The organism is Dyella dinghuensis (genome assembly GCF_003977615.1).
In the GTDB taxonomy this organism is placed as follows: Bacteria; Pseudomonadota; Gammaproteobacteria; order Xanthomonadales; family Rhodanobacteraceae; genus Dyella_B; species Dyella_B dinghuensis.
The window spans coordinates 58,885-289,570 of the sequence record NZ_RYZR01000002.1; the positions used below are offsets into that span (position 1 = coordinate 58,885).

Annotated in this window: 195 protein-coding genes, 5 tRNA genes and 1 riboswitch (2 of these 201 running past the window's edge); of the genes, 91 read left to right on the forward strand and 109 right to left on the reverse strand. The window is 59.0% G+C overall.

Translation table 11 applies throughout. The features are described 5' to 3' along the window. The 8 genes from EKH79_RS01360 to moaA all read right to left on the reverse strand — a co-directional run. On the reverse strand, positions 1-13 hold the 5' end (the start) of the coding sequence (locus EKH79_RS01360) for an extracellular solute-binding protein (protein WP_126672003.1). It extends 902 nt beyond the left edge of the window; 13 of the gene's 915 nt are visible here — the first part of the coding sequence; it begins with the start codon at positions 11-13; its stop codon lies beyond the left edge, outside the window. Beyond that, the gene (locus tag EKH79_RS01365) at positions 10-366 is read right to left on the reverse strand and encodes a hypothetical protein (protein WP_126672004.1); all 357 of its coding nucleotides are present in this window, start codon (positions 364-366) and stop codon (positions 10-12) included. The genes EKH79_RS01360 and EKH79_RS01365 overlap by 4 nt, the downstream gene beginning before the upstream one ends. Continuing rightward, on the reverse strand, positions 363-929 hold the full coding sequence (mobA, locus tag EKH79_RS01370) for a molybdenum cofactor guanylyltransferase (RefSeq protein ID WP_126672005.1): 567 nt from the start codon (positions 927-929) through the stop codon (positions 363-365). Before mobA ends, EKH79_RS01365 begins: the two co-directional genes overlap by 4 nt. After that, positions 913-1,422 (reverse strand): molybdenum cofactor biosynthesis protein MoaE, encoded by a 510-nt coding sequence (locus EKH79_RS01375; RefSeq protein ID WP_126672006.1) that lies wholly within the window; start codon positions 1,420-1,422, stop codon positions 913-915. Before EKH79_RS01375 ends, mobA begins: the two co-directional genes overlap by 17 nt. Before the next feature lie 2 nt (positions 1,423-1,424). Next, positions 1,425-1,685: a MoaD/ThiS family protein gene (locus EKH79_RS01380; RefSeq protein ID WP_126672007.1), complete on the reverse strand. Its 261-nt coding sequence runs from the start codon at positions 1,683-1,685 to the stop codon at positions 1,425-1,427. Next, the gene (locus tag EKH79_RS01385; protein ID WP_126672333.1) at positions 1,682-2,923 is read right to left on the reverse strand and encodes a molybdopterin molybdotransferase MoeA; all 1,242 of its coding nucleotides are present in this window, start codon (positions 2,921-2,923) and stop codon (positions 1,682-1,684) included. Before EKH79_RS01385 ends, EKH79_RS01380 begins: the two co-directional genes overlap by 4 nt. 8 nt (positions 2,924-2,931) lie before the next feature. Beyond that, on the reverse strand, positions 2,932-3,933 hold the full coding sequence (moaCB, locus tag EKH79_RS01390) for a bifunctional molybdenum cofactor biosynthesis protein MoaC/MoaB (protein ID WP_126672008.1): 1,002 nt from the start codon (positions 3,931-3,933) through the stop codon (positions 2,932-2,934). Positions 3,934-3,936: 3 nt separating this feature from the next. Next, entirely contained in the window at positions 3,937-4,920 is a 984-nt protein-coding gene (gene moaA / locus EKH79_RS01395) for a GTP 3',8-cyclase MoaA (protein WP_126672009.1), read from the reverse strand. Continuing rightward, positions 4,913-5,050, reverse strand: a riboswitch (molybdenum cofactor riboswitch). It overlaps the preceding gene by 8 nt. A 172-nt stretch (positions 5,051-5,222) precedes the next feature. On the opposite strand from moaA, the gene EKH79_RS01400 reads away from it, so the two are divergent. Then, positions 5,223-5,996, forward strand: a complete 774-nt coding sequence (locus tag EKH79_RS01400) for an ATP-binding cassette domain-containing protein (RefSeq protein WP_126672010.1) — start codon at positions 5,223-5,225, stop codon at positions 5,994-5,996. After that, positions 5,993-7,474 carry an ABC transporter permease/substrate-binding protein gene (locus EKH79_RS01405; protein WP_126672011.1) on the forward strand — a complete coding sequence of 494 codons (1,482 nt, stop codon included), beginning with the start codon at positions 5,993-5,995 and terminating at the stop codon, positions 7,472-7,474. The genes EKH79_RS01400 and EKH79_RS01405 overlap by 4 nt, the downstream gene beginning before the upstream one ends. Before the next feature lie 3 nt (positions 7,475-7,477). Here EKH79_RS01405 and EKH79_RS01410 read toward each other — a convergent pair whose 3' ends face one another. Beyond that, complete coding sequence (locus EKH79_RS01410; protein ID WP_126672012.1) at positions 7,478-7,978, reverse strand: hypothetical protein; 501 nt, start codon at positions 7,976-7,978, stop codon at positions 7,478-7,480. Between the two features lie 155 nt (positions 7,979-8,133). Here EKH79_RS01410 and EKH79_RS01415 point away from each other — a divergent pair, with 155 nt between their 5' ends. Together EKH79_RS01415 and EKH79_RS01420 are read left to right on the forward strand one after the other, a co-directional pair. Then, the gene (locus EKH79_RS01415; protein WP_126672013.1) at positions 8,134-8,655 is read left to right on the forward strand and encodes a DUF4142 domain-containing protein; all 522 of its coding nucleotides are present in this window, start codon (positions 8,134-8,136) and stop codon (positions 8,653-8,655) included. A 443-nt stretch (positions 8,656-9,098) separates the two neighbouring features. Then, on the forward strand, positions 9,099-9,605 hold the full coding sequence (locus EKH79_RS01420) for a DUF6496 domain-containing protein (protein ID WP_126672014.1): 507 nt from the start codon (positions 9,099-9,101) through the stop codon (positions 9,603-9,605). Positions 9,606-9,613: 8 nt separating this feature from the next. Here EKH79_RS01420 and EKH79_RS01425 read toward each other — a convergent pair whose 3' ends face one another. From EKH79_RS01425 to EKH79_RS01435, 3 genes are all read right to left on the reverse strand, one after another. Continuing rightward, the gene (locus EKH79_RS01425; RefSeq protein WP_126672015.1) at positions 9,614-9,805 is read right to left on the reverse strand and encodes a hypothetical protein; all 192 of its coding nucleotides are present in this window, start codon (positions 9,803-9,805) and stop codon (positions 9,614-9,616) included. Positions 9,806-9,851: 46 nt separating this feature from the next. Beyond that, a complete protein-coding gene (gene ligD / locus EKH79_RS01430) occupies positions 9,852-10,751 on the reverse strand; it encodes a non-homologous end-joining DNA ligase (RefSeq protein WP_233590129.1) in 900 nt (299 codons plus the stop codon). A 252-nt stretch (positions 10,752-11,003) separates the two neighbouring features. Then, on the reverse strand, positions 11,004-11,411 hold the full coding sequence (locus EKH79_RS01435; RefSeq protein WP_158621166.1) for a response regulator transcription factor: 408 nt from the start codon (positions 11,409-11,411) through the stop codon (positions 11,004-11,006). 1,265 nt (positions 11,412-12,676) lie between these two features. Between EKH79_RS01435 and EKH79_RS01440 the strand changes: the two genes are divergently transcribed. Continuing rightward, a complete protein-coding gene (locus EKH79_RS01440) occupies positions 12,677-13,027 on the forward strand; it encodes a response regulator (RefSeq protein WP_126672018.1) in 351 nt (116 codons plus the stop codon). A gap of 120 nt (positions 13,028-13,147) precedes the next feature. Then, the gene (locus EKH79_RS01445; protein ID WP_158621167.1) at positions 13,148-15,013 is read left to right on the forward strand and encodes a CHASE3 domain-containing protein; all 1,866 of its coding nucleotides are present in this window, start codon (positions 13,148-13,150) and stop codon (positions 15,011-15,013) included. A 108-nt stretch (positions 15,014-15,121) separates the two neighbouring features. Here the strand turns inward: EKH79_RS01445 and EKH79_RS01450 are convergent, their stop codons facing one another. Next, complete coding sequence (locus EKH79_RS01450) at positions 15,122-15,304, reverse strand: hypothetical protein (protein WP_126672020.1); 183 nt, start codon at positions 15,302-15,304, stop codon at positions 15,122-15,124. Between the two features lie 153 nt (positions 15,305-15,457). Next, positions 15,458-15,532 (reverse strand) — tRNA-Val (locus EKH79_RS01455). Positions 15,533-15,667: 135 nt separating this feature from the next. On the opposite strand from EKH79_RS01455, the gene EKH79_RS01460 reads away from it, so the two are divergent. Next, positions 15,668-16,003 (forward strand): lipid-A-disaccharide synthase N-terminal domain-containing protein, encoded by a 336-nt coding sequence (locus tag EKH79_RS01460; RefSeq protein WP_126672021.1) that lies wholly within the window; start codon positions 15,668-15,670, stop codon positions 16,001-16,003. Positions 16,004-16,059: 56 nt separating this feature from the next. On the opposite strand, the gene metH is transcribed toward EKH79_RS01460, so the two are convergent. From metH to EKH79_RS01475, 3 genes are read right to left on the reverse strand one after another with little or no spacing between them, the layout of a single operon-like run. Next, positions 16,060-18,741: a methionine synthase gene (metH, locus tag EKH79_RS01465; protein WP_126672022.1), complete on the reverse strand. Its 2,682-nt coding sequence runs from the start codon at positions 18,739-18,741 to the stop codon at positions 16,060-16,062. Positions 18,742-18,749: 8 nt separating this feature from the next. Then, positions 18,750-19,829 carry a homocysteine S-methyltransferase family protein gene (locus EKH79_RS01470; protein WP_126672023.1) on the reverse strand — a complete coding sequence of 360 codons (1,080 nt, stop codon included), beginning with the start codon at positions 19,827-19,829 and terminating at the stop codon, positions 18,750-18,752. Between the two features lie 11 nt (positions 19,830-19,840). Continuing rightward, a complete protein-coding gene (locus EKH79_RS01475; protein WP_126672024.1) occupies positions 19,841-20,767 on the reverse strand; it encodes an ArsR/SmtB family transcription factor in 927 nt (308 codons plus the stop codon). Between the two features lie 271 nt (positions 20,768-21,038). Between EKH79_RS01475 and EKH79_RS01480 the strand changes: the two genes are divergently transcribed. Further along, entirely contained in the window at positions 21,039-22,238 is a 1,200-nt protein-coding gene (locus EKH79_RS01480) for an acyl-CoA dehydrogenase family protein (RefSeq protein WP_425478446.1), read from the forward strand. Between the two features lie 146 nt (positions 22,239-22,384). On the opposite strand, the gene EKH79_RS01485 is transcribed toward EKH79_RS01480, so the two are convergent. Beyond that, positions 22,385-25,567, reverse strand: coding sequence for a multidrug efflux RND transporter permease subunit (locus EKH79_RS01485; RefSeq protein ID WP_126672026.1), 3,183 nt, complete (start codon positions 25,565-25,567; stop codon positions 22,385-22,387). Between the two features lie 11 nt (positions 25,568-25,578). Further along, a complete protein-coding gene (locus tag EKH79_RS01490) occupies positions 25,579-26,778 on the reverse strand; it encodes an efflux RND transporter periplasmic adaptor subunit (protein WP_126672027.1) in 1,200 nt (399 codons plus the stop codon). Between the two features lie 470 nt (positions 26,779-27,248). On the opposite strand from EKH79_RS01490, the gene EKH79_RS01495 reads away from it, so the two are divergent. The 3 genes from EKH79_RS01495 to EKH79_RS01505 all read left to right on the forward strand — a co-directional run bounded on the left by EKH79_RS01495 (position 27,249) and on the right by EKH79_RS01505 (position 34,153). After that, positions 27,249-32,174 carry an NAD-glutamate dehydrogenase gene (locus EKH79_RS01495; RefSeq protein WP_126672028.1) on the forward strand — a complete coding sequence of 1,642 codons (4,926 nt, stop codon included), beginning with the start codon at positions 27,249-27,251 and terminating at the stop codon, positions 32,172-32,174. Between the two features lie 227 nt (positions 32,175-32,401). Further along, positions 32,402-33,163 carry an NAD kinase gene (locus EKH79_RS01500; protein ID WP_126672029.1) on the forward strand — a complete coding sequence of 254 codons (762 nt, stop codon included), beginning with the start codon at positions 32,402-32,404 and terminating at the stop codon, positions 33,161-33,163. A 60-nt stretch (positions 33,164-33,223) separates the two neighbouring features. Further along, positions 33,224-34,153, forward strand: a complete 930-nt coding sequence (locus EKH79_RS01505; RefSeq protein ID WP_126672030.1) for a 5'-nucleotidase — start codon at positions 33,224-33,226, stop codon at positions 34,151-34,153. Between the two features lie 8 nt (positions 34,154-34,161). Here EKH79_RS01505 and EKH79_RS01510 read toward each other — a convergent pair whose 3' ends face one another. The 6 genes from EKH79_RS01510 to EKH79_RS01535 all read right to left on the reverse strand — a co-directional run bounded on the left by EKH79_RS01510 (position 34,162) and on the right by EKH79_RS01535 (position 45,423). After that, positions 34,162-35,052, reverse strand: a complete 891-nt coding sequence (locus EKH79_RS01510) for an aldo/keto reductase (RefSeq protein ID WP_126672031.1) — start codon at positions 35,050-35,052, stop codon at positions 34,162-34,164. A gap of 19 nt (positions 35,053-35,071) precedes the next feature. After that, entirely contained in the window at positions 35,072-36,535 is a 1,464-nt protein-coding gene (locus EKH79_RS01515) for an efflux transporter outer membrane subunit (protein WP_126672032.1), read from the reverse strand. A 2-nt stretch (positions 36,536-36,537) separates the two neighbouring features. Continuing rightward, on the reverse strand, positions 36,538-39,846 hold the full coding sequence (locus EKH79_RS01520; protein WP_126672033.1) for an efflux RND transporter permease subunit: 3,309 nt from the start codon (positions 39,844-39,846) through the stop codon (positions 36,538-36,540). Beyond that, a complete protein-coding gene (locus tag EKH79_RS01525; protein ID WP_126672034.1) occupies positions 39,843-42,950 on the reverse strand; it encodes an efflux RND transporter permease subunit in 3,108 nt (1,035 codons plus the stop codon). The genes EKH79_RS01520 and EKH79_RS01525 overlap by 4 nt, the downstream gene beginning before the upstream one ends. Positions 42,951-42,969: 19 nt before the next feature. Then, positions 42,970-44,223 carry an efflux RND transporter periplasmic adaptor subunit gene (locus EKH79_RS01530; protein WP_126672035.1) on the reverse strand — a complete coding sequence of 418 codons (1,254 nt, stop codon included), beginning with the start codon at positions 44,221-44,223 and terminating at the stop codon, positions 42,970-42,972. Between the two features lie 324 nt (positions 44,224-44,547). After that, positions 44,548-45,423, reverse strand: coding sequence for a DMT family transporter (locus EKH79_RS01535; protein ID WP_126672036.1), 876 nt, complete (start codon positions 45,421-45,423; stop codon positions 44,548-44,550). Positions 45,424-45,739: 316 nt separating this feature from the next. Here EKH79_RS01535 and EKH79_RS01540 point away from each other — a divergent pair, with 316 nt between their 5' ends. The 4 genes from EKH79_RS01540 to EKH79_RS01555 all read left to right on the forward strand — a co-directional run bounded on the left by EKH79_RS01540 (position 45,740) and on the right by EKH79_RS01555 (position 51,360). Beyond that, complete coding sequence (locus tag EKH79_RS01540) at positions 45,740-46,924, forward strand: hypothetical protein (protein ID WP_199754083.1); 1,185 nt, start codon at positions 45,740-45,742, stop codon at positions 46,922-46,924. 146 nt (positions 46,925-47,070) lie between these two features. Beyond that, the gene (locus EKH79_RS01545) at positions 47,071-48,240 is read left to right on the forward strand and encodes an acyl-CoA dehydrogenase family protein (protein ID WP_126672037.1); all 1,170 of its coding nucleotides are present in this window, start codon (positions 47,071-47,073) and stop codon (positions 48,238-48,240) included. A gap of 189 nt (positions 48,241-48,429) precedes the next feature. Further along, on the forward strand, positions 48,430-48,969 hold the full coding sequence (locus EKH79_RS01550; RefSeq protein ID WP_126672038.1) for a GNAT family N-acetyltransferase: 540 nt from the start codon (positions 48,430-48,432) through the stop codon (positions 48,967-48,969). A 120-nt stretch (positions 48,970-49,089) separates the two neighbouring features. Then, positions 49,090-51,360 (forward strand): thiamine pyrophosphate-dependent enzyme, encoded by a 2,271-nt coding sequence (locus EKH79_RS01555; protein WP_126672039.1) that lies wholly within the window; start codon positions 49,090-49,092, stop codon positions 51,358-51,360. Positions 51,361-51,408: 48 nt separating this feature from the next. Here EKH79_RS01555 and EKH79_RS01560 read toward each other — a convergent pair whose 3' ends face one another. The 3 genes from EKH79_RS01560 to EKH79_RS01570 form a co-directional block, all read right to left on the reverse strand. Further along, positions 51,409-53,172, reverse strand: coding sequence for a sensor domain-containing diguanylate cyclase (locus EKH79_RS01560; protein ID WP_233590130.1), 1,764 nt, complete (start codon positions 53,170-53,172; stop codon positions 51,409-51,411). A 447-nt stretch (positions 53,173-53,619) separates the two neighbouring features. Then, positions 53,620-55,752, reverse strand: a complete 2,133-nt coding sequence (gene ppk1 / locus EKH79_RS01565) for a polyphosphate kinase 1 (protein ID WP_233590156.1) — start codon at positions 55,750-55,752, stop codon at positions 53,620-53,622. A gap of 146 nt (positions 55,753-55,898) precedes the next feature. After that, a complete protein-coding gene (locus EKH79_RS01570) occupies positions 55,899-56,690 on the reverse strand; it encodes an AraC family transcriptional regulator (protein ID WP_126672041.1) in 792 nt (263 codons plus the stop codon). A 165-nt stretch (positions 56,691-56,855) separates the two neighbouring features. On the opposite strand from EKH79_RS01570, the gene EKH79_RS01575 reads away from it, so the two are divergent. Beyond that, entirely contained in the window at positions 56,856-58,061 is a 1,206-nt protein-coding gene (locus tag EKH79_RS01575; RefSeq protein ID WP_199754085.1) for an MFS transporter, read from the forward strand. A 59-nt stretch (positions 58,062-58,120) separates the two neighbouring features. Here EKH79_RS01575 and EKH79_RS01580 read toward each other — a convergent pair whose 3' ends face one another. Beyond that, a complete protein-coding gene (locus EKH79_RS01580; protein WP_126672043.1) occupies positions 58,121-60,826 on the reverse strand; it encodes a M16 family metallopeptidase in 2,706 nt (901 codons plus the stop codon). A 175-nt stretch (positions 60,827-61,001) separates the two neighbouring features. On the opposite strand from EKH79_RS01580, the gene EKH79_RS01585 reads away from it, so the two are divergent. The 3 genes from EKH79_RS01585 to murJ all read left to right on the forward strand — a co-directional run bounded on the left by EKH79_RS01585 (position 61,002) and on the right by murJ (position 63,500). Continuing rightward, on the forward strand, positions 61,002-61,325 hold the full coding sequence (locus tag EKH79_RS01585) for a YbjQ family protein (protein ID WP_126672044.1): 324 nt from the start codon (positions 61,002-61,004) through the stop codon (positions 61,323-61,325). Then, positions 61,322-61,648, forward strand: a complete 327-nt coding sequence (locus tag EKH79_RS01590) for a hypothetical protein (protein ID WP_158621168.1) — start codon at positions 61,322-61,324, stop codon at positions 61,646-61,648. The genes EKH79_RS01585 and EKH79_RS01590 overlap by 4 nt, the downstream gene beginning before the upstream one ends. A gap of 271 nt (positions 61,649-61,919) precedes the next feature. Then, positions 61,920-63,500 carry a murein biosynthesis integral membrane protein MurJ gene (gene murJ / locus EKH79_RS01595; RefSeq protein ID WP_199754087.1) on the forward strand — a complete coding sequence of 527 codons (1,581 nt, stop codon included), beginning with the start codon at positions 61,920-61,922 and terminating at the stop codon, positions 63,498-63,500. A 37-nt stretch (positions 63,501-63,537) separates the two neighbouring features. On the opposite strand, the gene poxB is transcribed toward murJ, so the two are convergent. The 6 genes from poxB to amaB all read right to left on the reverse strand — a co-directional run bounded on the left by poxB (position 63,538) and on the right by amaB (position 70,188). Continuing rightward, positions 63,538-65,268, reverse strand: coding sequence for a ubiquinone-dependent pyruvate dehydrogenase (gene poxB, locus EKH79_RS01600; protein ID WP_126672046.1), 1,731 nt, complete (start codon positions 65,266-65,268; stop codon positions 63,538-63,540). An 89-nt stretch (positions 65,269-65,357) separates the two neighbouring features. Further along, positions 65,358-66,407: a UDP-N-acetylmuramate dehydrogenase gene (murB, locus tag EKH79_RS01605; protein ID WP_233590131.1), complete on the reverse strand. Its 1,050-nt coding sequence runs from the start codon at positions 66,405-66,407 to the stop codon at positions 65,358-65,360. Continuing rightward, positions 66,397-67,434 carry a quinone-dependent dihydroorotate dehydrogenase gene (locus tag EKH79_RS01610; RefSeq protein ID WP_126672047.1) on the reverse strand — a complete coding sequence of 346 codons (1,038 nt, stop codon included), beginning with the start codon at positions 67,432-67,434 and terminating at the stop codon, positions 66,397-66,399. The genes murB and EKH79_RS01610 overlap by 11 nt, the downstream gene beginning before the upstream one ends. A 3-nt stretch (positions 67,435-67,437) precedes the next feature. After that, positions 67,438-68,205, reverse strand: coding sequence for a class I SAM-dependent methyltransferase (locus EKH79_RS01615; protein ID WP_126672048.1), 768 nt, complete (start codon positions 68,203-68,205; stop codon positions 67,438-67,440). A gap of 21 nt (positions 68,206-68,226) precedes the next feature. Then, complete coding sequence (locus EKH79_RS01620) at positions 68,227-68,520, reverse strand: DUF4190 domain-containing protein (protein WP_126672049.1); 294 nt, start codon at positions 68,518-68,520, stop codon at positions 68,227-68,229. Between the two features lie 132 nt (positions 68,521-68,652). Then, positions 68,653-70,188: an L-piperidine-6-carboxylate dehydrogenase gene (gene amaB / locus EKH79_RS01625; RefSeq protein ID WP_126672050.1), complete on the reverse strand. Its 1,536-nt coding sequence runs from the start codon at positions 70,186-70,188 to the stop codon at positions 68,653-68,655. Between the two features lie 475 nt (positions 70,189-70,663). Between amaB and EKH79_RS01630 the strand changes: the two genes are divergently transcribed. Further along, positions 70,664-71,161 carry a hypothetical protein gene (locus tag EKH79_RS01630; RefSeq protein WP_126672051.1) on the forward strand — a complete coding sequence of 166 codons (498 nt, stop codon included), beginning with the start codon at positions 70,664-70,666 and terminating at the stop codon, positions 71,159-71,161. Between the two features lie 118 nt (positions 71,162-71,279). Here the strand turns inward: EKH79_RS01630 and EKH79_RS01635 are convergent, their stop codons facing one another. Further along, on the reverse strand, positions 71,280-72,896 hold the full coding sequence (locus EKH79_RS01635) for an MASE1 domain-containing protein (RefSeq protein ID WP_158621169.1): 1,617 nt from the start codon (positions 72,894-72,896) through the stop codon (positions 71,280-71,282). Positions 72,897-73,557: 661 nt separating this feature from the next. On the opposite strand from EKH79_RS01635, the gene EKH79_RS01640 reads away from it, so the two are divergent. Together EKH79_RS01640 and EKH79_RS01645 are read left to right on the forward strand one after the other, a co-directional pair. After that, positions 73,558-73,634, forward strand: a tRNA-Arg gene (locus EKH79_RS01640). Between the two features lie 492 nt (positions 73,635-74,126). Continuing rightward, a complete protein-coding gene (locus EKH79_RS01645) occupies positions 74,127-74,480 on the forward strand; it encodes a hypothetical protein (RefSeq protein ID WP_126672053.1) in 354 nt (117 codons plus the stop codon). A 175-nt stretch (positions 74,481-74,655) separates the two neighbouring features. Here the strand turns inward: EKH79_RS01645 and EKH79_RS01650 are convergent, their stop codons facing one another. The 17 genes from EKH79_RS01650 to EKH79_RS01730 all read right to left on the reverse strand — a co-directional run bounded on the left by EKH79_RS01650 (position 74,656) and on the right by EKH79_RS01730 (position 89,849). Then, positions 74,656-76,371 carry an XVIPCD domain-containing protein gene (locus EKH79_RS01650; RefSeq protein ID WP_126672054.1) on the reverse strand — a complete coding sequence of 572 codons (1,716 nt, stop codon included), beginning with the start codon at positions 76,369-76,371 and terminating at the stop codon, positions 74,656-74,658. Further along, the gene (locus EKH79_RS01655) at positions 76,368-76,898 is read right to left on the reverse strand and encodes a hypothetical protein (RefSeq protein ID WP_126672055.1); all 531 of its coding nucleotides are present in this window, start codon (positions 76,896-76,898) and stop codon (positions 76,368-76,370) included. Before EKH79_RS01655 ends, EKH79_RS01650 begins: the two co-directional genes overlap by 4 nt. 221 nt (positions 76,899-77,119) lie before the next feature. Further along, positions 77,120-77,440: a hypothetical protein gene (locus tag EKH79_RS01660; RefSeq protein ID WP_126672056.1), complete on the reverse strand. Its 321-nt coding sequence runs from the start codon at positions 77,438-77,440 to the stop codon at positions 77,120-77,122. Between the two features lie 83 nt (positions 77,441-77,523). After that, positions 77,524-77,763, reverse strand: a complete 240-nt coding sequence (locus EKH79_RS01665; RefSeq protein ID WP_126672057.1) for a hypothetical protein — start codon at positions 77,761-77,763, stop codon at positions 77,524-77,526. Between the two features lie 89 nt (positions 77,764-77,852). Beyond that, positions 77,853-78,434, reverse strand: a complete 582-nt coding sequence (locus tag EKH79_RS01670) for a hypothetical protein (protein WP_126672058.1) — start codon at positions 78,432-78,434, stop codon at positions 77,853-77,855. A 208-nt stretch (positions 78,435-78,642) separates the two neighbouring features. Next, complete coding sequence (locus tag EKH79_RS01675) at positions 78,643-79,146, reverse strand: DUF4189 domain-containing protein (RefSeq protein ID WP_126672059.1); 504 nt, start codon at positions 79,144-79,146, stop codon at positions 78,643-78,645. Further along, a complete protein-coding gene (locus EKH79_RS01680) occupies positions 79,143-80,261 on the reverse strand; it encodes a TrbL/VirB6 family protein (protein WP_126672060.1) in 1,119 nt (372 codons plus the stop codon). The genes EKH79_RS01675 and EKH79_RS01680 overlap by 4 nt, the downstream gene beginning before the upstream one ends. A gap of 79 nt (positions 80,262-80,340) precedes the next feature. Further along, positions 80,341-81,141 carry a hypothetical protein gene (locus tag EKH79_RS01685; protein ID WP_126672061.1) on the reverse strand — a complete coding sequence of 267 codons (801 nt, stop codon included), beginning with the start codon at positions 81,139-81,141 and terminating at the stop codon, positions 80,341-80,343. A 19-nt stretch (positions 81,142-81,160) separates the two neighbouring features. After that, a complete protein-coding gene (locus EKH79_RS01690) occupies positions 81,161-83,647 on the reverse strand; it encodes a VirB4 family type IV secretion/conjugal transfer ATPase (RefSeq protein ID WP_126672338.1) in 2,487 nt (828 codons plus the stop codon). A 71-nt stretch (positions 83,648-83,718) separates the two neighbouring features. Then, the gene (locus tag EKH79_RS01695) at positions 83,719-84,024 is read right to left on the reverse strand and encodes a VirB3 family type IV secretion system protein (protein ID WP_126672062.1); all 306 of its coding nucleotides are present in this window, start codon (positions 84,022-84,024) and stop codon (positions 83,719-83,721) included. Then, positions 84,017-84,358: a TrbC/VirB2 family protein gene (locus EKH79_RS01700; protein WP_425478455.1), complete on the reverse strand. Its 342-nt coding sequence runs from the start codon at positions 84,356-84,358 to the stop codon at positions 84,017-84,019. Before EKH79_RS01700 ends, EKH79_RS01695 begins: the two co-directional genes overlap by 8 nt. A 152-nt stretch (positions 84,359-84,510) precedes the next feature. Continuing rightward, a complete protein-coding gene (locus tag EKH79_RS01705; RefSeq protein ID WP_199754088.1) occupies positions 84,511-85,374 on the reverse strand; it encodes a lytic transglycosylase domain-containing protein in 864 nt (287 codons plus the stop codon). 38 nt (positions 85,375-85,412) lie between these two features. Beyond that, a complete protein-coding gene (gene virB11, locus EKH79_RS01710) occupies positions 85,413-86,459 on the reverse strand; it encodes a P-type DNA transfer ATPase VirB11 (protein WP_126672064.1) in 1,047 nt (348 codons plus the stop codon). An 11-nt stretch (positions 86,460-86,470) separates the two neighbouring features. Further along, positions 86,471-87,616, reverse strand: a complete 1,146-nt coding sequence (locus tag EKH79_RS01715; protein WP_233590132.1) for a TrbI/VirB10 family protein — start codon at positions 87,614-87,616, stop codon at positions 86,471-86,473. Beyond that, positions 87,613-88,383 carry a TrbG/VirB9 family P-type conjugative transfer protein gene (locus EKH79_RS01720; RefSeq protein WP_126672065.1) on the reverse strand — a complete coding sequence of 257 codons (771 nt, stop codon included), beginning with the start codon at positions 88,381-88,383 and terminating at the stop codon, positions 87,613-87,615. Before EKH79_RS01720 ends, EKH79_RS01715 begins: the two co-directional genes overlap by 4 nt. Continuing rightward, the gene (locus EKH79_RS01725) at positions 88,380-89,342 is read right to left on the reverse strand and encodes a VirB8 family type IV secretion system protein (protein WP_126672066.1); all 963 of its coding nucleotides are present in this window, start codon (positions 89,340-89,342) and stop codon (positions 88,380-88,382) included. The genes EKH79_RS01720 and EKH79_RS01725 overlap by 4 nt, the downstream gene beginning before the upstream one ends. A gap of 39 nt (positions 89,343-89,381) precedes the next feature. Beyond that, positions 89,382-89,849, reverse strand: coding sequence for a TcpQ domain-containing protein (locus tag EKH79_RS01730; RefSeq protein WP_126672067.1), 468 nt, complete (start codon positions 89,847-89,849; stop codon positions 89,382-89,384). Positions 89,850-90,900: 1,051 nt separating this feature from the next. On the opposite strand from EKH79_RS01730, the gene EKH79_RS01735 reads away from it, so the two are divergent. Next, positions 90,901-91,863 (forward strand): peptidoglycan-binding protein, encoded by a 963-nt coding sequence (locus EKH79_RS01735; protein ID WP_233590133.1) that lies wholly within the window; start codon positions 90,901-90,903, stop codon positions 91,861-91,863. Between the two features lie 396 nt (positions 91,864-92,259). On the opposite strand, the gene EKH79_RS01740 is transcribed toward EKH79_RS01735, so the two are convergent. Next, positions 92,260-92,335: transfer RNA gene (locus tag EKH79_RS01740), tRNA-Thr, on the reverse strand. 171 nt (positions 92,336-92,506) lie between these two features. Between EKH79_RS01740 and pilV the strand changes: the two genes are divergently transcribed. From pilV to EKH79_RS01765, 5 genes are read left to right on the forward strand one after another with little or no spacing between them, the layout of a single operon-like run. Further along, positions 92,507-93,034 carry a type IV pilus modification protein PilV gene (pilV, locus tag EKH79_RS01745; RefSeq protein ID WP_158621170.1) on the forward strand — a complete coding sequence of 176 codons (528 nt, stop codon included), beginning with the start codon at positions 92,507-92,509 and terminating at the stop codon, positions 93,032-93,034. Further along, complete coding sequence (locus EKH79_RS01750) at positions 93,031-94,413, forward strand: PilW family protein (protein ID WP_267900439.1); 1,383 nt, start codon at positions 93,031-93,033, stop codon at positions 94,411-94,413. The genes pilV and EKH79_RS01750 overlap by 4 nt, the downstream gene beginning before the upstream one ends. 38 nt (positions 94,414-94,451) lie before the next feature. After that, positions 94,452-95,117, forward strand: coding sequence for a pilus assembly PilX family protein (locus EKH79_RS01755; protein WP_126672071.1), 666 nt, complete (start codon positions 94,452-94,454; stop codon positions 95,115-95,117). Positions 95,118-95,147: 30 nt separating this feature from the next. Next, positions 95,148-97,367 (forward strand): pilus assembly protein, encoded by a 2,220-nt coding sequence (locus EKH79_RS01760; protein WP_126672072.1) that lies wholly within the window; start codon positions 95,148-95,150, stop codon positions 97,365-97,367. A 13-nt stretch (positions 97,368-97,380) separates the two neighbouring features. Beyond that, positions 97,381-97,803 carry a type IV pilin protein gene (locus EKH79_RS01765; RefSeq protein ID WP_126672341.1) on the forward strand — a complete coding sequence of 141 codons (423 nt, stop codon included), beginning with the start codon at positions 97,381-97,383 and terminating at the stop codon, positions 97,801-97,803. A gap of 28 nt (positions 97,804-97,831) precedes the next feature. Here EKH79_RS01765 and recD read toward each other — a convergent pair whose 3' ends face one another. From recD to EKH79_RS01790, 5 genes are all read right to left on the reverse strand, one after another. Then, positions 97,832-99,793 (reverse strand): exodeoxyribonuclease V subunit alpha, encoded by a 1,962-nt coding sequence (recD, locus tag EKH79_RS01770; RefSeq protein WP_199754089.1) that lies wholly within the window; start codon positions 99,791-99,793, stop codon positions 97,832-97,834. Then, on the reverse strand, positions 99,783-103,439 hold the full coding sequence (gene recB, locus EKH79_RS01775) for an exodeoxyribonuclease V subunit beta (protein ID WP_126672074.1): 3,657 nt from the start codon (positions 103,437-103,439) through the stop codon (positions 99,783-99,785). The genes recD and recB overlap by 11 nt, the downstream gene beginning before the upstream one ends. Continuing rightward, positions 103,436-107,014, reverse strand: coding sequence for an exodeoxyribonuclease V subunit gamma (gene recC / locus EKH79_RS01780; protein ID WP_233590158.1), 3,579 nt, complete (start codon positions 107,012-107,014; stop codon positions 103,436-103,438). The genes recB and recC overlap by 4 nt, the downstream gene beginning before the upstream one ends. A 56-nt stretch (positions 107,015-107,070) precedes the next feature. Next, a tRNA-Ala gene (locus EKH79_RS01785) sits at positions 107,071-107,146 on the reverse strand. Positions 107,147-107,162: 16 nt separating this feature from the next. Beyond that, positions 107,163-108,308: a ribonuclease D gene (locus tag EKH79_RS01790; protein ID WP_199754090.1), complete on the reverse strand. Its 1,146-nt coding sequence runs from the start codon at positions 108,306-108,308 to the stop codon at positions 107,163-107,165. A gap of 106 nt (positions 108,309-108,414) precedes the next feature. On the opposite strand from EKH79_RS01790, the gene EKH79_RS01795 reads away from it, so the two are divergent. After that, a complete protein-coding gene (locus tag EKH79_RS01795) occupies positions 108,415-110,364 on the forward strand; it encodes a formylglycine-generating enzyme family protein (RefSeq protein WP_126672076.1) in 1,950 nt (649 codons plus the stop codon). A gap of 657 nt (positions 110,365-111,021) precedes the next feature. On the opposite strand, the gene EKH79_RS01800 is transcribed toward EKH79_RS01795, so the two are convergent. Next, a tRNA-Leu gene (locus EKH79_RS01800) sits at positions 111,022-111,106 on the reverse strand. A 153-nt stretch (positions 111,107-111,259) separates the two neighbouring features. On the opposite strand from EKH79_RS01800, the gene rnr reads away from it, so the two are divergent. The 3 genes from rnr to EKH79_RS01815 are packed head-to-tail and all read left to right on the forward strand — an operon-like array spanning position 111,260 to position 114,836. Then, the gene (rnr, locus tag EKH79_RS01805) at positions 111,260-113,812 is read left to right on the forward strand and encodes a ribonuclease R (RefSeq protein WP_425478447.1); all 2,553 of its coding nucleotides are present in this window, start codon (positions 111,260-111,262) and stop codon (positions 113,810-113,812) included. After that, positions 113,809-114,552, forward strand: a complete 744-nt coding sequence (gene rlmB / locus EKH79_RS01810) for a 23S rRNA (guanosine(2251)-2'-O)-methyltransferase RlmB (RefSeq protein ID WP_126672077.1) — start codon at positions 113,809-113,811, stop codon at positions 114,550-114,552. Before rnr ends, rlmB begins: the two co-directional genes overlap by 4 nt. After that, positions 114,549-114,836 carry a CBU_0592 family membrane protein gene (locus EKH79_RS01815; protein ID WP_126672078.1) on the forward strand — a complete coding sequence of 96 codons (288 nt, stop codon included), beginning with the start codon at positions 114,549-114,551 and terminating at the stop codon, positions 114,834-114,836. Before rlmB ends, EKH79_RS01815 begins: the two co-directional genes overlap by 4 nt. A gap of 210 nt (positions 114,837-115,046) precedes the next feature. Here EKH79_RS01815 and phoU read toward each other — a convergent pair whose 3' ends face one another. From phoU to rnt, 6 genes are all read right to left on the reverse strand, one after another. Continuing rightward, the gene (gene phoU / locus EKH79_RS01820) at positions 115,047-115,781 is read right to left on the reverse strand and encodes a phosphate signaling complex protein PhoU (protein ID WP_126672079.1); all 735 of its coding nucleotides are present in this window, start codon (positions 115,779-115,781) and stop codon (positions 115,047-115,049) included. A gap of 120 nt (positions 115,782-115,901) precedes the next feature. Continuing rightward, the gene (pstB, locus tag EKH79_RS01825; RefSeq protein WP_126672080.1) at positions 115,902-116,705 is read right to left on the reverse strand and encodes a phosphate ABC transporter ATP-binding protein PstB; all 804 of its coding nucleotides are present in this window, start codon (positions 116,703-116,705) and stop codon (positions 115,902-115,904) included. Beyond that, positions 116,698-117,564 (reverse strand): phosphate ABC transporter permease PstA, encoded by an 867-nt coding sequence (gene pstA / locus EKH79_RS01830; RefSeq protein ID WP_126672081.1) that lies wholly within the window; start codon positions 117,562-117,564, stop codon positions 116,698-116,700. Before pstA ends, pstB begins: the two co-directional genes overlap by 8 nt. Beyond that, complete coding sequence (gene pstC, locus EKH79_RS01835) at positions 117,564-118,535, reverse strand: phosphate ABC transporter permease subunit PstC (protein ID WP_126672082.1); 972 nt, start codon at positions 118,533-118,535, stop codon at positions 117,564-117,566. The genes pstA and pstC overlap by 1 nt, the downstream gene beginning before the upstream one ends. A 108-nt stretch (positions 118,536-118,643) precedes the next feature. Further along, positions 118,644-119,675: a phosphate ABC transporter substrate-binding protein PstS gene (gene pstS, locus EKH79_RS01840; protein ID WP_425478456.1), complete on the reverse strand. Its 1,032-nt coding sequence runs from the start codon at positions 119,673-119,675 to the stop codon at positions 118,644-118,646. 131 nt (positions 119,676-119,806) lie between these two features. Continuing rightward, a complete protein-coding gene (gene rnt, locus EKH79_RS01845; RefSeq protein ID WP_126672084.1) occupies positions 119,807-120,466 on the reverse strand; it encodes a ribonuclease T in 660 nt (219 codons plus the stop codon). Between the two features lie 191 nt (positions 120,467-120,657). On the opposite strand from rnt, the gene EKH79_RS01850 reads away from it, so the two are divergent. After that, positions 120,658-122,352, forward strand: coding sequence for a hypothetical protein (locus EKH79_RS01850; protein ID WP_126672085.1), 1,695 nt, complete (start codon positions 120,658-120,660; stop codon positions 122,350-122,352). A gap of 108 nt (positions 122,353-122,460) precedes the next feature. On the opposite strand, the gene nth is transcribed toward EKH79_RS01850, so the two are convergent. The 5 genes from nth to EKH79_RS01875 form a co-directional block, all read right to left on the reverse strand. Next, positions 122,461-123,099, reverse strand: a complete 639-nt coding sequence (nth, locus tag EKH79_RS01855; protein ID WP_126672086.1) for an endonuclease III — start codon at positions 123,097-123,099, stop codon at positions 122,461-122,463. Next, positions 123,096-123,704, reverse strand: a complete 609-nt coding sequence (locus EKH79_RS01860) for an RnfABCDGE type electron transport complex subunit B (protein WP_126672087.1) — start codon at positions 123,702-123,704, stop codon at positions 123,096-123,098. Before EKH79_RS01860 ends, nth begins: the two co-directional genes overlap by 4 nt. Positions 123,705-124,001: 297 nt before the next feature. After that, positions 124,002-126,095 carry a methionine--tRNA ligase gene (gene metG, locus EKH79_RS01865; protein ID WP_126672088.1) on the reverse strand — a complete coding sequence of 698 codons (2,094 nt, stop codon included), beginning with the start codon at positions 126,093-126,095 and terminating at the stop codon, positions 124,002-124,004. Positions 126,096-126,216: 121 nt separating this feature from the next. Beyond that, a complete protein-coding gene (locus EKH79_RS01870; RefSeq protein WP_126672089.1) occupies positions 126,217-128,019 on the reverse strand; it encodes an alkaline phosphatase family protein in 1,803 nt (600 codons plus the stop codon). 204 nt (positions 128,020-128,223) lie between these two features. Then, a complete protein-coding gene (locus EKH79_RS01875; protein ID WP_126672090.1) occupies positions 128,224-128,670 on the reverse strand; it encodes a DUF2147 domain-containing protein in 447 nt (148 codons plus the stop codon). Between the two features lie 213 nt (positions 128,671-128,883). Between EKH79_RS01875 and apbC the strand changes: the two genes are divergently transcribed. The 3 genes from apbC to EKH79_RS01890 all read left to right on the forward strand — a co-directional run bounded on the left by apbC (position 128,884) and on the right by EKH79_RS01890 (position 131,265). Continuing rightward, on the forward strand, positions 128,884-129,954 hold the full coding sequence (gene apbC / locus EKH79_RS01880; RefSeq protein WP_425478448.1) for an iron-sulfur cluster carrier protein ApbC: 1,071 nt from the start codon (positions 128,884-128,886) through the stop codon (positions 129,952-129,954). A gap of 133 nt (positions 129,955-130,087) precedes the next feature. Then, positions 130,088-130,654, forward strand: a complete 567-nt coding sequence (dcd, locus tag EKH79_RS01885) for a dCTP deaminase (RefSeq protein WP_126672092.1) — start codon at positions 130,088-130,090, stop codon at positions 130,652-130,654. Positions 130,655-130,749: 95 nt separating this feature from the next. Then, positions 130,750-131,265 carry a hypothetical protein gene (locus EKH79_RS01890; protein WP_126672093.1) on the forward strand — a complete coding sequence of 172 codons (516 nt, stop codon included), beginning with the start codon at positions 130,750-130,752 and terminating at the stop codon, positions 131,263-131,265. 66 nt (positions 131,266-131,331) lie between these two features. Here the strand turns inward: EKH79_RS01890 and EKH79_RS01895 are convergent, their stop codons facing one another. Together EKH79_RS01895 and EKH79_RS01900 are read right to left on the reverse strand one after the other, a co-directional pair. Continuing rightward, the gene (locus EKH79_RS01895; RefSeq protein ID WP_126672094.1) at positions 131,332-131,757 is read right to left on the reverse strand and encodes an HIT domain-containing protein; all 426 of its coding nucleotides are present in this window, start codon (positions 131,755-131,757) and stop codon (positions 131,332-131,334) included. Next, positions 131,754-132,428, reverse strand: coding sequence for a dienelactone hydrolase family protein (locus tag EKH79_RS01900; protein WP_126672095.1), 675 nt, complete (start codon positions 132,426-132,428; stop codon positions 131,754-131,756). Before EKH79_RS01900 ends, EKH79_RS01895 begins: the two co-directional genes overlap by 4 nt. A 104-nt stretch (positions 132,429-132,532) precedes the next feature. On the opposite strand from EKH79_RS01900, the gene rimO reads away from it, so the two are divergent. Then, positions 132,533-133,852, forward strand: coding sequence for a 30S ribosomal protein S12 methylthiotransferase RimO (gene rimO, locus EKH79_RS01905; RefSeq protein WP_126672096.1), 1,320 nt, complete (start codon positions 132,533-132,535; stop codon positions 133,850-133,852). Between the two features lie 13 nt (positions 133,853-133,865). After that, a complete protein-coding gene (locus EKH79_RS01910; protein ID WP_126672097.1) occupies positions 133,866-134,675 on the forward strand; it encodes a DUF3025 domain-containing protein in 810 nt (269 codons plus the stop codon). 5 nt (positions 134,676-134,680) lie between these two features. On the opposite strand, the gene greB is transcribed toward EKH79_RS01910, so the two are convergent. From greB to EKH79_RS01925, 3 genes are read right to left on the reverse strand one after another with little or no spacing between them, the layout of a single operon-like run. Next, positions 134,681-135,181: a transcription elongation factor GreB gene (gene greB, locus EKH79_RS01915; protein ID WP_126672098.1), complete on the reverse strand. Its 501-nt coding sequence runs from the start codon at positions 135,179-135,181 to the stop codon at positions 134,681-134,683. Further along, the gene (locus EKH79_RS01920) at positions 135,178-136,434 is read right to left on the reverse strand and encodes a hypothetical protein (RefSeq protein WP_126672099.1); all 1,257 of its coding nucleotides are present in this window, start codon (positions 136,432-136,434) and stop codon (positions 135,178-135,180) included. The genes greB and EKH79_RS01920 overlap by 4 nt, the downstream gene beginning before the upstream one ends. Positions 136,435-136,444: 10 nt before the next feature. After that, positions 136,445-137,938 (reverse strand): helicase HerA-like domain-containing protein, encoded by a 1,494-nt coding sequence (locus tag EKH79_RS01925; RefSeq protein ID WP_126672100.1) that lies wholly within the window; start codon positions 137,936-137,938, stop codon positions 136,445-136,447. A 121-nt stretch (positions 137,939-138,059) separates the two neighbouring features. On the opposite strand from EKH79_RS01925, the gene EKH79_RS01930 reads away from it, so the two are divergent. Further along, positions 138,060-139,547: a transglycosylase SLT domain-containing protein gene (locus EKH79_RS01930; protein WP_126672101.1), complete on the forward strand. Its 1,488-nt coding sequence runs from the start codon at positions 138,060-138,062 to the stop codon at positions 139,545-139,547. A gap of 77 nt (positions 139,548-139,624) precedes the next feature. On the opposite strand, the gene EKH79_RS01935 is transcribed toward EKH79_RS01930, so the two are convergent. Both EKH79_RS01935 and asd read right to left on the reverse strand, forming a co-directional pair. Then, a complete protein-coding gene (locus EKH79_RS01935; RefSeq protein WP_126672102.1) occupies positions 139,625-140,065 on the reverse strand; it encodes a hypothetical protein in 441 nt (146 codons plus the stop codon). Between the two features lie 150 nt (positions 140,066-140,215). After that, positions 140,216-141,064, reverse strand: a complete 849-nt coding sequence (gene asd, locus EKH79_RS01940) for an archaetidylserine decarboxylase (RefSeq protein WP_126672103.1) — start codon at positions 141,062-141,064, stop codon at positions 140,216-140,218. A 65-nt stretch (positions 141,065-141,129) separates the two neighbouring features. Here asd and EKH79_RS01945 point away from each other — a divergent pair, with 65 nt between their 5' ends. The 10 genes from EKH79_RS01945 to EKH79_RS01990 all read left to right on the forward strand — a co-directional run bounded on the left by EKH79_RS01945 (position 141,130) and on the right by EKH79_RS01990 (position 150,738). Further along, on the forward strand, positions 141,130-141,456 hold the full coding sequence (locus EKH79_RS01945; RefSeq protein ID WP_126672104.1) for a cupin domain-containing protein: 327 nt from the start codon (positions 141,130-141,132) through the stop codon (positions 141,454-141,456). Positions 141,457-141,546: 90 nt separating this feature from the next. Further along, entirely contained in the window at positions 141,547-142,473 is a 927-nt protein-coding gene (gene prmB / locus EKH79_RS01950) for a 50S ribosomal protein L3 N(5)-glutamine methyltransferase (protein WP_126672105.1), read from the forward strand. Positions 142,474-142,478: 5 nt separating this feature from the next. Further along, positions 142,479-143,039 (forward strand): GNAT family N-acetyltransferase, encoded by a 561-nt coding sequence (locus EKH79_RS01955; protein WP_233590134.1) that lies wholly within the window; start codon positions 142,479-142,481, stop codon positions 143,037-143,039. 113 nt (positions 143,040-143,152) lie between these two features. Further along, positions 143,153-144,241 (forward strand): chorismate synthase, encoded by a 1,089-nt coding sequence (aroC, locus tag EKH79_RS01960; RefSeq protein WP_126672345.1) that lies wholly within the window; start codon positions 143,153-143,155, stop codon positions 144,239-144,241. A gap of 73 nt (positions 144,242-144,314) precedes the next feature. Then, positions 144,315-145,328 (forward strand): 2-hydroxyacid dehydrogenase, encoded by a 1,014-nt coding sequence (locus EKH79_RS01965; protein WP_126672346.1) that lies wholly within the window; start codon positions 144,315-144,317, stop codon positions 145,326-145,328. A 121-nt stretch (positions 145,329-145,449) separates the two neighbouring features. Next, on the forward strand, positions 145,450-146,478 hold the full coding sequence (locus EKH79_RS01970; RefSeq protein WP_126672106.1) for an aspartate-semialdehyde dehydrogenase: 1,029 nt from the start codon (positions 145,450-145,452) through the stop codon (positions 146,476-146,478). Then, on the forward strand, positions 146,478-146,774 hold the full coding sequence (locus tag EKH79_RS01975; protein ID WP_126672107.1) for a hypothetical protein: 297 nt from the start codon (positions 146,478-146,480) through the stop codon (positions 146,772-146,774). Before EKH79_RS01970 ends, EKH79_RS01975 begins: the two co-directional genes overlap by 1 nt. Before the next feature lie 165 nt (positions 146,775-146,939). Next, positions 146,940-149,213: a motility hub landmark protein FimV gene (locus EKH79_RS01980; RefSeq protein WP_126672108.1), complete on the forward strand. Its 2,274-nt coding sequence runs from the start codon at positions 146,940-146,942 to the stop codon at positions 149,211-149,213. Positions 149,214-149,356: 143 nt separating this feature from the next. Beyond that, complete coding sequence (gene truA, locus EKH79_RS01985; RefSeq protein ID WP_126672109.1) at positions 149,357-150,124, forward strand: tRNA pseudouridine(38-40) synthase TruA; 768 nt, start codon at positions 149,357-149,359, stop codon at positions 150,122-150,124. Beyond that, the gene (locus EKH79_RS01990) at positions 150,121-150,738 is read left to right on the forward strand and encodes a phosphoribosylanthranilate isomerase (RefSeq protein ID WP_126672110.1); all 618 of its coding nucleotides are present in this window, start codon (positions 150,121-150,123) and stop codon (positions 150,736-150,738) included. The genes truA and EKH79_RS01990 overlap by 4 nt, the downstream gene beginning before the upstream one ends. On the opposite strand, the gene EKH79_RS01995 is transcribed toward EKH79_RS01990, so the two are convergent. Then, entirely contained in the window at positions 150,735-151,625 is an 891-nt protein-coding gene (locus tag EKH79_RS01995) for a LysR family transcriptional regulator (RefSeq protein WP_126672111.1), read from the reverse strand. The genes EKH79_RS01990 and EKH79_RS01995 overlap by 4 nt on opposite strands. Positions 151,626-151,735: 110 nt before the next feature. Between EKH79_RS01995 and trpB the strand changes: the two genes are divergently transcribed. The 3 genes from trpB to accD all read left to right on the forward strand — a co-directional run bounded on the left by trpB (position 151,736) and on the right by accD (position 154,829). Further along, positions 151,736-152,947: a tryptophan synthase subunit beta gene (trpB, locus tag EKH79_RS02000; protein WP_126672112.1), complete on the forward strand. Its 1,212-nt coding sequence runs from the start codon at positions 151,736-151,738 to the stop codon at positions 152,945-152,947. Next, on the forward strand, positions 152,944-153,744 hold the full coding sequence (trpA, locus tag EKH79_RS02005) for a tryptophan synthase subunit alpha (protein ID WP_126672113.1): 801 nt from the start codon (positions 152,944-152,946) through the stop codon (positions 153,742-153,744). The genes trpB and trpA overlap by 4 nt, the downstream gene beginning before the upstream one ends. A gap of 215 nt (positions 153,745-153,959) precedes the next feature. Then, positions 153,960-154,829 carry an acetyl-CoA carboxylase, carboxyltransferase subunit beta gene (gene accD / locus EKH79_RS02010; RefSeq protein WP_126672114.1) on the forward strand — a complete coding sequence of 290 codons (870 nt, stop codon included), beginning with the start codon at positions 153,960-153,962 and terminating at the stop codon, positions 154,827-154,829. 319 nt (positions 154,830-155,148) lie between these two features. Here the strand turns inward: accD and EKH79_RS02015 are convergent, their stop codons facing one another. Together EKH79_RS02015 and EKH79_RS02020 are read right to left on the reverse strand one after the other, a co-directional pair. Beyond that, positions 155,149-155,724, reverse strand: a complete 576-nt coding sequence (locus tag EKH79_RS02015; protein WP_126672115.1) for a phosphatase PAP2 family protein — start codon at positions 155,722-155,724, stop codon at positions 155,149-155,151. Continuing rightward, positions 155,693-156,853: a glycosyltransferase family 4 protein gene (locus EKH79_RS02020; protein WP_126672116.1), complete on the reverse strand. Its 1,161-nt coding sequence runs from the start codon at positions 156,851-156,853 to the stop codon at positions 155,693-155,695. Before EKH79_RS02020 ends, EKH79_RS02015 begins: the two co-directional genes overlap by 32 nt. Before the next feature lie 161 nt (positions 156,854-157,014). On the opposite strand from EKH79_RS02020, the gene EKH79_RS02025 reads away from it, so the two are divergent. Both EKH79_RS02025 and gltX read left to right on the forward strand, forming a co-directional pair. Continuing rightward, positions 157,015-157,449, forward strand: a complete 435-nt coding sequence (locus EKH79_RS02025; RefSeq protein ID WP_126672117.1) for a DUF4399 domain-containing protein — start codon at positions 157,015-157,017, stop codon at positions 157,447-157,449. A gap of 102 nt (positions 157,450-157,551) precedes the next feature. After that, positions 157,552-158,952: a glutamate--tRNA ligase gene (gene gltX, locus EKH79_RS02030; RefSeq protein ID WP_126672118.1), complete on the forward strand. Its 1,401-nt coding sequence runs from the start codon at positions 157,552-157,554 to the stop codon at positions 158,950-158,952. A gap of 55 nt (positions 158,953-159,007) precedes the next feature. Here gltX and EKH79_RS02035 read toward each other — a convergent pair whose 3' ends face one another. Further along, complete coding sequence (locus tag EKH79_RS02035) at positions 159,008-159,808, reverse strand: class I SAM-dependent methyltransferase (protein WP_126672119.1); 801 nt, start codon at positions 159,806-159,808, stop codon at positions 159,008-159,010. Between the two features lie 140 nt (positions 159,809-159,948). Between EKH79_RS02035 and EKH79_RS02040 the strand changes: the two genes are divergently transcribed. The 6 genes from EKH79_RS02040 to EKH79_RS02065 all read left to right on the forward strand — a co-directional run bounded on the left by EKH79_RS02040 (position 159,949) and on the right by EKH79_RS02065 (position 163,236). Then, on the forward strand, positions 159,949-160,218 hold the full coding sequence (locus EKH79_RS02040; protein ID WP_126672120.1) for a hypothetical protein: 270 nt from the start codon (positions 159,949-159,951) through the stop codon (positions 160,216-160,218). A gap of 19 nt (positions 160,219-160,237) precedes the next feature. Beyond that, positions 160,238-160,744 (forward strand): transcriptional repressor, encoded by a 507-nt coding sequence (locus tag EKH79_RS02045; protein ID WP_425478457.1) that lies wholly within the window; start codon positions 160,238-160,240, stop codon positions 160,742-160,744. A 113-nt stretch (positions 160,745-160,857) separates the two neighbouring features. After that, entirely contained in the window at positions 160,858-161,289 is a 432-nt protein-coding gene (locus tag EKH79_RS02050; RefSeq protein ID WP_126672121.1) for a MerC domain-containing protein, read from the forward strand. A 47-nt stretch (positions 161,290-161,336) separates the two neighbouring features. Further along, positions 161,337-162,281 (forward strand): cation diffusion facilitator family transporter, encoded by a 945-nt coding sequence (locus EKH79_RS02055; RefSeq protein WP_126672122.1) that lies wholly within the window; start codon positions 161,337-161,339, stop codon positions 162,279-162,281. Positions 162,282-162,356: 75 nt separating this feature from the next. Next, positions 162,357-162,521, forward strand: a complete 165-nt coding sequence (locus EKH79_RS02060) for a 30S ribosomal protein THX (protein WP_126672123.1) — start codon at positions 162,357-162,359, stop codon at positions 162,519-162,521. A gap of 115 nt (positions 162,522-162,636) precedes the next feature. Then, entirely contained in the window at positions 162,637-163,236 is a 600-nt protein-coding gene (locus tag EKH79_RS02065; protein WP_199754091.1) for a hypothetical protein, read from the forward strand. On the opposite strand, the gene hutI is transcribed toward EKH79_RS02065, so the two are convergent. The 3 genes from hutI to EKH79_RS02080 form a co-directional block, all read right to left on the reverse strand. Then, positions 163,237-164,451 carry an imidazolonepropionase gene (gene hutI, locus EKH79_RS02070; protein WP_126672124.1) on the reverse strand — a complete coding sequence of 405 codons (1,215 nt, stop codon included), beginning with the start codon at positions 164,449-164,451 and terminating at the stop codon, positions 163,237-163,239. Further along, entirely contained in the window at positions 164,448-165,917 is a 1,470-nt protein-coding gene (locus EKH79_RS02075) for a chloride channel protein (RefSeq protein WP_126672125.1), read from the reverse strand. The genes hutI and EKH79_RS02075 overlap by 4 nt, the downstream gene beginning before the upstream one ends. Positions 165,918-165,978: 61 nt before the next feature. Further along, a complete protein-coding gene (locus EKH79_RS02080; protein ID WP_126672126.1) occupies positions 165,979-167,541 on the reverse strand; it encodes a bifunctional GNAT family N-acetyltransferase/carbon-nitrogen hydrolase family protein in 1,563 nt (520 codons plus the stop codon). Between the two features lie 77 nt (positions 167,542-167,618). Between EKH79_RS02080 and EKH79_RS02085 the strand changes: the two genes are divergently transcribed. Further along, entirely contained in the window at positions 167,619-168,989 is a 1,371-nt protein-coding gene (locus EKH79_RS02085) for a formimidoylglutamate deiminase (RefSeq protein ID WP_126672127.1), read from the forward strand. Between the two features lie 484 nt (positions 168,990-169,473). Continuing rightward, positions 169,474-169,638 carry a YXWGXW repeat-containing protein gene (locus EKH79_RS18830; RefSeq protein ID WP_158621172.1) on the forward strand — a complete coding sequence of 55 codons (165 nt, stop codon included), beginning with the start codon at positions 169,474-169,476 and terminating at the stop codon, positions 169,636-169,638. Positions 169,639-169,646: 8 nt separating this feature from the next. Here the strand turns inward: EKH79_RS18830 and EKH79_RS02090 are convergent, their stop codons facing one another. Beyond that, the gene (locus EKH79_RS02090) at positions 169,647-170,588 is read right to left on the reverse strand and encodes a LysR family transcriptional regulator (protein ID WP_126672128.1); all 942 of its coding nucleotides are present in this window, start codon (positions 170,586-170,588) and stop codon (positions 169,647-169,649) included. A gap of 114 nt (positions 170,589-170,702) precedes the next feature. Between EKH79_RS02090 and EKH79_RS02095 the strand changes: the two genes are divergently transcribed. From EKH79_RS02095 to EKH79_RS02105, 3 genes are all read left to right on the forward strand, one after another. Next, entirely contained in the window at positions 170,703-171,821 is a 1,119-nt protein-coding gene (locus tag EKH79_RS02095) for an aldo/keto reductase (RefSeq protein WP_126672129.1), read from the forward strand. 141 nt (positions 171,822-171,962) lie between these two features. After that, positions 171,963-172,793, forward strand: coding sequence for an alpha/beta fold hydrolase (locus EKH79_RS02100; RefSeq protein ID WP_126672130.1), 831 nt, complete (start codon positions 171,963-171,965; stop codon positions 172,791-172,793). A 90-nt stretch (positions 172,794-172,883) separates the two neighbouring features. Further along, positions 172,884-174,170, forward strand: a complete 1,287-nt coding sequence (locus EKH79_RS02105; protein ID WP_126672131.1) for an MFS transporter — start codon at positions 172,884-172,886, stop codon at positions 174,168-174,170. A 78-nt stretch (positions 174,171-174,248) separates the two neighbouring features. On the opposite strand, the gene EKH79_RS02115 is transcribed toward EKH79_RS02105, so the two are convergent. Together EKH79_RS02115 and EKH79_RS02120 are read right to left on the reverse strand one after the other, a co-directional pair. Continuing rightward, entirely contained in the window at positions 174,249-175,544 is a 1,296-nt protein-coding gene (locus EKH79_RS02115; protein ID WP_126672132.1) for an alkaline phosphatase family protein, read from the reverse strand. A gap of 127 nt (positions 175,545-175,671) precedes the next feature. Next, a complete protein-coding gene (locus EKH79_RS02120; RefSeq protein WP_126672133.1) occupies positions 175,672-176,919 on the reverse strand; it encodes a TIGR03862 family flavoprotein in 1,248 nt (415 codons plus the stop codon). 122 nt (positions 176,920-177,041) lie between these two features. Between EKH79_RS02120 and EKH79_RS02125 the strand changes: the two genes are divergently transcribed. Further along, entirely contained in the window at positions 177,042-177,521 is a 480-nt protein-coding gene (locus EKH79_RS02125; protein WP_126672134.1) for a nuclear transport factor 2 family protein, read from the forward strand. A 12-nt stretch (positions 177,522-177,533) separates the two neighbouring features. On the opposite strand, the gene EKH79_RS02130 is transcribed toward EKH79_RS02125, so the two are convergent. From EKH79_RS02130 to EKH79_RS02145, 4 genes are all read right to left on the reverse strand, one after another. After that, positions 177,534-178,061, reverse strand: coding sequence for a methylated-DNA--[protein]-cysteine S-methyltransferase (locus EKH79_RS02130; protein WP_126672135.1), 528 nt, complete (start codon positions 178,059-178,061; stop codon positions 177,534-177,536). Then, complete coding sequence (locus EKH79_RS02135) at positions 178,058-179,569, reverse strand: DNA-3-methyladenine glycosylase 2 family protein (protein WP_126672136.1); 1,512 nt, start codon at positions 179,567-179,569, stop codon at positions 178,058-178,060. The genes EKH79_RS02130 and EKH79_RS02135 overlap by 4 nt, the downstream gene beginning before the upstream one ends. A gap of 81 nt (positions 179,570-179,650) precedes the next feature. Then, positions 179,651-180,193 carry a cytochrome b gene (locus tag EKH79_RS02140; protein WP_126672137.1) on the reverse strand — a complete coding sequence of 181 codons (543 nt, stop codon included), beginning with the start codon at positions 180,191-180,193 and terminating at the stop codon, positions 179,651-179,653. After that, on the reverse strand, positions 180,193-181,203 hold the full coding sequence (locus EKH79_RS02145; RefSeq protein WP_233590159.1) for a catalase family peroxidase: 1,011 nt from the start codon (positions 181,201-181,203) through the stop codon (positions 180,193-180,195). The genes EKH79_RS02140 and EKH79_RS02145 overlap by 1 nt, the downstream gene beginning before the upstream one ends. A 190-nt stretch (positions 181,204-181,393) precedes the next feature. Between EKH79_RS02145 and EKH79_RS02150 the strand changes: the two genes are divergently transcribed. The 5 genes from EKH79_RS02150 (at position 181,394) to EKH79_RS02170 (ending at position 189,945) form a co-directional block, all read left to right on the forward strand. After that, entirely contained in the window at positions 181,394-183,124 is a 1,731-nt protein-coding gene (locus tag EKH79_RS02150; protein ID WP_158621173.1) for a tetratricopeptide repeat protein, read from the forward strand. A 78-nt stretch (positions 183,125-183,202) separates the two neighbouring features. Beyond that, positions 183,203-184,873: a urocanate hydratase gene (hutU, locus tag EKH79_RS02155; protein WP_126672140.1), complete on the forward strand. Its 1,671-nt coding sequence runs from the start codon at positions 183,203-183,205 to the stop codon at positions 184,871-184,873. Positions 184,874-185,185: 312 nt separating this feature from the next. Beyond that, the gene (locus EKH79_RS02160) at positions 185,186-185,647 is read left to right on the forward strand and encodes an RDD family protein (RefSeq protein ID WP_126672141.1); all 462 of its coding nucleotides are present in this window, start codon (positions 185,186-185,188) and stop codon (positions 185,645-185,647) included. A gap of 45 nt (positions 185,648-185,692) precedes the next feature. Next, positions 185,693-186,313: a hypothetical protein gene (locus EKH79_RS02165; RefSeq protein WP_126672142.1), complete on the forward strand. Its 621-nt coding sequence runs from the start codon at positions 185,693-185,695 to the stop codon at positions 186,311-186,313. A gap of 455 nt (positions 186,314-186,768) precedes the next feature. Further along, complete coding sequence (locus tag EKH79_RS02170; protein ID WP_126672143.1) at positions 186,769-189,945, forward strand: TonB-dependent receptor plug domain-containing protein; 3,177 nt, start codon at positions 186,769-186,771, stop codon at positions 189,943-189,945. A 118-nt stretch (positions 189,946-190,063) separates the two neighbouring features. On the opposite strand, the gene EKH79_RS02175 is transcribed toward EKH79_RS02170, so the two are convergent. Together EKH79_RS02175 and EKH79_RS02180 are read right to left on the reverse strand one after the other, a co-directional pair. Continuing rightward, positions 190,064-191,380, reverse strand: coding sequence for an amidohydrolase family protein (locus EKH79_RS02175; RefSeq protein ID WP_233590136.1), 1,317 nt, complete (start codon positions 191,378-191,380; stop codon positions 190,064-190,066). Between the two features lie 73 nt (positions 191,381-191,453). Continuing rightward, a complete protein-coding gene (locus tag EKH79_RS02180; RefSeq protein WP_126672144.1) occupies positions 191,454-191,852 on the reverse strand; it encodes a DUF6632 domain-containing protein in 399 nt (132 codons plus the stop codon). Positions 191,853-192,100: 248 nt separating this feature from the next. On the opposite strand from EKH79_RS02180, the gene EKH79_RS02185 reads away from it, so the two are divergent. Continuing rightward, the gene (locus EKH79_RS02185) at positions 192,101-192,772 is read left to right on the forward strand and encodes a hypothetical protein (RefSeq protein WP_126672145.1); all 672 of its coding nucleotides are present in this window, start codon (positions 192,101-192,103) and stop codon (positions 192,770-192,772) included. Between the two features lie 5 nt (positions 192,773-192,777). Continuing rightward, positions 192,778-193,191: a DUF302 domain-containing protein gene (locus tag EKH79_RS02190; RefSeq protein ID WP_126672146.1), complete on the forward strand. Its 414-nt coding sequence runs from the start codon at positions 192,778-192,780 to the stop codon at positions 193,189-193,191. A 69-nt stretch (positions 193,192-193,260) separates the two neighbouring features. Here the strand turns inward: EKH79_RS02190 and bla are convergent, their stop codons facing one another. The 3 genes from bla to EKH79_RS02205 form a co-directional block, all read right to left on the reverse strand. Continuing rightward, the gene (gene bla, locus EKH79_RS02195) at positions 193,261-194,265 is read right to left on the reverse strand and encodes a class A beta-lactamase (protein WP_158621174.1); all 1,005 of its coding nucleotides are present in this window, start codon (positions 194,263-194,265) and stop codon (positions 193,261-193,263) included. A gap of 116 nt (positions 194,266-194,381) precedes the next feature. Then, a complete protein-coding gene (locus EKH79_RS02200) occupies positions 194,382-195,266 on the reverse strand; it encodes an AraC family transcriptional regulator (protein ID WP_126672148.1) in 885 nt (294 codons plus the stop codon). Between the two features lie 221 nt (positions 195,267-195,487). After that, positions 195,488-196,039 carry a hypothetical protein gene (locus EKH79_RS02205; protein WP_126672149.1) on the reverse strand — a complete coding sequence of 184 codons (552 nt, stop codon included), beginning with the start codon at positions 196,037-196,039 and terminating at the stop codon, positions 195,488-195,490. Positions 196,040-196,194: 155 nt separating this feature from the next. Between EKH79_RS02205 and panE the strand changes: the two genes are divergently transcribed. From panE to EKH79_RS02230, 5 genes are all read left to right on the forward strand, one after another. Beyond that, positions 196,195-197,130 carry a 2-dehydropantoate 2-reductase gene (panE, locus tag EKH79_RS02210; RefSeq protein WP_126672150.1) on the forward strand — a complete coding sequence of 312 codons (936 nt, stop codon included), beginning with the start codon at positions 196,195-196,197 and terminating at the stop codon, positions 197,128-197,130. Between the two features lie 135 nt (positions 197,131-197,265). Beyond that, complete coding sequence (locus tag EKH79_RS02215; protein WP_126672151.1) at positions 197,266-199,086, forward strand: FAD-binding oxidoreductase; 1,821 nt, start codon at positions 197,266-197,268, stop codon at positions 199,084-199,086. 208 nt (positions 199,087-199,294) lie between these two features. Beyond that, entirely contained in the window at positions 199,295-200,980 is a 1,686-nt protein-coding gene (locus EKH79_RS02220) for a hypothetical protein (protein ID WP_233590138.1), read from the forward strand. 453 nt (positions 200,981-201,433) lie between these two features. Beyond that, positions 201,434-202,210: an iron-containing redox enzyme family protein gene (locus EKH79_RS02225; protein ID WP_126672152.1), complete on the forward strand. Its 777-nt coding sequence runs from the start codon at positions 201,434-201,436 to the stop codon at positions 202,208-202,210. Between the two features lie 133 nt (positions 202,211-202,343). Continuing rightward, a complete protein-coding gene (locus EKH79_RS02230) occupies positions 202,344-205,043 on the forward strand; it encodes a sensor domain-containing protein (protein WP_126672153.1) in 2,700 nt (899 codons plus the stop codon). A 5-nt stretch (positions 205,044-205,048) separates the two neighbouring features. On the opposite strand, the gene msrA is transcribed toward EKH79_RS02230, so the two are convergent. The 5 genes from msrA to EKH79_RS02255 form a co-directional block, all read right to left on the reverse strand. Then, a complete protein-coding gene (msrA, locus tag EKH79_RS02235; protein ID WP_126672154.1) occupies positions 205,049-205,732 on the reverse strand; it encodes a peptide-methionine (S)-S-oxide reductase MsrA in 684 nt (227 codons plus the stop codon). 86 nt (positions 205,733-205,818) lie between these two features. Continuing rightward, positions 205,819-206,091, reverse strand: coding sequence for a hypothetical protein (locus EKH79_RS02240; RefSeq protein ID WP_126672155.1), 273 nt, complete (start codon positions 206,089-206,091; stop codon positions 205,819-205,821). Positions 206,092-206,253: 162 nt separating this feature from the next. Continuing rightward, on the reverse strand, positions 206,254-206,475 hold the full coding sequence (locus EKH79_RS02245) for an RNA-binding S4 domain-containing protein (RefSeq protein WP_126672156.1): 222 nt from the start codon (positions 206,473-206,475) through the stop codon (positions 206,254-206,256). A 1-nt stretch (position 206,476) separates the two neighbouring features. Continuing rightward, positions 206,477-206,914 carry a barstar family protein gene (locus EKH79_RS02250; RefSeq protein ID WP_126672157.1) on the reverse strand — a complete coding sequence of 146 codons (438 nt, stop codon included), beginning with the start codon at positions 206,912-206,914 and terminating at the stop codon, positions 206,477-206,479. Then, the gene (locus EKH79_RS02255; protein ID WP_126672158.1) at positions 206,911-207,348 is read right to left on the reverse strand and encodes a guanyl-specific ribonuclease; all 438 of its coding nucleotides are present in this window, start codon (positions 207,346-207,348) and stop codon (positions 206,911-206,913) included. The genes EKH79_RS02250 and EKH79_RS02255 overlap by 4 nt, the downstream gene beginning before the upstream one ends. A 148-nt stretch (positions 207,349-207,496) precedes the next feature. Between EKH79_RS02255 and EKH79_RS02260 the strand changes: the two genes are divergently transcribed. The 3 genes from EKH79_RS02260 (at position 207,497) to EKH79_RS02270 (ending at position 212,011) form a co-directional block, all read left to right on the forward strand. Continuing rightward, positions 207,497-208,486, forward strand: coding sequence for a TolB-like translocation protein (locus EKH79_RS02260; protein ID WP_126672159.1), 990 nt, complete (start codon positions 207,497-207,499; stop codon positions 208,484-208,486). 133 nt (positions 208,487-208,619) lie between these two features. Beyond that, positions 208,620-210,302 carry a serine hydrolase gene (locus EKH79_RS02265; protein ID WP_126672160.1) on the forward strand — a complete coding sequence of 561 codons (1,683 nt, stop codon included), beginning with the start codon at positions 208,620-208,622 and terminating at the stop codon, positions 210,300-210,302. Positions 210,303-210,370: 68 nt separating this feature from the next. After that, positions 210,371-212,011: an alpha/beta hydrolase gene (locus EKH79_RS02270; RefSeq protein ID WP_126672161.1), complete on the forward strand. Its 1,641-nt coding sequence runs from the start codon at positions 210,371-210,373 to the stop codon at positions 212,009-212,011. A gap of 43 nt (positions 212,012-212,054) precedes the next feature. On the opposite strand, the gene EKH79_RS02275 is transcribed toward EKH79_RS02270, so the two are convergent. Next, positions 212,055-212,519 carry a hypothetical protein gene (locus tag EKH79_RS02275; protein ID WP_126672162.1) on the reverse strand — a complete coding sequence of 155 codons (465 nt, stop codon included), beginning with the start codon at positions 212,517-212,519 and terminating at the stop codon, positions 212,055-212,057. Here EKH79_RS02275 and EKH79_RS02280 point away from each other — a divergent pair. Then, positions 212,500-212,700: a hypothetical protein gene (locus tag EKH79_RS02280; protein ID WP_126672163.1), complete on the forward strand. Its 201-nt coding sequence runs from the start codon at positions 212,500-212,502 to the stop codon at positions 212,698-212,700. The genes EKH79_RS02275 and EKH79_RS02280 overlap by 20 nt on opposite strands. Before the next feature lie 57 nt (positions 212,701-212,757). Here the strand turns inward: EKH79_RS02280 and EKH79_RS02285 are convergent, their stop codons facing one another. Then, a complete protein-coding gene (locus tag EKH79_RS02285) occupies positions 212,758-213,183 on the reverse strand; it encodes a VOC family protein (protein ID WP_126672164.1) in 426 nt (141 codons plus the stop codon). A 48-nt stretch (positions 213,184-213,231) separates the two neighbouring features. Next, positions 213,232-215,673, reverse strand: a complete 2,442-nt coding sequence (locus tag EKH79_RS02290) for a DUF3772 domain-containing protein (RefSeq protein WP_126672165.1) — start codon at positions 215,671-215,673, stop codon at positions 213,232-213,234. Between the two features lie 200 nt (positions 215,674-215,873). Between EKH79_RS02290 and EKH79_RS02295 the strand changes: the two genes are divergently transcribed. After that, entirely contained in the window at positions 215,874-217,718 is a 1,845-nt protein-coding gene (locus EKH79_RS02295; RefSeq protein WP_199754107.1) for an ABC transporter ATP-binding protein, read from the forward strand. Between the two features lie 21 nt (positions 217,719-217,739). Here EKH79_RS02295 and EKH79_RS02300 read toward each other — a convergent pair whose 3' ends face one another. Beyond that, the gene (locus EKH79_RS02300) at positions 217,740-219,506 is read right to left on the reverse strand and encodes a chloride channel protein (protein WP_126672167.1); all 1,767 of its coding nucleotides are present in this window, start codon (positions 219,504-219,506) and stop codon (positions 217,740-217,742) included. Positions 219,507-219,739: 233 nt separating this feature from the next. Here EKH79_RS02300 and EKH79_RS02305 point away from each other — a divergent pair, with 233 nt between their 5' ends. The 8 genes from EKH79_RS02305 to EKH79_RS02335 all read left to right on the forward strand — a co-directional run bounded on the left by EKH79_RS02305 (position 219,740) and on the right by EKH79_RS02335 (position 228,382). Further along, complete coding sequence (locus tag EKH79_RS02305; RefSeq protein WP_126672168.1) at positions 219,740-220,165, forward strand: heavy metal-responsive transcriptional regulator; 426 nt, start codon at positions 219,740-219,742, stop codon at positions 220,163-220,165. Next, positions 220,162-222,714: a heavy metal translocating P-type ATPase gene (locus EKH79_RS02310; protein ID WP_126672169.1), complete on the forward strand. Its 2,553-nt coding sequence runs from the start codon at positions 220,162-220,164 to the stop codon at positions 222,712-222,714. Before EKH79_RS02305 ends, EKH79_RS02310 begins: the two co-directional genes overlap by 4 nt. A 123-nt stretch (positions 222,715-222,837) precedes the next feature. Further along, entirely contained in the window at positions 222,838-222,999 is a 162-nt protein-coding gene (locus EKH79_RS18930; protein WP_199754093.1) for a hypothetical protein, read from the forward strand. 60 nt (positions 223,000-223,059) lie between these two features. After that, a complete protein-coding gene (folC, locus tag EKH79_RS02315; protein ID WP_126672170.1) occupies positions 223,060-224,331 on the forward strand; it encodes a bifunctional tetrahydrofolate synthase/dihydrofolate synthase in 1,272 nt (423 codons plus the stop codon). 86 nt (positions 224,332-224,417) lie between these two features. Beyond that, on the forward strand, positions 224,418-225,383 hold the full coding sequence (locus EKH79_RS02320) for an SPOR domain-containing protein (RefSeq protein WP_126672171.1): 966 nt from the start codon (positions 224,418-224,420) through the stop codon (positions 225,381-225,383). 26 nt (positions 225,384-225,409) lie between these two features. Further along, complete coding sequence (locus EKH79_RS02325; protein ID WP_126672172.1) at positions 225,410-226,015, forward strand: CvpA family protein; 606 nt, start codon at positions 225,410-225,412, stop codon at positions 226,013-226,015. A 21-nt stretch (positions 226,016-226,036) separates the two neighbouring features. Then, positions 226,037-227,512, forward strand: a complete 1,476-nt coding sequence (gene purF / locus EKH79_RS02330) for an amidophosphoribosyltransferase (protein ID WP_126672173.1) — start codon at positions 226,037-226,039, stop codon at positions 227,510-227,512. 60 nt (positions 227,513-227,572) lie between these two features. Next, complete coding sequence (locus tag EKH79_RS02335; RefSeq protein ID WP_126672174.1) at positions 227,573-228,382, forward strand: ferritin-like domain-containing protein; 810 nt, start codon at positions 227,573-227,575, stop codon at positions 228,380-228,382. Between the two features lie 126 nt (positions 228,383-228,508). On the opposite strand, the gene EKH79_RS02340 is transcribed toward EKH79_RS02335, so the two are convergent. The 3 genes in view from EKH79_RS02340 to EKH79_RS02350 are tightly spaced (at most 38 nt apart) and all read right to left on the reverse strand, a layout consistent with a single transcriptional unit that may run on beyond the window. Further along, complete coding sequence (locus EKH79_RS02340; protein WP_126672175.1) at positions 228,509-229,270, reverse strand: class I SAM-dependent methyltransferase; 762 nt, start codon at positions 229,268-229,270, stop codon at positions 228,509-228,511. 38 nt (positions 229,271-229,308) lie between these two features. After that, a complete protein-coding gene (locus tag EKH79_RS02345) occupies positions 229,309-229,905 on the reverse strand; it encodes a hypothetical protein (protein ID WP_126672176.1) in 597 nt (198 codons plus the stop codon). A gap of 21 nt (positions 229,906-229,926) precedes the next feature. Further along, positions 229,927-230,686, reverse strand: partial view of a transporter gene (locus EKH79_RS02350; protein ID WP_126672177.1) — the 3' portion only. Its footprint extends 245 nt past the window's final position; only the last 760 of its 1,005 coding nucleotides appear in the window; its start codon lies off the right edge, out of view; it ends in the stop codon at positions 229,927-229,929.

Here is a 230,686-nt window from a genome sequence, read left to right on the forward strand (position 1 = left end):
GCACGATACTCATGACGCATCTCCTTCGGAGGATTTATGAAAGCGTCGGCGTGCACTGTCGCGCACGTCGACATCGAACAGTACTTCCAGTGGATGTGCCGCTGAACCGCTAAAACTAAAATGTAGGCCGTCACGCGATGGAAGCCGATCGCTCAAGGCGCGCACGTCGGCTTCCGGAATGTCGATATTCCAGATGGCGTCTTCGCGCCGCCACGCCAGCGCATCGGCGAGGCGAATGCGTTGTATCTCCGTCCGGCCGTCCGGCAGCAGCGTGCAATTTTCCGCAGAGCCGCCCGAAAGCAATCGGGCAAGCTCGGCTTCGTCGACGCGCAATCGCAGCGTCTGGCCTTCCATCTGCACTCTCATCCCGTTACCTCGCGCCAGGTTTCTTCAGTATTGCAGTCGATAAGCTGGCCGGCATCGGTCTCGCCAAGCGGTAGCTCGAGAACACCGACGCGTTCTTGCAATGCACGCAAGGAGCGCGAACGATCGTCGGCGGCACTCATCAGTTCGGCCAACACCGCACGGCAGGTGCCGTCCAGGCGCAAGCGCATGGGTAGTATGTGACCTGCGAAATGCACGCATCCCGCTGCTGGCGCAACAAGCAGGCGCTGCAGCAGCGTTGAATGAAGGCGCGGCATGTCGACGGGTATGACCAGCAGTTCGCCGTCATCGCACATGGCGGCGATTCCGGCGATGCCTCCAAGTGGCCCAGCGTGAGCGACCGGATCGGCAACGCCCCGATAATCCGCACGCTCGCCACTGACGTGCACCGTTTCGACCCCCGCTTCGCGCAACACCGCGATTTGCCGCTCGATCAACGGCCGGCCCTGCCACGGCAACATTGCTTTATCGCGCCCCATGCGCGAGGAAAGGCCACCGGCGAGTACTACGCCGATGTAACGCGTGGCGTCAGTGCCCGTGTCCATGCGTCTGCTTGGATTGTTGTGCGGCTGCAAGCTCAGCCTCACGATGTTCCTCGCAAAGCGAGCAGCCTTCGCTCCAGGCGCTGTCGCCATCCACGTAGTGCTCCTGCTTCCAGATCGGCGCTTCGTGCTTGACGGCTTCGATCGCCAGGCGGCATGCGCGGAAAGCCTCATCGCGATGCGGTGTAGCCGCGGCAATGACTACCGCAAAATCGCCAATGCGCAGGCTGCCCTTGGCATGCGCGATATACAGCTTGAGCGGGCCGCCCACTTCGGCACGGGCACGCTCGCCAATCTCCTGAAAGATGCGCAGCGCCAACGGGTCGAAAAGATCGTAAGTGATTCCTGTGACCACACGTCCGTGGTTATGTTGGCGAACGCGGCCGATAAACGTGGCGATCCCGCCAAAGCGCGGATCGGAGACAAACTCCAGCGCGGCCGCCGGATTCAGCGGTGCATGCGCGATGTCGACAACGGCGGTGTAGATGTCCGTCATGCTCAGCCTCCGCTTACCGGTGGCAAGACAGCGATCTGGCCGTGCTCGGGCACGTGGCGATGATTGTGCAGGATCTCATCCTCGCTGGCGAAGGCGGAACGCTTGATCAGGTTTTCGCTGATCGATGGAGCGTGGTTGCGGACGTGCGTTTGCAACGCTTCGCGCAGTGTTGCGACAGTGCAGTGGTCCGGCACATCCATCTCAACGAAGCCGTGCGGGTCGGCTTCGCGTAATGCGCCAAACAGTGTTACACGAACTTTCATGCCACGCTCTCGTACGGCAAAGGGAATTCAAGATGACTAGGGCCATAGACATCGACCAGCGCGCCTTTGGGTAAGGCTTCGATCTCTGCGGGGACGATGGCCCAGGCGTTGGCATCCGCAAGCGGGCGGATGCGATACGACTCCTGACCGCCAAGTATTTCCGCGCCGAGACGGCCCTCTGCATCGATATACAGTTTTGTTTTGAGATGAAAACGAAGGCGCGGCTTCTTGTTGTAAGCGGCGACAAGCGGCACGCGCCGCGGCGCTTCCGGCGGAAGTCCCAGCATCACGCGCAAAGCGGGCTCGATAAAGAAACGAAGCCCGACGGCGACGGCGATCGGGTTGCCTGGTAAGCCGAACAGAAGTGCGTTATTGGGAAGTCGCGCGAACAGCAGGGGTTTTCCCGGGCGTATGGCGACTTTGTGGAATAGCGTGCTCGCACCGATGTTTTCCAGCGCCTGCGGTACGAAGTCGTAACGGCCCATCGAAACAGCGCCCGTTGTCACGACAATCTGTGCACCCGCTTCGAGTGCACGCCGCAACGCCGATTCAAAGGCCGGCGCGTCATCGCCAACGGTGTCGACATGAACGACGTCGGCACCTGAAAGCGGCAGACGTGCAGCCAGGAAAGGTCCGTTGGAATTGCGTATCTGACCCGCTGCGAGGGGCGTTGCCGCGTCATCGACAAGTTCGCGCCCGGTGCACAGCACCGCGACACGCGGGCGTGCTGCGACGGAAACCTTGGGGACACCTAGGGCTGCCAGCAGCATCAGATGTTGCGATGCCAGAACAGTACCTGCAGCGATGACGGTTTCACCGCGGCCAACATCCGAACCTGCCGTGCGCACGTTTTGCCCGGGTTCGACATCGGCCAGCAGTTTGATACGTTGCGCGTTGTCCGTGCGTTCCGTCTGTTCGATGGGAATCACACGGTCAAGACCATCGGGCATGCGCGCGCCGGTCATAATTTCCCAAGCGCCATCGCGTGCATGCGACACCCCATCGCCCGCGGCCTGCTCACCTTCGATATTCAATTCGCTTCCAGCGGGAACTGCCGATGACCCACCGCTCAACGCAAAACCATCCATCGCAGAGTTGTCGAAAGGCGGCAGTTCCACAGCGCTGATGACGGGTTCCGCCAGCACGCGGCCAAGGCACGTGGAGATAGCGCATTCCTGCGCCGGCATGCGAACACTTGCATCCAGCACGATGCGCAGCGCTTCCTCATAGGCGAGCACGCCACCGTTCATGCATGTCCTCCACCAGCCGCCATGCTTAGCGCGTGAGCAAGTATCGGTGCGAGGATATCCATGCCTTGCGCGACGGCTTTCGAACTCCCCGGTAGCGCAATGACGAGCGTATCGCCGATAAGCACGGCATTGGCGCGGCTCAACCAGGCCATCGGAGTGTGCTGGCTGCTTTCGTTGCGGAACAGTTCGCCGATGCCGTCGACGTGACGATCGGCGACCAACGACAGCGCTTCGGGTGTGTGATCGCGCGGTCCAAGTCCGGTGCCTCCCGTGCACAACACCAATCGCACATCGGTCTTGGCGAGTTGGCGCAGGCGTGCAGCCAACGGTTCCGGATCGTCGGCGAGCAATTCGGCGTGATCGATCTGCGCCCCCAGTTGCTGCAAACGTTCGACCAATAAAGGGCCGGACGTATCGATGTGTTCGCCACGTATCGCGCGGTCGCTGAGCGTAATGACGGCGGCAGGTACGCCATCCAGTTGTGGAATGGGGCGTGGGCGATAGCGCGCGCGCTCGGCATCGTTCATGCCATCCGGATGCAGCCACAATCCTTTCTTGCCGCCTTCCTTGAACAGCAATCGCACGGCACCGAACGACAGCGCGGGTTCGACGGGTTTGGTCAAATCGTAAAGCGTAAGCAATGCGGCACTGACGCCTGCGAGCGCTTCCATTTCCACGCCGGTGCGCGCGAAGGTTGCTACCTCGCAATAAACGCGAATGACATGGCGTTCCTGCACCGGCTCGCACTGTACGTTGATGTATTCCAGCGGCAGTGGATGGCACAACGGCATCAGTTGCGAGGCGTTCTTCGCGCCTTGCAAGCCGGCGATCTCGGCCATCGTTATCGCATCGCCTTTGGGCAGGCGGCGTTCGACAATTTGCGTGAAGGCTTCGATGCCCGCACTTAACTCACCAACGGCAACGGCGCGGCGTGCGGTAATTCGCTTATGACGCACGTCGGCCATATGGAAATGCGCGCGATCCTCGCGCTGAAGCATGGGTCAGCCTCCAGTGGATGCTAAATGGGGGGTAATGCCGGTGCGCCCTTCGTGCAGGAAGTGACCTTGTTCCTTGCGATCGATCTGTCTGCCGATGGCGTGTACGAGGTCTTCGATCTGATCGTCGGCCTGCAAAAACTGACGTAGCGGAATACCGAAGTCGCCGAACAAGCACAGTCGCAGATCGCCGGTTGCCGTCACGCGCAGTCGGTTACAGCCGGAGCAGAAGTCTTTCGAGTACGGCGCAATGATGCCGATGCGGCCAGCGTAGTCGGGATGACGGTATTCGCGTGCGGGCCCCGCATCAGCAACCCGCGCGAGTGCTTGCCAGCCGCCTTCCAGTAGTTGCGTTTCCAGTGCCGTCGCACGCACGTGGTGGTCACGGAAGAAGGGCAGGTTGTCGCCCGTTTGCATCAGTTCGATGAAGCGCACGCCGACGCGTCGTTCGCGCAGATACTCCAGCCACGCAGGCAGCTCGTTGTCGTTAACGTCGCGCAACAGGACAGCGTTGAGCTTGACCGAAGGCATCTGTGCATCAAGCGCGAGATCGACGCCATGCAGAATATCGTCCAGACGGTCGTGACCGGTGATACGTGCAAACTTTGCTCGATCCAGACTATCGACGCTCACGTTGATGGCGTTGAGCCCTGCATCCATCCACTCATGTAGGCGGCGCGTAAGCAGGCTGCCGTTGGTGGTCATGGCCAGCTTGGTCACGCCAGGGACGGCGGCTGCGGTGCGAAGAATGTAAGTGAGATCGTGGCGCACACTCGGCTCGCCGCCGGTGATGCGCAGTTTGTGCATGCCCATGACGGTGAATCCGCGCAGCAGACGCGCAATCTCATCCAGCGTCAATGCCTGCGCTGCATTCGGGTTCGCGTGGTAGCCCTGCGGCAGGCAATACGTGCAACGGAAATTGCACGCAGGAATCACCGACAGTCGCAAATACGGAAACCGGCGGCCGTAGCGATCAGCCAGCGGGGACATGGTCTGTGCTCCTTTCCAAAGCGGGGAGGCAAACGTGTTTCCACGTTTACCCTGGTGGTCCGAAAACCACGGACGTCAAACCGTATTCCCGAAGGAACCCAGGCATGACGCCTCGGAGTTGTGGGTACGGTTGGTAGTGTAACGATTTGGGTATGTGCACGGGGCGTTCGGCTCGTGCTGCGTCGCACAAATGCGAGCTATTCGCACAGGCAATGCGATATGAAAAGAGGTGCATAACGGGTTACCCGCTGATTGCGCAGGATGAGCTAGATTGAAACCTTCGCCGCTGCGACGAATCCGGAATGCAAAACGCCAGTAACGCGCCAACGGAAGCAGCGTTCGAGGTCAACCGTGTCAGCAAGCGCTACGGATCGATTGTGGCGCTCGACGATGTGTCGCTGAGTTTTCCCCGCGGCAGCACCACTGCGCTGATCGGCAGCAGCGGTTCCGGCAAGTCGACCTTGCTGCGTTTGCTGCTTGGGCTGGAATGGCCTGACCGTGGCGAGGTGAAAGTGGATGGCCATGTGCTCGAAAAAGCACAGGTGCTGGCATTGCGCAGGCGCACCGGCTACGTCATCCAGGACGGTGGTCTGTTTCCGCATCTCACGGCGCTGGGGAACCTGGGGCTACTGCCGTATCACCTTGGATGGAGCAGGGACCGCATTCGCAGCCGCGCCGAGGAACTCGCTGCGCTGACGGATCTTGCGCAAGATGTGCTGGAACGCTATCCCGCCGAATTGTCGGGTGGGCAGCGACAGCGCGTTGCCCTGATGCGCGGCCTGATGCTCAATCCGGACGCTTTGTTGCTCGACGAACCGTTGGGTGCGCTCGATCCCATCGTGCGGCACGAACTGCAGGATCAGCTGAAGTCTATTTTCGACCAGCTTGGCAAGACCGTCATCGTCGTGACTCACGATGTCGCCGAGGCGGCGTGGCTCGCCGATCGTCTGGTGTTGATGCGTAACGGCAAGGTCGTGCAGGACGGCCGGCTGGAGGATTTGCAGCAGCGCCCGGTGGATCCATTCGTTACCCACTTCGTCCAAGCACAGCGCACGCTCCAGAGGCCATCGGCATGAAGCGATGGATCGTTCTGGCGTTGGCTTGTCTGGCGATATCGCCAGTCTGGAGTGCTGCACCCGTGCGCATCGGCTCCAAGGCATTCACCGAGTCGGTGATTCTCGGCGAAGTCGCACGCCTGGCCGCGCGGCAGGCTGGTGTTGCTGCAGAACATAAGCGCGAACTAGGCGGCACCAGCATCTTATGGAGCGCTTTGCAGCACGGCGATATCGACGCCTATCCCGAATACACAGGAACCATCACGCATGAATTGCTGAAAAATCTCGCGCCAGACGCGGATATTCCAACCTTGCGTGCCGCCTTGAAGCCACTGGGGATCGGCATCACCGATTCGCTCGGCTTCAACGACACCTACGCGATCGGCATGCGTGAGGATCGCGCGGCACAGCTGGGTATCTCGCGTATTTCCGATCTGCTTCCGCATCCGGATCTGCGGCTGGGTCTTTCGAATGAATTCATGGATCGCAGCGACGGGTGGCCCGGTCTACGGCAACGTTACGGGCTTCCGCAGACGCAGGTACGCGGCCTGGATCACGCACTTTCTTACCGTGCGTTGGCGAGCAACGCTGTTGATGCCATCGATCTTTACAGCACGGATGCCGAGATTCCTTATTACCACTTGCGTACGCTGGACGACGACAGGCATTACTTTCCTCATTACGACGCGATTTTCCTTTATCGGCTATCGCTGGAGCAAAGCTCGCCTGAGTTTGTAAAGGCGCTGCAAGCACTGAGTGGACGCATCGGCGAAGACGCGATGCGCCAGATGAATGCGATGGTGAAGCTGCACGGTGAAAAGGAAACCGTCGTTGCGGCAGCTTTTCTGGGCGTGCAGCCCGATAGCGATGGGGCGAGCTTTTGGTCTCGCTTGCTCCAACGAACCGTGGAACATCTCAGGCTGGTGCTCGTATCACTCATCGCTGCCGTTCTACTTGCCGTGCCGCTAGGCGTTTTTGCGGCACGTTCGCGACGATTGGGGCAGATCGTCATGGCATTAACCGGTGTCCTGCAGACGATCCCTTCGCTGGCCATGTTCGTCTTCATGATTCCGCTGTTTGGCATCGGCACGTGGCCCGCTGTGGCGGCACTCTTCCTGTATAGCTTGCTGCCGATTGTGCGAAACACGTATACGGGGCTGGTGGGCATACCGCCAGATCTTCGCGAATCGGCCGCTGCACTCGGGCTGCCTCGGGGTGTGCGGCTACGCCGAGTCGAACTCCCGATGGCATTACGTTCCATTCTCGCCGGTGTGAAAACGGCAGCGGTCATTAACGTCGGCACCGCAACGCTTGGCGCGCTGATTGGTGCGGGTGGGTACGGACAACCTATCGTCACCGGTATCCGGCTCGACGACATCGGCCTGATTCTCGAAGGGGCTATTCCCGCGGCGTTGATGGCACTTGCCGTGCAAGGACTGTTTGAAGGCATCGAGCACTGGCTGACGCCACGCGGCATGCGGCTGGAAGCGCGACAGTAACCGCTAACGTCCGCGATGCACCTTTAACCCTGCGCCACGCCGGCTCGCGCGAATGCTTCGTTCGATATCTTCACGCGATGCGCGCCCCAGTGCTGGCCACATCGCAGGGTCTTCCGGTACGTGGTATTGCTCGTTGGTGTGCTTGACCTTGCTTGCTCCAGCACCCTCCAATAACACGCAAACCTCGTCCATCGTCATCTCGCCACGCAGTTCCACTACAACGGTGGTGTGGCCAATAAGTGATGGATCGGGAATGTGGCTTGGTGAGCGGTCGGAGAATAGGTGTCGTTCTTTCTTTTTTCCTGCGACTACACCCACGCCACCACGATGGCTGACCTTTGAAATGACGGTTGTGGGGGCCGTCGAACTGGATGGCGAATTGCCGATGCTTTCGTTGAATGTCAACACGATCTGTTCACGTTGAACACCTCGGGAGATCAGCTTTTCAGCTGCGGAATTGGCTTCGAATTGAGTATCGAAGCAGGCAACAACGAGCTCGGCCATGATCGTTCTCCACCACCTCTGTGGGTAGAACTTTAGGACGGCGCACCTAACTATGGCGTGAGCAAAATGCGCATGACGGCGTGATTGTTCCGCAAGACACGTGCACATTACATTTGCGGTGATAGCGTCATCGCTCAGCCCATGGAGACGGCATCATGAACGTGTTGAACAAACGAATGGTTGTTGCTCCGCTGTTTATGTTCATGATGATTTCGTCGACATGGGCACAGAGCGATTCCGCGGATTCCGTGCCTGCGCATACGACGCGAGATGTCCGTTTCATCATGGCCGCGTCTGCTGCGGGGCAGACGGAGATACTGGCTAGCCGCATGGCTGCCAGCCATACGCAATCGCCGGACGTACAGTCGTTTGCGCAGACGATGATCAGCGATCACACGAAGGCGAACGACGAACTCCTGGCGCTGGCAAAGAAAGACGGCTACAGCGTTTCCAGCACTCCCACGGAAGCGCAGGAGTCGGCGCTGTCGCAACTTGAGCCGCTGAAAGGTGCCGATTTCGACAAGGCGTATGCGGCGATGATGGTGAAAGATCATCAAGGCGCCGTCTCTCTCTTCCAATCGGAAGCCAGCTCCGGCAGCAACAGCGATATCAAATCATTTGCCGCGCAGGCGTTACCCGTCGTGCAGCATCACCTGACGATGGCTACCGCGTTGTAAGGGCACTCCTGCCGCGGCACGCAACCGGGCACTCAAGCCTGCGGCATGGGAGGTGAGTTGTCGGGGTCGCCCACCGGTGGTGGCTGAGGCTCCGGATCCGTCATCGGCGGTCGCTGTGGTGTCGGTATAGGCGGTTCTGGCGGAGGTATCTCCGGCGAAGGTGTTGGAGGTTTCACCGGATCAGGGGTAGGGGCAGGTGTCGAAGCGTCTCTTTCACTTTCCATTTGATCAGTCATATCAGGCAGACGTCGCCATGCTGTGAACACGAGTGCACTGTGGCCGCAGCCCTGTGCACGCATCACGAAATCCGCGTGATTATTTTTATCCTCAGGAAAACCAGTCATGTTTGTGACGTTGGTTTGATCAGTCTGCATCGGTGCATTGACAGCCTATCGACGTCTGGAGGGTAAAGTGATCCGTGGCCCATTGCCGGAGTTGCTGTCATGCCCGATAAAAAGACCCGTGAAGCCGTCGCCAGGGACAAGCGTCAAGGCAAATCGGCCAGCACTCAAGCAGGCGAATTTGTGCGCGAGGAGATAGGGCACGTGCGCGAGGGAAAGCATGGCGCACGCTCGACCGAGCAGGCCATTGCTATCGGTTTGTCCAAGGCGCGCCGCGCCGGCATCAAAGTGCCAAAGAAAAAGGTGTCGCGCAAAAGTGCCAGTTCGAATAAATCCACGTCGCACCGCAAGCGTGCAACGGCGAAGCGCACGGCTACAAAAGGCGCTACATCAAAGCGCGCGAAAGCCAGTTTGAAAGCGCTACAGCGTGAAGGGACCCGTTCCGCATCGCGCAAGTCGTTGTCGGCACATGCCAAGCGTGCTGCGTCCAAACGATCGGCTGCATCGCGCTCTGCGGCGGCGAAGAAGGCCGTACGCACCAAGGGTGCGAAGGGCCGTTCTGTCGCCGCCAAGAAAGCAACGAAAACCAGGGCAAAACGCGCTGGTTGAACGCGCCGTTACGGCGATGTCTCATGCGCCGACACTGAGTCGGACGACGGATTGTCGCGAATCAAATCGGCCCACCGCAGTTCGATGCCATTGCGGTGGGCTTTTTTTACGATTTTCACGCCCTCGGCATCGAGTACGACAGTGTAGGCCTGTCCTTCAATGTCGATCTGGCGCCTAAGCGGTTTATCCAAAGGTGTCATGACAGTCTCCAGGTTGTTAGCGCACGGGGTAGCGCCATGGCGGTTGTTATGCTCCCACTTCTAACTTTTTCATGGCCGCGCTGAGCGTTTGCTTTACAGAGTCGATGTTCTCCCAAGGATCCTTGCGTAATCGTGAAAGACGTCTCGGTAGCGATCGAATAGTGAACGCATCACCACCCTCTATTTTCGACAGTTCTTCCCAGCGAAGCGGTGTGGCAACCGGTGCGTTTTTGCGCGTGCGCAGCGAATAATTGGCGATACTGGTCGCACCGCGGGTGTTGCGTAGATAGTCCACGTAGATTTTGCCCGCACGCTTGGTTTTGCTGGCGGTATCGACAAACTCCTGCGGCTGTCCGGTGGCCATGCGTGTCGCGATAGCGTGCGAAAAATCTTTCACCAAATCCCACGAGCACGCTGGATTTACGGGCAACACAACGTGCAGCCCTTTGCCACCGCTGGTGCGTACAAAGGATGTCAGTTCCAGCTCGTCCAACTGTACTTTCAGCAATCGTGCCGCGGCGACGATGCGCTCCCATGTGACACGCGGCGAGGGATCCAGATCGAATACCACGCGATCGGTTGTTTCAAGGCGGTCGATGCGCGTACTCCACACATGAAATTCCATAGCGCCAAACTGGACTAATTCAAGGATGGAGCTGGCGTTCTTCGCGTACATGTATGTCGCCAACGAACCTTTCTCTTCCTTTAGTTCGATCGTGCCTACGTGATGCAGGCCGCCCATGGGATGTTTCTGGAAAAAGCACGTGTTTCTTGCACCTTCCGGGCATCGAATCACCGACAACGGCCGTTTGACGACATTAGGCAGCAGCGATGTCATGACGCGCTGATAGTAGGCCGCTACGTCGCCTTTGGTGATCGATTCACCGGGATAGACGACACGATCGGCATGGGTGATCGTTATCGCCCCGGCTGTCGCCCGTTGCACTGGCGATTTCCGGCCGCGGGTGCTTGTCTTGGAAGCGGATCGATGCAGCGATGTAGGCGCCGCTTTTGAAACGGTCTTAAGCACGTGCATAACCCTCATCGCCTGTAGACGAAGAAGAGCACTTCAGCTGGCGCCGCCGTATTACGGGTTTGTCAGTCCAGACTGTGCACGCCATGGAAAACCTCCACATCGCCCGGAGATTGGCCAGACTCATTTATTCCGGATTGATTGTGACGTTCGCGAGAATCTTTCCTAAGCGCGACGCCGATTAGGGCGTTTGAGCGCACCGAAACGGCGCCTCTCGTTGCGGCGTGCGACGCCGCCGCAAACTGCACGAAGCAATTCAATTCTTCCGTAAGGTTTGCGCAATATCGTCATATCGTCCGGGCATGTGGGGTCAAGAGCATCCCAGTCACTGGACGTAAGAATGTAGTGGCTGTTGCTCAGCCTTTGGCGCATTTCACCGGCCATTTCGACACCGGATAGGCGCACGCATGTATGCAGGTCTACGACAACCAGGCCAATATCCGGGTGTTGGCCAGAAAGCTGCAAGGCCTCGGAAAAACCCTTGGCCTGGGACACTTCGTATCCCGCGTCGATAAGTGCCTTATAGAGTAGATCCCGCGTATCCAGGTCGTTTTCGACCACCAGCACGTGCATTACCGCTCTCCATCTAGGCGCGGCATCCTGGAACCCCGTCGACAAATCATTCACGTATGCGATGACGTGGTCATGAACCAAGTGTGTCAAAGTCATGTCCGCTAACGCGGGTTCTTGCTATGGCATCTGTTCAGTAAGCAGGATGCATATAATGCGGGTAACGTTTTTACGGCCCTCCAAGGGCTTTTCGAAACGCAATGTTGACAAACGCTCCACAAGGTCTTGCCTACAAGTGAGTCACTGTGAGGCTGGTAATCGTTAAGCATGAGGTGCAGGGGCAATCAGTTTGGCGTTTGCGTCCAATACGGCGGTTACGGACCCCACTTAGCTCGATGCGAACAATCATGTCGTCACGTCAGGAGGAAATCTCATGAATCGCAAGGTACTCGGCTTGGCAGTCGCCTGTGTTGGACTGGCTCTCGGTGGATGCCAGAACTCAGGTAACGGCTCGTCTTCGGCGCCAAGCTCGCCGTCAACCGCAGCTGCACCGGCTCCGGCACCTGCTCCGGCCCCGGCGCCCACATCAACCGCTTCCAGCCCGGCGGCGTCGCACACGGCGATGGCTCCTGCCAGCACCGCTCAGGCTCCTGCGTCGTCCTCGACGGCGATGAACCACTAAGACTGCGAACGCACAGCTACTGCCGGTATTCAAGGACGTGGCGGCGCCCATCCTCTCCAAGAGAGGGTGGGCGTTTTTACATTGAAGAAAGGCTTTGCGTGGCTTATTCGAGAAATGAATAGCCTTCTGTCTGCTTAGACGCGGGATGCATTGGACACGGGGCCTGGTGCGGCCGCGGCATGAAAGAAAGAAAAGCAGGCACTGGATCGCCACCACGAAGCGATGACTTTCGTCACTGACATCAATTTCCCATTGGGAAAACGCTTGAAGCCGTTAGACAGGAAACCTAACGATAGGGTGCGGTATGTGGCATCGATGGTCGAGCTTCTTCGTGCCGGATAGCGCGATACGCTCCCACGAGAATCAAGGCGATAAGGGCAACGACGAACACGATCCAACCCATCCGTCTGATCATGTGTGCGTCCCGGTTTCTAGACGAAAATGACGCTATGCATTTCATCGTCTCATCCATGTGAAAGGCTGCATCGTTGACGATTTATGCAATGTACGTTGACTTGTTCTTCACATCAGGGCACATCGTTTTGCCTTATGTTTGCTGTGCTCGACTCATATTCACAATCTGTTGTACCAATTCCGAATAACGTTCACCTAGGTGCCGGGATCGGCATATTCGAGTGAGGATGGCATGAAGACTGTTCTACTCGTCGAGGACAACCCTGACGTTCTCGAAATTACCGCGTATATGCTCGAAGACGCTGGCTACGAAGTCGTGGCCGCGAATAGTTGCGAGCAAGCCATGCAGGTTGCATCGGTGCGTGCGGATATCGGTGTCATTTTGACCGACCTCAATCTCAATGCGGGAATGAGCGGTATCGAGATGGCACAAGCCATGCACAAGGATGGCTTGAAATGCCCACTTGTGGTCATGTCGGGCGATGCCCATCCACCGGCAAATGGCTTCCAGTCCTGGATGCGCTATTTACCCAAACCGTTTGATCGGCAGATGCTGCTGAGAGCCATTACCGGTTACGTGTAGCCGGTAAGCGGGATACCGAAGAAAATTTCGTTATAGGGGGCATCGCGATCTGCAGGATCGATGCGTGCAAAGGACGACTTCTTCTTGTGCGCCGGCAAGCCTGTTTCGCAAAGAAGCCATATGGGACACGAATCGACACAGGCACGCACAACGTTCGGGCTTGTTGTTGGCTTCGCGTTGTTGCTTGGCGCGTGCATGGCGGCGATTGTCGCCGTATTTTCGAGCATCAGCGCCGACCGTTGGGTCGATCATTCGATGGTCGTTCGTCAAACCGTCGAGCAGCTCTTCAGCATTGTCCAGGATGCAGAAACAGGTCAACGGGGTTATCTGCTCACCGGGGATCCCAGTTATCTTGAGCCATTTCTAACTGCCAAGACACAGTTGCCCACGTTGGAGCTGCAGCTGAGGCAAATCACTGAAAACAGCGCGACGCATCAAAAGCAGTTGGATGACTTGTATCCGCTGATTGCGGCGAAGATGGATGAGTTGTCCGGTACGGTACGGGACCGGGAGGCTGGCCGCCCCGTCGCAGCGCTAGGTATGGTGAAGTCCAATCTGGGCCGCGATCAGATGGACCGAATCAGGCAGGCCGTGCGGGATTTCGATCAGACCGAACTCGACGCACTTCGTCAGCGCAGCGCGACGGCGCATGCGCAGCGGACGGTTTTAATGGCAGTAACAATCGTGATGACGCTGCTTGCGGGTGTTCTGGCTTTCGCCGTTGCGCAGAAAGCACGCCGTTACGCCAGCGATATGCAGACGGCAAACGAGACGTTGCGCGCAGAAATGCAGCACCGGGAAACGGCCGAGTTGCAGCTCAGGCAATCCCAAAAAATGGAGGCGCTTGGGCAGCTGACCGGCGGCGTCGCGCATGACTTCAACAACATGCTTGCCATTATCGTCGGCAACCTGGAAATGCTGATACGTAAACTCCCCGAGAATGAAGCACGTTGCGCTGCGCTTGCGAGTAATGCACTAGGAGGAGCGATGCGCGCAGCCGAACTCACCAAGCGCCTTCTCGCTTTTTCTCGTCAGCAACCATTGCAACCCAAATCCGTCGATGTCAATCAATGTGTTCATGACGTGTCGATCATGCTTCGCCGCTCCTTGGGCGAAAACATTGAAATTGAAACCGTACAGGGCGGCGGGTTGTGGCGTGCCTTTGTCGATCGGCCACAATTGGAAAGTGCCATCCTCAATCTGGCTGTGAATGCGCGTGATGCCATGAGCGGGGTAGGCAAGCTGACCATAGAAACCGCTAATGCGTATCTCGATCGCAAATATGCCGATGCGCATAGCGAAGTGTCGCCTGGGCAATACGTCATGATTGCCGTGACGGATACGGGCTGCGGCATGCCGCCTGACGTGATGAGCCGGGCGTTCGATCCGTTCTATACCACCAAAGACGTGGGGCAGGGCACAGGGCTTGGTTTGAGCCAGGTGCACGGTTTTGCCAAGCAGTCGCATGGCCACGTAAAGATTTACAGCGAAGTGGATGTCGGCACCACGCTAAAGATCTATTTGCCAAGAGACACATCGAACACGGCGGAAGAACCCGCGCAGACCAAGGCTGACATGGTTGCTCTCGATCAGCGTCGCAGGGTGCTGGTGGTGGAAGACGACGCGGATGTCCGTCAATTCGTCCTCTCGATATTGCAGGAACTGGGCTATGAAACGGTTGAGGCGGCGAGTGCTGCGTCGGCGCGCGACGTGTTGGCTGTCGACCCAAAAATCAGCGTTATGCTTACGGATGTGGTGATGCCCGGAACAAATGGCAGGCAGCTGCTGGACAGCATCAGGGATACCTATCCCAATCTCATCGTGATCTTCATGACGGGTTATACGCGCAACGCCATTGTCCACAATGGCATGCTGGATCCGGGCGTAAGGCTTATCACCAAACCTTTCACGATCGACGATGTCGCGCGCGAATTGATCGCGGCGATTACAGATGAGGGCTCGAAGTCCGTACGCGAGAAAGCCTGACTCGCATTCAGTTCGCGCCCTTGTACATCAGCGGCGACTAATGATTTGCGTACGAGGTCCATCACACTTTATCGGCGTGTCCACTTCGTTGACGTTGCATCGCGAATTTCAATGAGATGCACCGTTGCTCCTCTTTTCCTTCGGTTTTGTGTCCGCGCCTTCGCTTTTTTCTTTCTTGCTTGGCGTCCCGCCGCTGCGTTGTTTATCGTAGTCGAGCGATGCCGTGCGCTCCTGCTCAAAAAGAGCATTCTTTCGGTGACGCACGGTTACGGTGGCATTTCGGATATTCATGACGGTCTCAAGGGTATGCGGGGATATCTGCTCATACCCTTACAGACGCGGGTTGAAAATCGCGCATAGACAATGTCAACGAAGGCCAATGCACGATGCTTGGTGCCATGAAAAAGGCCACCCTTGTGAGGTGGCCTAAGTCTTTGAATACGTTGGTGGGCGGTACAAGGATCGAACTTGTGACACCTGCCGTGTGAAGGCAGTGCTCTACCGCTGAGCTAACCGCCCGCCGGGAACGCGCAACTATACGGATTGGAAGGGTTTGGGTCAACCTCCTGGCCCTTCGAGGCGTTACCGGAGCGGCGCTTCAGAGGTCCTGGGGCGGCTAGAATGTCTCGTTTCCCCTTGCCAAGCAGCCTCCTCATGCATTTCGATCTTTCTCACATTTTGCAGTCTCTGCAGCACTTTCAGATCACACCCTGGAAGGTGGTTGGCTACGTCGGCACGCTAATGTTTACCGGCCGCTGGTTTGTGCAGCTGTACTACACACGCAAGTACAAACGGGTGGTGATGCCGCTGTCGTTCTGGTGGATGTCGGTCACGGGTAGTGCGCTGCTGTTGGCGTATTTCGTCTTCGGCAAGAACGATTCGGTGGGCATTCTTTCCAATTTCTTCCCGGTGTTCGTGTCGGTTTACAACCTGTTCGTGCACATGCGGCACCACAAGAACAACGTTACCGGCGACGAAATTAACGGGTGACATGCGTTGAGCCAATCATTCCGGCGCAGACGGAATGATTGGGTGCTCGTGACGATTTATTCGGGATCGTAGTCGAGATTCGGCGCCAGCCAGCGTTCGGCTTGTTCGCGCGTCCAGCCTTTGCGCTTTGCGTAATCTTCGAGTTGTTCGCGTGTGATGCGCCCCACGACGAAATACTGGCTGTCGGGATGCGAAAAGTACCAGCCCGACACGGCCGCGGCGGGATACATCGCGAAGCCTTCAGTCAGTTCAATGCCGGCGTTGTTGGGGGCGTCGAGAAGTTCGAAGAGCGCAGTTTTTTCCGTGTGATCCGGGCAGGCGGGATAACCCGGAGCAGGGCGAATACCTGAATACTTCTCATCGATCAGTGCGTCGTTGTCCAGCGATTCGTCTGGCTGATAGCCCCAGAACTCGCGGCGCACGCGTTCATGCATGCGTTCGGCGAAGGCTTCGGCGAAACGATCGGCGAGTGCCTTGAGAAGAATGGCGGAGTAGTCGTCGTGTGCCGCTTCGAAACGTGCGACGTGTTCTTCAATGCCAATACCCGCGGTGACGGCGAAGCCACCCAGCCAATCGTGCTTCTTCGCGTCTTTAGGTGCGATGAAATCGGAAAGACAAAAGTCCGGACGTTCAGCTGGCTTTTCGGCTTGCTGACGAAGATGGTGCAGCACGCGGCCTTTTTCATCGCCGGACATTAGGGCGATGTCATCGCCCACACTATGCGCAGGCCAGAAACCAATCACCCCGCGTGCGGTGAGCCAACGCTCTGCAATGAGCTTATCCAGCATCGCCTGCGCGTCCGCAAACAATTCGGTGGCTTGTTTACCGACTACGTCGTCCTTGAGGATAGCTGGATAGTGGCCGGCGAGCTCCCATGCCTGGAAGAAAGGCGTCCAGTCGATGTATTTGCGCAGTTCCGTCAGATCGTAGTTGTCGAAAACGGTAAGGCCGGGCTTCTTGGGCTGGGGCGGCGTGTAGTTCGCCCAGTCGCAGGTGAAGCGCTGTCCGCGTGCATGTTCCAGCGGCACGAGTGTTTTGGCTGCGCCGCGATTTTTATGGCGCTCGCGAATATCCGCGTATTCAGCGCGAATTTTCACCATAAAGTTGTCGACCAGCTCCTTGCTGATGAGCGACTGCGCTACACCGACCGCGCGCGAGGCATCTTTGACCCACACAGTAGGTGCTTTGTAGTGCGGCTCGATCTTCAGCGCCGTGTGCGCGCGCGACGTGGTGGCGCCGCCAATCAATAGCGGCACATGAAAATCCTGTCGCTGCATCTCGCGCGCGACCTGGCTCATTTCTTCGAGCGACGGGGTGATGAGGCCAGACAGACCGATGATGTCCGCGTTGTGTTCGCGAGCGGTATCGAGGATCTTTTGCGTGGGTACCATGACGCCAAGGTCGATCACTTCGAAGTTGTTGCAGCGAAGAACAACGCCGACGATGTTCTTGCCGATATCGTGCACATCGCCCTTGACGGTGGCCATCACGATGGTGCCGTTGTTCTTGCCTACATCACCCGTACGCAGCTTTTCTTCTTCAATGTATGGCAGCAAATAAGCCACGGCTTTCTTCATCACGCGCGCCGACTTCACCACCTGTGGCAGGAACATTTTGCCCGAACCAAACAAATCGCCGACGATGTTCATGCCGGCCATCAACGGGCCTTCGATTACATCGAGCGGGCGGGTAGATCGCTTGCGCGCTTCTTCGGTATCTTCATCGACGTATTGATCGATGCCATGGACGAGGGCATGTGCGAGTCGATCGTTCACCGGCTTCTCGCGCCATGCAAGATTTTCGACGACGGCTTCGCCTTTCTTGGCTCGGTAGTTTTCGGCGATTTCCAGCAGTCGTTCGGTGGCATCGGAGCGGCGATTGAGTACCACGTCTTCGACGCGTTCGCGCAGCTCCTCGGGCACATCGTCGTAGATCATCAACGCGCCGGCGTTGACGATGCCCATGTCCATGCCAGCCTGGATGGCGTGATACAGAAACACGGAGTGGATGGCTTCGCGCACCGTGTTGTTGCCGCGGAACGAGAACGATACGTTAGAGACACCGCCCGAAATGTGGCTTAGCGGAAAGCGCTTTTTCAGCTCGCGCGTGGCTTCGATAAAGTCCACCGCGTAGTTGTTGTGTTCTTCGATACCGGTGCCGATGGCGAAGATGTTCGGATCGAAGATGATGTCTTCCGGCGGGAAGTCGAGTTTTTCGGTGAGCAGTTGGTATGCGCGCGTACAGATCTCGACTTTGCGCTCGCAGGTGTCTGCCTGCCCCTGTTCGTCGAACGCCATGACGACGACAGCAGCGCCGTATTGCTGCACCTTGCGCGCATGCTCGAGGAAAACTTCCTCGCCTTCCTTCATCGAGATCGAATTGACGACACCTTTGCCTTGCAGGCAGCGCAAACCGGCTTCGATGACGGTCCATTTGGACGAATCGACCATCACCGGCACGCGCGCGATGTCCGGCTCGGCTGCGATCAGATTCAGGAAGCGCGTCATCGCGGCTTCCGAATCGATCAGGCCTTCGTCCATGTTCACGTCGATGATCTGCGCGCCATTGGCAACCTGCTGGCGCGCAACGTCTACGGCCTCTTCGTAACGGTCTTCCTTGATCAGCTTCTTGAACTGCGCCGAGCCGGTGACGTTAGTGCGTTCGCCAACGTTGACGAAAAGCAGATCCGGCGTGATGACGAGCGGCTCAAGGCCGGACAGGCGGGTGTGACGGGACATCGTTGTGCTCATGCGGCCTGCGCGGACTCGGTGGAAATGGCTCGTGGCGTACAAGTGCTCACGGCTTCGGCGATCGCTTTGATGTGTGCTGGTGTGGTGCCGCAACAGCCGCCCACCATGTTGAGCAGGCCATCGCGCGCGAAGCCGCCGATCACAGATGCCATCTGCGCCGGCGTTTCGTCGTATTCGCCGAACGCATTGGGCAAGCCCGCGTTGGGATGTGTGCTGATGAAGCATTCGGCAATATTGGAGAGCGTCTGCACATGTGGGCGTAGATCGGCTGCGCCTAGCGCGCAATTCAAGCCGACCGATAACGGCCGGATGTGCTTCACCGAGTAATAGAACGCTTCGGCAGTTTGACCGGAAAGCGTGCGGCCGGAGCGGTCGGTGATCGTGCCGGAGATCATCACCGGTAAGCGCGCACCGCGTTCACGGAAAAGTTCGCTGATGGCAAACAGCGCGGCTTTAGCATTGAGCGTGTCGAAGATGGTCTCGACCATGATGATGTCGGCGCCGCCATCGATCAGCCCGTTGGTGGATTCGGTGTAATTGGCGACGAGTTCTTCAAACGTGACATTGCGGAAACCCGGATCGTTCACGTCGGGGGACAACGACGCGGTACGGCTTGTTGGGCCCAGCACGCCGATGACGAAACGCGGCTTGGCGGGATTCTTTGCGGTATACGCATCGCATGCTGCGCGCGCCAGTTTGGCGCCTTCGCGATTGAGTTCGTACGCGAGATGCTCAAGGTGATAGTCGGCTTGGCTGATACGCGTGGAGTTGAATGTATTGGTTTCGACCAGATCGGCACCGGCTTCCAGATATGCCTCATGCACACCACGGATGATGTCCGGCTTGGTCAGCGTCAGCAGATCGTTGTTACCTTTCAGATCGCAACTGCCGGGATGATCGTGCGAATGATGACTGTCGTGCCCATGCACGAAACGTTCGCCGCGAAATCCCGTTTCATCCAGTTGATGACCTTGCAGCATGGTGCCCATGCCGCCGTCGAGAATCAGGATGCGTTCCTGCAGCGCGTTTTCCAGCAACGCGACACGATCGGGATGTAGCCAGGGAAGTGCGCTCATTGGGAAACTCCTTACGGCTTGCGCGCGAGCAGGCTGATAACTTCGAAATGCGGTGCCTTGCGTTCGCGGCTCAAACGATTGCAGCTGATCACATCGAGACCGGCTTTTTGGGTCAGGTCGGTGAGTTCGGCTTGCGTGAAACCGAGGTTGCGGTGATCGAAGGGTTCGACCACGGCGCGGTGATCGTGCTTGCCCAGCGTAACGGCCAGCAATCGGCCGCCCGGACGCAGCACACGCGAGGCTTCGGCCAATGCCTTGCCGGGGTGTTCGGAATAGGTGAGGGCATGCAGCATCAACACAAGGTCGACGCGTTTTGCGTCGAGCGAAAGCGCATGCATGTCTCCGTGTTGCACCTGGACATTGCTGAAGCTGGCGAGGCGCTTCGTGGCGGCTTCCACCACGCGCTCGCTGGCATCGATGCAGACAATCGAGCGTGCATGCGGTGCCAGCAGTTCCGCCGTCACGCCATCGCCGGAAGCGATGTCCAGCACGTCGCCCGTTTCCAGCAACTGCAACAGGGAGCGCGACAGCGTTTCCCAGGTACGCCCGGGCGAGTAATGACGTTCCATATCCCCCGCGACAGTGTCGGCCCAGCCTTCGTCGCGCGCCCGCTCGGCCAGCACCGCGGGCAGGCGGCCGGCGTCTTCGCGAAGGAGCGCGTCATCGATGCTTTCGCGCAGCGAACGAATGAGCGCGTGCATATGTTCATCGCCTTCGCTATTGGCGCGGTAGTAAGCCGATACGCCAGCGCGGCGATCCCGGACCAGCTCGGCTTCCTTGAGCTTGGCCAGATGCGTGGAGACGCGCGGTTGCGCCAGGTGGAGCACGGAGGCCAGTTCCGCGACGGTCAATTCCTCGCGTTCCAGTAGCGCCAGAAGCCGCACGCGAGTGGGGTCGGCCAGAAGGCGTAACACGCTGGAGGCGGTGGCCAGATCCATCGTGCATCCTTATATCGCGATAGAGAGATGTTAAGGGTAGGGCGGGCGAGGTGGGGCGTCAAGGGCAATGCCCTCACGGTCATTGATCAGCTTCGCTGTTGAAGGGCGCTTCGGCGAAGGCCGGAATCCAGTGTCTTCAAGCGGTGGCGTGCCGTGCTATCCAGGGACTGAGGTCACCGGATTCCGGCCTGTGCCGGAATGACGAGCAAAAGCGACGGATTGGCGGTGCTCTGCTGCACTCGCACAAAGCTAAACCCTCGCCCCGGTTAAAATGGCCGGCTTCCCCATCTCTATTGCCCACGGAGTCCTTATGGATTTCAGCTTTACCGAAGACCAGTTATCGATTCAGGCCATCGCGCGCGACTTCGCGCAGAAGCGCATCGTGCCTGTGGCGGCCGAACTCGACGCGAAGGGCGAGTTCCCGTTGGACAACATCCGCGAGATGGGCCAGCTCGGCCTGATGGGTATCGAGGTGCCGCACGAATATGGCGGTGCAGGTCTGGACCCGATCGGCTATGTGCTGGCGATGATCGAGATTGCCGCAGCCGATGCAGCAACGTCCACGATCATGTCGGTGAACAACTCGCTGTTCTGCAACGGCATCCTCAAGCACGGCACGGAAGAGCAGAAGCAGAAGTACGTGCGCGCGATTGCGCAGGGCGATGCGATCGGTGCATACGCGTTGACTGAACCGCAGTCCGGTTCCGATGCGTCGGCCATGCACACGCGCGCCACGAAGAATGCCGACGGCGACTGGGTGATCAACGGCAAGAAGAGCTGGATCACTTCCGGCCCCGTGGCGCGTTACATCGTGTTGTTCGCCATTTCCACGCCGGGGATCGGTGCGAAAGGCGTGTCGGCTTTCATCATCGATACGCAGAAGCCGGGTTTCCATGCGGGCAAGACTGAGCCAAAGCTGGGTATTCGCGCATCGGCGACCTGCGAAATCGAATTCAACGATTACGTCTGCTCCAAGGACGATTTGCTGGGCGAGGAAGGCAAGGGCTTCTCCATTGCGATGGGTGTGCTCGACGCTGGCCGTATCGGCATTGCGTCGCAGGCGGTCGGCATTGCTCGCGCCGCTTACGAGGCGACGCTGCAATGGTCGCGTGATCGCAAGGCGTTCGGTCATCCGATCGGTACGTTCCAGATGACGCAGGCCAAGATCGCCGACATGAAGTGCAAGCTCGACGCCGCCACGCTGCTGACGCTGCGCGCTGCGTGGACGAAAGGTCAGACGGAAAAGAACGGCGGCCGCTTCGGTACGGAAGCCTCCGTTGCAAAGCTGGTCGCGTCGGAAGCGGCCATGTGGATCGCGCATCAGGCGGTGCAGATTCACGGTGGCATGGGTTATTCGAAGGAAATGCCGCTGGAGCGTTACTTCCGCGATGCCAAGATCACCGAGATCTACGAAGGCACCAGCGAAATCCAGCGCATGGTGATTGCACGCGCCGAAACCGGTCTGCGCTGATCGGTGATATCGGGTTCTGCGGTTGCAGAACGGACGCCTCTCCGCACGCGGTGCCGGCACCAAGAGTTTGAACTGACGGTCGCCGATCGCCATAAAAAAAGCCCCGGTCATTCACCGGGGCTTTTTTCGTTCGTGCGGACTATTCGTCAGTGTTCGTGACGGGCCAGCTTGTGCGTTTCCTCATCAAGCTTGTCACCCAGTGCGCGACGCACGCTGACGTAGAACACCGGAATCAGCAGCAGGCCGAGGAAGGTGGCGAACAACATGCCGCCGATCACCGCGGTGCCGATTTCGTGACGCGAGTTGGCACCCGCGCCGGTGGACGTTACCAGCGGTAGTACGCCGAGGATGAAGGCCAACGAGGTCATCAGGATCGGGCGAAGACGCAGGCGGGCAGCGGTTAGCACTGCATCGAACAGCGTTTTGCCTGCGGCTTGCTGCTCGACAGCGAATTCCACGATCAGGATCGCGTTCTTCGCCGCCAGGCCGATCACCGTCACCAAGCCGATCTTGAAGTACATGTCGTTCGGGAAGCCGCGCAACATCATGAAAGAGCACATGCCCAGCAGGCCCAACGGCACCACCAGCAATACGGCGACCGGAATCGACCAGCTTTCATAAAGTGCGGACAGGCACAGGAACACGATGAAGATCGACAGCATCATCAGCAGTGTCGCGGAGTTACCGGCGAGCAATTCCTGGTACGACTGGCCGGTCCAATCCGCGCCGTAACCGAACGGCAGATCCTTGTCGACGATATTCTGCATCGTCGCCATGGCCTGACCAGTGGAAGAACCCTTCGACGCATCGCCCACGATTTCCACCGCCGAGTACCCGTTGTAGCGGGTAAGCGAAGGTGTGCCCATGCCCCACGTCGCATTCACGACGCTCGATAGAGGAATCATGTTGAACGGGCCGTTTGCCGACGACGTCGTGCTGCTCGACGTACCGGTCGTGGACGTGCTCAACGAACTGGGCGTGTAGATGTGTTCGAACGCTTCCGGGCTCATGCGGAACGGTGCATCGGCCTGCACCATCACGCGCTTCACGCGCCCGCCGTACAGGAAGTTGTCGATATACACCGGCGCCAGCAACAACTGGATGGCGGTGTACACATCGCTGACAGACAGACCCAGCGCCTCCGCCTGCACGCGATCGACGGTGAGGTTGTACTGCGGTGCATCCGGCAGCGTGTTCGGGCGAACGCCGAACAGCGTGGGGTCCTTCGTGGCTTTGCCCAGCAGCATGTTGCGCGCAGCGGTGAGGTCGGCGCGCGACTGACCGGCGCGTGCCTGCAGGTACATGTCCAGACCCCCGAACTGGCTGAGGCCGCGGATCGTCGGCAAGTTCACCACGAAGATCTGTGCATCGCGCACGCCGTGCAGGACACCGTTCGCCTTCAGGATGAAATCGTCTGCGGTGATCGATCGTTTATCCCAGTCTGCGAGCTTCATGAAGACCATGCCCGTGCTTTCGCTCTGACCCACGAAGCTGAAGCCGCTGATCTGGAACATGCCGACGTAGTCATCCTTGAGCGGACTGGCGGCCATCTTGTCCTGGACCTCCTTCATGACTTTCATGGAGCGTTCCAGCGTGGCACCCGGTGGCAGGCTGACGATCGCCAGCGCGAAGCCCTGGTCTTCACTGGGCACGAAGCTGGTCGGCAGCTTGGTGTACATGAAGCCGGCGAGCATCGCGACAAGCGCGAACACGATCATCCAACGTGGCGCGTGCCGTACGGCACTGCCGATGTGTCCGTGATAGGTGTTGGTCACCCAGTCGAACACCTTGTTGAACCAGGTGTAGAAGAAGTTCTTCTTTTCCTCGTGCGTGGGCTTGAGGATGGTGGCGCACAGCGCCGGCGTGAACGACAGCGCGAGGAACGCCGAGAAGCCCATCGACACGGCGATGGTCAGCGCGAACTGCTTGTAGATAACGCCAGTTGCACCCGGTTGCAGTGCGGACGGCACGAACACCGCCGCAAGCACCACGGTAATCGCGATGATGGCGCCGGTAATCTGCTCCATCGCCTTGCGCGTGGCTTCCTTCGGCGACAGGTTTTCTTCCGTCATGATGCGTTCGACGTTCTCGATCACCACGATCGCGTCGTCCACCACGATACCGATCGCCAGCACCATGCCGAACAAAGTCAGCTGGTTGATGGTGAAGCCCATCGGCGACAGGCCGATGAACGTACCCAGCAACGCGACCGGAATCACCAGCGTCGGAATGATCGTGGCGCGGAAGTTCTGCAGGAAGATCAGCATCACCAGGAAGACGAGGATGATCGCCTCGATCAGCGTACGCACCACTTCCTTGATCGACACCGTCACGAACGGCGTGCTGTCGTACGGCGCGAACCAGGTGACGCCTTGCGGGAAGTCTTTCGCAAGCTCATCCATCTTCGCGCGCACGGCCTCAGCGACGTTCAGTGCGTTCGCGCCCGGCAGCAGCTGGATACCAAAGCCGCCGGTCGGGCTGCCGCTCCACTGCGAGGTGAAGCCGTACGTCTGCGGGCCGAACTCGATGCGCGCGATGTCTTTCATGCGCACGACAGTGCCGTTCGGGTCCGCACGCAGAATGATGTTGCCGAACTGCTCGGGCGAGGAGAACAAACCTTCCGCCGAAACCGTGGCGGTAAAGCTCTGGCCCGGACCGGCCGGATCTGCGCCCAGCGAACCTGCAGCAAACTGCACGTTTTGTTGGGAAATCGCACTTTCGACGGTGGACGCGGAGATGCCGTAAGCCTGCATCTTGTCAGGGTTCAACCAGACGCGCACCGCGTATTCGGAACCCACCTGAAAGGTGTTGCCGACGCCGGGGATACGTGCGATCTGGTTAAGCACCTGCGAAGCGACGATGTCGTTGAGGCGGTCGCTCTTGATGTCCGGATTGCTGGAGGTCAGCGCGACGAACATCAGGAAGTCCGGGTTGCTCTTGGCCACCACGACACCTTGCGTCACCACTTCGGCCGGCAGCTGCGGCTGGGCCAGCGACACCTTGTTCTGCACCTGCACCTGTGCGATGTCAGGGTTGGTGCCGGTGGCGAAGCTCAGCGTAATCGTTGCCGTACCGTTCTGGTTCGACGAGGAGCTGAAGTAGAGCAGGTTGTCGATACCGGTGAGCTGCTGCTCGATCACCTGCGTGACCGTGCTTTCCATCGTGGCAGCGCTGGCGCCGGGGAAGCTCGCCTGCACCGTCACCTGCGGCGGTGCGATGTTGGGGTACGACTCCACACCCATGTTCAGCACCGAAATGACGCCGACCAGGGTGATCAAGATAGCTACCACCCACGCGAAAATGGGGCGGTCGATGAAGAAACTCGGCATCAGCGGTCTCCTTACTGCTTGCCGGCGGCGGGGGCCTGACCGGGCTGCTGTGCCTGCGATTGATCAGGCTGCCACGGTTGGGCCTTGGCCGGGCCACCCGGCTTGACGGCCGGAATGCCGGAGACGATCACCTGGTCGCCAGGGGCGAGGCCGGTGGGGACAACCCAGCTGAGGCCGCTCATGGTGTCGGCCGTCACGCGCTTCTGGGCCACCTTGCCGTCCGCACCGACGGTCAGCACGAATGCGCCGCCGACATCGCGTTGCACCGCAGCCTGCGGCACCAGGAACACGTTGTTTTGGCGGCCCATGTCGATCGTCAGCGTCACGTACTGGCCGGGGAGCAAGCGGCGCTGCGGGTTCGGCAGCAGGGCGCGCAGATTGATCGCGTTCGTGGTCGGGTTCACCGAGGTGTCGGAGAAATCCAACGTGCCGACGTGATCGTAAGGGGAGCCGCCAGGCATTTTGACCTGCACGGTGGTCTTGTCCTGCTCGGACAGGTTCACCGAGCCGGTGGTCTGTGCGTGCGTGAGCGCATCCATGTCGGCCGCGCTGACGGTGAAGTTGACGTACATCGGGTCAAGCTGATTGACCGTGGTCAGCAGCGTGGAGCTGGAACCACTGTCGGTGGTGCCGGCACCCACGATCGCACCTTCCGTGACCTGCTGTTCGCCGGAGTGGCCGGCGATCGGCGAGGTGATATCGGTGTAGCTGAGGTTGACGCGTGCCGTCTGCACGTTGGCCTGGGCCTGCTTCACGGCGGCGGCCGAGCTACGCTCGTTCGCTTCGTCCGAGTCCATCTGCGCCTTCGAGATGTAACCCTTCGGCACCAACGCACGGTCGCGTTCGGCCACGATGTGGGCGTTCGTGTAAGTAGCCTGTGCCGATGCCAGTGTCGCCAAAGCGGCATCCAGCGCTGCCTTGTAGGGCGCCGGATCGATCTGGAACATCAGCTGGCCCGCCTTGACCTCGGCACCTTCCGTATAGACGCGCTTGAGCAGCAGGCCCGAGACGCGGGCACGTACGTCCGCACTGCGATAGGCCGACAGGCGTCCGACGAGATCCTTGGTGAGCGGGACGCTCTGCGGTTGCACCGTGACCACACCTACCGTGGGAGTGGGTGGCGTGGGTGGTTGCTGCTTGCCGCTGCCGCAGGCGGCTAGCACCGTCAGGCTGAGGCACAACACCGGCGTGCGCATTAACGTCGACTTCATGAGAACTCCATGACTTGCGTGATCGGGTAGGGGGTGGGGCTACGGCGGTCTAGCGTCCCAGCGGTTTCGGTGCCGGAAGATTTTACGTTTATCGGATAAAAGCCGTTTTGTCCCGTGTCGTTCGTCCCCAACGGCCGGGGGCGGTAGACTATACCGATCAGTTTACAATTTATCGGGACGGCGAATCCAGCCTTTTTTGAACTGACACCAGACAGGGGGTAGCAGAACGGCTGTCACCGGTCGCCGATGCGCTCCCCGCGCGTCGAAACCACAATGCGATACATACATCGCATACCCGCACTTTTCGTTGCTCAACGAACACGTACTGAAACGTGCTGACTGTAGGCTGATCCGAACGCTAGCGAATGTGCTTGGTTGCTGCGCTGCCGATGGATTCAATGCGATGCCAAGCGTATCCTTTTAAGGCTTTCCGCTCCATTCCCACTTGTCTCCACTTCTAAGTAGAAGCCATGAATGCGATCCGTGCGGCCAACGACATTCCCCTTGCAACTGTCGTGCTCGAAGAGTTGAAAAAAAGCGGTTTTCCGACGAAGCGCCTGGATGAGGCGCAAATTTTTATCAGCGCATTTTTCGCGCGCATCGCCAGTAGCGATGTCGAGCTGCACACACCCGCCGAATGGGCGGCTGTCGTGGCAGGTCTCATCGATTTCATGCAGCAGCGCCAACCCGGCCGCGCATCGGTGCGTGTGACCGGCGCCGGCAACGCTGCGCGCAGCGCGATCGAGATTGTCACCGATGATATGCCGTTCCTGGTGGACACGGTCAGCATGGTGATTGCGACGCATTCACCAATTCACGCGGTGATCCACCCGGTTGTAAAGGTGTTCCGCGACGCCAGCGGCCAGTTGCAGCGCATTGGCGATGAGCACGGTCAGTCCGAGTCGGTCATGCATCTCGAACTGGATAACGTCGATGCCGACGCGGCTACGCAGGAAAAGCTCAAGTCCCAAATCGAAGCCGCGCTGGAAGACGTGCGCGCCGCGGTACGCGACTGGAGCGCGATGCGCGACAAGGCGCTGTCCATCGCCAACGATCTGCCCAACCGCAAGCTGCCGCTCGATGCGGCAGCGGTGCAGGAAGCCAGCGAATTCCTGCGTTGGCTTGCCAATGACAACTTTACGTTCCTCGGTTACCGCGAATACGAAGTGACGCAGGCCGATGGTGATGAAGTGCTCCGTTCGATGGAAGGTTCGGGTCTGGGCATTCTGCACAAGAGCGAGCGCTCGGTGGCGCCGCGCTCTCTGCGCACACTGGCGGCCAGCGAACTGCCGCAGTCTGGTTCCACCGACGCCATCATTCTCACGAAGACCAATGCGCGTTCGCATGTGCATCGCGCAGGCAACATGGATTACGTCGGCGTTCTGAGGTTTGACGAAAAAGGCCGGCCGATTTCCGAACAGCGTTTCCTCGGCCTGTTCACCTCCAATGCCTACATGACGCGCCCGCAGGACGTTCCGCTGGTTCGCCAGCGCGTGGAGGCGGTGCTGGCGCGTTCGGGTCTGAAGCGCGATTCGCATTCCGGCAAATCGTTGCGCCACATTCTCGAAACGTTGCCGCAGGAAGAGTTGTTCCAGAGCGGCGAAGAAGAGCTGTTCTCCACCGCCACCGGCATTCTTGAGTTGCAGCAGCGTGCACGCGCACGTCTGTTCGTGCGCCGCGACCGGTATGGCCGTTTCTTCACCTGTCTGGTGTTTGTGCCGCGTGATCGTTTCAATACCACGGTACGCGAGCGCACCGAAGAGATGTTGCGCGATGCTTTCCATGGCGAAAGCGTCGATTCCAATGTGTTGATGGGCGAAGCTGCGCTGGCGCGCCTGCATGTCACGGTTCGCCCGCGTCCGGGTGATCACCCCGTGTACAACGTGCAGGATCTGGAAACCAAGCTGCTACACATCGTGCGCAACTGGCAGGATGGTCTGCGCGAAAGCCTGGTGGGTCATGCGGGCGTTGCCCATGGCGTCGCACTGTTCAATCGTTTCGGCAAGATGCTGCCGGCGGGTTACATCGAAGACGTCTCGCCGGAAGTGGCCGCGCATGATGTGATGGCGCTGTCAGGTTTGAAGAGCGACGATTCGATTCACCTGAATCTGTACAACGATCCGCGCGACAACAGCCTCCGCTTCAAAGTCATCCACGTAGGCGCGCCGATCTCGCTCTCCGAAGCGCTGCCGATGCTGGAGAACATGGGCGTCCGCATGCTCGCCGAGCATGTCTACACGCTCGAAAGCGACGGCCGTCTGCTCACCATTCACGACTTCGAGCTCAAGACGAAAGCGCCGCTGGTGTTTGAATTGCCGCATCTGCGCGAACGTTTCGAACGCAGTTTCGAAGCGTTGTGGCGCGGCGATGCGGAAAGCGACGGCTTCAACAACCTGGTGTTGACCGCCTGTGCCGATTGGCGCCAGGTGGCAGTACTGCGCGGCTACTGCAAGTATTTGCAGCAGATGGGTATCGCGTTCTCCCAGAGCTACATGGAGGAAACGCTCAATCGTTATCCCGCGCTCGCCGGATTGCTGATCGAGCTGTTCAACGCCAAGTTCGATCCGCGCCGCGAACAACTCGGTGCGTCGGAACTGGAAAAGGCGCAAGCCGATCTTCGTCGTGAAATGCAGGCGCTGATTTCGGCGGATACGCAGAAAGCGAAGCCCGAATTGATCGACGGCATGGTGGCCGTGCTTGCGCAGCCGCGTGAGCAGCAGATCCACGTGCTGTGGGAAGCGCTCAAGACGCTGCTCGACGACGTCGCCAGCCTCGACGACGAACGCATCCTGCTGAGCTTCATGAACACCATTCGCGCCACGCTGCGCACCAGCTACTTCCAGCTGTGGGATGGCAAGCCACGTCACTACATCAGCTTCAAGTTCGATTCCAAGCAGGTGCCGGACGCACCCAAGCCGGTGCCGTACCGCGAAATCTTCGTGTACGCACCGCGCGTGGAAGGTATCCATCTGCGCTTCGGGCCGGTCGCCCGCGGCGGTTTGCGCTGGTCGGATCGCCGCGAAGACTTCCGCACCGAAGTGCTGGGCCTGGTCAAGGCGCAGATGGTGAAGAACACGGTGATCGTGCCGGTTGGTTCGAAGGGTGGCTTCTTCGTGAAGCATCCGCCGATCGGTGGCGATCGCGATGCGCAACTGGCGGAAGGTATCGCTTGCTACCGCTTGTTCATCAGCGGCCTGCTCGACATCACTGACAATCTCGTCGAAGGCAAAGTCGTGCCGCCGCACGATGTCGTACGTCATGACGACGACGATCCGTACCTGGTGGTTGCTGCCGACAAGGGCACCGCGACGTTCTCCGATATCGCCAACGCCATCTCGATTGAACACGGTTTCTGGTTGGGCGATGCGTTTGCTTCCGGTGGTTCGAATGGTTACGACCACAAGGGCATGGGCATCACCGCCAAGGGTGCATGGGAATCGGTGAAGCGCCACTTCCGTGCCTTGGGGCGCGACACGCAGACCGAAGATTTCACCTGCGTAGGTATCGGCGATATGTCCGGCGACGTGTTCGGCAACGGCATGTTGTTGTCGCGTCACATTCGCCTGTTTGCCGCGTTCGACCATCGTCACGTCTTCCTCGACCCGAATCCGGATACGGAACGTTCCTTCATCGAGCGCGAACGCATGTTCAAGCTGCCGCGCTCCAGCTGGGAGGACTACGACAAGTCGCTCATCTCCGCTGGCGGCGGCGTGTGGCCGCGCAGTGTGAAGTCGATTCCGATTTCACCGGAAGTGCGCGCGGTGCTCGGCCTGAAGTCGGATGTGCAGCATCTGTCGCCGACGGATTTGCTCAACGCGATCCTCAAGGCGCCGGTCGATCTGCTGTGGAACGGCGGTATCGGCACCTATGTGAAGGCCTCCAGCGAAACGCATGCGGATGTGGGCGATCGCGCCAACAACGCGCTGCGTATCAATGGTGCGGAACTGCGTAGCAAGGTCGTGGGCGAGGGCGGCAATCTGGGCTTCACGCAGAAGGGTCGTATCGAGGCGGCGCAGCACGGCGTGCTGCTCAACACGGACTTCATCGATAACTCCGCGGGCGTAGACACCTCCGATCATGAGGTGAACATCAAGATCCTGCTCGATGATGCCGTGCAGCGTAACGAGATATCGGTCGACGGGCGCAATCAACAGCTCGCGTCGATGACCGACGAAGTCGGTCAGCTGGTGCTGTGGGATAACTATCGCCAGAACCAGGCGATCACGCTGATGGAACATCAGTCTGCGCACCGCATCGGCTCGATGGCGCACTTCATCCGCACACTGGAAGGCGAAGGCCTGCTCGATCGCGTGGTGGAAAATCTGCCGAGCGAAACCGAACTGGCCGATCGCAAGAAGAGCGGCCTTGGCATGACACGTCCGGAACTGTCGGTGCTGTTGTCGTACGACAAGATCCGCCTGTATCAGCAGTTGCTCGATTCGGATGTGCCGGAAGATCCCTATCTGTCGAAGGAACTGGTGCGTTATTTCCCGGCACCGTTGCACGACAAGTACGCCGCGCACATGCAGCGTCACCGCCTGAAGCGCGAAATCATCGCCACGGCCGTCACCAACTCCACCATCAACCGCATGGGCGCCACCTTCATGATGCGCATGCAGGAGGATACGGGGCACGGCCCGGCAGCCATCGCCAAGGCGTATACCGCTGCGCGCGAAATCCTCGGTGCACGCGACCTGTGGGCACAGATCGAAGCGCAGGACAGCAAGGTTGCGGAAGGCACGCAGGTCGATGCGATCCTGCAGATATGGTCGCTGCTGCGTCATATCACGCGCTGGTTGCTGAGCCGTCCGGGTGGCACGCTGGAAATCGCAGCCAATGTGGAGCGTTATCAATCCGCCGTGGCCGAACTTGCTGCCACGTTGCCCGAAGCGCTTACGCCGGCCGGCAAGGCCGACTTCGGCACCAGTCAGGAAAAGTGGGAAGGCCTTGGCCTGCCTGCCGATCTTGCATTGCCGCTGGCCAAGTTGCCGGAACTGCGCGCGATGCTCGATATGGTCGAAGTGGCGCAGCAAACCGGCGAGCCCATCGCCAAGGTGGCGAACGTGTTCTACGAACTCGGTCACGCACTGGATCTGGAATGGCTACGCGGTCAGATCGAAGCGCTGCCGGTGGATGGTCACTGGCATGCGCAGGCGCGCGGTTCGTTGCTGGATGAACTCAATCACCAGCACCGTGCACTCGCCACGCAGGTGCTTGCGTTGACCGGCAAGAGCAAGGACAAGTCGCCCGTGCAGGCGTGGCTCGATCGCGATGATCCTACGCTCAAGTACACCCGCAGCATGCTGGCGGAAATCCTGACCCAGAACGCTGACTACCCGATCGCCTCGGTAGCGGTGCGTCGTCTGGCACAGCTGGCGCAGGTGCCGGTGGCCTGACACCGCTTTGCCCTCTCCCCTTCGGGGAGAGAGTAGGGTGAGGGGTCAATCTTGCGTTACGACTTGTTCGAAGCAAACTTCGATGAAATGCAAACGCAAGATTGGCCCCTCACCTCAATCCTCTCCCCAAAGGGGAGAGGAGGCGAACGCAAAGAGCCGTGCTTAATGGCCTTGCCCCTCGTCGTGTCGTAAGCTCAAGGGCACGTCACTCACCGAAGACGGATCTTATGCGCCTTGCTTTCGTCGCCAGCGAGACCAACGTTGCCCAACAGGCACGTCGCAAGCTTGTCGAACTCTATGGCGATGTGCCCGCGGCCGAAGCCGAAGTGATCGTTGCACTGGGCGGCGATGGGTTCATGCTGCGCACGCTGCACGCTCATCGCGCGATACCCGTGCCTGTCTACGGCATGAAGCTCGGCCGCGTCGGCTTTCTGATGAACAAATATCGTCTCGACGAATTGCCCGAGCGCATCGAACGCTCGCATACAGCGCAGTTGTTCCCGCTGGAGATGATCGCCACGGACGCAGATGGTCAGACGCGTCGTGCGTTGGCATTCAACGAAGTGTCGTTGCTGCGACAGACCAATCAGGCGGCGCACGTCGAGGTGAAACTCAACGATATCGTGAAACTCACCACGCTGATTTGCGACGGCATCCTCGTTTCGACGCCAGCGGGTTCCACGGCGTACAACCTTTCCGCACATGGTCCGATTCTGCCATTGGACGCCAATGTGCTCGCGTTGACGCCAATCAGTCCATTCCGACCGCGGCGCTGGCGCGGCGCGATTCTGCCGCATCGCACATTAGTCAGCCTGCGCGTGCTCGATCCCGGCAAACGTCCGGTTAGCGCAACCGCCGACTTTCTCGAAGTGCGCAACGTGCGCAATGTCGAAATCCGCCAGTCACGGGAAGAGGGCGTGCGATTGCTGTTCGATCCGGAGCACAATCTCGAACAGCGTATCCTGGACGAGCAGTTCGCGCCCGATTGAATACGGCGCGGAAGTCTCGACTTTTGCTAGATTGAACACGGCGCCCCTGCATCTCTGCCCATGACTCGCGAAGGTAAAACAGCCCACGATCCCAAGGCCGCAACCGACAATCGGTTGGTGGTTGCCATTTCGTCGCGTGCGTTGTTCGATCTCGGCGATAGTCACGACTTGTTCGAGCGCAATGGACTGGATGCCTATCGCGCCTTTCAGATCGAGCACGAGAACGAGATTCTGAAACCTGGTGTGGCGTTTCCGTTGGTGCAAAAGCTGCTTGGTTTGAACCGGCTTGCCGGCGATGTGCCGCCGGTCGAGGTCATTTTGCTCTCGCGCAATTCCGGCGATACGGGATTGCGCATCTTCAATGCCATCCAGCATTACGGGCTGGAAATCAGTCGCGCGGCTTTCACCAGCGGTGCGCCGACATCCGATTACATCGCGCCATTCAAAGCCGATCTGTTCTTATCCGCCAACGCGGAAGATGTCGGGCGTGCATTGCTAGCGGGCGTAGCGGCGGCCACCATTCTGCCCTCGACGGCTCCGCCGCGTGCGAGCGAACAGCTGCGCATCGCCTTCGACGGCGATGCCGTCATCTTTGGCGATGAAGGTGAACGCGTGTCGCGCGAGGAAGGCCTCGAAGCGTTCCACCGAAGCGAGACGAAATTGGCCGATGAACCACTTTCGGTCGGCCCTTTCCGTGGTTTTCTGACGGCCGTGCATCGGCTGCAAGCGGCATTTCCAGCGGAAAATTCGCCCATCCGCACCGCGCTTGTCACCGCGCGTTCCGCGCCAGCGCACAAGCGCGTCATTCTCACGTTGCGCCGTTGGGGCGTGCGTATCGATGAGGCGCTTTTCCTCGGCGGCCGCGATAAAGGCCCGTTTCTTGATGCCTTCGGCGCCGACATTTTTTTCGATGATTCGCCGTCAAATGTCGAGTCCGCGCGCAAGCATGTTGCGACAGGACATGTGCCTCACGGCGTCAGCAACGGCTAGTCGTGCGCTTAGGGGACGCCGTGTCCTTTGCTGGCAACCCAAATCGCATACCAGTCTTGAGCATCCAGCTCGACTGTTTGCGCGGCAACGGCTTCGCGCAGACCATCCATTCGGCCCGTACCCGTGATGGGATGTGGCCGGGAAGGGTGACGGAGTATCCATGCGAAGGCGAGCGTGGTGAGGTTCACGTTGTGGCGCGCTGCAATAGCGGACATCTCACTGCGCACGCGGTCAGCTTGCTCGCCCGCCTCGTTGAAGAGTCGGCCGCCTGCCAGGGGCGACCAGATCATCGGACGCAAGCCAAGTTGTTGTTGCTGATCCAGCGTGCCGTCGTCCAGTGCACTCATCTGCAATGGTGAAAGCTCGATTTGATTGGTCACCAACGGATGATGCTGATGCAACAGCGCGAACTGGTGCGTGGTGTGATTCGATACACCCCAGTGCGCGACCTTTCCTTCACGTGTCAGCGCTTTGAACGTGTCAGCCAGCTCAGCAGCGTCCATCAAGTAATCAGGGCGATGAATCAGCACCAGATCCAGCTGTTCTGTGTGCAAGTTGCGAAGCGATTGCTCGACTTGCGCGCGAACGTACGCCGCGCTTGTGTCGTAATAGTTCACGCGATAGTCGCGTTCTGCGGCACGCAAACGAATGCCGCACTTTGTGACCAATTGCATACGCTGGCGCAAGTTTGGCGATGCTTTCAGCGCTTCGCCGAACAGCGACTCCGCGCGATAGCTGCCGTAGATATCCGCGTGATCGAAGGACGTAATGCCCAACTCGAGCGCCTGTTCGATCCAGCGCACACGCTCGGCGACACTCAAATTCCACTCCACGATGCGCCACAGTCCTGCGACGATGGGCGAGAGTTCGAAGCCGGGGGCAGACTGTTCTGTTGGCATGAGATATCGCGTGTTGTTCTTAGCGGGAGTCGGACGACTTCTTTGTATCGCTTAGCTGATCCGCCGACCAGCCACCGCCGAGGTCGCCGATCAACGATACCGTATCGAGCAGGCGCGTTTGCTGCACGCTCAGCGCCGTTTCCTGCGCGCTCAGTTTGGTCGCTTCCGCCGTGGCCGCGGTGGTGTAGTCGACGGTACCCGCCTGATATTCGTTCACGGCGATGCGCGCGCCTTCGGTGGCGTTTTGCACCACCTGATCCTGCACCTGCGCTTGCTGCGCAAGAATGGTTATGCCAGCGAGATCATCTTCGGCATTCTGGAACGCGCCGAGCACTGTCTGACGATAATTGGCGACGGAGGACTCATAGGTTGCTTTCGCTGCGGCGACCTCGCCGTGACGCAAGCCGAAGTCGAAAACCGTTTCGTCGACGTCGGCGCCCAGCGACCAGACGTGATTGGCTACGTGCAGCAAGCCGGCCAATGGCGACTGCGAGAAACCATCTGCGGCGTTCAGCGTGAAACTCGGGTAATACGCCGCTACTGCAACGCCTACTGCCGCGTTCTGCGCTGCCATCTGCCGTTCGGCGACGGCGATATCCGGCCGGCGTTGTAGCAACGTGGACGGCATGCCGACGGGAACGGTGGGCAGCATCGGCAGCGCCGCGCTGTGTGGAATATCGAGATCTTCCGGATTCTTGCCGACCAGCACGGCAATCGCGTGGACATATTGGGCGCGCGACACACCCAGTGCGATCAGACTCGACTGGGCGCTTTCCAGCTGTGTGCGTGCCGAAATCACATCAGACGGCGGTGTAGTGCCAGCGTTGCCCTGGTTTTGCACGACGCGCAGAAATTCCTTGTACTCGTCGACCGTTTTCTGCAGCAGATCGGTGTTGGCATCGACGACACGCAGTTCGATCACTGCGGTAGCCAGGGCGGTCTGTTCGGAGAGCGTTGCGTTGGCGAGAGTGGCTTCGCTTGCTTGCGCAGTCGCCTTGTTTTCCTCGACCTGACGGCGCACCTTGCCCCAGATATCAGGCGCCCAGCTGATGTTACCTTCCAGCGAGCCGGAAGTGCTTATCGGTTTGAACGTGCTCCCGCTGCCAGTGGCACTGCCGGTACTCAAGTCGCTCTTTGCGGTGCGCTGTTTGGTTGCCGAACCGGTAATGCCAATCGTGGGAAACAAACCGGCGCGCGCCACCTGCACTTCGGCCAGCGCTTCCTGATAGTTGTAGTACGCCTCGCGCACGTTCTGGTTGGAGACCGACACCATCGGTTCCAGTTGATTGAGCAGCGGATCGTTGAAGTCGCTCCACCAGTCGCCCTTCGGTGCTTCGGCTTCTGGCGTGGCTTGCGTCCACCCTGGCAGCGGCTTGTACTGCGGCGCCGCCGGTGCATCAGGACGATGATAATCGGGGCCGACCATGCAACCACCGAGCAACATCGCCAGCGAGGCGGCCAGGGCTGTACGAGAAATTTTCATGTTCATGCGCTTGCGTCCGATCTGTTCCACGGCAACGTGGCCGACCAGCTGGCCAGTCGTGCGCGCAGACGGTCGAGGTAGAGGTAAATCACCGGCGTGGTGTACAGGGTAAAGACCTGGCTGAGAATCAAACCGCCCATCACGGTGATGCCGAGCGGTTGGCGCAACGATGCACCCTGGCCGATGCCTACCGCCAGCGGCACCGCACCGAGCACGGCCGCAGCGGTCGTCATCATGATCGGGCGAAGACGAACCACTGCCGCGTCATGAATCGCTTTCTGTGCATCGTAACCATCGTCGCGCTGTAGATGGATGGCGACGTCGATCATCATGATCGCGTTCTTCTTCACGATACCGATCAAAAGGATGATACCGATCATCGCGATCACCGAGAACGGCGTACCGAAGATCAGCAACGCGAGCGTCGCGCCGATGCCGGCGGAGGGCAGGGTGGAGAGAATGGTGATGGGATGCACCGTGTTCTCATAAAGAACGCCAAGCACGATATAGACCGCGGCGAGCGCTGCCAGAATCAACAGCGGCATCGTCGACATCGATTGCGAATAGACTTGCGCCGCGCCGGCGGTGCCGCCGTGAATGGATGCCGGCATGCCCAATTCCTGCGACGCCTGGCCGATCGCATTCAACGCGTTGCTCAAGGAGCCGCCGGGCGGCAGGTTGAACGAGATGGTTGCGGCGACCAAACCGTCTTGATGGCTAACCTGAGTAGCCGTGTGATTGTTGGTATACATGGCCAATGCGGGGAACGGCACCATGGTTTCCGACGACGTACTGTCCGCACTACCGCTGGAACTGCCACCCTTCGAGTTGGAGATGGAGTTCGTCAGCTGATTGGCTTCGGCGTTCGAGTTCAGTGAATTGGTGCCGGATGAAGACGTGGATGTAGCTGTCACTGCAGCATGCGCGGTAACGCCAGACACCGTTCCCCCCGGCATCTGCGTTTGTTGTGTTCCGCTCGCGTTACCGGCCGCGGTGCTGAAGCGGATGCGCTGGAGCATCTGCGGGTATTGCCAATACTTCGGCGCCACTTCCATCACGACAAAGTACTGGTTGAGCTGGTTGTACACGGTGGATACCGTGCGCTGACCGAACGCGTCGTACAGCACGCTGTCGAGCTGATTGGGGGCGAAACCGTAGCGCGCAGAGGTTGCGCGATCCATTGTTACGTAAGTCTGCAGGCCGTTCTGCTGCAAGTCCGAGTTAACGTCCGTCAATTGAGCACGGTACTTGGCTAACGCCGTCACCAGTTTAGGCACCCATGTGTACAGCGCTTGAGGATCGTCGCTGGTCAGGGTGTACTGATATTCCGCCGCAGAACTGCGGCCGCCGATGTGCAGATCCTGCGCAGCCTGCAAGAACAGCTTTGCACCCGACACCGCGTTCAATTTGGGCCGCAGGCGATCCACCACTTGAGAGGCGGAAAGCTTGCGTTGCGCCAACGGTTTCAACTCGATAAACACGTTGGCGGTATTCAGTGCGCGACCACCCGTGAAGCCCGCGACGGATTCGACAGCGGGATCTTTCTGCACGATCGATTGCAGTTGTGCGAGCTTCTTTTCCATCGCCTGGAACGAGATGCTCTGGTCCGCAATGATCTGACCCATCAGGATGCCGTTGTCCTGTTCCGGGAAGAAGGTCGACGGCACTAGTTTGATCAGGAAAACATTCAGCACGATCAGGCCAATCAACATCAGGCCGACCAGCAGCGCGTGATCGAGCACTTTCGTCAGCGAGCGCGAATACGCATTCTTGAAGCGATCGAACTGCTTCTCGTACCAGACTGCCCAGCGCGCCTTGGAATGCATGCCCGCACCGGGACGCAGAACGTAGGCCGCCATCGTCGGCGTGACGGTAAGCGAGATGATCAGCGAGAACAGGATGGCAATGGAAAGCGTGACGGCAAATTCGTGAAAGAGCAGGCCGATGATGCCGGGCATCAGGAGAATCGGCAGGAATACCGCGATCAGCGACAGGCTCATCGAGATCACGGTGAAGCAAACCTCGCCGCTGCCGCGCAGCGCCGCTTCGCGCACATCCATGCCGGCCTCGACATGGCGCACGATGTTTTCCAGCACGACCACCGCATCGTCCACGACGAACCCCGTGCCGATGGTCAACGCCATCAGCGAAAGGTTGTCGATGCTGTAACCCATCAGATACATCGGGCCAAAAGTGCCGACGATCGATAGCGGCAACGCGACGGCGGGAATCAGAATCGCCCGTCCCGATTGCAGGAAGACGAACACCACGCCGATCACCAGCAGCACGGCGATAAACAGGGTACGTTCGGTATCGCCCACGGCAGCGTTGACCGATTGCGAACGATCGACGGCAATACCGATGTGAATATTGCTGGGCAGCGTTGCTTCGATAGACGGCAACACTTGGCGGATTTGTGCGACTGTCTTGACGATGTTGCCGCCGGGCAATGGATAGACGATCACCAGCACCGCAGGCTTGCCGTTATACAAACCCATGTTGCGGATGTTTTCGGCGGAGTCTTCCACGTCGGCGACATCGCGCAACAGTACGGGAGCGCCATTGCGATAGGCCACCACCAGGTCGCGATAAGGCGCGGCCTTGTTGATCTGATCGTTGGAGGTGACTTCGTAACGCTGACCATCCTGGTCGATATGACCCTTGGCGCTATCTGCATTCGCTGCGCTGATGGCTGCGCGCACGTCTTCCAGGCCGATACCGTAGCTGTTGAGCTGATCCGGCTGCAGTTCCGCGCGCACGGACGGTAATGCGCTGCCGCCCAGCGTGATTTCACCGACACCATCGACCTGCGACAACTGCTGCTGGATGACCGAGTCGGCCGAGTCGTAGAGCTGCGCACGCGTAAGCGTATCTGACGTCAGCGCGAGCACCATGATCGGCGAATCCGCTGGATTGTATTCGCGGTAGCTTGGGTTGTTACGCAGCGTGGTCGGCAAGTCGGCGCGCGCGGCTTGAATGGCGGCCTGCACGTCGCGCGCGGCGCCATTGATGTCGCGGTTCAATCCGAACTGAATCACGATCTGCGCGGAGCCGACATAGCTTGTCGAAGTCATTTCGGAGACGTCGGCAATGGCGCCAAGGCGTTTTTCCAGCGGCTCGGCCACAGTGGACGCCATGATGTCCGGACTGGCGCCCGCCATGTTCGCCTGCACCACGATGACGGGGTAGGTCACGTTCGGTAGCGGCGCGACAGGCAAATGGAAATACGCCAGAAAGCCCGACAGCAGAATGGCGATCGCCAACAAGGTGGTCGCCACCGGCCGGTTGATGAAGAGCGCGGAAATGTTCACGGCGCGCTCTCACCTGCTGCCTGCGACGGCTTGCGATTGAATCGCTGTGCCAGGCGATCGAAGTAGAGATAGATGACCGGCGTGGTGAACAGCGTCAGCAACTGGCTCAGCATCAGACCGCCGATGATCGCCAGACCCAGCGGGCGGCGCAGTTCCGAACCGGTGCCGCTACCCAGCAGCATCGGCAATGCACCGAGCATAGCGGCTAGCGTTGTCATCAGAATCGGGCGGAAACGCAGCAACGAGGCTTCGAAGATCGCTTCCTCCGGCGGCTTGCCGTGATCGCGTTCGGCTTCGAGCGCGAAGTCCACGATCATGATCGCGTTCTTCTTCACGATACCGATCAACAAGACGATGCCGATGATGCCGATTACGTCCAGGTCCGCACCTGCGACCATCAACGCCAGCAACGCACCGATACCGGCAGATGGCAACGTCGAGAGAATCGTGACCGGATGGATGAAGCTCTCGTACAGCACGCCGAGCACGATATACACCGCCACCAGCGCAGCGATCAGCAAGTACACCTCGCTGGAGAGCGAATCCTGGAACGCTTGAGCCGCGCCCTGAAACGATGACGTAATCGACGACGGCAATTGCACGGCCTTCTCGGCCTGGTTGACCTCGTCGACTGCTTTGCTCAGCGATGCGTCCTGAGCAAGGTTGAACGAGATGGTGACCGACGGGAACTGCGCCAGATGGCTGATCGCCAGGGGCGACTTGGTGACCTGGATCTTCGCAATCGCATTGAGCGGCACCTGTCCGGAACTGCTTGTCTGGCTGGGCAAGTACAACTCGCCCAACGATTGCAGTGTCGGCAGTTTTTCCGGCTTTGCCACCAGAATCACGCGGTACTGGCTCGACTGATCGAAAATCGTCGAGACGATGCGTTGTCCCAATGCGTCGTAGAGGGCGTTGTCGATGGTCGCTGCGGTAATGCCGTAGCGCGCAGCAAGCTGGCGATTCACTTCGACGTTGACGCTTAAGCCGTCGTTGTTCAAGTCGCTGGTCACATCGCGAATCGACTTGATCTGCTTCATCTTGTCGATCAACGCAGGAACGTATTGCTGGAACGCCTGCTGGCTCGGGCCGCGCAGCACGAACTGATACTGGTTGGGCGAGATGGTCGTGTCGAGCGTCAGATCCTGCTCGGGCTGCAAATACAACTTGATGCCCGGCACGTTTGCGACTTCGTCCTGAATGCGGCGTGCGATCTGTTCGGCCGTTTCGGAGCGATCGTCGCGTGCCTTCAGATTGATCAGGAAGCGGCCGTTGTTCAACGTGGTATTGGTACCGTCGATGCCCACGTAGGACGTCAGATTGGTAACGTCCTTGTCCTTGAGGATGGCTTCGGCCAGCTGCGCCTGACGATCGACCATCGTCGTGTACGACACGGAGTTGTCGGCGATGCTAATGCCCTGGATCACACCCACGTCCTGGACGGGGAACAAACCCTTGGGTATCACGATGTACAGGATCACCGTGATGGCTAGCGTTACGAAGAACGTGATCAGCGTGGCAAGCTGATGACTCATGACAAAGCGCAAGCCTCGCTCGTAAGCGGCGAGTGTCTTGTTGAAGAGGTTTTCGCTGATTTGCTCGAAGCGGCTGGGGTGCCGTTCCTTCTGGGCGCGCAAAATACGTGCACACAGCATCGGTACCAATGTCAGCGAGACCACACCTGAAAGCACGATCGTGACGGCGAGGGTGACGGCGAACTCGCTGAAGAGCCGGCCGATCACGCCGCCCATGAACAGCAGCGGGATCAACACCGCGATCAGCGATACGGTCAACGACACAATGGTGAAGCCGATCTGTCCCGCTCCAATCAATGCAGCATTGAGCGGCGTTTCACCTTCTTCCAGGTAACGCACGATGTTCTCGATCATCACGATCGAGTCGTCGACGACGAAACCGGTGGCGATGATCAGCGCCATCAGCGACAGGTTGTCGATCGAGTAATTGAGCTCGTACATCATCGCCAGCGTGCCGATCAACGACACGGGCACCGAGATGCTGGGAATGATCGTGGCCGGCAGGTTGCGGAGGAATACGAAGATCACCAGCACCACGAGCACCACGGCGAGTACCAGCTCGAATGCAGCATCCGACACAGACGAGCGGATCACGCCGGTACTGTCGGATACCACGTCGACCTTCATGCCCGCGGGCAGGGTCGATTCCAGCTGTGGCAATTCCTTCTGGATCTGATCGACCGTGGCGATCACGTTGGCGCCGGGCTGGCGCTGCACGTTCAAGACGATGGCCGGTGTCTTGTTGTACCAGGCGCCTTGTTCGGTGTTCTGCGCCGCTTGTGTCACACGCGCGACATCGCGCAGGTACACCGGTGCACCGTTCTGATACGAGACCACCGTATTCAAATAATCGACCGGATCCTGGATCTGATCGTTGCCGTTGATCGTGTAATCGAGATCGGGACCGTCGAAGTTGCCCTTCGGCTGACTCACGTTCACGTTGGCGATCAGCGAACGCAGGTCGTCGATATTAAGGCCGTAGGCGGCCAGTTTCTGTGGATCCGCTTCCACGCGCACGGCAGGCACGTTGCCGCCTGCCGGTGTCACCAGACCCACGCCCGATACTTCGGAAATCTTGGTGCCGAGACGATTGTTGGCAATGTCCTGCAACTGCGGCAGCGACATCGATTTGGAGGTGACTGCCAGCGTAAGGATCGGTTGATCGGCCGGATTCACCTTCGCGTAGGTCGGCGGCGCGGGTAGGCCGCTCGGCAACAAACTGTTGGCTGCGTTGATCGCTTCCTGCACGTTCTGTTCGGCAACGTCGAGATTCAACGATAGATCGAACTGCAGGGTGATGATCGATGCGCCGGCGGAACTGCTCGACGTCATCTGCTGCAAGCCGGGAATTTCACCCAGCTGTACTTCCAGTGGCGCGGTGACCGTGGTCGCCATGACCGAAGGGCTGGCGCCAGGGTAGAAGGTCTGCACCTGGATCGTCGGGTAGTCGACGTCAGGCAGTGATGAGACCGGCAGAAAACGCATTGCGACGAGGCCCACCAACACAAGGGCGATCATCAGCAGCGATGTGGCTACCGGCCTGAGAACGAACAGGCGGGAAATGTTCATCGGATCGCGTGTCCGCTAATCACGAAGCGGACGAATCGGAGTCGGAGCTTTTCTTATGCTTCCTACTCTGATGCGCTGCTGCCGAGGACGAGGCCGATGCAGGCGCGCTGCTGGACTCTGCGGGTTTCGCGCCAGCGAGCTTGATCTTCGCGCCGTCGCTCAGGCGATCCATGCCGTCTGTCACCACGGTCTGGCCATTGGAGATACCCGAAAGGATCACGGTGTTCTTGCCGTCGCTCGGACCGGTCGTCACCTTTTGCACAGTCACGCTGTCATCGCTGTTGACCAGATACACGAATTCGCCTGGCGCGCCGGTTTGCACGGCAGGCGTCGGTACCAGCACGGCGTTCTGCATCGTGTTGACCAGCAAGCGCGCGTTGACGAATTCGTTCGGATACAGCGATTCATCGTCATTCGGGAACGTCGCACGAAGGGTTACGGTGCCCGTGCTTGTCGCCATCTGATTGCTGATGGCATACAGCGAGCCTGCGGCGAGCTGCTTGCTGTTGTCGCTATTGAAAACCGTCACCGGCAACTTCGAGCCGGAACCGAAACGTTGCAGCACATCGCCCAGCGAGTTTTGCGGCACGGTGAATTGCACAGTAGTCGGTTTCATCGTCGTGATGACCACAATGCCGGGCGAGCTCGACGCGGTTACGTAATTGCCCGGATCGACCAGTCGTAAACCAACGCGACCTGCGACCGGCGCGGTGATATGGCAATAGGTGAGATCGAGTTCATCCTGTGCGATAGCCGCTTTGTCGGCCTGCACGGATGCCGCATCCTGCGCGACCAGGAATTTCTGATCGGTGAATGTTTGTTCGGCAATCGACTTCTGTTCGTGCAACTGCGTGAAACGGGCGAGATCAGAGCGTGCCTGATCGAGACTGGCCTGATCTTTCGCGAGCTGTGCCTCGGCTTGTTGCTTGTTGATCTCGTATTGACGCGGATCGATCTGCGCGAGGAACTGACCTTTCTGGACGTCCTGGCCTTCCTGGTAACCCACTTCCGTGAGATAGCCGCTCAACTGTGGCAGCACGGTGACAGTAGCGACGGGTGTGACGGTGCCGAGCTCGTTCAAGATCACCGGCATGCTGCCCAGGGTGGCCTTGGCGCTGCTCACCACGATGGGTGGCGTGCCTGGCTTCGCCTTCTGTCCTGTAAAGATATGTAACAAGATCAGGGCGACAATCACCAAGGCCACGATCGCGGCGATCCATACACCGCGCTTCTTTTGACCGTGTCCGGCTGCACGTGGGGTATCGGCAGTCATAACCATCTCCAGAGGTTCATTCTTCAGTTTACAAGAGCTTTTCCAATTGCCGAAGCGTCACAAAAAGGGGAAGGACAGCGTCGGCGAAACGCTCAAATGGAGGAAAACGGGAAATTGTTAATGTGGTTGACGTGGAAGGAGGGTGACGCGTGGCCTATATGAGGGTGTCGTCATGTATGAGACTATTGGCTAGATTCCATATGTGTGCGTGCAGTGAACGTACGCTTGTTCACTGAGAACCTGCTTATGACTGCATCCTTATGACTGTATGGGAAGGCAGTCGTTCCTCGTGCAGCACGTCGCGCAGCACGCAAGGTCACTCCCTCAGACCATCTTCGCGCGTTTCCACCATGGCGTGACTTTTTCTTCACGCACCAAGGTGAACAGGCCTGCGCCCAGAATCATCACGATGCCGATGAGCATCGGCCAGTCGAGTTTGTCTCCGAACAGCCAGTAACCGAAGCCGATCGCCCATAGCATCTGGCTGTATTGCGTGGGCGCGACGCGGTTCGCTGGAGCGATCAGCGTGGCATACATCAACAGCACGCCAGCGAGTGCCGCCAACAAGCCATAACCGGCGAGCAGTTCCCACTGGTGCAGATTCGGCCACGCAAAGTGGGGAATCATCATCAACGCGCCGGCGACCAGCGGACCGACCACGCCTGCACCATAAAGACTGATCCGCTTTTCATGCGGACCGGCCATGCGCAGTGCAACGACCGACGCCGCGGCGACAAGACCGCAAATCAGTGCGGCGACATGACCTACCCCAAGCGCCCGAAATCCCGGGCGCAACACTACGAGCACACCGAGGAAGCCGACAACGACCGCTGACCAGCGTCGCCAGCCGACATGTTCTTTCAGAAAAAGCACGGACAGCAGTGTCACGAAGATCGGCATCAGAAAGATCAGCGTGAACACCTCGGCCATCGGCAGCAGCGTGAATGCGGTGACCGAAGCGATATTTCCAATCGCGCCCGATAGCGCGCGTATCCACCAGAGCACGGGCTTGCGCGCCGTTACCACATCGCGCCAGCGGTCTTCCTTGGCCATGATGAAAGGCAACGCGAGCAAACCGAATGCAGCGCCAAAGAACACCGACTCATACGGTGCGATCGTCCCGTGCAGGCATTTCACGAATGCATCGCTTATCGCATAAGCCGCAAAGCTGGCGAAGCCTAGGAGGACGCCTTTGATCATGTTTGGTCCAGTGAAGCCAGCGGCATGGTGGTGGGGAAGGGCGCAGGGAGAAATGTATGAAAAAGGCTCGAATGAATACTAATGACGTATGCGGACGACGAAATTCTCGGCATTTCTCCCATAGCTCGCGGCGCAACGGCTGACGTGAGTCAAGCTTCTCGCAAGGTAGTGTTCTGCGGGATGCGTTCCTGTCGGTGAAAGCGCGTATTTCCGTGATCGTTGCGTGTCGCCGACAAGGATAGCTGTGACCTCTGGCGGCAACCACATTGATTTTCCGCGGTTGCCTCGATTTTGTCCCTGCAAGGATGCGATAGCCTTGAATCTTCAGCGATTGCCGGCAAGCACGGCTGGTTTGGTGTTTTCAGTTCTGATGCTCCTCAGTACACGTGTTCTGGCGGTCGAGGTCACGGACAATTTCGATCTGGGCGGTGCCATACGCGCCCGCGTCGATCAGGATTCAAGCCGTGGCGTTCGCGAGTTCGGTATCGATACCTTGATGCTGAGCGCCAAATACAACTCCGACAGCTGGATCGGTGCGGCCCGCTATCGCTTCTATGGCAAGGACTATCCGTACCAATACACGCATCACTTTGGCGATATCAATTTCGCGGAATATGCGTGGATCGGCTATCGCTTCGATCCCACCCAGCAGGTGCAGGTTGGCCTCAATCAAATACCGTTCGGCCTGCAGCGGCTTTATAGCGACACGTTCCTCGAAACGGTAGCTTTCACGATGGGACTGGAAGACGTCGACGAGGTGGGTGCTAAGTACATCAAGGACATCGGCGACTGGAATCTCCAGACGGGTTATTACGCGCGTCCGGCGTGGCGCGGTCACGGCACCAGCAATGGCAGTACGTATTCGACGGTGGTGACACCGGGTGATTCGTACGTAGATGGCGGCAGCCGCAACGTCGAGCGAAACATGTTCGTGGCGCGGCTCGCGCGAAATGTGCAGATGGGCGCGTGGAAAAACGAGTTCGGCGCGTCCGTACTCACATCCACCTTGTACAACCTCGACACGCATCGCGACGGTCAACGCTATGACGCTGCTGTGCATTACACAGGCAAGAACGGCCCGTGGAACGTCAGGCTGCAATACACCCGCCAGACGATGTCGCTGAAGAATCCGATGGGCGACAACCAGACGATCAGCGTGGGCGGCTATGACGGCACCTACAACATGGCCACGCGCGGCAACCTTTATCAGGCGAATGCGAGCTACGCGATCCCGGGTAGCTATCTCGGCGGATGGATCAAGGATGCGCAGCTGTACACGAGCTACGACCTGTACGTGAAATCCGATCCTCAATTCCGCAACACGCAACGCTGGATCGTCGGCACGTCGTTTTCGCTCAAATTCCTCTCGATCTATGTCGAATGGCGTGAGGGCCGCAACGACCCTTATATCGGCGACAGCAGCTACGCCCAGAGCCTCGCGGCCGGGGGCGTGAACGACTGGCGAGGGCAGCTGTTCATGAGCATCGGGTACTACTTCTGAGGGCCGGGCCGTTTGCTCCGGCCGCGCCCGGCCGGCCGCCCGGATCGCAGCTGGCTCCAGGCTGACGGGCCGCCGCGCCCTGAGATGACCCGGAAGCAGCCCCCCAGCTAGAATGTAGGGCTTCCCCGACCGTTTCCGGAACCGCTATGGCAGCCCGTTTGAATCCGCTCGACTTGTATGACGTCCGCTCCCTGCTCACTGACGAAGAGCGCATGGTCCAGGACACCGTCGGCCGTTTCGTCGACGAAAAAGTCCTGCCGATCATTGGCGACTGCTTCGATCAAGGGCGTTTCCCCAAGGAACTGATTCCGGAAATCGCCAGCCTCGGCTTACTGGGCGCCACCATTCCCGAAAAGTACGGCTGTGCCGGGATGAACGGCGTTAGCTACGGCTTGATCTGCCAGGAAATGGAACGCGGTGATTCGGGCCTGCGCAGTTTCGCCTCCGTGCAGAGCTCGCTGTGCATGTATCCGATCTACGCCTACGGCAACGAAGAACAGAAGATGCATTACCTGCCGAAGATGGCCGCGGGTGAAATCATCGGCTGCTTCGGCCTTACCGAACCGCACGGCGGTTCCGATCCGGCGAACATGAAAACCAACGCCAAGAAAGATGGCGGCGATTGGATCATCAATGGCGCCAAGATGTGGATCACCAACGGTAACATCGCACATATCGCCATTGTGTGGGCGCAGACGGAAGACGGCATCCAGGGCTTTATCGTTCCGACGGATACCAAAGGTTTCACCGCGCAGGAAGTGCACAAGAAGATGAGCCTGCGCGCGTCGGTGACCTCTGCGCTGTTCTTCGACAACGTGCGCGTGCCGGACGCCAACCGCTTACCGAACGTCAAAGGTCTGAAAGGTCCGCTCGGCTGCCTCAACCAAGCGCGTTACGGCATTACCTGGGGCCCGATCGGTGCTGCCCAGGCATGCTTGAAGGAAGTGCTGGATTACACGCAGGAGCGCATCCTGTTCGGCCGCCCGCTTGCCGCCAATCAGGCGATCCAGCTGAAGCTGGCCGATATGGCCCGCCGCATCACCAGCGCACAGCTGCTGTCGTTGCAGCTCGGCCGCCTCAAAGATGCGGGCAAGCTGGAGCCCACGCAGGTGTCGCTCGCCAAGTGGAACAACGTGCGCATGGCGCTGGATATCGCACGCGAATGCCGCGACATCCTCGGCGGCGCGGGCATCACGGTGGAACACTCCGCGATTCGTCATGCGCTGAATCTGGAATCGGTCATCACCTACGAAGGCACCGAAACCGTGCATCAGCTCGTGGTGGGCCGCGAACTCACGGGCATTAACGCGTTCTGACCTCAGCGTCTCAGATGACCCCTTCTCCCCCCTTGGGGAGAAGGCCGGGATGAGGGCCATTCTTGCGATGGAGTTCGCTTGAAGCGGATTTGTTGAAAGACCTTCGCGAGGTTGGCCCCTCACCTCGATCCTCTCCCCAAAGGGGAGAGGAGGTGTTTGCAAAAGCCGTGTTTGATTTGGAGCCGAGCTTTGTCGATCCCCGATATACGCATCGAAACCGAACGCCTGATTCTGCGTCCTCCTGCGGGTGATGATTTCGCGGCATACGCGGAAAACATGGCGGACGTCGAAGCGGCACGCTTTATCGGCGGCCAGCAACCGCGCGAACTGGCGTGGCGTGGTTTTCTTACGCTAGCCGGTGCATGGGCCATTCAAGGCTTCGCCATGTTCTCGGTCATCGAGAAAGAAACCGGGCGCTGGATCGGTCGCCTCGGGCCGTGGCATCCGGTGGGTTGGCCCGGCACGGAAGTCGGTTGGGGGCTGGCGCGCGAAGCGTGGGGCAAAGGCTATGCCTACGAGGGATGTGTCGCTGCCATCGACTGGACGTTCGAGCACCTGGGCTGGAGCGACATGATTCACTCCATCGATTCCGACAATGCCGCCTCGATCGCACTCGCCAAACGTCTTGGTTCTACCTTGCAGCGCAAACTAGATATGCCGCCACCGTATCAGGGCAGGGTGGCCGAGATTTGGGGACAAACGCGAGAACAATGGCTGCGACGCAGATGACAGCGATCAGCCCGTCCCTGCGCAATCGATTGTGTTTTCTAACGCTGCCGGTTCTCATGCACCGCACTGATTTTTGATTCGCGATCCCGCGATCCGTCTTAAACGAGAAACATACACATCATGTCCGCCAATCCCATCGCCGCCCGTCACAAGGGCTTCAACCGCGCCGAGATCGTCGATCAGAACTTCACGGAGTTCTTGCAGTTGTGGAACGGTAACGTTCGCGCCAAGCCGCGCGACAACGATCCGATCTTGCCGGGCAGTGCGCTGGATGCCCGTGGATTCCGTGAACTGCTGGAATCGCAGCTGATCTCGCGTCATCTGGATCTGATGGCGCGTGTCTTGCGCGTGCAGAACAAGGTGTTTTACACCATCGGCAGTTCCGGTCATGAAGGCAACGCAATGGTCGCGCGTCTGACGCGGCATACCGACCCGGCGTTCCTGCACTACCGTTCCGGCGGTTTCATGGCCGAGCGCTTCCGCAAGCTGCCAGGCATGGATCCGGTGATGGATTCGGCAATGTCGTTTGCAGCAAGCAAAGCTGATCCGGCATCGGGCGGACGTCATAAAGTGTGGGGCAGCAAACCGCTTTGGGTATTGCCGCAAACATCGACCATTGCTTCGCATTTGCCGAAAGCGCTGGGCACCGCCGTTGCCATCGAACAGGCGCGCCGCATCGGTCATCGGTTGCCGATACCGGATGATTCCATCGCCATTTGCTCGTTCGGCGACGCGTCCAGCAACCACGCGACCGCGCAAACGGCCTTCAATGCAGCGTCATGGACGGCCTACCAGAAACTTCCCGCACCCGTGCTGTTCGTGTGCGAAGACAACGGCATCGGTATTTCGGTAAAGACGCCGAGTGGTTGGGTGGCCAACAACTTCCAGCATCGCCCGGATCTGGATTACTTCTTTGCCGACGGCCTCGATCTGGCCGAAGGTTACGCACAGGTGCAGCGTGCGGTCGATCATTGCCGTAACACGCGCCGCCCGACGTTCCTGCATCTGAAGACCACGCGCATCATGGGTCATGCGGGTACCGATTTCGAAATCGAATGGCGCAGCATTGAAGAACTGGTTGCGGTCGAAGCCTCCGATCCGCTGTTGCGTTCCGCTGCCATCGCGCTCGAATCGGGCCTTTACACGAAAGACGAATTGCTCGCGCTCAACGACACTTTCCGCAAGCGCTGCTTCGCAGCGGCGGAAGAGGCCGATCGCAGCCCGAAGCTTGAGCGTCTCGATGACGTGATGGCGCCACTCGCGCCATACACGCCCGCGAAGGTGAAAGCCGAAGCAGAACGCGCCGATTACAACGACAAGCGTATCGCTGTATTCGGTGGCGAAGAAAAACTGCCTGAGAAGCAGCCGCCGCGTCATCTGGCCATCCAGATCAATCAGGCCTTGCACGATGTCATGGCCAAATATCCGGAAACGCTGCTGTTTGGCGAGGACGTCGCACAGAAGGGCGGCGTCTACACCGTGACCAAGGGCCTGCAGAAAGCCTTCAAGGGCAGCCGCGTTTTCAACACATTGCTCGATGAAACCGTGATCCTCGGTCTTGCCCAGGGTTACGCCAACATGGGCATGCTGCCGATCCCGGAAATTCAGTATCTGGCGTACTTCCATAACGCATGCGACCAGATTCGCGGCGAGGCGGCGTCGCTGCAGTTCTTCTCGAACAACCAGTACCGCAACCCGCTCGTCATGCGCATTGCGGCGTTGGGTTATCAGCGTGGCTTCGGTGGTCACTTCCATAACGACAACTCAATTACCGCACTACGCGACATTCCCGGTCTCGTCGTCGGTTGCCCAAGCCGCGGCGACGATGCCGCCACCATGTTGCGTACCATGATGGCGCTGGCCAAGGTCGATGGCCGTGTCTGCGCATATCTTGAGCCTATCGCGCTGTACATGACGAAGGATCTCTACGAAGCGGGCGATGGTCAGTGGCAGTTCGCGTATCCCGAGCCGGGTGAAGCGATGACGTTGGGCGAAGGCCGCGTCTATGACGACAAAGCCAACGACCTGGTGATCTTCACCTTCGGCAACGGCGTGCCGATGGCCTTGCGTTCGGCGCGTACCATCGAAAAAGAACTCGGCTGGAAAACGCGCGTCGTCGACCTTCGCTGGCTGGCGCCGCTCAATGACGCGTTCATTGCGGCACAGGCGAAGAACGCCAAGCGCATTCTTGTGCTCGATGAAGGACGCAAGAGCGCGGGTGTGGGCGAGGGTGTCATCACCGCCATCGTCGAAGCCGGTTACGGCAGCACGCCGCTCGAGCGCGTGGTCGGTGCCGATACCTACACACCGCTCGCCGGTGCAGCATTCCTCGTGTTGCCGGGTGACACAGAGGTCGTCGCTGCCGCGAAGAAACTAGCCGTACGCAAGTAAGTCTAAGAGATATCGCCGAGCCTTCTCTCCTGCAACGGAGAGAAGGCGTCAGCGCTCTTGTTCGCGCGAATGACGGGATTTGTGATGGCCGCTGATCATTCCCGCCCGCCGCTCAAACGTATGCACATGATTGCGGCCGTTGAGCTTGACGTAATACATCGCCTGATCGGCGCGTTCGATCAGTGACTCCAGCGTATCGCCCAGGCTGCGCATCGCCAGGCCAATACTCACGCTGAGCAACAGGTCTTTTTGATCCACCGGAATTTCCAGCCGGTGCACGCGCCGGCACAGGCGCGTGGCAACTTGCGTGGCCTGTTCCTGATTCGTACCGTGCAGCATGGCGACGAATTCTTCGCCGCCGTAACGCCCCAGCAAATCGGAAGGGCGCAATTCGTGGCTGAGCACTTCGGAAACGGCAACCAGCGCGCGGTCGCCAGCGGCGTGACCCTGGCGATCATTGAGCGTCTTGAAATGATCGAGATCGAGAAAGAGCAGCGCAACCGGCTGATTCGTGTTGGCGGTGTCCGCCATCATTTTGCTGGCAGCTTCCGTCCACGCACGACGGTTGAGCAGATTGGTAAGCGCATCGCGATCGGCTAGCACGCGTACGCTATCGCGGTCGCGCCGCATCGTCAGCGCACGGTCGGCAAGGCCGAGCGACAGCACGATGGCCTCGAACGCACCCATCGCAATGCTCGCATCGTTGAGCCAATCCAGCGTAGGTAGCGCGCCGGTTACCTGTGCGCTCGTCATCGCCGTCAGCACCAGCAAGGGCGTCCAGCCAACGAGGAAGAACCACGCCTGGCGCGAGCCACGCACGCCGGCAGTCAGCGCAGTGATCAACAGCAGTAGCGCGCCGAGCATCAGCACAGGGTTGATAAGCGTCTGCGCCATCGTCACGAGTGGCGCAATGTGGCTGCAGCGCAGCAGCACGATCAGCGTCATGCCGATACCCAGCGCTACGACGGGCACGCGCAAGGCCGAGGCATAACGGGAAAGATCGCAGAAGCGGCCGATAAACAACGCGGCGAAAGAGACCGATAATGCGACGGCCGATGCACCCACCAGCGTTTCATAGCCGGCGAGCCAGCTCATGCCTAACGGATGAAACAGGAACCCCGTCTGCACACCTTGCACGATCACATAGCAAAGCATGTAGCCGGTGTACCAGGCAAAGGTCATGTCGCGCAGAATGATCGCGAAGCACAACGCCATCAGCGCCATGGCCACCATCACCGCAAAGCATGCAGTGGCAAAGGCAAGCCAGTTGGAGTCTTCCTGCAGGTAATCGTCGAGGTTCTGCAGTTCGAAGCGCTCGGGCGCGGCGAGCGTGTCGCTCGGTTCGAACTTCAGGAGAATCGGTTCGGCGGTGCCGCTTTCGACGGTGGTCAGGCGGAACGCCAGACGACCGTGCCCGTGCAGCGGGGCAGAAAAATCGTCCAGTGCGAGTGTGCGGATGGGTACGTTGTTCGCGCCGTACAGCGTTATGGATCCGAGCGGAGCGGGGTAGATCGAAAGCACACGTTCGTCGCCGTCCCGAATGGGTAGAGGCTGGAGCACGACCCAACTGCCCAGCGTGTCGCGTGGGAATCGCTGCAACATGGCCGGATTGAAGGAGCGCAACGCTCCATGGCGGAACGCATCCACGATCCGCGCGGGCGCGTCGCCGCGAACGACTTCGCGCCACGCGCCACGAAGCGGAAAGCCTGGAGTGGCATGCAGCAGCGAAAACAGGATCAGCCAGACAAAAGGCAGGGCAGCCAGAAGCCACCTGCGGTGCTGCCATCCCTTTGGTAAAACGTCCGTCGTCACCTCAGCCCCTTGTTTCTGAAGTGGCCATGGGCTCCGCTTACGCGTCCCATGGCCTGACTCCGGTGTTCCTCTCTCACGCCCGATCAATGTCATAGATCGACCATGGCACCCCCATTGTGGACTTCCTGTGGGGGTGGGGAACTGCCGGTCATTATTCTGCAGCAATCATGCAGGGGCCGTGCCAGCCCGTTAATGGGCTCAACGGGTGGTTTCGCATTGAATTACCGGCGTTTGACGCCCCTTCTTTCAGTAGGGTGTGACCGGTTGGGTCAGGTTTGTGACGACGAAGGGTGTACGGCGGCGATTAAGGCGCCGCCGTCGGGGCAGCTGGCGCAAGGACTCGTTCCACCGTCATTGGCGGATGCGGTGGAACGGCTGGTAACGCGGACGGCTTCGCCAAACACGGGTAGCGTGGGTGCGTAAGCAACGCCATGCGTAACGTTGGATTTATCTGCCTGTTGGTGCGCCCGGGCCGCAATATTTTTCCAGCAGCTGTTGCTGCACGTCATGCGGTGTCTGCGAGTCCGTCGGCTGCAATCGCACATATTGCCCATCCGACTGCAGCACCCACGCGGTGGTGTTGTCGCACAGGTAGATGTCCAGATCCTTGCGAATGCGCTGGCGCAATTTGCGATCTTCGATCGGGAAGGCCGTTTCCACGCGACGATCCAGGTTGCGTTCCATCAGGTCGGCGCTCGCCAGGTAAAGAACCTCATCACCGTCGTTCGCAAACCAATAAGCACGGCTGTGTTCAAGGAAACGGCCGATGATCGAGCGAACGCGAATGTTCTGCGAAACACCCGGAATGCCGGGGCGAAGGCAGCAAGTGCCGCGAACGATCAGATCGACCTTCACGCCTGCGATGCTTGCCTTGTACAGCGCGCGGATCATCTTCGCGTCGGTCAGCGCGTTGATCTTGATGATGATGTGAGCCGGTTTGCCCGCTTCGGCATGCGCGGTTTCACGCGCGATCATGTCGAGCAACGACTTCTTCAGCGTGAACGGCGCATGCAGCAGCTTCTTCATTTTAAGCAGCTTGCCCATGCCGGTGAGCTGGCTGAAAAGCTTGTGCACGTCTTCGCAGAGTGCAGCGTCGGAGGTCAGGAAGCTGTAATCGGTGTACAGGCGGGCATTGCCGCTGTGGTAATTACCGGTGCCTAGATGCGCGTAGCGTTGCAGCTTCTGGCCTTCGCGGCGCTGGATCAGAATGAGTTTTGCGTGTGTCTTGACGTCCACCACGCCGTAGATCACCACGGCGCCGGCTTGTTGCAAGCGCGTGGCGAGGCCAAGGTTGGATTCTTCATCGAAGCGGGCGCGCAGCTCGACGACGGTAATCACTTCCTTGCCGGCGCGCGCGGCCTCCACCAGCGCATCCACAATCTCGGAATTGGCGCCGGTGCGATAAAGCGTCTGCTCAATGGTGAGCACGGCCGGATCTTTCGCGGCCTGGCGCACGAGGTCGACAACGGTGGAGAACGATTCGTAAGGGTGGATCAACAGCACATCCTGCTTGTTGATCACCTGGAACAAATCCTCAGCCTTTTTCAGCGACTTCGGAATGGCCGGCACGAAAGGCGGGTACTGCAGCGTAGGATCCTGGCAACGGCTCACGATGCCGAAAAGACGGGTGAGGTTGACCGGGCCGTTCACTTCGTAAAGCTCGGCTTCGCTCAGGCCGAATTGTTTGAGCAGATAGTCGGTCAGTTTCTTCGGGCAGTTATCGGCTACTTCCAAGCGCACGGCATCACCGAATCGGCGCGAAGACAATTCGCCGCGCAACGCGCGGGCGAGATCATCCATTTCTTCCGGATCGATGGTGAGGTCGGCGTTGCGCGTCAAACGGAATTGATAGCAACCGCGCACTTCCATGCCGGGGAACAGCTCGTCGGCGTGCGCATGGATGATGGAAGAAAGCAGTACGTAATTCTCGCCGCCTTCGCAGACATCGTCAGGCAAACGGATGGTGCGCGGGAGCACACGCGGTGCAGGCAGAATTGCCAGGCCCGAATCGCGGCCGAACGCATCCACGCCTTCCAGCTCGACGATGAAGTTCAGGCTTTTGTTGACGAGTAACGGGAACGGATGGGTCGGATCCAAGCCGATCGGCGTCATCATCGGCGCGACTTCCTGGCGGAAGTAGCGATGCACCCAACGCTTCTGCGCGGCCGTCCAGCTTTCGCGGCGCACGATGCGGATGCCGTGTTTGTCCAGTTCCGGCAACAAGCGTTCGTTGAGGATGGCGTACTGGCGAGTGATCTGGCGATGCGCGATCTCGCTGATCTCGGCGAGCGCCTGTCGCGGTTGAATGCCATCCGGTCCGGCAATTTCGTGCCCGAATGCCAACTGGCTCTTCAGGCCTGCAACACGGATCTCGAAGAACTCGTCCATGTTGCTGGAAAAGATCAGCAGGAATTTCAGCCGTTCCATCAGCGGCGTGCGTTCGTCGAGCGCTTGTTCCAGCACGCGGTTATTGAACTGCAGCTGCGAGAGCTCGCGATGGATGTAGTACGCCTTGTCGTTCAGGTCGACGGTCGGTGTCGGCGTTGATGCAGTGACTTCGGCGGCGGTGGCAGCGGACATGGCATCTTGCTCGTGGCGTTTGCTCATCGGTGCGTCATCCACGGAGCGATCCTTGGATGGCGAGGCCTTGCCCGCGCGTGCGGGACTCTGTTTTGCCATCTTGCGTGAGCGCGTTGACACGGATGTGACATCGGAATCGGCTTGCGTCATACCACGTCTACCTTATGCGGAATCAAGTAATGACTGGGCGCAGCGCCCAGTGTGCGCCGAAAAGCGGCGGTAAAAGCGCTGGTGCTGCTGTAACCAAGCTCAATCGCGACGTGCGTCACCGATTGCCCGCGCCCCAGCCGGGCCAGCGCTGCGAGCAGGCACGCCTGCTGTCGCCAGTTGCTGAAGCTCATGCCGGTTTGCTGGCGGAAAAGGCGGGTAAAACTGCGGCGACTCATGTCGGCTTTGTGCGCCATCGTGTCGATGTCGATTTCCAGCGAGGGAGCCTGGATCATCGCATGGCAGAGCTGAGCCAGACGTGGATCCTGCGGCAGCGGTGTGTTCAACGGCAGCGCGGGCATCGTCGCAATTTCATTGATCAGCAGACGCATCAGGTGATCGTCGCGGCCGCCCAGTGCGTATTCGGCCGGTAAATCCACGGCTTCCGACAGCAGAGCATGCAGCAGGGGCGAGACGCTGATGACGGTGCAATGTTCCGGCAGGGCCGCTCTCTCGGCCGCTTCGGGAAGAACGTAGGCACTGCGAGTGCTGGTCGGGCCACCCATGTGCACGACGTGAGCCGCGCCAGCAGGAATCCAGAGCGCACGGCGCGGCGGAACCACCCAGCTGCCCTCGGTAGTGGTCACGGTCAGTACGCCGGTAATGGCGTACAGGCACTGTCCGCGCTTGTGCGTATGGCTGGGCAATACCGTGCCGGCTGGATAATCGTTGCCGGTGGCGACGACGTCGCGCGGGGTGTCTTCGTAGGCGCTAACGCGAGTATTTCGCACAATTGGCCCGAATTCGACAATGAATGACCCGATAGTGCATGCAGGCCGCGACGTCCTACTTTAAGGTGTGACCCGCATCGACGCAAATCGAGTCCCCACTCCCCCGAGTTTATGGAAAACACAGCCGAATCCCTTGCACTGCCTACGCCCGTCGAAGCGGAACCGATGCCGGTTACCGCCCCCGTGCAGCGCACGGATTACGCGATCCTGGGCGCCATCAGTTTTTCGCATCTGCTCAACGACATGATTCAGTCGTTGATCGTGGCGATCTATCCGGTCCTCAAAGGCGGTTTTAATCTGAGCTTCGGGCAGATCGGCCTGATCACGCTGACCTACCAGGTGACGGCTTCGCTGCTGCAGCCGCTGGTCGGCGTGGTGACGGATCGCAAACCGATGCCGTACTCGTTGCCGGTGGGCATGGGCTTTACCTTGTGCGGTCTGTTGCTGCTGGCGGTCGCGCCGAATTTCGCCGTGCTGCTGGTGGCAGCAGCGTTGGTCGGAACCGGTTCGTCCGTGTTTCATCCGGAGTCCTCGCGCGTGGCGCGTCTGGCATCGGGTGGTCAGCATGGACTTGCCCAGTCGTTGTTCCAGGTCGGCGGCAACACCGGCTCTTCAATCGGACCGTTGCTGGCAGCGTGGGTCATCGTTCCGCATGGCCGTGGCAGCGTTGCGTGGTTCTCGCTTGCTGCGTTGCTCGCGATGGTGGTGTTGATGCAGGTGGGGCGTTGGTATCGCCTGCATCATGTCAGCCGCGGCAACGTTGTGCGTCACACGACCGGCGAAACGTTGAGCCGCAACACCATCGTCATGGCGCTGTTGATTCTGGGGCTGCTGATCTTCTCCAAGTATTTCTATCTGGCGAGCATCAGCAGCTACTACACGTTTTATTTGATCCACACGTTCGGTCTGTCCGTGCAAAGCGCGCAGATGCATCTTTTCATCTTCCTCTTTGCGGTCGCGGCCGGTTCGTTTTTTGGCGGCCCGATTGGCGACAGGGTGGGGCGCAAGTGGGTGATCTGGGTATCGATCCTAGGCGTGGCGCCTTTCACGCTGGCGTTGCCGCATGCGAACCTTTTCTGGACGAGCGTGTTGAGCGTGGTGATCGGCCTGATCCTGTCGTCTGCATTTTCGGCGATTCTCGTCTATGCGCAGGAGTTGATTCCGGGACGCGTGGGCATGATTTCCGGCATGTTCTTCGGCTTTGCATTCGGCATGGGCGGTATTGGTGCCGCGGTGCTCGGACGCGTTGCGGATGTGCACGGTATCGATTATGTGTATTCGCTGTGCGCATACTTGCCGTTGATCGGTGTGCTGGCGGTGTTCCTGCCAAATCTCGAACGTCCGAAACGATTGAAGAAAGCGGTGGCCTGATCGACTCCATTTTCGCAATGGCGTGCGTAAAAAAAGCCCCGCATTGCGGGGCTTTTTCTTCAGTGCTTCGCCGGTGGCGGTCCCTGTACAACCTGCATCAGGTTCTGCGGCTTCAGGTATTTCTTGAACGCCGCTTGCACTTGTGCGGGAGTGAGCTGCAAGTAGTACTTGGCAGCCACCATCGGCTGATCGAGCGGTTCGTCGTGCCACGCCCATGTCAGCAATGAACGGCCGATGCTGTCGATGCTCGCAACGCTTACGGGGATGGATCGGATTTCATACTGACGTGCATTGGTCAGCTCCGAATCCTTCACCGGTGTGTTCTGCATATCCAGAAGATTTTTGCGGATGAGATCGTCAACCGCCGATACCTTTTGCGGATCGCTGCCGTATTGAATGAAGAAGATCGAGCGAGAGCGATCGAAGCGCATGCCAGAACCGGCGCCGTACGCATAACCGTGCTTGACGCGAATGTCGGTCATCAGCCGTGATGCAAACCCATTACCGCCCAACACATCGTTGCCAAGCTGCAAGGCGTAGCGATCCGGATTGTGCATGTTCAGTTCAAGCGCCTGACCGATCAGCACGGTGTCCTGCGATGCGTAGGGGTTATCGACGGCCGCATAGCCCGCAGGATTCACCGGTATCGGCTTGGAAATGACATCGGGCTTCTGACCTTCTGCTTTCCATTGACCGAAGTAGCGTTCCACCGTTGCCTTGGCTTTTTCTGGCGTGATATCGCCTACCACGACGATGGTCGTGAGATCCGGGCGATAGGTTTTTGCGTAGTAGTCCTTGAGGTTCTGTACCGTCAATGCCTTCACGGTTTCCGGTGTCGGCAGGCGTAGGTCAGGGTCACCAGCAGGCAGCAATCCTTTCCTCAAGGCAATCGACATCTTGTATTGCGGCGTTTGCATCTCGCCAGCCAGCGTGCGTGCCAGCGTGTCCTGCTGCACGGCGAAACCGTCCTGCGGTAGCGCGGGGTGCAGTTCGTTGTCTGCCAGCAATTGCATGCCGCGATCGAACTGATCGGTGAGCACCGCCACGCCGAAATCCGTGCCGCCGGTTTCATTGGCGGAGATGTCGTCTAGCGCCTTATGGAACGCATCGCGATCGAGCGTGGCCGAACCGTAATCGAACAACGTGGACAGCAAACGCGCTGCGCCATCCTGTCCGGTGGGTTCCTGCAATTTCGCGTTGTTATCGATGTGACCCAGCACGGTGATGGTCTTGCTGATGTTCTCCGGCTGCACAATCAGGCGAATGCCGTTGCGGAGCTTCATCTGCACGGGGGCCAGCGTCCAGCGCGGCATGTCGAGCTTGCTCAGCTTATCGGCTGCCCACGCAGGCAACGGTGCATCGAGTTTGTCATCGCCAGCGAACGATTCGGAACCGCCGAAGCCAGCGCTATCCGGCGGACGCTTGCCGTTGTCGGCGGGTGTCAGCACGACGGTGACGCGTTGGTCGGGTTGCAGGTATTGGCGTGCGATGCGGTTGACGTCATCCACGGTTACGGCGCGAATCTGATCTTCCGCTTCTTCAGGCGAATTCAGGCCCATCCAGGCGATTGCTTGCGACCATGCGCTGGCCAGCGTCACGGCGCTGTTCTTGTTGAATTCGGCCTGCGCGATTTCCGATTTCTTCGATGCTTCCACAAGATCCGCGGGCACCCCGTTCTTCAGCAGACCGTTGATCACACCTTCCAGATCGGCTTGTGCCTTTTTGGCATCGCCGCCTTTGGGGAAACCGACTTCGACGACACCGACGCCGCCGTAGCTGAAGGGTTGAATCCCGGCATCTGTCGACAACACTTTGCCATCTACCGCTAACGCGGCCAGCGAGCTTCGTGCGTTGGTGAGCACATCCATCAAGACTTGGGCGGCCGCGTTGTCCTTGGTCATCAAGCCGGGCATGCGAAACATGAATTGCACCGAGCCCGTGCCCTTTGGCGTGGTGTTCGCAATCGTCTCCGACTTGATCGCTTGCAGCTTTACCGGGACGGCAGCGGTCGCGGTGCGCTTGGGAATCTTGTCGAACAACTCATGCACTTTGGCCAGTGTCTGTTGCAGATCCACATCGCCGACGATCACGAGTAGTGCATTGTTTGGCGCGTACCAATTCTTGTAAAAAGATTGAAGATCGGCGGAAGTCGTCTTGTCGAAGGATGGGCGAGTCCCCAGCGCATCTTCCGCGTAGCCCGTGCCCGCATAAAGAACGCGCTGGGCATTCTGGAAAGCGAGATAGCCTGGATCGGAAATGTCGCGCGACACTTCCTGCTCGATCGCGCCGCGTTCGCGTTCCCAGTCTTTCTGTGTCAGCTGTGCGCCTTCCATGCGCGTCGATTCGATATGCAGCAGGATGTCGAGATAATTGGACGGTGCGACGAAGTAATACTGCGTCGCATCGTTGGTGGTGAACGCGTTGTTGTCCGCGCCCATCTTGCCGGTCATTTCATTGAGCTGCGCGCCGGTCATGCCGTTGCTGTCGCGGAACATCATGTGTTCCAGCGCATGCGCCGTGCCTGGGAATCTGTCCGGCGTCTGGTAGCCACCTGCTAGATAGGTGATCTGGGTGGTGACCATGGGCGACAACGTTTCGCGCACGATCACCACGCGCAAGCCGTTATCCAACGTGGCGCGTAGCACTTTGCCATCGGAAGCGGTCGCTGCAGCGGGCGTATCCGCGCTGGCGTAGAAACTGGTCGATACCAGTCCCGCGCCCAGCATCAGGCTCCATGCCAATGTCTTGATCCGGCTCGGCATCATGTATGTTTTTCCTTGTAAAAACGACCTTTGGACAACCGATGGTGCCATAGCTCCTGTTAACCGCATACGTGCCATGAGATGGCGTTGGGTAAGGGAGCTCCCACTATCGGTAATGCATGGCGAAGCGTATCTTTCTTACCAACACCGCTTTAGTCGGACATTGGGAGGCAAGGGTATGCTGGTGGTAACGACTGAGAACGTGCCAGGTCATCAGGTGGTGCAGGTGAAAGGCCAGGTGTTTGGCGTGGTGGTCCGCAGCCGCGGTATCGGCGGCAATATGGTCGCGGGCTTACGCTCGCTGGTCGGCGGCGAGATCCACGAGTACACCCAGATGCTGGAAGAGGCGCGTCGCCACGCGCTGGACCGCCTGGTGTCCAACGCCAAGCTGATGGGTGCCAATGCCGTGGTGATGATGCGTTTCGATTCCGCGGAAATCGGCCAGACTATGAGCGAAATCGTGGCCTACGGCACCGCGGTGGTGCTGGATCCGCCAACTTGATCGGTGGCCGTTTCATGCTTCCCCTCGTGATGTACGTGCTGGGCGGTTTGCTGCTGATCGGGGCGGCAATTGCCGCCGTGACCGGCGTAATGATCGCCCTGCTGCCGCAGCTACTGTTCGGCGGCTTGCTGCTCATCGTGGGGCTGGCCATCGAGCGTTGGCGCTACAAGCCGCTGCTGCATACGGGGCCCGATCCGAGCTGGAAAGACACCGGGGAGCGCTTTGTCGACCCCGGCAGCGGGCAGCTCACCGCCGTGTATTTCGACGCTCAGCGTGGGGAGCGGCACTACATTGTGATCGACGGCCAGCCGCGGTCGCGTTGAGGCGCTAACACCGTTAAAACCCCCTCACCGTCATTCCGGCGCAGGCCGGAATCCAGTGACTGTATCGCTCGATTTTCGCGATCCCGCTCTATAGATTCTGCTAACGATTAAGCGAAGTTATCGCGAAAATCGGTGCTACATAGTCACTGGATTCCGGCCTGCGCCGGAATGACGGTGAGGTAGGGGCGGCGGGCAACAAGGGAATCGGCCGCAAGGATAGCTATAAGCAAACAGGTGTTACGCTTACCGTTTTGCAGTGACACAGGTCGGTATGACGAAAGAAGCGGGCCGGGGGCATGCCTTCCTGGTGGGAGCGGGCATTCTTTGCAGCCGACTTTTCGGGCTGGTGCGGCAGCGCGTGTTTTCGCACTATTTCGGTCTTTCCGATGCCGCCGATATTTTCAGCGCGGCGCTGCGTGTTCCCAACTTTCTGCAGAACCTGTTCGGCGAAGGCGTGCTATCGGCATCCTTCATTCCGGTGTATGCGCGATTGCTTGCGCAAAACAAACAAGAAGACGCCGACAAACTGGCCGGAGCCATCGCGGCAATTCTCGCGTTGATCATTTCGATCATCGTTGCATTGGGTGTGCTGGCAACGCCGTATCTTTTGTGGTTGATCGCGCCCGGCTATACCGGCGAGAAGCGTGAGCTGACGATTCTCATCGTACGGATTCTTTTCCCCGGCACCGGCATTCTGGTGTGGTCGGCATGGTGTCTTGGCATTCTCAATAGTCACCATAAGTTTTTCCTTTCTTACGCGGCGCCGGTGGTCTGGAATCTATCGATGATTCTGACCATGCTGATCTTTCGTCATCTCGATGCGAACCACCTTATCGTCTATCTCGCATGGGGCACGGTGCTCGGTTGTTTACTGCAGTTTTTGGTGCAGCTGGGGCCGGTGTTGAAGCTCGCGCCGGGTATGCGTTTTCGGCTCGATCTTCGTAGTGCGCATGTGCAGCAGGTAGGCGGTAGTTTTCTGGGCGTGGCGATCGGTCGTGGCGTGGTGCAGATCAGTGCGTTTGTCGATCAGGCCATTTCCACATTGCTCGGCAGCGGCGCCATTGCAGGCATGACGACGGCATCGTCCGTCAATCTGCTGCCTGTGAGCTTGTTTGGCATGGCCATTTCTGCGTCGGAATTGCCCACGCTTTCCCGCATGGCGGGCGAAGAGCTTAATGCGGATGTCGCTGCCAAGCTTTCTGTGCGTTTGAATAACGGGCTTGAACGCATCGCCTTCTTTATCGTGCCATCGGCGATGGCGTTTTTTGCGCTGGGCAACGTTGTAGTTGCGGCGCTTTATCAATCCGGTGCGTTCACCAGCAAGGATTCGTTGTACGTTTGGGCGATTCTCGCGGGTTCGGGCGTGGGGCTGCTGGCGTCGACGTTCGGGCGCCTCTATGCGTCGACGTATTACGCATTGCGTGATACGCGAACGCCGCTACGTTTTGCTTTGGTGAGGCTTGCCTTTACCGCAGTGCTTGGGCTGGCGAGTGCATTGCTGCTACCACGATGGTTCGGCATTGCGATGCAATGGGGTGCCGTAGGCCTGACTGCTTCCGCGGGCGTAGCGGGGTGGATCGAGTTTCATCTGTTGCGCAGGAAGATGAACAAGCGGCTGGGCCCGACCGGCGTTTCCGCCGTGATGATGGGGAAGCTCTGGGGCGCGGCGTGCATTGCCGCACTGTTGGCGTGCGTCGTCGAATATTACTTGCCCAATTACGGACCGATTTTCAGGGCGCTGTTTGTGCTTTCGGCTTACGGCATCGTTTATTTTGCCGCGACGTACGTCCTGCATATCAAGACGTGCGTGGAGTTGATCGGAAAAATCACGCGGCGCATCGGCATCGGTTGATGTGGCGGTGTGCGTCAGCCCGCGCACACCGTTTGCATCAACGGCGTATGTTGCTGCGGGCCAATTCGACCAGTTCGTCGCCACGCCCATTCATGACGGTTCGCAAAGCCCACAGGCTGAAACCCTTCACTTGTTCCAGCTGGATCTTCGGCGGCATCGACAATTCCTGCCGATTGGTTACCACGTCGACCAGCGCCGGCCCTTCGTGCGCAAAGGCATCGGTAATGGCTTTTTCCAGATCGGCCGGATCTTCTACGCGTACGCCATAAATGCCTGCTGCGCGCGCTACGGCGGAAAAGTCGGGATTGTCGAGCGTTACGCCAACAGGCAGAAAACCGGAAGCTTTCATTTCCAGCTCGACAAAACCCAGCGTGCCGTTGTTGAAGACCACGATCTTCACCGGCAACTTGTGTTGCACCAGTGTCAGCAAGTCGCCCATGAGCATGGCGAATCCGCCATCACCTGAAAGGCTGACAATTTGTCGTTTTGGATAAGCTGTTTGTGCACCGATCGCCTGCGGCATCGCGTTGGCCATTGAGCCGTGGACGAATGAACCGAGCAGGCGACGCTTGCCGTTCATATGCAGATAGCGCGCCGCCCAGATGGTAGGTGTGCCGACGTCGCAGGTGAACACGGCATCGTCGCTCGCGAGATCGCTGACGACTTTGGCGACGTATTGCGGATGAATGGGTTTGTTGCCTGCCTTGCCGACGGCAAGATCGTTGAGGCCTTCGCGCGCCTTTTGATAGTTGGCAAGGCTCGTTTTCAGATGAGCATCGCTGCTCGACGCTTTCAATTTGGGAAGCAACGCCGCAATGGTCGCACCCACATCGCCAACCAGTCCAAGGTCCAGATGGCAGCGGCGTCCGAGGTTTTCAGCGCGCAGGTCGATCTGGCAGATTTTTGCATCGTCCGGAAAGAACTGCCGATACGGAAAGTCGGTGCCGAGCAGCAACAAGGTGTCGCAATTCATCATGGCTTCGTAGCCGGAGCTGAAGCCTATCAACCCCGTCATGCCCACGTCGTAAGGGTTATCCCATTCCACGTGTTCCTTGCCACCGAGCGCGTGCACGACCGGCGCTTTCAAGGTCTCGGCGAGACGAATCACCTCATCATGCGCACCAGCGCAGCCGCGCCCGCAGAACAATGTCACCTTGCGGCCACTGCCGAGTAGTGCGGCCAGTTTGTCGAGTTGTTCATCGGTGGGCGTCACCTTCGGTGCGACAGGGCGCAAGCTCACGCCTGAGGCAACGGGGCCGCTCGATTCGGAAAGCGCCACATCGCCCGGAATGACCAACACCGACACGCCGCGTTGTCCAACGGCTGTGCGAATTGCGATGGCTGCAGCGCGATGAATCTGCGAGTTGCTGCTGACGAGCTCGCAATAATGACTGCATTCGCGGAAAAGATTCTGCGGATGCGTTTCCTGAAAATATCCGCTGCCGATTTCCGCCGAAGGGATATGTGCCGCAATGGCCAGTACCGGTGTGCGCGATCGTTGCGCGTCGTAGAGGCCGTTGATCAGATGCAGGTTGCCCGGTCCGCAGGAGCCGGCACAGACGGCCAGTTCACCCGTCAATTGCGATTCGGCGCACGCGGCAAACGCCGCCGCTTCTTCATGCCGGTAGTGAATCCACTCGATGTCTTTGCGCTGGCGCAGCGATTCGGTGATGCCATTGAGGCTGTCGCCCACCAGGCCATGTATTCGTTTGACGCCTGCTTGGGCCAGTGTTTCGACGAGGACATCGGCGACATTGCGAATGCTCATGACGCAGCACCTTTCGTGGCCCAGGCAAGACCCCGATCATGGCAAAGCAGGGCTTTGATTTCCGTGAAGGCGGAAAGGGAGGAGGCGGCTCAGCGTGTGCCAATCACCATGGGTTCCGGCTCCAGCCGCACGCCGAAACGCGTTTGCACGCCTTCGATGACACGCTGCGCAAAGGCCCACAGTTCCTGGCCTGTGGCTTTGCCATGGTTGACCAGGACCAGCGCGTGACGGTTGGAAATGCCTGCATCGCCGTCACGCATCCCTTTGAAACCGGCCGCCTCGATCAACCACGCAGCCGAAAGCTTCCAGCGCGCGTCTTGTCCTGGCCACGCCACCAATTGGTCATGTTCACGCTTGAGCGCTTCGCCCTGAGCGGCATCGACGATGGGGTTTTTGAAGAAGCTGCCCGCGTTGCCGATCACGGCAGGGTCGGGCAGTTTGCGGGTGCGCAGATGCACCACGGCTTCGGCTACGTGGAACGGTGCGGGTTTGTCGACGCCCATGCGCTCCAGCTCTTCGCGAATGCCAGCATAGTCCAGCCGCAGCGTGTGACTGCGAGGTAGCGCGAAGCGCACCGCTGTAACAATAAAACGGTCCGGCTCATGTTTGAACAGGGAATCGCGATAGGCGAATGTGCAGGCACTGCGATCAAGCGTGACGACACGACGCTCGGTCAGGTCCCACGCTTCGACGCTTTCGATGAACTCCGCCACTTCCGTGCCGTATGCGCCGATGTTTTGAATCGGCGCCGCGCCCACTGTGCCGGGAATGAGGATCAGGTTTTCCAGTCCCGCGAAACCCTGGCCGAGCGTCCAGCGCACGAAGTCATCCCAGCGTTCGCCAGCGGCTACCGCGATACGGGCGACGTCACCGTCCTGTTCGACATGCACGCCGCGTGTGTCCATGGCGATGACGGCGCGATCGATATCACCCGTGATGAGCACGTTGCTGCCTTCGCCCAAAATAAACGGGCGGCTGGCGCGAATGGCCGGAAAATCCAGCAGCTCCGGCAGCTTTGCGGCATCGCGTACTTCGGCAAGCAGTTTTGCGCGCGCTGCGACGCGCAGTGTGTTGCGTGTAACCAGCGGTGCATTTTCAATCAGGGTGTAGCCACCCATGTCGATACGCTCAACGGCCATCGCGATGGTCCTGCCGGCGGCGGATCTCGTTAACGCATTCGCCGATAAGCGACGGACCGCGATAAATCAATCCAGAATAAATTTGCACCAGCGATGCACCTGCTTCCATTTTTTCAGCAGCATCGTCGCCTTCGAGAATACCGCCGACGCCGACGATACCAACGCGGTCACCCAGGCGCTGCTTCATGCCGCGCACGACTTCGGTGGAGCGCAGGAAAAGGGGCTTGCCTGACACGCCGCCCGTCTCGTGACCATGCGGATCGTCTACCACGGACGAATGATCGATCGTCGTGTTGGTGCAAATCACACCGTCGACGCTTGCCGCGATAAGCACTTCAGCGATGCTGTCCAGTTCGGCTTCCGTCAGATCAGGCGCGATCTTCAGCAGCATGGGCTTGCGCGCGCCGTGTTGCGAACCGAGGCGTTCCTGCGCTTCGCGAAGCGTTTCGATAAAGCGGCGCAGCGTGACTTCTTCCTGCAGGTCGCGCAGGCCTTTGGTGTTGGGCGAAGAAATGTTGACGGTGATGTAACTGGCGCGCGCGTAAACGCGCTCAAGGCAGAACAGATAGTCATCTACCGCTTTGTCGTTGGGCGTGTCCTTGTTCTTGCCGATGTTGATGCCCAGCACGCCTTCGTATCGGGATTGCTCCACGTTGCGCACCAAGGCATCCACGCCATCGTTATTGAAGCCCATGCGATTGATGATGGCTTCGTACTCAGGAAGGCGGAAAAGGCGAGGGCGCTCGTTGCCGGCTTGCGGACGTGGCGTCACGGTGCCGACTTCGATGAAGCCAAAACCCAGGGACCCCAATGCGTCCAGATGTGAGGCGTTCTTGTCTAGCCCGGCAGCAAGGCCGACAGGATTAGGGAAATGCAGCCCGAAAGCGGTCGTGGGCAGGTCGTCTGGCTCCCTGACAACAAAGCTTCCCAGATTGCTGCGATGTGCGACGCCCAAGCCGTAAAGCGTCAACCCATGTGCCGTTTCGGCATCCATTTTGAAAAGCAGCGGACGAATCCAGTCGTACATGCGTCAAAGCACCTCGCCGACGTAAACGCGTGTGTCGTAATCGAAACTGATACGCCCGTTAACAGCGCATTCGTCAAATAGTTTGCGCAGCGCGGCCATCATCGGTTCGTGGTTGGGGTGATCCGGTTTCGGTGCGTAGGACGAGGACATCAGACGCCCGCGAAGCGCGTCGAAATCCAGCAACTGGCAATGATCGAATTCGGCTGTGCCGCGCCATCCTTCACCAAACCACTCGCGCATGCGCGGCTCATCGCCATAGCGTTCGGCGACACTGGTGTAATCGGTGCCGTAGGTTTGCAGCAGTGCTTCGTAACCGACCAGAAACGGTGTGCTCGTCAATCGACGGGAGTTCCAGTAAATAGCCGCGAGACCACCGGGGCGAAGAATGCGATGAAATTCGCGTCGCGTTGCCGCTGGATCAAACCAGTGAAAGGCCTGCGCGACGGAGACGAGATCCACGCTGTCATCGGCGAGCGTTGTCGCATCCGCGCGTCCATCGACGGCCTTGAATTTTGGATTGCCGCCCAGCCACTCTAGTGCCGCGCTACGCATCGCGGCATTCGGCTCCACCGCAGTAACCGAATGCCCAGCATCCAGGAACATTTTGGATGAAATGCCTGTTCCTGCACCGACATCGGCGACACGCCACTCAGGCGTCACGCCCTGTGTAGCGTGCAGCGACTCCAGCAGCGCCGCAGGGTAATCCGGCCGGTAGCGAACGTAGTCGGCAACGCGATCGCTGAAGCGTTCGGTGGAGCGAAGATCTTTCATGCGCAGATCCGTTGTCGAGCCTCAGTGCCAATGCCAGAAACTGAAGCCGAGCATCATCAATACGATGCCGATCAGCACAATCAGGCACATCAGCGCGAGGTGCACATATCCCAGCACCAGGCCGGCGGTGGCCATGCCTTCGCCTTCCACGGTTCCGGCCGGTGCGCGTCGGATTTCATTGCGCGCCATGTGTCCACAGACAATGGCAACGATGGCGCCGACAAACGGCAGCACAAACCACGTGGCAATGCCGAAAATCAGGCTGACGATGGCCAGCGACGACGTGGAGCGATAAACGGGAGGCTGATAGCTCATGGCGTGTCCTCTCTGCGTCCGAAGTGGCGCTAGTGTAGCGGCACTCGCCTTACCGCGTTGCCGCAGTGATCGCGAGGCGAGCGCTGCCCAGTGATGTCGTGACGTACGACACCACCGGGCGTTAGCGTGCGATTACAGGTCGAACTTGATGCCCTGCGCCAACGGCAGCGAGTTCGAATAGTTGATGGTGTTGGTCTGGCGGCGCATGTAGACCTTCCATGCATCCGAGCCGGATTCGCGGCCACCACCGGTTTCCTTCTCACCACCGAACGCGCCACCGATTTCCGCACCGGACGTGCCGATGTTGACGTTGGCGATACCGCAATCGGAACCGGCCGACGACAGGTACTGCTCGGCCGACTTCAGGTTCTGCGTGAAGATCGAGGACGACAGGCCTTGCGGTACAGCGTTCTGCAGTTCGATCGCTTCATCCAGCGTCTTGAACGGCATCACGTAGAGGATCGGTGCGAAGGTTTCCGTCTGCACCACGTCGTCGCTGTTCTTCAGGCCCGTAACGAGCGCCGGCAGCACGAAGTTACCTTTGCGATCGGTCAGCGCTGCGCCGCCGGTGCGAACCGTACCGCCGCTGGCCTTGGCTTTTTCGATCGCAGCGAGGTATGCCGTCACGGCTTCCTTGCTATTGAGCGGGCCCATCAGCGTGGTTGCAAGCGTCGGATCGCCGATCTTGCCCTCAACCTGCTTGTACGCGGTGATCAGTTTTTCGGTGACATCGTTGATGATCGACTCATGCACAAACAAGCGACGCGTCGTCGTGCAACGCTGACCGGCCGTACCCACCGCACCGAACACAATCGCGGGAATCGCCAGCTTCAGATCGGCGCTTTCGTCCACGATGATCGCGTTGTTGCCCCCCAGTTCCAGCAAGGAACGGCCCATGCGCTGCGCGACGCGTTCGCCAACCTGGCGGCCCACTTTCGTCGAACCGGTGAAGCTGATCAGTGGAATGCGCTTGTCGTCGACAAACTTCTGCGAGAGTTCGACACCTGCATCGTTGAACAGGAAGAACAGATCCGGATAACCGGCAGCCTTCAGTGCGTCATTGCAGATATTCATCGTCGCAATCGCCGAAAGCGGCGTCTTGGGCGAGGGCTTCCAGATACAGATGTCGCCGCAGATAGCAGCAAGCATCGCATTCCACGCCCACACTGCCACCGGGAAATTGAACGCACTGATGATGCCCACGATGCCGAGCGGCTGATACTGCTCGTACATGCGATGGCCGGGACGCTCCGAATGCATGGTGTAGCCGTATAGCATGCGGCTCTGACCGACCGCGAAATCGGCGATGTCGATCATCTCCTGCACTTCGCCATCGCCCTCGGGCTTGATCTTGCCCATTTCCAGGGCGACCAGCGAACCCAGCGCGTCCTTATGCTTGCGCAGGGCTTCACCGCACAGGCGAACGGCCTCGCCACGCTGCGGGGCGGGGGTGGTGCGCCACACTTTGAAGGCTTCCTGGGCACGGGTCACGATGGTCTCGTAATCGGCGGCGCTGGAGGCGTGAACGGTGCCGATCACCTCGCCCGTGGCCGGATTCAGCGGTTGCAGCGTGCCGGCGCTAGTGGTTTTGGACCACTCGCCCTTGCCGAGATAGGTACCCGACTGCTCGCCGGTAAGGCCAAGCGCCTTGAGGATATCGTGGGACATGCGTACTCCTGAGCCGTGGCACCCGGGGGTGCCCTGAATGGGGAAACGCCCATTCTATCAGGGGGTGCCAGGGGGTGCCTCTGCCGGGGCCCTGAGCTGGTTCCGGGGCTGCCTCGCTGCGCCACCCGCTCATTCGGCATGAAGCGCAGTTCGTCACGATCCACGCGTCATTTGCTCGAAGGTATGTTTTTGCGTTCGCAGTTTGCTAACAGGGCAGACCTGCATGCTTCAACCTTTATGTGCGATACGCGTTTCCCTATGCACGTTGCAACACATCGATCCGGCAAGCGTTTCGTCAATATTTTGTGACGAACGATCTACTCAACAAGATCAAATGCTGTACTTGGATCGTTCTAGTTATTCGTTGCTTAAATGCACACTGATTAAAGTGCGAAGCTAGACATGGTTTTCAGCATTTTGCTGATAGATTTAGATGAGGCAATCGTGCCACGGGTCATTATTGGGAGGGGGCAGTATGGTTCGTATACCGCGTTCTTTGGCGTTAGTCGGTGGCTTCTGCTTCTTCACCCTCTTATCCGCCGCACCTGCGCTCGCTCAAAATGCGGATGCAACCACCGGACTAGGTCAGTCGTGGCCTAATGCTTCGGATGTAAGCACAAGTCCGCACTATCACGTTTACGTGTTCCGCAAAGATGGCATTCGTTACTTTCAGGTCAATGACCTCAACGGCAACGTCCGTGCAGCCGTCGCGGTTGCCAATGGCGTGGTGCTTACGCTGCCAATCGGATTGGACGCAAGCGAAGTGACGCATTCGGCGACTCCTCAAACTGGCAACGCGTCCGAGACGGTTTATAACGATAAAGGTGTGACACTGACCGCCACGCCTAAACAGAATGGCCACGTTCTCATCAACACGGCGACAGCGAACGACGAGGCTTGCGAGCCACCGGATTGCGCAGTCACTGGCGTAACGGGTCAGATAGGAACGCCCGCGCCGTCCACCACCAATTGATCTGTGCAGCTTTGCAGCATGCACTGATTTTATGCGGTAAAGATACAGCGCGAGAAAAGCAAAGAAATAGCCACCCTACTAAGGGTGGCTATTTCTTTGGAGCGATGAATTTTTTGGATTAACGAAGATACATAGCGAGGGGAACCGAGTCGCTCCGCTGTTCGGCTTTGATCTTATTAATATCGTGAAGAAGCGCGGTTATTCTGAGTGAGTCGGCAGCAACTTTAACGTGCATGCTGCCGTCAAACAGGTGCGCATAAGATCGCATTGAGTCTAATCCCAGCCCTTGTGTGCCCAGTTTTGTAGCAAGTTGACTGGTATTTCTGTTCTTGAAGACCGGGTCATTGATATGGCTGGGCATTTGTTTGCCCTCAAGTCGAATCACGACCCAACGCTGCCCATGCGAAAGGCCACCGCGAAGTGTTAGAGATACGTGCGAGCAGGCAAAGTTTTCGCAAACGTATACGGCTGCCTCGCACGCAAACCTGTAGATGGCCGAATGCACACCGGGCGAAAGCTTGCTTAGGCCTCTCCCTTCAAGCGAGCAGTGATACACAAACCCTTGTTCGTCCAGGGTTCTGCCAATGGATTCGCGAAGAGCCGACGGCAGCCCCTTCTCGCGCCATGAGAGAGGGTGCAGGGAATCGGCTAACTGATAGATTTGCGCGTTTGTGGCGCTCGCCTGGCGGAAGAAATTCTGACTTTCCGTCAACGAAATCATGTGCCGGAAGCGCTTCAGGATTCCGTTATGAGTGACCTGCAAAGTGCCCGCAATTTGCTCCAGATTGTAGGCAGTCTGCCGCATTCTCACTTCGCACAAATACAGCCCTTGCTGTGCCAGCCTCAGCGCTTCCTTCGCTTCCAGGCGTTCCCGTTCCTGGAACAGGTTTTCACTACTCGTGCGTGCGCCCAGCACCAACAACGACACCGTGGCAAAACAAATAAACGCCTGGGTTTGGACCAGCGCCGGGTTCGGAACGTGCGACATGTTTATGAAAAGTGCGGACATGACGACGGCTGTCCCGAAGCTCGCAGCCCTCCAGCCGTGCCTGAGCGTGAGCCAACCGACCGGTACGAACATGAAGATCCGAATAACGTCTTTTGACTCCTGCTGGCCGTGGCGAGACAGCAAGAACAATGCAAGCAACGTCGGCAGAACTACCACAAGAGCGTCGACAGCAAGCCTACTGGTGAACAGGCGCTTGATTTGATCTTTCAAAGGAACAGACGTGTCGCGCAGTTTGAAGCAGAGCGCAAGCGGCACAAAGGTAAGAATGCCCACCAATTTGCCCAGTGCGGTATACAGCACATAAGTGGGGGTGGAACCCATTTGTGAATAGGGAAGGGGAAGCGTCTGTACGGTGACCATGCTACCCGCGGTCCAGATCAACGTAGCGGTGACCAGGCACCAAAGCAGGGGTTTCACTTTGACCATGCGGTGCGAAGGGAAAAGCCCCTGTTTGCTTCGAAACCACCATACGGCTGGTGCGGCCAACAGGAACGGAGATATGGAATCGATCGTTACAAAAAGTGGACCAAACTGACCCAGGCAGGGCAGGTCGAAATAAAGCAGGCCCGCAGTGTCAGCAAGGACCAGGGCAGGCCATTGGCGATAGGGGACCAAAAGCAGCGCGCTAAGGCGCAGGCCTGCCGTGACAATCCAGATGCTATGGGAAAGTGGCCGCAAAAGAAGGTAGAGGGCCAGATAAATCAGCCCTACCGCAATATCTTGCACAAGCCAATTTTTAGTCCAGCCTGGTCTATGCCCCATCCTCGTTCCCCCACAGAACGCCCACTGGGTATCGATAAAATTCACTCTCGGTAAACGCCTGGAACTTGCAGAACTTGAGGTGTGCTCGCCGCCTACCACGCACACCTGGGGCCGACCCGCCCCGGTTTATTGGGGTGAATCATACGAGTCTGGCGCCCACAAAAGGTGAAGGCCGTCTACACAACTAGCATCACACTAAATAAGGCTGCCAAAGCCGGTTTACGCATTATTGCGGCGTAACAGACGCGCCCATAAAAGCGGTATAGAAGGCCGAACCATTTGCATAAAACGCATAAACATTCTTGGCTCTCGCACGGGCTGAAACTAAGAGACCAATGTGACCTTGTTGCAATAAATCAGGCTTCATTTTTGTCGAGTGCCATATCGTTATTAGTAACTAGAAGATTGCTTTTCCGACTCCTTGAAATAGGTATCAACGTCACCGCAACGCGCGCCGTTTGCGACACCGCTTATTTGTCGCAGCACAATGTTGCGGGTGCATGCCATTCTTTAGCGATGCTAGGCAAACGCACCAAAATCGGCCGAAAATCCCGGGGCTGTCGCGAATCCGTCGACCACGTATAATTGCGCTGTTGTGGCGTGCCGCATTAGGAAGATCTCCATCGCCCCCGTAGCTCAGCTGGATAGAGCATCCCCCTCCTAAGGGGAAGGTCGTACGTTCGAATCGTATCGGGGGCACCATTTCTTTTCTTGCTGGCGAACGTTGATAACGCGAAAGCGATACAACGCGACGAACTACACTCGCAAAGACACATGGCTTGTACTGCGCACTCGCGCTCGCCACATCTTGCTTCGATGTAGCGCGAGCCGAACAGGCCCTTAGACCTGCGCCTAAATTTCTTTGCACTGCACAATAGGCTCCGGCGCCTTTACGTGCGGCCGTCAGCCCAGCGACAGAATGGCGCGTTCTCGACCAAGAATATCCACGAAGCTAATTCCCAGCTGAATCTTTCCGCCTTCGCATGTGCCGTCTGTCAACGCGTCACAAGGACGCCCGTTCATGGCAAATGCGCGAGGTGAGGGCACGCGATGGAAGCAAGACGCTTGTGGAGACACCATCGGTTATGCGCAAACCACAGATGACCCCGCCCGACGCATGCATGCCGCTTTTCCACATCGGTAAGGCGACAGATTCCACAAAGTAACGTCCGCTAACAACTCAAGGAATTTGCCATGAATGCAAAATCGAAACTTACCGTCATTGGCCTGGTGATCGGTGCAGCGATTGCCTCCGGCTCGGTGATGGCACAGTCAGCGCCGGCCAACAACGATGTTCCCGGCCATCCGCGCGTCAACGAAGTGAACAACCGTCTGCAAAACCAGCAGAACCGCATCGACAACGGCCTGAAGAACGGCACCATGAGCCAGGCACAGGCTCAACGCGACGACCAGCACGACGAGAACATTGCACGCCGCGAAAGCGCCGATGAAGCCCGTCACGACGGCCATCTGACCAAGCAAGAACAGAAAAACCTCAATCATTCCGAAAACGCCAACAGCCGTCGCATCTATAAGCAGAAGCACTAAGTCCGATTGCACTGATCATGCAAGCCTCGAACCTCCCGTGCGTATGCACGGGAGGTTTTATTTTTCTATAGACACCGCACGCCATGTTGTACAGACGTGACCAATAACCCGAAGCATGTCGAGTGATAGCTAGACAATCGATGGCCTGATGCGTGCGCGCATAGACAAGTTCCCGCTAACGCGCGAAGCCCTGAGTGGCTTGCTTGGCCAGCTCTTGCTGTTGTACGACATGCTGCACCGGCGCCTGTTGCAGATGCCTTTGCTGCATGGTCTGCTCCCACGCGTTGCTGCTCTGCTCAATAGGTGTATTGAGCGCCTCGACGGTTGGCACACCAACGAAGCCATCGAACGAATGAGTCTTGCCCTCCTGATAGCCCACCACGCGGCTGGCATCCATGTTGAGGTATACCCCGTCAATCCGATCCAAGCCCCTCTCGCGGGCGGCAACGGTCAATGTCGCGGCCAGTTGATGGCTACGCTGATCGGGCGTACGGTGTTGCGCCGCGTCCAGCTTGTACACGCCATCGCGTGCCTGAAGGTACAACGGATAATCCGGATGGGCTGCATCATCTAGACGAACCGGCACATGCGACGTGTGGTTCAGCGTCTCCCGTGTTTGGGAGAGTTGGTCGCGCGCAGTGTCGATCGTATATGAGGCGCTTTGAGCGGCCTGATGTGCCATATCCTGGATGGCATGAAAACTCTGCGCGGCGTCATGGGATACTGCATCGCGGGTCTGATCGAAAGCCTGCGACACATCGTGCGCGACCTGGCGGCCCGCATTTGCAGCGGCATCACTGCCCAATGCGCGGCCCATGCGGTCCAGACTGTCATACACCTCGCCAGCCGCTTGTCTTAAAGGGGTCGCTACCCACTCCCCCACGCGGTCAATCGCTTTGACGCTAAGCAGGGTAGTGTTTGCCGTGGTGTCGAATACATGCTGGACGTTGACTGCAGCACGATGTCCAGCGAGTTCCTCGATCTTGCTGGCCTTCTCGACATCGCCGTGCAGGGCTGCTGAAGCGGTGTCGCTGGCAAGCTTGATCGCGGTCTGCTGCTTTTGCCGTAGTTCCCACGGCAATGACAGCGTGTTGCTGCGCAATGCCTGCATATCTTCGCGGAAAAGGCCGATAGCCTTGCTATGGGCGCGAGCGCGGGCTTCATTTTCGGGCGACAGATCCGAGGGAGTGAGGCCGGGATTGTCGGGTGCCAAGTTGTCGATGCTGTGTGCCGCGAAACTCTTGGCGCCAACCGGATCGCGCAGGTCGCTCGCTGTGACGTTGTCGTCATAACCTGCGGCACGCAGTCGCGCGATATCGCCCGGCGTCGCTAGTACGACGACTTTGCCGAAATGATGACTGGCGGCACTCACCATATCGGTGGCGCGTACATAATTGGTAACCTGGTCGCCGCCTTCGGGAATGTGATAACCCAGATCGGCCGCACCGTAGCCGTTGAAGGTGACGCCGTGCCAGTGCATCTCGTGGGCGAGGATTTCGGTGATGGCGCCGCCGAGAGAGTGGCCGGTGAGGGTGATGGGTGGTATGGGGTAGCCGTATTTGGCGGCATCTTTAGCGACAACATCTTGCACCTCATGCGCAAACGCTCTTGCATCCAGCATTTGGGCGTTGAAGCCCGCAATCACCATGCCGGCATCGGTGATGATGTCCTGCCACTTGCCTTCGTCATGCGGCTCGGTGCCACGGTTGGCGACGGCAACTTCGTGGGTATCTAGGCGCTGATAAGCGGTGCCACGGTAGCCCGTGATGGGGTTGTTGCGGTAACCAATCACCTCATAGATGACACCATTGAAGGAGACCTTGTCGCGTAACTCGTGAGTTTTGTATGAGTCCTTATCGAGTGCTGCATAATCCCTGGCTGTGATGGTCATTGCGCACTCTCCTTGGCTGTCAGCGTTATCGAGAAGACACTTTGCGGTCTACTGCGTAGATAGTCGGTTAGGTGAGTTTCGCCAGAAGAGCTTCGCTCGTGCTGGTTGTCGTCGTAGTCCTCGCGAACGAAGTAGCTAGGAACGGTTTGCTGTGAAAACAGCTGCTCGGGCGAAAGGTACGAAACAAGCGTGAGCTTGTTGACCTTCAATTCAGCCCTGGCGGCGATCAGCGACCAATGACATACACCCAGGCCAAAGTAATCCTCATCCTTGAAGTAATCGCCGTAGGCGGTCCCCTTGTAGATGTTGTCGGAAACCTTGTTGAAAGTGATGCGAGGCCACGCTTTGGGTGGAATTCTCATCGCGTTCATGGGGCCGCCAGTCTTGGGGACGCAAGCTAAGTTTGTAACTTCGTATTGCATTATGCCGTCGACGGAATCGAACGGACCCGGCGCACCTTCGATGGTAATCGTCACGTCATAGCGCATCGTCGGATGCGGGTTTTGTTTGATGTCGGGATCGTTCATGTGAGAGCTACAGGCGGAGGTGGTCAGGACCAGAGACAGAATGAGTACAGACGCTGTGCTTGTCTTCATGGCAGTGAGAGTGTTTCTGATGTGCTACGGCACGGAATGGATAGCGAGTTAACGCAGTGCGATTTCATGGCCTGATATCTCCTCGCTCATCCACCAAGTGTGCTGGCCGATACAACGGCAAAAAAGTGCACGGAGCCGATTGCGCTCCCTGCTCATGGGCTATAACCCCACTCGGCGATGATGGCGTTGAGGATGGCGAGATTGGTGGCAACCTGCGCGCCAGGGCATGTCAGCAGAAAATTCCTGCGCGCGGCAGCGGTGGCCGAGCTATTGAAGTGCGGCGACCAAACTTGGATGGCATGGAAGGCGGCGATGGGAGCGGCGCAGGCTGGTCCGCCCGTAGCGCCAGCGCCAGATATTCCCGCCATGCACATATACACCGAGCATGGATCGGCAGCTTGGGCATGTGCGGGACCGAAGCTGAGCCCGGCAGCACCGATAGCAATGGCGGCGATTAGAACGAGCGGTTTCATGGCTTGACTCCTCGTGTATCCGTGTCGCGTTACTGAAAGGGTTGAAAGAAAAGCGCTGCCGTGAGTAGTGCGGAGTTAGTGAACTAGGTCATCAGCAATCCAATACAGCTTTGCCGCATCGCTTGATTGGTTAAGCTCTCGGGGTTGTTGCCCATGATCGAGTTGATCACCGTGGCAGTCCAATACGCGGCACCGACCTTAGCCGTCAGGCCCAGCACGATGCCGCTAACCACGCCCAGCGTCGCCATCGAGAACAACGTGCCGATGCCGTAGCCACCATCGCCGGAACAGATCCTTGGACACGATGGTGGAGATTGAGGCATCCATGCAGGGTAAATCCTTGCAACTTTCATTCTGAAAACATTTACATCGGTGGATTCGGAGCAGAGCTACCGCTGTTTCTGTAGTAGTGCTACTTCTTTACATCGATTTCAGGGCAAGGACTTTCCGTGCGGCGCGTGTCGCATGCCTGAGTTTCCGCCAAGTAATGCATGGTATCGATCACTTGATCCTTCGATGGTTCGACATGGAAGGCATACTGCGCCACGTACGTGCTGTCGTTACCTTGAATGAACTTGAACCACGTTATTTTCGGATGTTTTTTTGAATCGTTATACGAACAGGTCTGCATCCACAAATGAAAGGGATAGCCGTTTTCCTTGCCATCGCGCAACAGTTTCGAATCGGTTTCATCGCATGAATCCTTCCAGTGCTTCTCCATGTCGCTCATGTAAGTTTGAAAGGAAAGGTCCTTGACGCCAAAGAACACCTGTGTCGTGACCATTTTTGTCCAGTTATCGACGGTCTCGCCGTTTGGAATCATCTCCGTTAACTCAACGCCACCGGCGGCTGTTCCGCGTGTGGCAATGTTGAATCCGGACGGCAACGACTGGATAAGGTTTTCGCCTCGCAGATCATTGGCGCGGCCGCTTGCGACGACGAACGTCAAAGCGATGGCGACCAGCGGTGTTACGTAAAGGCTGCGATGTTTCATGGAAATGGATTCCGTGATGTGCGGTAAGTTCGTTTGCTTATTTCGGGTTACACGGCTACGGCCGTGGCTGGAATAGGGGCGTCACGTCACAGCGCATTTTCGGATGCGGGTTTTGCTTGATGTCTGGATTCATGAGCGAACCGCACGCCGATGTGGACACGGCAAGCAAGATAGCTGTCGAGTAAGCGATGGCCGTCTTCGTGGTGATTTATTGAATTTGCTGGGGAAGGCTACATGCCGAGTAGTACGCGTGACAGTCTTCATAGCCAGAATCTCGGCAAGTCTTCATGCCAGATTGAATTGCCAAATCCTTCGTTTGATGTGCGGTCACTACGTAGCCTGTTTTACTCACAACGAGCGCGGCACATTCGTTGTCGTAGGCAAGTTCGAGCTTGCAGTCAGAGCCGTTTTTTGAGCGGCAATCAGAGAGAGCTGCTTGCTCGGCTTCGCGTTTACTCGGCATGCCAACAGCTGCTCCAAGGATTCCGTGTGGTTCGTCGGTGGCGATTGCGCCCCATGTGGAAGCCCACTGCATTGGTGGGGCTTGCGGCTGCTGACTATTTTGGTAATAGCCTGGGGGAATCGGCCCACATGAGCTGATATCAGTGCCGCTATACGGAATCATTCCTGGAGGACATCCACCCTCTGCATGCGCAGCAAAGCTTACACAGAGCAAACTAATCAGTTGTAACAAGCGTGAGGTAAATTTCATGACCGGTCTCCCGTAGTTGGGACGGGCCTGGTACTAGACGCTTTTATTGTGTCGCTGTGGATAGTGGTTGGAGATCCTAGGTAGGGTGTTGCGGCTTGGGTGTTGTCGAAACCACCAGTGCCAGATTTACCTCCAGAATTGACATACGAGGTATTGGATTGCAGCGCCCCATAGGACCCCGGCGGCTGCCCCTGCGGCCCCGGTTGGCTGGCAGGGCCACCACTAAACGCCGAGAAATGCATGAAACTTCCCATGGTGCCCTGGAAGAACATCGCCGCCATCGGCGGCACGGAGACAATGAGTACGGTGAGCAACAAACCAATGCCGCCTTGTTCCAGCGCGCGACTGGAAAGACCTTCGGCACCTTGTCCGGTAAAGTTGTTGATAAGGTCGGCACCCCATAGTGCGACAGCTACGTTCTCGGTGAGCTTGAGCACGATGGAAGAAACGGCACACAACGTGGCGATGGAGAACAGCGTGCCGATGCCGTAGAACAACCATTTTCGGAAAAGCTCCTTGGTCTGCTCGAAGATCAGGCAAAGAATGAAGATCGGTCCCAAACCGATGAACAGGGCCATGGCGAACTGGTAGAGCAGCAACATCGCCCCGGCGGCCATCGGCGGACTGGCCGTGCCGAAACCGGCCAGCATCATGGCGTGCGCCTTGGCCTGGGCGTTCTCGGTATCGCCCGGCGGCACCTGCACCACATCAATGGCCGACAGCGTGAGCTGAGTGGCGGCCATATTGCGGTCGATCTGAGCAACGGGCGAGGTGTTGCCGGAAACCAGCGCGCTGATGGCCGCGCCGAGGCTGCCGTCGCCGTTGGCGGACAGCATCGACTGCAACGGTTGCGAGAACATGGACATCGTGGATGCCGCGGCAACGATCACGGCGACACGGGCAGCGTTAACCACCAACGTCATCATCGGCTCGCGCGATTGGCCGGTGATGATGCGGTAGCCCTGGATCATGATCCATAGCGTGACCAGGACCAGAGCGACGGCACTGACCAGGGTCATGGCATTGCCCAAGACGTCGTTTTGAAAGCGATCTATTGCTGTCTGCAAATAGTTGTAGACCAGCGCGTAGAAAACATAATCGCCAAGATTATTCATGGCGTTTCATCCGGGTTGTGGCGGAGGAGTCGCGCGCGCGGCGCGCGATGATGATCGGTTGGCATCAGCGCACCATTGCTCACTGATTCACCTCAAAGGCGGTTTGCAGCGCGGCGGCCTGTACCAGCGTGCCGAGCACCGTGTTGCTGCCTTTCATGGCAACTGTGGCGAGGACGGATTGTTGCTGCTTGAGGGTTTGGATGATGTCCTCGTCCGCTTGGATCTCGGTTCGCCATGTGCCCAAGGCAGCTTGCATGGTGGCGGTGATGTTGGCCGCTTGTGCGGTGGCATTGCTGCTAGTGCCGAGCGTGTCGACTGAGGCGATCAGGTCATTGAGTTTGGCCAGCGTGGACATGTTGACCGTGCCGATCTGGTTAAGCGCGTCTGCCGTCTTGTTGTACTCGTCGATCTGGAAGATAACGATCTGCGCGCAGATCATCTGCTGGCGCTTGGCGATCGGTTCATTGGGGCTGAGCGCCGACGCCAGGGAGCTGAGCAGGTCACCAATCACGCCGGCGTCGGCCCCTGGGCAGGCGGATTGAATGACGCTCTCGGAGTCCGTAATGGGCTGAAGGGGCTGCCCGTCGAACAACTGAATGTTATGGCCGAGGCTTTGCGCTTTCATCAGAATGTTTTGCGCCATGGCCACTTCCTGTGAGAGCTGCTCAACTTGCGTTGCGTACTGCTGAGCCTGTTTTGCGTATTGCAAGCCCTGTTTGACATACGAAGCCGTCGCGTCGGCGTGATTCGCCGCGATGGCCGCCTGATCCGTGACAAACACTTGGGCGTTCACCGGTGACGCCAACAGGCTGGCCGCGAGCGACAACGCAATAGCGAGGCCGATGTCGCGCGCGGTGCAACGACATGTGGTGGTGTTCATGGCTTTTTCCTCAGTGGGCCTAGGCCTGGGTCGATGGGATGGCGGCGCGCGCCGACGACGCGGCACGCAGCGGTGGTGCGGTGGCGGCTTTCTTGCCACTGCCTTTACGCTGGTCGTAGAAGGTTTGTAGCCATTGTTCTGGACGCAGGGCATCGATACTCACGCCTTCGATCTGGGCACGTTCGCGCAACACGGCGTGCATGATCTCGATGTTGTCGGTGGAGGCGGAGATCACTGCCAGCGCATCATCGAGGCCGCGCAGGTTGAGTTGGCATACCGATGCAGCGTGGCCCTGCTTGACGAGGAAGCAGCGCGAGCGCTCATCGAGGCTCACGACTACTTGGTATTCCGCTTCGGTGAGTTTCAGGCCGTCGATATAGTCTTCGCGGCTTGCGTTGGGGTTGGGTAGCAGGATCATGGTCGCTGTTTGTTCGATCAGCGCTGCCGAGATGTCGCTCGCTAGGGCATCTTCTGGGCTTTGCGTGGCGAAAATCCCCAAGCCGTTCTGTTTACGGATGGTCTTTTGCTTGTTCTTGGCGAATTCCTTCAAGCCGCCTTTGCCATCCAGAATTTTCCAGAACTCATCCATCACGTAGATCAACGGGCGGCCGTCGATGAGGCCTTCAAGGCGATGCAATAGATAGTTGATGACCGGCGCGCGGACTTCGGCGTTGTCGATGATGTCGGTGTAGTCGAAGCCGATGATGTTGGCTTTTTGCAGGTTGATGGTGTCGACAGGGTTGTCGAACACCCAGCCCAGCGAGTTACCGGCTGTCCACTTGCGCATGCGCACGAACAAGCCGTCGTCACCCATGTTGGGCAGGCTCTTCTGGAAGTTAGTCATGGTGCGAAGGTGCATGGGTGTGTCGAGCATGTTCTCGACGGCGCGGAAGATGTCTTCTTCCTCACGCGAGCTGTACGCGCTTTTGCCCGCCAGCACTTTGATTAAGTCGGCAAGGAATTGGGTGTTGGCTTCGTTGCGTTCGCAATGGAAAGGATTGAAGCCAGTGGGCTGGCCGTTTTCCAGGGCGAGGTAGTTGCCGCCACACGCACGCACGAAAATCTCGGCGCCGCGATCCTTGTCGAAAAAGAAGATGGTTGGCGACGGTTTTAGCTTTTGTGCCTGGCTGAGCAGGAAATTGATCAGCGCGGTTTTGCCGGTACCGGATTTGCCGATGACCATGGTGTTGGCGATAGCTTTTTCGCCGAATGAGTTTTCTGCAGGATGTGTAGCGTGGAAGTTGAAGTAGTACGGCTGTCCGTTAGTCGATTGCAGGGTAGTGACACAATCGCCCCACGGATTGTTGTGCTGCTTGCCGGTGGCAAAGTTGTGCAGCGGTGAAAGGCCGAGGAAATTCAGCGAGCTGACGTTGGCCAGTCGTGTGCGGAATTTCCAGTTACCGGGAAGTTGAGCATAGAACGCGGCAGTGACGGCTAGGTCTTCCTTCACCGAGACGAAGCCTGTGTTTGAAAGTTCTGCGCGCGTGCCCGCGATCTGTTGCGAGAGGGCATTTTGATCGGGCGCGTAGATGGCCATGGTGAAGTGGTATTCGCCAAGCACGAAATTGCCGGAAGCGAGTTGATCCATGGCTTGATCCAGCTCAAAAATCTGGCTGACGGCCTTGTCACCCGAGGAAATCATCATGCCCTTGGTGCGATCAAGCGCTTTGAGCGCATCGTGACGTCCCATGGGGCTAAACGAATGGGTGATGACGTATTCAAAATCGAGGTACTTGAGGCCGTTCAAGATGCCGGGATAAGTGCCGTCGGTGTATTCCTTGATATTGAGCAGGGCGCCGAAGTGATTGGCCCCGTTGGGTGTAGTAATCACAAAATCGCCGGTCTTGCTGGAAAAGCGATGTTTGCTCACGGCCAGGTAGTTGTAGACGGGCGCTGGTAACACAGGCACCGGCTCGTCGATGCGATTAAGCAAATAGCCGAAGAATTCCAGCGTTTCGGAAAACACCAGGCCGTTGGCAGCTTCGTACATGCCCAGCCGGTACGGGGCGTAATCCTTGAGCACCGCTTCGACGTTGCCTGCCAGTTCCTGAATGGTGGCGATGGCGCGATCCTGTTCGGACTGCAGCTGTTCGATGTTGCTAGATTTTTCGACGAAGCGCTTGCCACTGACTATTGGGCGATAGAGCAGGGTGAGGTAAAGCTCGTTTTGCATGAGCTTTTGCTCCGTCAGCGCTTTGTAATAGGCGTCGGACAGGGATTGGTTGAAAGTCTGCTCGAATTTGCTGTGATCTTTCACCCGGCCGCGCCGGCGCACGTCATGCACCCAGAAGGCTACGTTGACGAAATCGGGTGCGCGCAGGGTTTGCAGCATGCGATTGAAAGCGTTGTGGCGGTGTTCGATATCCCATTCTTCGCGGCCCACGAAGGGTAGGCCGGACAATCGCCATGTCATCAGGAAATCGCCGCCCGTCGTCTTGATCACGGTGGGTGAAACGTGGGAGGACAGAGTGATGAAATCACTGATGGATGCGTCTGGGATAAACATGATCTCGACTACCGTTTTGATCCAGAAGGAAGCCGGCATGGATAGAGTCCGATGCCGGCTAGCCGGAGGGGTTACTGACGCTTGCGTGGTTCGCGGTAACTGTTGGGTGTGAACACCCACATGCCATCGTGCTGCTGAAGATTTTTGACCCGGGTGCGAAACTGCAGCCGCAGGCCTAGCAGCCGGAAGATCATTTCGTCGCGGCGCGCCATCTGGCGCATAGCGAAAATCACCGGTGGCATCAGAATCAGGAACAGCATGTTGGTGTACATCGCCAGTAGCAGGCAGCCGCCCGCGCCTATGAAGAAGGGCACATAAGGCACGCCAAGAAACATGGGCGGGCGGGTACAGCCGCGAAACAGCGCGTTCTTATGCATAGTGCGTGGTCAGAAAGTGCATCACCATGCTTGTCGTGGCTGAGCACGTCTGGGCGCTGTCGCCGATCAACATCTTGGCGATCTGTCCCGCAGCACCAATCAGCAAGCCACCGATCAGGATCGGTGCCACGTCCGCAATACGCTTGTGCGCGAAGGCGATCTGGTAGCCGGCAAACACCACTGCGATGGTGACCACGGCGATGGATGCCATGTTCAGCAGACTGTTGATGTTGCTGAAGAAGCCGCAAACCTTTGTATCAGTGCCGCCGAGATCCTGGGCCAGCACGGTGCCGGGCAGCGTCATGGCGCCGATCACAATGAGGCTTACAAGCATGAAGGTAAGCAGTTGCTTGGGCTGGAACAGAGTGTTGGGGATATGCAGAGTGGGTTTCATTTCAGATTTCCTTATGGTTGGTGCAAAGCTGATGCGGCTTCGGGTTTGCCGCGTCTATGAAGGCCGTGTGGGTGGTTAAGTGAAACGGATCCTTAGAAAACAAATGCGGCATCAGCCGTTCCTTCACGAAGATCGGCCCGATCGACGTTTGGTGTTGACGGTGTGGATGGCGTTATCGCTTGTTGTGAAGCCGAAGAAGTCGACGGCGGGTCGTTGGGGCCATGCACCTGCGGCACGAATACGTCTGCATCGGCTGTGCTATTTGGTTGGCTTGCCGGTGCCGTGGCCGTTGATGCAGCAGAACTGGCGTGTTCCGGTGAGGGCGTTGGCACGGTAGTCGCTGCTGCCATAGATGCGGCCATTGCCGTATCCATGAGATTGCTACTGCGAATCGCGACGCGATAGGCAGGCGTATCGGGCTGCGATGCAACGCTACTCAGGTTCGATGCGCGGGATGCGGGCTGCGTGTCGACTAGCTGAATCGGGGCGGCGGTAACATTTCGCGCATCCTCGACTTTCATGCTGCGGCTGATCGAATCGTAGATTTTTTGCACATAGCCGTCGCGGTATCCCGTGACAAAATTGCCGGAGTAGTAACAACTGAAGGACTTGCCCCAATCGCCATTGGCGCTTGCGTAGCATTCGGCCAGGATCTGCGAAGCGGCCACGAGATTGGCGCACGGTTGGAAGGCCTGCTCGTACGTGGTGATGCCATATTTGGCGAGATTGTTGCGGTTGACCTGTGCGAGCCCTAGCGAAAAGTTGTAGCCCTTCGCATCCAACATCTGCACGGTCGCCAGCGCTTCATCGAGATTTTGCGGCTGACGCACAAGCTCACCGCCCACCACGCCGATGGCGTAGGGGTTCGTGCTCGATTCGACGTTGACGATGTGCTGCATGATCTCGGCGGGAACCGCGAGGTTTTGACATCCCATCATTGCAAATCCAGCTGCCATGCTGCGTCCTCCCTGGACCCAACAAATTCGAAGTTCCGTTACGCGTTGTCAGAAAAAAAACGGCGGCCGGGGTTGAAGTCGATACCGGTGATGTAACGCTGACCGGCATGCGCCTTGATGTGCACCACCATGTCGATGGTCATCATCAGTAGACGCTTGATGGTGGCGAATTCCAGGCCTGCCCCTTCGGATGAAGCCTTTACCATCAACGCCAGCTGATCCCAGGTTTGTTCGGTGCTGCCGGCGTGGCAGCTGGTGATCGAGCCAGGGTGGCCGGATGCGCAGTTGCGAATGAAGTAGAACGATTCATCGCCGCGTAACTCCGCCAGGATGATGCGATCGGGCTTCATGCGCAGGCAGGCTTCCATGCAACTCTTCGCCGTGACGTTACTGACACCTTGACCGCCTTTGGAATAAAGCAGGTGTACGACGTTGGGCTGATCGATGAACAGCTCGCGCGCGTCTTCGATGGTCACCAGTCGCTCATCGGCAGGGATGTGGTGAACCAGCGATTTCATGAAGGTGGTCTTGCCGCTGCCGGTTGCACCGGCGACCACAATGTTCTTCTTGCTTAAAACTGCTTTGCGAAAGAAGTCGGCGTAGCGGCGTTCTGTACGTAATTCCAGCAGTTCGCGATCGTGATCGTTGATGCCGTGAGCGTCTTCAAGAATCTGGTTGAAGAACCCATCCTCTTGGTATTGGGTCAGCGTTTTCATTTGCTTGGAAGGCAAACGAATGGTGATGGATATCTTGCCGGCGTCACACGCAGGCGGAATGACAAACTGCGCGCGCTGTCCCGTAGGAAAGGTGAGCGACACCACGGGATCGGTGTCCGTGATGCGTTGACCGGTATTGCTTTCGTTGACGACGGCAGTGCAGAACTGGCGGGCGCGCTCGAAGGTGAGCATCGGCACGTCAACGCGTTGCCAGCCTCCGCGGGTTTCCAGATACAGCTCCCCTGGGCGATTGACGCAAATCTCGGTGACATCGGGTGACGCCATGAAGTCGCGGATACCCAGCACGTCATACTGGTAATCCAGGAATTCATTCGAGACTTGCGCAACAGCTGTGTCGTCCATGCTCATGGGGCGCCCAGTTAGAAACGGGCAACCACGCCGCTGAAGTCCACGTCTTTGGCGACGTAGATGGTGACAACGGTGCCCTGGTTGATCGTGACGGTCGGCGGCTTGTTGGCAGCGCGCTGCACGGCCTGATTGGCAAGGTTCTGCACCGTCTGCGCGGTGTTGCTCTCGAACGGTGTCTGCGTAACCACACCGTTGCTGATGGTGGTTTGGGTAGGCCCGTGTTCGGCAGCCTCGTATTTGAAGGCATCGCTTAGCATGCTGATCAACAGTGCGGCGCCGATACGGCTGCCCCAATGTGCGTTGTAGTAACCGGGATGGCCTGCGCCGCCCAGGTTGTCCACGCCAGGACTGGCCATGTTCACATCGATGCCAGTAGGCGTAACGATGCGATCCCAGATAACAGCGACGCGCGGACCGTTCGGCTCGCCTTCGTATTTGCCGAGAACTTTGGAGCCTTTGGGTAGCAGCAGCTTGCGGCCGTTGAACGAGTAGACAGGCTCGGTAACCACACACGACGTGAAGCCTGGGATATCCGTGATGATCCGGGTTTCAAGTACACAGCGGATGTAGGTGCCACGTAGCATGAGGGTGTCCGGATTGTTCAGCGGCTGTGCGCTGGTATCTTCCGAAACGCCGGCCTGCAACTGCGTCGGCAGTGCAGCATTTGCTTGATTGCCACTGCCGTTCTCTCCTTCGGGGTCCGCCGACATCATGCGGCGCTCCCTAAGACTTGGGCCGACTGGAGCTGAGGGCGGGGGTGGAGTTGGGATCAGCGTCCTTGAGTCGATGGTGCGTACCGAAGACTGTGCAAGCGGAATCGCAACGGTTTGCTTTAAAGAAGTCTCACGCATAGGTGGTGGCGCGGCTTTAGGTGCCTCCGGCACCGTGACCATTTCGTCACGTTGCTTGACTGTGTTGCCTTTCCGGTTTTCTACGGAGTTGATCAGCCATATCGCCACCACGATGACCAGCAAGACAGTCGCGCCCAGGAGGAACAGTGCCTTTCGATTCATGCGCTGCATGTCGGCAGAACGCAATTGCGGCGCATTGGCGTCCAGATCCGGCGCCGCTGTTTCGTGGTAGCGGGTGGAGTAGGGATTGCCGCCGCCCATGGAATCGGCGCTGCTGGGCTGGTTGGGAGGAGTGTTCTGACTCACTGTTGCACATTCCTTCGCAGACCCACGACGTATTTGCCGTGACGGATCACCAGATAGGGATAGGTGCCGTGGACAATGATGGTGTTGCCCTCGACGGTGGTGTTGACGACCGAATCGTCACCGTGTTGGAGCTCGCGCATGTACACAGTGGGGAAGTTCCCCGTGGGGAACTGTTTCATGTCGCTCATCTTGATATACGTGAATTGTCCGTCGTCGTAGACGTTCACAGGCACGAGCCAAGACGCGTCCTTGTTGTTGCGCGTTGCAAAGTCATAGTTGAAGTTGTAACTGCGCCCCAGAACCAATGACGTACTAAGTTCCGGTGCGTTGGCGGCTTTCTTCGCTTCATTCGAAAAGCTGGTGTCGGCCGGGTAGGTGAAAGTGATCTTGTACTGCACGCCCTCTCGCTTGGCCTGGTCGAGCGACTTCCAGTCGGTGGCCACCACTTTCAGTTCGAAGATGTAAGAGTGCGTCGCGGTGCGGATCATCATGTTGGTATCCACATCGGTGTTCTTAGGGCGGAGGTAGAACACGTTTTCGCGACGCGTCAAATCCCAGCCGCTGCTGAAGCCCGTGCTGTAGTCGAGAATCTTCTCGCTGGGGTTCAGCTCGATCTGGGTAGTAATTCCGAGGCCGGCGCGTACGGGATAGATGCGGTCGGGCTGGTACGAGTACTGCTGCACGGCCTGCGCGTGGACGGAAAACGCAGCGCTAGCAGTAGCCAGGTACAGCACGCCGGCCCCTATGCATGTGATACGGCGACTCATCGGCGACCCGCTCCTTGTACGTTCTGTCTGGACGTTGGTGCAGCGGAAGTTGGGGGCTGGGATGCCTCCTGCTCCGGGATGGGGGGCGGTGCTGCGAGATTTGTTTGTAGCGCAGTGTTGTTCACGTGGATGTCCTGACTCTGCGCACTTACTGTTGGTTGAGCGTTCTGATCGGCATTGTCTTGTTCGGCGTCTTGCGCTGATGTGAGGCCGCTGCCCGTCACGGCCGGTGGCGTCGTGGCGTAATCACTGTCCACGCGGTAGCTGGTGATCTGGAAGCCGAGCGGATTCTCGATCCGGTATTTCTCATCCATTTTCAGGTTCGGTTTATAGGCGAAAGCCAGCGTGGCGATTTTGTTGTCCAGCGGCTGGGTTGCGCCGGTCCGCTTGTCGTACAAGCTGCGCTGAAAACGCACCGTCGCGCCTTTGTACGGTTGGCCGTTGCCGCCACCCATCAGCACGATGCTGAGAATGTTGGTGCGTATCGCCCGGTCCTTGCCGTAGAGCTTGTATGGGTTTTCAGGGTTGGTGGCCACGTAAAGCGTTTGGTACGCGGCGGCCACGTCCGGTGCTGCCATGGTCAGCACTGTGGCCCAGTCGTGCAGGTTGATCATCGTCACATCGTAGGATTCGCGTGCCAACACGAAGTGCGCGACGTTGCTTCGGTTGATCGCTTCACTGGTGCTGATGCGTTGATCGACGATGTCGCCATCCAGGCGGGCAACCGTGCTAGTACCCGTGTATGCGTCGGCCATGACGAGGTAGGGCGCTTTTTCCTTTAGTGGCAGCATGAAGAAATAGCCGCCGGCAAGAATGACAGCCATGCCTATGGCGCTGGAGGCCACCCACCAGGCGCGACGCTCGCTGCGGCGCGCGATGTCTGCAATCGTCAATTCGAAATTGATCGACTTCGTCACCGCTTCATCGATCTTGGGGGTTGGTGTTTTCTTGCCGAGCATCAGCGGGAATCCCTGTCAGCCATTACAACGTTTTCCTTGTCATTGCTTTTTGACACCCACGCCGGTGGTTGACTTTGCATCTGCGGTCGTTTGTTTGGAGGGTGCTGTGTTGAAGGCTTGAACCGTGATCTGCCAGTCGCTCACAGCAACCGAAATGCCTTGCGACGCATAGATGTCGTTCAATTGGGACGCAGCCAGACGAATATTGGGGGTATTTATCTGCGCCGCCGGCGCCGTCAGCGTGTAGTCGGCCCCCAGGTTGTAGGACAGCTGGATGCCGGTGTCCTTTGCCCAACGCGTCAACATGGTCTTCAGCGTGCCGTCCATCGGAGTTGCAAAGAAGACATAGGCCTTTGCGAGGGGAATTGGAGTTGTTGTGGTTGCGTAACGATTTACCGGCTTCCATTTGCCGTGGTAGTCAGGCGCAGAGGGTGTTGCGCATCCTGCCAGCAGCAAAACTGCGAACGTGCAGATGCCTGCCGTGGCGCGAAATAAAGGTGATTCCATTCCGATTCCTTGCCTAACAGGCCATGTGTTGCGTTGCTTTTGACCTCATGTAACAGCGCGCTATTCGAAACTTGCGCAAGCAGCAAATAGCTCGTGTAAGTTTCGAAAGGATTGGCATGTGAAGACATGCGGAGCAGTACGGTCAAATGTTTGCTCGAGATTGTCCATGCGCTGAGCGGAAATTGCCTCAGAAATAGTCTTTTTCTCGCGTAATCCGTGTCTGACAGCGGTGAAGCCGAAATGACCACGGATACTAATTTGATAAAACTGAGACTTTGGAAGGAACTGCAAAGAACAGATCGCTTACGGCGACTGCTGTACGGCGCCGATAGCCAAAGACATCGAATGGGCATGTGAGCGGTTGAACCTGCAGTGCAGACAAACATGCAGACGTGCGGAAAAACCTAGTTTCGCTATCTTCAGCCATCTTTCTGCGTGTGAAAATCACTTAACGCGGATCGCCGAACCTGCCGCCCTGGAACATTTCAAGAACAAGTGTGGATGAGTAATAGGCCAGTTAGTCATGGGATTGGCGATCTGGCGGCTCGTTGAGTCCGGCGCGAACACGTCATTGGTCATTTTCAGACAGTTCTTTCAGGTAGGCCTGATTTCAACTCGTTCGAAATAATGCGACGTTTGCACTGAGGGCATGATCCTTTTGTTCATGCAAATAAGTACGGCGTAGGTAGAGCTGATGGAGGCGAGACAGTGCTTCCGAATACTTGACGTGCATGCCATGGGAAGCGTCATTGCGATTCATGGGTACCTATCCCCTCACGCTGCATGCTTAAGAGCTTATTTAATGACATAAAAGCGAGCTTGTCTTTCTCGCTGTAAGGGAATCAAGGCGCTTGTGAGTTTTCTAACACCCGGCTCGCGGAAGGCCGGATAGTCAAGTGCGCTCGAAACAAGGAACGTGTTGGTCACGAAGGTTTCGTTCGCACTTTATTTGCTGCTGAAAAATGGAGTTGTCATGCGAACGAATCAGTTGAAATCCTGCCTGCTAGCGGTATGCGTAAGTGCCTCCTCGTTGCTCGCAGGATGTGCCGACATGCAAGTTGGTGGGGGAAAGAATCCCGTCGGTGGTGCTGCCGCCGGTGCGGCAAGCACCGGCGCGGCAAGCGCGCTTGAACACTGCCCGCATCCGCTGGGCACTTTGGCGGTTGAAGAAAACACTAGTGACCCATGGTACGCACTGCTTACCAATCAATATCACTTACCATCCACCGTGCCGCTTATCCGATTGATGATTCAGCAAAGCAATTGCTTCGTGGTTGTCGATCGCGGGCAGGCCATGAATTCGATGATGGGTGAGCGCGATCTCAACGCATCAGGTGAATTGCGCCAAACCAGCCATATGGACAAAGGGCAGATGGTGGCGGCGGACTATATCGTCACGCCTTCGATCCAATTCTCACAGAATACTGGTGGTGCTGGCGGCGCGCTTGCTGCATTAGGTGGTTCCTATGGTGCAATCCTGGGCGCTATCGCCGGTTCGATGAAAAGCAGCGAAGCCTCCACAACCATGATGCTCACCGACACGCGTTCAGGCGTACAAGTTGCTGCCGCGCAAGGTAGCGCCAAAAACATTGACTTCGGTGTCGCCGGCTTGTTTGATCATTTTGGATCGGCCGGTGCGAGTCTCGGCGCTTACAGTGAGACACCAGAAGGCAAAGTGATTGCGGCGGCCTTCTTCGACGCCTACAACCAGATGGTGAAGGCTGTGCGCGAATATGCGCCACAGCGTGTCGCCGGGGGGCTTGGCGCGGGCGGCACCCTCGGCGTCGATGGATCGGCCAATTCCAGCGCTGCCGCAACGAATAGCGCGGCTGGCGGATATTCGTTGGCTGATGCGCAAGGCAAGCTGGCTCAGTTGGGCTTGTACCGCAGCAAGGTCGACGGGGTCCCGGGTCCTGGCACGAGTCGCGCCATCAGCACCTTCCAAAAAGCAAATGGCTTGCCGGTCAGCGGCCAGCTTGATGCGGCCACGATCGGTGCATTGCAGGCGCGTTAAGTATGCTGGGATTGCCCTGAAGCAAAAACACGCAGGAGCATCGACGGATGCTTCTGCGTCATTCAAGGGGTTGTCGGGTGTCTATTCAGGAATGTGTTAAGCACATCCAAAAGAATGGATGAAGGTAGTAAGGAAGCAGCCAAATTAGAAAGCGTCGATGAGTGCAGCCAAGCCGCCGGTAAGTCATTGGGTCGGTGCGTACGCAGACGCCAGTGTGGCTCGCCATGACAGCTTTGCTGGACCAAGTACGCCAACGCGCGGATGTATTACCGAAAATACCCCGTGTTTGTTCGACTTTGATGGGATGGCATTGAACGATATGGCACAAAAAAACCCGCCTATGGGCGGGTTTTAATGGCTTCATGAGACGCCGTTGGGCGGCATGAAACTGGTATGTGGTGCCGGAAATAGGAATCGAACCTACGACCTACGCATTACGAATGCGCCGCTCTACCAACTGAGCTATTCCGGCGGAGCCGCCTAGTTTACGGGGGAGGCAGCCGGCCTGCAAGACATTGATCCGGGGTCAGATTGGGCGGGGCGCCACATCGGAGTTATCTGATTGTGCCTCGGGAGGTCGGGCTCTAGTGCGGGGTTGCCTTGGGCGCCAGAGTATGTGTCTGGATAACAGGGAATGTCCTTCATGCAGTACGCGTCGCGTCAGCGGGGCATCACGCTGATCGAAGTCTTGATTGCCTTATTGATCTTCAGCATCGGCCTGATGGGAGTGGCTGGTTTGCTGGTGATGTCCGCGCGCTCGGTTCATACCGCTTACCTGCGCACACAGGTGACTTTTCTTGCGCAAAGCATGGCCGACCGCATGAGCGCCAACGTCATAGGGGTATGGAAGGGGTATTACAACGGTAGCTATCCCAGCTCGGGCGCGCAGAGCTGTGAGCGGGGCTGTACGCCGCAGCAATTGGCCGAGCATGACAAGGCGCTTTGGGGTAGCCAGCTTGCGACGTTTTTACCTCCTGCAACAAAAGCGAAGATTAGTTGCAGCGCTGCAGGCGTGGCTTATGCACCCACGCTAGATCAGATTGCATCGCGGCCACCTTATGGCGGTAGTTGCGAGATGACTATTACCTGGACAGAGCGCGGTCTAACTGTAGATAGCCCTGACGCAGACGATCAGTCGTTGCAAACGTTTGCGTGGGAATTCCAGCCGTGATTGCCGCATGCCTTGCGTGCCGACAGCGGGGTTTGTCGTTGATTGAACTCATGATGGCGATGGTGTTGGGGACGTTAGTGAGCGCGGGCATCGTTGCCGTATTTGTATCTACGTCTCATAGCTATCAGGCACAAACGCAACTTGCGCGTCTTCAGGAAGAGGGGAGGTTCGCCATTACGCAAATTAAGGATGATCTGGCGATGGCTGGTTCGCAGTACTGCAACAACACAGGTGGCGATGCACACGCCACTGCATCTGGTTTTTACCAGGATGGGTTGCGTCAGCCTACTGTCTACGTAAGCGATCCCAGTATGCTCATGAATGCATTGAATGATCTGACGACTCGATGGGGGGCTCCCTACCCACGAGCGCCTGAAGAACCCTATTCATTCCCATCGTTTTTGACAATGCGCGGTTACGACTGCACGTCCAAGTCTTGCGCGCCGATCGATCCGAGCAATAAGCAGAGTGCCGAAGGGTTTGGTATTCCTGCCATGGGCACAAAGATCGATAACAGGGTGATAGGCGCATCCGTTATCACCGTCCGTTATCTCAATCCGTCCGCGGGATGGACCATCATGCCGGAAAGCGCGGGGCTGGGCAGCACACGGGTTGCGAACGCAGATGGGTCATTTGCTATCCGATTGGTCCCGATGTCAGGTGAGCCTGCGATAAAAGATTTCCAATCGGGTGATCCATTGGCCGTGGTGGCGGATTGCTCGAGTGCGCAGATCTTTGCCGTATCCGGGCAGGCGAGCAACGAAATATCGTCGACAGGCAACAACTTTGCTCAGCCAACTACTCTCGAGAACATGGTTGCGCCAAAGCTATTCGATTTCAGTCGAGATTTTCGGACGGTGACGTATTACCTCAAGGTGGTCGATAGTGGGGATGGTCAGGGGCACACCACAGGCGCACTTGTGCGCCGAGTCAACGGTGGCAATACAGCTGTGCGAGGTGGATCGTCGGAGGAAATTGCACGAGGCATCGAACGGCTCGATTTCAAATACGGCGTGCAATTCGCTGACGGATCGGTGCGCTATTACTCGGCTGCGCAAGTTGACGCGAGCACGGGTGCAGATTGTGGATCGACGGTATCACTTCCCATACGTGGTAGTGATGATAAGGGGTGTTTATGGGGATCAATACGCGTCATTGAAATCGATATGCTGATAGACGGTCAGCAGCCGCTCAATTCATTGACGCAGGACGAATTGTCCTACACGTATGCCACAGATGATGCCTCCAATGGCGCATTGACACCTAGGGCACCCATCGATGCCGGCCGCAAGGTAACTCCACTTCAACAAGGTTTTCCTTTGTCCATGCTGCGGCGTGAAATCACTGCGGTTGTCGCTCTGCGCAATTTCAATCCTTAAATAATTCTTTTCATCTTATATGTCGAAAGGACATTGATGTGTTGTCACGCCGCCTGGAAATACTAGCTGAACCACGTTTTTTACATCGCGATCAGGGTTTTGTCCTACTGATTGCGTTGATCTTCCTTTTGCTAATGAGCGTATTGGCATTTAGTGCTTTGCAAAGCTCGTTGTTGCAGGAGCGGATTGCCGGCAGTTTTCGCAATGCGCAACAGGCAAGAATGAGCGCGGAGACGGCGTTACGTGGCGCGGAATACAAGCTCTGGGCTACGGCCACTCAAACCGCAGGCCATCTTCATTGCACGGACGGGCTCATTTCCGAAGACGATGGTTGTGTTGTTTATCAGCCACTATCTGCCTCTTACGGATCCAACGGTGCGGTTACCCGATTTCAGAGTGAGCAGGGCTGGTTGGCGAATATCGGTGTGACCTACGACGGACCATCCCACAGGGGTTATACAAGCACCCAAGGGCAGCTAACTGCCGTCCTTGCCCAAAATCCCGTCTACATCATTGAGGACCTTGGGACCGAGAGGCCGCCGGTTATTGGTGGCCTGCACGAGTCTGGCAATAGCGGCCCGAACAACGGCGGTGCGGATCAGCTGGATATCCACGTCTTTCGCATCACGGCGCGCGGCACGGGCGGTAATCCGAACATGGTCAGTGTCGTGCAAAGCACGTTTGACGTGCCCATGACGCATTGATCGGGGTGCGTTGTGTTGACGATATCTAGGGTGGCGACGCATATAGTCAAACGTTTGGCGTTCGCGACAATCCTCATCGCTCATGGCGCTGCAGCTCAAGCAGTCAACCCGTCTGGAACTGTCGAGCTGAGCCCTTTGCCGCTCGACAACGCGTTGGCGACCCCTGCTCTGGGGATTCTGGGCCTCAATACTTCGGTAGCGGGAGCGGGTTCGCTTGCGTTTATGGGTGGTTATGACCCTAAGGATTGGTCGGGAACATTGCAGGCATTTGCCTTGAGTCCAAATGGCGTCCCCACCCAACGCATATGGGACGCTAATGCTCTCCTCACTGACGATACGGCGCTGGACAGTCGAGTGATTTTCACCGCAGTCGCAAACGGTGTGGGTGTCGTTACGGGTGCAGTATTTGAGCCAGCCGCCAACTTCGACATCAGTGAGGCAAAAGGTCTCATGACGCCATCACCAAAGGATCCGATGAGAGACGCCTTGAGTGCACGCATTGAGTATCTACGTGGCATGCGCTACGACGAAACGAGTGGTGTTATGCGCAAGCGCAACACGTTGCTAGGCGCCATCATCCATTCACAGGTTTTGTACGTCGGCTACCCAGGCGGCCGCTATGTCAACGACTGGCCAACGAAAATCGGTGGAAAATCGGTGCTCGCGCCTGAGATGGATGCCCAGGCGCAAACTTACGATCAGTTTGTCTCCGCAAATGCCGATCGTGCGCCCATGATTTATGTCGGCGCCAATGACGGGATGCTGCACGCCATCCATGCGCCCGTTCCAACGTGTCAGACGACTGAATTGGGCATGCGCTGCCCAACCGGCTCATACGCAGGACAAGAGGCTTGGGCATATGTGCCCCGTGCCGTGTATAGCAACCTGGGTCGCCTCACCAGCACGGATAATCTTCCCTTCGCACCCACGGTCGATGCAACACCGATCATGCGCGATGTGTTCTTTGGCGAGAACGGCGATCACACGTGGCATAGCTTACTTGTAGGTGGTGTGCGACTGGGTGGTCGTGGCCTGTACGCGCTCGATATTACCGATCCAACCAAAGTGAGTCGCGTCTTTCCCTTGCATACCGTCTTATGGGAATTTGATGCGGATATGCCATCTGGGCTGTCGGCTGCGGGCGATGAATACCGTCCAGCGGATCTTGGTTACACCTATGGTCAACCGGCTATCGCGCGGTTGGCGTATGGCAGGTGGGTCGTTCTTGTGGCCGGAGGCTACTTTCCCGATTGCAGCAAACCGGACAAGCCTGCGCATTGTGAGGAAGCAGGTGGAACGCCGCCCCATGGCTATAGCGCCTTGTTTGTAATTGATGCGCAGACCGGCAGCGTTGTCCGTGAACTTAAAACGCGAACTGACATAGATGGCGTGACAAGCTATGGTCTATCGACGCCAGTACTTGGCGATTACAACAACGATCAAGTTGACGATGTGGCCTTCGCAGGCGATTTGGCAGGTAATCTCTGGCGTTTCGACCTCGCTTCGCCCAATCCCGCCAATTGGAAGGTGACGCTCGCTTATCGTCCAGTTGTCGCGAGTGCACAGCCCGTCACCGTAATGCCTCGGTTATTTCCTGATCCGGCGACGAATCGCTTTATCGTCGTCTTCGGCACGGGAAAGTACCTGGGGGATGATGACGTTACCAGTGATGACTTACCCGTGCAGTCTGTCATGGGGATTCGTGACAAGCTGGATCGTAGCGGTTTGCCCATCACCGTAACGCGTAGCGATCTGCAGACGCAGACGCTGAAACAAACGACCGTCCACGACACTGGCGGTTCCTACGACGGCGCCGTGCTACGTACGCTCTCGAACAATCCCATACCGTCTGGTGCGGGTGGCTGGCACGTCGATTTGAATGCCGAGGCTGGTGAGCGTGTGGTCTCAACACCGTCAGCGCTCTTTAACACGAATACCGTAGTGGTCAGTACATTGGTTCCGAAGGGATTTGACTCAGCACCCGAAGGCGCATTGATGGCTATCGATGCCGCCACGGGAGGTCCGGGTGCGACGTTGGCTTCTATCGCCGGAGTTTCCTATGTGGGGGCAGCCTTAAGTCAATCGATCAGCACGGGAATGCTGCCGGCAATAACGCCAGTTGGTGGCGGAAAATTGTTGTTTCCCAGCCTGAAACTTAAGGGGAAAACGACGATGCCAGACGTACCGTTGTCATTGGAAAGCCCGCTCTGGCGGCGCCGATCGTGGACGGTGTTGACTCCAACGCAATAAAGGACGCAACGCGATGGAACGCATGCGAGGCTTCGGCCTCATTGAAATCATGATTGCACTGGTCGTAGTCGCTGTACTGATGGCAATGGCGACCACCGCATACAGCCGTTATACATTTCACGCTCGTCGTTCCGACGCACACCACATGTTGATGACGATTGCCCATGGAGAAGAACGTTGGTACGCCACGTACAATCGTTACACCGATGATGTGAGCAAGTTCAGCTATAACGCGAACGATCCGCTCTCAGTCCACGCTTATTATCGATTGACGTTGACCGTGGACGGCGCAGCTGCGCAACGGTACGTGGCGGTGGCTACGCCCATCAACGCACAGGTTTCAGATGCTTGCGGTGAGCTCACTATCGATAGCACAGGGCACAAGACGTCGGCCGGCGATAACGTGACGGCCACTGCAAACGGCAGTTGTTGGTGAATAGAGGGCCCGCTTAATCGGGTAGCAATTACGAATGCGACAACCTCTGCGCCAACCCCGAATACCGCCGCGTGCGCTGCGAAAGCGCCTGTTCCAGCGCCCCTCGGCTGCTTATCAGGCTCAACCAGCTGCGTGCACGCGTAATACCCGTATAAAGCAGCTCCCGCGTGAGTATGGCCGGGGCGTCATCGGGCAGGATCAGCGCCGTGTGCTCGAATTCCGAGCCTTGCGACTTGTGCACGGTCATCGCGTAGACGGTTTCCGTGTCGCCCAGTCGGGAGGGCAGTACGCAGCGCACGTGGTTGTCGTCGTCTGCGGCGGCATAGGGTGAGTCACGGGTTATGGGAAAGGCCACGTACAGGCGCAGCGACCCATCCGGTCCGCGCATGCGCAAGGTGATGCCGACGTCGCCGTTCATCAGGCCCAGGGTGTAGTCGTTACGGGTCATCATGACGGGGCGGCCTTCGTACCAACCGCGGTCGGATTCGATGAGCCCGGCAGCGAGCAGTTTTGCGGCGATATCGCGGTTGATGCGATCTGTGCCCGCGGGGCCCTGACGGACCGCGCACAACACCTGGAAATGACTGAATGCGTCGAGCACGCCGCGCGCCCATTGCCGGTAGCTCGCGTTGTCGGCGTCGTCGGGCGGCCGCGTTTGGCGCAGATGGTCTAGATAGAAGCGGAAGCCGTGTGGCCGATGGCCCGATGCGTCGTCGCTGAATTGCGTAGCGTTTCCGTCCAGCGCGAGTGATGCGCCTGTCGTGCCTTCGCTGATCCAGGCGACATCTTTTGACTTGGTGTCAAGCAATGTGGTGACACGTGCGTTGTCGCCTGCGTTCACCGCTGCCGCTAACTGGCCGATGCCGCTGGTGGCGTCGAAGCGGTGGCTGCTTCGCAACATGACGACGTGCTGATCGAGCGGCTGTGCGTCGCCGGTGACATGGCCTTCGACATCGTCGCCGCTTATGGATCGCAGCCATGCTGCGGTGGTGGCATCGTAGTGCGCTTCGTCGGCACGGCGCCCCAGATCACCCAGTACTGCGCCTGCTTCCACGGAAGACAATTGATCTTTGTCGCCAAGCAGGATCAGGCGTGCATGCGCGGGCAGGGCATCGAGCACGGCTGCCATCATTTCGAGGTCGATCATCGATGCCTCGTCGATGACCAGCACGTCCAGATGAAGCGGGTGTTGGCGGTTGTAGGCATAACGTCGCGTATCCGGGCGCGCGCCCAGCAATCGGTGAAGCGTTTCGACTTCTTGCGGAATGGATGTTCGAACGTGTGTATCGACATCGAGTTTGGCGATTTGCTTGGCGATGGATGCATTGAGTCGCGCGGCCGCTTTTCCGGTTGGCGCAGCCAGCCGTATGCGCAGTGCTGATGTGTTTTCGCTTAGATGCAACGTTTGAAGTAATCCCAGCAAGCGCACGACGGTGGTGGTTTTGCCTGTGCCGGGGCCGCCGGTGATGACGCTGAACGCGCTGCGCGCCGCTAATGCGCACGCAACGCGTGCCCAATCGACGCCATGTTGGTTTGGTGTGGGAAACAGACGTTGCAATTCGTGACGCAGCGTATCGGCAGGCAGGGCGATAACGCCTAGCCGCGCCTTGATGCCCTCGGCGACACGACGTTCGTATTGCCAATAGCGCCGCAAGTAAAGACGGTGCTGGTCGTGGACGAGCGGTGCATTGTCCGGCAGGCCATCGTGTCCGGCGAGCAGGGGCGATGCGGGAAGCGGTTCCGCGTGCAGCAGGTCGCGCCACGCCGTTGGCCATTCCTGCTCGTCAGCCAGGTTGTCGAGCGCGTGGAGATTCAGGCAAGGATGGCCGCCGCCAAGCTGACGGCTCGTCAGCGCAGCGATAAGCAGCAGTTGCGGCGACGCGGTGGGATCGCATTCGGCGATGAAGCGCGCAAAGGCCATGTCGAGCGGGCGCAGCACGCGTTTGCCGACGGCATCGTTCAACGTTGCAAGGAGGGCGTCACGCGACATCGGCGCGGGCTCCTTCAAACAGCGTGTCGAGTGCATCGATAAGCGCAAACGGTAGACGTTCTGTATGGACGCCGTGCCCAGCGTGATCGATGCCGCGCAGATAGAGGTAGAGCACGCCGCCTACGTGACGCTCATAGTCGTAGCCTGGAAGCCGGGCGCGAAGTTGCCGATGCAGCGCGAGTGTGTAGATGGCGTATTGCAGGTCGTAGCGCGATTGAAGCGTGGCTTCGCGCATGGCAGCCGAAGTGTAGGCCGTGTTGTTGTCGCCCAGCCAGTTGGATTTGTAATCGACGATGTAATAGCGCCCATCTTTTTCCGCGATCAAGTCGATGAAGCCTTTCAGCATGCCGTTGACGTGATTCTGCGCCAGCGTTGGGCGTGATTCGGCGTTCAACGTATGCTGCGTGACGAGCTGATCGAGATACTGAGTGTCGACGTGGTTGGCTTCGAACCAGAATTCAAGCTCGGCTTGATAGCGTTGGCGATTGTCGAGATCGTCCAGTGTCAACGTGCCGCCATTCGGTAGTGGCAACGGGGTGCGCAGCAGGGCTGGCAGCCATTGCATGAGCGGCACAATCCACATCTGCCAACCGCGTCGCTGACAGCGGCGGGCTACGTATTGTTCGAGCTGTGCTGGATTTTCTACGGTCGATGCAAAGCCGTTTTCCGCAATCCATTCAAAAATATCGTGCAAGAACGTTCCGGGTTCTGCGCCGCGTGGAAACGCGTGGAGTCCCTGATCGCTGTCGCCGACAACGCGCTCGGTGGATTCGCGCGCTGCTTCCGTCAGTACGTCTTGCGTTGCCGTTTCGGGGGCGATCTGACGCACCACGTCGCCGGCACCGTGGGTCAGTGCGCTGTAGCTGGCGATCCACCACGCTTCCGGAGGCGCCAACGCATAGTGGCGTGCTGGACGTGCGAGCCCTGTGCGGTTCGCGCTGTGAACGAGGCGCGTGATATCCGCCGGTCCGTTGGCGATGTTTAGATGTATATCGCTTGCGCCTTCGCACAGTGCCTGAAGGCGGGGTAAAAGATCCTGTGCTTCGATGGGTGTACCGCCGGAAAGCACGTAACCAAACGCCGAGCGATGCAGAACCGGTTTCTTGCCTTGACCTTCCACCACGCAGGCGATGCCGAGCCAACACGCATATTGGGCGCGGGTCAATGCGACGTAGAGCAGGCGAAGGTCTTCTTGCAAGCGTTCGCGTTCGATACGTGCGCAGGCTTCTGCGTCCGGTTGGAGATCGATCCATGACTGACCGCGATCATCATGCCAGGATTGCACGCTTCCCCGCGGCGCATCCTGAAAGCGGCAGATAAACGGCAATATCACCACCGGGTATTGCAGGCCTTTTGCCTTATGGATAGTGATAACCCGAACGAGATCGGCTTCGCTTTCGAGGCGGACGATATGTTCTTCGCTGGTGTCGCCTTCGTGTTCGTCAGCACGCCTTATTTGCGCGGCGATATAGTGGATGAGGGCGTATTCGCCATCCAGACTCGTCGATGCGTGCTGCAACAACTCGGCTAGATGTTGCAGGTTGGTCAACACGCGTTCGCCATTCGATTTCGCCAGCCATCGCGATGGGAGGTCGAAGTGGTGCAACAGGTTTTGCAACATGGCTAGTGCGCCATGGCGTTGCCAGATGAATTGCAGCGTTCGGAATTGCTCGCCGCATGCTTCCCAATAGGCTTCATCGTGATTGAGTCGGTCAAGCTCGGCCACGCTTCGATGCATGGTTGTGCTGGCTAGTGCGGCGCGCATAGCTCGGTCGGAGGAGGGCAATGCGCAGGCTTGAAGCCACAAAAGCACATCTTGGGCCTCGGTCGACGCGTACACGGAGTCACGTTCTGATACGTACACGCTGGCGACGTTTCGTTCGTAAAGAGCTGTGCGTATGGCGTTGGCTTCGCGGCCATTCCGGACAATTACTGCGATGTCGCGGGATCTCAAGGGAGTTTGCGTGTTCGCCTTGTCGGTAAAGATACACAGATCCGACCTGGCGGCATTGAGCATGCCAACGATGTGTGCCGCTGCGTGAGATGCTGCCTCGCTGATGTAGCTACCGACATTCAGCGTCGAGGTATCGGATAGAACATGCAACGCAAGCGCTGGCATGCGCTGGCCATGGTCTTGCAGCTCATTTTTCAATCCATGGGCTTGCACCGGGTTGAAGGGCAGGCCATGCGCACCGTCACCGAAGCCAAAAGCACCGTGCGGCTGCTTGTCGGCGTATTCGAAGATATGGTTCACCGCCGCGACCAAGCCGTGTTCGGAGCGGTAGTTGGTGGTGAGCGTCCATGTGGGCGTTTGCGCCTGATCGCGCGCGTTCAAATAGGTATGGATGTCCGCGCCGCGAAAACCGTAGATGGCCTGCTTCGGATCACCGATGAGCAAGAGACCCGTATCCGCGCGATTGGCGTAAATGCGTTGAAAGATCTGCCATTGCAGCGGGTCGGTGTCCTGAAATTCATCGATCAAGGCAAGCGGATACTGCGCCGCGATTGTTTGCGCGAGTTGTTCGCCGTGAGGACCTTTCAACGCTGCGTCGAGTTGACGCAGCATGTCGTCGAATCCGGGGATGGCTTGACGCTCTCGAATTTTCTCTACGCGCGCGGTGATCCATGGCGCAGCATGTGCAAGCAATAGCGGGGCGAGCGGTTGCTCTGCGTCCCAAAGATCGGACAGGGTTTGAACGGCAGCAAACGCTGCATGTACAGGCGTAACGCCGTTCTTGCTGGTGGATTCCTTGAGAGTGGCTTGTCCGTATTTGCCAACAAGCTTCCTGTCGGCATCGGCGCCCTCGGCCCATGCGCGTAATGCAGCCATGTCGCGGTCGAGATTGTCCGGCTTGTAAGAGGTGTTCTTTAGCGAGCGATTAATCGTAGCGGTGCGGAGCATGGCTTCGATGGCATCGGCGTCGCCGGACCACAATGTTCGAGCCGCGTTCTCTGCTTCGTGCTGCGGTTGTGTGCGCTCGTGGAGCGCCGTGACGAGATCGTTCACCACGGGCAGCGCATGACCTTGCATGCGTAGATGGTTCAAGGGTTTGTACAGAAGTGGCTTGACCGCGCGTTGCAGCGATGGCGGATCGTTCCATACGCTGGCAACGGCTGCCGCGTCGGCGTCATCAAGCGGGGCATAAAAGCGGCGCCAATAGTCGCGCACGGCTTCCATGAGGCGTGCGTTTTCATCGACGATGACTCCGGGCGTGTCGCTGCCTTCAAACGCATGCTGGGCGAGCATGCGCTGACACCATCCATGAATGGTGTAGATGGCGGCTTCGTCCATCCATTGTGCGGCGAGATCGAGCTGTCTAGCGGCGGCGGCGCGCTCGTTCGCGTCGGGGTACTCGGCGATCAAGTCGCGGAGAAAATCGTCTGGGATCAGTTGATCGCGGAACGCTGCCGCCGCCGTTGCCAGGCGGTCGCGGATGCGTTCGCGAAGTTCGGCCGTGGCAGCGCGCGTGAAGGTGACGACGAGAATCTGTGCAGGTAGCTGCGAAGGCTGTCCGCCATGGCCCAGCACCAGGCGAAGATAAAGCGCTGCGAGCGTCCAGGTTTTACCGGTGCCGGCACTCGCTTCAATAAGACGAATACCTTGCAGCGGCAAACGCAGTGGATCGAGCGGTGCGACGGCGCTCATGCGTTGCTCTCCAGCACCGCGGCGTTAAGTAGAGGACGATAAAGCGCTAGCCATTGCTCAAAACCCGCGGCGTATAACTGGCCGAAGCTTGGCCATGAGCGGGCCAAATAGGGCTCCGTGACGACTTCGCCCTGAAAACCATACGGGCCGTCGTTACCTTCATAACGAAGACGTGCCGCCTCCGCGGCGTCTTTTCCATCCTCTTCGGCCAGCAGCCACGCGAATGCAGTGCGGCGTGCGATGGGCAAGGGTGATTGCATGCCGTCGCGCCACGCGTCGATCAGTGTGTTCAAATGGATGCGGGCGTCTTCGCGTTCGTAATGGTTCAATGCAATGGTTGCGTCCGCCGAAAAGAAGCGTGTCGACAATGGGAGACCGCACGCATTGGCGAGCAGTTGCATCACCCACGCGCGAAGCAATTTGTCGAAGCGAATGGCTTTGCCTTGCAACAACTTGCCGGGCGATGTGAGTAGTCTGACGGGTTCGTTTTCACCGCTCGCACGCAGGTCATCCAGCCATCCTTCGATGATCAAGCCCTCATGCTCGTAGCGCAGCTCGCAAGCCTCCAGGGGCGTTGACCAATGATCCATTGCAGCGTGCCAGCGCTGAAGGATGCGTTGTACCGCGTCGCTTGCTTCGTCCATGGCCAGCGTGCCGAAGCCACCCGCGGGCAGCGCGCCTTGTTGCCGCAAACGAGCGGCGGTACGGGAGAGTGTGAGTAAGGTGTCGCCTTCGCCAGCCATCAATGCCTGCTGTAGCAAGACATCCGCAGCGGCGTAGTTTTCTAGTCCATTCAAGGCAAACGGCTCGTCGTCCTCGGGGCCGGTGTCGATATCTTCGAAACGCACCTTCAGGCGTTCGTTGTAGAAACTTGCGGCGGGGTTGAAGAGAAACCGCTGCAGCGTCACCACGTCGATGGTCGATTCGGATTGCCAAGGTGCGAGTGGTGTCTCATCGATAGTCGAAGATGACTCACGTGCACGCGCCCACTCAGACGCGTAGGTAAATAGCGGTGATGCTTCATCGGCAAAATAACGCGTACTGAAAGCCTGCAGCGGATGAACGGTGGTGATGGATGCCAGCACGTGTTTGCGCGATTCAGTGTCGCCATCATCGGAGGAGATTAGCCAACCGTTGGCGAGGTAGTCGCGCAGTTGACCAACGAGTACGGACGGCGGCAACTCGCTGTTGTCGCGCATGCTGTGTCCGACCCAGCTGATGTGCATCACATCACGTGCCGAGAGAAGCGCTTCCAGAAACATATAACGGTCGTCGTCGCGACGAGAGCGGTCGCCGGGACGATGTTGGCCTGCTCTTGCCATCAGATCGAAGTCCGGCGGCGAGATGCGGCGTGGATAGTCGCCGTCGTTCATGCCAAGCAGGCACACGACGCGGAACGGGATCGCGCGCATCGGCAACAATGTGCCGAAATTCACCGCGCCGCCCATGAAGCGTTGCGAGAGATGATTCTGGTCGACGGCTTGCAGCCAATCTTCTGCAACAATCGAAATAGGAATGGGTTGGGTGAACTGCGCTTCGTTGCATGCGTCGAGCCACGTATCGAGTGCGTCTTCCAGGCGGTCGATGCGTAGCGTGTCAGCGTCGTCGCGGCGTGTGTCGAAGAAGTCGCGCAGCAGATAACGCAGGCGCTCGCTCCATTGCGCCGGCGCGGCCGGAGAAGAAAGTAAGCGCCAATAGCGTTCGAGCGTATCGATCAGCTGATGCAGTTGTCCGAGTAACACCGCTTCGAGGCCGCCGATTTCTGCATAGGGCGCGATGTCTTTGATCGCCTCGGCGTCGCCAGTGGCGTAGCCGAGCAACATGCGGCGCAGGCCAAAGCGCCAGCTATTTTGTTCGTCGTCCGGAAGATCCAGCGTCTGCTTTTGTTTGCCGTCAAGACCCCAGCGGATGCCGGATTCGGTAATCCAGCGGCGAAGTACAGGCAGGTCGTCTTCGTTGATATCAAAACGGCGGCGCAGCGAAGGAACGTCCAGAAGATCGAGTACGTCGCTTGCGGTGAAACGCGATTCGTTGAGGCGAAGCAACTGCTCCAGCGCGACCAGCAGGGGCGAGGTCCCGCGCCCCGGTTGATCGGCCACACTGTAGGGTAGGAATCGCGGGTCGTCCGACGCGATGCGGCCGAACACCGCCTGCACATGCGATGCATAGGTGCGGATATCGGGCACCATCACCATGATGTCGCGCGGCGCCAACGGTTTGCCGCTGCGTGCGGCGCGTTCGAAAAGATCCAGCAGCTGATCGTGCAGTATTTCGACTTCGCGCTGCGGGCTGTGCGCGATCTGAAAGCGCAGCGACCGATCGTTTTTGCGCAACACTTTGCGTTGCGACGGATCGACAGGTGCGGGCTCAAGATCCAGCACAGCTTGCTGCACTTGATGTAGGAGCGAGTCGGTGCCTACATCCTGAAACAGGTCGATGCTTCGCTTGATCGAGGCAAAGTGCTGGCGATAGCGTTCCGGCTGGTCGAACGCATCGAGCTGTCGAATGAAGTCGCGCCCTTGTTTGCCCCATGCTGCCAGCAGTGGATTGGCATGGAGATGCAGATCTTCGTAACGAGGCTCCGGCGGAAGTCCGGGCTTGCCGGCGTGACGCCGCTGCTCAGCCATCAGCAACTCGCGGTCCTCGATGATGTCGGCCCAGTAATGGCGGCATGGATTGGTGACCAGCAGCAACACCTGGCTGTACTTCGCGAGTGCGGTGAGCGCTTCGAGCGTTTGCTGCGGTAACGACGTAATGCCAAAAACAACGATACGCCGCGGCAACGATTCCGGCCGCCATGTCAGCGATTGCATCTGCTGCATGAAACGGTGATGCACGGCTGCGCGGTGGCTATCGCGCTGTGCCGGAGGAACATCATCGAGCAGAAGCCGCCATAAACGCGGCTGCCAGCGCTGTTCGGCTGGAAGCTCGAAAGCGCGGTTGCGTAACGTGTCGCGCAATACGTCGTTGCGATGCTCCCAGTCTTCCAGCCAATCCGCACGAAAGACTTGATATTGATCGAACTGATCGGCGACTTGCATCGCAAGCCGATGCCGGCGACGCCAGTCAGCGCCGTCGCCAAGCAGATTTCGCAACGGCGTGAAGCTGTCTTCGCCAAGATGTTGCGGCAGCAGGCGCAACAAACGCCATACGAGGCGCGATTTGTCGAAGGGCGATGTGGTGGGAACCGCATCATCGCCAAGCGCCGCGCGATAGGCCTGCCACAGGAAGCGCCCGGGCAACTGCACATCGACCGCGGCGCTGATACCCAATCCGCCCGCATCGACAGGACGCGCCAACGCCATCTTCAACCACTGCGCAATGCCGTTGCTCTGCACCAGCATCACTTCGTTTTCCAGCGGTTGCAGCGGCGCACGTTGCAACCACGCCACCAGCAGGTCGCGCAGGTCTTCCTGGCGATTGCCGTGAATCACCATCAATCCGGGTTCGATAGGGCCGATGCCTGGCGCGATGTCCGATGCTGTCACAGCTTGCTGCGCCGACGGGGTTTCATGGGGCGTCCACGGTCCGTGAGTGGATGTTCCGGCAAGTTTGCCCGATTCGCATCGCAGCATGTGCGACACGAAAAAGCCCCGGGGCCGGGCCACGGGGCTTTTTCGTTGCGTGGAATTGGTGGAGCGGAGGAGGATCGAACTCCCGACCTTCGCATTGCGAACGCGACGCTCTCCCAGCTGAGCTACCGCCCCACGCGAGCGTTAAATGTTAGCAGTGGGCCTGGGTGGCGCCAAGCCCTGCGTCGGGCAGCAGGCTAGCCAGCCGATCGTGCAAAACAGCGCGCCGCCAGCCTTCCAGCGCCTCAGGCCAGATGGCCGTGACCACGTATTCCTCCAGCGACTTGCGCGAACAGAGCAGGCCGGGCGGGAGGTCGAGTTCGACGGCCAGGTTGTCCACGCGCTGTTTCATGGCGGACAAGGCTTGCTTGGCCGCGCCTTGCGGGTGGGGCGGAATCGGATCGGTATCGGCGATCTCGTCATCGGTTACGGGCTGCGAAAGAAGCTCGAATACTTCCTCTCGCTGTGCGGATCGCAGGGCGCGCTGGCCGCTGCTGCGCTGCTCCAGCTCCCCGAGGTACTTGGGCGGCTGTTGAGCGAGGCTTAGCGCGAGCGCATCTTCGATCAACCATGGCCGCGGACGGTCGAGCCGGCGCGCGGCGATATCGCGCCACATCAACAGGCGCCGCAGTAACGCTTGTTGTTCGCGGGGCCATTCGGCGGCGCCGCGCAATGCCACTTGCGGTTGCGGATCGCCTTCGCGCCGGCAGCTTTTTCGTTTCAGGCGCTCGCAGTCTTCAGCGTGCCATGCGGTGCGGTCGCGCTGCGCCAAACGTTCGGTCAGCTGCTGATGGATGGTGTGCAGATACACGACGTCGAGCGTGGCGTAGGCGCTTTGCGATGCGGTGAGCGGCCGCTGCATCCAGTCCGAGCGTGTTTCGCCCTTATCCAGTTCAACACCCGCCATCTCTGCAACCAGCGCGCGGTAACTGATGCCCAACCCCATGCCGGCAAAGGCAGCAGCGATCTGCGTGTCGAACAACACGCCTGGGCCCTCCGGCAACCACGGCACGAGGGTTTCCAGATCCTCGCTCGCGCTGTGCATCAGCGTGACTACGTCGTTGCGTTTCAATGGTGCCAACGCGTTGCCGATGTCGAAGGCGAGCGGGTCGACCAGCGCATAGCGTTCCTGCCAGCCAAGCTGCAACAGCGCGAGCTGCGGATAAAACGTATTGCGGCGCATGAATTCGGTATCGAGGCCAACGACCGAGCCAGCCGAAAGCTCAGCCAGCCACGGTTCAAGTTTGTCGCGTTGGTCGATCCAATCTGCCTTGGGCGGCTGGATGGGCAGGGTCATGCATATTCCTTGGGACGACAAAACCGGCGATTCGCGATTGCCCCGTCATCGGCGGTGCCATAAGGTAAGCAGCGAACCATAGCAGGCCAGCCACGGAACGCCCACCATGCCAAGCAAGGACACCGTACAACGTCAGCGTGCGCTGGGTGGGGCGCTTGGCGTCGTCGTGCTGGCGTTCGGCCTCACGTATCACTTTTTCCCCGAAGTTTTCCATGTCAGTCCGGAGGAAATCGCCAATCCGACGTCGCCGGTGACGCGTGCGGTGCCTGCTTTGGTGCCTGCCCGGGCCGGCAGCGTGTTGCCGTCCGCGCAGGAGGAAATCAACGCGGGACCACCTCTGACGCTGGCGCCCACGGCGGTGATCGCGGCGCGCCTCAATCGCAAGAGCGCGCCGTTGCCGGAGCAGCTGAGTGCCGATTCTCCTGCGGTGAAGGCGTTGATTGATCGCGCAGGCAAGGCGTTTCTGGCCGGGCAGGTTGCTGGCGACAAAAACAGCGCTGCTGCGTTGTATGGGCAGGCGTTGTCGCTCAAGCCGGACAGTCGTGCCGCTGCGCAAGGGCTGGATCAGGTGCGTACTCACCTGATTGCCGAAGTGACGCAAGACATCGCGATCGGCGATTCTGAATCGGCACGGACGCAGCTCGATTACCTCAAGTCGGTCCCCAATTCCGCTAATGACGTGGGGCCGCTTGAGGCCAGCATGAAGACGCTGACCGAAGTGCGCCCGATGTTGGCCAAGGCAGCCGACCTGCTGCAGCAAGGACACGCGGATCAACCTGCGGGCAACAACGCCTTGGAGTTGTACAGGCAGGTGCAAACGATCGACGCGCAAAACCCCGTCGCATCGGAAGGCGTGTTGCAGGTACAGCATGTCGTGCTCGACCGTGCATTGGCTGCCGTCGCGCAAAATGATTTCACCGGCGCCGAAAACGCGATGACGGAAGCGCAAAGCATCCAGCCTGAGTCGCCGCAGTTGCAGCAAGTGCACACCCAGGTGGAAGCTATTCGTCAGCAACGTGCAACGGGCGTGCTTGCGCAGGCGCGTTCTGCGCTCGATGGCGGCAACATCGCGCTCGCCAAGCAATTGGCGGGGCAGGCACAGGCGATCAATCCGCAGCTCGCGGGCATCGATGAGTTCGAGCAGCGCCTTACCAATGCGCAGTTGTATGCGAACTACAAACCCGGACAGGTGTTTACCGATCGCTTCGTCGATATGAATGGTCAATCGCCCACCATGCTCGTCGTTCCCACTGGCAAATACATGATGGGTGCGCCCGACAACGAACAAGGGCGCAGCGATTCGCAAACACCTCAGCATGAAGTCAACCTCAGCAAAGGTTTTGCGTTTTCCCAAACGGACGTCACCGTGGGTCAATTTCGTGAGTTTGTACGCGCGAGTGGCTACAAACCCGATTCGGTCACCATCGGCGGCGCTAGCGTCTATGACGAAAGCACCGGCGTGATGCGCGATGATTCAAGCGCTACTTGGGAGAGCGATTATGCAGGTCATCGCGCAAGTAACAACCTTCCCGTGGTCAATATCTCCTGGAACGATGCCAACGCGTACGTTCAGTGGCTGAGCAAGCGCACGGGCAAACAATATCGTTTGCCGAGCGAAGCAGAGTTCGAATACGCGCTACGCGGCGGAAGCACGACGCGCTACTGGTGGGGTGCCGGCACGCCCAAGACCAAGGTAGAAAATCTCACGGGTTCGCTTGATCGTTCACCCAGCGGCCGACGCTGGAGCCATGCTTTCCAGGGGTATAGCGATGGCTACTGGGGCCCTGCGCCAGTCATGACGTTTGCACCGAATGCGTTTGGCTTATTTGATATTGACGGTAACGTCTCCGAATGGACGGCCGATTGTTGGCACGACAACTACGTCCGCGCACCGGTCGACGGCAGCGCGTGGGTTAATCCGGGATGTTCCTCACACGTGATACGCGGCGGTTCGTGGGGCAGTTCGCCGGAGCAGGTTAATTCGGCATATCGGCAGGGTGCTGAAGCAAGTGTCCGCAGTGGCCGAGTTGGCTTTCGAATCTTGCGTGAACTTTAATCGAGGTTAGGCGATTCGTTTTATTTAGTCGCGAGAAATCCAACCATGTTTGTGCATCCTGGTAGGGCCTCAATATTTCGTTAAACGATTGGTCCGTACTCATCCCCAGTGGAGGTATCCATGAGAGCTAAAGCGATGACATTGATTGCGTTGCTCGTGATTGGCGGTGTGCCTTTCTCCGCAACGCAGGCACAGTCCAACAACGACACTGCAAATATCAGCAGTGCGGGTGCAATCACCAGTCAAAATCCGAGTAGCTGGATTATTGCCGTCACGGTTCAATCCGACAGTGAGGGCTCTGCGTATCAGGTAACGTTTCATGGAAACGCTCCAAGCGCATCGTCATGTACCGCGACGTCTACGACCTCCGGCATAACTGGCATGGTAGTGGCGATACCCGCTACGCCCAACCAGCTACTTGTGTCGTTTCAACAATCCGGGTCCGCGGGCGGTCAAGTTACACCCGTGACTTCGGCGTTCACTCTAAGCTGCGCGAGTTCTTGATCCTGATCGATTCGTTTTCGGTTTACACACTTTCGTGGAATGCAGGCTGCCCTATAAAAAGGGGCGGTCTCTTTAGTGCGGAATAAAGCGAAGTTGAATCCGGTCCGCCTCGAGAGCAGGCAACAAAAAAGCCGCATTGCGCGGCCTTTTAAGTGGTGCCCAGGAGAGGACTCGAACCTCCACGGTTTTACCCGCTAGTACCTGAAACTAGTGCGTCTACCAATTCCGCCACCTGGGCAGGTGTCGCAGGCGCCGTTTTGAGGCTGTGCGAGCCGCGTAGAGTAGGTGTCCGCTGGCTTGTTGTCAACCATTTCTTCACGGTTTTACCGGTCACGATAGGCGAATGCACGGGGGCATTTATCCGGACCATTCATCAAGGCGATACTAGGCCGTGACCAAAAAAAATGATCGAACCAAGGACAAGGCTCCGCGCAAAGCGGTCAAGGCAACCAAGGCCCGCTCTGGCGAGGCAAAAACCGGACGCCGGCGTACCGCGGCATCGGACGAAGGAGCGTTGCCCAAGCGGCGACACGATCCCTTCGCCGATCGCGAAGCGGAACGTTACGACAAGCCCATTCCCAGCCGTGAAGCGATTCTTACGCTGCTGGAAGAGCGCGGCGAGTTGCTGACGGAAGCGCGCATCGCCGAAGCGCTGAATCTGCATGACGAATACAGCATCACCGCGCTGGCCAAACGGCTTACCGCGATGGTGCGCGATGGTCAGCTGCTACTGGGACGTCGCGGCGGTTACGGCCCCGCTCGCAAGCTGGATCTGATCCCAGGCGTGGTACTGGCGAACGCAGAAGGCTATGGATTCCTGCGGCCAGACGAAGGCGGTGACGATCTGTATCTCTCGCCCTATCAGATGCGCAGCGTCATGCACGGTGATCGCGTGCTGGCTAGCGTGGTGGGCCTGGATCGCCGCGGTCGCCGACAGGGCGCCATCGTCGAAGTGTTGCAGCGGCGCTCGCCGCGACTGGTCGGGCGCGTAGTGGTCGACAACGGTGTGACGCTGGTGGTGCCGGATGACCGGCGGCTGCATCAGGACGTGATGATCGTGCCCGGCAAGGAACAGGGCGCGCGCGCTGGACAAATCGTCGTTGCCGAAATCTCCGATCCGCCGACGGCCTACCGCGGTCCGCTAGGGGCCATTCTCTCGGTGCTTGGCGAGCGCTTGCAGCCGTCGTTGCTGGTGGAAATGGCGATCGCCAGTCACAACCTGCCACATGAGTGGCCGCCCGAAGTATTGCGTGAAGCAGCCCAGATCGAACCGGAAGTTACGGCTGCGGAGCGCGAGGGCCTGGTCGATCTGCGCAAGACGCCGCTGGTGACCATCGACGGTGCCGACGCGCGCGATTTCGATGACGCGGTGTTTGCAGAACCGAAGCGCGGTGGTGGTTGGCGGCTGGTCGTCGCGATTGCCGATGTGTCGCACTACGTAAGTGTGGGTAGCGCGCTGGACAAGGAAGCGTACGAGCGTAGTACCTCGACGTACTTCCCCGGTTTCGTGGTGCCGATGTTGCCGGAAACGCTGTCCAACGGTATCTGCTCACTCAATCCGAAAGTCGATCGCTTGTGCATGGTCTGCGACATGCAGGTCGATGCGAAGGGCGAGGTCGTCAAGTCGAAGTTCTACGAAGCCGTGATGCGCTCGCACGCGCGCCTCACGTACGACATCGTGTGGAAAGCCATTGGCGAGAAAGATGCCGATGCGCGACATGAAGTGGCCGATGTGTTGCCGCAGCTGGAAAATCTGCACGCACTGTACAAGGCCATGGCCGAGCAGCGTCGCCAGCGCGGTGCCATTGATTTCGAAACGCCGGAAGTGAAATTCCGTCTCGATCAGACGGGCGAGGTTGAAACGGTTGGAGCCGTCGAGCGTAACGATGCGCACAAGCTGATCGAGGAATGCATGATTGCCGCCAACGTGCAGGCGGCCTTGTTCCTCGAAAAGCGCAAGATTCCCGCGTTGTACCGCGCGCACGAACCGCCGCCGGTGGAGAAGTACGAAGACCTGCAGCAGTTCCTGCGTGAGTTCAAGCTGCGCATGCCGCCGGTGGCAGAGGTGACGCCGGGCGATTACGCCGAAGTGCTGCGCAAAGTGCACGATCGCCCGGAACGCGAACTTATTCAGTCCGTGCTGCTGCGCTCGCAAAGCATGGCGGCGTATCAGCCTGACAACCGCGGGCATTTCGGTCTGGCGCTGACCGCGTACGCGCACTTCACCTCGCCGATTCGCCGTTATCCCGATTTGCTGGTGCACCGCGCGATTCGTTACGCCCTGCAGGGCGGCAAACCGGCGAACTACACCTATACCGAAGCGGCCATGGCCGCGATGGCCTTGCATTGCTCGCAACGTGAACGTCGCGCTGAGGAAGCCGAGCGCGATGTGGATGAACGTTTCCGCTGCGCGTGGATGGCCAAACACGTCGGTGAAACATTCGAAGGAACGGTTACCGGTGTGACATCGTTTGGCTTGTTCGTCGAGCTGAAAGAATCGAAGGTGTCGGGTCTGGTGCATATCAGCCAGCTTTCCAACGACTACTATCATTTCGATCCGGTGCGGCATTTATTGAAGGGCGAGCGCACGGGCGCGCAGTTCCGCCTGGGTGATCACGTACGCGTACAGGTGCTGCGCGCGAGCCTGGAAGATCGCAAGATCGATTTCCGTCTCGTGCAGGAGGGCAAAGGCGCTCCCGCGTCTGTGCCGACAACCACGCGCGCGTACGACTATTCCGCGGCAGGCGAACGCTATTCGTTGCCTGCCGGGCGCAAACCGTTACCATCGCTGCCGCCGTTGCCGGGGCGTGATAGCGGGTCAGCGAAACCCGGTGGCGCCAAACCGAGCCACAAAGCGGCCAAGGGCAAAGGCGGCAAAGCGGCTGATAAAGGCAAGCCGAAGCCGCCCAAGGGTGGCAAACATAAATCGAAAGGCAAACGATGAGCGACAGTTGGATCGTCGGGATCAATCCGGTAGAAGGCGCGTTGAGCAACGATGCCGAGCGCGTTCGCGAAGTGCTGGTGGAAAACGGTCAGCGCAACCCGCGCGTGCATGAGTTGGCGGAGCGTGCGAAAGCGCTGAAGATTCCTGTGCATCATCGTCCGCGCGAACAGCTTGATCGCGTGTCGGGTGAAGCGCGTCATCAGGGTATCGTCGCGTTGTACGAACCGCCGCCGGTGGCAAGTGAGAGCGATTTGCCGGATCTGCTTACCGTCGCAGGTTCCGATGCGCTGTTTCTGGTGTTGGACGGTGTGACCGATCCGCACAATCTGGGTGCATGCCTGCGTAGCGCGGCGGCGGCGAATGTCACGGCTGTGATCGTGCCGAAGGATCGCGCCGTGGGCCTTACGCCGGTGGTACGGCGTGCCTCGGCGGGTGGTGCAGATCGTGTTCCGTTGGTCGCTGCCACCAATCTGGCGCGCGCCATGCGTACGCTAAAAGATGCCGGTGTGTGGATAACCGGATTGGCCGGCGATACCGAGCAAGCGATTTACGATGTGGATCTGAAAGGCCCCGTGGCGCTGGTGCTGGGTAGCGAAGGCGAAGGCATGCGTCGCCTGACGCGGGAAAACTGCGATTTCGTGGCGCGTATTCCGATGCCCGGCTCCATGGAAAGCCTCAACGTTTCCGTTGCCACCGGTGTGGTGCTGTTCGAAGCGTTGCGTCAGCGAGGCGCGCGATGACGTTCTATTGGCACGATTGGGCGGGATACATCGGCGTCGTGCTGGTGCTGCTGGCTTTTTTTCTTCTGCAGGCACACAAACTGCGCGGTAACGGTTTGATCTTCCAGTCGATGAATGTGCTTGGTGCGCTGGGCGTGATGCTGTCGTTGTTGTTTGGCCACTTCAATATGCCTGCTTTCATCATGCAGGTGGCGTGGCTGATTATCGGTATCTTCGGGATTGGGCGCGGTATTCGCGTGCGACGTGAGGCGCGTGAGAGCGGGCACAAGACATCGCCGTGGTGAATGCTACTTTGAGGCGGTCACTTACCCCGTTTTGCTCGTCATCCCAGCTTTCGCTGGGATGACGATGAGGCAGCGTAAAATTACCCATTAACTTTGCACTTCTCTGACTTTGCTGAAGTCGTCCAGCAAAAATTGTGCGAGCCTCAGGCGCTGATGGGGAAATAAAAAGGGACCGTCGAGCGGTCCCTTTTTTCGTGCGTAGCGCTCGGATTATTCCGGACGATTACCCAACTTCACCGGCTCCGGGCTCGACGTCAGATCACGCTTGTCGCGCTGACCAGTCAACGGCTCACCCTTGACCTGGAACCAAACGTTCTCGGCAATGTTGGTGGCGTGATCGCCAATACGTTCGATGTTCTTGGCCATGAACAAAAGATGCGTGCAGGGCGTGATGACGCGCGGGTCTTCCATCATGTACGTGAGCAGTTCGCGGAAGTAGCCGGTATAGGCTTCGTCCAGCTCCACATCGTCCTGCCACACCTTGTACGCACGCTCGGCATCGCGGTCGCGGTAGGCACGCAGTACTTCGCGTACTTCTTCGGCGGCCAGTTTTGCCAGATACGCCAGGCCGCCAGTGGGCGTCAGCGGAGCAGCCATGGAAAGCGGAATGGAGCGCTTGGCGACGTTGGCGGCGTAGTCGCCGATACGCTCGATGTCGGCAGCGATGCGCAGTGCGGCGAAGACGTTACGCAGATCGCCGGCGATCGGCGCGCGCAGGGCCAGCAGGCGCACGACGTCGTGGCTGATTTCCTGTTCCAGCTGATCGATCGCATCGTCGTTGTGCACGACATGCTGGGCTGCGCGTTCGTCGCGGCGGTCTACCACGTCGATAGCAGCTTCCAGCTGGCTGACGGCCAGTTCGCCCATGCGAACCAGCTCGCCGGTCAGGCGAATCAGTTCGTCGTCGTAGCTCTTGATGATGTGTTCCTTGCTGCTGCCGCTCATGGGTGTTGCCTCGTTGGTCTGAAGTGGAAGAGGGGGCCTGCGCGAAGTTGTCGCGAGACTGGCCCCTCACCCCGCCCTCTCCCCAGAGGGGAGAGGGATTAAAGTGGGCGCTTTGCGCCGTTAACCAAATCGACCGGTAATGTAATCTTCGGTCTGCTTCTTGCCCGGCTTGGTGAAGATCTTTTCGGTGTTGTCGAATTCGATCAGCTCGCCCAGATACATGAAGGCAGTGCGGTCGGAGCAACGCGCGGCCTGCTGCATGTTGTGGGTCACGATCACGATCGTGTATTCGTGCTTCAGCTCTTCGACCAGCTGTTCGATACGGCCGGTGGCAATCGGATCGAGCGCGGAAGTCGGTTCGTCGAGCAGCAGTACTTCCGGACGCAACGCGATGCCGCGCGCAATACAAAGACGCTGCTGTTGACCACCGGAAAGACCGAGCGCGCTCTGCTTGAGCTTGTCCTTCACTTCATCCCACAGCGCTGCGCTGCGCAGTGCCTGCTCGACACGGATTTCCAGGTCGGCGCGCGAAAGCTTCTCGTGATGACGAATACCGTAGGCGACGTTTTCATGGATCGTCATCGGAAACGGCACCGGCTTCTGGAACACCATGCCCACTTTGGTGCGCAGGCGATTCATCGAGTAATCCTTGTCGAGAATATTCTCGCCATCGAGCTCGATCGAGCCTTTCGCTTCCAGTTTCGGATAAATCGCGTAGATGCGATTGAAGATGCGAAGCAGGGTGGATTTGCCACAACCGGACGGCCCGATGATCGCAGTGACCTGCTTTTCGGGAATATCCATGTCGATGCCTTTCAGCGCATGGTATCCGTTGTAGTAGAAGTGCACGTCGCGCACTTTGATCTTGGGCGGCGTAGCGGCGCCGGTCAGGGGCGCCGCGGTGGCGGCGGCGAGGTCATTCATAACTCACCTTCTTGCGCGAAAACATGATGCGGGTCAGCAGGCTCAACGCCAGCACGAATAGAGTGATCAACAACGCGCCGGCCCACGCAATCGCATGCAGCGCCGGATTGGGATCGTTGGTGTACTGATAAATCGTCACCGGCATGCTGGCCATCTTGTCCAGCGGGTGCAGTGTCATGAAGTTGTTGCCGAATGCGGTAAACAACAACGGTGCCGTTTCACCGGCAAGACGCGCCAGCGCGAGCAGTATGCCGGTAAGAATGCCGGAGAAGGCCGCGCGCATCAGCACTTGCATAGTGAGCTTCCACTGCGGAATGCCCAGAGAAAGCGCTGCTTCGCGCAAGGTGCCGGGAACCAGCTGCAGCATTTCGTCGGTAGTGCGAACGATGACCGGCAAACCGATCAACGCCAACGCCACGCTACCGGCAAAACCGGAGAACGAGATCGCCCCGTTCGTCAGATTCGACATCGGCAATACGATGATGACGTAGACGAACAAACCAAGCACGATCGACGGTGCGGACAGCAGAATGTCGTTGAGGAAGCGGATCGAGGCGCCAAGCTTCGTCGAGCTTGCGTATTCGGCAAGGTAGGTACCCGCGAGCACGCCGATCGGGGCGCAGATCAACAACGCCATCAGGTCCATGATCAAGCTGCCGGCGATGGCGTTGGAAAGACCGCCTTGATCGGCATACGCGGTGATCTTGGTGAACAACGATCCGCTGATGGCACTGAAACCGTTCTCTGCCGTAATCCAGAGAATCCAGACCAGGAAGATCAAGCCGATCAACGTCGCCACACCACTGAGCGCCAACGCAACAATGTTGGTGATATGTCTACGTACATAAATAACGGACATCAGCGGCCCTCCCTGCGTGCCAGCTGGCGCAGCATCAAGCGTGCGATCAACAGCACGATGAAGGTCACGACAAACAGGAGGAAGCCCAGCGCGATTAGCGCGGAGCGATGCAAACCAACCGCTTCGTTGAATTCGTTGGCGATGCTCGAGGAAATCGAGGTACCCGGCATCAGCAACGACGACGTGATGTTGTAGGAGTTACCCAGCACGAACGTAACCGCCATGGTTTCGCCGAGCGCACGACCCAGCCCCAGGAAGATACCGCCGATCACGGCTGAACGGGTATAGGGCAGCACGATATCCCACACCACTTCCCACTTGGTGGAGCCGAGTGCGTATGACGATTCCTTGAGACGCGCAGGCACCGTCTGGAACACTTCGCGCATCACTGAAGAAATGAAGGGCAGGATCATGACAGCGAGCACGACGCCCGCTGTGAGCAGGCCCAGGCCCAGCGGCGGACCCTGAAACAATTGGCCGATCAGCGGAATATTGCCGAGCGTATCGTTCATCCACGGCTCGATGCTGGCCATGAAGGGCACGAACACGAACAGGCCCCACATGCCGTAGATGATCGAGGGAATGCCGGCGAGCAATTCGATCGCCGTAGCCACCGGACCGCGCATCCAGCTGGGTGCGATCTCGGTAAGAAAAAGTGCGATGCCAAAACTTACGGGAACCGCAAGAACCAGCGCAATCAGCGACGTCACCAGTGTGCCGACAATCGGTGCGAGCGCACCGTATTGGTCTTCCACCGGATTCCAGTCGGAACTGAACAGGAAGTGGAAGCCATCCTTGAAGAGCACATCGCGGCCACCCCACAACGTGGACAGCGCAGCACCGAGCAGGGTGGCAAGGACCAGCAGGGCGCACAGACGCAACAGCAGGCGGAATATTAAATCGTGTCGTGCATCGGCGCGTGCGCGATGTTCGATATCGCGTCGGAGCGGTTCTGCGTTTATCGCTGACATGCTGAGGCGTTATCCGCGGTCGGTTTTAATCAGCACGACGCGCGCAACCGTCGGTTGCGCGCGTCGCAAGTCACTACAGCTGTTGCTGTCCTTGCGACAGCGATCAGCTTACATCTTGTATTCGCTGGCCCAGTAGGCTTCGATCTGCTGCACCAGCGTGTCTGGCAGGGGCACGTAGTTCAGCGTGCGAGCCGAATCCTGGCCGTGCTCATAAGCCCACTTGAAGAAGTCGAAAGCAACCTTGGTATTGGCAGCATTCTTCGGCGTCTTGTACATGATGACCCATGACGTGGCAGTGATCGGCCAAGCCTGAGCACCCGGAGCGTTCGTCATCAGCAGGTTGAAGTCTTTCGCGCTCTTCCAATCAGCCGTGTTGGCGGCAGCCTGGAAGCTGGCGGTGTTCGGCTCGACGACATTGCCGGCGGCATTCTTCATCTTCGCGTAGCCAAGATGATTCGTCAGCGCGTACGCGTATTCGACATAGCCGATCGAGTTCGGAATCTGCTTGATGTAAGCGGCGACGCCTTCGTTGCCCTTGCCACCGATACCGGTCGGCCACTGCACGGCAGTGCCTTCACCGACTTTCGACTTCCAATCCGCGCTCACCTTCGAGAGGTAGTCGGTGAAGTTGAAGGTCGTACCCGAACCGTCCGAACGATGCACCACATAGATCTTCGACGACGGCAGGTGCACGCCGGGATTGATCTTGGCGATGGCCGGATCGTTCCACATGGTGATCTTGCCGAGATAGATGTCACCCAGCGTCGGGCCGTCGAGCACCAGCGTGCCCGGAGCGACGCCAGCCACGTTGAACGCCGGTACGATGCCGCCGATCACGTCGGGGAACTGGCCCAGACCGAACTTGGCCAGGTCTTCCGGCTTCAGCGGCATATCGGATGCGCCGAAGTCGACCGTGCCGGCCTTGATCTGAGCGATACCGCCGCCCGAACCAATCGACTGATAGTTGATGTGATTGCCGGTCTTCTCGGCGTAAGCCGCCGACCACTTTGAGATGACGGGATAGACGAAGCTGGAGCCCGCACCAGTGATGTCGGTAGCGTGCGCCGTCATGCCGAAGACGGACGCAGCGACCGCAATGGCGAGCGCGCCGAGGCGAGACGGGAGTTTGAATGAAGTCAACACAGTGGCTCCTTTGGAGGGAAGTGGCGAGTCATGCCGTAAAGTCCCTCTATTGCAGGGGCTGGGTGTTGCAATGAGATGAGATGAATATTTCAGCCTTATGACAGTCGCAAGAATTTAGCGGCCGACGGCTAGGGCAGAGTCGAACCAACCCGTTCGAGCTCGAGCACCTCAAGTGCACGCAAGCGATTGACGATGCGACAGAAAAGCAGTGCGGTGCGCTCGGCGTCATAGACCGCCGAATGGGCTTCGCGGGCATCGAACGTATAACCGGCAGCTTGCACTGCCTTGCTTAAAACTGTCTGTCCGAAGGCCAATCCGCTCAGTGTGACGGTGTCAAACGTGCTGAAAGGATGGAACGGATTGCGCTTATGGCCGACACGGCGCACCGCCGCATTCAGAAAGCCTAGATCGAATGCCGCGTTATGTCCGACGAGGATGGCGCGCTGGCAATCGTCCTCGCGAATGGCTAAACGCACGGCCTGAAATATATGGTCGAGCGCCGCGCGTTCGTTCAATGCCCCGCGCAGCGGGTTGTCCGGATCGATGCCGGTGATTTCCAGCGAGCGCGGATCGATGTTCGCACCGGGGAAGGGTTCGACATGCGTCGATACGACCGGATGAGGGTAAAGGTTGCCCTCCTGATCCATGCCGATGGCAACGGCGGCTATTTCAAGCAGCGCGTCGCGTTCCGCATCGAACCCGCCCGTCTCCACATCCACGACTACCGGCAGGAAACCGCGGAACCGGTCGGCCATCAGCGCCGCCATGCTGTTGTTGAGTTGCTCCATCGGACAAGCATATCAGCCGCCCCGGCGATTCCGTTTGCCATGTGGCGAACCGTATGGTTTGTCTTCGTTCTGTCACATAACATCCATCTAACGGTAAAGCTCCCGCTTGATCATGCCACCAACCCGCCGGTCGCCTCAGGGGAATCTAAGGTGTCCATCGCGGATCCATTGATATAAGCGGAGACAACAACATGCGTTCCAAGATGCTCACGGTGGCCATCGCTGCCGGTTTGGGCTTGACCAGCGTTACAGCTGTGTCGGCACAGACGACGTCCAACAAGAAAGTGACCGTTAGTGCGGCAGAGCTGGCTCAGATGAAGGCTGAGATCGCAGCGCTGGAACAGAAGGTCTCGGATCTGGAATCCCAGTCGGCTGCTCAGACGCAGGCGCAGCAGGAAACAGCGCAGTCCGTGCAGGCTACTCAGGCGCAAGTGCAGGCCACCCAGGCTCAGGTGGTACAGGCGCAGCAGCAAGTTGCAACCAAGACCGGCGACACGTTCGGCGGCATGGGCGGCGTGAAGTGGACGTTTGGTGGCTTCCTGGCGGCCGAATCGGTTTACCGCTCGCGCGACACCGGTGACGATATCAACAGCAAGTACGCGAACATTCCGTTCCAGGGCGGCACCAGCACGGCGCCGATCAACACCGGCAGCGGCGCAACCACGACCTATCCGGTCACCAATGCGCGCAACGACCAGTTCCTGGAAAGCTCGCGTCAGAGCCGCCTGACCATCAAGGCCGAAGCGGACATCAACGACACGACGCACGTCACTGGCTACTACGAGATGGACTTCCTCGGTGGCGCCCAGACGGCGAACATGAACGAGAGCAACTCGTACAACCCGCGTATCCGCCAGTTGTGGACCAATGTGGATTGGGACACCTACGGTTTGCATCTGTTGACCGGTCAGGCATGGTCGCTGCTGACGCTTGATAGTGTCGGTATCACCCCAGGCAAGGAACAGCTGCCGCCGTCGATCGACGCACAGTACGTGCCGGGCTTCACCTGGGCACGTCAGACGCAGGTCCGCCTCGTCAAAGATTGGAACAAGATGTGGTGGTTGGGTATCTCGCTGGAAAATCCGCAGACGGCCGGTGTCGGCTCTGTGGCCGGCGCAGGCAGCAAGGGTTACACCACCACCACGGCTACGATCCAGGCCGGCAATACGTATGACACGCTCAACACCGTTTCGCTCAACAGCGTTCCGGATGTGATCGTGAAGTTCGCGGCTGATCCGGGTTGGGGTCACTACGAAGTGTTCGGTATCGCGCGCCAGTTCGAAACCCGCGTGACACCGACCACGGCTGACGGCGGTCCCGAAGCCACCAGCAACAAGACCACGCACGGCAGCGGCGCCGGCTTCGGCATGCTGCTCCCGATCGTTCCGAAGGTGCTGGACTTCCAGTTCTCCGGCATGAGCGGCAAGGGCATTGGCCGTTACGGTTCGGCTCAGTTGAACGACATCACCTACAACCCGAGCGGCGCTCCGGAACCGCTGAAGGAAAACATGGTGCTCGGCACGCTGACCTGGCACGCCACGCCTGACTTCGACTTGTACGTCGCTGGCGGCCGCGAGCAGGAAGACAGCTACCTGACCTCCGGCGTGAACGGCAAGCCGTTCGGTTACGGCGCAGCCCTCCTCGGCTACAACAACAGCGACTGCTTGATCTACGGTGCAGCCACCGATTGCACGGGCCAGACCCGTCAGATCGCGCAGGAAACCGCTGGTTTCTGGTGGAAGTTCTACCAGGGCAAGTTCGGCCGCGTGCAGTTCGGTACACAGTTCTCGCATACCACGCGCAAACTGTTCTCGGACATCAACGGCAACGCCCCGACTGCTGCAGACAACATGGTGTTCACCAGCTTCCGTTTCTACCCGTTCTGATCGGCAGGCAACGGATAGCCGCAACGAGCTATCGGAATGGAGTTCGACCTAAGGATGGAAAAACGGCGGGCATATGCCCGCCGTTTGCTTTTTCGCGTTTCAAAAAAATTACGTCGCGGGCGTCTTGTCGCGATAACGGCATAGATCGCGGATCACGCAATTGGGGCAATCCGGTTTGCGTGCCTTGCATACGTAACGTCCGTGCAGGATCAGCCAGTGATGCGCATCCTGTTTGAACTCGGGCGGTATCACTTTTTCCAGTTTGTCTTCGACCGCACGAACATCTTTGCCCGGCGCCAATCCTGTGCGATTGGCGACACGAAAGATGTGCGTGTCCACCGCGATCGTCGGATGGCCGAATGCTGTGTTGAGCACCACGTTCGCTGTCTTGCGGCCGACGCCGGGTAACGCCTCAAGCGCTTCGCGCGTGTCCGGAACCTTGCAGTCGTATTGATCGACCAGGATGCGGCACAGCGCTATCACGTTTTTCGCTTTCGCGTTGAACAGGCCGATGGTGCTGATATAGCGCTTGAGCTTCTCCTCGCCTAAATCGAGGATGGCCTGAGGCGTATTGGCAACCGGATAAAGTTTGCGCGTTGCCTTGTTGACGCCAACATCAGTCGCCTGTGCCGAGAGCACGACGGCAACGAGAAGCTCGAATGGCGTGGTGTAAGCCAGCTCCGTGGTGGGGTGCGGATTGAGTTCGCGCAGGCGCGTAAACAGTTCAACCACATCCGCTCGCTTCACGCTTTGGGCTCCTGCTTCTTTGCTTTAGCGCGTGCAAGCGCATCCAGCACACTCTGTTTTGTTCCGGGGGTATGGACTTCCGCCTTGCGTGATGCAAGCTCCGCTTCGCGTGAAGCTTGCTGTTCCGCAAGACGAGCTTCGCGCCGTTGAAAATGCGCGCGTGCTACATCCATGTGCGCCTGATCATTGGCCTGCGAAAACGGCATTGGTTCGAGCACGATGCAATCGACGGGGCAGGCGGGAACACATCGTTCGCAGCCGGTGCAATCGTCGGCGATCACCGTATGCATCAACTTGTTGGCGCCGACGATGGCGTCGACGGGGCACACCTGGATGCACTTGGTGCATCCGATGCAATCGGCTTCGACAATGCGCGCCAGTGTGCGAGGTTTTTCGACGCCGTTATCGGGGTTCAGGGGAATCGGTGCGCGGCCAAGTAACGCGGCAAGTTGCGCAATGCCGGCAGCGCCACCCGGCGGACATTGATTGATGTCGGCGTCGCCCTTGGCGATCGCCTCTGCGTAAGGGCGACAGCCGTGATAACCGCATTGTTCGCATTGCGTTTGCGGTAACAGGGCGTCGATGCGGTCGGCGAGCGTTGTCATGGTTCGTTGAATGTCACGCCTCAGGAATCTATCCGCACGTTTTGAGCAACATCTGCCAATCCCTCATCGTCATTCCGGCGCAGGCCGGAATCCAGTGACTGCATCGCTCGATTTTCGCGATCCCGCTCTATAGATTCTGCTAACGATTAAGCGAAGTTATCGCGAAAATCGGTACCGTTCGCCACTGGATTCCGGCCTGCGCCGAGGCGCCTTACAACGGCGTAGCCGGTCAATGACGGTGAGGTACTTCTGGCGCCACGATAACATCGACGCTTCGGTTTCAAAGAGCAAAAAGCTTCAGCGCACCGTAGCGCCCGGCTTGGCACCCTGATCCGCATCGAGCAGAAACAGATCGTTGCCACCGTCACCGGCCGAAAGAATCATCCCTTCAGACAATCCAAAACGCATTTTGCGCGGCGCTAGATTGGCGATAAACACCACATTGCGGCCGATCAGCTTTTCCGGCTCGCCGTAAGCCGCGCGAATGCCCGAGAAAATCTGGCGCTTGCCGAGCGGGCCAGCATCCAGTTCAAAACGTAGCAGCTTGTCCGAGCCATCGACGAATTCGCAGGCGAGCACCTTGCCTACGCGCAAATCGAGTTTGGAGAAATCGTCGATGCCGATGATGTTGCTTTCTGCTGTCGCTGTGGGCGCGTTGTCCGTCATGTTCTTGTTTTCTTTCTTGGCAGGTTTTTTAGGTGTGGTTGGCTCGGGCGTCGAGCCCAGCGACTCTTTCGAGGCTTCGACCATCGCTTCGATGTGCTTGAAGTCGATGCGAGCTAGCAGCGGTTCGAACGAACGAATGGTGTGATTGTGCAGCGTGGCGCAGGCCGAATCGAAATCGGCAATAGGCGCCGCAAGGAACTGTTCTGCCGCGGCCACCGTTGCCGGGAGCACCGGTTTCAGTAAACCGGCCAGCAAACGGAACGCTGCCAGCGAGAACGAGCAGACCTGATGCAGTTCGTCGCGCTGGGATTCATCCTTCGCCATCACCCACGGTGCCTTGGCGGCGATGTGGCCATTGACCAAGTCGGCGATCAGCACGAAGCGGCGCATCGCTTCGGCAAATTCACCGCCTTCATACAGCGCAGGCACACCTTCATAGTGCGAGATGAGCACGCGCCACAACTCGTTCTGTTCTTCCGAGAATTGTGCGGCAAGACGCCCCTCGAAGAATTTGTGCACGAAGCCCGCTGTTCGGCTGGCGATGTTCACCCACTTGCCGATCAGATGCGAATTGACGCGCTCTTCGAATGCCTTCAGATCCAGATCGACATCGACGGGGGTGTCGCTGAGCATCGTGGCGAAGTAGTAGCGCAGAAACTCCGGATGCAGGCCGGAATCAAGATACGTGCGCGCCTGGATGAACGTGCCGCGCGATTTGGACATCTTCGCGCCGTTCACCGTTAGGTAGCCATTGACGTGCAGTGCCGTCGGCGTGCGGAACTTCGCGCCATGCAACATGGCGGGCCAGAACAGACCGTGGAAATTGATGATGTCCTTGCCGATGAAGTGATGCATTTCTGCGTCGCTGTCGGGCGCAAGGAAATCGTCGAACTTCAATCCGGTTCGATCGCACAGCGCCTTGAAGCTGGCGAGATAGCCAACCGGCGCATCGAGCCACACATAGAAAAACTTGCCCGGCGCATCGGGAATCGGAAAACCGAAGTAGGGCGCATCGCGCGAGATGTCCCAATCTTTAAGGCCGCCGTCGAGCCACTCCATTAACTTTGCCACGACACCCGCATCGGCAACGCGCTCGCCATGGGTGAGCTTGCCGGCAAACCAGTCGCGCAACAGCGACTCGAATTTGCCCAGTTCGAAGAAGTAGTGCTCCGAATCGCGCAGCACCGGTGTAGCGCCGGACATTACCGAGTACGGGTTGATCAGATCGGTCGGTGCATACGTTGCGCCGCAGTTTTCGCAATTGTCGCCGTATTGATCGTGCGTGCCGCAGTTAGGGCATGTGCCTTTGATATAGCGGTCAGGCAAAAACATCAGCTTTTCAGGATCGAAAAGCTGCTGAATGCTGCGACGCGCGATGTAACCGGCATCGCGCAGGCGCGTGTAGATCAGCGACGCCAGTTCGCGGTTTTCTTCCGAATGCGTCGTGTAGTAGTTGTCGTAGCTGAAATGGAAGTCGGCAAAATCAGCCTCGTGGCTGGCGCGCATCGTGGCGATAAACGCCTCCGGCGATACGCCAGCCTTTTCCGCCGCCAGCATGATCGGCGTGCCATGGGCATCGTCCGCGGCGACAAAGTACACCTCACTGCCCATCATCCGCTGCGCGCGGACCCAGATGTCGCTCTGGATGTACCCAAGCATGTGACCCAGATGCAGCGGGCCATTTGCGTAGGGAAGGGCGTGGGTGACGAGTAGGCGGCGGGGCATGGTTTCGGCGCTGGCTGGAGAGCTGCGCATTATGACACGGGCTGTGTATTGCTCCGCGCGACGACCCGCGCTGTGCCGGCGCCCATCGTTGCCGATGGGTGCCGGCAGTTTGGCCGGGTCGTTACGGCGAGGTCACATTGAGCGTTACCGGCCCTGCGAGCACGGTGTAGCCGTTGTCGTAGCAATACCAGACGCTATACGTGCCGGGCGAAAGGCTGGATGTGTCGAACGTGACCGTGCCACTGCCGTTCGGCGCGGCTTGCCACGTCGCAGACGAGCCGTTGCCAGGGCTGCTGCCTGCGGCGTAGATGCCGATCCAGTTTTCGCTGTTGAGCTTGTTCGACGGCGTGGCGTAGTCGAAGTGTACGTAGGTGCCTGCCGTGACGCTCGGCATGCTGCTGGCCAGGCTGGGTATCGTTGTCGCGGTGGTCGCAGCGAAGGCGTCGTTGATTGGCTGCGCGTAGAGATCGTTGTGCGTGAGCGGTGCGATGCCTAATGCGTGTTCAACGGTGGTGCCGGTGCTGTAGTGGTTGTAGTTCGCGTTGCTGATGTAACCGGACTGCACCGTTCCCGGTGAACCCACCAGAATGGTTGCAAGGTGATTACCCGTTTCCGACGCCGATTCGTCCCAGGTAAGCACAATCAGTGAGCGCTGCTGCGTCCACGCGGGCGAGTTGAGAATCGGCTGCAAGGTTTGCTGGAGCCAGCCGTTTTGCACCTGCAGGCTCTTGGGCGTGCCGTTGCCGGAGGCTTCGCCGTCGTAGTAATCGTCGGCGGCAATCCACGCGAAATTCGGCGTGGTGGAGGCCGATTTCAGATCCGTCGTCAGTTGTGTGGTGTCGAACAGATGTGCGGCGCAACGTGTTGGATTCGACAGCACATCGGTGAAATTGACGAATGGCGCGTCATCCGGTTCGTAGTAGCTGTCGTTGTTATTGCTGGTGTTGCAAGGTGTGCCCATGCCTTGTTCGTAGGCTTTCCAGGTTTTGCCCTGGGCTTCCAGCTCGTCGGCGATGTTCTGTGCGGTGACTTTGATGTTGGGATAGTAGACGGCGCCTTGCACGAACGTATTGCCGCCGGCGATGGCCAGGTAATTTTCGTCGCTGGGATGGTAGACGCCGCTGTAGTTGTCCAGCAGCGTGCCCTGGCTGGCGAGGCTGTTGATGAAGGGCGCATCGGTGGTGTCGCCGATCACTTCGCTGTAGTCGGTGTTTTCCATCATCACGACGAAGACGTGATCGAAGGCGGGAACGCTCGATGCTGGCGCTTGCAGCGCCGCTGCGGTCACAGGAGTGGACAGCGTCAATGACAGATTGTCGGCGTAACCGATGTTGTAAGAAGCCGACGTGTTGGTGAATTGCAGCAGCACCGAAATGCTGCGCGTACCAACAGGCACGTTGCCGGTGGCCGATTGCGCGACGAAGCCGCTTTCGAGATTGCGCGTGGTGGCGGTAACGCCGGCCAGTTGCGCGGGCGTACCGAGCGGATGGCCGTTGACGTCGAGGAAGACAGCTGTCACCACCGCCTCGCCGTTGTAGACGGTGTAACCGCCTAGCCAGCCTGAGAGGTTGTACGTCACCGCGCCACCGTCGATGGTGGTGGCCGCACTGGATACGTTGATGTTCTGGCGGAGCGCCGAATCGCCGTAAGGGCCGTCGGCAATGAATGCGTTGCCGCCTGAGCCGCCCGTGGGCGTGTTGAAGCTGCCGATCGAATAGCAAACGATCGACGGACTGCCTTGCGTCACCGTCCAGCCCGGCACTGTGTTGACGGCCGACCAATCGGTCGTACACGTGCCCGATTCACCATCGCCATCGACAATCAGATTGCCACTGTTTGCGGCGAACACTGGCGACGCCAATGCGCCACTTACGCAAAACGCCGCGATTATCCACGGCAGGATCGATCCCCGTTTACCGCACATACGCAAGCTCCCTCTGCCCCTGGCAGTACGTGATAGGTGCGCGGACGATGATGTGCGTTGATTGCTGGCGCGCGACGATCACATGACAACGCAGCGGGCGTTGGCGGGAATGCGACGCGATGCGTGAGAGGCGCGTGAAGCGCAGGAGACTTTCAAAGACATCCGCGAGCACGCACCCGCGGATGTTTTATGCAATGACGCAAATTACTGCTGGCGAATCCAGACCTGCGTGCGGCCCATCAGCGCAAAGCCGACATAGCCGCGCACATCGAGTTTCTGTCCGCCGTCTTCCATCGATAGTTTGACCTTGTAGACGGTGCCCGATGCAGGATCGAGGATCTTGCCGCCGTCCCACACATCGCCGTTTTTGGCGACGCCCCACATGATGGTCATGCCTTCGATCGGCTGATCCTTCCGGTCGCCGTCGCACTTCTTGCAGACCGGGTGCGGGCCATCGTCGGAGATCAGAACCTGCAGCACCTTGGCTTGCAGTTGACCGTTGTTGTCGCTGATCTGGATGATGGATTTCACCTTGCCCGTTGCATCGTCAACCTGGCGCCACGTACCGACCGGTGTGTTATCGGCTGCCCAGGTGATGGTTGGCCCAAGCAGCAGGCAGGCGGCGATAGCGATATGCGACAGGCGTTTCATGCGAGGGGTCCCCTACGTTGGCGTATGGCGAGCCTGCCGATGCACAAGGGGTAGGGTCAAGCTGCAATGCGCAAACACAATGGTTTCATCGCGTTAGCACACATCGTTGACGCCTGGGCGCAAAGCGGAGCCAAGTATGGGTAGCGCGAACTGGCATACTTAGCGTCTTCGATAGCTACCACTTTCCCCATGACGCAGGCGAATGAAGCCCTGGTGCGCCGTATCCTCGGCGACCTTATTGATCCCCACACGGGCAATCCCTTGGCCGAGGCCGTTCGCGCGGTGGGCGTCGACGGTACCCGGGTGTCGGTGGATATCCAGCTGGGTTACCCCGCCGCTGGCGCCAGCGAGGCACTGAGCTCGATGGCGAAGCAGACGCTGGAAGCCGATCCGGCGATCGATTCGGCCGCGATCTCCCTCAGCAGCCGCATTCATCCGCACAAGGTGCAGGGCGCGCTCGCACCGCTGGGCAACATCAAGAACATCATCGCCGTGGCGTCGGGCAAGGGCGGGGTGGGCAAGTCGACGGTGTCGGTGAATCTGGCCCTGGCATTAGCCGCAGAAGGCGCGAAAGTCGGCATTCTCGACGCCGATATTTATGGCCCGAGCCAGCCACGCATGCTCGGCATCCAAGGCAAGCCCGAATCGCCGGACGGCAAGAGCATCACGCCGATGACCGCGCACGGCCTCCAAGCCATGTCGATCGGTTTTCTGGTCGACGAAGAAACGCCGATGATCTGGCGCGGCCCGATGGTCACGCAGGCGATGATGCAGCTGCTCGGCGATACGCGCTGGGACATGCTCGATTACTTGATCATCGACCTGCCGCCGGGAACGGGCGATATCCAGCTGACCTTGTCGCAGAAGGTGCCCGTCGCCGGTGCGGTGATTGTCACCACGCCGCAGGACATCGCACTTCTGGATGCCCGCAAGGCGTTGAAGATGTTCGAGAAGGTGGAGGTCCCCGTGCTGGGCATCGTCGAGAACATGGCCACCCACATCTGCACGAACTGCGGCCACGAGGAACACATTTTCGGCGCCGGTGGCGGCGAACGTATGGCCGAGCAGTACAACGTGCCGTACCTGGGCTCGCTGCCGCTGGATATCCGCATTCGCGAGCAGGCCGATAGCGGCAATCCCACCGTCGTGGCGATGCCCGATTCCGATCTGGCGGCGCGCTATCGCGCTATCGCCCGTAATACCGCAGGCCGTCTTGCCAGACAGCCACGCAACAAATCGCTTGGCCTCGGCAAGATCGTCGTGCAGGGGACGCCCGCGGCGTAAGGCCGTAGAACCTTGCGAGTCAGGTTCTTGGCATCGAACGGTGCCAGCGCTGGCATAGAAGCCAGCTAACCATGTATTTTTGCCGCTTTGCGCCCGGCTCTACGGGCGCATGGCCAGGAGCACCGGAGTTCGCGTGAGCATCAAATCCGATAAGTGGATCCGCCGCATGGCGGAGCAGCACGGCATGATCGAGCCCTTCGAACCCGGCCAGGTCAAAGTGCGCGATGGCAACAAGTTGATCTCGTACGGCACATCGAGCTACGGCTACGACGTGCGTTGCGCGCGCGAATTCAAGATTTTCACCAACATCAACTCCACGATTGTCGATCCGAAAGCGTTCGATCCAACAAGCTTCGTCGATGTGCAGGCGGATGTGTGCATCATTCCGCCCAACTCCTTTGCACTCGCTCGCACGGTGGAATATTTTCGCATTCCACGGCAGGTACTGACGGTGTGCCTGGGTAAGAGCACATACGCACGCTGCGGCATCATCGTGAATGTCACGCCGCTGGAACCGGAGTGGGAAGGTCACGTGACGCTGGAATTCTCCAACACCACGCCGCTGCCGGCCAAGATTTATGCCAATGAAGGCGTCGCGCAGATGCTGTTTTTCGAATCCGACGAGGAATGCGAAACCAGCTACAAGGACCGTGGCGGCAAGTATCAGGGCCAGCAGGGCGTCACGCTGCCTCGTACGTGAACATTTCTCTGAACGGCGATTCAGCCATGTCATCCACCCAAACGGGGCGGCGTTACACTTCGTCGAGCCTCACCGAATATTTGCAGGAGATCCGCATGATCCGTTTTTCCATGTTGCCGACCCGCGGCATTGCTGCCGCGCTTCTGATCGGCAGCCTGCTGGTTCTGGGCGGTTGTCACCGCGGCGCAGCCAAAAACGACACGGTTACGACGACGCAGTCGCAGAGCCAGTTCGACCTGACGATCAAAGCTTATAAGAGCGGCCAGTTCCTGATCGACGGCGCAGTGCTTTCCGCGCTCGATACCGGCAGTCACTTTGCGTATCTGAAAGATACGGGCAAGTTGCCCAAGACCGTGTTGCTGGTGCCCAGCGACGATTCCAAGATTCGCAAGCAGCACCTGCAGTACATGGCGCGCCTGGAATTGGATTACGGTTTCGTCGCTTACTACGATAACGGTGGCACGCTGGCTCGCATCAATCCAGTCGAAACCAAGGCGCGTGAGCTTGAGGACTACCATGCACCGGCGCCTGTGGCGTCCGACACGGACAAGGACAAGAGTGCGGCCGGTGGGGCCGGTACTGACGCCTCAGGCGCTCCCTATAGTCACTGATACCAGCATCAGATTGAACGAGAAAACGCCCATGCATTTGCATGGGTGTTTTTTTATGCCAAAAAATTAGCTGACTTCGACAGTGAATCGACTTTTCAATAGCGCGATACGTGCTCCGCTTTCACCTTCCGCATAAGGTTCAGCGCGCCCGAAACCCCACACGGGACCTGGCCATGCAGAATCGCTTTCGGTACGGGCAATCACATGGACATGTAGCTGCCGCGTGATATTGCCCAACGCTCCGATATTGAGCTTGTAGCAAGGAACGCTATCGCGCAAAACGGCGGACGCGTGGTTGATTTCGCGCCATAGATCCAGTTGTAGCTCGCTTGGCAGATCGATCATTTCCACCATGCCTGGGCGGCGTGGCACAAGTATCAGCCACGGAAATCTTGCGTCATTCATCAGAAGAACATCGCACAGCGGCAACGACGTGACGAAATGCGTGCAAGCTTGCAGGTTCGGATCAAGATTGAAATCGATCGCTCTCATTTGACCGCCAGGTACTGATCGAAAAAAGCCACTGTACGCTTGCGCGCAAGCGCTGCGCCAGCTTCGTGATAGTGCGTTGGATCGACATCGCGATTGAACGCATGGCCCGCGCCTGCGTAGGTGAAGACATCCATCGTCGGCATCGCTTCACGGTGCTTTGCGATGACATCGGGTGGGATAGACGTGTCGTTCTCACCAAAATGAAACATCACCGGTGCTTTCAGCGGTTCGCCGAGATAGGCGGTGTTGCGCGCGCCGTAGTAGCTCACCGAGGGAAAGCCCAGGCGTATTGCTGAGAGAAACGCCACCGTCCCGCCCCAGCAATATCCCACCGTGCCAATGTTCCCGGCGGAGGCGATGGCTTCGGCGGCGCTTGCAACATCTTCTATCGCGCGTTCGAGCCCCAGCTCCGATACAAGCTGTCTTCCGCGGCGCATGCCTTCATCGTTGTATTCCAGTTCGACGCCGGTTTCCAGGTGATCGAAAAACGCTGGCGCGATGGCGGTGTAGCCGACGGATGCAAAATAATCCGCGACTCCCTGGATATGCGCCGTCACCCCGAAAATCTCCTGGATGACTACGATGCCCCCCTTGGACTTTCCCTCGGCTTGCGCAAGATAAGCGCCAATGCACTGCGTCCCGCCGGTAGGAATGTTGATGTGCTGGCCCATGGCATCACCTCAAACTGAATGTCCGGTCAGTCTAACGGTGCCAGCGATGGCGCCGAGGTAGCGTATAATTGACCGTTTCCCGCACGTTTACGGTCATCAGGGTCATGTCAAAGGCTTCCCAGAAAATCGGCTTTGTGAGCCTCGGCTGCCCCAAGGCGCTGGTCGACTCCGAACGCATCCTCACTCAGCTGAAGGTCGAGGGCTATGAGATCGTGCCCAGCTACGGTGCGGCCGATGCGGTCGTGGTGAACACGTGTGGCTTTATCGATGCGGCCGTGCAGGAATCGCTCGATGCCATTGGCGAAGCGCTGCATGAAAACGGCAAGGTGATCGTTACCGGCTGTTTGGGCAAGCGTTCCGAGCTGATTCGCGAGGCCTATCCGGATGTTCTGGCTATCACCGGCCCGCAGGATTACGCCAGCGTGATGAGTGCCGTGCATAGCGCGTTGCCGCCCAAGCGCAATCCGTTGCTCGACATCATTCCCGACACGGGCATCAAGCTGACGCCCAAGCATTACGCGTACCTGAAGATTTCCGAAGGCTGCAACCATCGTTGCAGCTTCTGCATCATTCCGTCGATGCGCGGCGATTTGGTGTCGCGTCCGGTGGACGAGGTGCTGGTCGAGGCCGAACGTCTCGTCAAAGGCGGCGTGAAAGAACTGCTCGTGATTTCGCAGGACACGAGTGCCTACGGTGTCGACGTGAAATACGCCGAACGCATGTGGCGCGACAAGAGCTATCGCACGCGCATGACCGAGTTGTGCGAAGGTCTATCCGAGCTCGGCGTGTGGACGCGTCTGCATTACGTCTATCCGTATCCGCACGTCGACGAAATCATGCCATTGATGGCGGAAGGCAAGATCCTTCCGTATCTCGATATCCCGTTCCAGCACGCCAGCCCACGCATCCTGAAGTTGATGAAGCGTCCAGGCAATATCGAGAAGACGCTCGAGCGCATCCAGAACTGGCGCAAACAGGTACCGGATATCACGCTGCGCAGCACCTTCATCGTCGGCTTCCCCGGCGAAACGGATAAAGAATTCGAAGAGCTGCTGGACTTCCTGCGCGAAGCCGAATTGGACCGCGTGGGTGCCTTCGCTTATTCGCCCGTCGATGGCGCCAAGGCCAACGAGCTTCCTCATCCTGTTTCCGAGGAGTTGAAGGAAGATCGCCTTGAGCAGTTCATGGCGGTGCAGGCGGAAATCTCGGCGGCAAAATTGCAACGCAAGATTGGCCGTACCATCAAGGTACTGGTCGACGAGGCAAATGCCGATGGCGCGATCGCGCGTTCGTCCGCCGATGCGCCGGAGATCGATGGCCTTGTGCGCATCGCCAATGGCCAGAAGCTCAAGCCCGGGCAGTTTGTCGACGTAACCGTCGAAGCGGCCGACGAGCACGATTTGCACGCGCGTCTGGCCGGCTGATTCGGCACGCAACATGCGCTACGTCGCTCCCGAGCGAAATGCCGTTGATCCATCGGTGTTATGTCTCGCGCCGTTAGCCGATTGGCGTGAACATGCAGGATGGTTGGAAGGTCCCGACTGGCCCTCGATCGACCAACTCAACGCCAAATGGCCGCGTGATGCAGCCGAACGCTTTGCCACCCAAACACGTGAGCTGCTCGCTGACGAGCTTCATTACGAAGAACGCATCGCCAAACGCGGTCTGATCGCGACGCGTGACGCGAACTGGCATGATCTGTTCAATGCAATGATCTGGCTTCGTTATCCAGCGTTGAAGCGCGCACTCAACCGTCAACAGATTGCGGATATCGAACGCTTTGGTCCACGCGAACGTTCGCGACCGCAGTACGCGCAAACGCATTTTGACGAAGCCGGCGTGGTGGTAACCGTCCGTGACCCATCACTGCTTGCAGTGTGGGATGCACACGATTGGTACGGTTTGTTCTGGCGACACCGATCGGCGTGGCGCGATGGCTGCATCGACGTAAAGGTCTTCGGCCACGCGTTACTCGAACACGCGCTTACACCCGGTAACTTGCTGGTGGGCAAAGCATTGGTTGTTGTGGCACGGGATGATGCGAGCGCGACGAACGCCATCGCATCGTGCGCCGATGCCATCGCGCATGGCCGCCTTTTGCGTGATCCGCTGGAACTGAGACCGTTGCCGTTGTCGGGTATTCCCGGCTGGCATGCGGATAACGAGGATGAGGCGTTTCATCTAACCGCTGCGTGCTATCAACCGCTACGCAGCGGCAGAACGTATCCGTTGCCATTGGAAGTCTAAGCGCTTCATTCGTAGGCCACGCCGGTGATGGCGAAGCGTGTGCGGCCGGCCGGAAGCTCCGCCTCGAATTCATCGTCCAGCTTCTTCTTCATCGCGGCGCGCGCCATGGGGGAGTCGATGCTGATCCATCCGAGCTTGGCATTCGTTTCGTCTGGCCCGACGATGCGATAACGCAACGTCTCGCCGCTGTCGACATTTTCCAGCTCGATTACGGCACCGAAAAATACCGTGTCCTTATCGGCTGGCGCGCCTTCGGCGACTTTCAGCGACGGGATGCGTTTACTGAGATAACGCACGCGGCGATCAATTTCGCCCAACTGCTTTTTGCGATAGGTGTACTCGGCGTTTTCCGAGCGATCGCCTTCGGCTGCTGCGGCAGCAAGTGCTTTCACCACTTCCGGCCGCAACGTATGCCAGAGATGATCGAGTTCGCTTTTCAGCTTTTCGAAGCCGTCACGGGTAATGATGGCAGTGGAAGAGGGGGAGGGTGGGCGCCAACGGCTCATGTCGTACCAGGTGAACTCTGAAGCTTGAGCTGCAGTATATGCATGTCGTCGTGTTGCGGATGTTCGCTATAAGTCGCCATCAATTTTGCGAGCAAAACCTGCGCTTCGGCGGGGCGATCTAACGGGCCGCTCAGTAGACGCACTGCAAGCAATCCGCAGGAGACGGCGTCCCGTTCGCGTGGCCAGCGGGCGAGGTAGCCCATGCATAGCCTGAGCCCAAGCCTGGACATGCCAAGGCGCCCGGCGAGATCCGCAAGCTGGTGAACCGTCGACGGGTCATCCGGCATGAAATCGGGATCGTCCTCGCTGCATCCCTGCAACACGCCCAGGGCGCGGCGGGGTTCGCCATCGGCCATCAACGCTGCAATCCAGATGTGCCCGTGCTCGAGCAGCGCTTCACGATGACCCTGCTTTCGAAGCAATCGTTGATACGCTTGATGAAATTCGGCTGGGGCATGACGGCCTTGCATGCGTTCGACGAGCAACGCAATGGCTGTATCCGGATCGGAGGCTTCGATCGCCGCAACGCGTGCGAGCAGTTGTTGGTCGTCATTCTGACCGCTCTCGGCAACCAACTCCTGCGCCTCAGGAACAAGGCCGAAGTGTTCGTGCCGCTGATAGACCATCACCCCCATCAAGTGAAAGCCGAGGATGATCAGATATGTCACGAAGAAACAGGCGACGGGTTGGGCGAGCAGATTCGGCAATTGCGCGCTCCACCTCATGCTGACAAACATGAGCGCGCTAAGAATCACATTGATGATCACCGGGATCAGATAGGCCGCGCCAAACTTGGTGATGATATTTACCCAATGCACCGGATTGAGGGCCGTCAGTGCGTGACCGTCGAGCGCCATCGACATGTCGATGGCGGGCAACACCAGAATCACCAGCACGAGAAACAGCGGGAACGTATGCGGCGAAATAACCGCGTAAAGGATGCAGAAGACAAAACCAAGAACATGTATCAGCGACAGCCACCAGCCTTGCGCACTGTTGACCTGTATGACAACGTCCGGCGGCTGAAAATAACCGTGCGAGGTGTGCAGCAGACAGTCCGCGGCGTAGCGCCACGTCGCTGCCCACAAAGCGATGCTTATGAGTGCGCCGACAAACGGGATCAGATCTGCGTAGTGCAGAACCGTCAGCACCAGACATGTCGCGAGCGCCGCACCGCGCAAGGGGTAAGTGAGCCCGCTGACCAGCGTATCGACCAAGGGTTGATCGACAGGAATTGTTTCAATGCGGCTCATCCATGACCTCTCAACGTTTTCCTCCAAAGATGCCGCCAAGCACGCCGCGCAGTATTTGCCGGCCGAGCTGACTGCCCATCGTTCGCACGACTTGCTTGCCCATGGTTTCAATCATGCCCTGGCGTCGCTTGGTGCCTAGCAATGCGTCGCGCACGGTGTCCCCCAAGCCCGAACCGGATACTGCGGATACTTCGGCGTCTTTGGCCGACGTGTCGGCCGCTTTATCGTCGGCGCGTGCGGCGAGTAACTCGGCCGCCGATTCACGATTCACCGCCGTGTCGTATTTCGTACCCACGGGCGAGCGCTGGCGGATCGTCTCGCGCTCTTCTTCCGTGATGGTGCCGATACGGCAGCACGGTGTCGTCACCATGATTTGCTCAACGGGGGCGGGCACGCCGCCCTTGATCAGCGTGGATGCCAACGCTTCGCCCACGCCAAGTTGCGTGATGGCCTCAAGCGTGTTGATAGCCGGATTGGCGACGAATGTTTCTGCCGCGGCTTTCACGGCTTTCTGGTCGCGCGGCGTAAATGCACGCAATGCATGTTGAATACGATTTCCTAGCTGCCCAAGAATATCGCCGGGCACATCGTCCGGATTCTGCGAACAGAAATACACGCCGACACCCTTGGAGCGAATCAATCGCACGACTTGTTCGACACGCTGGCGCAGCGACGGTGGGCAATCGCTGAAAAGCAGGTGCGCTTCGTCGAAGAAGAAAACCAGTTTCGGTTGATCGAGATCGCCCACTTCGGGCAACTGTTCGAACAGTTCTGAAAGCAGCCAGAGAAGGAACGTGGAGTACAGACGCGGCTTCAGAATCAAGCGATCGGCCGCGAGAATGTTGATGACGCCCCGGCCCGTCATGTCTTGACGCATCAGATCGGAAAGCGTCAGCGCAGGTTCGCCGAAAAACTGCTCGCCGCCATCCTGTTCGAGTTTCAGCAGGGCGCGCTGGATGGCGGCGATGCTCGGCGTGCTGATCAAGCCGTAGCGCTTGGAGAGGTCCTTGGCGTTCTCTGCTGCGAAACCAAGGATGGCGCGCATGTCCGGCAGATCGAGCAGCAGCAGTCCCTCGTCATCGGCGGCTTTGAAGATGACCTCCAGCACGCCTTGCTGCGTATCGTTCAGTTCGAGCACGCGGCCGAGCAGGGTTGGGCCCATTTCGCTGATCGTCGCGCGAACGGGATGGCCTTGCTTGCCGAAGATGTCCCAGAACACCACCGGATTGGCCTGTGGTTTCCAGTCGCTCAGCTTGAGCTTTTGCAGGCGTGTCTTGACCGCATCGTTCGGTTCCGCGGCCGGCATGGCCAGTCCTGCGAGATCGCCTTTTGCATCGGCGAGGAAGCAGGGAACGCCTAAACGCGAGAAGCCTTCGGCAAGCACCATCAGCGAAACGGACTTGCCGGTCCCCGTGGCGCCCGCAATCATGCCGTGGCGATTGCCATAGCGCGGCTCAAGCACAACCTCTGCCTTGTCCTTACGTCCGATCAGGATGTCTGACATGGAAGGTCCCCGGAATGTTGGCCGATTGTAGCGGTGTGCAGCGTCGCCGCGATCAAGAATGTGTTTGAGTCTGCGTGCACGGACGGTTATGGTGACCGCTTCACAAGCTGGTGCCTTGGTCATGCCGTATCGTCACGCCGCTCGTTCCCTTTGTTTGGCTTCATTGGTCGCGGCGTTGATGCAGTTGACCGCCTGCGCATCCGGCGCGAGCAAGCCCACGCCGGCCTCGGCTTCTCTCAATGCGCTGTACGGGCAGCTGGATCAGGCAAGTCAAAGCTACGAAACGGCACTGCAGCAGACGCGCGCAGGCGATGCCGAGGGCGCGCAGAAGACGCTGGATCAGGCGCTCGATCAGCTAAAGAACTCGGCAGCGCAGTGCGGCACAACGCCGGGATGCGATCCGCAACGTTTCTTCTCCGTGTTCGATCACTTGCTGCGCCTGAAGGATGGCAGCTTTATTGGTGACCAGACGCCGAACGAAGACACCGGTGAAGCGGCTACGACATCGCTTCCTGGACAGGCTGGCGGTGCGATCAATCCGTCGGAGATGCAGCGCAGCGTTACTCTGTTGCGTGGGCATCAGCTTTCCGAACTGATCGCGATGAATGGCCCCGTGAAAGCGGCGTTGGAGATGTGGCTGACGCAGTGGCGCTCGAACTTGATGGACGCGTACGTCAACTATGAATACCTGCGCCAGGAAATGTGGCCGCAGTATCAGCAGCAGGGCCTTCCCGAAGCGCTGTTGTTCGGCATTCTCGCCAAGGAATCCGGCGGCAAGGTGCACGCCGTGTCGCGCTCCGGCGCGGCGGGGCCGCTGCAGTTCATGTACGCGACCGGTCTGCGTTTTGGCTTGAGCGAGCAGGATGGATTCGACACGCGTTTCGATCCGGGCGAATCGGCGCGCGCGAACGCTCAATACATGAACGAGCAGCTGCAGGCGTTCAACGACAATCTCGAACTAACGCTGGCTGCGTACAACGGCGGCGAAGGTCGTATGCGCCGACTCGTGGGCGACGACACCTCCGTCAGCTTCTACGATCCGCGCATCTACAATCAGCTATCGCAGGAAACGCGTGATTACGTGCCCGAGGTGTTGGCGGCTGCATGGCTTTTCCTGCATCCGGACAGCTACAACCTGCATTTCCCGCAAATGAACAACGAGACCGGCAGCATCACGCTGGCGCGTGCGGCGTCCATTTCCGAACTCACCGTGTGCCTCGGCTCGGCCGATAATCATCTCGACGGCTGGTTCCGCACCTTGCGCAACCTCAATCCGCGCCTGGATCCGCAGCAGGAGCAACCGGTCGGAGCGACGTTGCAGGTTCCCAAGTCACTGGAGAAGGCTTACGCGGTGCGCTGCGTGAACGGTCCATGGCCGATTCTTGCCAGCGATCTGCACAATGCCATCGTGCCCGTCGTACCGGATGCACCACCGGTTGCGGCGCCGGATCCGGTTGTCCATTACACCGTTCGACGCGGCGACACGCTGGCAAGCATCGTGCGTAAACACGGTAGCTGTTCGAGCTCCAGCGAAGTCGCACGCATGAACAATCTCAAGTTCGACCATGTGCGCCCGGGGCAGGTGATCAAACTGCCCAGCTGTCATTGAGCCACGTTGTCACTGATCCAAAACGAAACGGCCTCTCCCGTTACAGGAGAGGCCGAGTCGGGCAGCAATCGCGAGGGTTAAGCAGCAGCGCCTGAGCGCATCCACTGCGCCACGGCATCGACCTGCTCGCCACTGGCGTCCCGCAATTCGCGCAAGACGCGAAGCACCTGACGATGCTGCGGCTGCACGCTGGTGTGCGGCGAGTCTTTGGTTTCGTGATAGGCCACGGCCAACCAGAGCGAGATGCCGCGGAGCGCGACTTCCGGGTTATCCGACTGGGCGCGGTTGAAGCCGACGTCGGTGCCCTGACCCCAGGGAAGGTAGCGCGCGCCGGGTTCCGTACCGTAAAGGTGGGGGAATTCGCTCTTGGATGCCTGCCCGATTTCCCGCAGGGTCATCACGCCCAACCGGGCGCGTGCCTTGGCCGGCATGGCGGTAATGGTGCGGTCAATCTGGCTGAACTGGCGCTGGAGCTGGCGAGCGCGAACCATCGCGATGATGCGAGTGACGATCTGCATGTGACCCCTCACTGATACAGGCGCCGCACGGGTGCGCGGATAGGGCGAGAGCATAACAAATTGTCGACGCGGAATGCGCACAAAACGTCACAAAATGACGACGTGCGTCAACGTTCAGCGAATCAGGCGTGTAGGCGAGGGTCCAAAACCCTAACTAATGTGAAGTAGATCACCTAATTTTTGACCAACCTGAACGGGCTGCTGGGAGGCCAGGCTGGCCAGCTTGGCGGCCCCTTCGGGCAGCAAAAGGATCACCGTGGAGCCCATATTGAAGCGCGCCATCTCGGCGAAACGGTCCAGCGAGACCTTCTGCCCGGCGAAGGACTTGCGGCGGATCGAGGGTGCATAGGGGGGTATCACCAGCCCGTCCCATACGGTGGCCACCGACGACACCAGGATCGCCCCGACCATGACCACGACAAACGGTCCGTGCTCCCCGTCGAAGTGGCAGACCAATCGCTCGTTTCGTGCGAAGAGTCGCGGAATAGCCTCTACCGCAAAGGGGGCCACACTGAAGATTCGGCCCGGTATATGCACGGTCTCTCGCAGCTCGCCGCGCAATGGCATGTGCACGCGATGGTAATCGCGCGGCGAGAGGTAGACGGTGACGAATTGGCCGCGCGCGTAGGGGGCAGCTGCAGCCTCGTCACCGAGCAGTTCGGCGACCGTGTAGTCCTGCCCTTTGGCCTGGAAGATGCGTCCGTCGGTGATAGGGCCCGCTTGGCTGATGCGTCCGTCGGCAGGCGAAAGCATCGCGGCAGGTGACGCATCTGCCTTGCGGGCATCGGGACGAAGTTTGCGTGTGAAGAACGCATTGAAGTGCGGGTAGGCAAGGGGATCGGGTTGCGCCGCTTCGGTCATGTTGACCTGGTAACGCTGCACGATCGTGTTGATCAAAAAATTTTTCCACGGCACGAACGTCCAGCGTGTGGCCCAGTAAACCACGCGCGAAAGTGCCCGATGGGGAAGGATGTATTGCAGCAATACCTTGAAAGTCATCCAACAAGTATGAAGTAAAACGGAACGATTCCATAAGGGGGATGGATCGTTCCTTGGGAGGTGGTATGCATCAACGACTCACCCCAGCCAGCGCGCTGGCTGCATTGGATCAGGCCAAGAAAACGGCCGCTGGCATGTTCAGGCACGGCTCGCTGGAGGTAGAGATTTTTCAGCCTGCCGGCATCGACAGACAGACACCGCATCGGCGCGACGAGTTGTGCATGGTCATCGCCGGACGTGGCTACTTTGTCTGCGGCGACACGCGCCAGCAGTTCGGTCCCGGCGAATTGCTCTTCGTGCCTGCCGGCACACCTCATCATTTCGAGGATTTCACCAAGGATTTCAGTGCATGGGTGATGTTCTACGGACCGCAAGGGGGCGAGGCGGCCTGACTGGCGTCATGAACGAAGATGGGCACGTTTCGAGCAGGCTCCGACGAGCAATCGCTATACTTCTCAGCCCCCAAGACGGACCGTGCCTACGTGACCTCCGAACTCGCCTCGATCATCGATTTCATCCGCTATGGCGCCAGCCGGTTTTCCGCAGCGGGGCTCACCTTCGGGCATAGCCACGACAACCCGATCGACGAGGCCACGCATCTGGTGCTGGCCAGTCTTCACCTGCCTCCGGACATTCCGCCCGCGTATGGCGCCGGCAAACTCACCGCCGAAGAGCGTGCGCGCGTACTGGCATTGATCGAGCGCCGCATTACCGAGCGCCTGCCGGTTGCCTACCTTGTCGGCGAAACCTGGTTCGCCGGTTTGAAGTTCAAGAGCGATCGCCGTGCCTTGGTGCCGCGTTCCCCCATTGCAGAGCTGATCGAATCGGGCTTCGCGCCGTGGCTGGATGGGCATCATGTGGAACGTGCACTCGACCTGTGCACGGGCTCGGGCTGCATCGGCATCGCGATGGCCGAATACAACCCGCATTGGCAGGTGGATATCGTCGATATCAGCGAAGACGCCTTGTCGCTCGCACGTGAAAACGTCGCATTCCAGCACGTGGGCGAACGCGTCGAGGTGGTCAAGTCCGATCTGTTTAGCGGCCTTAAAGACCGCAAATACGACGTCATTGTCTCCAACCCGCCGTATGTGACGGAGGACGAATACGCCGCGCTGCCGGGTGAATACAGCCATGAGCCGAAACTCGGCCTGACCTCCGGCGATGACGGCCTGGATATCTGCGTACGCATTCTCGACGAGGCGGCCGATCACCTGACCGAAGAAGGATTGCTGATCGTCGAAGTCGGCGAAAGCGAGCATGCGTTGAGCGCGCTGCTACCGGACGTGCCGTTCGTGTGGATTGAGTTTAAAGTAGGGCAGATGGGCGTGTTCGCGATCGAGCGCCGCGAGCTGATTGAACACGCCAGAGCGATTCATGCCGCTGCCGAGGAGCGTCGTTCGCGCTGATCGATATGGATTTGGTACTCGCAACCGTGCGATTGCGTCTGGATGCCTTGCGCGAAGACGACGCGGACGAGTTGTTCCGCTATCGCGCCGACCCCGTCGTGGCGCGATATCAAGGTTGGCGTCCGACCAAGCAGACCGAAGCGCTCGATTTCATCCGCACGCAAATGCAGTGGTCGCCCGAAACACGTGGCGACTGGGTGCAGCGTGCGATCCGGTTGACCGATCACGATGCGCTGATCGGCGATCTGGGTCTGCATATTCCGGTGGATACCGAAGACTCTTACGAATTCGGCATCACGATCGCACCGGAACACCAAGGCAAAGGCTACGCGTACGAGGCCGTGCGCGGGCTCTTCGATTATCTCTTCGATACATTTCACGCGCGCCGGATTCATGCGTCCATCGACCCGCGCAATCAGGCCAGCGACGCGCTTATGCGTGCACTGGGCATGCGGCAGGAAGCGCATTTTCGTGAGCGGTTTTGGCTGCACGGCGAGTGGGTCGATGACATGATTTTCGCGATTCTGGCACGCGAATGGCCTGAAGCGAGAAAGCGCAAGTCTTAGGAGGCGCGCTCATAAAGGCGCTGGACGCCGAGGCGTGGCAAGATGCGGGTATCGTTTCGATGGGTTGCACGACCATCGAACCCTCCGATTCACATCTCAGCCTTGGTTTCCCTGTGTCCAGCAATTCAACCGGCAAGCTCTTCACCGTCACCACATTCGGCGAAAGCCATGGCTCTGCCATCGGCTGCGTCATCGATGGTTGCCCGCCGGGACTGGCCCTGGATGCCGAAGCGTTTCGTACGGATCTCGATCGCCGCGCGACCGGCCGCAGTCGGCATACCTCGCAGCGTCACGAGACGGACGAGGTTGAAATCCTCTCTGGCGTGTACGAAGGCAAGACCACGGGTACGCCGATTGCGCTGTTGATTCGCAACACCGATCAGCGCAGCAAGGACTACACCGACATCACCAACACCTTTCGTCCAGGTCATGCCGATTACACCTACTGGCAGAAGTACGGCATCCGTGACCCGCGTGGCGGTGGTCGTTCGTCTGCACGCGAAACCACGATGCGCGTGGCCGCTGCGGTGGTGGCCAAGAAATGGCTGGCTGAGCGCTATGGCGTGCGGGTGCGCGGTTATCTGGCGCAGATCGGCGATGTCGTTCCCGAAGGTTTCGACTGGAATGCCGTGGAAGAAAACCCGTTCTTCTGGCCGCACGCGGAGCAGGTGCCTGCACTTGAGAAATACATGGATGCGTTGCGCAAGTCCGGCGATTCCGTCGGCGCGCGCGTAAATGTCGAGGCCGAGGGCGTGCCGCCCGGTTGGGGCGAGCCCATTTACGGCAAGCTCGATGGCGATCTCGCATCGGCGCTGATGTCGATCAATGCTGTGAAAGGTGTCGAGATCGGCGACGGCTTCGATGCCGTTGCGCAACGTGGCAGCCAGCATCGCGATGAAATGCATATGGACGGCTTTACGTCCAATCATGCGGGTGGCATTCTTGGTGGTATCAGCACAGGGCAGGTCGTTCGTGCCTCGATGGCGCTCAAGCCCACCTCCAGCATTCTGATTCCCGGTCACAGCATCAATCTGGCGGGTGAGCCGGTCGATGTGGTTACCAAAGGTCGTCACGACCCGTGTGTGGGCATCCGTGCCACGCCGATTGCCGAGGCGATGATGGCCCTCGTGCTGATGGATCACGCCCTGCGTCATCGTGCGCAATGCGGCGACATAGGCGAGATAAAACCGCGCATTCCCTGATGGGTTAAGGGTGCCGGGAGCAAGATGGAACCGGCATAAGCGCGGCAGGAGTCTCACAGTAGTTACATCGATGATGAGCAAGTCACACATCGTTTGGGTCTCGCGACCTTTATTTCCGGAAGTGCTGGCCACGCTGGCACCGTATGTCGAGGTGCGTGCGGAAACCAGGGAAACCAAACGCACGCCGGAGCAGTTGCACGACAAGCTTGCCAATGTCGATGGCGCCATTGTTGGCTTGGGCGATCGCATCGACGCGCAAGTCATTGCGGGTAACCGGCGCTTGCGGGCCATCGCGAACGTGGGCGTCGGCTACAACAATCTCGATCTGGATGCCCTCACGGTTGCCGGCATTCTCGCCACCAACACCCCCGATGTATTGACCCAGACGACGGCCGATTACGCTTGGGCGTTGCTGCTTGCGGCAGCACGACGCGTCAGCAGCGCCGAGCGCTGGTTACGGGCGGGCCGCTGGCGCGGCGGCATGCGCTTCGACGATTGGCTTGGTGTGGATGTGCACGGCAAGACCTTGGGCATTCTGGGCATGGGCCGTATCGGGCAGGCGATTGCGCGCCGCGGCTCCGGTTTCGACATGCCCGTGATCTATCACAACCGCTCGCGATTGCCCGAGGCGACCGAGCGCGCATGCCACGCCGAATACGTCGACAAGGCGCAGCTGTTGCAGCGTGCCGATCATCTGGTTCTGGTACTTCCGTATAGCGCGGAGAATCATCACGCGATCGGCGCCGATGAACTGGCGCAGATGAAGCCGACGGCGGTGCTGGTAAACATTGCGCGCGGCGGCATCGTCGATGATGCGGCGCTCGCCGCTGCCTTGCGCGAGGGCAGGCTGGCCGGCGCGGGATTGGATGTATTCGAAGGCGAGCCGTCCGTTCATCCCGCTTTGCGCGAACTCGAGAACGCCGTGCTTAGCCCGCATATCGCCAGCGCCAGCGCCGATACCCGCCGTGCGATGGCTCAATTGGCGGCGGACAATCTGCTCGCAGCGCTGGGCTACGGGCCCAACGCAGGGCATCCGCCGTCGCTGCTCAATCCCCATGCCCTGAACAGACGACGGGGCGAAACGTGACGCTCCTCACGCTGGCGAGGCTGTGCCGTGTTGTTTGCGTGCCGTGCAGGCTAGATTCCCGGATTGCGGGTATCGGGTTGGGCCACGGCGACCTTCCGAATCCCAAACAAGTGACCCATCAATGAGCAAGAAGAGCAGTTACAAGGTAGCCATGGTCGGTGCCACCGGCGCGGTCGGCGAAGCCCTGCTGAGCATCCTGGCGCAGCGCGAATTTCCGGTCAGCGAGCTGGTGCCGCTGGCGAGCGAGCGCTCGGCCGGTGGCAAAGTGGAATTCGGCGGCAAACAGATCACGGTCCAGAATCTTGCCGATTACGATTTCAGTGGCGTCGACATCGCCTTCTTCTCAGCCGGCGGTTCGGTCAGCCGCGAGCATGCGCCGCGTGCCGCCGAAGCGGGCGCCGTAGTCATCGATAACACCTCGGAATTCCGCTATCAGGACGACATTCCGCTGGTCGTGAGCGAAGTGAATCCGCACGCCATTGCGCAGTACACCAACCGCGGCATCATCGCCAATCCCAACTGCTCGACGATGCAGATGCTGGTGGCGCTCGGGCCGATTCATCACGCGGTAGGCATTGAGCGCATCAATGTCGCGACGTATCAGTCGGTGTCTGGCGCGGGCCGCTCGGGCATGGAAGAGCTCGGCAAGCAAACAGCGGCGCTCCTCAATTTCCAGGAAGTCGAAAAATCGAAATTTCCCAAGCAAATCGCGTTTAACGTCATTCCGCACATCGACGACTTCCAGGCGAACGGCTACACCAAGGAAGAAATGAAGATGGTGTGGGAAACGCGCAAGATCCTGGAAGACGAATCCATCCAGGTGAATCCCACCGCCGTGCGTGTGCCTGTGTTCTACGGCCACTCTGAGGCGGTGCACATCGAAACGCGCGACAAGATCACCGCCGAAGAAGCGCGCGAGCTGCTGGAAAACGCAGCAGGCATTGTTGTGCAGGACGAGCGCAAAGCGGGCGGTTATCCCACGCCAGTGGGCGATGCGGCCGGTCAGGATCCGGTCTTCGTCGGTCGCATCCGCGAAGACATTTCGCACGAACGCGGTCTGGATATGTGGATCGTGTCCGACAACATCCGCAAAGGCGCGGCGCTCAATGCCGTGCAGATCGCGGAATTACTGATTGAGGATTATTTGTAATGCGATATCGCGTGCTGGTTCTCGCAGGTGCCTTTTTGGTTTCGGCAGTCGTGTTGGCGGATCCGCCAACATCCACGTCCAGCACGCCGACCGAAAAAGCAGTCACCAACGTGAACCAGCGCGTGGCCCAGCACGAGGCCGAAGTCGCTCACTTGCAGCAAGACCTGGGGCAGCAGGAATCGGCCAGCCAGCAGGCGGCCGAGCACCTGCAACAACAAGACCGTACTATTGAAGAATTAAAGCGGGAGCTGAAGGCTGCGCAGGACGCCTCCCCGAAACCCAGCGCCGGGCATTGACGGCCGTCACGCTGGGTAAAAAAACCGCCCCGGGACGGGCCATTAACATGATTGGCTATTGTTGATTGACGTTTATCTAACTAAAGTGACGCCTTCTGAGAGGAAGTCTCCGCAACCGCGGTGATTTAATTGACTAAAGCGTCCGGTCGTTCGGGGGAGCACGCGATGAATCGTTCGTTGAAGCTGTCGATATTGATGGCGCTTGCGCTGGGCAGTACACAGGCGGGAGCCGTGGAGCTGGGGCAGGCGCACGTCAAGTCGGCACTGGGTCAGCCCTTGCTGGTCGAAATCCCGGTCAAACAGGGAACGCCGGCAGAGCTGCAGAACCTCAGCGCGGAACTGGCGCCAAGCGACGCCTTCGCCAAGGTCGGCGCTACCCGTCCAACGATTGCCCTGCAATTCAACGTGGTCGACGTGAATGGCCATAAGGTCATCCGCATCACCAGCGCCACGGCGGTGGACGACCCGTATCTCGACCTGTTCGTGAAAGTGAACACCGGCACGGGCAGCAGCGTCAGCGAAGTCGCCGTGTTGCTCGATCCTCCGAACAAGACCGAGACAGCATCGAGCAGCGCGCCGACACGCCGTCACGCGGCATCGCCCAATAGCGCGGCAGCGCCGAGCACGACATCCGCCGCCGCACCGGCTCATCACGAAGCACCCGCCGGGCTCAAGAACGGTCAGTACACGGTCGAGAAAGGCCAGACGCTTTCTCACGTAGCGACGGAAACCGCCACGGCCGGCGTCAACAAAGACCAGATGATGCTGGCACTGAAGGCGGCCAATCCGGACGCTTTCTATCGCGACAACATCAATGCCCTGAAGGCTGGCGCTATCTTGCGCGTCCCTTCGAAGGACGACGCAGCTTCCATTGCTGCCGCCGACGCCGCTGCGCAGGTGCGCCAGCAGGACGCCGATTGGCGCAATGGCTCGGTTGGTGCAGCGCCGACATCCATTGCTGCCGGTGGTACGCGTGCGAACGCTTCTGCCGCGCCGACGGCGAACAGCAACGCCGACCGATTGGCGCTGGTTCCTCCGAGCGGCGAAGGCCAGTCGGCAGGCGCAGGCTCCAACGGCAAGGGCGCGGACAACGCAAAGGTTCGCCAAGAGCTGCAGCGTAGCCAGGAAACCTTGTCATCCCTGCAACAGCAGAGCGATGAACTGAAGTCACGCCTGAAAGATCTCGAAGATCTCAACGGCAAGAACCAGAAACTGTTGTCGCTCAAGGACAACGAAATCGCCGACCTTCAGAAGAAGCTCGCGGACGCACGCAAGTCGGCAGGTTTGCCGCCGGCCCCCGCTGCACCGCTCGCTGCGGCGACCCCGGCTCCTGCACCGGCCACACAGCCGACTGCCGTGGTGACCCCGACTCATCCCGCTGCGGCACTGGCTAGCGCCGCATCCGCACCAAAGGCCGTGACTACACCGGCGAGCGCTGCTTCGGCACCGCACTCCGCTGCCGTCACCACGCCGGTTGCTCCGCCTGCCGCGAAGCCCATCGTTCGTCCGGTTCACCATGCAGCTGCCGCTACACCGGCCTCGGCCGAGGAGCCGTGGTACATGCAGACGTGGGCATGGGCCATTGGCGGTGGCGTGATCGTCCTGGCCATCCTTGGCGCGCTCTCGCGCCGCGGCAAGTCCGGTGGCGCAACCAAAAAGACCGTGAAGCTCGAACCCTCGGCTGGCAAGGGTTCGCTGGCCGATCGTTTCGGCACGGCGGATCTGGATGATCTGCATTCAGGCTCCGACCCCGACCAGGATCAGCTGCTCGATCAGCTGGCCGAAAATCCGGACGACATCGGCCTGCATCTCGAGCTGGTAAGCCTGTACTACACCCGTCGCGACGTGGAGCATTTCGAGGCCGCTGCCGAAGCGATGCATGCGCATATCACCGAAGCCGATCAGCCGGAATGGCAGGACGTGGTGCACATGGGCGAGGATCTCGCTCCTGGTCATCCTCTGTTCGCCGAAGCGCACATTCCGCCGTCGGGCGCCGATGAGCGTTCGCCGCTGCATCAGTTCGATCTGGATAGCTACGCAGGTAACAACGAGGCCGCGAATGCCAAGGCACCGCCACCGGTGCCGTCGCAGCCGAAGGTCAGCGAATACCATTTCGATTTCGACCTCACTCCGCATCAGCAAGAAGCGAAGGCGGCTGCCAGTCACGCTGCTGCCGCCAAGCAGGAAGCCGAAGCCGAGCCCGTCTCGACGTGGAACTTCGAAGACCCGTCCGAGGAGCACGAAGCCGCGCACACGGATAATGCAGCTGACTTCGGCGAACTGCATGATGATCCGATCGACACCAAGCTCGATCTGGCTCGTGCTTACCTCGACATGGGCGATCCGGATGGTGCACGCGCCATGCTCGATGAAGTAATGCAGGAAGGCACCCAGATGCAGAAGGATGTCGCCAGGACGTTGCTAGCCAAGATTCGCTGATCTTCATCGTGCGGCAGGACTACAGATCGGGCCGGCCATGCCGGCCCGATGTTTTTCCGGCCGTTGAACTTGAAAAGCATCGTAAGGCTTAGTGCTGCCATCCAAGCTGTTACGCTAAACGTCTCGCAGTTTTCCAATCATCCATGCGCATTGCACTCGGTATTGAATACGACGGCACCGATTTTCTTGGCTGGCAACGGCTCAGTCATGGTGCCAGTGTGCAAGGGTGCCTGGAGAAGGCGCTCTCCTTCGTCGCCGCCGAACCGATCGAAGTGACGTGCGCCGGACGCACGGACGCAGGAGTGCACGGCCGCTGCCAGGTCGTGCATTTCGATACGGATGTTCAGCGCGATATGCGCAGTTGGGTGCTCGGCACGTGCTCGAACCTACCGACAAGCGTAGCTGTTCTTTGGGCGCAACCCGTGCCGGATGACTTCCATGCGCGCTTTGCTGCACGCAGCCGCCGTTATCGCTACACCATTCTCAATCGCGGCATTCGGCCGGCGCTTGATGCACGTTATGTGACGTGGGAGCGTCTTCCGCTCGATGCGACGCGCATGCATACGGCGGCTCAAGCGCTGATCGGCGAACATGATTTCAGTGCCTTCCGTGCCGTTTCCTGTCAGGCGAAACACGCTCGTCGTCTGATCAAGACGTTGCAAGTACGCCGCGACGATGCGCAAGTGATCGTCGACATCGAAGCCAATGCATTTCTGCATCATATGGTGCGCAATATCGTTGGTTCGCTTTTGGTGGTTGGCCGTGGCGAGCAGCCCGAAGCATGGGTTGCGGAACTTTTGGTGGGGCGCAATCGCGAAGTGGCTGGTCCCACCGCGGCGGCGTCGGGTCTGACGTTTGTCGGTCCGCGTTACGAAAAAGGCTGGGGTTTGCCTGATGAGGTGAGCGAATGACGCGCATCAAGTGTTGTGGCATGACGCGCGTCGAAGATGCGTTGTTTGCAGCGCAACGTGGCGCCGACGCGATTGGTGTGGTGCTTACAGCACGAAGCAAACGAAAGGTGTCGTTAGCGCAAGCCAAAACGATCGTCGACGCCATGCCGCCGTTTGTATCGACTGTCGCGCTGTGCATGGATGACGAGGCAGAATTCGTTCGCGCCGTCATCGAAACCGTTCGGCCATCGTTGTTGCAATTTCACGGCGCAGAGAGCGACGAATGGTGCGCCCAGTTCGGTCAGCCATATCTGAAGGCGATTGCGATGGGCGAAGGAGCGTCAGCGTTGCCTCAATTGCGCGCCTATCCGCAAGCGGCCGGTTTGTTGCTCGATGGTCACGGATTGGGCGAGGCAGGTGGCAGTGGCAAATCGTTTGATTGGTCGTTGATGCCGCACGATCTGCGTCAACCGCTGATCCTCGCTGGCGGTCTCACATCCGCAAATGTTCAGGCGGCGATTCGTATCGCCAAACCCTGGGCGGTGGATGTGGCCAGCGGCATTGAATCGTCGCCGGGCATCAAGGATCACGGCAAGATGCGCGACTTCATCGAGGCCGTTCGCTCAGCGCATTAAGCATCGAGCAGTGCGCTGCGCAACCATGTGGCCAGCGCAACGACACGGTGATCGCTCCGGCGTCGTGGCGTGGCAAGAATCCACTGCGCTTGCGTCTGACGAAATCCCCACGGCGCAAGTAAGCGTCCCGCCTTCACATCATCCTGCACCAGTTGTGCAGGCGCGATGGCGACGCCCAGTCCCGCGACGGCTGCTTCCAGCAAATAGAACAGGCGAGTGAATCCTTGGCCGTAGTGAAGCGACGCGGGTGATACGCCGCTTAGCTCGGCCCATTCCGGCCACGCCTGTGGGCGCGACGTGGTATGCAGCAATGCTTCATCGCGCAGGGCGGATTCGCCGTCTTGCAGCAAACGATCAAGATTGGCGTAGCGTGGACTCACGACGGGGCCGATGCGCTCAGGCGCCAATTCGTGCACCTCCCAGCCAGTCGGCCACGGTGCCGCGCGAAGTGCCAGCGCCGCATCGAGCTCGGCATGTTGCGGCGCCAGCGGGTCTTCCTCGGGCGAGAGATGCAATTTGAGTGACGGCAGATCGCGTTCAAGCCGATCCAATCGGGGAATCACCCAGCGCGCCAGCAGACTGCTGGCACAGCCGAGCACGAATGGACCCTCCGCCTGACTGCGCTGAAGTTCCGCCCATCCGTCCCGCAGCTGATCGAAGGCACCCGCTACACGATCGCGCAGTTGCTCGCCTGCGGCCGTCAGCGCGATGCCGCGCCCATGGCGTGCGAAGAGTGGCTGATCGAGTGCCTCCTCCAGCACGCGCACCTGACGGCTGATGGCGCCATGTGTAACGTGCAGCTCCTCCGCGGCACGACTGACGCTGCCCAGCCGAGCGGTGGCCTCGAAAGCACGAAGGGCGTTCAGTGAGGGAAGTTCTCGGCTCACGATTGTGTGAGTTTTCCTGACATGTCAAAGCCATGATATCGCTTTTTTCCTAAGCGAATTCACGATATTTTTGCGGTCTGGCTAAACCTATTGCACAGGATTCCTGACATATGCCCACCATCCAGGACTTCCAGAATTGGCCCGACGCCCACGGGCGCTTCGGCGATTTCGGCGGCCAATTCGTGGCCGAAACCCTAATGGCGCCGCTCGCCGAACTCACCGAGGCCTACCTTAGCCTTCGCGAGAACCCCGAGTTCCTGGCCGAGTTGGACCGAGACCTCACCCATTACGTGGGGCGCCCGAGTCCGATTTATCACGCCGAGCGCCTGTCTAGGCATGTGGGCGGCGCGCGCATTCTGCTCAAGCGCGAAGACCTCAATCACACCGGCGCGCACAAGATCAACAACACCATCGGCCAGGCGCTCGTCGCAAAGCGCATGGGCAAGCCGCGCGTGATTGCCGAAACCGGTGCAGGTCAACACGGCGTCGCCACTGCAACCGTCGCGGCACGTTTCGGCTTGAAGTGCGTGGTGTACATGGGCGCTGTCGATATCGAGCGCCAAAAGATCAACGTCTATCGCATGAAGCTTCTCGGTGCCGAGGTCGTGCCGGTGACATCCGGTTCGAAAACGCTCAAGGATGCGTTGAACGAAGCGATGCGCGATTGGGTGACCAACGTTGCCGACACGTTCTACATCATCGGCACCGTGGCAGGGCCGCACCCGTATCCGATGATGGTGCGCGATTTCAACGCCATCGTGGGACGCGAAGCGCGCGCGCAGATGCTGGAGCAATATGGTCGTCTGCCTGATGTGCTGACGGCGTGCGTTGGCGGCGGTTCGAACGCGATCGGCTTGTTCCACGCGTTTCTCAACGACAGCAGCGTACGCATGGTCGGTGCGGAAGCGGCGGGCGAGGGTATCGCGACGGGCCATCACGCCGCATCGCTTGCGGCAGGACGTCCCGGCGTACTGCACGGCAATCGCACCTATGTGTTGTGCGACGACAATGGTCAGATTACCGAAACGCATTCGGTTTCCGCGGGATTGGATTACCCGGGTGTCGGCCCCGAGCATGCGTTCCTGAAAGATGCGGGACGTGCCGAATACGTTGGCGTGACCGATGACGAAGCGCTGGAAGCTTTCCACTTGCTTGCACGAACCGAAGGCATTCTCGCTGCACTCGAATCCAGCCACGCGGTTGCCCAAGCGATGAAACTGGCGCGCGAGCTGCCGAAAGACGGCATCGTGCTGTGCAACCTTTCCGGGCGCGGCGACAAAGACGTCCACACGATTGCAGCGCGCGAAGGAGTGCAGGTATGAGTCGCATCGATCGTCGTTTTGCTGCGCTGAAATCAGCAGGTCGCACAGGCCTGATTCCTTTCGTCACCGCCGGCGATCCGGCACCCGAACACCACGTTGCGCTGATGCACGCGTTGGTCGATGCAGGTGCGGATCTGATCGAACTGGGCGTACCGTTTTCCGATCCGATGGCCGATGGCCCGGTGATCCAGCACGCCAGCGAACGTGCCATTGCCAAAGGCGTTGGATTGGCCGATGTGCTGGCGTGGGTCGCTGCATTCCGGCAACGCGACAACGAGACGCCCATTGTGCTGATGGGATACCTCAACCCCGTCGAAATCCACGGCTACGAACGCTTCGCCAACGAAGCGGTGGTAGCCGGCGCAGATGGTGTGCTGCTAGTCGATTGCCCGCTTGAAGAAGCGGCGGTGCTCGAACCGTTACGCAAAGCGGGTCTGCAGCAGATTCTGCTTGCGGCACCCACCACCGCACCCGCGCGTATGGCTGCGTTATGCGAGGCCGCCGACGGTTTCCTGTACTATGTATCGTTCGCCGGCATCACCGGGGCAGGACGCTTGAGTACGCAGGACATCGCCGCACGCGTGGCCGATATCCGATCTCATGCGAACGCGCCGGTCGCGGTAGGTTTTGGCGTCAAGGATGCGCAGAGTGCCAAAGCCATCGCTGGCTTTGCGGATGCGGTAGTGATTGGCAGTGCACTGGTCGAACGCCTGGAAGGCGCGACTACGGCGCAGGATATCGCGGCAAGGGTGCAAGGCTTTCTCGGCCCCATCCGCGCCGCGCTGGACGCGCCGTAATGCTTGCTTTCCCTTGAGGAGGGGATGGGCGGGGTGAATGACCATCGCGGGCGCATGTAAAGGAACGCGCGCGCATTGGCGCGGTCACACGTACGACGGATAGGGCAAAGCCCTTTCCATGGCCCTTCCGTTTGTGAGGGACTGGACGTTGGACGAAAGCGCCCCCATTGAAGTCCCGATGGTCGAGGGCCGCCGGGTTCAGGATTGAGGTTTCTATGAATTGGCTGCAAAAAATAATGACACCGCGGGTGCGGACGCCAGGTCCGCCCGGCGGCAAAGGCAAAGTACCCGAGGGTGTGTGGGAAAAATGTGCCGGCTGCGGCGCCGTGCTCTACAAGCCGGAGCTGGAGCGCAGTCTGATGGTGTGCCCCAAGTGCAATCATCATCACGCCATCGGTGCACGCGAGCGTTTGCTGGCTTTCCTCGATGAAGGCAGCACGAAGGAACACTGGGCCAGTATGGAGCCCAGCGATCCGCTGAAATTCCGCGATTCCAAGAAGTATCGCGATCGCATTGTCGCCGCGCAGAAATCCACCGGCGAAAAAGATGCGCTGATCGCGATGAGCGGCAAGCTCAAGGATCGCCCGCTGATGGCCGTCGCGTTCGAGTTCTCCTACATGGGTGGCTCGATGGGCTCGGTCGTCGGCGAGAAGTTCACGCGCGCCGCGGAACAGGCACTCGCCGAGCGCAGTGCACTGGTGTGCTTCTCCGCGACCGGCGGTGCGCGCATGCAGGAAGCGCTGTTCTCGCTGATGCAGATGGCCAAGACGTCTGCTGCGCTGGCGCGTTTGCGCGAAGCCGGCGTGCCATACATCAGCGTGCTGACGCATCCCACCACCGGTGGCGTGTCGGCAAGTCTTGGCATGTTGGGCGATATCAACGTTGCCGAACCGAAAGCGCTGATCGGTTTCGCCGGTCCGCGCGTGATCGAGCAAACCGTGCGCGAGACATTGCCGGAAGGTTTTCAGCGTTCGGAATTCCTGCTTGATCACGGTGCCATCGACATGATCGTGGATCGGCGCCAGATGCGCGACAAGCTGTCCGATGTGTTGAACATTCTGCGCAAAGTCCCGCGCGCCGCATAAAACACTTCGCATGTCCAGTCCATTCAATGCCGCCTTCGGGCGGCATTGTTGCTTTTGCATCTAAGAATGTTTGATGCAGCGGCAACAAAAATCTTTTCCACAGCAAATGTGGATGTAGCTTGGAAAAGCCTGTGGACAACCCGAACTCTGAGTTGCGCGATCAACCACTTGGCACGCAGTGGTAAATGTTTGCGCAACAAGTGCGCGCACTTTTCCACAGCGATTGTGGAAAGTATCCGGTAGAGCCTGTGGATAGATGCGCTATGTCGTTGAAGTCAAAGTACGTCGCGACGCGATGCGCAGCGATTGATCAATGCAATCAGACGAACAGCATCGGCGCGCTGTGCACCAGCCACAACGACAGCGCGCCGAGGCCACTGCCAACAACCATGGCGGCAAGGACATCGCTCGGGTAGTGCAAGCCGAGAATCACGCGCGATGCGGCAACCAGCGCAGTGAACGTCAGCAACAGCGGTGCAAGCACCGGATACCACGCCAGCGCGACGATGGTGAAACCCACCGCCTGCAGCGTGTGTCCCGACGGAAAACTGAATTCGTCCAGCGGCGGCACGTGTGCAATCACGCCGGGGCAGGTGCGGAACGGACGCGGGCGACGCGTCCAGCGCTTCAGGATGCGGTACAAGCCCAGTGCGACCAGGCCGGTCACGGCCATGTGCGCGGCCGCTTCCAGACCACGCTTGCCATCGATGAGTACGAGGGCCGCCATCAAGGCGTACCAGAAAATGCCGTCGCCTAGGCGACTGATAATGCCAAAGAACATCCCCACTGCGTGCCGCGCGCCCCAACGATTGGCGGCAATGCACATGCGTCGATCAAACGCATGGCGCGGAAGAGCGACTGGGTCAGGCAGGTGCGATGGTGACATGGCGCTCATGCACATTCTCCTCGACCAGTTCGCGCAACAGGGTTTCGAATTCGCGGATCACTGCTTCCGGCGACAGGCGCGCCATGCTCTCTTCAGCAGCAGCTCCCATCTTGCGGATCAGTGCGACATCGCCGGCCAGCTTCACGGCGGCGGCGGTAAACGCTTTGGCATTACCGGATTCGATCCGGTAACCATTCACGTCATCAAACAGATGCTCGCGCGCAGCGCCTTCGTTGTAAGCCACCACCGGCAAGCCGGAAGCGAGCGCTTCCAGAATCACGTTGCCGAAGGTTTCGCTCAGACTCGGGAACGAGAACATGTCCGCGCTGGCGTAATGGGCTGCGAGCATTTCGTCGCGCTTCATGCCGACGAAGATGAAGTCCGGATGCGCTTCCTGCAGGCCTGCGCGAGCCGGGCCATCGCCCACCCACACATAACGCGCGTTAGGCGATACTTTCTGGATGGCGCGGAACGTATCCACTGCCAGGTCCAGATTTTTCTCCGGTGCGATGCGGCCGACATAAAGCACCACCGGCGTATCCGCATCCACACCCCAGCTTGCGCGCAACGATGCGTCGCGCTTGGCGGGGCTAAACTGTTTCGTGTCGACGGCGCGGCGCAGCAGGCGCGCGTGGTCCACGCCCATCGCCGTGAGTTCCTGGGCGAGCGCTTCGGTTGGCACCAGCGTGACGTTGGCGCGGCTGTGGAAACGGCTCAGGTAGCGATGTACGACCGGTGTGAGAAAACCCACACCATAGTGATTGGCGTAGGTGTCGAAGCGGGTATGAAAACCGGTAGCTACCGGAATGCCCAGTCGCACGGCGGTTTTTACAGCCGAACGGCCCAATGGACCTTCGGTTGCGACATAGATGACGTCGGGACGGTGTTCCATCCAGCGCTTGCGCAACGTACGCGGTGCTGGAAGGCCGAAACGCAAACCCGGATAGCGGGGCAGTGCTGCGCCGCGTGTTTCGAGTGCATGGATACCGGGTTCGTCGACGTGGCTCACCGTCTGGCGCGGACGGATGAGATCGATCTCGTGGCCGCGTAAGGCCAGACCGGTCGCCAGACCATGAACGGTGAGTGCGACACCGTTGATTTCCGGCGGATACGTCTCGCTGATGATGCCGATACGCATGGCGCATCCTCGTCTTGTACGGCGGCAGCTTGCGCTTGCGTCGTTTCGTAGACGTGGCGGGCACGTGACACTGGGGTTACGCGTGTTACCAAACGTGGAAACGTCGCCGAGCGGCTGCAACTGGGCTAGATTTGCATTTCCCTGGACCAGGAGACACGCCGATGAAACGTCTGCTATTCACGTTAGCGCTAGTTGCATCTGCCGGCTCCGTGCTGGCGGCGGATGCCCCCACTTTGCCAGTAACCAAAGCCACTGCCGGTGCGCAGGTCTACATCATTTCGCCGCAGGACGGTGCCACGGTTCCGCAGACTTTCACTGTGCGGTTCGGATTGAAGGGCATGGGTGTCGCACCTGCTGGCGTCGCCCATGAGAACACCGGGCATCATCATTTGCTGATCGACGTCAAAGATCTGCCCGCCGCCGGGCAGCCGATTCCCAAGGACGAGCAGCACGTGCACTTCGGCGGTGGCCAGACCGAAGCCACCGTAACGTTGAAGCCGGGTACGCATACCTTGCAGCTGGAGCTGGGCGATCTCAACCACATCCCGTTCGACCCGGCGCTGGTGTCGAAGGTCGTCACCGTACACGTCAAATAAGCGCGCGCGACAAGGCCCTCTCCATAGGGGGAGGGCCAGATGAAGGCTGGGGCCACGAATCGGCTAAAATGACCGATCCCGCATCGCGCCTCGACCGAATCCATGACCGTCCGCACTCGTTTCGCTCCCAGCCCCACCGGTTTCCTGCACATCGGTGGCGCACGCACCGCGTTGTACTGCTGGCTGGAGTCGCGCCGCCGGGGTGGCGAATTCCTGTTGCGCATCGAGGACACCGACCGCGAGCGTTCGACCGACGAAGCCGTAAAAGCGATCATCGACGCCATGCAATGGCTGGATCTGAGCGCGGACGACGCGCCGATCTATCAGACCCAACGCCTGGCGCGTTACAAGCAGGTCGCCGACGTGCTGCTGGAGACCGGCAAGGCGTATTACGCCTACGAGTCCAAGGACGAAATCGAAGCCATGCGCGAAGCGGCGATGGCGCGTGGCGAGAAGCCTCGCTACAACGGCTACTACCGTGATCGCAACGAGCCCTATCGCGACGATCCGAATCGCGTGATCCGCTTCAAGAATCCGCTCGAAGGCACGGTCGTGTTCGACGACAAGGTCAAGGGCAGGGTGGAGTGGGCCAACGCGGAACTGGACGATCTGGTGATCTTCCGTTCGGACGGCTGGCCGACCTACAACTTCGCCGTGGTTGTCGACGACATCGACATGGGTATCACCGAAGTGATTCGCGGCGATGACCACGTCAATAACACGCCGCGTCAGATCAACATCTATCACGCGCTCGGTGCGACGGTGCCGGAGTTCGCGCACTTGCCGATGATTCTGGACAAGGAAGGCAAGAAGCTGTCCAAGCGCACCAACTCGGTGAGCGTGATGGAATATCGCGATAACGGCTTCCTCCCGCACGCGATCCTCAACTACCTCGTACGTCTGGGTTGGTCGCACGGCGATCAGGAAATTTTCTCGCGCGAGGAAATGGTGAAGCTGTTCGACGTCGCCGACGTCAACAAGGCCGCGTCGCGTTTCGATACCGAAAAGCTGCTATGGCTCAACCAGCATTATCTGAAGAGCGACGATCCGCAAGCGCTGGTCCCTGAATTCACCTGGCATCTTGATCGCGCAGGCATCGATATCGGCAAAGGCCCCGCACCCGCCGATGTGATTGTCGCGCTGCGCGATCGCGTGCATACGCTGAAGGAAATGGCCGAGCGCGCGAAGATCTGGTACGGCCCGATCACCGAGTGGGATGACAAGGCCGTCGCCAAGCATCTGAAGAACGACAGCGCCGTGCAGGTGCTACAGGCATCCCGCGAGTTGCTTGCCAGCTGCGAATGGAAGCCGGAGCCGATTCATCAGGTGATCGAGCAGGTTGCTGCCAAACTCGACGTGGGCATGGGCAAAATCGCGCAGCCGTTGCGCGTGGCGATGACTGGCACGCAAGTCTCGCCGTCGATCGATCACACGATTTATCTGACGGGTCGCGAGGAAGCGCTGAAACGCATCGATGACGCGATAGCGTTGGCGAGCAGCTAATCACTGCAGAGCTTGGGTGATCGATGCTCTGGTCCGAGCATCGACGTCGGTACCGTCAATGAAAGAACGAAGTCACTGGCGGTAGCGTGTCGACGGGTTCGATGCGTATCCATGAGGTGCTGTTCTGCGCGCGGTCACGCTTTTCCATCAGATGCATCAGCCGGAACCGCGATTCCGACAGAAGCTGCCGCGTGATCGACACATCGCTCTCGCTCATTCCCTGCACGATGCGCTTGGGAATTTTCTGTTCGTTGAAGCATTCGATCATGCGTTCAAGCGTCAGGAACGACGGCACATGCGACGAAGCGCTGTCGATGAAAATCGATGATGTGCTCGCCATGCGCGGCAGAAAAGCACGTACGATGTTATGCACAAAGTCAGGCGAATGCATGTAATCGGAAAACAGAAGGTCGATCGGCTTGTGCTCGAAATCAGCCGTCAAACTGGTGGGGTTGTCGAGGTCGATGTCGGTTTTCCTGAAGACGACATGTTCGCGTACATCGCATAGGTCGAGCAGCGAAAGCACAAATTCCTCGTACGTTCCCTGTTTGGCAATCCGGCCCAGCGATTCGATGGGACCGGTAGGCGATACGGCAAGGAAGTTCCTGACGTCGGGCACCTGGAAATGGCTGCCGTTGTCGTAGGTATAGAGGGTGCCGACACCGTTCTCTTTCATCGCGGCGGCAATCCAGGCAGTAGTCACGCCCATGCCGGTGCCAAGTTCCACGACGACTTCCGGTCTTTCCCTGCGTACCAGGCTGTAGAGCAATGTGCAGATATCTTCACTGCCGTAGATCGGGCCGAGTTGATAGCGGGCCGCCAACAGTTCCGGAAAATTCGAGGCGATGTTCCACATGCGGATGGAAGATTCCTGAGAGTGATGGTGCAACCACAAGCGCGCACCGACGACTGCGACACTGCACGTCAGCGGTCTTCTAGGCCAGAATGCCGAGCATTGGTCCAGTCGCGCGCGCTGCGCTCGTATCGAGAAGCATAATGGATGAGCTGATTGCCAAGGCAACGCAGGGCGTCGATATGAGTTCGCCCGACGCGTCCCTTCACATCTTCATGAACCTGATGAACATGCTGCCCATGGCCGCGCTGTTCTGGTGGAGTGTGGTTTTCGTTGCCGTCGGCGCGTTGCTGGGCTGGTGGCGGGGTCGAACGATGGCCGGTATCGTCTGGGCGCTGACACTGGGGCCGATCGGCTGGATTATTGTCCTGCTCATCCCCAAATCGGCGAAGCCGCCGCCGCTGCCGCGCTAATGTTCAACCGCGGGGGTGTATTATCGAAACCGAGGTGAATCCGTTGAGTGACAGTCAGTCCGTCAAAGCGCACGTCCATCATCACCACGACGGTCCGAAGGAGTTCGTCGCGGCGGTGGAGCATGCCAGCGAAGAACGCGGCCTGCGTCTTACGCCACTGCGCAAGGAAGTGCTGGAACTCATCGCGGCTGCCGGCAAGCCGGTCAAGGCGTACGACTTGCTCGATCACCTGCGCGAACGCCACGGTAATGCGGCGCCGCCCACGGTTTATCGCGCACTCGATTTCCTGCTTGAGCATGGCTTCATTCACAAGCTGGAATCGATCAATGCGTTCGTGTCGTGCCATCACCCGGCCGAAGCGCACCAGGTGCCGTTCCTGATTTGCGACGTCTGCTCCAGTGCGCAAGAAGTGTGCGATGAGCGGGTGGCCGACCTCATCGAAGCGCAGGCCAAGGCCTTCGGCTTTCGTCCGCAGGCGCAGACGCTGGAAGTGCACGGCATCTGCAAAGACTGCCGCAAAGCCTGATTTCACCTGTTATCTGCCACCCTGAACCCGGTCGCTTGCGTGCGGCCAGTTGATGTTATATTGTATCAAAACGATGCCGCCCCTCGGCTAACCCCTGCATGGTGTAGTCCCACATGGATTCCACGCCAACGCCGCCCCCGACCCGCTGGTGGAACTTCGCCGACAGAGTCGGTGCCACCGCGTCATTTCTCTGCGCCATTCACTGCGCGTTGCTGCCGTTTGTTCTGGCGATTCTTCCCTTGCTTGGGTTGAGCTTTCTCGCCGATCACGCGTTTGAGCGGGGCTTTGTGCTGTGTGCCAGTGCGCTTGCGCTGTTTGCGCTCGTCAATGGCTACCGCCGTCATCATCGTTCGCTACCGCTTCGATTGGCGTTTCCAGGCTTGGCGCTGCTGGTGATGGGCGTCACCTTTGCCGAAAACTATTCGATCATCCTGCACAGCGTGCTGGTCACTTGCGGTGGTTTGCTGGTTGCCAGTGCTCACTTCGTCAATCTTCGATTCGATCGTCAGCTTGGCCATGTACACGGCCCGCACTGCGCGCATTGAGCGTGCGGTGATTGTGTAACGGCGGCGATGCTTCCTAGCATTATTGAATGAATCACGCGCATAGCCACGCCTGCGAGCATCACGATCACCCTCAGGAAGTAACGAGGGCGACGGGCCGCGAGCGCAAGTTGCTGTTCGCGTTCGTGCTCACCACCGGCATGATGGTCGCCGAAGTGGTTGGCGGCTTGTGGTCGGGATCGCTGGCACTGCTAGCCGATGCGGGGCATATGCTGGTCGATTCGCTGGCGCTTGCACTGGCTTTTTTCGCCGTGCGCCTGGCGTTGCGTCCGGCGGATGCGCGTCGTACCTATGGCTACGGGCGTCTGGAAGTGCTGGCTGGTTTCGTCAATGCGCTCACGCAGTTTGTACTGGTCGGGTTTATTGCGTACGAAGCCATCACGCGACTGTTCAAGCCGGTCGAGATTCTCTCCGGCGTGATGCTTGGTGTTGCGATCGTTGGCTTGATCGTCAATTTGATCGTGCTGCGCACTCTGCATGGGCATGCCCACGATGACGTGAACCTCGGCGCAGCGACGTTGCACGTGCTGGGCGATCTTCTGGGTTCCGTGGGTGCCGTGCTTGCCGCACTGGCGGTTCGCTGGATGGGCTGGAATTGGGCCGACCCGGTGCTGTCGTTGCTGGTGTCGCTGTTGATTTTGCACAGCGCGTGGCAGCTGCTGCGCCGTTCGACGCACATCCTGCTCGAAGGTGTGCCTGAGGGCATGGACCCGCAGGAAGTCGAAACCGTGCTTCGAACCGTCGATATATCCATTCGCGATGTGCACCACCTGCATGTGTGGCAGCTCGCCTCCGGCTCGCGCATGGCGACGCTGCACCTCGAGCTGCACGATCACAATGACGGCGCACGCGTGCTGGCTGCCGTGAATCGCACCCTGCAGGAGCGCTTCGGCATCCGCCATACCACCGTCCAGATCGACCTGGGCGACTGCCCCGACGGCGACCCCGGCTGCAATGCTCATCACCCCCACTAAGGGCGCCCTTGGCGCTTGAGGGCGCCGCTGCTAGGATGGTTGACCGTCCACAGCATTACGCTTCAAGGAGTTCTTATGGGTAAGGGTGATCGTAAAACCCGTCGCGGCAAGACCTACCGTGGCAGCTACGGCAACACGCGCGCGCACTCCTCGGCGCAGCCCGCCGTGGCCGGTGCCAAGCCGACCGTGACCAAGCCGGCAGCCGTCAAGAAAGCCGCTCCGAAGAAAAAGTCGGCCTGAGCTTCCCAGCCCGGCGTCCTAAAAGCCCCCGCTAGCCGGGGGCTTTTCATTATCCGGGGACAGGCCTTCGCACTACACTCACGCCGCCAAATCTCGTGGCGGGGAGAGGATCGATATGGCGGTGCCCGCACCCAGCGCGTTACCGGAAGTCGATATCTATCTGCACGTACGCGTGCTGATGGGCATGATCGTCGGTCTTGCGCTGACACACCTGCTGCGTCACGCCGCGCGCATCGTCGAGCACCCCAAACAGACCGGCATCTACTGGGTGCACCTGGTCTGGGCGTTCTCCATGTTTCTTTTCCTGCTGCATTTCTGGTGGTGGGAATTCCGGCTCGCGTCGTTGCAGCAGTGGAGTTTCAACTTGTACATGTTCGTGGTGATCTATGCGCTGCTGTTGTATCTGCTGTGTGCGCTGATCTTTCCCGAACAAATCGCCGGTTATAGAGATTATCGGGACTACTATTATTCCCGCCGCGCCTGGTTCTTCGGCACGCTCGCCGTGACGTATGTGATCGACTATGCCGACACCTGGGTGAAAGGACCCGATTATCTGCGCAGCTTCGGTACGGAATACGCGATACGCAATGGCGCATACATCGTGTTGTGTCTTGTCGCCATCTGGACGCGGCGGCCACGCTTTCATGAACTCTTCGCGGTAGCGGGCGTTATTTACCAGCTCTCATGGATCGCGCGCGAATTCGAAACGCTGTGATTACTTCGGCATGCCGCCGATCCATACCTGCCGCACCAGACCGCCGCCGATCCAGTAACACAATTCCGCCGGTTGCCTGGCATTCCAAACGACGAGATCGGCGCGCTTTCCAGCTGCCAACGTGCCGCGATCGGATAAACCCAGAGCGCGTGCGGCATTTACCGTAATGCCGCGCAACGCTTCTTCAGGCGTCAGCCTGAACAACGTGCACGCCATGTTCGCCGCCAGTCGCAAGGACAGAAGCGGCGAGGTACCTGGATTGCAATCGGTCGCAATCGCCATCGGAACGCCGTGCGAGCGCAGTGCGTCGATTGGCGGAAGCTTGGTTTCGCGCAGCGCATAGAAAGCGCCGGGCAAAAGTACGGCAACCGTACCGGCACGCGCCATCGCCTGAATACCCGAATCGCTCAGGTATTCGAGATGGTCGGCGGACAATCCACCGTATTCGGCGACCAGCGCGGCACCGTCCAGATCCGATAACTGTTCGGCGTGCAGCTTCACCCGCAAGCCAAGCAGGCGCGCATGCTCGAACACGCGCTCTGTTTCGGCGCGCGTGAAACCGATGCCTTCGCAGAACGCATCCACGGCATCGACCAGGCCTTCGTTCGCTAGCGGGGGTAGCAGTTCGTCGCAGACGAGTGAAACGTAGTCATCGCGGCGATCCTTGTATTCCGGTGGAATCGCATGCAGCCCGAGAAAGCTGGTCTGGACATGGATGCCCAGCGCTTCACCCAGGCGCCGCGCCACGCGCAACATGCGCCGCTCCGATTCCAGCTCCAGTCCGTAGCCGGATTTGACTTCCAGCGTGGTGACGCCATCGGCCAACAACGAGCGAGCACGCGGTAGCGATTGCGCGAAGAGTTCGTCTTCGCTCGCATGACGGGTTGCGCGTACCGTCGACACGATGCCGCCGCCTGCGCGCGCAATCTCTTCGTAACTCGCGCCATTCAGACGCAGGTCGAATTCCTGCGCACGATCGCCGCCAAAGACCAGATGCGTGTGGCAGTCGATCAATCCCGGTGTGACCAGCGCGCCATCGAGATCATGAACTTCTACCGCTGTTGCGGCGGAAGCCGAAGGAAGATCGCGCATCGCGCCGAGCCAGACGATGCGGCCGTCCTGACAGGCAATCGCGGCGTCGGTAAGCAGTCCGTGGCTGGCTTCGCCGACAAAGGTGGCGAGCGATGCATTCGTCAGCAGCAAATCCCAGTTCATGGCTCAGGCTTTTCGTCGGGTAGATCGATAGGCGCGACGGGTTCGCCGTAAGCGCTGGTCGGACCCACGTCGCCACTTACCGGTGACGGTTTGTACTGCTCCTCGGCGGCAGCGCGCTGCGCCTGTTGCTGCTCGAAATCCTGGATCAAGCGTTCGGCGAAATCCTTGTACACCGGCGTGGGGCAGAAGATCGATGCCGCAGCGCGCGCCAGCAGGCAAGCCGCCATGATCGGAATCACCATGTCCTGATTGTTCGTCAGTTCCATCGCAATCACGGCCGATGTTAGCGGAGCACCGGTCACGCCGGAGAGATAAGCACTCATGCCCAGCAGCACCACCGCGGCTTCCGGCGCATGCGGCAGGAAGTAAGCGATGTTGTGGCCAATGCCTGCGCCCACCGCCAAGGCCGGCGAAAAAATGCCGCCGGGAATACCGGCCCAATAGGAAACCACGTTGGCAAGCAGCTTGACGATGCCGAAACCGTGGCCCGGCGTGACAGGTGCTTCCTGCACGAAGGCGCGCGCTTGTGCGTAGCCCGTGCCGTACACGTCGTTATGCGAATACACGCCAAGCAATGCCAGTGCAAGTCCGCAACCCACGGCGAACAGAACCGGATTGCGTTCGCGCAATCGGCCAATCGCAGCGAGTGGTCCGTGGCGACTCAGCAGAATCAGCCGGGCAAACAGGCCACCCAACAAACCACCGACGAGTCCGCATTCCAATACAGCCAACCATGCATGCCCCAGCGGCAGGCTGGTTTGCACCGTGCCGAAGTAGGCATAGTTGCCGGTAATACCGAGCGACACGACGCCGCCCACGATCACGGCGGTCAGCAATAAGCCGCTGAAGCGGTGCTCGAACGTTCCGGCCAGTTCTTCGATGGCGAACACCACACCGGCCAACGGCGTATTGAACGCGGCCGCGATACCTGCGGCACCACCGGCGAGAATAAAGCGCGAGATCGCCTTGGGATCCGAGAAGCCAAACCTTCTTCCCAGCGAGTAGAACAAGCCTGCGCCGACGTGCACGGTCGGACCTTCGCGGCCAATCGATGCACCTACGGCAAGCGCAACCAGCGTCAGCACCATTTTGCTGGCGGCAATCGGCAGCGCCAGCATGCGCGTGCGAAACGTTTCATCCTCGATGTGGATGGAGGCAATCGCCTGCGGAATGCCGCTGCCACGTGCGGCACGCAACCGGCCTTCGGTTGCCCATGACAACAAGCCGAATACGGCGGGCGTCATGATCAACGGAATCCAGATGCCGTGCGCCACGATCTTCTGGAACAACGCATAGGCCCAGTCGCTAGCCTTGGCAAACAGAATCGCGGCCAGTGCAACCAGGATGGCGCCGCTCCATAAGGCGATGCGGCGCTTCCATTGATAGGGAGCAAAAAATTCGTGACCAAGCACGGCGCGCAGTCGTGGATTCGAGGCTTTGGGTGGCTGTGCGGGAGACTCGGACATGCGCCGATTATGGCAGATGCCTTGCGCTTCCTCTCCCCTTGTGAGGAGAGGAGCCTGCAAGTCAGCGAGGCCGCGTCAACCAGCGTGTTTCGTAGAGGTCGAAGCGCCGGTCCTTGAGGTTCTGCACGGCACCGGCATTGCGCGCCATTGCAAGGCTCTCCAGGCGTAGGTCGGCGAACAACACCGTTTCGATGTTCGGCGTGGAATCGGCCGCAACGCCATCGCGCGCGAAAGGAAAGTCGCTGGGCGTGAGGATGCAGCTTTGACCGTATTGGATATCGAAGTTGTTGACACCGGGCAGGTTGCCGACATTGCCTGAGAGAATCACGTAGCACTGGTTTTCGACGGCACGAGCCTGTGCACAATAGCGAACGCGCAGATAGCCTTCGCGCACGTCGGTACAGAACGGCACAAACAACATCAACGCACCCTGGTCGACCAGATGCCGCGCGACTTCCGGGAATTCCGAGTCGTAGCAGATCATCACGCCAATGGGGCCGCAGTCGGTCTGTACCGTGGCCGCGGTGTCGCCACCGGTGACATTCCACGTGATTCTTTCGCTGGGCGTGGGGTGAATTTTCTCGCGTTCGTGTAGCGAACCATCGCGCAGGCACACATAGCAGACATTGTGGATGTCGCCATTTTGCTGCTCGGTCGGATGCGAGCCGGCGATGATATTGATGTTGTAATGCACCGCCAAATGCGTGAAAAGCTCTTTGACTTGCGGCGTGTAGTGACTGAGCTTGCGTATCGTATTGACGGGAGACAACTCCTCGTTCTCGATCGACAGCAGCTGCAGCGTAATCATTTCGGGAAAGGTGACGAAATCGGCGTTGTAATCCGCCGCAATGTCGGTGAAGTATTCGACGTGCGTCGCGAATTCCTCGAACGACTTGATACGGCGCTGCATATACTGCACCGTTGCCACGCGTACCGAATGGGGCAGGTTGCGTGTCGATTTGATGGCCGGAATGTCCGGCTGATCCAGTAGCGCGGGATTACGCCACACCAGGTGCGCGGCATAGCCGAGCGAATCGTAATCCGTCGGAACGTAAGCGCGTAACAGGCCGATGATTTCGAAATCATTCGCCAACTGAAAGCTCAGCGTGGGATCGCGCCGATGACCTTCGACAATCGCTTGAACATACGCTTCCGGACTTCCATACCGTTGAATGTGCCGAGCAAGGCCGGGAATGCGTCCGCCGAAGGTGATGCCGCGCAACTTCAAGTCGTTGCACAAGCGCTTGCGTGCTTGATAAAGGCGCTGGCCGATTCGCATGCCGCGATAATCGGGATGCACTACCACTTCCATGCCATACAACCAGTTGCCGTCCGGGTTGTGGCGCGACGCCATGCCGCCGCCCGTAATCTGCATCCACGTATGCGGTTTCAACGCCACGGATTCGTCGATACGGAACGTCGCGCAGTAGCCGACGATGTTGCCTTCGTATTCGACGACGAACTGACCTTCGGGAAAATGTGTCTGCTGGGATCGCAGCATTTCCGCCGAATGCCCCCACTCAGCCGTGTAGATGCGCGCGGTAAGGTCTACGAGTGCGGGAACGTCCTGGGGCGTGGCTTGCCGCAAGGTCAACTTGGGCGATATTTCGCTTTTCTTGGCCATTCGGTCATTTTTTCCCAGACAAGGTGAAGCCGATGCGAGCGAACCGGTAAACTGCGCAGGCCCTATGGAGATTGTTCATGAGCGATTCGGCAGTGGCCCATACCTTTAAAGCACGCCAACTCTGGCGCGACAACGGATGGCGCTCCGACGCCGCGTTTGTCGTCGACGACCATGGTTGGATTGGTGAGTCCGGTGGCGGTTCCGAGCAACTGCTCGACGGATGGGTATTGCCCGGCATGCCGAATCTGCATTCGCATGCATTCCAGCGTGCGATGGCGGGTCTCGCCGAGCGTCGCGGTCCCGGTGACGATTCCTTCTGGACCTGGCGCGAAACGATGTATGGCTTCGCCGCGCGCATTAATCCCGACACCTTGCAGGCCATTGCCGCGCAGTTGTATGTGGAGATGCTCAAGGCGGGTTACACGCAGGTTTGCGAGTTTCACTATTTGCATCATCAACCGGATGGCACGCCTTACGCGCAAGCCGAAGCGATGTCGCTTGCGTTGATCGAAGCGGCACGCGAAGCAGGCATCGCACTGACCTTGCTGCCGGTGCTGTACATGAGCGGCGGTTTCGACGGTCGCCCGCTATCGCCACGTCAGCGCCGGTTTGGTCACGATGTGGAGAGTTATCTTCGCGTGCTGGCATCGTTGCGCAAACTTGAACGCGATGACTTGCGCGTCGGCGTAGCGCTGCATTCCTTGCGTGCGATTCCCGAGCAGTCATGGCGCGGTGTCGTTGAGCACGAAGCGCTGAAGACTGGCCCGATACACATCCATATCGCCGAGCAGATCGGCGAAGTGCAAGACTGTCTCGCCACGCGCGGTGCGCGGCCGGTCGAGTGGTTGTATGACCATGCAAACGTCGACAAACGCTGGTGTCTGGTGCATGCCACGCATCTCACCGAAGCGGAGACGGCGCAGATCGCGCGTAGCGGCGCGGTCGCCGGTTTGTGTCCCACGACAGAGGCGAATTTGGGCGATGGACTGTTTCCTCTAGCGCGTTATCTCGATGCGAAGGGGGTGCTCGGTATCGGATCGGACTCGCACATCTCCATCTCTCCGGTGGAAGAGTTGCGTTGGCTTGAATACGGGCAACGCCTGCTGACACGGCATCGCAATGTCGCTGCACGCCATGCGGGCGACAGCGTCGGTGAGACATTGTGGCGCGCAGCCCTGCGGGGCGGAGCTCAAGCGGCGGATCTTGCGATCGGCGATCTAAGCGAAGGCAAACGGGCCGATTTCTTCGTGCTCAATAACGATTCGCCGTTGCTGGCTGCGCGCGACAATCGTTCGGCGATGGATAGTTTCTTGTTTGCCGGCAACACGCCGCTGGTACGTCACGTCATGACCGGTGGCCAGTGGGTCGTGCGCGACTTCCATCATCGCGACGAAGAACGCATTGCCGCGCGATACCGCACGGCCATGGCACATCTGGCCGCGGGTTGATTGATAACAACAGCGTGATGTTCAGCAGGTTTGCAGCCGGAGCCGGACCACCGAAAGGCTGCTGCCCGCTGCCTCGCGTCGGCGGCCTCCGGCTGCAAGCCTGCTGAACATCGCCATGTGAAATTGCCAGATATCGAAGAAGCGCGCTCTATGGTTATGTGTGTGTTTTGCGCGGTGCGAATCATGCACATTGCTGAATAGAAATCGGATAAAAGATTTCGTCGTTCGCGTAGAGAATGCGTAATTTTTGAAACAACCGCCGCGCACACTACCGCCCCGCGGATGAACACATACAAAGTAACGGCAACGCACGCGTTTGCTTTAGCGTTGACACCCGTGCACGCGCGTCGTTCTTGCACTTAACAGCTTTCACATGCCTGACGCTGGGGCTGAACCATCGGCATCAGTTCAGGTTTCTACGGTCATCGCAAAGAATCGAGGATGCGTTCTCCGACTTGAGTTCCAACTCACGAGGAGATTTGCCATGCGTCGTTATCTTTCCATCTTCCTGTTCGCGCTTGCCATAGTGGGTGGCACGCTCGCCCAAACAGGTTGCATTGTTGTTCCGGCTCGTCCTGCCCGCGTTTGGGTGCCCGGCTATTACGCAACCGGCCACGTTTGGGTGGGTGGTTATTGGCGCTATCACTGATCGGCGCTTCATCTCTCGTTGGAGCGGCTCTTCGGAGCCGCTGCACGAGTACCCCATTCGCGAACAAAGTCGATAAATACGCGCAGTTTTGGCGGAACCTGGAACCGGCTCGGGTAGTACAGGTATAAGCCTTCAAACGGCGGCAGCCAGGGCTCAAGCACGCACTCGAGTCGACCGGCATCGATCACCGCGCGCGTGCTCATGTCGAGCAGGTACGTCATGCCAATGCCGTCTTCGGCAGCGCGCAGGGCCAACGAGAAGTCGTTGACGGTAAGGCTCCCGTCAACGGCTATCTCATACCAACTTCCTTTTTGCGCACCGCTGCGATGTGCGAATTCCCAGCGATAAATGGCGCCGCTGCTGGGTAGGCGAAATTTTATGCAGTTGTGGTTTTGAAGATCTTTCGGATTTTCTGGGCGGCCGTAACGTTTGAAATAAGCGGGCGAAGCGACCACTACGGAGCGCATCGGTCCGCTGATCGGCACCGCAACCATGTCGCGTTCCACTCGTTCGCCCAGACGTATGCCCGCGTCGAAGCTTTCGCCAACCAGATCGGTAAGGCTGTTGTCGACATGAATATCCAGCCGCACATCGGGCCATCGCGCCATGAATTCGGCGAGCATCGGTTCAATCATCCATTGCGACACGTCGGAGGGAACGGTCAATCTGAGCGTTCCGCGCGCGCGATCGCCGTGCTGACGGGTCTCGTCCATCGCCCGATCCAGTTCGGTAAGCGCGGGTGCGATGCGCTTGAGCAAGTCGCCACCCGCTTCCGTCAGTCCCACACGGCGCGTTGTGCGCTGTAACAGGCGCGTGCCGAGCTGAGTTTCAAGCTGCTGCAGGGTCTGGCTGAGGGCCGAAGCCGTCACGTCGAGGGCGGCTGCGGCGCGGGTAAAGCTGCCGTGTTCGGCAATCGCGCGGAAAGCGCGCAGGGCGTAATCGTCTCGCATGAGCCTTCTCGGTTATTAGTTAGTACAGCTTTATAATGCATCAAGTTACAGATGGTTTTTCAACAGGATCGCCCGGCGCAGACTGAATCCGTCTTCCACCTACGGAGTTCTGCTATGTCACTCGATCAGTATTTCACCCTCGGCCGTTCCGGTTTGCGCGTCAGCCGTCTCGCCCTGGGCACCATGACCTTCGGCGACGACTGGGGTTGGGGCGCCGCCGAGGACACCGCCCGTGCCATGTTCGACCGCTACCTCGAAGCAGGTGGCAATTTCATCGACACCGCCGACCTGTATACCGAGGGCGCCAGCGAAACGATGCTGGGCAAATTCATCGAAGAGAGCGGGACGCGCGATCGCGTGGTCATCTCCACCAAGTTCAGCTACAACGCGCAGCCGGGAAATCCCAATGCGGGTGGCAACGGACGCAAGAACATCATGCGCGCCGTGGAGGCATCGTTGCGCCGACTTCGCACCGATTACATCGATCTTTATTTGCTGCATACGTGGGATCGGCTCACGCCAGCCGAAGAGGTCGTGCGCACGTTCGATGACTTGGTGCGCGCCGGCAAGATTCGTTATGCCGGTCTGTCCGACATTCCTGCGTGGTACGCCGCACGCGCGCAGACTTTTGCTGAAGCACATGCGTTGACGCCGCTGATCAATATGCAGCTCGAATATTCGTTGGCGGAACGCAACATCGAACACGAATATGTGTCGCTAGCGCAGAACCTCGGTATCGGCATTACTGCTTGGAGCCCGTTGGCGATGGGCTTGCTGTCGGGCAAGTACAAGCCGAGCGAGCAGGGCGGTGAAGGCGAAGGGCGTCTGGCCAAGGTCGCCGGTGCGCCGGGTTTTGAGCGCTTCACCGAACGTAACTGGAAAATCGTTGCGGAACTGGAAAACGTTGCGAAAGCATCGGGTCAGAGCATGGCCGCTGTGGCACTGAATTGGGTTGCCACGCAGCCGGGTGTCGCCTCAGTGATCATCGGCGCGACCAAACCGCAGCAGCTCGAAGCGAATCTTGCGGCGCTTTCGTTCGAACTGCCTGCCGAATTGCGTGCACGTCTGGATGCAGCGAGTGCGCTCGATAAACCGTTCCCTTACTACATGTTCCAGGACATTCATCAGACGCGTATGCACGGTGGCGTGGCTGTCGGCGACAAGCCTGCGGGTTACGCGCCGCCGATCTTCGTACCGTCCCTGCAGGCCAGTGAACTTCGGGCAACGCGCTGAAGTTCACTCCCTCCCCTGCGTGCAGGGGAGGGTTGGGGAGGGGGCAAACAATCTTGCCTCTACGCAAGTGCGAGCAACACCCTCCTAACCTCCCCCTGCACGCAGGGGGAGGGACCGGATGTCGAATTAGGGAGAACAACGATGACCAACAAAACATCGCGCTGGGTCGACGTCAATCACGCACGTCTTCATGTAGAAGAAGCCGGCGAAGGCGATACGATCACGATGCTGCACGGCTTTCTGGTCGACAGCGGTCAGTGGGATGCGGAATTCGATGCGTTGTCCAATACGCATCACGTCATACGCTACGACGCACGCGGTTTTGGCCGATCCACCATTGCGCCCGGTCACTACGCGCATCATGAAGACCTTGCCGCAGTGCTGGATGCATGCGGCATCAAGCGCACTGCGTTGCTTGCGTGCTCGGGTGGTGCCGCGACGGCGCTCGATTTCACGCTCGTCCATCCCGAACGCGTAAGCGCGTTGATCTTCGTTGGCGCCGGTTACTGGGGCAAATTTGCCGACAGTACGCCTGCCGCGCGCGCCTTCTTGCAGGCGCTCAATACGCTGGATGCCAATGGCATGATCGATAGCTCGCTGCGAGCCTTCACGGATGGAACACGGCGTTCGCCCCATGAAGTGAATCCCATTGTGCGCAAGCGCACGGAAGCCATGACATCCGCGTTGTTCAAGCGCGAAGCCAGCTATTGGACACGCGCATCGGTGGATCAACGCGTACCGGCACCTTCGGCCTTGCAACGTCTTGGCGAAATCAGCGTTCCTACCGTGCTGATGGTGGGCAGCGAAGACCAGCCTGAAGTGATCGCCCTGTCGAAAGAACTGGCTGAAGGCATTCCGGATGCTCGATGTGTGGTGATCCCCAATGCCGCGCATCACGCCAATATGGAAGCCCCAGCCGCCGTACTCGCACAGATACGCGAGATATTGCCAAGCGCTGAATTGGTCCTTTGATATCTGCGGACTATCGAGCGGGACTTATCGCCGTATCGATCCTCCACGCGTGTCGGACTATGCTTGTGGCATCCGCAACGGCCACGTTCGATGAGCGCACATCTCTCCGCCCCATCCTCTGCCAAACCCGTAGCATGGACGGATGACGATCTGATTCGTCATGGCACGCCTGCCTTTCGGCGAACCAATCTCGCCTTGTTCGCGGCGGGATTGTCCACTTTCGGTTTGCTGTACTGCGTGCAGCCCTTGATGCCGATGTTCAGCGCACACTATGGCATCAGTGCTGCGGCGAGTGCGCTCTCGCTTTCTTTGACGACGGGTGTGCTTGCGTTCGCGATGCTTTTCGTTGGCGGCGTTTCCGATGCATGGGGACGCAAATCCGTGATGGTGGCATCGCTGCTGTCGTCGGCAGTGCTGGTGCTGCTGACGGCGCTGATGCCGAACTGGTATGCGCTCTTGACCATCCGAACCTTGCTTGGATTGACGCTCAGTGGTTTGCCCGCGGTAGCGATGACGTACCTGACTGAGGAAATGCATCCCGAATCGATTGGTCTTGGCATGGGTCTGTACATCAGCGGCAGTGCCGTGGGTGGTATGAGCGGGCGGCTTATCTCGGGTGTCGTGGCCGATTATTTCGGCTGGCGTATTGGCGTGGCCGTCGTGGGTGTGGTGGGTCTTGTTTGTGGACTGATGTTCTGGCGAGCGCTTCCGCCATCACGTCATTTTCGGCCGCAAGCGCTGCAATGGCGTGCGCTCTTGAGTCGATTCGCCGGCATGTTCCATGATGCCGGTTTGCCATGGCTGTTCGCCGAAGGTTTTCTGCTGCTTGGTGCGTTCGTCACCGTCTACAACTATCTGGGTTATCGGTTGCTGGCGCCGCCGTACAACTTGAGTCAAGCCGTCGTGGGACTGATCTTCGCGATCTATCTCGTCGGTACGTTCAGTTCGGCATGGATGGGGCATCTCGCCGGCAAACTGGGACGGCGCAAGGTGTTATGGACAGCATTTGCACTCATGCTTTTCGGCGTGGCGTGCACGATGATGACGTCACTGTGGCTGATCATTCTGGGCATCACCGCGATCACATTCGGTTTCTTCGGCGGCCATTCCATCGTCAGCAGTTGGGTAGGGCGGCGAGGTGGCGTGGCGAAAGCGCAGGCGTCGTCGATGTATCTCTTCAGTTACTACATGGGCTCAAGCATCGCGGGCGCGAGCGGCGGCCTGTTTTATGCGGACTATGGCTGGCCAGGTGTTGCGTTGTTCGTGGGCGTGCTTGTTCTGGCGGGTTTGTTGATTGCACTGTGGCTCTACCGTGTGCAGCCGTTGCCTCAGCTGGTGACGCCGCCCGCGCCGATGAGCAAAGGAGCCATGCCGTGAAAGCCGGTCTCATCGAACATGTCGATATCGGCAATTAGCCGGAGAAAACCCTCCCCGTAGGAGAGGGTTTCTCGTGCATTACTGCGCGGCAGCAGGCGCCGTCGGCTTCAGCATGCCTTGAACGTCTTCCAGCTTGCCGTCACCGAAGTTGGGTGTGACGCCGAGAATATGCGCCATCAGCGGATAGACGTCCACATTCGGAAAACTGTGGTAGCTGATGCCACTCTGGAACGCCGGGCCGTGCGCAATAAACAAAGCCTGCATGCGCGGATCGGCGTTGTCATAGCCGTGGTCGCCGACACTTATCTTGCCCTGATGCTTGGCCAGATAATCCGTCGTCGCGATGCGCCAGCCGACGTCGGCAAGGCAGACCAGTTGCGGCACGCGCGTATTGGAACCGTATTCGAACCGCGCGGGGATGCGCGATTTATCCCAGCAATGCATGTGCTGCTGCGGTTGTTCCAGTTGTTCTTCGATCGCGTTGAAATCGTGCTTGCGCACCGGATTGAAACCCGCAAGCACGCCCATGCTGACAGTATCGACGTCTTTCATGTTGATCAGCTTGTCGATCAGGATGCTGTTTTCTTTCGGCACGCCCGCCATGCCGTGATCGGACACCACGATGATGTTGATCTGATCGAAAAGATTGCGCTGCCGTAATCCGTCAACCAGGCGAGTCATCGCTTCATCCGTGCCACTGATTGCCTGATTTACTTCCGGCGAATCGGGGCCATGTTCATGGGCCTGGTGATCCACCGCGTCGAAGTAGAGCGTGATGAAGGTCGGGCGTTGATCCGCCGGCAGGTCCAGCCATGCAAGCACCTGATCGACACGTTGATCGGGCGTCACTTTGGCGTCGAAGGGCTTCCAGTAATCCGGACGACGGCCTTGAATGTCCGCTTCCGAGCCAGGCCAGAACATCGTCGCCGAACGCATGCCATCGGCGTCTACGGTTTCCCACAGCGGGGTGGCCTGATCCCACCACAATCCGTTGCCGACGGCCTTGCGGTCGCTGATCGAGAATTTGCCCAGCTCCGGGTCGAGCATCGTGTTGTTGACGATGCCGTTATGGTCAGGCACGAGCCCCGTGACAATCGCATAGTGATTCGGGAAGGTCAGCGACGGGAACGACGGCTGCATCGATTGTGCGTGCACGCCAGTATCGGCAAGCGCTTGCAGCGTCGGGCTCAGTCCGCGTTTGATGTAATCGGGGCGATAGCCGTCGATCGAAATCAGCAGTAACGGAGCGGGCGTTTTGACTTTGGTTTGCTGCACTACCGCAGGTGGTGCGGAGGGTGGTGCGGTCTTTTGCGAAGCGCAACCTGCGCCAAGAACAGCCAGTGAAGAAAGCAACAGAAGAGAAAACCGTTTCATCAGGACGATCCGTTTTTATCAATGGATAAGCCCCACCATGATCGCGCAGATGTGTGACTAATTCAGCTCTTGCAAAAAATCGGGGTATCGCGTCGACGGTGACGCAAGTTCTTGTCAGTAGACCAGGTCAACCCGCACGTTTCAGCCACGCAGCGGCACCAAGTCCGGCGCGCTGGCCGCTGGCGAAGCAGGCGGTCAAGAGATAACCACCTGTTGGGGCTTCCCAGTCCAGCATTTCGCCCGCGCAAAACACGCCGGGGAGGGCCGTCAGCATCATGCTGTCGCCGATCGCTTCCAGACGTACGCCGCCCGCCGTGCTGATGGCTTCTGCTATCGGGCGTGCGCGTTGGAGTCGCAACGGCAGGCGCTTGATGGTTCGTGCGAGGGTGTCGGTATCCTGAAAGTGCGATTTATCGAGTACCTCATGAAGCAACGCAGCTTTCACGCCCGTCAGGCCCGTTTGACGACGCAGATGTTCGCTGAAGGAACGGCTGCCGCGAGGCTTTGCCAAGTCATGCTGCAAACGTGCGAGTGTGCGATCCGGGGCGAGATCCAGTTCCAGCGTGGCGTGGCCGCGCTCGGCAATAGCATCGCGCAATGATGCGGAGAGTGCGTAGACAAGACTGCCTTCGATACCCGTCGTGGTCACGACGCACTCGCCTTGGCGCGTATGTTCGTGTCCGGATTCATCGCGCCAATACGCAGCGACCGGTTTCAATGGCGCACCCGCAAAACGTGTGGCGAGATGGTCGGTCCAGCCGATATCGAAGCCGCAGTTGGACGGTTGCAGCGGTGCGACATCCACGCCGCGCGACGCGAGCCACGGCCACCACGCACCATCCGAGCCGAGCTGTGGCCAGCTGCCGCCACCGAGTGCCAGTACGACGGCTTTCGCCGTGTATGTGCGTTCTCCATCCGGTGTTTCAAAACGCAACGCGCCGTTTTCGTCCCATCCCAGCCATCGATGATGTACATGAAACCGCACGCCGCTTTCGCGCAAACGATGCACCCAGCCGCGCAACAAAGGTGCGGCCTTCAGATCGCTCGGAAAAACGCGGCCGCTCGTTCCGATAAATGTTTCAATACCTAAACCGCGCGCCCATGCGCGCAATGCATCCGCATCGAAATCGTCGAGCCAGTGGCCCACTTCTTTCGATCGCTTACCGTAACGCTTCACAAAATCGGGCTTGGGTTCGCTATGCGTCAGATTCATGCCGCCTTTGCCGGCGATCAGAAATTTGCGCCCGACAGAACCCTTGGATTCAAACAGATCCACCTCGATGCCTCGCGCACGCGCCGTCTCCGCGGCCATGAGCCCGGCAGGGCCGCCGCCGATAATGATCAATTCGGTTGGGACGTGTTGACCGGAAGACATGCCGCGCCGCTGCAAGGATGGCCGTCCATTGTACGTGGGATGCCGTGGGTGGTGTCTGCGTGCGGGAATGGATCACAATGCGAAGCCTACGAGCCGTAGTAGTCAGCTGACGGAGTGCCGCGATGTCCGCAAACCATGAACAACGTCCGCCTTTGCCGCCTTTTAGCCGCGAAACGGCGATTCAGAAGGTGCGTCTCGCCGAAGATGCATGGAACACGCGCGAACCGGGCCGTGTCGCTCTGGCGTATACGGTCGACAGCCGTTGGCGCAACCGCGCCGAATTCATTCATGGGCGCGATGAAATCGTCGGTTTTCTTACCCGCAAATGGGCGCGGGAACTGGACTATCGCCTGATCAAAGAGTTGTGGGCGTTTGAAGGAAACCGGATTGCCGTGCGTTTTGCGTACGAATGGCGCGATGACTCCAATAACTGGTTTCGAGCCTACGGTAACGAAAACTGGCTGTTCGATGAGAACGGTTTGATGGCGCAGCGACACGCGAGCATCAACGATGTACCCATTGCTGCTGCCGATCGAAAATACCATTGGCCGCAGGGTCGGCGTCCGGATGATCATCCGGGGTTGAGCGATTTGGGGCTCTAGGTGTTCAGCGCATCAATGTTGCGCACGCTGTCCAAATAAATCGCCGCGCGTAATTTGATCTTCCATGGCGAGGAGGAATCGCTTCGTCGGCAATCCGCCGCCGAAACCCGTCAGGCTGCCATCGGCACCGATGACGCGATGGCACGGCAAGATAATCGGTATGGGATTGCGGCCATTGGCTGCGCCGACGGCACGCACCGCTTCGGGTTGACCAATACGTCGCGCGAGTTCGCCGTAGCTGATGGTTGCACCGTACGGAATCTTGGCCAGTGCGTGCCAGACGGTTACCTGAAACGGTGTGCCAATCGGATGGAGTGGCAGATCGAAATCCTGTCGTCCGCCCGCAAAATACTCGTTCAGCTGATTCGCGGCGAACGCGACCTTGGCGGCGTTGCGCTGCCATTGGGGATCGGGTTCTTTTTTGTGTTTTCCGGTTTCAAACCATACCTCGCGTAATCCCGTGGCATCGGCGGCCAACAGCAGATTGCCGATAGGCGTGGAAAGGTAGTCATACCAGACCGTTTCTTTTGAAGCATTCATGCAATCGCTCTCTGCCGGGATGCCCCGGGCACTTTCAACGGTTCGCTCATGCTGCGCCACAGATGCATCACGGCATAGGCACGCCATGGCCGCCACGCTTCGGCGAGGTTGGTCAACGCCTTGGTGCTGATCATGTTGTCGCTATCGGACGCCGCGCGACGCAAAATGAGATCGGCGGCTGGGAACGCATCGGGGTGACTGAGCGCACGCATCGCCATGTAATGCGCGGTCCATTCGCCGATACCTGGTAGCGCAACCCAGCGCTCGACGAATTCATCCAGCGATTGCTCGACGCGAAAATCCACGCGACCGTCCAGCACCGCACGCGCCACGCCACGGATGCTTTCTGCGCGTGCCGTGGTTACACCCATGGCGCGAAGATCGGCTTCGGCCAACACCTCGGGCCTCGGGAAGAGACGCTCCAACCCCGCGGCGACAGGCGTTGGCAGCGTTTCGCCGTAGCGATGCACGATGCGTGACGCAAGCGTGCGCGCTGCCGCCACGCTGACTTGCTGACCGAGAATCGCGCGCACAGCAACTTCGAAACCATCCCAGCTACCTGGCAGGCGCAGACCCGGACGTTTACGCAACAACGGCCGCACGTGTGGCGTGGTTTGCAACACAGCGCTGATCGATTGTGGATCGGCATCGAGATCGAACATGCGGCGAATGCGTGTTACCACCGCAAGCATCTGTGCCGGTTGTGGGCAATGCAATTGCAGGCGCAGTGCGTTTTCGCCGTTTGGCCACGCCGTCAATCGCAGCCAGCCCGGCGCATCGGCAGCGCCGAAGACGCGCGAGTAGCTATCGTCGTCGACGACTTCGATGCCGGGCAATGCTCGGCCACGCAGGAACGTGAGCATGGATAGGAAATCATACGGTGGGCGATAACTAAGCCGCAGGCTCAGGCCCTCATCACTACCTGCATTCGGATGGCGTCGTAGATCGCGTGGCGCAATGCGATTGGCTTGCGCGAACGCTGCATTAAAGCGCCGCAAACTGCCGAAACCGGATGCCAGCGCGACGTCGGTCACCGGCATGCGCGTTTCCGTCAGCAATTGCTTGGCGAACAGCAAGCGGCGCGTTGTATGGACATCGATGGGCGGCGCGCCCAGGCGTTCCACAAACAAGCGTCGCAGTTGCCGAGCGCCGACGCCCACGCGTCGCGCAAGCTCATCGACGGGATGATCCTGCAGCAGGCCGCCTTCAATGAGCTTCAACGCACGCGTGACGACATGATCGCCACGCTGCCACGCGTCATTACCTGGTGCGAGTTCGGGGCGGCAACGTAAACACGGGCGAAAACCGGCTGCTTCCGCCGCCGCGGCAGTGGCGAAAAAGCGTATGTTTTCGGTCTTCGCGGTGGGCGCAGGGCAAACCGGCCGACAATAAATGCCCGTACTGCGTACGGCGATAAAGAACAGGCCGTCAAAGCGCGCGTCGCGGCTCAGACGCGCCCGTTCGCACGTCTGCTGGTCGAGCATGGGAGTGGGGGCTGCCTCAGACATGCACTCAGGCTAGCACCCCCATCACCCTAAAACTCGCCGTTTTCGGACATCAATGCCGAAACCGTTTCGGCGCTATTCCGGTTACCTCGTGCGGTTGCCGATCATGCTCCACAGAACGCCATCGCGACGGATCAACCCGTGATAAAGCGCGGCGCCGAGATGGGCAAGAAACGTGAGGAACAACAGCATCGCCAGCCATGCGTGCGTGTGCCGCAGAATGGCAAACGCAGCAGCGTTCACCGGAAAAATCGGCGGCAGCCTCAGCGAATGACCCAGCATAACCGGGTAGCCGCCTGCGGAAAGCATGGCCCAGCCAACCAGTGGTATGACCAGCATCAAAAAGTACAGCAACCAGTGCGATGCGTGTGCCGCCAGCTTTTGAATGGGTGGCAGATCGGCAGGCAGCGGCGGCGGCGGATTACGCAAGCGAACAATCAGCCGAATGATCGCGAGAATCAGAATCGATATGCCGAGCGGTTTATGGATGCTGATCAGCCATTCATGCCGCTCCGAAACCGATGCCACCATGCCAACGCCGATAAACAGCATCGTCAAAATCAACAGGGCTATCAGCCAATGCAACACGCGCGCTGCGAGAACAAATTGTGTGGAGGACGTTTTCATCACTTCGCCTCCGCTTTTGATTGCGCTTGAGCGGTGCCCGGCAGGTGGGCCTCTTCACTGGTACGGCGCAGATACGAGGTGGCGTATGCGGCGGAACGGGCAGGCAAGAGTGGATCGCCCGACGCCTCGATGCCGTTGGGTAGTACCAGCGGGTCGTAATTGATATCGCGGCAAGGTCCGCTTTCCTGCGGCTCGGTGCCGGTCAGCACCAGTGTGCCTGCGTCGACATCGCGGCGATCGGAAGGCCACTCTTTCGTCGCATCGTTGGTCGGATCGCCGGGATTGGCGAGCGTCACAATCAGATGCCAGCGCTGTGGACCTTTGGCAATGCGCTGACTGAGATCGGCATCCAGATAATCCGGATCGCTGCCGCCCACGGCTGCATCCGTCGCTTCCGGCACCATGCGCCAGCGCACCGCGTGTTTCTCGCCATGGGCGTCGACGAACTCGAACGCATTCAAACTCCAATAGCTGTTCGTCACATAGCTTGCCGAAGGCGCGGCGGTCTTCACCCATGCAAGAAACGCAGACGTTTCCGGATGCGCGCCAAAGAATGCCTTGAGCTTCGCCGGATCGGGTTTACCTGTTGCCGGATCCGGTTGCTGTGCTTGCAGTAGTTCGTAGAACGCCAGGGGAGTAGCAACAGGGAACACGGGCATGCTGTTCATACCTGTGCGCCATTGCTGACCATTCGCCAATGCAAAGCGCATGGCCATGCTGCGAATGGGTGCGGCGCTATCGGGTGCATAAGGATTGCCGACCGGAACCGCAAAACGTCCGACAACCGGCGTGCGTCCCGGTGCAAAGATCTCGGCGACGGAATACGGCTGCGCTTGACCGTTGCTATCGAAATAGCCGGTGACGCAAACGCCTTTGGCGTGGTTGCGCCGATAACCAGGAAACACACCGGCGTTCGCCTGGAGCTGATTCACCATGCGTTGCGCGGTCAGCCGGTGCGGCGCCAGCCAGCCGTCGGTGTAACCAAAGGCAAGTAAGACGAGCAACAACACTCCGGCAATGAAAGCACCGCGTAGAACAGTGCTAACCCGACTAAGCGGGACTCTCGAAGAAGAGGGTGCGGTTTCCATGAGAACAGATCCTCGCCAGTAGATTCGTCATGCCCTGTCAGACCATTGTGCTACGGGTCGCAAGGGAATGTGTTTTCAAGACATAAAGGCCGTTTTCGTCGGGGGCATGCGAATGGTTACATATCCTTCCGCGCCGATCGCGTTTGCTGGGGAAAAATGTTTAATATGGATCAATCAGGGAAAGGGGGCGATCATGACAACACGTGTGAAGTGGCTATTGGTATGCTTCGCGGTTTTGTGCCTGACAGCACTGTATTCGTTTCGAGACTTTGCGCCGGTAAGGGTCATAGGTACCAAGCTTTCATTGGGTGCTCAGCCGGAACCGTTGATGGTGCAGGTGGCCAGGGATTTCCCGTCATCCACAGCTCATATTTTTTCCGATGCGGAATTGAGAACTTTTGTCGTGGCGGCGAGCAAGGCGGAGGCTATCGACGATCCGTTGCAGCGCTGCTTGGCATATCCCGATCCACCTGGTAGTCATTGGACGCACGCGGCGGTAGTTGCGTATTGCCAATATCGCACGGCGCCATACATTACGTTCGATCAAGTCAAGGCACTCATTGAACAGGGAAAATCGGCGGAACTTGATCGCGAGATGGCCGATGCGCTGAAAGCGCAATACACGGCGCCCTATGCGTACGGTCGACTGGAACGTATTTTTGCCGCCGATTTTGATAATGGATCACTTGATATTCGCCCCATTCTGGATGCGTGGAAACGTAATTCTCCAAACAGCGCTTTCGCTTATGCGGCCAGCGGTTATGCCTATGTGGCTATGGCGCATGACGCGCGCGGTGGCGATTACATAAATCGGACATCGCAAGACAAAGTGGATGCCATGGGCAGGCTACTGCAACGGGCCGATACTGATCTTCAAAAGGCCATCTCCATCGAGCCGCGTATCACACCCGTGTATGCGGCGATGATTCATGCAGGTGGTCTAGAGCTAGGTAACGACTACGCCGTGAATGCGGCGCAGCAAGGATTGCGTCAAGATCCCGGCAGCTGGATCATCTATCGAGAGCTACTCTGGCTCAGTACGCCGCAATGGGGTGGTTCGTTGGCGCTCTTGCATCGCATAAGTGCGGACGCAGCCGCGCACTCGGCGACGAATCCTTTGCTGGCGATGGAGAAGAACACAACTTTGGTCTACGAGGCCAACGTTGGCAATTGTGATTGCGGCTTGCCGACGCTTCCCTACGAGTTCCCATATGTGTTGGACGAGTTGGCGTCCAGTACCGTGCTTGCCGCAGCGGGTCGTACTGGTTGGCAACAAAACATGCCTTCTATAGCGGTGGTCTATCTTTCCGAAGCGTTGCGCTTCGCTCCTGGGATGGCGGATGCACGATTCCAGCGAGTAGGGGCGCTCGCCGATGCAGGGGTGACCGATACGGCATTAAGGCAAATTAATCAGCTAATGGCCGTCGATTCGCGTAACTACGACGACTACCAACAGCGCGCGTACATCTATCTTCTTCAACACGATTACGCCAACGCAGAAAAAGACCTCGATACAATGTTGACGCTCAAACCCGCTGATCGTTGGTCACTTGAGCAACTTGCGTCGATGTACATCAATCAGACGCATCAATGGGACAAAGGATGGGATGTTGCCGGTCAGCTCATGCAGGACGTTCCCGATGATCCGGAAGGTTGGGTATTTCGGGCGACTATCGCACAGCAACAGCCACGTGATGGCTTAGCCGAAACGGTGAACGATGCGATTGCCCATTTTGGCAACGACCCGCGCCAACGCGGGGTATTGGCGCGGCTAAAACGCATGCTAACAACTGGAGCCAAACCTACCGTGAGCAGTGGCGGGGCGTCGTCGGCAACCCGTTAGGGAGAGCAGGACTGCGGGGCTTAAGGCGAGGGGCGGCCGCTCGCCTTATACTCGCGGTCTGTCTTACCGGAGACCGTCATGAACGCCCCCACCCGCATCGACACGACCCGCATCATCCACGCCCCGCGCGGCTCGGAACTAACCTGCAAGAGCTGGCTTACCGAAGCCCCGTACCGGATGCTCCAGAACAACCTGGACCCGGCCGTGGCCGAAAATCCGGCCGAGCTGGTGGTGTACGGCGGCATCGGCCGTGCTGCGCGCAACTGGGAGTGCTTCGATGCCATCCTGCGCGCGCTGCGCGATCTCAACGACGACGAAACGTTGCTGGTGCAATCGGGCAAACCCGTTGGCGTATTTCCGACGCATCCCGATGCCCCGCGTGTGTTGATTGCCAATTCAAACCTGGTCCCGGCGTGGGCCAACTGGGAACACTTCAACGAGCTGGATAAGAAAGGCCTGATGATGTACGGCCAGATGACGGCCGGTTCGTGGATCTACATTGGTTCGCAAGGCATTGTGCAAGGCACCTACGAGACGTTCGTGGAAATGGGGCGCCAGCACTACAACGGCAGCCTTAAGGGCAAATGGATTCTCACCGCGGGTTTGGGTGGCATGGGCGGCGCGCAGCCGCTTGCTGCATCGCTTGCCGGCGCAAGCAGCCTCAACATCGAATGTCAGCAGAGTCGCATCGATTTCCGTCTGAAGACGCGTTATGTCGACGAGCAGGCTACCGATCTGGACGATGCGCTCGCACGCATCGAGAAATACACCAAGTCCGGTGAAGCGAAGTCCATCGCATTGCTCGGCAACGCGGCCGATGTGTTGCCGGAACTCGTACGTCGCGGCGTAAAGCCCGATGCGGTGACCGATCAAACCAGCGCGCACGATCCGGTCAACGGTTATCTGCCGCAGGGCTGGACGGTTGAACAATGGTTCGAGCGCCGCAAGAGCGATCCGAACGGCACGCGCGACGCGGCCAAGAAATCGATGAAGAAGCACGTGGAAGCCATGCTGGCATTTCATGCGCAAGGCATTCCCACGTTCGATTACGGCAACAATATTCGCCAGATGGCAAAAGACGAAGGTTGCGCCAACGCGTTCGATTTCCCCGGTTTCGTTCCTGCCTTCGTACGCCCGCTATTTTGCCGCGGCGTCGGTCCCTTCCGTTGGGTGGCGCTATCCGGCGATCCGGAAGACATCATGAAGACCGACGCCAAAGTCAAAGAGCTGATTCCCGACGACAAGCACCTGCACAACTGGCTCGACATGGCCGAGCAACGCATCAGCTTTCAGGGCTTGCCGGCGCGCATCTGCTGGGTGGGGCTGGGGCAGCGCCACAAACTTGGCCTGGCGTTCAACGAAATGGTGCGCAACGGTGAACTCAAGGCGCCAATCGTGATCGGGCGCGATCACCTCGATTCCGGCTCTGTCGCCAGTCCCAATCGCGAGACTGAAGCGATGAAGGACGGCAGCGATGCCGTGTCCGACTGGCCGCTGCTCAATGCCATGCTCAACGTGGCGGGTGGCGCAACATGGGTCAGCCTGCATCACGGTGGCGGCGTAGGCATGGGTTACAGCCAGCACAGTGGCGTGGTCATCGTGTGCGATGGCACCGAAGCCGCCGATAAGCGCATCGCGCGCGTGCTGTGGAATGATCCGGGTACGGGCGTGATGCGCCATGCGGATGCGGGTTATGAGGATGCGGCAAAGTGCGCGAAAGAGCAGGGCCTGAATTTGCCGATGATTTAACGACGTACTTGGCCATCCAATAGCTTATCCATTACACCCTCCTATTTGAGGGTGTAATTTTTTCAGGGGTGGGTTTGCGGTACAAAAAACTATACGAACACCGATGCGCGCGGTGGTACGAGTTACGGGAAAAATCCGACCTGACCCATTTTGGGCGGTCGCCTGAATATTTTTCCCAGTCTGTTCTATCCAGTCGCTGCGGTTGCTAGGATATTGGGCGTAAGAGGACAAAAGGGGCAGGAGTTCATCAAGCCGTGCACGCACAACGTGCGCTGTTTGATTCGGCATGGGATGTTCTAAAAGGGGGAAGTCATGAGCAGCGAATACAATCCATATTCGGCGCCGGCGAGTGCCGTTGCCGACAACGTTGAATTCAAGCGGCTGGAACGTGCGACCAAAGGTCTGCGTTTTGGCACGCTTTTGATCGATTACGTGTTTATTTGGGTTTTCTCATTTCTCGTCGGTATCGTGACGGTATTGATCTTCGGGCCTGCAGGGGCTGCAACGCTGAAGACAATTCCTCCGTTTGCGCTGGGTATTGTCATCGTGCTTTTCTTCTATACCTTCTTTGAAGGCATATGGGGTCGCACGCCAGGCAAGTTCATCCTGGGAACGGTTGTCGTGAATGCCAAGGGTGAGAAACCGAGTCTTAAGCAGATCGTCGGCCGTACGTTCTGCCGCATGATTCCCTTCGAGGCATTTTCCTTTTTTGGCGAGGAAGGTTGGCACGACTCCATTCCCAATACCCGGGTTGTGCTCAAGCGTAGCCTTTAACGTCTCATGATCTGAATCATGCGTTAGCTGCAGGGGGGGCGGCTTATGCGGTTGCAGGAAGAACTCTCGACGTTCTATGCGAAGAACGGATTCGGCAATGTCGCAGGGGCCCGGCCACTGACGGTTCCGGTTTACACCGGCTGCCTGTTGGTCCCGTTGCCCAACATCGAGACACGCCGCCGCTATTTGAAATATCACGACCTTCACCACTTGATTACCGGGTATAGCGTGGGTCGTATCGGTGAAGGCGAAGTCAGCGCATGGGAACTGGGTACGGGTTCTGCGCTGGCTTCCCCGACACTGGCGTTCATGAATCTTATTGCGCTTTCAACGGGGCTTGTGCTCCAACCGCGTCGTATGTGGAACGCATTCGTGCGCGGTACGCGAAGCAAGAACCTGTATGCCAAGAAAGTCCGCGCGGATGTCGACGCTGGGGAATGGGAAAACGTCGAACAGCTTCGCCAGTCTGTCCTTGACGTGCGCGACGCCGGCAAACGGCCTGCATTTTGGCACTATGGAGAGTTTGGCATTTACGCATCACTTGCGATGGTGATTCATGCGGGCATTGCCATACCTGCGGTCGTCACACGGCTCATCACCGACATGACACTCGGCTACAGCTTCTTTCAGGCGGTGAAGCCTAAGAAGAGAGTGGATTTGTTTTAGCGCGAAGTTTTAGCGGCTGTCGATATACATCGAGTTTGGTGAAACTGATGTTCCCGCGCTTGAGTTACACGGCGTTTTACCGTGCCATTTTGATTGACGTGAATCGCAACGAGTTCCCGCGTAACGCGCGCGGTTAACGGGCCAATGTCGATTTATCGACCCCTCAATCGTCGTTCAAATGAAGGGTATGTGTTGGGCCAGACGTGCTCGGGCCCGGCATGGCTGTGCAGACCCTGATGCTTTAGACGGGAAGAGAGGAGTAGGGCGGGGATATGAAGAAAAAAGATTAATTTTTCAGATATCCATTCCAATGGGGTCAGCCCAATGGAGTCAGCGTGTTGTTAATCGTGGCCAACAAATGGTCCGACGATGCTGCCGCGGCAAATATCCAGGCAAAGACAAACAAGGGAGAGCAGACGTGTAGTCACACTCAAAGCAAAAAGGGAGCATCGACCATGAACTCACGACATCAAACGATGGCGAATGCGATACGGATGGCATTAGCTCTAGGAAGCTGTGTGTTGACGACGGTAGCGGTGGCACAAACCGCAACGGCCGGACAACAGTCCCCCACAGCGAACACCCAGACGACTCCTCCAGCCACATCATCGTCATCTTCAGGTACGCAGCCGCCCCCGGCGCAGACGCAGTCCGGGAACAATCCGCCAGCGACGCAGAAAACGGCAACGTTGCAGGCAATCACTGTCACTGGTTCGCTGATTCGCAGCGTCGATGTGGAGACGGCGCAACCTGTGACCGAACTGTCGCATCAAGCGCTGCAGCAACAGGGTTTTGTAAGTGTCGGTCAGATTCTGCAAAACGTTTCCTCCGTCGGTTCATCGGGAACCAGCAGCCAAAGTGCTTTAGGCAACATCGTGGGGCAGTACGTGAGCCTGCGCGGGCTCGGTGCGCCACGCACGCTGGTGCTGGTCGATGGTCAACGCTGGACTACGGATATTTTTGGCGAAACCGACCTAAGTACCATTCCAAGCTCGATCATCGATCACATCGAAATTTTGCAGGATGGGGCATCGGCGATCTATGGCTCCGATGCGATTGCTGGCGTGGTCAATATCATCACCAAAAAGGATTTTGATGGTGTACAAGTTGACACATACAACAGCATGTACTCACCGCAGAACGATGGCAAAAACAGTCAATTCAGCCTAACCGGCGGCAAGAAGTTTTCCCGCGGCTCGTTCTTGTTCAACGTGACGGCGCAAAACACCAACGGACTGATGGCGAACGATCGTGATTACAGCAAGTACGGATTTTTCAGCCTGGGTCCGAACTATCCTCAAAGCCAGACTGTGCCGTCGCCTTACGGCACCATCACCGGCGCGCTCAATCCTGCTACGGGTCTACCGGTGAGCCTGCCGCAATTGGCCAATGGCCCGATTACCGTCAACATGGGCCAGAACGGACTCGATATCGCCAATTATCACGTCAACACATTCGGGTCTCAATATCCGTCGCCTTATTTCAACAATGACTACCAAAACTCCGCTTCTCTCGAATCATTGATTCCAGACAATCGGCTCAGGTCGTACTACTTGAAGGGCGACTATCAGCTAACCGATCACATCACGGCGACGGTCAGTGGCACATACAACACCAACGATTCCAGCACGAGTACCAGCGGTTACCCGCTCAGCTCGTTGACGCCCGCGAATGGTACGCACTTGGCGCAAGCGCTCGGTCTTCCCGTCGGGACTTTTCCGGCGGTGTATTTTCCGACGCTTTCTTCGCAGAGTTATTACAACCCGCTGCCGGGTAATAATGTTGAATTCGAGTTGCCACTGCAGTATCCCAATCGCGTCACCTACAACAAAATCAAACAATACGGTTGGCGATTTGGTCTCGAGGGCGATTTTTCGCTCGGTGAGAGAGAGTTCAATTGGGACGCGGGTTACAGCGATTATCGCTACGACCAATCGAGTTTTGGCCCAGGCAATCTCAATATGGTCCATGTGGCGCAGGCCGTCGGGCCGTCCTTCATGGGCCCCAACGGTGTGGTGGAATGCGGCACTCCGGGCAACGTGATCGCCGGTTGCGTGCCACTCAATCCGTTTTCCGGTGCAGGTGGTATCACGCCGGCTGAAATCAATTATCTGAACATTTATGCCGGCACGCGTTCGTTTAGCGAAACAAAAACACTGGACGTCAACTTGTCGGGTGATATGTTCACGCTTCCAAAATCCTTGGGAAGCGGTGATGTGACATTTGCCGTCGGTGCCGATCATCGTGATATTTCCGGCGCAGCCACACCCGATCAATATACGCAGCTTGGTCTCAACACTAATCTGCAGCAAAACCCTGGAAGTGGCTCCTATGGCCTCAACGAGGCGTACGCCGAGGTGAATATTCCCGTTCTGAAGGATATGCCGGGTGCGCAGCTGCTGGATGTCGACCTTGCTCATCGCTTTTCGCATTACACCAATTTCGGCAATACCAACAACAACCAATTCAAGGTGTCGTGGCAGCCGATTGACGATGTGCTGGTTCGTGCCAGCTATGGCACGGGTTTTCGTGCGCCGGCGATCGCAAATCTGTATGGCGGTGCATTGCAGAGTTTCACGAACTATACCGATCCGTGTGATATCAACTTTGGTTTGACGGGTAACTCTGTCGTCAAGCAGCGTTGCTTGAATGGGTTTGCCGGGCTGCCGGGTGTCGGTCCCGGTTTTACACAGCTTATTCCCAATGGCTCGCCCATTCCGCAGCCTGATCAGACCAGCACCACGCCGTTTTTCACTGGCGCCAATCCCAATCTGAAACCAGAAACATCCAAGAGCTACACCGCAGGCATCGTCTATAGTCCGCACTATCTCACCGGCTTCAACGCCACGGTGGACTGGTACCGCATCAGAATCGATAACGTCATTACGTTACCGACGGCTACCAGCATTCTCGACAATTGCTACCAGCTTGGCGAGACGCAGCAGTGTGACCAATTCCAGCGTTCGCAGGCAGGTGGCCCATTCAATGGACAAGTGATCAATCTGGTTCAGACGCTGGTGAATCAAGGTTTCGTGGAAGAGCGTGGCGAAGATCTGAGCTTGAGCTATCTGTTCCCCGAAACGCCGGTCGGCCTGTTCAAGGTCGACTCGACGAGCACCTATATCAATTCAGTGAAGGAGCAGACCACACCCGGCGGCCCCATCATTTCCAACACGCTTGGTTCATACGATACGGTGCTCGGTCCGCTGTGGCGCTTTCGGTCTACGGTCAACTTGAATTGGAGTTACAAACACTTCGGTGCGACGTGGACGATCCGGTACTACTCCTCGCTGTCGGAGCCGTGCATCGCTCCGAACCCGGCCATCGATCAATTCGTCCCTTGCAACAACCCCAATAAGGATCTGTCCAACTCGCCGAACGGATTGAATGTGCAAGGTGGCCTTGCGTTCAACGATTTGCAATTGAGCTGGCAGGCGCCATGGGGCGGACGGATCGCGCTGGGCTCCACCGATATCTTCAATCGGAGGGCGCCGCTCTCATACTCCGGCGTCTATAGCGTGGCGGGTCCACTGGGCCCAACCGGAACGGATGGCTACAGCGATTATCCGTACAACCCGCAATACGATATTGGCCGTGTCATTTACCTCAAATACGAGCAGAAGTTTTTCTAGCCGAGCCGGCTATTGAGTACTGGCAGTTTATTGCCAGGCGATGCGAAGCAAAAAGGGCGCGAATCATTCGCGCCCTTTTTATACTGGTGATTGCATCACAGGTAATTCCGGATTTTCTTCATTGTGATTGCTTGTAGATCACCCCGCCTTTCATCACGAACGGCACGTTTTCAATGGCGCTGATATCAGTCGTGGGATCACCGTGCACGGCAATGATGTCGGCGTCGAGTCCAGCCTTTAGCTGACCGAACACATCTTGCTGGCGAAGAATTCTCGCGTCCACAGCAGTAGCGGCCAGCAGCGCGTGTGATGGCGACATGCCGTCGCGCACCATCCACTCCAGTTCCTTGTAATTCGTGCCGTGCGTAAATACGCCTACGTCACTGCCACAACCGATCGTGACACCGGCCTGCATGGCAAGTTTGAATGCGTTGGCGGCTTGCTGCATGTCTGCGGTCGGTGGCTGGCCCGGTTTCCAGCCTTTGAAGTATTCGGAATAGGCCGCTTCCGCTTCGAGCGTTGGCATGTAGGCGACATTGTGCTTTTTCATCAAGGCGAACACCTCGCTTGTGCCGCCATAAGCGTGTTCAACGGTGTCGACGCCGGCGAGGATGGCGCGGCGCATGCCTTCCGGCGTGGTGGAGTGCACAGCAACGGGCAGGCCGAGCGAGTGCGCGGCTTCCACGCCTGCGTTGAGTTCTTCCTGCGTGAAGGTAGGCACAGCACCGCTGCTTTTGCCACAGTGGTAGTCGGCATAGAGCTTGATCCAGTCGGCGCCGTGGCCCGCTTGATCGCGGACGGCATCGATCATCTCTGCCGTGCCGCTGACCGGGATGCCGCCTTGAGGCAGATCGATATCGGTACGGAAGCCCATCGGGCCCGGCCCATAGCAATGTGCAGCGATGGTCGCACGCGTGGCGACGAACATATGTGGGCCGGGAATCAGGCCATCGTTGATGGCGTGCTGCACGTCGACGTCGGCGTAGCCCGCGCCTTCGGTGCCCAGATCGCGCAGGGCGGTGAAGCCGGCCATCAGGGTGTCGTGCACGTGCTGCACGGCCTCGATGGTGCGATAAGCCTGCGATTCCTTCAGCACCTGATCGTTCCAAAGTGTTTCGTTATACGGATGGAGGAAGATGTGCGAGTGCGCATCGATCAGACCAGGTAGCAGTGTTGTCCCCGGAAGTTCGATGGTTTGCGTACCCGGCGGTGCGCTGACTTGTGCCGCGGGTCCAACGGCCGCGATCTTGTCGCCTTCGACCAGCACGACCCAACCGGTATGTGCTTGCTCGCTGCGCGCGTCGAACACGCGATCGGCCTTGAGCAACCATGGATGATCGGCGGGTTTGTCGACAGCTTCGGCAACGGTGCTAAGTATAAACAGGGCACTGCAGAGCAGGGCGGCTGCGAGGCTCCGCCGTTTGCGCATCGACATGTTGCTTCCTCACGCTATCGTGGTTGACCGGCGTCACTTTTATCATTGTTTGACGCGTCGGGTAGCACTTTCTTCAAGCGAGTGATGAACGGCCGACCAGGCGTCTGTTGCGCGGCGTAAGTACGGCAAGCACGATCGCGATAAGGAATAACGCAGGAACGTCTCCCATAAGATGTCCATGTTGCCCAACATCGGTCAATGCTTGATAGGTCATGATTAGTGCGTGAACCACGCTCGACCACACCGTAAACCAGATCAGGCTTAGATGTTCCATGGGATCGCGTGCGGCCAGCAGCAGAAAGACGCCGAGCGTTGCATAGATACCGACGATCATCATCGGATAGTCGGAATAGCCCATGTGCCAGGTCCAGCCGGATGGCCACACCAGCATCAGGGGGTACACGCAAAAAAGCATGATGCCGACAATTATCAGCGCGACACGTAGGTAGGAAAGACGCTGTTCGATGGTCATGGAGTGCCTCCTTAACGTCGAAACTTCAGTGGATGAAGAGTCGTACTACCGGAGCACTTTTGTGCGATCCGGCCCCTGGACGCCATGCGCCACCCCGTTGCTTGTAGGGTGCTGGATCGGGTTATACGCCGACCGCGGATCGCCTACAACGTGATGCCTGCGATGCAGGCTGTCCTTGTGTACACTCCTGCCGCGACGAGGCGTTTCCACCGCGTCTGTTCATGATGATGTTCGACCTGGAGGCAGTCATGAAAGGAGTTTCGGCTTTGCGCGCATGGGTGATGCTGGGATGCTGTTTCGTCAGCTTCTCGGCGATGCCACAGAAAACGTTGACGCCGGTCACCGTTACTGCGCCCGCGTATACATCGCATCATGGCGGTTATCTCATTTCCGGCGATTTCAAAACCGATCCACGCATTCCGTCCGTGATTTTCCCAGCGCAGGCGCTGGTCAAGGATGATGTTCTCAGCGTCGAGCCGGTGCATCTGGCGGATACCGACTATCTTGTTGTGCAGGAATGCGCGACGGCCGATTGCGCCACCGCCAGCATCGTGCGCGTGTGGAATGCGGATGGCGCGAAGACCGCGGTGAGAAACAGCGATGATCGCATCCAGATTCAGCACGAAAATAAATACTGGATCTGGGTGAAACATTTCCCCGAGGCTTTTTCAGCGGGCTGCGACAATTGCGGCGAGCATTACAGTAGTTTCGAACCTTTCAGTCCGCCGATGGTGCTTGTTCCCAGTGGACAGCTCGCAGCGATGAACAAGGACGAACTGGCAGCTGCCCGAACAGAAGAGCCTGTGCAGATCGAAAGCCAGACGCACGATGGCTCAACCTTTGTGGTGACTTATGACGGTGGTACCATCGTTCGAATTCGGCGCATGCATGCCGATCACATCGACAAATCCGAGCATTGATCGCCATGAATACTTCCCGTTCAGATGCGAAACTTTCCGCGGGTATTTTGAATTTCAAAAGCCCGCACACGTTCGATGACACGGTGCAGCGACTCCTGGCGGCTTTGAAAGATCACAACATCAAGGTCTTCGCTACGATCGACCAGCGGGCCGAAGCGCAGGCGGTCGGGTTGTCCATGCCTTCGACGGTGTTGATCCTGTTTGGCAATCCGAAGGGCGGTACGCCGCTTATGCTGGCGAATCCGGAAGCGGGTATCGATCTGCCGCTGAAGGTTCTGGTATCGGAGTCGCAGCCCGGGCAGGTGGATGTGTTCATGAACTCCTCCGAATACATCATTCAGCGCCATGCATTGCCAAACGAATTGCTTGCAAACATTGCGCCGGTAGAGCGTCTGATTGCAGGTGCATTAAGCGCGTAACGCACCTGCATTGCTTCCGTCGGAATTTATCCGCGGCTGGCAATTCACGCTTCTGGACGGCCTTGGCGATCAGGGATGCGTTGCTTTGGCGACGTCACGTGCCAACTCGGCGTACATCGCGTCGCGTTGCTTGGGCGGTGCGTTCGATCCGCTCATGAAGGCCGCGACGATCACGGCGTGCCCATCGGGCCACACCATGATGCCGATGTCGTTGTACGCAGCACTCAAGCCGTTGATGTCGTCGGAGGTGCCGGACTTATCGGCAAGTTTTACGCCCGGCGGCAAACCGCCTCGTAGACGATGGGTGAGGGTCTGCGCGTACATCAGATCCAGAAGGTATTTGCTGGACGCTGGAGACAGAAGTTCGTTGTGCCATAACTTCTGCAAGAAGGCCGCAGCCGCAACCGGCGTGCTGCGATTGCCTGGATCAGCCATGAATCTGGCGTAGCCGCGCTTGTAGCGCTCATTTTGCTCTGTTTCTGTTTCGTTGGCCGGTAATGAATCGCCGGGACCGAGGTCTTCGAAAAGACGGCCGATACCTGCTTCGTCGCGATCGACGCGCATACCTGTGATGCCGTGCTCACGAAGATAAGCCGTCACGATCGTTGGGCCGCCGACAAGACGAACCAAAGCATTGACCGCCGAGTTGTCGCTTTTGCTAACGGCGGCGGCCAGCAATTGCCGCACGGTGAAGGTCATCTGCTCACCCTTGAACTGGTCGCGGATGGGCCCGTAGCCCAAATCGGCACGCGTCACGGTAACGGTCTGGTCCATCGTGTTTTGACCATGCTCGATGCGCGACAGCACCGTCGCAGCAACCGGTGCCTTGAATACGCTCATCATCGGATATGCCTTGTCGGCGTTGACTTGCCACGTATCGCCGCTTTGCAGATCGAGCACTGCAATGCCAAACGCACCAGGGAGCGCGCGCTTTGCCAGGGCATCGATCTGTGCCTGCAGGGTGGCACGCGCCTGAGTAGCCGATGGTGACGCAGCGGATGCGATCATCGGTAAGGCGGTCAAGGCCGGGAGAAGCAGTGTGGCAAGCAGCAGGCCGGCTTTCTTACGCGTCATCACTAGATCCTTTAACGTGAGCGTGGGAATGCGTATTGACGCATCGGAACATGGCAAAGCTCGGGCACCTGACGGGCCATTTATGGCAGTCATACATTTCGCGTTATTTGCGCCAATTACTTCAGCGGTAGATACAAATCCAGAATCATTTCGTTCTCGGGCACATCCGGATAGAAATGAACGCGCTGCAGAAAAAGCGGAAAGTCACGCGGCTCTTCACCGCTTTGCGGTAACCATTCCTGATAGAGGAATGAAATGGATTGGCCGAGGTGGTCGTCCGATCCAACATGACGCAATACCGCGCACCGGCCCGCAGGAATGGTCTTGCGGATAACACCATAGTGCTCGTCATCCGTTTGGCGATCGACAGCCGCGCAGAGGTCCAGCTGAAAATCCGCGGGGCTCACGTCAGCGGGGTCTTCGTAGAGAATGTTGAATGTCGCACTCTGCGTAGGATGAAGATGGTTGTGCTTTCGCCATGCAATGAATTGCGCGATGGAGTCGCCGATCAATGCCGGATCGCCATGATGTTCAAGTACGCCGACGTCGGTCGCCTTGAAATCCACGATTTTTACATCCTGAAGTTGATGAGTCATTTTCATGTGCGTTTTCCTTAGATCAGCCAATATCTCATAGGTCTCTTGCCAAGAAGTCCACTGCGGCTGACGTCGAAATTCCGTGGGTGTTTGTCCTGTGCTTCTCTTGAACGCGCGTGCAAAGGATTCGGGATTGTCGTATCCGCTTTCCAGCGCGATGTGAAGGACCGATTGCTCGTGGCGGAAAGCAAGCCGATAGGAGGCTCGCTTCAAACGGCTCAGTTGCACGTATTTGTAGACACCCATACCGAAGAGTTCCGAAAACTGCCTCAGAAAATGATGTTTCGAGAACGCTGCGATCTGACTGAGGCGATCCACAGTCACATCTTCCGAAAGATGCGTGTCGATGTATTGGAGTGTTTCCTGGAATCGACGCCGATAGGCGTCGGTGGATCGTGTCGTCAATGAGGTGTCTCCTTGGTCATCGCAAGCCTAGTTGGATGCTTGCGGCGATGCCTGACAGAAATTGCTCAATGACTGAATACACCGCTGATCAAGCCCTTGGCCACCATGTGACCCTTGATGGCCCCGGCTATTCGTGTATGGGGTAGGGAACGGCTGGAGTCGGGGAGGCAAGGCTAACGGGCAGCCCGGACGTCTGCCTGGGTTGCGTGTGCAGACCGACTTCAGATGTTGGTATCGGCGAGACTGACGGTTACAAACGTGCGGTGATAGAAACGTGCGCGCAACGTGCCGTCGTTCAATGTATAGCCACTGGCGGGGACAAGGCCCTCGGTGGGATTTTCGCTGACATGGGTTGCGTAAGGGCCGACGTACTGCACGGTCCACGGTGTTCCTCCACCCACTCCGACCAGGGATTGAACCGAGGCGCCACCGTTCTGCATCGAGATCGCGACGCGGCCATCTTCCGGCAGCACGATTTGCTGATTGCTTGTCGGCAGTCCCAGGAAAGACAGCGGCACCACTTTGACCAGGTGCATGTTCGGGCAATCTTCATTACACATGGCGATATTCAACATGGCGACAAACTGCGCATTGAATGCGCGGATGTTGATCACGTCACCTTTCTTTAACGCGGCGGTGCTTTCGAATATCACGGCTTGCCCGTTGCGGTCGTTTTTGGCAACGGTAAATGCGGAGGTATCCGCGGCCTTCGTGATTGTCGTGAAGGCTAGGGCGATAGCCGCAACGGTGATGACACTACGCAAGAGGGACATGAGCTTGATCTCCGGTAAGAGCTCAGCGAATCGATGCCACGGGCCGATCATACGCCGGTTTATACCGGGGCGGTTTTAGATGCGTCAGTTAACGCGAGAAAAAGAAAAGGTGTCGGATACTACGCATTCACGTTGCGCAGCAGGGCTGATCGACCATGAAGATTCTTGTAGTAGGCGCGGGTGCTACCGGCGGTTATTTTGGCGGCCGTCTGGCGGAAAGCGGGCAGGATGTCACCTTTCTGGTGCGCAAGCATCGCGCCGAATCGCTGGCGAAGGACGGCCTGGTCATTCGCAGCCCCGCGGGCGATGTAACGATACCTTCACCAAAGACGGTGCAAGCCGAAACGCTTAAGCAACCTTTCGATCTGATCATCGTCAGCTGCAAGGCCTATCACTTGAAGCAGGTGATCGATGACATGGCCCCAGCCGTCGGTCCGCAGACGATGATCCTGCCGCTGCTCAACGGTATGCGTCATCTCGATGAGCTCGATGCGCGCTTTGGCGCCGAACACGTGCTGGGCGGTCAATGCGTGATTGCCGCAACACTGGACCCCGAAGGCGTCGTGCGCCATTTGAATGCAGCGGCCAGTCTCACGTTCGGCGAACGCAACGGCTCGCGCTCGGAACGCATCGAGCGCGTCGCGCAAGCCATGGCGAAGGTCCGCTTCGAGCCTCGCCTTACCATGACGATCCTGCAGGATATGTGGGACAAGTGGGTATTCCTGGCCTCGCTGGCAGGGATCACGTGCCTGATGCGCGCGCCCATCGGAGACATCGTGGCAGCGCCCGGTGGCATGCATGCAATACAGAGCCTGCTTGAGGATTGTCGTCGCGTGGCAGAGGCCTGCGGCCACGCGCCGAGCGATCTGGTGATTCAGCGCGCCAATTCCGTGTTGACGGAGCAAGGCTCCACGCTCAGTGCCTCGATGATGCGGGACCTGGAGCAGGGCGCTCCCATCGAGGCCGATCACGTTGTGGGAGACCTGCTCGCCCGGGGCGGCGCGGCGGGATCGGATCTGTCGACGCTTCGATTGGCCTATACGAACCTGAAAGCTTATGAGGCGCGCCGCGCCCACGGTTCCAAGGGCTGAGGGGAAACTCGGCTCGTCCCAGCGCACGACCGTTCGTCACAACATGCGCTCAGCTCATCCCCCTGCGGTAGTTGCCGACCCTTGTGATACCGATAGTTACGGCATCCAAGGCCATACTGTCTGGAGAGGGATTTCATGAACCGACGTGACGTATTGAAGGCTGCCTTTGCGCTTCCGTTTGTATCAAGCGTGATGACCGGCGGCATCGCCTCAGCGTTCGTAGCGACCGGAAAAAAAGTCGCGAGCGCGTTCCGCTCACGCGTGCGGCCCGGTGATCCGGGCTGGCCTTCATTGGCGGAATGGGACCGGTTGAAGAACGAGGTGGGCGGTCGTCTCTTTAAACTGACATCGCCTTTTGCCGATTCCAACTCGGCGGCCTGCCAGAACGCGCTCAAACACATCAAGAATCCGTTCTTCATCGGCGACGACCCCGCACTTACACAGACCAGCGGCTGGGCGGATGCCTGGGTTTCGCGACCAAGCGCCTACGCCGTGGCTGCAGAAAGCACGGCGGATGTTGTGGCAGCGGTGAACTTTGCGCGCGAACATCATCTGCGCCTGGTCGTGAAAGGCGGTGGCCACAGTTATCAGGGCACGTCCGATGCACCCGATTCCTTGCTCGTGTGGTCGCGGCACATGAATAAGGTGACGCTGCACGATGCCTTCGTTGCACAGGGTTGCGAAGGCGTGCACGCAGCGCAGCCAGCGGTTACCGTGCAGTCTGGTGCCATGTGGATCGATGCATACGATGCCGTGACGACGCACGGCGGCCGTTACGTGCAAGGCGGCGGTTGCACGACCGTGGGCGTTGCCGGGCTCATCCAGAGCGGCGGTTTCGGCAGTTTCTCCAAACAGTTCGGAACCGCTGCGTCCGGATTGATCGAAGCGGAGATCGTTACAGCCGATGGTGTTGTGCGCATCGCCAACGCGTGTACAAATCCGGAGTTGTTCTGGGGCATCAAAGGCGGTGGCGGTGGCAGTCTGGGCGTCGTGACGCGGCTGACCTTGCGCACGCATGACTTGCCGATGTTCTTTGGCGGCATGTTCGGCGAAATCAAAGCATCCTCCGACGACGCGTATCGCGCGTTGATTGCGAAGGCGATCGACTTTTATCAAGGCCATTTGTTCAACCCGCACTGGGGCGAACAGATGTCGTTTCGGCCGGACAATTCGCTGCACATTTCGATGGTGTTCCAGGGACTGGATCAGCAGGGTGCGCAGGCCGTGTGGGCGCCGTTTATCGACTGGGTTCATGCGCGAAAGGAATACGTCGTCACGCGCCCTGTGCAAGCCCTTGCGATACCCGCGCAACATTTCTGGGATGCCGACTTTTTCCGCCAGCATGCGCCCGGTGTGATGGTCGATGACGATCGCGACGGGGCGCCGCGCAATCATGTGCTGTGGGCTGGCGATCAGGGACAGGTGGGCTGGTTTATCCATAGCTACAAATCAGCGTGGATGCCCGCTTCGCTTTTGCAGAAAGACAAGCAGTCGCAGCTCGTTGATGCGCTCTTTGCCTGCACGCGTCACTGGGATGTCGCGTTTCACTACAACAAGGGATTGGCGGGTGCGCCGGATGAGGCACTGGCAGCATCGCGAGACACTGCTACGAATCCGCAAGTGCTCGATGCGTTTGCGTTAGCGATCCTCGGTGCAAGTGGCGACCCGGCCTATCCGGGCATGCCTGGGCCAGGTCCCAATATGGCTGACGCTCGCGACGATGCCACACACATTGCGAAGGCGACGGACGAGTTGCTGAAAGTCGTGCCTGATGCCGGTGCGTATGTATCGGAGAGCGATTACTTCCAACAAGACTGGCAAGCGGCGTTCTGGGGCACGAATTATTCCAGGCTTGCAGCGGTGAAGCAGAAGTACGATCCGGACGGATTGTTCTTTGTGCATCACGGTGTCGGCAGTGAAGCGTGGAGTGCCGACGGATTTACGCGTGTAACTTAAAGGCAAGTCATACGGCTAGAAAACGAACACTAATAAGCTTAGGAGAAGCTTAGTTCCAGCTAATTTTTCTGCGCTTAGGTGATTGTCGTCACGCGAACCTAACATACGAACCATCTTGCGCGCCGCTGTCAAAAATACTTCATTTCACATGATTACCGTGGCTGGGTTGTGCCCTGTAGCTCCGCTCACACACCACTCGGAGATCATGATGACCATGACCACGTCTTTCCGCTTTAGACGTCGGCACGCTGTTGCCGCGCTTGCACTAACCGCGCTTGCAGCAAGTGTCGCTGCTTATGCCGATGATTTTTCGTTCCAGCGTGATTTTCGTTTTTGGCCAGATAATCTGGTCGTCAGTCGCAGTGTGTACGACAACAATGCAAGCAACGTTCAGGTGGGAGAGATCTTGCCGCCGAACTGCCCGGCAAGTAGCGGTGCTTGCGGCGCTGCGCCGGGTGCACCGTATGACGGCACCTTTCCTTATGTGTTTAACGATGTCATCTATGATCCGAGCTTCGGTATCACTTCGCGCATCTACCTCGATCAGCTGACGCCGAACGGTTGGTTGATCGATTCGCTGGAAGTTCCCAACAGTCTGCGTCCTGCTGCGCGAGAGGGTCAGTTGGTAACCAGCTTTAGTTCCAAGTCGGAACTTGGCCTGCATCTGTCGATGGACGGCAAGTACCTCACTTTTATGGGTTACGTTGCCCCGGTGAATTTCATCGATGCATCGAATGGCGATACGCCCGCTGTCGTCGATCCGACGAACCCTGATGGGCAGTCCGTTTACCGCGCGGTTGCTACGGTCGACGGTGCGGGTCGATTCCAGTTCACCGAAACCAATGCTTACAGCGGCAACAATGGCCGTGTCGCGATCTTCAATAACGTCAACGGCGAAAACATCTTCTACACCGCGGGCAACGCTGGTAATGGAAGCAACCCGCAGCCCGCCGGCGTCGTTCTTGGTGCTGGCGCGCAGTTCATCACGCCGTCGCAGTTGCCGGAGGCTTTGCAGAATCCGAGCACTCCTACGCCCTTGGCAAGTTTCTCTGTCACGACGCTCGGCGACAAAGCCGACAAGATCGGCAAAGACGATAACTTCCGCGGTATCGCCGTGTACAACAACGTGTTGTATTTCACCAAGGGCAGCGGCAGCAACGGCGTGAACACCGTGTACTTCGTGGACACCACAGGCACGGCATGTCCGAAAGGCGTAGGCGTTCCGGTGCCGGGTGCATCGCTGCCTACCGCACCTCTTTCCTACAACGCGGCCACACTGCAAACGACGGGTCTGCCGACCAACATGTGCATCCTTTCCGGCTTCCCGAGCACCCCGGTGAAGACGGCGACGACGGTATCGTATCCGTTCGGTATCTGGTTCGCCGATGCAAACACGCTGTATGTCGCCGATGAAGGCGATGGCTATGTGGGTGGCACCGACCTGTATACGCATGCTGCCGCGCAGACGACAGCCGGTTTGCAGAAGTGGGTGTACAACGCGTCGACAAAGACCTGGAATCTCGCTTACACCTTGCAGGCTGGTTTGAATCTCGGCCAGCCCTACACGGTGCACAACTATCCCACCGGCACGAATGAAGCGACGAATCTGCCGTGGTCGCCGGCAACGGACGGTCTGCGTCAGCTCACCGGCCGCGTGGATGCCGACGGCAAGGTCACCATCTGGGCTGTTACCTCCACGATCAGTGGCGGCGGCGACACCGGTGCCGACCCGAACCGTCTGGTTGCGATTCGCGATACGTTGTCGAACACGACGGCTGCGGGCGCTGCGAAGGAACAGTTCGTGACCTTGCGCTCGGCGAAGTTCGCTGAAGTATTGCGCGGCGTGTCTTTCACCCCCGGCTCGAATACGTCGAACAGTCGCTGGCCTTGGTAAAACGCCAGAACGAAGATGAAAAGGCCGGCGCTATCAAGCGCCGGCTTTTTTTATGCGGACGGGCGCGATGTGCTCCTCGTACCTGTAAAGGCGCATTTAGCGCCGATGTTTTTGCGATGATCCTCGAACACATGCTTGCGGTGAGCTGAAAAAAAGCTGCGGTGCATGAATTGCCCGGAAGGCCCCACTGGTGCAGCCCGCACGCACCATGTCCACCGGCTGATATAGCCGTCTAGTTATAAAGCCGGCCCGGAGGCCTTCGAGCCCTCCCCAGTTGCCGTGAAGGCACCCTTCAAAGGGTCCACACAGAATTTTCATCAGGTAGTCGCAACGCCGCCGGAAGGCGACCAATATTGGGGTACCGGGACCGCCCGAGGGCCTGGTATCGGCTGGCATTTGTCCTACCGAACAAACCCTGTCGTTAACGACTAAACAAATAGTGGAGACACACACATGCACGCACATTTCGAACGCACCGGCGACCTGATGGAACTGTCCACCTACCCGACCTGGGCCCAGGATTTGGTTACCCATTGCGAGGAGACCAAGCAAGGCGTGATTGGTCATGGCATTTGGACGATGATGCGCGAAGCCCGTCTGGACGCCCAGGCGACGCGCGATTTCATGGTCGGCGTATGGCCGGTTATCGAGCGCTTTCCCGCCTATATGGCGCAAAATCTGCTGAAAACGCGTTATGGCCGCAGCCAGGGCGAAAACATGGCCCGCCGGTGGCTGGTACGTAACATCCGAGTGGAGCAGAATCATGCCGACTATTGGCTAAATTGGGCCGAAGGGGCCGGCGTTTCCAGGGACGACGTATTGAATGGCCCGGTCCCGTATGGTTCGGAGGCACTGGCCGGGTGGTGCGAAGAGGTGAGCCGTAGCGCGCCGTTGGCGGCAGGCATGATTGCCACCAATTACGCGGTCGAAGGGGCAACAGGGGAATGGTCGCAGCTGGTCTACGACAGCTTGGCCTATCACGAATCACTCCCCCAGTCCGTTCGGGCCCATAGCCTGCGTTGGCTTCAACTTCACGCAGCCTATGACGATACTCATCCCTGGGAAGCGCTGGAGATCGTATGCACCCTGGTGGGTACCTCTCCTCGAGCAGATCAGGTCGCTTACCTGCAAGAATGCGTGAAACGGAGCTATGTCAGCATGAGGATCACTCTGGATCGTTGCCTGGATGTGCGTCGCGACCCATGGCTGGCCAACGAGGCTGCCGCTTAAACGCTTAAGTTTCATGCGGTAGGGGGCGATACACATATCAGCAGCTTCTTCGTGTGGAGTGTCAGCTGATTACAATAGGGGCACGATGCGTATCGCTCGCAAAGTTCAGCAACGGCCGCTGTTACGACGCCTTATGCCATTGGCATATGGGTTGGCGGCGGTCGTTGGTCTTGTTTTATGCCTGACCTGGGGTGCCCTCCAGGTCCAGGTAACGCTTGCCGGTTTTTTGAATGGCGAAAGTCTTTGGTCGAAGGCCCAGAAGCAGGCGGTCATCGACCTGTATGTCTACGCCCGCAGCGGCGATCCCACTGACCTGGACAACTTCCGGCGCAACTACGAAGTCTTGCGCACGGACCGTTGGGCGCGCGACACGATCGCCACCGGCCATTACAAGAAGGCCGAGGTGGATGATGCGTTCAAGCGTGGCGGCGTCATTCCCGCCGCCATTCCCGGGATGGTTTTCATCCTGGATCACTTCTCGCAAGCGCCCTACATGGGGCAAGCAGTAAAAGACTGGCGCTCTGTCGATAGCTCCATCGAAGAACTCAACGCCATCGCCAATCACCTTGAGCAGGTGTATGCCCACGGCACTCCGGCTGCTGCAGAGCTGGAACAGCAGCGCGCGCGAATCGATACGCTGAACGATTACATCCAGCCGCGCAGCGACGAATTTTCGCTGGATATCGCGCTGGGTGCGGCATGGCTGGGCAAGGTGCTGTTCTTCAGCGTACTGGTCAGCGCCATGCTGGCGTGCCTGATCTGGTTCCGCATGGCCAAGCGCATTTTCACTAGCATCCGCGGCACGGAAGAGCGTTATCAGCTGCTGTTCGACAGCGCGGCCGATGGCATCGTAATGGTCGATGAAACGCACGGCATCATTCTTGGCGTCAATCGCACCGCCTGCATCTGGACAGGGCACGAGTCGAACGCGCTAATCGGAAAGAACTTCCAGGATCTGTTTATCGAAGGCAGTACACGTTCGGCAGGCGCGCAAACGATAGGCATGTTGCGCGCCGAGAACGGCCTGGTACGCACGGTGGAAACGCATAGCAGCCTTACCACCTGGGGCGCGCAACCGGTGCGTCAGGCCATCATGCGCGACATTTCCGATCGCGTGGCGATGGAGCAGGAGCGTCGTATCGCTTCGGAGGCCATGGCCAGTGTGGCGGAAGGCTTGATCATTGCCGATGCCGACCGCCGCATTACGACCATCAATAGCGCGCTGACACGCATCAGCGGCTACACATTGCAATACCTGCAACACCATCGTTTCGACGAACTGAGGCGTATGCCGGACGGCTCGCCGTTGCCATCGTCCATCTGGGAGATGGTTGCCGATGGCGGCAACTGGGTGAGCGAAGTGCAGAGCTGGCGCGCGGACGGGTCGTCGTATCCGGAGCTGCTCAGCATCAGCGCCATTCGCAATAGCGAGGGACGCATACAGCATTACGTCGCCGTGGTGACGGATATCACGCGCAGCAAGGCCGATCGCCAGCGCCTCGAATATATGGTGGCGCACGATCCATTGACCGGACTTGCCAATCGCAGCGAATTCCAGCGTCACTGCGCCAATGCTATCGATGCCGCCGCGCGCACCAATGGTGCAGCAGCCGTGTTGTTCGTCGATCTGGATGCGTTCAAGGCGGTGAACGACAGTTACAGCCACGCCATCGGCGACCGTTTGCTGGTGAAGGTGGCGCAACGCATTCGTCGCGAACTGGGCGAGAACGATGTGGCCAGCCGTATCGGCGGCGATGAATTTACCGTGTTGCTTGGCAGTTTGCGCACGCGCGAACAAGCAGCGCAGTTTGCCAGCCGCCTGTTGCTGAGCTTGTCCGAGCCGATGCTGATTGGCGATTACGAAATCGTGATGAGTGCGAGCATTGGCATCTCGGGCTATCCGCTGGACGGCAGCGATCCGGTGGTGTTGATCGCCAATGCCGACGCGGCGATGTATGCCGCCAAGACGCAGGAGCGCAACACGTTCCGCTTCTACACGCCATTGATGCACGCCGATGCGCGCATGCGTTTGATGCTGGGTGCCGATCTTCGTCAGGCGCTGATGCGCGACGAATTCCATCTGGCATTCCAGCCCAGCGTGGAATTGCGCAGCGGCCGCATTGTGGCCGTGGAAGCCTTGCTGCGCTGGCGTCATCCCGAGCGCGGTGAGTTGATGCCGGATGAGTTTATTCCGTTGGCGGAAAGCCTTGGCCTGATCCGGCGAATCGATGCGTGGACGCTGCGTGCCGTGTGCGCGCAGATACGTCAATGGGATCAGGCAAAGTTGCCGCCGATACGCGTTGCACTGAATGCGTCGGCGGCCACCTTCGGTCATCCCGGCTTTATCGAAAGCGTGAAACAGGCGCTGCAGATCAGTCAGATTTCACCGAAGCGTCTGCTGTTTGAAATCACCGAAAGCGCGATTCTGCGTTTGGGCGAGGCCACCGAGCAGACCATCCACGCACTCCATGCGTTGGGTATTTGCATCGCGATCGACGACTTCGGCACGGGTTATTCGTCGCTGGCGTATCTGAAGATGTCCGGTATCGATTTCCTGAAGATCGACCGCTCGTTCGTCACCGACTTGCCCGATAGCAGCAACGACGTCGCTATCGTCGAAGCGATGCTGGCCATCGCCAAGAGTCTGGGTATGTACACGATTGCCGAAGGCATCGAAACGGCGGCGCAGCACGAATTCCTGCTCCAGGCCGGTTGCAGCGAAGGGCAGGGTTATTACTATGCGCGCGGCCTGCCGCCGGTGGAGATTGAGCGCATGCTGCTGCCCAATCCCCGCCACGAACCATCCAAGCTGCGGTTGGTTCCTCCGAAGTAATCCGCTTACAGCTTCACGTCGACAACAGCTTCTTCCGGCTGATACAGCGACGGATACAGCTGCTTGAGCGCAGCAACTTTGGGCGCGTCGTTGATCACGATATACGGCTCGTCGGGATGCGTACGCGCGTAATCCTGATGGTAGGACTCCGCTTCGTAGAACGCGTTCAACGGTTGTAACTGCGTCACGATCGATCCGTTGAAAACTTTCGCCGCATTGAGCTGCGCGATGTATGACTGGGCAATCTTCTGCTGCTGCGGATTGGTGAAGAAGATTTCCGAGCGGTATTGCGTACCGGTGTCAGGGCCCTGGCGATTCAGTTCCGTTGGGTCGTGCGCGACGCCGAAGTACACCTTCAGCAGTTGGCCGTAGCTGACCACCGAGGGGTCGAATTCCACTTTCACGGATTCGGCGTGGCCGGTGTTGCCGTCGCTGACGTCGTCGTAGTGGGCCGTGCTCGCTGCGCCGCCGCTGTAGCCCGCCCAGACCTGTTTCACGCCGTGCACGTGTTCGAACACGGATTGCAGGCCCCAGAAGCAGCCGCCTGCCAGTACGGCGGTTTCGGTGGCGTGGGTGGCGGTTTTGGCGGTGTCGTAGGTGGGGTCGGGGAGGTTGGCGGTGCTTGCGGTGGCTGAGCAGGCGGTGAGGGCGGCGAGGGTGAATAGGGTGGCTAGACTGCGGGTGCGCATGGGGACTCCAGGAATGTCCGGATGTCTTGTATTCGTTTTGGGTGCTTTGAAGGTTACTTCGTAAGCTTGCGATCACGTTAATCTCGTCATTCCGGCGAAGGCCGGAGGCGCTTCTTAACAGCGGAGCTGGTCATCCAGTGACTGCATCGCTTGGTTGATGCGATATCGCCAGCTTGCTCGCCTGCGCGGCGGGCGTTTCGTCCGCCTGCCAGCGGCCGAGTTACTTTTCTTTGCTTGTCCAAAGAAGAAGTAACCAAAAGAAAAGACACCCCGGAGAGCGCGCCCTTCGGGTGCGCGAACAGGTTACGGGGTTTTTCGACAGCACCTCCTGTGCTGGCGAAAAACTGGCTGGCATCCATGCCAGCCACCCTGCGGGCTGTCCTTCACCCGTTCGCCGCGCTCTACGGGGCCCCGGTTTAAGAGCCAGAGCAGCGCGCGTGCGCGCACTCTTTAAGAGCGCAAAGCGCAGGGCAAATGCAATCAACAAAAGCAGTCGTGCGCAGTGGGCGCCCGCGGTTTTCTTACTCGGCTGCTATGACGTAAATTTCCACATCATCTAACCGCACGACCTGTCCCGCGTGAATCTTGCAGGTCTTGCGCAGTTCCTGTTGACCATCGACGTAAACGTCGCCGCTGGCAACGATCATTTTTCCCGCGCCGCCGCTGTCGCATAGGCCGACCAATTTTAAAAGCTGGTTGAGTTCCACGTGGTCGCGGTCGAGTTCGAATTGTATGTGTTGCATGTCAGCGGTGCGTGGGAAGTGAGATGGGATGTTCGGGCAGGCTCAGGAAGGCGAAGAACGGGCGGTTCTGGCCGATCGCGAAGTTGGCAGCTTCATGCAGGATGCCGAGCAGGATGTCGAAGTCTTTCGCTGCGGCTTGACGCAAATCGTTGGCGTGATCGAGCAGTAACGCGTGACCGGTGCCATGTAACCAGCCCAGGTCGCGCAGACTGTCGACCAGCGCGTCCCAGTTTTGACCGAAGCCTGATGGCAGCTTTAGTGCCGTGGCCAGGCGTTTGAGTAGCTCGCTTTTGTCGTGGCAGCCTTCGAGATCGGCACGGCAAACATAGAGCTTTCCTTCTTCGGCGGCGGTGGCGAGTGCATCGAGGTCGGCGGCATCGACAAAGTAAACGCCACCGTCATCGGCATGCGTCAGATCGAGTGAACCTTCGGCGCTCATCGGTTCACCTGAAAAGGCTGGAAGCTGCGGTAGTGATCGCCGGTGTAGTAAAAAACAGTTGGCGGAGTGCCGCCGGTGATGATCCGGCGCGTACCGCGATTGCGCGCATCGGGGGTGTCGACGGTGTATTCGTGGTAGTAGCCGCGCGGTTGTTGCGGCAGTAAACCTTCGTAATTGCCGAATACAACGCCGTCCTGGCTGTACGGGAATGGGCCGCCTTGCAGGATAAGCGTTAGCGTCTGACAGGCTTCCGGCGGCATGAACTGCGGCAGATTGGTTGCCGCCGAGGGACAGTTGACGTTGCTTGCGGGTGCAAGCGCCACCTTGCCTTCCGAGGTCATGCTCGGCGGCACGGATGGATGGTGATTCAAGAAAACCAGCAGCGCGATAAACAGCGCAAGAAGCACGAGCGAGATCAGACGTGAAACGGACATCGCGGGCTCCCTCCAGGCGACAGCGGGCAGTGTAATGCGTTCCGCGCGCTGTGTTTACAGAAAGCATGCGTCGGATGACTTTAAGGACATGTAGACGCAGCTTGCTGGGAATACAACAAGGCTCCCATTCCCCAGCAGGAAGAACGACATGATCGGTAAACCTTTCGGCTTGGCGGTTGTGGCCGCCTTATGCGGCATAACCAGTTCCGTGTTTGCCGCAAACGAGGCAACGGCTACACCTGAAGTGTTTGCGCCAGGCGTGATTTCCGGGCCGGCCAACGAGGCTTGCCCTGCGTTCACGCCGGATGGCAATACGGTGTACTTCGACGTCGGCACGATGATTCTTGTATCGCATCGCGCGAGTGGCGTGTGGTCGAAACCGGAGATCGCCTCGTTCTCCGGACAATGGGGCGATCATGATCCGGCGATGTCGCCGGATGGTTCTTACATCGTATTTGTTTCGAATCGGCCTGTTACATCCGGTGCCGATGGGCTTGGTGCAACCGTGCATGGCAAGTTCTATCCGCAACGCGGTGGCCATTTGTGGCGTGTAGATCGCAAAGGCAATGGCTGGGGTGAACCCGTGCATCTGCCCGCTGCGGTCAATGCGAGCGATCGCACTTACGCCCCCAGCATCGCGGCGGACGGAAGTCTGTATTTCATTCATCCCGACGATGCGGGCGTGTTTCATATCTACAGTTCGTCGTTCGCCGGTGGCGTATATCAGCCCGCGGTAAAAGTTGCCGTGGGCGATCCTGCCGCGTCCACGCATGATCCAGCGATAGCGCCGGATCAATCGTTCATGGTGTTCAATTCCGCCGATGCGAAAGCATCCGACATGGGCGATTTTTACATTTCATTCCGCGAGAACGGTCAATGGAGCAAACCGATCGATCTTGGTGAGGCCATCAACGGCAAAGGAACATGGAGCCAATGGGGTGCGCATTTGAGCCCTGATCATCGAACGCTCTACTACACGAGCGATCGGACCAGCCACACGACGTTCCCGCTGACACACGAGCAGGCAAAAGCGGCGCTGGCGCAGATGGAAAGCTGGGATAACGGCGCGGACAACATCTGGTTCGTTTCGCTGGCGCCCTGGCTGGACGGGCACAGCGGCGCGAAGAAAGGCACGTAAGGCGGGCATGACTTGTTCCGGCGCTGCGCAAGCTTTTGGTTGTTGCAGCGCAAGATGGCGCGTATGACTTTCGGGCTGGAAATCTAGCGCGTCAAGCCAGCTAGACTGCGGCTTTGTCATCGATGGAGCGGGCATGTCCCTGTCACCGAAGTTTTTGCGCCTGACCGGGTGCAGCGCCTTTTTTATCTTTGCGTCGGCCGTCGCTGCCGTGCAGCCATCGGTGGCCCCCGAGGCATCTGCGGTGGTGCGGCACAACCCGCAGGCCGATTTGCCACCGATGCTGCAGGATTTCGACAGCTACGTGGATAGCGCGCGCAGCACGTTCAATGTGCCCGGCATCGCGGTGGCGATCGTCAAGGATGGCAAAGTGGTGTTCGAACAAGGCTACGGTTTGCGCGAAGTCGGCAAGCCCGAAAAGGTCGACGCGCGCACCCTTTTCGCGATTGCATCCAACACCAAAGCGTTCACCGCCGCGGCGCTGCAGATGCTTGCCGAGCAGGGCAAGGTCGATATGGACGCTCGCGTCACCGATTATCTGCCGTGGTTTCAGATGTCCGATCCATACGTGACGCACGAGATGCGCGTGCGCGATTTGCTCGCGCACCGCAGCGGCTTGAGCCTGGGCGCTGGCGATCTGCTTTATTGGCCACCGACCAGCTATACGACCAAGGATGTGGTCGAGCGTCTCGCCAAGGTGCCGCTGACGAACGGATTCCGCAGCCATTACGCCTACGACAACATTCTCTTTGCCGTTGCGACACTGATCATCGAAAAACAATCCGGCCAGTCGTATGCCGATTACATCCGCGACCACATCTTCAAGCCGGTCGGCATGGACGAATCGCTGGTCGACATGACCTATCTGAAACCGGGTATGGACTATGCGACGGGACATGCCCTCTTCGACTTCAAGGATCTGAAGCCAGTGCCGCCGATGGCGTGGTTGAACGATCCGGGCGCAGGCGGCATCTATGCGAGCGTGCACGATCTGGCCAAGTGGATGAATGTGCAACTTGCGGGCGGCGAACTGCCTGGTATGGGTTCGGACGGCAAGGCTCGTCATCTATTTTCGCAAGATAGCCAGAACCAGATGTGGTCGATGCTGACGCCGATTCCAGTGAACAAGCCGCCGATTCCGGAACTGGAACCGTTGATGCCGATCTTCTCCGGTTATGGCGAAGGCTGGTTCCTCAGCGATTATCACGGTCAGAAACTCGTGTGGCACACCGGCGGTTGGCCGGGCATGGTGTCGCGCGTGACGCTGGTGCCAGGGCTCAAGTTGGGTGTGGTGGTGCTGACCAATCAGGAATCGGGCGCGGCGTTCAACGCGATGACGTATCGCGTGCTGGATGCGTATCTTAATCCCGGTGCGAAGACCGATTGGGTGGCCGTCTACGACAAGGCCGTCAAACACGCGCACGGCGATGCGGATGACAGCTGGAGCAAGCACGAACGCGCACGCGATCCCAACAGCAAGCTGTCGTTGCCGTTAACCGGCTACGTGGGCACTTATCGTGATCCATGGTATGGCGATGTCATCGTAAGCAACGACAACGGCAAGCTGCGCATGCGTTTCAGCAAGACCAAACAGCTGATCGGCACGATGACGCCGTGGCAAAACGATACCTTCATCGTGCGCTGGGACGATCGCGCCTTGAATGCCGATGCATTCGTTACGTTCAATCTGGATATGGACGGCCATGTGCGCGAAGTGCGTATGCAGCCGGCGTCGCCGCTGACCGATTTCAGTTTCGACTTCCAGGATTTGCGACTGGTGCCGCTGAAAGAAGCAGAGGCGTCGGCAAAAGCGGATTGAGTTCGAAAGCAGCACGTTCTGCTCTACGCATGTAGAGCAGCATCATCGATGAATCTGGGGAGATGCACATGCGATATCGTCAGCTTGGTTTGACTGCGTTGGTTGGGCTGGGTCTCCTGTCGGGTACCTGCACCTGGGCTCGGCAGGATGTGCAGAGCGTTCCAACGCATCGCTTTTTCCACGTGCAACTGGGTGCGAACGAAACATTGCCCGCGTCGGGTCGGCTGCTGCTGTTTGCCGAAGATGCAAAGACAGCCAAGTCGCAGTCCAAGGATGGCACCATCAAAGAAGTGGATATCGATGATCTCGATCCTGCACAGGTAACCATCGCCGCGCAGGATGTCTATCGGATCGCCCCGGGACAGGTCATCGATATCGACGCCGACAAGCTGGCGTTTCCAAAATCGTGGTCGTCATTACCTGCAGGCGATTACGTGGTGCAGGCTGTGCTGGATGTGCATCACAACTACAACTACCTCGGCCGCAGTGCGGGCGATGTCGTCAGCGACGTCATGACGGTGCATTTGCCCACCAACGATATTCCGACGTTGACGCTCAACACGACGATGCCGGCGGAAGACCCCTGGAAAGTTCCGGACTCCGCACCCGCTGGCGCGCGTGAATCGGTGGCCGCAGCGAAGAAGGCCTCGCAACCGGTCGACTTCGTGAGCCCGTCGCTGTCAGCGTTCTGGGGCAGGCCGATTCACATGCGCGCTCGCGTGTTGTTGCCACCGGGTTACGATGCATCGTCCAACAAGCATTACCCGACCGTGTACTACACGCATGGTTTCGGCGGCACTCTCGATCGCATGGTGCGCGTTTTCGCCTACGTGAACGATGCGATGACCAAAGGCGAGATGCCGCCGATGATCTGGGTATTCCTCGATGAATCCAGTGCCACCGGCACGCACGAATTCGCCGATTCGGTGAACAACGGTCCGTGGGGAGAGGCCCTGACGACGGAATTGATCCCGTACCTGGAATCGCACTATCGGATGGATGCCGACGTCAACGGCCGATTCCTCAACGGCCATTCCTCCGGCGGTTGGGCGACGCTCTGGATGCAGACGCGTTATCCGAAAATTTTCGGTGGCACGTGGTCGACATCGCCCGATCCGAGCGACTTCCACGATTTCACCGGCCCGAACCTGTATGCGCCGGGCGCGAACGTTTATCACAAACCGGATGGCGCGCCGTGGCCGCTCGTGCGCGACAAGGGCAAGGTGCTTGTCACGTTCCAGCAGTATGCGCAGATGGAGCGCGTGCTGGGTCCTTACGGTGGGCAGATGGCGTCCTTCGACTGGGTGTTTTCGCCCCGTGGCGAGGATGGCCGGCCGGAGCAGATGTTCAATCGCGATACCGGCGATGTCGACCCCGCCGTGGTGATGTACTGGCGCGATCATTACGACATCGCCTATCGGCTTGAGAACAACTGGCCGACGCTGAAGTCGGATCTGGACGGCAAGATTCATCTCTACGTCGGCACCGCCGACACGTTCTACCTCGATGGTGCAGCGCATCGGCTGAAAGCCGTGCTGGATGGCCTGCATGCGCATAGCGACATACGGTTCATCCCTGGCAGAACCCATTTCGACCTGTACAAGGCCGGGGACGACCGTATGGCCATGCTCAAACAGATCAGCTGGGACATGTACGCCGTGGCGCGCCCGGATTCGAAGCTGAAACCAAATATGAATCAGACCCACTAATGCCGTAAGAATTTGCCGCCTGACATGTCAGGCGACACCCTTTTCAGGCATAGTTGCCGACGCAGGCGCTGTAGGAACAGGGCGCTTGGGAAGTGTCGTTCTCATGCAAGCGACACGGCGGAAAGGCGTCCGTTTGGGGGCGGGCGCTTGCCGCATCGGGGCTATTCAAGCTGGAGGGAATCGCAATGAAAACGTTCGGGTTGATCGCAGTAATGGCGGCTGCCGTGATGATCGCCGCTCCTGGGGTACATGCGCAGGCCGCGGCGTCCAGCGGCGGCACGACGGTCCAATGCAACGACGGCACCTCACAGACGGTGGCCACCACGAAAGGCGCTTGCCGCGGGCACAAGGGCATCAACAAGTCGGCAAGTGGCTCATCGAGCTCCACGTCGAGCTCGTCAGGCTCCACGTCGAGCAGTGCCAGCAGCAATACCGCCGCCGCTGCTCCGGCGGCAGCCAGCAAAACCAGTACTTCAAGCAGCAATTCGATGAAGTCTGCGCCGTCCACGACGCCAGCAGCCGGCGGTGGTCCGGACAAGGTTTGGGTGAACACCGCCTCCAAAACCAAGGCTTACCACTGCCAGGGCGACAAGTACTACGGCACAACCAAGCAGGGTCAGTACATGACCAAGGCTCAGGCCGAATCGCAGGGTTATCACGCTTCCAAGAGCAGCAAGGCCTGCGGTTGATTCAATGGGTGTTGCGAAGCCCTCTCCCGTTGCGGGGGAGGGCTTTTTGTTTGGCGCCTACGGCGTGTGCCACGGGTCGTAGCTGCCGAACCACCACATGTGGCCTTCCGGATCGCGGCAACCGTAACCGGCACCGCCGTATTCCTTCTCCGCATAGTCGTCGATAATGTCGGCACCGGCTGCTTTGGCGCGCTCGTAATGCGCCTTGCAGTCTTTCACCGTGACGCTCACAACCTGCGTTTCCCGTCCCTGTATGTCAGCCGGATGTGCAAGGCGTCTGCCGAAGTCATCGTCTTTCGCATCGCTCAACATCACCATGCCGCTGCCGTACGTCAGCTGCGCATGCATCACACGGCCGTCCTCGTCTTCATAAACTGCCTGCTTTTCGAACCCGAAGGCGTTGCATAACCAATTAATGGCTGCGTGCGCATCGCGGTAGCGCATCGACGGAATCATGGTGCTGCCTTGGAATGCATGACTCATGACCAGACACCTTGTATGGAGTGAGGGAAGTCGAAAGCCTTTGTCTCGTTATCCCGGTGCGGCGGGGCTGTCTTCGCCGAGCGGGCCGAGGTTGCGAATCACCATGCTCTGCGGCGTCGAAAGCGGCAACTGCGCTTTTGCCAGCCGCGAGAGAATGTCGAACAGAATGTCACTCTTTACGGTGGACGCATCGCGCGGGCTGCGCACATAAGCAACGCCGGTGAACGTCATCGCGCTGCTGGTGATGTCGTCCAGGCTTACCGACGGTGCGGGCGTGGCGAGCGTTGCATGATTGTCTTGCAGCGCCTCCAGCATGATTTCGCGCATCTTGGCGGCATCGGTATCCAGTGGCATGGGCAAACTGAGTTTTACGCGACCGAGCGAATTGCCGTGTGTCACATTGCGCAGGTTCTGCGTGATGAATTGCGAGTTCGGCACGATCATCGTGGAGCGGTCGCTAAGCTGGATCTCCGTGGCGCGCACATTGATGCGACGAATATCGCCTTCCACACCCGGCATGCTTACCCAGTCGCCCACTTTTACCGGCTGCTCGGCGAGCAGAATCAAGCCGGAGATGAAGTTCGACACGATGGCCTGCAAACCAAAACCAATACCGACGGACAACGCGCTGGCGATCCACGTGATGCTCTGCAAGCTCACATCCGCCGTTTTAAGGGCGAGCGCAAAGACGATGACGACCGCGACATAACCCAGCAACGTGACGATCGAGTTCTGCATACCGACATCGAGCGACGTCTTGGGCAGCAATTGTTCGGAGAGCCAACGCTTGACGATGCGTACGATAAGCAGGCCCGCGATGAAAACCACGAGCGCCCTGAATACGGCGCCGGGATTGATCGTGAGCTTGCCAAAACTCAAATTGGTGAACGCTTGGCCGATATGCGAAAACAGATCGTTCGGACTACCGCCAAAAGGCATCAGCACGGTGCCGACGGCAATGATCAGAAGAAGTACGCGGCAAATGGCCGAAAGAACGGTCGCGGCTTGGTCCAGTGTCGCCGGAGCCACCCCGAACGTCGATTGAAGCCTCAAGCCACTGCGTCCCTTCGGCGACAAGAGTGCATCGAATAGATCGTGTTGGAAATGCGTGAGGATGTAGAGCGACGCCACGATCATGCCGACCCACAGCAGCTGCCACGAGATGAAGAAGCCGAACGCGATGTAGCCGATCAAGACCGAAAGCCACGCGAGGACGACTGCAACCACCGCGACACCGCCGAGTACGCCAACCCAAAGCGCATGCCGTTTGGGCTCTTTTTCGCCGTCCTGGCGCAAGGTGCGCCGAACGCGTTGAACGCGAAGCAACGCAAGACCAACGAGGCCGCTAATCAACAGCGCAAGGAATGCGCGTGTCGCAATGGCAGCGGGAAGGCTGGCCCCGGCAATGTTGTTCAGATGCTCGATCACGCCGAGCAGGAAGAAGGCGGCGCCGAGCACCCACGGGAACCAGCGCAGATCGCGCACGGTTTCCTCAGCCAGGGCAGGCAGCCGCCAGGACGGATGATGGTAGGAAAGCAACGCACGTCCGAGTCCGGCAACAAACGCAGCAAAAAACATGGTGCGTACGTTTTGCAGTGCGAACGTCATCAGATCGTCGTCGAGCGTCTCGTTCCAGTTGACGCCTTCGTATGCCAACCATGCGGCGACGCCAAACGATAGCGTGACAGTCAGCGTGAGGATCAAAGCCAGCGCGCTGCGGCGCAGATGGCCATCAGGCATGTATCGGCGCGTGATCATCAGCACAACGCGTTCCACCAGCCAGCGGCCGGGCACGACTAACAGCAGCGCGCCAATCAGGCACAGCACGAACGGCAAGCGATTCGGGGGCTGCCACGCCGTGCTGACACCATCGACGAACAAGCCTTCGACACGTTTGATATGAACGCTGTCTTCGGAGAAGGACTGCTTGAGGTTCGACCAGAACGCGACGCTGAGCGGTGTGCCATTGCGCGTGCTCAGTTGTGTCTGGAATTGTTCGTTTCGTGTCTCGGCAATCTGCGCTGTCAGCTTTACAGCATCCTGGCTCAACAACTGTGCTTGTTTGATTTCGCCATCGAGCTTGCTTTTGTCACGTTCAAGTTGGCGGCGTTGCTGACTGACCGCTGGGGTTTCCGGCGGTGCGCCAGCGGCGGGAGCGGGGCCAAGGACGGTAAGTCGTGCCTGCAGGCCATCCATCTCCGGTGTGAGCGTGGTGAGCCACTGATTTGCCTCTTGCTGCACTTCACCCGCTTGCGTGCGGAGATCGTTGAGCGGCTGCGTACTGTTCTTGTTCGTTAGCGTGGTCTTCAGACCATCCAGCTGCTTGCTGAGGCCGACGAGTGCCTGGGCCGGGTCTTGCGTCGTGCTTGCACTGGCGGGCGCAGACGACGAAGCGGCCGGATTCTGAGCATGCAGCAGGGACGACGCGCCAAAGACGAGTAAACCGATGGCGAGCGGAAGGGCAGAAAGCTTACGAAGAATGGTATGCATGCCGGGCATCATCCGAATGAGACGCCGGATGGTCAATTGTTCTTGCGCTGGTGGCCCTTTTTATAGGCAGTTAGCGTTCAGGCACGCGCCGATCGTGCTGTGTGCGAAGAAAATGTGACGGGTTGTGCGAGGAGGACCCTGTAATATGGGGTGCCCATCCCCATGTTGTTGTGGCACGCACAGGGACAGCACACGCCATGATTTTCCGCTGGTTCGAATCCTTGATCGACGCCTTCAAGGAGCCGGTCGACAGCATGCCGCCCAAATCGGTGTGGCACTTCTATGCCTTTTATCTGCGCCAGGTTTGGCCGGTGTTCCTTGCCGCCATTGTGGTGGGTTTTGGTGTGGCGTTGGTCGAAGTGTCGCTGTTTGGCTTCATCGGCAGCATTGTCGATATGGCCAAGGGTGTGCCTGACGGAAAGGTCTTCTTCCAGACGCACGGGCATGAGTTGCTGTGGATGGGTTTTGTGGCGCTGGTGCTCCGTCCCATCTTCATCGGCTTGCACGATCTGCTGGTCAATCAGGCTGTTGTGCCAAACCTCACCAATCGCATCCGCTGGCAGAACCATCGGTATGTGATTCGGCAAAGCTTGGGCTTCTTCCAGAACGATTATGCCGGCCGCATCGCCAATCGCATCATGCAGACCGGTGCGTCGTTGCGCGAATCTGCCGTACAGATTGTCGACGCGATCTGGTACGTCGCCATCTATACCGGCAGCGCTATCGTCATGTTCGCGAAGGCGGATGTGTGGCTGGCGGTGCCGCTCATTGTCTGGCTGTTTGCGTACGTCGGCACGCTTTCCATTTTCATTCCTCGCACGCGCGAGCGTTCGTGGCAGGCCTCCGAGGCGCGCTCGAAGTTGATGGGGCGCATCGTCGACGGCTATAGCAACGTGCTGACGCTCAAGTTGTTTGCGCATACCCAGCGTGAAGAGGCTTATGTCGCACAGGCGATGGAAGAGCAGACGCAAAAACTGCGTGGCATGACGCGTCTGACCACGGCGATGGATACCACCATCACCACGCTCAACGGTTTTCTCATCGTGGGGACGTCTGCCCTTGCGGTGTGGTTGTGGAGCCAGGGCAAAGTAACGGTGGGTGCGATCGCGTTGTCTACGGGACTGGTGATCCGCATCAACAACATGTCCGGCTGGATCATGTGGGTGGTCAACGGCATTTTCGAAAATGTCGGCACCGTGCAGGACGGCATTACGACCATCTCCCAGCCGCGCGCCGTGCAGGATCGCGACGGCGCCATGCCGCTCGAAGTGGTCGCGGGCGAGGTTCGCTTCGAAGATATCCATTTCCACTACGGCAAGCAGGGTGGCGTGATCACCGGCTTGAACCTGCATGTGCGGCCGGGTGAGAAGATCGGCCTCATTGGTCCATCGGGCGCTGGCAAATCCACGCTGGTGAATGTGTTACTGCGTTTGTATGATCTCGAAGGCGGTCACATCCGCATCGATGGCACAGATATCTCGCAAGTGACGCAGGAAAGCTTGCGTTCGCAGATCGGCGTGGTGACGCAGGATACGTCGTTGCTGCATCGTTCCGTGCGCGACAACTTGCTATATGGCCGCCCCGATGCCAGCGAAGCGCAATTGCTCGAAGCCGTTCGCAAGGCCCGCGCGGATGAATTCATCCCCAATCTGATCGATGGCGAAGAGCGCCGCGGTCTGGATGCGCATGTGGGCGAACGCGGCGTCAAGTTGTCCGGTGGACAGCGGCAGCGCATCGCCATTGCGCGCGTCTTGCTGAAGGACGCGCCGATTCTTGTGCTCGATGAAGCGACGTCGGCACTGGATTCCGAAGTCGAGGCGGCCATTCAAGAAAGCCTGGAATTGCTGATGCAAGGCAAGACCGTGATAGCGATTGCTCATCGCCTTTCGACCATTGCACGCATGGATCGTCTTGTCGTGATGGACAAGGGGCATGTGGTGGAAAGCGGAACGCACGCCGAGCTGATTGCGCACGGCGGTTTGTATGCGCGCTTGTGGCAACGGCAGACGGGCGGCTTTGTCGCCGCGGATGACGCGCTGGTTTAAGGCGCGTCATCCGCAGGATGTTTAGGCGGAGGGCGACTTTTTCCCCAGGTGCCTCGACACTTCCCGCGCCTCGCGCAGCCTTCTGGCGTGCGCGGCGAGCAAATCACCGCGCGTCACAATCCCGACCATGCGATGTGGCGCCGTTGGGCTTACCACTACAAGGCGACCCACGCCTGCCTCGACCATATGATCGGCGGCTTCACGTAGCGTGTGATCTTCGCGCACCACCAAGGGCGCGCGCTGTATCAGAGAACCCGCTTTCGTTTCATTGCTCAGGGTCGTGTCGTACAACTGGCGGCGCGTGATCACGCCAAGCAGTTGCCCATTGTCGTCGACAACCGGAAAGCCCTGATGCTTGGTCGGTACCGCTTCCGAAGCCAGCCACGTGCGGATGTCGGCAATGGTCTGACTCGCCTGCAAACTGACAACCTGGCGGCTGCACGCATCGCGTACATAAATCTGATCCAGATAGTCGGCCGCGTAATCGGAAGGAACACGTACACCGCGGCGCACGATTTTTTCCGTCATGATCGTATTGCGCATGATCAGGCCTGAAATCAGATAGGCCGCCGCGCACGCGCCTAGCAGAGGCAGTAATCCGTGCGGCTGCTGGGTGGTTTCGAACGCAAACACCACGGATGTTAGAAATGCACGCGATGCACCCGCGAAGATCGCAGCCATACATACCAGCGCCGACATGCGCGGGTCGATGTGGAGGGCTGGTACTGCAGCAGCGAGCCAAATACCCAGTACGCCACCCATCGCGCCGCCAATCGTAAAGAGCGGCGCCAGCGTACCGCCGGAGGTTCCGCTTCCCAGCGCGACGGACCATGAGAGCAGTTTCAGCAGACACAGAGCGAGCATCACGCCAAGACTCATCTGCCCGGCAAGCACCGCGGCGATGTTGGTGTAACCCACGCCCAGCGTCAGCGGCATGAAGTAACCGACGATGCCCACGACAAAGCCGCCCAGCGCGGGCCACCACATCCAATGAATCGGCAACTTCTCGAAGCCATCTTCGATGGCATAGGTGAGACGCGTAATGCCGACGCTTGCCACACCCACGATCAAGCCGAGCAATACGTAAACGGCGAGGGCAGGAAGCGACGGCGTGGCGATGTCCGGCATCGGAAACATCGGCTGATTGCCTTCCAGCAGGTAACGAACGCCGGTGCCGACCGTTGCAGCCAGTGCAACGGGAATCAACGAGCGCGCGCGGCGTTCGAACAGCAGCAATTCAATGGACAGCAACACCGCGGAAATCGGTGCTGAAAACACGGCAGCCATGCCTGCCGCAGCGCCCGAGGCCAGCAATGTCTTGCGCTCATCCGCGGTGACATGCATCCACTGTGCGATCAGCGAACCGAGCGCGCCGCCGGTCGCGATAATCGGGCCTTCTGCGCCGAACGGGCCGCCCGTGCCGATCGCGATGGCCGATGAAACGGGTTTGAGCCATGTAATGCGCGGTGGAATACGGCTCTCGTTGAGCAACACTTGTTCCATCGCTTCGGGAATGCCGTGACCACGGATCGCGCGCGAACCCCATCGCGCCATCGCGCCAACGATCAAACCCCCAACCACCGGCACGAAAATGGCCAGCAGGCCAAGGTGATTGCCCGCCGGGCTCACAAAATCGAAGCTCCAGCGACCGTAAAAGGCGAGATTCGTCACCAAGCCGATCAAGGCGGTGAGTACCTTCGCGACGCCTGCCACCACGGCACCCAAAAGCATCGCGACGAAGCTGATCCAGAGAACACGGCTATCCAGCGGCCGAAATTGCCGTGGCATGTGGGCCGCGGCGAGGGTTGGGTCCAGGGAGGGAGCTAAGGGTAGCGATGCGCGGGTGTGTTGTTCGTTTTTTTCGGTCTGCATCGCTTGAGCCAGCTTGTAGGTGGCGAAAGGTTAGTGAGATCGCGGCGCAAAAGCTGGCTGGAAAATGAACGGGGTGCCGTCAGCTTGCCAAGTGCTTCTTTCGCAAAGTACTTGACTCTGGACCTTGATCAAGGGTCTAGACTTTCACCATGACCACTCCCACGCCTTCTCTGACCATCGGTACCGTCGCCAAGCGCGCGGGCGTTCCCATCGACACTATCCGCTACTACGAGCGTGAAGGCCTGCTGCCCGAACCGCTGCGGCGTGCATCGGGTTACCGCAGTTACAACGAGTCTGCGATAAGCCGGTTGCGCTTTATCCGCCGTGCCAAGGATCTGGGTTTCACCCTGGAGGAAATTCGCGACCTGCTTGCGTTATCTGCCGACCGCCATCGCGGCGTGAAAGCGGTGCGGCAACGTGCCGAGCAGCGTCTGGCGAGCATCGACGCACGCATCGCCGAACTCACGCGCATACGCAAGGGCCTGGAGCAATTGATCGAAGCATGTCCTGGCCGCGGCGATCCGGAGCAATGCCCGATCCTGCGTGCGTTGGCCGATGAGGAGTCGCAAGCATGAGCGAGCATGGCGCGTGCTGTCATGCGACTGGCAACGAGGCGCGAGATCCGATCTGCGGCATGAGTGTCGATGTCGCAACGGCACAACACGTTAGCGAGTACGACGGCAACACATTCTATTTTTGCTGCGGCGGTTGCAAGACAAAGTTCGATGCCGATCCTGCGCGTTACGCGCAGGCAAAGCCGGTTGCCTTCGCCATGCAACCGAAGACCTTACATGTGCTTTCGGCGCACGATGCCGCACACGCGCATGAAGCGAAAAAGCTGGCGAAAGATCCCGTCTGTGGCATGACGGTTGATCCTGCCACGACACCGCATCGCGCCGAACATAACGGTCATACGCACTATTTCTGCGCAGCAAGCTGCCAGCAGAAATTCATCGCCGACCCCGATAAATACTTGCAGGAACATCGCGAACCTGCGGCGGCTGTGCCCGGCGCTATCTATACATGCCCAATGCATCCGGAAGTACAGCAGGATGGTCCCGGCGATTGCCCGCTATGCGGCATGGCGCTGGAACCCATGATGCCAAGTCTGGAACACGACGATGCGGCTGAACTCCATGCGATGGCGCGTCGCTTCTGGGCATTGACGGGTTTGACGCTTCCGGTATTCGTCATCGCGATGCTGCCGCATATGACTTCGATGCAATGGCCATCGGCGTGGATGGGTGCTGTTGGTTGGACCGAGGCGGCGCTTGCCAGCATCGTCGTGCTATGGGGCGGGGCGTCGTTCTTCGCGCGTGGTTGGCGTTCTCTGAAACCGTGGCAACCGAACATGTACACGCTGATCGCCATCGGTACAGGCGTGGCGTGGGTATACAGTGTGCTGGCGTTCCTGTTCCCGCAGATGTTTCCACCGGGCTTTCATGACATGCATGGACATGTCGCGGTTTACTTTGAATCCGCTGCCGTCATCGTCACGCTGGTGACGCTTGGCGATTTCCTCGAGTGGCGCGCACGGCGACGCACGGGCGAGGCGCTGAAGGCTTTGCTGGGCCTCACGCCCAAAACGGCGAGGCGCTTGTGTGGCGAAACGGAAGAAAGCGACATTCCCATCGACGACGTGCAGGTGGGCGACTTGTTGCGTATTCGTCCGGGCGAAAAAGTACCTGTTGATGGCGTCGTGCTGAGTGGTACGAGTCAGGTGGACGAATCCATGCTGACGGGCGAGCCGATGCCAGTAGAGAAAAAGGCAGGCAATGTGCTAACCGGCGGCACCGTGAATCGCGATGGCGCACTGACGATGCGTGCGGAGAAGGTCGGTGCATCGACGGTGCTCTCGCAGATCGTCGCGCAGGTCGCGCGGGCGCAACGCAGCAAGGCGCCACTGCAACGTGTGGCTGATCGTGTGGCTGCATGGTTCGTACCCGTTGTCATTGCGGTCGCGGTGCTCGCTTTTGGCTGCTGGGCCTGGTTCGGGCCCGAGCCTCGCTTCGCGCACGCGTTGATTGCGGCGGTATCTGTCCTGATCGTGGCATGCCCTTGTGCACTGGGCTTGGCGACGCCTATTTCCATCATGGTGGCGAGCGGACGAGGTGCTCAGCAAGGCTTGCTGTTCAAGGACGCCGCTGCAATCGAGACCATGCGCGATGTCGATACGCTCGTCGTCGATAAAACCGGTACGTTGACCGAAGGCAAGCCGTCGCTGGCGTCCATCGTTGCACTTGGACAGGACAGTCGAGAAAACCTGCTGATGCTCGCCGCTAGCCTGGAGCAATCAAGCGAACATCCTTTGGCGAAAGCCATTCTTGATGCAGCGAAGGTGGAGCAGGCGTCACTCGTCCGCCCGACAGATTTTCATGTGCTTGCCGGTGGTGGCGTGTATGGCCGAGTGATGCACAACGATGTTGCGTTCGGCAACGCACGAATGATGGATGAGCGAGGCGTCATGCTTGATGGAGAAGCCATCGTCAAAGCCGATGCGTTGCGTGAGGAAGGTTCCACCGTGATGATGCTGGCGGTGGATGGCAAGCTTGCTGGATTGTTTGCGGTGAGCGATCGCATCAAATCGGATACGCCTTCGGCCATCGCCGATCTCAAGGCGTCGGGTTTGCATGTGGTGATGCTGACGGGCGACAACGCCACTACCGCCAACAAGGTTGCGCGTGCGTTAGGCATCGAAGACGTGCATGCCGATGTTTCCCCATCCGGCAAGGCACAAGTGATCGAAACGCTGCGCAAGCAGGGCAGGCGTGTCGCCATGGCCGGTGACGGTATCAATGACGCGCCCGCACTGGTCGCTGCCGATATCGGTATCGCCATGGGGCACGGCACGGACGTGGCCATGGAAAGCGCGCAACTTACTTTGGTGAAAGGGCAGCTCAGCGGCATTCTGCAAGCGCGCACGTTGTCTCAGGCGACGGTACGCAACATTCGGCAGAACCTGTTCTTTGCCTTTATCTACAATGCACTTGGCGTGCCGTTGGCGGCCGGGGTGTTGTATCCGGCATTCGGCATCGTGCTGTCGCCCATGATCGCGGCATTCGCCATGAGTTTGTCGTCGGTGTCGGTGGTGAGCAACGCCTTGCGTCTGCGGCGCACGGCGTGATTGCCGTAGGGTTTCGATCTGCATGACGACTGTCAGATGCGATGGATGACGTACGCGCCTGCCGCCAAAAGCGCTTCAGCAGGATGATTTCTCCCGCACCACAGGGGTGCGGGAGGACACGCCATGAACACCGTCAACAACGCACGCAGTACGCTCGATAAATACCTGCCGCTGCTGGTAGGCCTCCTGGCCGCATGGTTGGCCGGCAAAGCATTGCAGCGCGCTTTCTGGAGCATGTTCGGTATGTATTGGGCACTGCGCGCATCGGGGATCCATCTGTTCTAAAAGGATTGTGCGCAGCCGCCGCTGCCCTTATGGTTCGCGGGCCCGTAACCGGAGTCCCGCGTGAAGCCCACAACCCTCGCCGAATGGTTGGATTATCAACAGCGCATTCATCCGCTGGGCGTGGATCTAGGCTTGGATCGGGTCGGCGCTGTTTGGCAGCGCATGGGAGCGCCAACCCTGGCACGGCGCGTGATCACGGTCGGTGGTACGAACGGTAAGGGTTCGACGGTCGCCTTTCTTGAAAACATGCTGGCAGCGGCTGGGCTGGGAGTGGGTTGTTACACGTCGCCGCATCTGATGCGCTACAACGAACGCATTCGCATTGCCGGTGCCGATGCCGGCGATGCTGCGTTGATTCAGAGCTTCGAGCGCATCGAGGCTGCGCGTGGCGATATTCCTCTGACCTACTTCGAATTCGGCACGCTTGCTGCGTTCGATCTGTTCTCGCGCGCGGATCTTGATGTGGCTGTGCTGGAGGTGGGTCTTGGCGGCCGGCTCGACGCCGTAAATCTGGTCGATGCCGATGCCGTGGTGATCACGACCGTGGATCTCGATCACGTGGAATGGTTAGGACCGGACCGCGACAGCATCGGCCGTGAGAAGGCGGGCATTGCTCGTCGCGACAAACCGGCGATTGTGGGTGAGTTACAGCCGCCGGAAGGCTTGCTCAACACGTTGGCGTCGATTGGCGCGCGCCTGGAAAGAGCAGGGAGCCATTTCAATTTCGAACGGTCCACCCACCGCTGGCGTTGGCAGCATCGCGATGGCACCACGCTTACGCTGCCCGATCCCGAACTTGCAGCGCCCGTGCAATACGCCAATGCATCGGCCGCTATTGCTGCATTGCATGCATTGCACGTCGTAAACACCAATGAGCTGGAGCGCGTTGCCGCCGCGGGCATGCATATGCCACGTGCGCCTGCGCGCCTTCAGTCGCTGGGTGGCGATCCGGTATTGATTGTCGATGTGGGGCACAACCCTCAAGCGGCCAGAGCCCTTGCCGATTGGCTCGATACGCAACCGGCCGGTCATGTGCATGCGGTGTACGGCGCCCTCTCCGATAAAGATGTCGGTGGCGTGATGACGGCACTGGGTGCGCGCATCACGCACTGGCATCTGGCAGGACTGGATCGCGACACGGAGCGCGGTTTACCGGCGGCGGTCATCGCTGGCGTGTTGCAACAGGTGTTGCCGCGCGCGTCGTTCGATACGTACGCCGACGTGCAGCATGCACTTCGCGCGGCACACGCCTCCGCCCGGCATGGCGAGCGCATTCTTGCGTTCGGCTCCTTTTTCGTTGCCGCGGCGGTCATCGCAGCAACGGCTGGCTGAACCGACGATGGAATTCTCTCCGTGCCCGGCGGCGCGGACAGGTATAATCGCCGCGCCACACACAAGCTGGTTGACTGGAGTCCATCTTGAACACACGCCTCTTGGGAGCTGCCGTCATCGTTGCACTGGCAATCCTGTTCGTGCCGATGTTCATCCCGAGCAAGTCGCCGTCGACGAGCACCAGCGATCAATCGGTCTCCCTGACGATTCCTCCGGCGCCCGACAGCAATCTCCAGACCAAGACGATGAGCCTCTCGGGGCAGCCGGCCAGCGGTGCGTCCAGCGTTGCGCCAGCCACAACCGTGGCGCCCAATGCCAACGGCCTGGCGACGGTGAGCATTCCCTCCAGCCGGCCGCAGAATCCGGCAACCGCAGCGGCACCGGCCATTCCCACGCCTGTGCAGCCGCCCCAGCCAACGCCGCAGCCGGCGCAACCCGCTATTCAGACGCCCACGGCCAACGTCGCCTCCAGCACCCCAGCCATCGCACCCCAGCCCACGCCGCCAGCGTTGCCGCCGGCCACTGCTGCGCGGGGCATCTACGCCGTCAACCTCAGCGCCTATGCGCCCGATGGCGCCAATCGCTTGATACAGCGCGTCCGCGCGCTCGGCTATCCGGCGCATGGCGAGCCGATCCAACGCGCCGGCAAGAGCCTGACCCTGGTCAGCGCCGGCCCCTTTGAAACCCGTGCAGTCGCGGAAGCGGCGAGACTGAAGATCGCCCAATCGATACCGGGCGCGCCGGCCCGTCTCGAAGCGGGCGCCAACACGCCACAGGGCGATGTCCCTGCGCCTGCGACTGCCGGGCCGACCAGAGCAGGCGCCTGGGCGGTGCAGGTCGCTGCCATGGGCAGCCAAACGGACGCCCTGGCGCTGCGCGACAAGCTGCGCGCCAACGGTTTTGATGGCTTTGTAGATTCGGTGAATGCAGGCGGCAGGCAGCTCTGGCGCGTGCGTGCCGGCCCCCAAACCCAGCGCAGCGATGCGGTGAGCCTGCGCGACCAGATCAAGGCGAAGCTCGGCCTCGACGGTAACGTCGTCAGCGCCAACTGACCCCACTCCGGACTGGAATCCAGACAATGAACGCGGTCGACGTCATCATCATCGCGGTATTGCTGCTGTCGGTCCTTGTAGGGCTCTGGCGCGGCCTCATATCAGAGGTCCTGGCCCTGCTCACGTGGATCGCGGCGTTTTGGGTGGCATGGAAGTTCGGGCCCGGTGTTTCGGCCCACTTTGACCGGATGATCCAGACGCCGGTATTGCGGCTGGTGGTCGGATACGGCCTTTGCTTCATCGCGGTGCTGATTGTCGGCGCGCTGGTTCGGTTCGGTATTCAGACGCTGGTGGATAGTACGGGTCTGGGCGGTACGGATCGCCTGCTCGGTATGATTTTCGGATTTGCGCGCGGCCTTTTGTTGGTGACGCTCATTGTGTTCCTGGTTGGTCTGACATCGTTCGCGCGCGAGCCGATGTGGCAGCAGTCGACATTGCTGCCGCAGTTCAAGGGTCTTGCTGCATGGCTGGAAGAGCAGTTGCCAGCGAACGTACGCGAGCACTTGCATCCGGACGACGTACCCGAACGCCTGAAGAATCTGCAAAACGTGTTGCCGCGCGCACTGCAAACACCGGCACACGACACGACTTCACCGGCTGCTGCTTCGAGCGCGGCCGGTACAACGCATTGACAAGTAACAGGTAGCAGCACCATGTGCGGAATCATTGGCATTGTCGGTACCACCGAGGTGGCATCGGCGCTTTATGACGGCCTGACCGTCCTGCAGCATCGCGGGCAGGACGCAGCCGGCATCGCGACCGTGGACGGGGCGCGATTGAGACTGCACAAGGACAACGGATTGGTGCGCGACGTCTTCACCCAGTCGACGATGAGCCGCCTGGGCGGCCGCATCGGCATTGGCCACTGCCGTTATCCGACGGCAGGCTCGGAAGGTTCTTCCGAGTCGCAACCGTTTTATGTGAATTCGCCTTACGGCATTGCCTTCGCGCACAACGGCAATCTGGTGAATACCGAAACATTGCGCCGTGAAATGTTCGAAGACGATCGCCGGCACATCAACACCGACTCGGATTCCGAAGTGCTGCTCAACGTGCTCGCGCACGAATTGCAGATCCAGGATCGCATGGCGTTGACGCCCGATCACATCTTCAAGGCCGTCGCCGGCGTGCATGCGCGTGCGCGTGGCGGTTATGCGTGCCTGGCTCTGCTGCTCGGCTACGGACTGCTTGCGTTCCGCGACCCGAATGGCATTCGTCCGCTGGTGATCGGCGAGCGCGTGACGCCGGAAGGCCGCGAATACGCCGTAACATCCGAATCCGTCGCGCTGGACATCCTCGGCTTCAAGCGTCTGCGCGACGTGGCGCCGGGCGAAGCGGTATTCATCACCGATGACGGCCAGTTGCATACGCGCATGTGTGCCGACGGTGCGGTGCATGCGCCGTGCATTTTCGAATACGTCTACCTTGCGCGTCCCGATTCGATGATCGAGAACGTGTCGGTTTACAAAGCCCGTTTGCGCATGGGCCAGAAGCTCGCGGAGAAGATTCTGCGCGAGCGCCCCGATCACGGTATCGATGCGGTGATTCCGATTCCCGACACCGCGCGCACCGCAGCGAGCGCACTTGCCGAAGAACTCGGCGTGCCGTTCCGCGAAGGCTTCGTCAAGAATCGCTACATCGGCCGCACCTTCATCATGCCGGGGCAGGGCGAGCGCGTGAAATCCGTGCGCCGCAAGCTCAATCCGGTCGAGCTGGAATTCCGCAAGAAGAACGTGCTGCTGGTCGACGATTCCATCGTGCGCGGCACCACGTCGCGGCAGATCATCCAGATGGCGCGCGACGCTGGCGCGAAGAATGTGTACTTTGCCTCGGCGGCCCCGCCGGTTCGCTATCCGAACGTGTATGGCATCGACATGCCTGCGGCATCCGAACTGATTGCGGCGGGTCATACCGAGAAAGAAGTCGAAAAGATGCTCGGTGCGGACTGGCTGATCTATCAGGATCTGCAGGATCTGATCTGGGCCGTGCAGGACGGCAACGAGAAAATCAAACATTTCGATACATCGTGCTTCTCGGGCGAATACGTCACCGGTCTCGATCAGCAGTACCTGCAGCAGATCGAAATGCTGCGCTCGGACGATGCCAAGGCCGCTCGCCGCAGTGCGTAATGCGTGTCTCTCTCCCAACGTGGAGAGAGAGGCCCGCCAAGGGTGTTTGAAGCGCTCGTCATGACGAATCTGCACGCTGCCGCCAAGCGTTGCCTTGACGCTCGCGACCCTGCTGAAAAATTGCGTCTTACGCATGCAGCGTGGGATGCATTGCAGTCGGGCGCTTTGTCCGCCGATTACGCAGCGCCCGAGCCGGAACCTATTGGCGATCCGGGTCGCCCCGAGCGCCCGCTACTAGTCCCGCAACGGCAAGTTCCACATCGTGGCCTTGGCACGCCCGAAGGTCGCGCAGCGTTGGTGCATGCGGTGGCGCACATCGAATTCAACGCTATCAATCTCGCTTGGGATGCGGTCTATCGGTTCCGCGGCATGCCTGACGAGTACTACCGCGACTGGGCAAGCTGCGCGAATGATGAAGCGCGTCATTTTGCGATGCTATCCACGCGACTTGCGGAGTTGGGTCACGGCTACGGCGACTTCGACGCCCACAACGGTTTGTGGGAAATGGCAGAGAAGACCGCGCACTACGACACGGCGCGCATGGCACTTGTTCCGCGTGTGCTGGAAGCGCGCGGGCTGGATGTTACGCCAGGCATGATCGAACGTCTTCGCGCCGTCGGTGATGAAGGCACCATCGCAATTCTTGAAGTCATTCTGCGCGAAGAAGTTGCACACGTAGCCGCTGGCACGCGATGGTTCCGCTGGTGCTGCGAGCGTGATGGGCTGGATCCGCGCGAAACGTTTCTGGATATGCTGCGCGATTACATGGGTCGCAACCTGCGCGGCCCGTTCAATCGGCCCGCTCGTTTGCAAGCGGGGTTCGATGAAAGCGAGCTCGATCAGCTAACGGCGTTGGCGCTAGCCAGCTAGGCCTCAATTACCACACCGTCATTCCGGCGAAGGCCGGAATCCAGTGACTTCAGTCTTTGGACCGTGTCGCCCTAAACGCGCTGTCTCCACTGGATTCCGGCCTGCGCCGGAATGACGAGCGGGGCGTTACGGCTTGCGGAATTTGTAAATGAACTTATCCGTCTTGCCCTTGATCGCCGGATTGAAAATCGCCAGCGTGTGGTCATCCGCCGGATTAGCCAGCACATCGCTTTCGCCAACGAACTGAAAACCCGCAGCGGTGACTTCCGCCTTCACAACTGCGGGGTCGATACGATGCAGATCATTCGTCTTCGACGTACCCGTTCCTGCAGCCGCTGCAGCATCAAGCACGATATAGACACCACCCGGCTTGAGCGCATTGAAAATGGCCTTGTTGATATGCGCCACGTCCGGCGATCCCATAAAAGGATCGTGCAAGTCGTGATAGTTCTGCGACGTCCACACCATGTCGACGTTCTTGGGCAACTGCAATGAGGCAATCGGTTGCACAAGAACCGCCACGTTCTGGTAGTCCGGCGTTCCTGCAAAACTCTTCACGCTTTTCAGAAACTTGGGATTGGCCTTGTCCATCTCCGTCGGTTGCACGGCATAGACCGCGCCTTGCGCGCCGACAATCCTGCTGAAAAGACGCGTGTAGTACCCATAGCCCGGCATCAGATCGATCACCTTGTCACCGGGTTTGATCCCGCTGAACTGCAGCACCTCCACCGGCTTGCGATTCGCATCCTGCGCACGGTCTTCCGCCGGCCGATTGGTGAAAGCGATAGCTTTCGCAATAAATGACGGATTGGCCATTTGCGCTTTCACGGGCGCACTTGCGCCTGCCACCAACGCGGCGGCTGCGATAAACAAACCATAGAGCTTCATGCGACGATCTCCAGACTGCCAGTGGGGATGCAGGGGTTTCAGAGTGTCTTGCTCGCATCATCGGGGATGCGGGTGTCCACGGCAATCCAGTTCACTTCCCAGGTCTTGCCGCCATCAGCGGAATAAGACCACACCGAACGACATGAATTTGGCGTGATGTCCGACCAGACGTTTTTTACCAGAATCGCACGCCCGTTGTATGTCTCCTGGTCGATGAATTCACCACGTCCATTCTTAAACTCGCCGTACATCGGTACACCAAGCGTCCCGTCGGTGCTGCGGGCAAAGTTGAGACTCCATTGGCGCGTCGTCGGGTTGTAGAGACGCAGCGATAGCGCCTCGATATGGCCGCCGGGGCCATCGATTTCCAGTACGCCGATGTTGGCGCGGCCACTCCAGATTTTGCGTACGACATGGGTGCCATCGTATTGCACCCAGGTTTTCGATCCCGATAGCGGGTTCACCAGGCGTGAGATGTGCGTTTTCCACGCGCCGATGTTGAAGTCGAAATCGTGCTGCCCATCAGTCGCTGAAAGTGTGGTAGTTGTCAGCTCGGTGTAACCCTTGAGCGGCGCGATGCACGCAACCAAAGCAGCGGTAAATATCACGGCCCGCAAACGTTGTGACGCAGTCATAGACGCCTCCGTTTTGCATGCTCAGTAAACGACGTTGAGTGCGATGGCGGGCGTTACCGTTCCCACGGTGTTGTGTCCGCCGAAAATAACGCGCGTGCCCAGCAACACGCCGATGTTGGGCGTCCAGTTGTATTCGATGGCGGGTGCAACGCCATACGCTTCGCTGGGTCCGGAATTGAGCGTGACGTTTTGTGCATAGGGAAGACCGTTTATTTCCTGCACATCCACGCCGTTGATGCGCGTGTTGCTGTTGTAGCTATAGGTCATATCCAGCGCGAGCACCCAGCGCTGTGTGAAGCTGTATTCGAACGCGAGATCCGCGTAGAACGAAGTGCCTGGTTTGGCCGTGCCGCGAAATCCGGAATCCGTTCCATAAACACTCGCGCCTTCGACATTGGCCGTACGCGAAAACGATCCGGATAGATTGAAACGCGTGCGCAGAATGCGCCCGTTCGGCATCCACAGGTACATTTGCGTATTGAACGCAAGCGTCGTCGTGTACGCACCGCCACCCAGCCCATCGCTTGTGCGATCACCCAACTGATCGTAACGGCCGGTCGGCAGTGTTTCCTGCAACAGGATCGCCGTCGTCGGCATCCAGCTGCCCGGATGAAATTCCGTCAATCGGTACTGCGCCTGCAGCGTGAGATCGCCAAAACCAATGCTGGAGCTGCTGCGGCCATTCGTCATTCGGTTGTATCCGAATACCGGGATGATGCCGACCGAAAGCCGATTGACCAAGCCGTAAAGAATGTACGTGCGCGATCCAAAGCTATCCGTT

Bases quoted from the DNA above. Each gene is read 5' to 3' on its own strand.
- EKH79_RS01365 (WP_126672004.1), bottom strand. From the start codon at position 366: ATGAGAGTGCAGATGGAAGGCCAGACGCTGCGATTGCGCGTCGACGAA.
- mobA (WP_126672005.1), bottom strand. From the start codon at position 929: ATGGACACGGGCACTGACGCCACGCGTTACATCGGCGTAGTACTCGCC.
- EKH79_RS01375 (WP_126672006.1), bottom strand. From the start codon at position 1,422: ATGACGGACATCTACACCGCCGTTGTCGACATCGCGCATGCACCGCTG.
- EKH79_RS01380 (WP_126672007.1), bottom strand. From the start codon at position 1,685: ATGAAAGTTCGTGTAACACTGTTTGGCGCATTACGCGAAGCCGACCCG.
- moaCB (WP_126672008.1), bottom strand. From the start codon at position 3,933: ATGCTTCAGCGCGAGGATCGCGCGCATTTCCATATGGCCGACGTGCGT.
- moaA (WP_126672009.1), bottom strand. From the start codon at position 4,920: ATGTCCCCGCTGGCTGATCGCTACGGCCGCCGGTTTCCGTATTTGCGA.
- EKH79_RS01400 (WP_126672010.1), top strand. From the start codon at position 5,223: ATGCAAAACGCCAGTAACGCGCCAACGGAAGCAGCGTTCGAGGTCAAC.
- EKH79_RS01405 (WP_126672011.1), top strand. From the start codon at position 5,993: ATGAAGCGATGGATCGTTCTGGCGTTGGCTTGTCTGGCGATATCGCCA.
- EKH79_RS01410 (WP_126672012.1), bottom strand. From the start codon at position 7,978: ATGGCCGAGCTCGTTGTTGCCTGCTTCGATACTCAATTCGAAGCCAAT.
- EKH79_RS01415 (WP_126672013.1), top strand. From the start codon at position 8,134: ATGAACGTGTTGAACAAACGAATGGTTGTTGCTCCGCTGTTTATGTTC.
- EKH79_RS01420 (WP_126672014.1), top strand. From the start codon at position 9,099: ATGCCCGATAAAAAGACCCGTGAAGCCGTCGCCAGGGACAAGCGTCAA.
- EKH79_RS01425 (WP_126672015.1), bottom strand. From the start codon at position 9,805: ATGACACCTTTGGATAAACCGCTTAGGCGCCAGATCGACATTGAAGGA.
- EKH79_RS01435 (WP_158621166.1), bottom strand. From the start codon at position 11,411: ATGCACGTGCTGGTGGTCGAAAACGACCTGGATACGCGGGATCTACTC.
- EKH79_RS01440 (WP_126672018.1), top strand. From the start codon at position 12,677: ATGAAGACTGTTCTACTCGTCGAGGACAACCCTGACGTTCTCGAAATT.
- EKH79_RS01445 (WP_158621167.1), top strand. From the start codon at position 13,148: ATGGGACACGAATCGACACAGGCACGCACAACGTTCGGGCTTGTTGTT.
- EKH79_RS01450 (WP_126672020.1), bottom strand. From the start codon at position 15,304: ATGAATATCCGAAATGCCACCGTAACCGTGCGTCACCGAAAGAATGCT.
- EKH79_RS01460 (WP_126672021.1), top strand. From the start codon at position 15,668: ATGCATTTCGATCTTTCTCACATTTTGCAGTCTCTGCAGCACTTTCAG.
- metH (WP_126672022.1), bottom strand. From the start codon at position 18,741: ATGTCCCGTCACACCCGCCTGTCCGGCCTTGAGCCGCTCGTCATCACG.
- EKH79_RS01470 (WP_126672023.1), bottom strand. From the start codon at position 19,829: ATGAGCGCACTTCCCTGGCTACATCCCGATCGTGTCGCGTTGCTGGAA.
- EKH79_RS01475 (WP_126672024.1), bottom strand. From the start codon at position 20,767: ATGGATCTGGCCACCGCCTCCAGCGTGTTACGCCTTCTGGCCGACCCC.
- EKH79_RS01480 (WP_425478446.1), top strand. From the start codon at position 21,039: ATGGCCGGCTTCCCCATCTCTATTGCCCACGGAGTCCTTATGGATTTC.
- EKH79_RS01485 (WP_126672026.1), bottom strand. From the start codon at position 25,567: ATGCCGAGTTTCTTCATCGACCGCCCCATTTTCGCGTGGGTGGTAGCT.
- EKH79_RS01490 (WP_126672027.1), bottom strand. From the start codon at position 26,778: ATGAAGTCGACGTTAATGCGCACGCCGGTGTTGTGCCTCAGCCTGACG.
- EKH79_RS01495 (WP_126672028.1), top strand. From the start codon at position 27,249: ATGAATGCGATCCGTGCGGCCAACGACATTCCCCTTGCAACTGTCGTG.
- EKH79_RS01500 (WP_126672029.1), top strand. From the start codon at position 32,402: ATGCGCCTTGCTTTCGTCGCCAGCGAGACCAACGTTGCCCAACAGGCA.
- EKH79_RS01505 (WP_126672030.1), top strand. From the start codon at position 33,224: ATGACTCGCGAAGGTAAAACAGCCCACGATCCCAAGGCCGCAACCGAC.
- EKH79_RS01510 (WP_126672031.1), bottom strand. From the start codon at position 35,052: ATGCCAACAGAACAGTCTGCCCCCGGCTTCGAACTCTCGCCCATCGTC.
- EKH79_RS01515 (WP_126672032.1), bottom strand. From the start codon at position 36,535: ATGAAAATTTCTCGTACAGCCCTGGCCGCCTCGCTGGCGATGTTGCTC.
- EKH79_RS01525 (WP_126672034.1), bottom strand. From the start codon at position 42,950: ATGAACATTTCCCGCCTGTTCGTTCTCAGGCCGGTAGCCACATCGCTG.
- EKH79_RS01530 (WP_126672035.1), bottom strand. From the start codon at position 44,223: ATGACTGCCGATACCCCACGTGCAGCCGGACACGGTCAAAAGAAGCGC.
- EKH79_RS01535 (WP_126672036.1), bottom strand. From the start codon at position 45,423: ATGATCAAAGGCGTCCTCCTAGGCTTCGCCAGCTTTGCGGCTTATGCG.
- EKH79_RS01545 (WP_126672037.1), top strand. From the start codon at position 47,071: ATGGCAGCCCGTTTGAATCCGCTCGACTTGTATGACGTCCGCTCCCTG.
- EKH79_RS01555 (WP_126672039.1), top strand. From the start codon at position 49,090: ATGTCCGCCAATCCCATCGCCGCCCGTCACAAGGGCTTCAACCGCGCC.
- ppk1 (WP_233590156.1), bottom strand. From the start codon at position 55,752: ATGTCCGCTGCCACCGCCGCCGAAGTCACTGCATCAACGCCGACACCG.
- EKH79_RS01575 (WP_199754085.1), top strand. From the start codon at position 56,856: ATGCCGGTTACCGCCCCCGTGCAGCGCACGGATTACGCGATCCTGGGC.
- EKH79_RS01580 (WP_126672043.1), bottom strand. From the start codon at position 60,826: ATGATGCCGAGCCGGATCAAGACATTGGCATGGAGCCTGATGCTGGGC.
- EKH79_RS01585 (WP_126672044.1), top strand. From the start codon at position 61,002: ATGCTGGTGGTAACGACTGAGAACGTGCCAGGTCATCAGGTGGTGCAG.
- murJ (WP_199754087.1), top strand. From the start codon at position 61,920: ATGACGAAAGAAGCGGGCCGGGGGCATGCCTTCCTGGTGGGAGCGGGC.
- poxB (WP_126672046.1), bottom strand. From the start codon at position 65,268: ATGAGCATTCGCAATGTCGCCGATGTCCTCGTCGAAACACTGGCCCAA.
- murB (WP_233590131.1), bottom strand. From the start codon at position 66,407: ATGGCCGTTGAGCGTATCGACATGGGTGGCTACACCCTGATTGAAAAT.
- EKH79_RS01610 (WP_126672047.1), bottom strand. From the start codon at position 67,434: ATGTACGACTGGATTCGTCCGCTGCTTTTCAAAATGGATGCCGAAACG.
- EKH79_RS01615 (WP_126672048.1), bottom strand. From the start codon at position 68,205: ATGAAAGATCTTCGCTCCACCGAACGCTTCAGCGATCGCGTTGCCGAC.
- EKH79_RS01620 (WP_126672049.1), bottom strand. From the start codon at position 68,520: ATGAGCTATCAGCCTCCCGTTTATCGCTCCACGTCGTCGCTGGCCATC.
- amaB (WP_126672050.1), bottom strand. From the start codon at position 70,188: ATGTCCCACGATATCCTCAAGGCGCTTGGCCTTACCGGCGAGCAGTCG.
- EKH79_RS01630 (WP_126672051.1), top strand. From the start codon at position 70,664: ATGGTTCGTATACCGCGTTCTTTGGCGTTAGTCGGTGGCTTCTGCTTC.
- EKH79_RS01645 (WP_126672053.1), top strand. From the start codon at position 74,127: ATGAATGCAAAATCGAAACTTACCGTCATTGGCCTGGTGATCGGTGCA.
- EKH79_RS01650 (WP_126672054.1), bottom strand. From the start codon at position 76,371: ATGACCATCACAGCCAGGGATTATGCAGCACTCGATAAGGACTCATAC.
- EKH79_RS01655 (WP_126672055.1), bottom strand. From the start codon at position 76,898: ATGAACGATCCCGACATCAAACAAAACCCGCATCCGACGATGCGCTAT.
- EKH79_RS01660 (WP_126672056.1), bottom strand. From the start codon at position 77,440: ATGAAACCGCTCGTTCTAATCGCCGCCATTGCTATCGGTGCTGCCGGG.
- EKH79_RS01665 (WP_126672057.1), bottom strand. From the start codon at position 77,763: ATGCCTCAATCTCCACCATCGTGTCCAAGGATCTGTTCCGGCGATGGT.
- EKH79_RS01670 (WP_126672058.1), bottom strand. From the start codon at position 78,434: ATGAAACATCGCAGCCTTTACGTAACACCGCTGGTCGCCATCGCTTTG.
- EKH79_RS01675 (WP_126672059.1), bottom strand. From the start codon at position 79,146: ATGAAATTTACCTCACGCTTGTTACAACTGATTAGTTTGCTCTGTGTA.
- EKH79_RS01680 (WP_126672060.1), bottom strand. From the start codon at position 80,261: ATGAATAATCTTGGCGATTATGTTTTCTACGCGCTGGTCTACAACTAT.
- EKH79_RS01685 (WP_126672061.1), bottom strand. From the start codon at position 81,141: ATGAACACCACCACATGTCGTTGCACCGCGCGCGACATCGGCCTCGCT.
- EKH79_RS01690 (WP_126672338.1), bottom strand. From the start codon at position 83,647: ATGTTTATCCCAGACGCATCCATCAGTGATTTCATCACTCTGTCCTCC.
- EKH79_RS01695 (WP_126672062.1), bottom strand. From the start codon at position 84,024: ATGCATAAGAACGCGCTGTTTCGCGGCTGTACCCGCCCGCCCATGTTT.
- EKH79_RS01700 (WP_425478455.1), bottom strand. From the start codon at position 84,358: ATGCTTGTAAGCCTCATTGTGATCGGCGCCATGACGCTGCCCGGCACC.
- EKH79_RS01705 (WP_199754088.1), bottom strand. From the start codon at position 85,374: ATGGCAGCTGGATTTGCAATGATGGGATGTCAAAACCTCGCGGTTCCC.
- virB11 (WP_126672064.1), bottom strand. From the start codon at position 86,459: ATGAGCATGGACGACACAGCTGTTGCGCAAGTCTCGAATGAATTCCTG.
- EKH79_RS01720 (WP_126672065.1), bottom strand. From the start codon at position 88,383: ATGAGTCGCCGTATCACATGCATAGGGGCCGGCGTGCTGTACCTGGCT.
- EKH79_RS01725 (WP_126672066.1), bottom strand. From the start codon at position 89,342: ATGCTCGGCAAGAAAACACCAACCCCCAAGATCGATGAAGCGGTGACG.
- EKH79_RS01730 (WP_126672067.1), bottom strand. From the start codon at position 89,849: ATGGAATCACCTTTATTTCGCGCCACGGCAGGCATCTGCACGTTCGCA.
- EKH79_RS01735 (WP_233590133.1), top strand. From the start codon at position 90,901: ATGCAAGTTGGTGGGGGAAAGAATCCCGTCGGTGGTGCTGCCGCCGGT.
- pilV (WP_158621170.1), top strand. From the start codon at position 92,507: ATGCAGTACGCGTCGCGTCAGCGGGGCATCACGCTGATCGAAGTCTTG.
- EKH79_RS01765 (WP_126672341.1), top strand. From the start codon at position 97,381: ATGGAACGCATGCGAGGCTTCGGCCTCATTGAAATCATGATTGCACTG.
- recD (WP_199754089.1), bottom strand. From the start codon at position 99,793: ATGTCGCGTGACGCCCTCCTTGCAACGTTGAACGATGCCGTCGGCAAA.
- recB (WP_126672074.1), bottom strand. From the start codon at position 103,439: ATGAGCGCCGTCGCACCGCTCGATCCACTGCGTTTGCCGCTGCAAGGT.
- recC (WP_233590158.1), bottom strand. From the start codon at position 107,014: ATGCTGCGATGCGAATCGGGCAAACTTGCCGGAACATCCACTCACGGA.
- EKH79_RS01790 (WP_199754090.1), bottom strand. From the start codon at position 108,308: ATGACCCTGCCCATCCAGCCGCCCAAGGCAGATTGGATCGACCAACGC.
- EKH79_RS01795 (WP_126672076.1), top strand. From the start codon at position 108,415: ATGCCAAGCAAGGACACCGTACAACGTCAGCGTGCGCTGGGTGGGGCG.
- rlmB (WP_126672077.1), top strand. From the start codon at position 113,809: ATGAGCGACAGTTGGATCGTCGGGATCAATCCGGTAGAAGGCGCGTTG.
- EKH79_RS01815 (WP_126672078.1), top strand. From the start codon at position 114,549: ATGACGTTCTATTGGCACGATTGGGCGGGATACATCGGCGTCGTGCTG.
- phoU (WP_126672079.1), bottom strand. From the start codon at position 115,781: ATGAGCGGCAGCAGCAAGGAACACATCATCAAGAGCTACGACGACGAA.
- pstB (WP_126672080.1), bottom strand. From the start codon at position 116,705: ATGAATGACCTCGCCGCCGCCACCGCGGCGCCCCTGACCGGCGCCGCT.
- pstA (WP_126672081.1), bottom strand. From the start codon at position 117,564: ATGTCCGTTATTTATGTACGTAGACATATCACCAACATTGTTGCGTTG.
- pstC (WP_126672082.1), bottom strand. From the start codon at position 118,535: ATGTCAGCGATAAACGCAGAACCGCTCCGACGCGATATCGAACATCGC.
- rnt (WP_126672084.1), bottom strand. From the start codon at position 120,466: ATGGAGCAACTCAACAACAGCATGGCGGCGCTGATGGCCGACCGGTTC.
- EKH79_RS01850 (WP_126672085.1), top strand. From the start codon at position 120,658: ATGCGTTCCAAGATGCTCACGGTGGCCATCGCTGCCGGTTTGGGCTTG.
- EKH79_RS01860 (WP_126672087.1), bottom strand. From the start codon at position 123,704: ATGACAACGCTCGCCGACCGCATCGACGCCCTGTTACCGCAAACGCAA.
- metG (WP_126672088.1), bottom strand. From the start codon at position 126,095: ATGCCCCGCCGCCTACTCGTCACCCACGCCCTTCCCTACGCAAATGGC.
- EKH79_RS01870 (WP_126672089.1), bottom strand. From the start codon at position 128,019: ATGTGCGGTAAACGGGGATCGATCCTGCCGTGGATAATCGCGGCGTTT.
- EKH79_RS01875 (WP_126672090.1), bottom strand. From the start codon at position 128,670: ATGAAACGCCTGTCGCATATCGCTATCGCCGCCTGCCTGCTGCTTGGG.
- EKH79_RS01890 (WP_126672093.1), top strand. From the start codon at position 130,750: ATGATCCGTTTTTCCATGTTGCCGACCCGCGGCATTGCTGCCGCGCTT.
- EKH79_RS01895 (WP_126672094.1), bottom strand. From the start codon at position 131,757: ATGAGAGCGATCGATTTCAATCTTGATCCGAACCTGCAAGCTTGCACG.
- EKH79_RS01900 (WP_126672095.1), bottom strand. From the start codon at position 132,428: ATGGGCCAGCACATCAACATTCCTACCGGCGGGACGCAGTGCATTGGC.
- rimO (WP_126672096.1), top strand. From the start codon at position 132,533: ATGTCAAAGGCTTCCCAGAAAATCGGCTTTGTGAGCCTCGGCTGCCCC.
- EKH79_RS01910 (WP_126672097.1), top strand. From the start codon at position 133,866: ATGCGCTACGTCGCTCCCGAGCGAAATGCCGTTGATCCATCGGTGTTA.
- greB (WP_126672098.1), bottom strand. From the start codon at position 135,181: ATGAGCCGTTGGCGCCCACCCTCCCCCTCTTCCACTGCCATCATTACC.
- EKH79_RS01920 (WP_126672099.1), bottom strand. From the start codon at position 136,434: ATGAGCCGCATTGAAACAATTCCTGTCGATCAACCCTTGGTCGATACG.
- EKH79_RS01925 (WP_126672100.1), bottom strand. From the start codon at position 137,938: ATGTCAGACATCCTGATCGGACGTAAGGACAAGGCAGAGGTTGTGCTT.
- EKH79_RS01930 (WP_126672101.1), top strand. From the start codon at position 138,060: ATGCCGTATCGTCACGCCGCTCGTTCCCTTTGTTTGGCTTCATTGGTC.
- EKH79_RS01935 (WP_126672102.1), bottom strand. From the start codon at position 140,065: ATGCAGATCGTCACTCGCATCATCGCGATGGTTCGCGCTCGCCAGCTC.
- asd (WP_126672103.1), bottom strand. From the start codon at position 141,064: ATGACTTTCAAGGTATTGCTGCAATACATCCTTCCCCATCGGGCACTT.
- EKH79_RS01945 (WP_126672104.1), top strand. From the start codon at position 141,130: ATGCATCAACGACTCACCCCAGCCAGCGCGCTGGCTGCATTGGATCAG.
- EKH79_RS01955 (WP_233590134.1), top strand. From the start codon at position 142,479: ATGGATTTGGTACTCGCAACCGTGCGATTGCGTCTGGATGCCTTGCGC.
- EKH79_RS01965 (WP_126672346.1), top strand. From the start codon at position 144,315: ATGAGCAAGTCACACATCGTTTGGGTCTCGCGACCTTTATTTCCGGAA.
- EKH79_RS01970 (WP_126672106.1), top strand. From the start codon at position 145,450: ATGAGCAAGAAGAGCAGTTACAAGGTAGCCATGGTCGGTGCCACCGGC.
- EKH79_RS01975 (WP_126672107.1), top strand. From the start codon at position 146,478: ATGCGATATCGCGTGCTGGTTCTCGCAGGTGCCTTTTTGGTTTCGGCA.
- EKH79_RS01980 (WP_126672108.1), top strand. From the start codon at position 146,940: ATGAATCGTTCGTTGAAGCTGTCGATATTGATGGCGCTTGCGCTGGGC.
- truA (WP_126672109.1), top strand. From the start codon at position 149,357: ATGCGCATTGCACTCGGTATTGAATACGACGGCACCGATTTTCTTGGC.
- EKH79_RS01990 (WP_126672110.1), top strand. From the start codon at position 150,121: ATGACGCGCATCAAGTGTTGTGGCATGACGCGCGTCGAAGATGCGTTG.
- trpB (WP_126672112.1), top strand. From the start codon at position 151,736: ATGCCCACCATCCAGGACTTCCAGAATTGGCCCGACGCCCACGGGCGC.
- trpA (WP_126672113.1), top strand. From the start codon at position 152,944: ATGAGTCGCATCGATCGTCGTTTTGCTGCGCTGAAATCAGCAGGTCGC.
- accD (WP_126672114.1), top strand. From the start codon at position 153,960: ATGAATTGGCTGCAAAAAATAATGACACCGCGGGTGCGGACGCCAGGT.
- EKH79_RS02015 (WP_126672115.1), bottom strand. From the start codon at position 155,724: ATGAGCGCCATGTCACCATCGCACCTGCCTGACCCAGTCGCTCTTCCG.
- EKH79_RS02020 (WP_126672116.1), bottom strand. From the start codon at position 156,853: ATGCGTATCGGCATCATCAGCGAGACGTATCCGCCGGAAATCAACGGT.
- EKH79_RS02025 (WP_126672117.1), top strand. From the start codon at position 157,015: ATGAAACGTCTGCTATTCACGTTAGCGCTAGTTGCATCTGCCGGCTCC.
- gltX (WP_126672118.1), top strand. From the start codon at position 157,552: ATGACCGTCCGCACTCGTTTCGCTCCCAGCCCCACCGGTTTCCTGCAC.
- EKH79_RS02035 (WP_126672119.1), bottom strand. From the start codon at position 159,808: ATGTGGAACATCGCCTCGAATTTTCCGGAACTGTTGGCGGCCCGCTAT.
- EKH79_RS02040 (WP_126672120.1), top strand. From the start codon at position 159,949: ATGGATGAGCTGATTGCCAAGGCAACGCAGGGCGTCGATATGAGTTCG.
- EKH79_RS02050 (WP_126672121.1), top strand. From the start codon at position 160,858: ATGGATTCCACGCCAACGCCGCCCCCGACCCGCTGGTGGAACTTCGCC.
- EKH79_RS02055 (WP_126672122.1), top strand. From the start codon at position 161,337: ATGAATCACGCGCATAGCCACGCCTGCGAGCATCACGATCACCCTCAG.
- EKH79_RS02060 (WP_126672123.1), top strand. From the start codon at position 162,357: ATGGGTAAGGGTGATCGTAAAACCCGTCGCGGCAAGACCTACCGTGGC.
- EKH79_RS02065 (WP_199754091.1), top strand. From the start codon at position 162,637: ATGGCGGTGCCCGCACCCAGCGCGTTACCGGAAGTCGATATCTATCTG.
- hutI (WP_126672124.1), bottom strand. From the start codon at position 164,451: ATGAACTGGGATTTGCTGCTGACGAATGCATCGCTCGCCACCTTTGTC.
- EKH79_RS02075 (WP_126672125.1), bottom strand. From the start codon at position 165,917: ATGTCCGAGTCTCCCGCACAGCCACCCAAAGCCTCGAATCCACGACTG.
- EKH79_RS02080 (WP_126672126.1), bottom strand. From the start codon at position 167,541: ATGGCCAAGAAAAGCGAAATATCGCCCAAGTTGACCTTGCGGCAAGCC.
- EKH79_RS02085 (WP_126672127.1), top strand. From the start codon at position 167,619: ATGAGCGATTCGGCAGTGGCCCATACCTTTAAAGCACGCCAACTCTGG.
- EKH79_RS18830 (WP_158621172.1), top strand. From the start codon at position 169,474: ATGCGTCGTTATCTTTCCATCTTCCTGTTCGCGCTTGCCATAGTGGGT.
- EKH79_RS02090 (WP_126672128.1), bottom strand. From the start codon at position 170,588: ATGCGAGACGATTACGCCCTGCGCGCTTTCCGCGCGATTGCCGAACAC.
- EKH79_RS02095 (WP_126672129.1), top strand. From the start codon at position 170,703: ATGTCACTCGATCAGTATTTCACCCTCGGCCGTTCCGGTTTGCGCGTC.
- EKH79_RS02100 (WP_126672130.1), top strand. From the start codon at position 171,963: ATGACCAACAAAACATCGCGCTGGGTCGACGTCAATCACGCACGTCTT.
- EKH79_RS02105 (WP_126672131.1), top strand. From the start codon at position 172,884: ATGAGCGCACATCTCTCCGCCCCATCCTCTGCCAAACCCGTAGCATGG.
- EKH79_RS02115 (WP_126672132.1), bottom strand. From the start codon at position 175,544: ATGAAACGGTTTTCTCTTCTGTTGCTTTCTTCACTGGCTGTTCTTGGC.
- EKH79_RS02120 (WP_126672133.1), bottom strand. From the start codon at position 176,919: ATGTCTTCCGGTCAACACGTCCCAACCGAATTGATCATTATCGGCGGC.
- EKH79_RS02125 (WP_126672134.1), top strand. From the start codon at position 177,042: ATGTCCGCAAACCATGAACAACGTCCGCCTTTGCCGCCTTTTAGCCGC.
- EKH79_RS02130 (WP_126672135.1), bottom strand. From the start codon at position 178,061: ATGAATGCTTCAAAAGAAACGGTCTGGTATGACTACCTTTCCACGCCT.
- EKH79_RS02135 (WP_126672136.1), bottom strand. From the start codon at position 179,569: ATGTCTGAGGCAGCCCCCACTCCCATGCTCGACCAGCAGACGTGCGAA.
- EKH79_RS02140 (WP_126672137.1), bottom strand. From the start codon at position 180,193: ATGAAAACGTCCTCCACACAATTTGTTCTCGCAGCGCGCGTGTTGCAT.
- EKH79_RS02150 (WP_158621173.1), top strand. From the start codon at position 181,394: ATGGTTACATATCCTTCCGCGCCGATCGCGTTTGCTGGGGAAAAATGT.
- hutU (WP_126672140.1), top strand. From the start codon at position 183,203: ATGAACGCCCCCACCCGCATCGACACGACCCGCATCATCCACGCCCCG.
- EKH79_RS02160 (WP_126672141.1), top strand. From the start codon at position 185,186: ATGAGCAGCGAATACAATCCATATTCGGCGCCGGCGAGTGCCGTTGCC.
- EKH79_RS02165 (WP_126672142.1), top strand. From the start codon at position 185,693: ATGCGGTTGCAGGAAGAACTCTCGACGTTCTATGCGAAGAACGGATTC.
- EKH79_RS02170 (WP_126672143.1), top strand. From the start codon at position 186,769: ATGAACTCACGACATCAAACGATGGCGAATGCGATACGGATGGCATTA.
- EKH79_RS02175 (WP_233590136.1), bottom strand. From the start codon at position 191,380: ATGTCGATGCGCAAACGGCGGAGCCTCGCAGCCGCCCTGCTCTGCAGT.
- EKH79_RS02180 (WP_126672144.1), bottom strand. From the start codon at position 191,852: ATGACCATCGAACAGCGTCTTTCCTACCTACGTGTCGCGCTGATAATT.
- EKH79_RS02185 (WP_126672145.1), top strand. From the start codon at position 192,101: ATGAAAGGAGTTTCGGCTTTGCGCGCATGGGTGATGCTGGGATGCTGT.
- EKH79_RS02190 (WP_126672146.1), top strand. From the start codon at position 192,778: ATGAATACTTCCCGTTCAGATGCGAAACTTTCCGCGGGTATTTTGAAT.
- bla (WP_158621174.1), bottom strand. From the start codon at position 194,265: ATGACGCGTAAGAAAGCCGGCCTGCTGCTTGCCACACTGCTTCTCCCG.
- EKH79_RS02205 (WP_126672149.1), bottom strand. From the start codon at position 196,039: ATGTCCCTCTTGCGTAGTGTCATCACCGTTGCGGCTATCGCCCTAGCC.
- panE (WP_126672150.1), top strand. From the start codon at position 196,195: ATGAAGATTCTTGTAGTAGGCGCGGGTGCTACCGGCGGTTATTTTGGC.
- EKH79_RS02215 (WP_126672151.1), top strand. From the start codon at position 197,266: ATGAACCGACGTGACGTATTGAAGGCTGCCTTTGCGCTTCCGTTTGTA.
- EKH79_RS02220 (WP_233590138.1), top strand. From the start codon at position 199,295: ATGACCATGACCACGTCTTTCCGCTTTAGACGTCGGCACGCTGTTGCC.
- EKH79_RS02225 (WP_126672152.1), top strand. From the start codon at position 201,434: ATGCACGCACATTTCGAACGCACCGGCGACCTGATGGAACTGTCCACC.
- EKH79_RS02230 (WP_126672153.1), top strand. From the start codon at position 202,344: ATGCCATTGGCATATGGGTTGGCGGCGGTCGTTGGTCTTGTTTTATGC.
- msrA (WP_126672154.1), bottom strand. From the start codon at position 205,732: ATGCGCACCCGCAGTCTAGCCACCCTATTCACCCTCGCCGCCCTCACC.
- EKH79_RS02240 (WP_126672155.1), bottom strand. From the start codon at position 206,091: ATGGATGCCAGCCAGTTTTTCGCCAGCACAGGAGGTGCTGTCGAAAAA.
- EKH79_RS02245 (WP_126672156.1), bottom strand. From the start codon at position 206,475: ATGCAACACATACAATTCGAACTCGACCGCGACCACGTGGAACTCAAC.
- EKH79_RS02250 (WP_126672157.1), bottom strand. From the start codon at position 206,914: ATGAGCGCCGAAGGTTCACTCGATCTGACGCATGCCGATGACGGTGGC.
- EKH79_RS02255 (WP_126672158.1), bottom strand. From the start codon at position 207,348: ATGTCCGTTTCACGTCTGATCTCGCTCGTGCTTCTTGCGCTGTTTATC.
- EKH79_RS02260 (WP_126672159.1), top strand. From the start codon at position 207,497: ATGATCGGTAAACCTTTCGGCTTGGCGGTTGTGGCCGCCTTATGCGGC.
- EKH79_RS02265 (WP_126672160.1), top strand. From the start codon at position 208,620: ATGTCCCTGTCACCGAAGTTTTTGCGCCTGACCGGGTGCAGCGCCTTT.
- EKH79_RS02270 (WP_126672161.1), top strand. From the start codon at position 210,371: ATGCGATATCGTCAGCTTGGTTTGACTGCGTTGGTTGGGCTGGGTCTC.
- EKH79_RS02280 (WP_126672163.1), top strand. From the start codon at position 212,500: ATGAAGTCTGCGCCGTCCACGACGCCAGCAGCCGGCGGTGGTCCGGAC.
- EKH79_RS02285 (WP_126672164.1), bottom strand. From the start codon at position 213,183: ATGAGTCATGCATTCCAAGGCAGCACCATGATTCCGTCGATGCGCTAC.
- EKH79_RS02290 (WP_126672165.1), bottom strand. From the start codon at position 215,673: ATGCATACCATTCTTCGTAAGCTTTCTGCCCTTCCGCTCGCCATCGGT.
- EKH79_RS02300 (WP_126672167.1), bottom strand. From the start codon at position 219,506: ATGCCACGGCAATTTCGGCCGCTGGATAGCCGTGTTCTCTGGATCAGC.
- EKH79_RS02305 (WP_126672168.1), top strand. From the start codon at position 219,740: ATGACCACTCCCACGCCTTCTCTGACCATCGGTACCGTCGCCAAGCGC.
- EKH79_RS02310 (WP_126672169.1), top strand. From the start codon at position 220,162: ATGAGCGAGCATGGCGCGTGCTGTCATGCGACTGGCAACGAGGCGCGA.
- EKH79_RS18930 (WP_199754093.1), top strand. From the start codon at position 222,838: ATGAACACCGTCAACAACGCACGCAGTACGCTCGATAAATACCTGCCG.
- EKH79_RS02325 (WP_126672172.1), top strand. From the start codon at position 225,410: ATGAACGCGGTCGACGTCATCATCATCGCGGTATTGCTGCTGTCGGTC.
- purF (WP_126672173.1), top strand. From the start codon at position 226,037: ATGTGCGGAATCATTGGCATTGTCGGTACCACCGAGGTGGCATCGGCG.
- EKH79_RS02335 (WP_126672174.1), top strand. From the start codon at position 227,573: ATGACGAATCTGCACGCTGCCGCCAAGCGTTGCCTTGACGCTCGCGAC.
- EKH79_RS02340 (WP_126672175.1), bottom strand. From the start codon at position 229,270: ATGAAGCTCTATGGTTTGTTTATCGCAGCCGCCGCGTTGGTGGCAGGC.
- EKH79_RS02345 (WP_126672176.1), bottom strand. From the start codon at position 229,905: ATGACTGCGTCACAACGTTTGCGGGCCGTGATATTTACCGCTGCTTTG.